Below are 182,145 nucleotides of genomic sequence, written 5' to 3' on the forward strand. Positions count from 1 at the left end.
CCGGTAGCTCGCCGGTGACACGCCGATCGCCGCGCGCAGGTGCGCGCGCAGTGACGCCGGGGTGCCGAAGCCCGCGTCGAGCGCCACCCGGTCGATCGTCGCGTCGGTCGCCTCCAGCAGCTGCCGCGCCAGCTGCACCCGCTGCGCGGCCAGCCAGCGCTGCGGCGACAGGCCGGTCTCCTCGCGGAATCGGCGGGTGAAGGTGCGCACGCTCATCCGGGCGTGCTCCGCCAGGTCGGCGAGGGCGAGCGGCTCGCCCAGCCGGGACAGCGCCCACTCGCGGGTGGCCGCGGTGCCGGCGTCCCCGTTCTCGGGGACCGGCCGGTCGACGAACTGCGACTGCCCGCCCTCCCGCCAGGGGGCGACGACGTTCCGGCGGGCGACGCGGCCGGCGACCTCGCTGCCGTGGTCGCGGCGTACCAGGTGCAGCAGCAGGTCGATGCCGGCGGCGACCCCGGCGGAGGTGAGCACGTCGCCGTCGTCGACGAAGAGCACGTCGGGGTCCAGCCGGACGGCGGGGAAGGTGCGGCGGAAGGCCTCGGCGTCGCGCCAGTGGGTGGCGGCGGGCCGGCCGTCGAGGAGGCCCGCGGCCGCGAGCACCGAGGAGCCGGTGCAGATCGACACCATGCGGGCGCGCACGGCGGCCTGCTGCAGCGCGTCGCGGAGCTCGGGCGGGATGACGCCGTCCTGCACGACCGGGCCGCCCATGATGCCCGGCACCACGACCGTGTCCGCCGTCGCCAGGACCGAGCCGTCGTGGTCGGGGAGCACCGAGAAGCCGTCCGCCGTCCGCACCGGCCCGCCGTCGAGGGTGGCGATGCGGACGTCGTAGAGCGGCGAGCCGTCGTCGGCTTCCGCCAGCCCGAGCAGCCGGTAGGGCAGGCCGAGCTCGAAGCCGACGACGCGGTCGACGGCGATGACCGCGACCACGTGCGGGCGGGTGGCCATGGCCGGATCCTTGCACATGTTGGCCTTCGGGCCACTCGTCGTGCCGTCCTGGGTTGGGCAGGATCTGCGGCTGTGACCGTGCTCCCCGCCCCCGCAGCCACCCGGCGGATCCACCCCGCCTGGTGGGTGGCCGCGGTGACCTTCCTGGCGCTGGTCGGTGCGGCGGCCTTCCGCGCCGTGCCCGGCGTGCTCATCGACCCGCTGCGCGACGAGTTCGGCTGGTCGGTCTCGACCATCTCCGCGGCGGTCGCGGTCAACATGGCGCTCTACGGCCTCACCGCGCCGTTCGCGGCGGCGCTCATGGAGCGCTTCGGCATCCGGCGCGTGGTGATGGCCGCGCTGCTGGTGGTCGCCGTCGGCAGCGGGCTGACCGTGTTCATGACGGCCAGCTGGCAGCTGGTGCTGCTGTGGGGCGTGCTCGTCGGGCTGGGCACCGGGTCGATGGCGCTCTCGCTGGTCGCGACGGTGACCAACCGCTGGTTCGTGGCCCGCCGCGGCCTGGTCTCGGGCATCCTCACCGCCGGGGGAGCGGCCGGGCAGCTGGTGTTCCTCCCGCTGGTCGCCTGGATCGACGGCGAGCACGGGTGGCGCGCCGCCTCGCTCGGCACGACCGCCGCAGCGCTCGCCGTCCTCCCGCTGGTGGCCTGGTTGCTCCGGGACCGCCCAAGGGACGCCGGCGTCGCCCCCTACGGCGGGACGGCGGCCGACGACGTCGACCCGGTCCGCGCGGGTGCGGCCCGGTCGGCGCTGCAGGGGCTGGCGCTGGCGGCGCGGGCCCGGCCGTTCTGGCTGCTGGCCGGCGGCTTCTTCATCTGCGGGATGTCGACCAACGGACTGGTGCAGCCGCACTTCATCCCGGCCGCGCACGACCACGGCATGCCGGTGACGACCGCGGCGTCGCTGCTCGCCGTCGTCGGCATCTTCGACATCGCCGGCACCGTGCTGTCGGGCTGGCTGACCGACCGCGTCGACCCGCGGGTGCTGCTCCTGGCCTACTACGGGCTGCGCGGGTTCTCGCTGTTCCTGCTGCCGCCGCTGTTCGGGCCCGAGCCGCAGCTGACCATGGTCGTGTTCATCGTCTTCTACGGCCTGGACTGGGTGGCGACCGTGCCGCCCACGCTGGCGCTGTGCCGCGAGCACTTCGGCGAGCGTGCGCCGGTGGTGTTCGGGTGGGTGTTCGCCGCGCACCAGCTCGGCTCGGCGGTGGCGGCGTTCGGCGGGGGCGTGATCCGCGACGTCACCGGCTCCTACGACCTGGCCTGGTTCCTCGCCGGCGCGCTGTGCATGGCGGCCGCGGTCATGTCGGTCTCGATCCGTCGCGACCTGCCTCCACGGGAGACCGCCCTCCCCACCGGACCCGCCGAGGCCGCCGCCGCCCAGGCCCACGGCTAGCGTCAGGGCGGAGGGGCGTGGAGGGCGGCGAACGCGCTCGGCGTCATGCCGGTGACGGCGGAGAAGTCGCGGCTGAAGTGCGCCTGGTCGGCGTACCCGAGGACGGCGGCCACCTCCGCCAACGACGTGCCGTGGGCGCGCAGCCGCTCGGCCGCCTCCTGCAGACGACGGCGCTGGATCAGCCACTTCGGCGTGAGCCCGATCCGCCGGTGCACCAGCCGCTGCAGCGCCCGCTCGGAGATCCCGAACTCGTCGCAGACCTGCGCCACCCGGGTCACGTCGCTGCGCGACTCGACGAAGGCGACCAGCCGGTTGACCAGCTCGCCGTCGGCGTCGACGGGGAGGACGGGCCGCAGCGCGTCCCCGAAGGCGGCCACCGCCTCGGCGTGGGCGGCCGGATCGGCCGGGTCGTCGCGCATCGCCGTCCGAACCCGCTCGGTCAGCCGCGTGCCCGCGTCGCCGAGCACGTCGGGCAGGTCGACGGCGCGGTCGGTGAACTCGGCCATGGGCCGGCCGGTCAGCAGGTACCCGGCCGAGGGCGCGCAGGCGACGCCCACCGCCCAGCCGTCGCCGGACAGCGTCGTCGTCGACAGGCCGGCGACGACGCCGTAGAAGCGGGCGTAGTCCTGCGCGACGACGACCAGCGCGTTCGGGTACTGCAGCACCTTCTGCGGTGCCTCCTGCCCGGGCGGCACCGACCACACCGGGATCCAGAACCACTGCAGCAGCCCGGCGAACTCGGCCGGTGCCTCGTAGCGGTGCATGCGGTGCGAGGCGTCGCGCGGGTCCTTGAGGTGGGCTCGCGCGATCGACTCGAGGCGGTCGCTGTCGGGTTTCATCAAGACGCAGCCTGCCCCAGCCCGGCAGGGTGGGCGCCATGAACGAGACCGCGTCGTCCTACGAGACCGCCGACCGCCCGCTGACCGCCGTCCTCGAGGCGCTGCCCGCCGGCGCGTGGGGTGAGCCGTCGCCGTGCGAGGGCTGGTCGGCCGCCGACGTCGTCGCGCACCTGGTCGAGACCCAGCGCGACTTCCTCGGCCAGCGCGGCATCGATCTCGGGACGGCGCCGGACGTGGCGGCCGATCCCGCCGCGGCCTGGCGCGACCACGCGAAGCGCGTCCGGGAGGCGCTGACCGACGACGTCGTCGCCACGCCGTACGAGGGCTTCTTCGGACCGAGCACCGTCGGTGCGACGTTCGAGCAGTTCTACGTGTGGGACATGGTCGTGCACCGCTGGGACGTCGCCCGCACCGCCGGCCTGGACGGCACGCTCGGCGAGGCCGAGCTCGACCGCATCGAGCGGGGCATCGAGAGCTTCGGGCCGGCGCTGTACATGGAGGGCATCTGCCGCGACGGCATCGAGCCGCCCGCCGATGCCGACCGCGCGACCCGCCTGCTCGCCCGCCTGGGCCGCCGCGCCTGACCCGAGCCCGCCCTCTGCACCGAAGGTCCGCTTCTCCGCGGAGAGGCAGGCCGCCTTTCCGCGGAGAAGCAGGGACGTCAGCGGGCGGCGGCGAGCTCCGGGTCGACGCTGCGGCCGGAGATCAGGTCGGCCGCCCGCTCGGCGATCATGATCGTCGGAGCGTTCGTGTTGCCGCGCACCAGCGTCGGCATGACCGAGGCGTCGACCACCCGCAGGCCCTCGATGCCGTGCACCCGCAGCGTGGGGTCGACCACCGCCAGGTCGTCGGTGCCCATCCGGCACGACGACACCGGGTGGTACAGCGACTCCAGCGTCTCGCGCACCTTCGCCCGCAGCGCGTCGCGCCCCTGAGCACCGGCGCCCGGCGACCACTCGCCGGCCAGCACGTCGGCCAGCGGCCCGACCGAGGCGATCTCCCGGGCCTTCTCCACGCCGCACACCAGCGCGTCGAGGTCCCGCTCGTCGGTCAGGTAGCCGGCGTCGATCGACGGCGCCCACGTCGGGTCCGCCGAGCGCAGCCGCACCGAGCCGCGCGAGTGCACGTCCACCAGCACCGCCGCGGCGGTGAACGCGTCGACGTCCGGGTCGACCTCGGCCTGCTTCCAGAACTTCACCGGCAGGAAGTGGAACTGCAGGTCCGGCTCGGCCAGCTCCGGCGTCGAGCGGGTGAACAGCCCGGCCTCGGCGAGGTTGGAGGTCAGCGGCCCGCGGCGCGCGCCGAACCACTGCGCGTAGCCCGACGGCGACTCCGCCCGGAACAGCGAGGCGCCCGAGCGGACGTCGAAGACCACCGGCACCAGCGGGTGGTCCTGCAGCCCGGCGCCGACACCGGGCAGGTCGTGGACGACGTCGACGCCGACCTCCCGCAGGTGGTCGGCCGGGCCGATGCCCGAGAGCATCAGCAGCTGCGGTGAGTTGACCGCGCCGCCGGAGAGCACGACCTCCGCCGCCCGGGCGGTGTGCAGTGACCCGTTGCGGCGGTACTCGACGCCGGTGGCGCGCCCACCGGAGACCAGCACCCTGGTGGCCAGCGCGCCGGTGAGCACGGTCAGGTTCGGCCGGTCGGCGGCCGGGTGCAGGTAGGCGTCGGCGGCCGACCAGCGGCGTCCGCGCCTCTGCGTGACCTGGTACTGCCCGACGCCCTCCTGCGTGGCGCCGTTGAAGTCGTCGTTGCGCGGGTAGCCGGCCGCGACCGCCGACTCGACGACGGCCGTCGTCCACGGGTGCGGCGAGCGCAGGTCCTCGACCCGCAGCGGACCGCCCACCCCGTGCCACTCGTCGGCGCCGCGGGCGTTGTCCTCCATGCGCCGGAACAGCGGCAGCACGTGCTCGTAGGACCAGGCCTCGTCGCCGGTCAGCCGCGCCCACTCGTCGTAGTCGGCGCGGGCGCCGCGGATGTAGATCATCGCGTTGATCGACGACGAGCCGCCGAGCACCTTGCCGCGCGGCCAGAACAGCCGCCGCCCACCCAGGCCGGGCTGCTCGTCGGTGGCGTAGTTCCAGTCCCGCCGGGTGCGCCAGACCTTGTAGAGCGCGGCCGGGATCTGGACCTCGAGCACCCTGTCCGAGCCGCCGGCCTCCAGCAGCAGCACCTGCAGCGACGGGTCCTCGCTCAGCCGACCGGCGAGCGCGGCGCCGGCCGACCCCGCCCCGACGACGACGACGTCGTACCCGGGCGCCGCAACCGTCACCGGTGCCGTCCGTGCACCATGCCGATGACGCGGGCGAGCTGGTCGGCGGCGTTGGCCGGCCGGCGGAAGCTCATGACGTTCGTGGGCAGGGCGAACCGCTGCCGGGTGATCGCCTTGGCGCGGGTGAACTCCTTGAGCCCGTCCTCGCCGTGGATCCGGCCGAAGCCGGAGTCGCCGACGCCGCCGAAGGGCAGGGCCGGCACGGAGGCGAAGGTGAGCACCGAGTTGATCGACGTCATGCCGCTGCGCATCCGGCGGGCCAGGTCCAGCGCCTTCGCCCTCGACCCGGAGAAGACCGAGCCGGCCAGGCCGTAGCTCGTGTCGTTGGTCAGCCGCAGCGCCTCCTCGGCGTCGCGCACCTTCGTGATGGTGAGCGTCGGGCCGAAGGTCTCCTCGCGGATCGCCGACGAGGACTCCGGCACGTCGAGCAGCACGGTCGGCGCGACGTAGCCCTCGCCCGGGAAGGCGTCCTCGTCGGGCCCGCCGGTGATCACCCGCGCGCCCGCCGAGGCGGCGTCCCGCACGTGCCGGCGGACGACGTCGATCTGCCCGGGCATCGTCATCGGGCCGTAGGTGGCCTCGTCGTCGGCACCCGGCCGCAGCGAGCGCACCTGGGCGGTCACCTCGTCGACGAACCGGTCGTAGACGGCGGCGGTGGCGTACACCCGCTCGACGCCGATGCAGGTCTGGCCGGCATTGCTCATGGCGCCCCAGACGGCGGCGTCGGCCGCGGCGACCACGTCGGCGTCGTCGTCGACGATCATCGCGTCCTTGCCGCCGAGCTCCATGAGCACCGGGGTGAGGGTCTCGGCGCAGGTGGCCATGACCTTCTTCCCGGTCGGTGCGGAGCCGGTGAAGGCGATCTTGCCGACGCCGGCCCGGCACAGCGCGGCACCGGCCTCGCCGAAGCCGGTGACCACCTGGAAGGCGTCCGCGGCATCCGGGACGGCGGCCCGCCAGGCGGCGGCCAGCCACGCGCCGACGGCGGGGGTGTGCTCGGAGGGCTTGAAGACGACGGCGTTGCCGGCGGCCAGGGCGTAGGCGATCGAGCCCATCGGCGTGAACACCGGGTAGTTCCACGGTCCGATCACGCCGACGACGCCCAGCGGCTGGTACTCCAGGTACGCGGCGTGGTTGGCGGCGAGCAGCCCGGACCGCACGCGGCGGGGGCCGAGCGCCTTGCGGGCGTGGCCGGCGGCCCAGGCCAGGTGGTCGATGGCCAGGCTGATCTCGAGGATCGCGTCGCCGTGGGGCTTGCCGTTCTCGCGGTGCACCAGGTCGGCCAGCTCGTGCAGCCGGCGGGCCAGGTAGCCGCGGTAGGCGTCGAGCCGCCGCTTGCGCCCGTCGAAGCCGAGTGCGGCCCAGGTCTCCGCCGCGGCGCGGGCCGAGGCGACGGTCTCGGCGACGGCGTCCGCGTCGTGCACGGGGAACACCCCGACCACCGCGCCGGTGGCGGGAGCGGTGGACTCGAACGTGTCCGCGGTGGCGTGGCGGTCGACGCTGCCGGCCGAGGAGCCGGTGACCGCGTCCATCTCTTCGGCGAGCGACATGCGACGCAGGTTACCGGCGGGTCACTTCGAGGGGGAGGCGGCGGTCACACCGCGGCGACGACGGCCCACGCCGTCTTCGAGCCGCGGCCGATCGTGGTCCAGCCGTGCCGCACGGAGAGGTCGGCCACGAGGTAGAGACCGAAGCCGCCCTTGCCCGGGTCCCGGCCCTGCGCGGGGGTGGGCGGGATCTCGGCGGCGGCGTCGCTGACCGCGATCAGCCACTCGTCGCCGGACCGGCTGAGTGCGGCCGCGACCGGGGCGCCGCCGTGCCGCAGCGCGTTGGACGCCAGCTCGTCGGCGATCAGCACCAGGCGCTCGGACCAGTGGTCCTGGTCGGGGCGCTGCACCGTGGCGCTCCCGGTCAGGGTCGAGCGCAGCCGGGAGCGCAGCGACGCGAGCTCCGCGAGCGAGGTCAGGTCCTGGCACCAGAGCTCGGCGAAGCCGTGCGGCAGGCGCGCGCTCTCCCAGAGGGTCACCGGCACCGCCTTCCCCGCTCGCCGCGACCGCGTGCCCGGCCGACACGCACCCCCTGCCCGCGGCTCCGCGCGGTCAACCGCGCACTCACCCGGAGGAGTCGCCCGGACCCTAGGGTCGTGCTCCATGGGGAGCCCGCCGGTCGCCGATCCCTTCGGCGCCGGAGAGCTGCGCCGCCGGGTCCTCGCCGCGTGGACGGAGTCCCCGGCGCGCTTCCGCGAGGACGCCAACGCGGAGGAGGACCTGGTCCGCGGCGGCTACCGCGACCGGTTGCTGGTCGAGCTGGCGCAGAACGCGGCGGACGCCGCGCAGCGGTCGGGGGAGCCCGGCCGGCTGCTGCTCGAGCTCGGCGGCGGCCGGGACCCGGTGCTGCGGGCCGCCAACACGGGTGCGCCGCTGGACGCCGCCGGGGTGGAGGGGCTCGCGACGCTGCGGGCGTCGGCGAAGCGCGGGGACCCCGGCAGCGTCGGGCGCTTCGGCGTCGGCTTCGCCGCGGTGCTCGCCGTCACCGACGAGCCGGCCGTCCACTCCACCACGGGCGGCGTCCGGTTCAGCGCCGCGCGGACCCGGACGGCGGTGGCCGCGGTGCCGGACCTGGCGGCCGAGCTGGCCGCCCGCGACGGCGCGGTCCCCGTGCTGCGGCTGCCCGAGCCGGCCGACGGCGCGCCACCGGAGGGCTTCGCCACCGAGGTGGTGCTCCCGCTGCGCGCGGGCGCCCGCGACCGCGTCGCCGCGGCGCTCGCCGCCCTGGACGCCGAGCTGCTGCTCGCGCTGCCGGGCCTCCGGGAGATCGAGGTGGTCGTCGACGGGACGCACCGGGTGCTCAGCCGCGACGGCGCGCCGCCGCTGGTCCGGCTCGCCGACGGCGACGTCGTCCGGAGGTGGAAGGTCACCACCGCGTCCGGCGAGCTCCCGGCCGACCTGCTCGGCCGGCTGCGGGTGGAGGAGCGGGACCGGCGGGGCTGGTCGCTCACCTGGGCGGTGCCGGTCGACGACGACGGCGTGCCGCAGCCGCTGCCCGGCCGCCAGGTCGTGCACGCCCCCACCCCGAGCGACGAGCCGCTGGGCCTCCCCGTGCGGCTGATCGCACCCTTCCCGCTCGGACCGGACCGGCGGCACGTGCTCCCCGGCCCGGTCACCGACGCCCTGGTGGCGGCCGCCGCGGAGGCATTCGCCGGCTGGCTCGCCGCGCTGCCGGCCGACCCGGCGCTGCTCGCCCTCGTACCGCGCCCGGCCCTGGCCGGGGCGGAGCTGGACGCCGCCGTCTGCGCCGCCGTGCTCGACCGGCTGCGCGGCACCGCCTGGCTGCCGGCGGCGGGGGAGGACGGGCGGGTGGCACCGCTGCGGGCCGCGGTGCTCGACGACGCGTCGGAGCAGCGGGTCGCCGCCTTCACCGGGGCGCTGCCCGGCCTCCTCCCGGCGGGCTGGTCGCGTCGCTCGGACGGGGCGGCCCTCGCCGCGCTGGGCGTGCGGCGGATCGGGGTCGCGGAGGCGGTGGAGGCGGTGCGCGGGGTGGACCGGCCGTCGTCCTGGTGGGCGCGTCTCTACGCGGCCCTGGACGGCGCCGACCGGGAGGAGCTCGGCGCCCTGCCGGTGCCGCTGGCCGACGGGCGGACCGCGCACGGGCCCGCCGCGGTGCTGCTTCCCGAGGAGGGGGTGCCCGCGGCCCGGCTGGCTCCGCTGGGCCTGCGGCTGGCCGACCCGGAGGCGGTGGCGCCGCCGGCCGCCCGGCGGCTGCTGGAGCGGCTCGGCGCGCGGCCGGCCACCGCGGCCGCCGTGCTGGCCGACCCGGCGGTGCGCGCCGCGGTCGAGCGGTCGCTGGAGACGGCGGACGACGTCGGCGGGCCGGACCCCGGTGAGCTCGCCGACGCCGTGCTCGCCCTGGTCGCGGCCGCCGGGCCCGCGGCCGACGACGCGCCCTGGCTGGCCGAGCTCGCGCTCCCGGATGCCGACGGCGGGTGGGCGCCCGCGGGGGAGCTGCTGCTCCCGGGCTCGCCGCTGGCCGCCGTCCTGGAGCCGGGGGCGCTCGGCGTGCTGGACCCCGGGTTCGCCGAGGACGCGGAGGCGCTGCGCCGGATCGGGGTCCTCGGCACGTTCGCGCTCGTGCGGGCCGAGGACCCGCTCGACCTGGACGTGGACGGCGTGGAGGACTGGGCGGACGCCGTGCTGGAGCGGGTGCCGCCGGACGCGCCGTCGCCCACGTGGCCGGTGCTGACCGCCGTCCGCGACCTCGAGCTCGTGGCCGACTGGCCCGGCGCGCTGCGGCTGCTCGCCGAGCTGCCGTCGGCGGCGTGGGCCGACGTGGACCTCGCCGGCAGCACGGTGCCGGGCTACCTGCGCTGGTGGCTGTCCACCCACCCGGTGCTCGACGGACGGCGGCCCGATCGCCTGCGGCACCCCGGAGCAGCGCAGTTACAGGGACTGTACGAATCGGCGGACGCTGACCCTGCGCTGCTTGAGCTGCTGCGCCCGCCCGCGACGCTCGACGACGTGCTCACCGACGTGGACGGCGCGATCGACCTGCTGCACCGCCTCGGTGACCCGTCGCGGACGGTCCGGCCGGGCCTGCTGCGCACGGTCCACGCCCGGCTGGCGCAAGCGCTCGACGGGATCGACGTCGCCCCTCCGGACCGCGTCCGGGTGGCGCCGGACCGCGTCACGGCCGACGCCGTCGTCCTGGACGCGCCGTGGTTGCAGCCACTGGTGCGAGCCGACGTCGTCCCGGCCGGTGGTGCGCCGGGTGCGGTGGCCGACCTGCTGGACCTGCCGCTGGCGTCCGAGGTGGTGGCCGGGCAGCCCGGCCCGCCCCGCGGTCGGGTGCGGCCGTGGGCGGAGGTGCCCGGGGCGGAGCTGGCGGCGTCCCGGCTCGGCCTCGACCAGCTGACCGGCCAGGTCGCGGTCGACCGCGGGCTCGCCGTCGAGGGAACCCGCGTGCGGTGGTGGCCGGGGGAGCCGGACCGGGTGGACGGGACCCCGGAGGCGCTCGGTCGCGCCCTGGCCTGGCGGGCGGGGCGGTGGGAGCTGCGCCAGGCGCTGGCCGAGGCATTCGCGCATCCCGAGCGAGCCCTCGACCTGGTGGCCGAGGACTCGCTCGAGCGCTGAGCCCCTCACTGCCCCCAGCGGGGGATGGCGGCCGCCCCGGGCGCGTGCCCGTGCGTGGAGGGCCGACCACCGCGCCCGGCCCGCGGTGCGCCCGGACGGGGCGCCCTCGAGGTGCGGGTCCAGCAGTCGAACAGCGAGCGCCACTGGGCACCCGTCAGGGCCGTCGGGCGGGTGGTCGGCGGCAGGCCCTCGTGCCGGAGCCACTGCACCCCGGCGGTGCCGGGCAGCTGCGCGCGCAGCACCGCACCCAGCGGTGCCGACGGCGAGGCGAGCACGGCGTGGGCGAGCCGGTCGAACGCGGTCGCGTCGGACTCGGGCAGGGCGGCCCGGGCGTCGGCCGCCGGGCCCTCGGGAAGGGGATGGGGACGTGACACGGGGTACCTCCGGGAGGCAGGTGCGGACGTCCGCGGGCAGCACGAGGGCGGCCGACGGACGGGGGAGACGGGAGGAGGCGGGGCCCGGACGGAGGTCGGGGCGCCGCGGCCGGGCCGGCGGTGGGCCGGGGCCGACGACGAGCGCGAGAGGCTCGGGGGAGGGCTCGGGAGCCCTCGGCGTCAGGAGGTGCGCAGCCGCACGTTGATCCGCATGGGCCGGACCCTACGGAGGGGTCGCGGTGCCGTCGAGCGGATTAGGCGCCGTCCTCGGGACGGCCGGCCCGACGGGCCTGGTGGGCCTCCCAGCGCACGCGGTCCCGCTCCCGCGCCCCCGCGCCGCGCTCCCACTTCTCCTTGCGCCGGCGGGCCCGCTCGAGCTCCCGCTCCTCGAAGCTGGAGTGCTGGTCCCAGTCGCGGGAGAGCACGACGATGACCAGCCCGGTGAGCAGCAGGACGGCCACGGCGACGGCGATGACGACGTCGAGGACCACGAAGCCGCCGAGGGCCAGCGCCACCGTGACGGCCGCCCCGGCGACGAGTGCGGGGCTCCACCGTCCGCGCGGCGCTTCTGCAGTCACCGGTCCAGTATCCGCCCCGCGCTCCGCGGCGCCGCGGGCCGCCCGGGGGGGCCTTGCCAGGAGGCAGCGCACGTCCGTACGGTGGGGGCGGCGGTTCAACCACAAGCCGTTCCCGGGGTTCTGTCCCTGCTCCGGGTACCGGTACCAACCGCCCGAGAGGCATCCCATGGCCGCATCCTTCGCGGACCCCACCGCCTCCGACCTCGCCCGCATCGACGTCGTCGCGCACGGCTCGTCGGTCCGCCTGGTCGTCACCGGTGAGATCGACTCCTCCACCGCCCCCGCGCTCGGCCGCAGCGTCGAGGGCGTCCTGGCCGACCCGCCCGGCTCGCTGACCGTCGACCTGTGCGGCGTCTCCTTCCTGGACTCCGCCGGGCTCTCCGTCCTCGCCACCGCCCACCGGCTGGCCCGTGAGGACGGCGTGGCGCTGCGCGTGCTGGCGGCCTCCCGCGCCGTCGTCCGGCCACTCCAGATCACCGGCCTGTGGCAGCTGCTCGGCGCCGAGCAGGTCACGCCCGGCGCCGACGTCGAGGGCGTCGCCTGACGTCCCTCCGCCGGCGATCGCTCCTGCGGTAGCGCCGTCGCGCCGGCCGCGTGGGAGGGTGCGTGCACGCCCGGCTGTGCCGCCGGGCACACTGCGTCCGACGTGCGCCGGCCGGTCCAGGGGCCGTGCACGCGGACCCACCCCAGGAGGAACCCCGTGCGAGATGCGGTCATCTGCGAGCCCCTGCGCACCCCGGTCGGCGGGTTCGGCGGCTCGCTGCGCGACGTCCCGGTGCAGGAACTCGCGGCCACGGTGATCCGCGCGCTCCTCGACCGCACGGGCATCCCGCCCGAGTCGGTCGAGGACGTCCTGCTCGGCAACTGCTACCCGACCATGGACGCCCCGGCGATCGGCCGCGTCGCCGCGCTGAACGCGGGCCTGCCCGTCACCGCGTCCGGTCTGCAGATCGACCGGCGCTGCGGCTCGGGGCTGCAGGCCGTCGTCAACGCCGCGATGCAGGTGCAGTCCGGCGCCTCCGACCTGGTGCTCGCCGGCGGTGCGGAGTCGATGAGCAACGCGCCGTTCTACTCCACCGCCATGCGGTGGGGGGTCAGGGCCGGCACCGGCGTCCTCCTCGAGGACGGGCTGGTCCGCGGGCGGGTCACCGCCGGCGGCACGAACTTCCCCGTCCCCGGCGGGATGATCGAGACCGCGGAGAACCTGCGCGCCGAGTACCGGATCGGTCGCGAGGAGCAGGACGAGTACTCGGTGCGCAGCCACCAGCGGGCCGCCGCGGCCGTGGAGTCCGGGCGCTTCGCCGACGAGATCGTCCCGGTCACCGTGAAGGGCCGGAAGGGCGACACCGTCGTCGACCGCGACGAGCACATCCGGCCGGACGCCGACGTCGAGACGCTCGGGAAGCTGCGCCCGATCATGGGCCGGCAGGACGAGGACGCCACCGTCACCGCCGGCAACGCCAGCGGCCAGAACGACGGCGCCGCGGTCGCGATCGTCACGACCCCGGAGAAGGCCGCCGAGCTGGGGCTGCGCCCGCTCGCGAAGCTGGTCTCCTGGAGCGTCGCAGGCGTGCCGCCGAGGACCATGGGCATCGGCCCGGTGCCCGCCACGGCCAAGGCGCTGGCGGTCGCCGGTCTGAGCCTCGCCGAGATCGACCTGATCGAGCTGAACGAGGCGTTCGCCAGCCAGGTCCTCGCGGTCGCGCGCGAGTGGGAGTTCACCGAGAAGGACTGGGAGCGGACGAACGTCAACGGCTCCGGCATCTCGCTGGGCCACCCGGTCGGCGCGACCGGCGGCCGCATCCTCGCCACGCTGCTGCGCGAGATGGACCGGCGCGAGGCCCGCTACGGCCTGGAGACGATGTGCATCGGCGGCGGGCAGGGTCTGGCCGCGGTGTTCGAGCGCGTGGCCGCCTGAGCGCGGACCCGGGAAGAGGAGAGAACGGATGAGCAAGGTCGCGATCGTCACCGGCGCCGCGCGAGGCATCGGCGCCGCCACCGCGGTGCGCCTGGCGCAGGACGGCTTCGCCGTCGCGGTGCTGGACCTGAAGGCCGACGACTGCGGCGACACGGTCGCCGCCATCGAGTCCGCCGGCGGCAAGGCGCTGGCCGTCGGCGCCGACGTCAGCGACGCCGAGCAGGTGCAGGCCGCCGTCGACCGCGTCGCCGCGGAGCTCGGCCCGCCGGTCGTGCTGGTCAACAACGCCGGCGTCACCCGCGACAACCTGCTGTTCAAGATGAGCGACGCCGACTGGGACGTCGTCATGAACGTGCACCTGCGCGGCTCGTTCCTCATGACCCGGGCCGCCCAGAAGCACATGATCGAGGCGAAGTGGGGCCGGATCGTGAACCTGTCGAGCGTCTCGGCGCTGGGCAACCGCGGTCAGGCCAACTACGCGACGGCGAAGGCGGGCCTGCAGGGCTTCACCAAGACCCTCGCCATCGAGCTGGGCAAGTTCGGCGTCACCGCGAACGCGATCGCCCCGGGGTTCATCCAGACCGAGATGACGAAGGCGACCGCGGAGCGGATCGGCGAGGAGTGGGAGGGCTACGTCGCCAAGCGCGCCGCGGCCATCCCGGTCGCGCGCGCCGGTGTGCCCGAGGACATCGCGCACACCGTCTCCTTCTTCGTCAGCGAGGGTGCCGGCTTCATCTCCGGCCAGGTCATCTACGTCGCCGGCGGCCCGCGCAACTAGCGCAGGCGGTCAGGGGCGGGGCCAGTCGCGCGCCAGGGCGCGGTCGACGGTCCCGCCCCGGCGCTGCACGTCCTCGAGGGTCCAGCCGGCGGGCGGGCGCTCCTGGTACTGCGCGACCAGCAGGTCCCGCTCGCGGCGGACGGCGTCGGCCTGAGCGGGTGAGCGCGCGTGCCAGGCCGCCTCGGTGAGCAGGCCGAACAAGCGGTCGGCCACGGTCGGATCCGTGCCGCCGCAGGACCTGGGCTGGGTGACGGACTGGCTCAGCAGCGCGGGGAAGTCCCACGAGGGCACGAGCAGCCGCACCGCGCCGCCGTCGTCGGCCAGCCGCCGGTGCCAGGTCGTGCGCGCAGCGGCCGCGCCCAGCAGGTCGGACACGTGGGAGAGCGCGTGCACGGCCGTCGTCGGGTCGTTGATGCCGGGGGAGAGCGCCCGCGCCGCGATGTCCACCAGCTTGCGCAGCCCGTAGCTGGGGTCACCGCGGTCGGCCCGCTCGTGACCGAGGACGAGATGGTGGGCGAGGGCGTCCTCCAGGGTCTCGGTCGGCGGCTCCTGCCCGGGGGTGTCACCCCAGACCCAGGCCACCGGGACGCCGGCGAGCACGGGTTCCCCGGGGCGGGGGATGAGCCGCAGCACGGCGCCGGCGCCGACCGCCGCGGCGACCAGCGGGCCCTCGGTCACCTGCACCAGGAACCCGCTCCGACGCGCGCACACCGGGCGGGCGTGCGCGGGCACCGGCGGCAGCTCGGTGTCGGGCTGCCCGTCGTCGGCCTGTTCGGCGGTCAGCCGGCGCAGCGTCGCGCCGGCCTCCTTGTGAACGTCGCGCAGCATGGTCTCCACGCGCAGCTGCCGGCTCTGGTGGCTGAGGAACGCGACGAGCGACCCGACCGAGACCAGGGTCAGGAGCAGCGCGACGGTCACCGAGAGCCGCGGGACGAACGCGGTGTCCTCGGAATCGTCCGCCGAGCGCACGCTGCGCAGCACGACGAGGGCGAAGACGAAGGTGCCCAGCAGGATGCCGAGGCAGCTCTGCACGACCCGGTCGCGCACGAAGGTCTGCAGGAGCCGCGGTGAGTACTGGCTGCTGGCCAGCTGCAGCGTGACGATCGTGAGCGAGAACAGCAGCGTGGTCACCGAGATGAGCGAGGAGGCGATCGCGGACAGCACGGTGCGCGCCGCCGAGGGGCCGCCGCCGAAGACGAAGGACAGGGGTTCGCCGGGCCCCTCCTGCAGGTGCCGGTCCAGTTCCGGCAGAGCCAGCGCCAGGCCGATCGCGAGCAGCACGGCCGCGGCCGGAACGGGCCACAGCGCACCACCCAGCGCCCGGCGGAGGGTGTGCAGCCGACCGCCCCGCGCGGTGGTGCTCACGACGACGGGTCCCGGTCGGGGTAGCGGGCACGGGCGAGGGCGTAGACCCCGAACGCGGCGAACCCGACCGCCACCCCGGCCAGCAGCCAGGGTCCGGCGCCGACCCCGGCGATCGCGGTCATCGCGCCGTCCAGGCCCGTCGCGTCGGTGATGTCGCCCGACGTGCCCGCGCGCCACAGCAGGACCCCGACCAGCCCGAACGCGATGCCCTTCGCGACGTACCCGACCCGGCCCAGGCCCTCGATGAGCGGCTCCCAGCGGTCGGGGGCGGCGGGCAGGTCGACGTCCTTCATGAAGCCGCCGGTGACGCCGCGCGCCAGCGTGTACAGGCCGACGGCCACCACCCCTGCCGCGACCAGGCACACCGCCGCCGCGCCGCCCGGGATCTCCAGCGCCTCGTCGGTGAGCTCGGGCAGCCGCTCGTCGGCCTCGTACTCCAGGCCCAGGGCGAACAGCAGCGCGGTGACGCCGAAGAACGCGTAGACGCCGCCCTTGGCCAGGCACTTGGCGCAGACGATCGCGCTGCGCCGGCGGTGCGTCGGGTCGAGCAGCCCGCGCCACCAGAGCAGCACCTCGGCGGCCTGCCACACCCCCAGGCACAGCAGACCGAGCCCGATGACCCACAGCAGGGTGCGGCCACCCGGGCCCGAACCGACGGTCTGCAGCGCTCCGGTCTGGTCGGCGTCGGCACCGCGCAGCCCGAGCGCCATGCGTGCGGCCAGGAGGGCGATCAGCAGGTGCATCGCCCCGTAGGCGACGAGGCCGACGCGGGCCAGGTGGGTGAGCACCGGGTGGTCGGTGACCTCGCGGGCCCGCTCCAGGACCGCCCGTACCCGGGTCCCGTTCAGGTGCGCTCGGGGTAGCGCGCGCGGACGAACAGGTAGGCGCCGAACGCGGCGATGCCCAGCGCCACCAGCGTCAGCAGGAACTGGCCGAACGGCGCCTCGAGGATGGTCCGCAGGGCGCCGTCCAGACCGCTGGCGTCGGCCGGGTCGAAGGTGACGGCGGCGTGCACGAACAGCCCGCCGACCACGCCCAGCGCGATGCCCTTGCCGGGGTAGCCGACCTGCCCCAGCCGGGTCACCAGCCGCGTGGCCGGGGCCGGCGCCTGCGCGAGGTCGATCTCCTTGAGGAAGTGCTTCGTGACGCCCTTCCAGACGTGGTAGACCCCCACGCCGAGCAGGACCAGCCCGGCGGCACCGACCAGCCAGCGCCCGCCCGGCCAGCCGAAGACGCCGGTGGCGGTCTGCTGCTGCTGCTGGGAGCTGGAGCCGCCGCTGCCGGTGGCGAAGCGGATCGCCAGCACCGCGAGCGCGGCGTAGACGACCGCCTTGGCCAGCGCCTTGACCGACTTCTTGACCGCGGTGGAGCGCCGGTCGCCCGACGCCGACCAGCCCGAGCGCCAGCGCAGGACCTCGAGGGCCTGCCAGACGGCCAGGGCGATCATGCCGATCGCGATGATCCACAGCAGCGGCTTGCCGACCGGGGACTCCGCGAGCGTGGCCATCGCGCCGGACTGGTCGGCGGACTCGCTGCTGGAGCCCCACGCCAGCTGGAGCGCCAGCCAGGCCACGAGCAGGTGGACGACCCCGTAGGAGACCAGGCCGACGCGGGCCAGGTGCTCGAGGCCGTCGCCGTCGGCGCTGCCGAGCACGCCACCGGTGGACCGCTGTCCGCTCATGGGGACTCCGTTCGAGGAGGGAAGATCAACGCCTCAGCGTGGCACGCGGACGGCGCCGGTGCCTGCTGTCGCGCCGTTCGGGTGGGGGACACTGGAGCCGTGACCGCCGCCGGAACCGTCCTGACCGCGCAGCCGACCCCCGAGGTCGCCCGACGCGCGTGGCCCCAGTGGCTCGCGCTGGGCGCCGCGATGCTCGTCGTGGCCGGGGTGTCGATCGCCTGGTCCGCCGGCGGCGCCCGGCTGCTGCTCGGTGCGCTGGGGCTCTTCCTCGCCGTCCGCGGCGCGGTGCTGCTGCGCACGGCCGCGGGCCTGGACGGCGAGCTGGCCGGCCGCGCGCGGACCCTCGGCCCGGTCGCCGCGGTCACGGGTGCCGCCGGGGTCGTGGTGGCGCTGCTCCCGGGCGAGGCGGCCGCCCGCGTGCTGCTCGTCGCGGTGCCGCTGGTGCTGCTCGCCGGCGCGCTGGCGCTGCTCGCCGGCACCGCCCGCCGGGCCGGCCAGGCGCTCGGGCTCCTCGCGGTGCTGGTCACCGGCCCGCTGGTCGCCACCGGCGTCGCGCAGGACTGGAGCCGGGCCGCCGACGCCGCCACCGTGGTCGCGGCCGCCCTGGTCGCCGTCCTCGCCGTGCCGGTGCTGGTGAGCGCGGTCAACCTGCGCACCGTCGCCGCTCGGCCCGCGCCCGCCCCGGTCGGCGGCGGCTGCGGTGGCTGCGCCTGCGGCGCCGGCGGCTGCGGGGCCTGAGCTCCCCGCTCCGTGTCACCGGCGGCCCGCCGGGGGTAGGGGCGAGGACGTGACCGGACACGTCTTCGTGGTCGGGGCCGACCTGACCCGGCTGTCCTGCGACGACGTCCTCGTGCCCACCGGGCGCACGCTGCGCGTCTCGCCGGGCTGGTGCCCGCTGCTGCCCGCCGAGCTGGTCACCGACTCCGACGACGAGGGCGCCTGCGTCGGCCTGTCCTGGACCGCCGGGGAGCGGGTGCTCGAGGTGCCCGGCGACGGTGCCCGGCGCGCGTGGCTGGTCGACACCGTCGACGACGAGGGCCGCGGCCTGCCGTGGCTGCTCGACGGCGCCCGCGAGGCCCTCGCCGCCGTGGCCCGTCGCGAGGTGGCCGAGCCGGCGCACGGGCGGGCGCGCCGGCTGGTGGGCCTGCCGGCGCTGGGCACCGGCTGGGGCGGGGCGGCCGGCCGGCGGGGGGCGCTGCTCCAGCAGTTGCTGCCGGTGCTCCGGGAGGCCGCCCGGGAGCACGGCTTCGACGTCGCCCTGGTGCTCAAGCGGCCCAGCGACCTCGCCGCGGCCCAGCGCGTGCGGCGCGGCGAGGACGGCGGCTGGGACCTGCCCGCCCACCTGCAGGAGCTCGCCGGGCAGCTGGGGGAGCGGGCCCGCCGCGGCCAGCTCGCGGTCTTCCTGGGCGCCGGCGTGAGCGCGGCGGCCGGGCTGCCCACCTGGGAGCAGCTCGTCGACGAGCTGGCCGCGCGCTCCGGGCTGGACGACGGGCTGCGCGAGGGGCTGACCCGGCTGCCGGCGCAGGACTCGGCCGCGCTGCTGGCCCGCGAGCTCGGCCCGGAGGTGATGGCGTCCTACGTGCAGGAGCGGTTCGGGCCGGGCCCCTACGCGCTGGCGCACGCGCTCATCGCCGACCTGCCGGTCCACGAGTTCGTCACCACCAACTACGACCCGCTCGTCGAGCAGGCCGCCGCCGACGTGGGCCGGGACCTGCGGGTGCTGCCGTTCGACGAGGCCCGGCCCGGCGCACCGTGGCTGCTCAAGCTGCACGGCGACGCCGCCCACCCCGAGAGCATCGTGCTCACCCGCGAGGAGTACCTCCGCTACGGCGACTCGCGGGCGGCGCTGGCCGGGGTGCTGCACTCCCTGCTGCTCACCCGGCACGTGCTGTTCGTCGGTGCCTCGATGCTCGACGACGACCTGATCCGGATCGCGCACGAGGTGCGCAGCGCGCTGCGCGTGCAGGGCTCCGACGGCGGCCACCGGAGCGGGACGGTGCTGTCCCTGCGCGAGGACCCGGCCCGCGCCCGGCTCTGGGAGCAGGACGTCGAGACCGTCGCCATGGCCGGGCCGGACGCACCCGCGGCCGAGGCGGCCCGCCGGCTCGAGGTGCTGCTCGACCTCATCGGCTGCCTGGCCACCCCGCCCAACGGCTACCTGCTGGACCCCGCCTACCGCGGGCTGCTCGACGAGCAGGAGTGCGCCCTGGCCGACGCCCTCGCCACGGTGGCCGACCACCTGCCGGAGGACGGCGTCCCCGGTGCCGGGCAGCAGGTGGCCGCGCTGCTGCACCGGCTCGGCCGGCGGCGCGGCGGCTGACCCGGGGTTGCCGCCCCGGTCGGCGGGGCACCGCCCAGGCATGGCGCGACTGGAGAACGGCCTGCAGCTGCTCACCCGGGGCTACGGCTGGCTGCCCGACAGACGCCGGCAGCTGGGCCGGCGCACCGTCCCGACCCGGCTGGGCGGGCTGAAGGTGCTCGCCATCGAGGGGCCGGACGCCGCGCGCTTCCTCTACGACGAGGACCACGTCCGCCGGGCGCACGCCATCCCCGAGCCGGTGCAGGGCACGCTGTTCGGCAAGGGCGCGGTGCACACCCTCGACGGCGAGCTGCACCGGGTGCGCAAGGCGATGTTCGTCGCGCTGCTCATGCGCGAGGACGGCATCGCCGCGCTGGTCGAGCAGGCGACCGCGGCCTGGGACGACGCCGCCGCCGGCTGGCGGGGCCGCCGCATCGTGCTCATCGACGAGGCGGCGCAGGTCATCGCCGGCACCGTCTGCCGCTGGGCCGGCATCCCGATCGCCGACGACGAGGTGCCCTCGCTGGCGCGCGACCTGACCGCGCTGGTCGACGGCTTCGCCACCGGTGGGCCCCGGCACTGGCGGGCCCGCCGGGCGCGCGGCCGCCGGGAGGCCTGGCTGTCCCAGCTCGTGGCCGACGTCCGCAGCGGGGAGGTGACCGTGCCGGAGGGGTGCGCGGTGGACGTCGTCGCCCGGCACACCGACGCCGACGGGGAGCGGCTGGACCAGCGGGTGGCCGCGGTCGAGCTGCTCAACATCATCCGGCCCACCACCGCCGTCGCCTGGTTCGTCGCCTTCTCCGGGCACGCGCTGATCCGGTGGCCGGCGCACCGCGAGCGGCTGGCGAGCGGCGACCCGGCGTTCGCCGAGGCCTGGGCGCACGAGGTGCGCCGCTTCTACCCGTTCGCCCCGTTCATCGGCGGCCGGGCCCCGCAGGAGACGGAGTTCGACGGCGAGCGCGTCCCGCGGAACTCGATGGTGCTGCTGGACCTGTGGGGCCAGAACCACGACGCGCACCTGTGGGAGGACCCCTACGCGTTCTGGCCCGAGCGGTTCCTCGACCGCGCCATCAGCCCGTGGGAGCTGGTGCCCCAGGGCGCCGGCGACCCGAGCACGAACCACCGCTGCCCGGGTGAGCAGCTGACCGTCGCGCTGCTCTCCGCGCTGGCCGTGCGGCTGGCCCGGCTGGAGTTCGACGTGCCGGAGCAGGACCTGGGGATCGCGCTGCACCGCATCCCGGCCCGGCCGGCCAGCGGCGTGCTGCTGGACGTGCGCTAGCCGCCCGGCGCGGGGCCCAGACCCGCGTCGCGGGCCAGCGCCACCGCCTCGGCGCGGCTGGCGGCGTGCAGCTTCACCAGCACGTCGGAGACGCGGTTGCGCACCGTCTTCTCGCTGAGGAACAGCCGGGCGGCGATCTGCGCGTTGGCCAGGCCGTGCGCGACCAGGTCGAGCACCTCGCGCTCGCGGTCGGTGAGCTCGGGGAAGGGTACGACGGTGGACCGGGAGCGCGCGGAGGCGAAGAAGGCGAGCACCCGGTCGGCGATCCGCGGGCCGAACACCGCCTCGGACCGGGCCGCGGCGCGCACCGCTCGGGCGATGTCGGCCCCCTCGGACTCCTTGAGCAGGTAGCCGCGGGCGCCGGCGCGCAGCGCCGCGAAGACCGAGTCGTCGTCGTCGCTCATGGTGAGCACGACCACCGCGGTGCCGGGGTGCGCGGCCACGATCGCCGCGGTCGCGGGGAGCCCACCGCCGCCGGGCATCCGCAGGTCCATGAGCACCACGTCGGGGCGCAGCCGGGCGACCAGCGCCACGCCGGTCTCGCCGTCGGCGGCGGTGCCGACCACCTCGAGGTCCGCCTCGTCGCCGAGGGCGTCGGCGACCCCGTCGCGGTAGACGGGGTGGTCGTCGACGACCACCACCCGGACCGGCGCGCTCACCGGGCCGCCAGCGGCAGGCGGGCGCGCACCGTCGTCCCGGCGCCCGGGGCGGTGGTCACCTCGAGGGTGCCGCCGAGCTCGGCGGCCCGCTCGCGCATCGACGTCGTCCCCACGCCGGGGACGGCGTCGTCGGGCACCCCGCGGCCGTCGTCGGAGACCTCCACCACCAGGTCCTTGTCGGCCGGGGCCAGCGCGACCGTGCAGGCGGAGGCGCCGGCGTGCCGGACGGCGTTGGCGACGGCCTCGGTGGCGATCCGGTAGGCCGCCACCTCGACCGCCGCGCGCAGCGGGGGCAGCTCGCCGGCGGTCACGGTGACCCGGGCGGCCTCGTCGGGCCCGCCCGCCGGCGCACCGGCCGGCACCGGCAGCCGGTAGGCCGCCACGTGCTCGCGCAGCGCGCCGACCAGCCCCAGCTCGTCCAGCGCCGGGGGGCGCAGGTCGTCGACGGCCCGGCGGACGGCGGCCACCGTCCGGCGCATCTGGTCGCGCAGCCGGGCGGCGAGCGCCGCGGCGTCCGGATCGGCGGTCAGCCGCCCGGCCAGCCGCTCCAGCTGGAGCGCCATCCCGGCCAGCTCCGGGCCGACGCCGTCGTGCAGGTCGTGCCGCAGCCGGCGCCGCTCCTCCTCGCGGCCGGCGACGATCCGCTCGCGGCTGGCCTGCAGGTCGGCGGTGAGCCCCGCGGCCCAGACCAGCGCGGCCGCCCGGCGGGCGGCGTCGTCGAGGGCCTCGCGCTCGGAGTGGCGCCACCGCTCGCCGGGGTGCCGGTGGGCGACCCGCAGCCGGCCGACCTGGGCGCCCAGGGTCACCAGCGGCAGCTCGTCGACCCCGCCGTCGGCCGGCCGCCCGGACGAGACGCGGACGGCCGGCAGCCGTGGATCGGCGGGCACCACCTCGACCCGGGGCAGCCGCAGGGCGCGGGCCACCTCGCCGGCCAGGCCCTGCAGCGCCTCGGCCGGCCCGGTGGCGGCGTCCAGCGCGGTGGCCAGCCGGGTGGCCACGGCGAGCGGGTCGCGGCGCTCCCCGTAGAGCAGCCGGTCGACCGCGCGCTGCGCCCGCTCCCAGCCGGCCGCGGCGAGCAGCGCGGCCAGCGCCGTGCCCGCGACCGCGAGCCGGCGCTCGCCGGCGGTGAGCTCGCCCAGCACCGCGACGAGGACGGCGTAGCCGATCAGCAGCACCGCGGACAGCGCGGTGAACACCACCGCCCGGCTGACCACGACCCCCACGTCGAAGAGCCCGTGCCGCAGCACCGCGACCGCCACCGCCACGGGCACCGCGGCGAAGCCGATCGCGAACAGCGCGCTGGAGACCACCGGCAGGTCGAGCACCACCGAGGCGATGGCGCAGACCACCAGCACCGACTCGCCGAGCAGCAGCCACTGCAACCGGATCCGCTCGGTGCCGCGGGCCCGGCGCATCCGGACCAGCTGGGCGGCGATCCCGACCGCGCCGCCGACCAGGAAGCACGTGAACGAGCAGAGCAGCAGGAGGACGGAGGCCCAGATGCCCAGCGACCACGGGTTGTCGACGTCCGGGGCGTAGTCCAGCGGGCCCTCGTGCACCATCGCGGCCAGCGTCCCGGTGACGACGGCGGCGGCGAGCACCCGGGCGATCGGCCGCCAGCGCGGTGAGGGCAGCGTCCCGTCGGGGAAGTACAGCGGCACCAGCGCGACGATCACGTAGTACGGGACGAACCCCCACGCGCCCAGCCAGGCCGCGAGGTCGAACAGCGGGCCGGGGCCGTCCGCGGTGAGCTGCACGTGCTGGCTCGCGAGCAGGTAGGGCCCGGTGACCACGCTGACCAGCAGCAGCCAGCCGACCCGGTTGCCCGGCTGGCGAACCAGCACCAGCACGCCGACCAGCGGGTAGAGCAGTCCCAGCGTGGCGTCCCCGGCGTCCACCGCGGGTGCCCCCGGGACGAGCGCACCGACCACGAGCGCGGCCAGCGTGCAGCCGATGCCGACCGCGGCGAGCAGCGCCGGCGCCCGGCGCCGGACGGCGAGCGCTGGGGAGCGGACCCGACCCGGCACGGGCTGCATCCTGCCGCCGGACCGCCGTCCCGCACAGGGGTGCGCGCCCCGGTCCTGGTGCCCGGGAGCTCGGGGCGGTCGTCCCTGGGACCCGGGACGTGGGGCGCAGGAACGTCGTCCCCGACACCGACCCGCCCCTGGAGGACCGACCGCCATGAGCACGACCACCGCTCCGCTCGCCGCCCCCACCGCGGCCGCCGACCCGGCACCCGGCAACCGCTTCCGCCGCGTCGGCGGCGGCCTGTCGCTGGTGGGCGCGGGCACGCTGATCTGCGCGAGCCTGCTGATGATCCCGTACACCAACGAGACGCACGCCGAGTACCTGCAGACCGGCGTCGACCACCGCGACAACATCCTCTGGGCCGCCGTCGTCCTGCACTTCGGCTTCCTGCTCCTGGTGCCGGCGGCGTTCACCCTCGTCCGGCTGGCCCGGCGCGGGGCGACCCGGACGGCGCTGGCGGCGATGGTGCTCGCCGGCCTCGGCTCGGGGCTGTCCGGGATCGTCGTCGTCGACTTCTACGACGTCGCCCTGGCCAACGCGCTGCCGGCGGAGCAGGCGCTGGAGATCTTCGACCTGGCCGCGAGCTACGGGCAGGGCGGCATCATCGCCGGGACCTCGGTGCTCGGCATGGCGCTCGGCATCAACCTGGCCGTCTTCGCCGCGTGGCGGGCCGGCGCGATCCCGGTCTACCCGGTGGTGCTGAACGTCGTCGGCTGGATCACCTTCACCGCCTTCTCCGGCGACGCGTGGCTGCCCTCGATCGGCACCGGGCTGGTCGCGGTGGGGCTGGGCTGGGCCGGCGTCGCCGTCCTGCGGATGCGCGACGAGGTGTGGGCCCGCCTCTGAGCGCCCTCACCACACCGCCGGAGGCCGGGCCCGCAGCTGCGGGCCCGGCCTTCAGCGCTGCTCGAGCCCGGCCAGCTCGGCGGGCAGCTCGCCGGCGTGCAGGACGCCGAGCCGCTGGGTGGCGCGGGTGAGCACCACGTAGAGGTCGTTCCAGCCGCGCACGCCCTCGGCCACGATCGCCGCCGGGTCGACCACGAGCACCGAGTCGAACTCCAGGCCCTTGGCGCCCTCGGGCGGCAGCACCACCGGGGCGTCGGCGCGGTCGGGATCGGCGGGCAGCCGGTCGGCCACCGCGGCGCGCACGGCGTCGAGCCGGCTCCACGGCACGAGCACCCCGAGGGTGCCCTCCTCCTTGTCCAGCGCCACGGCGGCCTCGGCGACGGCGTCGGCCAGCTCCGCCTCGGCCACCCGCTGCGCCCACGGCTGCACCCCGGTGGAGCGCACCGAGGTCGCGGCCGACGTGGGCGCGCCGGTCGCGGCGAGCACGTCGGCGGCGACGGCCATGATCTCGCTGGGCGTGCGGTAGTTGACGGTGAGCTCGGCCAGCTGCCACGTGCGGCCCAGGTGCGGGTCGAGCACCTCGGCCCAGGTGGTCGCACCGGCCAGCGTGCTGGTCTGGGCGACGTCGCCCACCACGGTCATCGACCGGGTCGGGCAGCGGCGCAGCAGCAGCCGCCAGGCCATCGCCGAGAGCTCCTGCGCCTCGTCGACGATGATGTGCCCGTAGGTCCAGGTGCGGTCGGCCGCGGCCCGTTCCGCGGTGCTCCGGTAGTCGGCCTCCTCGTGCCGGTCGGCCAGCCCCTCGGCGTCCAGCAGGTCGCCGGCGAGCAGCTCCTCCGCCTCGTCCTCGGTCTCCGCGTCCAGGGACCGCGAGCCGTGCAGCATGTCCAGGGTCTCCTGGGCGTCGCGCAGCCGGCGCTGCCGCTCGCGCTCCTCGGCCCGGCGCTGCGCGGACTCGTCGATGCCGAGCAGCTCGTCGACCTCCTCCAGCAGCGGCACGTCGGCCGGCGTCCAGGGCGAGGACGGCGGGCGGTGCAGCAGCTCGCGCTCGTCCTCGGTCAGCCCGGTCGCGACCGCGTCGAGCTGGCGGCGGGAGGCGAACAGGTCGCGCAGCACCCGCTCGGCGGTCAGCCGCGGCCAGAGCCGGTCGATGAGCGCGTGCACGGCGGGCTCGGCGGCGACCTCGCGGCGCAGCGCGGCGACGTCGCCCTGCTCCAGCAGGTTGGCCCCGCCCAGCACGTTCTCGCCGAGCTTGTCGGCGTACTTGCGGGCGAGCAGCTCGATGACCGTGCGCGCGGCGGTCGGGCGGGCCTCGTTGTGCACGCGCGAGGCGGCGCGGGCCCGGCTGCGCACCCGGGCGGCGTCGGCCTTGGTGAACCGCAGCGTCGTGCCGTCGATGTCGACCTCCGCCTGCCGGTCGAGCACCGCCTGCCGCCGCTTCACCGCCGCGGCGACGACGTCGACCATGGCGAGCCGGCCCTTGAGCTCGGCGACCTCGGGCCGCTCGGGGGCGTGCGCCTGCAGGCCGGGGCGCAGCCCGCCGACGTCGGCCAGCACGACGCCGGTCTCGCCGAGCGAGGGCAGCACGTCGGCGATGTAGCGCAGGAACGTGGGGGAGGGGCCTACGACGAGCAGGCCGCTGCGGGCCAGCCGCTCGCGGTGGGTGTAGAGCAGGTAGGCCGCGCGGTGCAGGGCGACCGCGGTCTTGCCGGTGCCCGGCCCGCCCTGGACGACGAGCACGCCCTTCACGTCGGCGCGGATGATCCGGTCCTGCTCGGCCTGGATCGTGCGGACGATGTCGGTCATCCGGCCGGTGCGCGAGGCGTTGAGCGCCGCGAGCAGCACCGACTCGCCGGCCAGCCCGCCGCGGTCGGTGGCCCCGCCCTCGGCCGCCGCCTCGCTGAGGTCCAGCGTCTCGTCGGCGACGCTGACCACCGTGCGGCCGCGGGTGCGGATGTGCCGGCGGCGGCGCACGCCCTCGTCGTGCAGCGGCGTCGCCGTGTAGAACGGCCGCGCCGCCGGCGCCCGCCAGTCCATGAGCAGCGGCTCCTCGGCGCCGTCGGCGAACAGCCCGATCCGGCCGATGTAGCGCGACGTCGCGGGGTCGTGCAGGTCCAGCCGGCCGAACACCAGGCCGTGCTCGGCGGCGTCCAGGGCGACGATGCGGTGGGTGTGCAGCTCGACGGCGGCCTCGCGCTCGCCCACGGCCTGCGGGTTGTGCGGCACCAGGGCGAGCGCGTCGTCGAGCCGGCTCACGCTGCGGGCGCGCACCTCGTCGAGCCGGTCGAACAGCGCGGTCACGTAGGGCTGTTCCGCGGCGATCCCGGCGTCGGGGGCGTCCGCGGGTCGAGCTGTCGACAAGTCGAGCCGCTTTCGGTCGGGGTGCGGTGCCGGGGTGGCAGCCGCCCATTATGCGCACGCCGGGCCCGCCGGAGCGGCCACTTCGGCGGGAAGGGGGGCGGGGTCAGCCGGTGAGGTAGGCGGTGAGGCGGTCGGCGAGCTCCGCGGGGCGGCTCAGCGCGACGAGGTGCCCGCCCGGCACCTCGTCCACCGGGAGGCCCAGGCGCTCGGCCGCGACGCGGCGCTGGAAGTCCAGCGGGAAGAAGCGGTCGTCGCGGCCGGCGAGGACCCGGGTGGGGACGTCGGGCCAGCGGTCGAGCGGCCACGGGTCCTCGAAGGGGCGGCCGGACTGCTCGAAGGGTTCGGCCTGCGCCTGCGTGGCGACGTCGGGCGGCACGTCGGAGAAGAACGCCCCGGTCGGGTCGCCGGGGTCGGCGTGGCCGGTTACCGCCCACCACTCGGCGCCGGTCTCCCCGGGCCGCGGCACCATCGCGTTGAGCAGCACCAGCAGGCGCACCGGCAACCGGTCGCACACCAGCGGCGCGGTCAGCCCGCCCATCGACTGCGCGACCAGCACCACCGGCTCGGGGTCCGCGCCGAGCGCCGCCCGCACCGTGTCGACGACGGCGTCGGCGTACGCGGCCAGTCCGGCGTCGGGGTCGCCGGCCGGCAGCGCCACGGGCAGCGCGCGGTGCCCCCGCCGCTCGAGCTCGGGGACGAGGCGCCCCCAGTACGAGGCGTTGCCGCCGGCGCCGGGTACGAGGACGAAGGTGGTCACGGGGAGCAGACCACGGCGGGTGAGCCAACTCATCGCGGCCCCGAGCGAATGGCAACTCCGCGGACACCTCCGCGACACAGGGGCTGCCTAGCGTCGGTGGCGTCCGCGAGAGAAGGGGGAACCCCATGACCACCAGCACGCTGGAACGGCCCGAGACCCGGACCGCTCCCGACGCCACCGAGCAGGTCAGCACCTGGACCTGCGAGAACTGCCGCACCGAGACCTCCGCCGTCCGCAAGCGGTGCACCGACTGCGGGACGTCCCGGTACTGACCGCGGCTCAGGCCGCCGGCGGCGCGCCCCGCAGCCGGACGACGGCGGCGCGGTAGCGCCGGGCGCCGGCCCACCGCCAGGCCAGCCGCCGGCGGCGGGGCAGGCCCTCGAGCACCCGGGTCCGGTCGGCGGCGCAGATGTCCTCGAGAGCGAGCCCGAGCACCAGCGAGCGCTCGCGCGCGGTGAGCCGGGCCGAGGCGGTGGCGGCGACGACGGACCACTGCGCGGCGTCCAGGTGGGCGTCGAGCAGCGGCAGCAGCAGCCGTTCCTCCTCGACCAGGTGCGCGTCGACGGCGTCGGCCAGGCGCAGGCAGTCGCGCGCCAGGGCGTCGCGCGCGGCGGCCGTGCCGGCGACCGCCCACTGCCGCGACGCGGTGGCCAGATCGCGCACCTGCGCGTCGATGCCGGCGGCGCCCTCGGTCCAGTGGGCGACGGCGGCCCGCAGCCCGGCCTCGTCGCGCTCGGGGACGGCGGCGAGCAGCGCCGGCCAGAGCGCGTCCCGCTCCATCCGGTGGTGGGCGAGCAGCAGCCGGGAGATCAGGTCGACGTGCAGGGCCAGCGTGCGGGTGCGCGCGGGCTCGGCCGGGGGCGCCCACGAGACCAGCTCGGCGAGCAGCCGCAGCTCCCGCCGGACCAGCTGGTGGACCACCCGCTGGGAGGCGGTGGCACGGCTGTCGGACGCGCACGGACCGGCGCCGGCGACGGCGGGGGCGTCGTCGGCGGGAGCGCGCGGCACCGGCAGCACGGGGACGGCGGTACCGACCTGGACGGCGGTCATGCTGCACCTCGGTGGACGCTCGGGCCGGAGCCCCGGGAGGACGACGCGGCGAGGGTAGGGGCCCGGGCATCCCGGCGACAGGGACCTCCGTAACCGGCCGGGTCCTCGCGTCGGCCCGCGTCCGGCGCGCCTTCCGCCAAGTACCCGGCAGGTGACGCTCGGTCACCGCGGAGGCCGCCGAGAACCGCAGACACGATGCCGCTTTCCCCCTAGGGTTTCCGGGGTGGGGAGGGTTCTGCAGCGCAACTGCGTCCGGGTGACCGGCGCGGCGGACGGGCGTCCCATGGTCTTCGCCCACGGGTTCGGCTGCGACCAGGAGATGTGGCGCTTCGTCGTCCCGGCGTTCGAGGACGACCACCGGGTCGTGCTGTTCGACCACGTCGGCGCCGGCAGCTCCGACCTGTCCGCCTACGACCGGGAGAAGTACGGCTCGCTGCGCGGATACGCCTCCGACGTCGTCGAGATCTGCCGCGAGCTCGGGCTGTCCGACGTGGTCTTCGTCGGCCACTCGGTCGGCGCGATGATCGGCGTCCTCGCGCTGCAGGAGGCGCCCGAGCTGTTCGGCGCGCTGGTCATGGTCGGGCCCAGCCCGCGCTACGTCGACGACGGCGACTACGTGGGCGGGTTCACCCGCACCGACGTGGTCGGCCTGCTCGACGCGCTGGACGCCAACCACCTCGGCTGGTCGGCGCAGATGGCGCCGGTGATCATGGGCGAGCAGGACTCCCCCGAGCTGGCCGAGGAGCTCACCAACAGCTTCTGCCGCACCGATCCGGAGATCACCCGGCACTTCGCCCGCGTGACCTTCCTGTCCGACAACCGCGCCGACCTGGCCGGTGTCGCCGTCCCCACGCTGGTGCTGCAGTGCAGCCAGGACGTCATCGCCCCCGAGGTCGTCGGCCGCTACGTGCACGGGCAGATCCCGGGCAGCGTCTTCACCCAGCTGGCGGCCACCGGCCACTGCCCCCACCTGAGCGCTCCGCAGGAGACGGCCGCGGCGATCCGGGCGTTCCTCCAGGGATGACGGTGACCAGGCTCCAGGACGCCGGCGGGTCCGGCCCGGACGACCTGGGCCGGCTGGGCCGGCTGCTCGAGGAGGACCCCGCCGACCTGTACGAGAACGCGCCGATGGGGTACCTGTCGGCGCTGCCCGGTGGCCGCATCGTCAAGGTGAACCGGACCTTCGCCGACTGGATCGGCGTCCCGGCCGCCGACGTCCTCGGCGTCCTCTTCCAGGACCTGCTCAGCACCGGCGGGCGGGTCTACTACGAGACCCACCTGATCCCGCTGCTGCGCATGCAGGGCGCCGTGCGCGAGATCGCGCTGGACCTGGAACGGGCCGACGGGACGCCGCTGGCCTGCCTGGTGAACGCCGTCGAGATCCGGGACGACGACGGTGCGCCCCTGCTGGTGCGGGCCACCGTCTTCGAGGCGACCGCGCGACGGCGCTACGAGCGCGAGCTGCTGACCGCCCAGCGCACCGCCGAGGAGTCCGAGCGCCGCTCGCTGACCGTGCAGCGCGTGGTGTCCGACCTGGCCGCCGCGCTCTCGGTGGAGGAGGTCGCCTCGGTGATCGTCGAGCGGGGCCGGGAGACGCTCCAGGCGCGCGGTGCCGCGCTGATCCTGCTGGAGACCGATCCGACCGACCCGTCGGCGCTGCCCGCGCTGCGGCCGGTGCGGTCCGACGGGCTGCCGCAGCAGCTGCTGGAGGTGCTGCGCGACGCCGCGGGCAGCCAGCTGGCCGTCGAGCTCGCCCGCGGCGTGCGGTCGATCGTGCTCAGCGACTCGCTGCGCGCGGAGCAGCCGGCGCTCGCCGCGGCCATGGCGGCCGTCCGGCTCACCGAGTGGGTCGTCGTCCCGGTGACCGCCGACGAGCGGCGGCTCGGGGTGCTGGTGCTGGCCCTGGGCGACGCCGACGGCGACCTGATCAGCCTCGCCGAGCCGGGCGAGGAGGCGAGCCTCACCCCGGCCGACGTGGGGCTGATGTGGACGATCGGCCGGCAGGCGGGCCAGGCGATCGAGCGGGCACGGTTGCACGAGGAGACCGCGCGCCAGGCGGAGCGGGCGTCGTTCCTGCTGGAGGCGGCGCGGCTGCTCGCCGAGGCCGCCGACGTCCCCGACACGGTGGACCGCCTGGCCCGCCTGGTCGTGACGCGGCTGGCGGACCTGTGCGTCGTCGACCTGGACACCGACGAGGGGCTCGTCCGGCCCGCGGTGCGGCACCGCGACCCGGGGCGCGAGCACGTGGTCGAGGAGCTGCGCACCCACCACCTGCCGCGCCGGTCCGAGGCGCACCCGAGCGTCCGCGCGCTGCGCAGCGGTGGCACGCAGTGGATCCGGACGGTGGACGAGGCGTTCATGCGCTCGGTCGCGGTCGACGAGGGGCACCTGGCGGCGATCCGGGCGCTGGACCTCGCCGGCGTCGTCGCCGTCCCGCTGACCGCGGAGGGCCGGCAGCTGGGCGTGCTGACGGTCGCGGCCGACCGCACGCGCGGGCAGTTCACCGTGGCCGACGTCGAGGTCGCCGAGCAGCTCGCGCTGCAGCTGGGGCTGGTGGTGGCGCGGGCGGAGCGGTTCGACCTCGCCGTCCGCACCTCCCACGCGCTGCAGGAGAACCTGCTGCCGCCCGCTCCGCCCGCGCTCGAGGGGCTGTCCATCGCGGTGCGCTACCTCGCGGCCACCCGGGGGGTCGACGTCGGCGGGGACTTCTACGACGTCCTCCGGCTGCCCGGCGGCGACATCGGGCTGGCCGTCGGCGACGTGGTGGGCCACGACATCACCGCCGCGGCGACCATGGGGCAGCTCCGCAGCGTCTACCGCGCCCTGCTGGCCGACGGGCCCTCGCCGGGCGCCATCATCGAGCGGCTGCAGGCGGGCTGGCCGCTGCTGGGCCTGCGGCGCATGGCCACGGCGCTGTTCGCCTCGCTGGACCCCTCGTCGGGCCGGCTGCGGATCGCCTCGGCCGGTCACCCGCCGCCGCTGCTGCTGGCCGACGGGCGCGCGTCGTTCCTGCCGGTGCCGCCGAGCCGGATGCTGGGCGCGCAGCCGTCGGTCGCCGACGAGTGGATCGGCGTGCTGCCCCCCGGAGCGAGCCTGGTCCTGTTCACCGACGGCCTGGTGGAGAGCCACGTCGCCGACATCGACGATGGCTTCGCCCGCCTGCTCGCCGCCGCGTCGTCCGCCGGCGTCACCGACCCGCAGGCGCTGTGCGACCACCTGCTGGCCGAGCTCACCGGTGCGCACCGCGCCGACGACATCGCGCTGCTGGTGCTCACCCGCGACTGACCCTGCCGCGGGCGCACGGGCGGGGCGCCCTGTACAACCGGTGCAGACGCAGCGCCGCACCCCGTGGGCAGCACCTCGAGCTGGGAGTCGCATGAGCAACCCGTTGGCACTGGCGCCCGCGCCGCGGTCCGAGGCGGCCGAGCGGGTGCGGGGGGAGGTCCGCGCGTTCCTCGCCGAGGAGCTGGCCGCGGGCTCGTTCAGCACGCACGTCGACACCTGGCTCTCCGGCGTCGACCCCGAGTTCTCCCGCAAGCTGGGTGAGCGCGGCTGGCTGGGCATGACCTGGCCCAAGGAGTACGGCGGCCACGAGCGCACCGCGATGGAGCGCTACGCCGTCACCGAGGAGCTGCTGGCCGCCGGCGCGCCGGTGGCCGCGCACTGGATCGCCGACCGGCAGTCCGGCCCCAACCTGCTGCGCTACGGCACCGAGGAGCAGCGGCGCGACATCCTGCCGCGCATCGCCCGCGGCGAGTGCTACTTCGTCATCGGGATGAGCGAGCCGGACTCCGGCTCCGACCTCGCCTCGATCCGGACGAGGGCCGTCCGCAACGAGGCCGGCGACTGGGTGGTCAACGGCGCGAAGGTGTGGACGTCGAACGCGCACGTCTCGCACTACGGCATCGTGCTGGTGCGCACCGCCCCGGTGGACACGGCGAACCGGCATGCGGGCATGTCGCAGCTGCTCGTCGACCTGTCGCTGCCGGGCATCACCATCAACCCGATCCGCATCCTCGACGGCGGGCACCACTTCAACGAGGTCGTCTTCGAGGACGTCGTCGTCCCCGGCGACATGCTGCTGGGCACCGAGGGCGACGGCTGGCACCAGGTGACCGCAGAGCTGGCCTTCGAGCGGTCCGGCCCCGAGCGCTTCCTGTCGACCTACCCGCTGGTGGCCGAGTTCGGCCGCCGGGTCGCCGAGTCCGGTGACCCCGCCGGGTTGGCGGCGCTGGGGCGGCTCTCGGCGCGGGTGCTGGCGCTGCGCCAGATGTCGCTGCGGATCGCGGCGGCCCTCGACCGGGGCGAGCTGCCCAACATCCCCGCGGCGCTGGTCAAGGACGTCGGGACGACGTTCGAGGCCGACGTCATCGACGAGATCCGGAAGGTGGTCGACGTGACGCCGTCGCTGGACTCGCCCGACCCGCTCGCCCGGGCGCTGGCCGAGGCGCAGCTGCACCAGCCCGGCTTCACGCTGCGCGGCGGCACCAACGAGATCCTGCGCGGGATCGTGGCACGAGGGCTGGGACTGCGATGAGCGATCAGGACCTGGTGGTCGAGACCGTCCGCGGGCTGCTGACCCGGCACGAGCCGTTCGACCCGACGCCGGAGCGCCGGTGGGACGAGGGCCTCTGGAACTCGCTGGCCGAGACCGGGCTGACCGGCGTCGGCCTGCCCGAGTCCGCCGGGGGCTCGGGCGGCGAGCTGGCCGACGCGGTGGCGGTCGTGCGCACCCTGGCCGCGGGTGCCGGCGCCGTCCCGGCCGCCGAGCAGCTGCTGGTGGCCGGGCCCGCCGTGGTCGCCGCCGGCCTGGCGCTGCCACCGGTGGACGAGCCGCTGACCGTCGGCCTCGCCGAGGACGTCGTCGCGACGCCGGACGGCGACGGCTGGACGCTGTCCGGCACCGCCGCGGACGTCGCCTGGGCCGGGGTCGCCGCGCACGTGGCGCTGCTGGTCGGCGGCCCCGACGGCGCGGTGCTCGCCCTGGTGCCGACCGCGGGGCTGACCGCGTCGAGTGCGGTGAACCTGGCCGGCGAGCCGCGCGGGTCGCTGACCCTCGACGGTGTCCGGGCCACGGGCGCGCCGCTGACGGAGGCGCAGGTGCGCGAGCTGCGGGCCGGCTACGCGCTGGCCCGAGCGGTGCAGCTGGCCGCGGCACTGGAGCAGGTGCTGGCCTGGACGGTGCAGTACGCCGGGGAGCGGCAGCAGTTCGGCCGCTCGCTGGCGAAGTTCCAGGCGATCCAGATGGAGCTGGCCGAGATGGCCGGCGAGGTGACCGCCGTGACCGCGCTGACCGACGCCGCCGTCCAGGCGCTGGGCCACGGCGACGCGACGTCCCCCCTCGCCGCCGCGGCGGCGAAGGTGCGCGCCGGGGCGGCGGTCGAGGTGGTCGCGCGGTTGGCCCACCAGGTGCACGGCGCCATCGGGTTCACCCAGGAGCACAAGCTGCACCACCTGACCAAGCGGCTGTGGTCGTGGCGGGACGAGGCCGGCAGCGAGCTGGCCTGGTCGCGGGTGCTGGCCGAGGGGCTGCTGGCCGACGGGCCGGACGGGCTGTGGCCCGCCCTCACCCGGGCGGTCTGACCCTCAGACGGTCTCCGGCACCCGCAGGTGGGCGAGGACGAGGTCGAACGTCGCCTCGTCGGTGACCTCGCCCGCGTACCGGCGGCCCAACTCCTGCAGGTGCGGCCCGAGGTGGGCGAACGCCTGCTCGAGCTCGGCGTCGTCGGCGAAGGTGACGGCGGTGGCGCTGCGCCCCTCGACCGGGTCGGCCAGGACGCTCACGCTGCAGAAGCCGGGCTGGTCGGACAGCCGCGGCACGACGGTCTCGGCGTAGGCCTCCAGCGTCGGGTCGAGCCGCTCGGGCGCGGTGCGGCACCAGGTCACCCGGGTGCGGGCGCCCTCCGGGGCGCTGCGCTCCCGGTGCAGCAGCGCGATCTGCCACTCCTCCAGCGACTGCGGGCTCTGCAGCACGTCGGCGATCCGGGCGCGGATGCCGCGCATCTCCGAGGCGCTGCGGCGCAGGGCGGCGAGGTCCTCGAAGGAGCTGGTGATGATGCACCGGCCCGAGGTCCGGTCGGCGAGCATCGAGATGCCGACGAAGCCGTCCATGCCCATGAGCGCCGGCATCGCCCGGTCGCGGACGTAGCGGACGGCGTCGTCGATCCGGTGCGGATCACCGTGGAAGCTGGTCGAGCGTGCGTACATGGCGCGTTCCCCCTCGGACACCGGCGGGAGGCCCGGCAGGCACCCGCCACCGCGCTCACTGTGACGCAGGTCGCAGCCCCGCGGTAGTCGAGCGGGTCCGGCGTCAGACGGCCCGGACGTTCGCGACGGCCACGGCCATGCTGAAGCCGATCGGGCCCTGCTGGTCGTGCACGGTGCAGTGCCCCACCGCCACGCCGTCGTCGCTGGTGTGCCCGCCGGACTCCAGCCCGATGGAGCGGCCGACCGGGTCGCGGCTGAGGGTGAGCGTGTAGTCGGCGTTGATGAACTCGATGTCGCGCTCGCCGCGGTGGGCCAGCGGGCTGGCCATGTCGGCGGCGAGCGCCACGCGCACGAACGGGGAGAGGGTCTCGCCGTCGACCAGCGGGCTCTTCTCGGTCACCCACATCCGGCGCCGGGAGGGGTCCTCGCCGAACTCGGTGACCGAGCGGCGCATCGTCGCCGGGTCGGGGGCGTCCCAGGCGGGGGTGCGGGTCGGGACCGGGCCGGGCGGCTGCACGCCGCGGCGCAGCTGCACCGCGCTGGCCCGGGCGACGACGCCGACGCTCGTGCTCACCGTCGCCTCGGTCACCCGGATCCGCCGCCCCTCCCGCACGACGACGCTGCCGACCCCGACCGGCTCGAACGGCGCGTTGCGGAACAGGTCGACGGTGAACCGGGCGAACTGGAGGTCCGGGTCGCCGTGCGCCGTCTCCAGCTCGCGGGCCATCAGCCCGCCCAGCAGCCGCCCGTGGATCATCCCGGGCACCCACCAGCTGCGGGCGCTCTCGTGCGGCGCGAAGCCCTCGTCGGTGAGCGTGAAGTAGGCCGGCCGCATCAGACGGTCCGGACGTTCGCGACGGCGGTGGTCATGCTGAAGCCGATCGGGCCCTTCTCGTCGTGCACGGTGGCGTGCCCGACGGCGATGCCGTCCTGGCTGACGTGGCCGCCGGCCTGCAGCCCGATGAACTCCCCGACGGGGTCGCGGCTGAGGGTGAGCGTGTAGTCGGCGTTGATGAACTCGAGCTCGGTCTCACCCCGGTGCGCCACCGGGCTGCCCTCGTCGGCGGCGAGCGCGACGCGGACGAACGGGGAGAGCTCCTCGCCGGCCACCAGGGGCCGGTCCGCCCGGATCCACATGCCCCGGCGCGAGTGGTCGCCGTCGGGGACGACGTCGTTGTACGGGTCGGTGAGCCCCGCCGGGCTCGGTGCGTCCCAGGCCGGGGTGCGGGTGGGCACGGGGCTGGGCGGCTGCTCGCCGCGGCGCAGCTGGACGCCGCTGGCCCGGGCGACGACGCCGATGCTGGTGAGCACCCTCGCCTCGGTCACCCGGATGCGTCGGCCCTCCCGCACGACCTCGGTGGTGACCTCGATCGGCTCGAACGGCGCGTTGCGGAACAGGTCGACGGTCAGCCGGCTGAACTGGAACTCCGGGGCGCCGTAGTCGACGTCCAGGGCCCGGGCCAGCAGGCCGCCGAGGAGGGGGCCGCTGAGCATGCCGGGTGTCCACCAGCTCCGGGCGTCCTCGCTCGGGACGAAGCGGTCGGCGGTCAGGGTGAAGAAGGCGGGCCGCACGAGCAGGCTCCTCGGGGTGCTGAGGACCCGCTCGGGTCCTCGGGGATCGGTACGTCGGGGGACCGGTGACCTACCGGCCGGACGTGGGGGCCGGTGTCGATGCGGCCGCCCACCGACCCTACCGAGTGGCAGATCGCCACGATCGTGGCCGGGTGGCCCGGATCGGGCCTCCGGGTGGGGCAGACTCCCCGCGGTGACGGCGAGCGGACCGGGCGGGAGCGCGCCGGGGGAGGCGCGGGGACCGGACGCCGGGGACGCGGTGCTGGTGCCCGGCGAGACGTGCTGGCGCATCGAGCGTGCGGACCGGTTCGCGGTGTTCGTCGACGCCGCCGACTACTTCGCGGTCCTCAAGCAGGCGGTGCTCCGCGCCGAGCGGCGGGTGCTGTTCATCGGCTGGGACTTCGAGCCCCGCATCCGGCTGGACCCCCGCAGCCCGGGGCGGGCGAGGGACGACCGCCTCGGACGGGTGCTCACGGCAGCGGTGGAGGCCAACCCCCAGCTGGAGATCGGCGTCCTGCAGTGGGGGCTGGGGGCGGTGGAGTCCCTGCGACGCGGTGTGCTGCCGGCCGCGCTGCTGAAGCGGCGGCTGCCCGACCGGCTCCAGTTCTTCGGGGACCACCACCACCCGCTCGGCGCGGCCCACCACCAGAAGATCGTGGTGATCGACGACTGCGTCGCCTTCGCCGGTGGCATCGACGTGACCGCCGACCGGTGGGACACCTCCGAGCACCGCGACCGGCACCCGCTGCGGCACCGGCCGCACTCCCGGCGGCCGACCGGACCGTGGCACGACGTCACGTCCATCGTGACCGGTCCGGCGGCGCGTGCACTCGGTGACCTGGCCCGCGAACGCTGGGAGAGCGGTACCGGCCGGCGCCTGGAGCCCGTGGAGGGCCGGCAACCCTGCTGGCCGGACGGGGTGGAGCCGCTGCTGACCGACGTCGACGTCGCCGTCTCGCGCACCCGTCCCGAGCACGGTGGGACGGAGCTGGTGCACGAGATCGAGCTGCTGTGGCTGGCCGCCGTCGCGGCGGCCCGCACGACCGTCTACATCGAGAGCCAGTACTTCGCCAACCGCCGGATCGCCGAGGCGATCGCCGAGCGGCTCCGGGAGGAGGACGGCCCCGAGTTCGTCGTCGTCAACCCGGAGTCGGCCGACGGCTGGCTGGAGGAGAAGGCGATGGGCACCGCACGCGCCCGGCTGCTCGCCGTCGTCCGCGAGGCCGACCTGCACGACCGCTTCCGCATGCTCGTGCCGGTGACCGAGGGCGGGGAACCGGTGTACGTGCACGCCAAGGTGATGGTGCTGGACGACCGGCTGCTCCGGATCGGCAGCGCGAACCTCAACAACCGGTCGATGGGTCTGGACAGCGAGTGCGACCTGACGATCGAGGTGGGCGGCGACGACGCCCGCCGGGCCGAGCTCACCGCGGTCGTCACGGGCATGCGCGACCGGCTGCTGGGTGAGCACCTCGGGGTGGAACCGGCCGTCGTGGCCGCCGCGGTGCGGGAGCACGGCGGCTCGCTGGTCCGGGCGGTGGACAGCCTGCGGACGCCGACGGGCCGGACGCTGGTGCCCTTCGAGCCGCCGGAGCAGCACGTCGTCGACCGCGCGCTGGCCGCCACGGAGCTGCTCGACGCCGAGCGCACCCCGAACCGGTGGAGCCGGGTGCAGCGGGCGTTCGGTCGCCGTCGCGGCTGACCGCGGTCAGCGGTGCGGGATGCCCCCGGGGCCGTGGTCCGCGGGCACCTGCTCGGCCTCCGGCGTCGGCCCGGGCGGGGTCCCGTCGCCGAACGGCGAGCCGCCCAGCTCCTCCCGGCCGTGCGGGGTCAGCCAGACCGAGGTGTCCGGGCCGGCCGGGATGATCTGCGTCGGGTTGATGTCGGCGTGGACGACGTAGTAGTGCTCCTTGATCTGCGGGAAGTCCGTGGTGTCGCCGAAGCCGGGGGTCTGGAAGAGGTCGCGCGCGTAGGCCCACAGCGCGCGGAACTCGGTCAGCTTCTGCCGGTTGCACTTGAAGTGGCCGTGGTAGACGGCGTCGAACCGGGCAAGCGTGGTGAACAGCCGGACGTCGGCCTCGGTGATGGTGTCGCCCATCAGGTAGCGGCGGTCGGTCAGCCGCTCCTCCAGCCAGTCCAGCGCGCCGAACAGCCGCTCGTAGGACTTGTCGTAGGCGCGCTGGGAGCCGGAGAAGCCGCAGCGGTACACGCCGTTGTTGACCTCGGTGTAGATGCGCTGCATCACCTCGGCCATCTCGTCGCGCAGGCGCTCGGGGTACAGGTCGGGGGCGCCGTCGCGGTGGAAGGCGGTCCACTCGGTGGAGAAGTCGAGCGTGATCTGCGGGAAGTCGTTGGTGACGACGGCCTTGGTGGGGACGTCGACGACCGCCGGCACCGTGATGCCCTTCGGGTACTCCGGGTCGCGGGCGAAGTAGGCCTCCTGCAGCCGCTCGTAGCCCAGCACCGGGTCGCGGCCGCCGGGGTCGAGGTCGAAGGTCCAGCTGCGGGCGTCGTGCGTCGGCCCGCACAGCCCCATCGAGATGGCGGACTCCAGGCCCAGCAGCCGGCGCACGATGATCGTTCGGTTGGCCCACGGGCAGGCGCGGGCGGCGATCAGCCGGTACCGGCCCGCCTCGACCGGCCAGCCGTCCCGGCCGTCGGCGGTGATCCGGTCGGAGATGTACTTGTCGTCGCGCTTGTAGTCGGCCTCGACGTAGCCCGACCCGCTCCTGCTCTCGTCGCTCACCCCGCCACCCTGCCCGGTCCTCGTCCCGATCACACCCTCGCGGTGCGCGCGAGGAGCGTGGGGGCGGTGTGGCGGTCCTGTGGGTGTCCCGTGCCGTGGTGGCTCAGCAGGCTCGACGGCATGACCACCACCACGAACGCCACCCCCACCGACGTCCACGACATGGTCGTCGTCCACCGCGTCTTCCGCCGCGAGCTGCGGCTGATCCCGGAGCTCGTCCGCCGGGTCCGGCCCGGCGACACCGCACGCGCCGAGGTCCTGGCCGCCCACGCCCGGCTGGTGCTCACCGGCCTGCACGGCCACCACACGGCCGAGGACGAGCTGCTCTGGCCCAAGCTGCTCGAGCGCTGCACCCCCGATGCCGAGCTGGTGCACCGCATGGAGGCCCAGCACGAGCGGGTGCACGAGGCCCTCGAGGCGCTGGCCCCGGCGCTGGACCGCTGGGAGGCCGAGGCCCGCCCGGCCGTCGGTGAGGAGGTGGCGTCGTCCCTCGACGCCCTGCGGACAGCCCTGGTCGAGCACCTCGACGACGAGGAGCGCGAGATCCTCCCGCTCGCCGCCCGGCACATCACCCAGGCCGAGTGGGACGCCCTCGGCGAGCACGGGGTGTCGAGGACGAAGTTCCGGGAGATGCCCATCCTGTTCGGCGCCGTGGCCGAGGAGGCGACGCCGGAGGAGATGGTGCACATCCTGAGCACCGTGCCGCCGCCGGTCCGCTTCATGCTGCGCACCGTGCTCGCCCGGCAGTACCGGCGGTACGTCAGCCGGGTGCGGGAGCTCCGCTGAGCGCCCGCGCCAGCCGGAGGACGTCGGAGGGGCGCAGCCCCCGCCCGCGCCCCCAGGCGGCGGCGAACGCCTCCTCGCCCAGCTCCGCGCGGACGGCGGCCAGCCAGTGCCCGGCCACGGCCAGGTCCGGCGGGAAGGTGACCGCCACGGCGTCGGCCTCGGCGGTCGTCGACCCCGCGGCGAACAGCTCGGCGGCGAGCTCGGGCTGTCCCCGCCGGGCGGCGAGGACGGCGAGGCCGGGCAGCGTGTAGGCCAGCGTCCAGCTGGTGCCGACCTCCGCGGCGAGCGCGCCCGCCTCGGCCCAGCGGTCCAGGGCCGTCCCGTCGTCCTCGGCGGCGAGGGCGACGCTCGCCTGCACGTTGAGCACGGTGGCCAGCGTGAACGGGCTGGCCAGGTCCCGGGCGATCCGCTCGGCCCCGGCCAGCTCGGCCGCGCCGCCGGCCAGGTCGCCGGAGACGAACGCGAGCTGGCCCCGCGTCATCGCGGTGTGCGCGCCGACCCACTCCCGGCCCGGTCGCGGGGGCAGCGCGTCGACCTCGGCCAGCCGGTCCGCCGCGGTGTCGAGGTCGCCGGTGAAGACCGCGGCCATGGCCGCGAACAGCAGCGCCTCGGCCCGCAGGTCGTCGTCCCCGGCGGCCCGCGCCTGCTCGACCGCGGTGCCCGCGGCCCGCGCCGTGCCGGGCAGGTCGCCGGTGGCCAGGCCGAGGGCCGCTGCGGTCAGGTGCAGCGCGGCGCCGGTCCCGCCGGCCGCGGCGATGGTGCGCACCCAGCCCAGGCCCTCGACGGTGTGGCCGCGCAGCGCCCAGTAGAGCCAGGTGTCGGCGAGCAGCTCCGCGGCCGCCCCGGGGTCGCCGCGGTCGACGAGCCGGCGCAGCGCGGCGCCGAGGTTGTCGTGGTCCCGGGACAGCGCGTCGAGCCAGCGCGCCTGCCCGGCCGTCCGCAGCCCGGTGCGGGCCTCGGCTGCTCGGGCGGCGAAGAACGCGGCGGCCCGGTCGGCGACGGGGTCGGTCTCGCCCGCCTCGTCCAGCCGGGCTGCCGCGTACTGGCGGACCGGCTCGAGCACCCGGTACCGCGCGGCGCCGTCGTCGGGGAGCACGAGCGACTGCTCGACCAGCCCGGCCAGGACGGGGAGGACGTCGCCGTCGCCGCTGACGTGCTGCGCCGCGTCGAGGGAGAACCCGCCGGCGAGGACCGACAGCCGGCGGAGCAGCCGCTGCTCGGCGGCGGTCAGCAGGTCGTGGCTCCAGTCGAGGGTGGCCCGCACGGTCCGCTGCCGGGCCGGGAGGTCGCGGGCCAGCGGCGAGCCGAGCGCGGCGTCCAGCCGGTCGAGCAGCACTGCGGGGGAGAGGTAGCGGGCGTGGGCGGCGGCGAGCTCGAGGGCCAGCGGGAGCCCGTCGAGCCGCCGGCAGATCGCCGCGACGTCGGCGGCCGTGGCGCCGTCGACCGCGATCGGGCGGCCCGCGGCGGCGGCGCGGTCGAGGAAGACCTGGGCGGCGGGGGAGGCCAGGACCGCGGCCGGCGCGGAACCGGCCGGCGGGGCCAGGGGCGGCAGCGGTCGCTCGCGCTCGGCGCGGATCCGCAGCGCCGCCCGGCTGGTGGCCAGCACGACCAGCCCGGGGCAGCGGGCGAGCAGCTCCGCGACGTCGCCGGCGCAGTCGAGCACGTGCTCGGCGTTGTCCAGGACGAGCAGCCGACGGCGGGACCCGAGGTAGCCGGCCAGCGCCTCCAGCAGCGGAGGGGTGAGGGACTGCGCGCCGACGGCGTGGGCGACGGCGGGCAGCACGAGCGAGGCGTCCCGGAGCGGGGCCAGCGCGGCCACCGCGGCACCGTCGGGGAACTCGGGCGCGAGTTCCCGGGCCACCTCCAGCGCGAGGCTGGTCTTGCCGACGCCGCCGGGGCCGGTGAGCGTGACCAGCCGGGTGCCGCCCCCGCGCAGCAGCTCGAGGAGCTCCGCGCGCTCGGCGTCCCGGCCGAGCAGCGGTGTCGTGCGCGCCGGCAGCTGCGGTGGTGCGGAGTCGGCGTCCGGTGCCGCCGGTGGCCGGGCGGCGTCGGTCAGCGCCACGCGCTCGTCCTCGCCCAGGCCCAGGGCGTCGGCGAGCGCGCGGACGGTGTGCGGGTAGGGACGCCGTCGCTCGCCGCGCTCCAGCGCCCCGATCGCCTTGCCGGTCAGGCCGGCGCGGGCGGCCAGCTCCTCCTGGGTGAGCGCGCGCCGCTCGCGGAACCCGCGCAGCAGCTCGGCGAATCCGCCGGGACCGGGGCTGGCCGCGCTCATCGGCCGGAAGCTAGCGCAGAATGCCCCGAGCGTGCGCCGCGCGGGCGCCGGAAGTGGGGGAGCTCGTGGTCGACAGCCCGTTCGACACCAGCGGCGTCGAGGTCGGGGCGGACGGCATCCGCCGCTACGCCGGCGTCAGCGGCACCGTCGTCGACATGCTGCGGAGCACCGTCGAGCGGCACGGGGAGCGCCCCGCCGTCGTCGAGCTCGACGGCCCGTCGGCCACCTACCGCGAGCTGTGGGACCGGGCCTCGCGGGTCGCCGGCGGGCTGCGCGACGCCGGCGTCCGCCCGGGCGACCGGGTCGCGATCCGCGTGGGCAACTCGCTGGACTGGGTGCTGGCGTTCTGGGGCGGGCACCTCGCCGGCGCCGTCGTCGTCCCGATGAACACCCGGCTGGCCGAGCCCGAGGTCGAGTACATCCTCGGCGACTGCGCCGCGGCCTACGTCGTCCTGCCCGGGGAGGCGCTGCCCGACGGCGAGCCCGGGGAGGTGCCGGCCCGGGCGCACACCGACGTCGCCGCGCTCTTCTACACCTCCGGCACGACCGGCCGGCCCAAGGGCGCCATGGTCACCCACGAGAACTTCCTGTCGTCGGTGGAGAGCGTCATCCGCTGCCGGTCGATGGACCGCGGACCGGAGCACACCTCGCTGATCTCGGTGCCGCTGTTCCACGTCACCGGCTGCTGCTCGCAGTTCATGACGCAGTGCTCGCTGGGCGGGGTGTCGGTGGTGATGCCGCAGTTCGAGGCGGCGGCCTTCCTGCGGGCCATCGAGGAGCACCGGATCACGCTGATCACCAGCGTGCCCACCATCTACGAGCTGGCGCTGCGGCACCCCTCCTTCGCGACGACCGACGTCTCCTCGGTGCGCACGTGCAGCTACGGCGGCGCACCCATGGCGCCGGAGCTGGTGCGCCGGCTGGCCGCCGCCTTCCCGCAGGCGCGGGTGGGGAACGGCTTCGGGCTGTCCGAGACCTCGGCGCTGGCGACGTTCCTGCCGCACGAGTACGCGCTCGACCACGCCGAGTCGGTCGGCTTCCCGACGCCGGTGGTCGACGTGCGGCTGGACCGGCCCGACCCGGTGTCCGGGATCGGGGAGCTGCTGGTGCGCGGGCCGAACGTCGTCGCCGGGTACTGGGGCGACCCGGCGCGGACGGCCGAGACCTTCGTCGACGGCTGGCTGCACACCGGCGACGTCGCCACGATCACCGACGGCATGGTGCGGATCGTCGACCGCGCCAAGGACATGATCAACCGCGGCGGCGAGAACGTGTACTCCGTCGAGGTGGAGAACGTGCTGGCCGAGCACCCGGACGTGCTCGAGGTCGCCGTCGTGGGCGTCGCCGACCCGGTGATGGGGGAGAAGGTGGGCGCCGTCGTCCTGCCGCGGGAGGGTGCGCAGGACCTGGTGCCCTCGCTGATCGCCTTCGCCCGGGAGCGGCTGGCCGACTACAAGGTGCCGCAGTTCGTGCGGGTCATCTCCGACGGCCTGCCCCGCAACGCCGGCGGCAAGGTGCTCAAGACGGAGCTGCGCGGCACCGAGGGCTGGACCCCCGTCCCGCGGGCGCGCTAGAGCCGGCTGGTCGTCGCATCGTCCTCGGTGCCGTCGAAGAACCGGTCGAGGACGGCGCGGAACACCGGCTGGTCGGGGTCGGCGTGCGCGAAGAGGGTCATCGACGAGCGCAGCTTCTGCGCGTCGACCGGCCCGAGGACGGCGACGGCGTCGGTGCCGCCCAGCTCGACCAGCGCCTGCGCGCACTCGACCAGCCGCGGGCCGAGCACCGGGTGCGCGAGGTAGGCGCGCGCCTCGTCGAGGCCGCTGATCGCGAAGTGCTGGGCCGTGGCGCTGCGGCCGAGCCCCGCGACCTGCGGGAACACGAACCACATCCAGTGGCTGCGCTTGCTCCCGGCGCGCAGCTCGGCGAGCGCGGTCTCGTAGCTGCCGCGCTGGGCGTCGACGAAGCGCTGCAGGTCGAAGGGGTCGCTCACGCGGAGCACGTTGCCGCCGCCGACGTCGGGCGGCAACCGGGGTCGGCTCGACCACCGCACCGTTGATCATCGCCTGCGTGCTCGGGTGCGCGGCGTGCCAGGCCGTGTCCCGGACGCGGAGACGATGATCAACTCCGGGGTGAGCGATGAGTCGGCGGCGCCCGCCGGGTCGTACCGGCATGGAGACGACGACCTTCGACCTCGCTCCCGCGGCCGACGCCGTCCGCCGGGTGGTGGCGGGCATCCCCGAAGCCGCGCTGGGTGACCCAACGCCCTGCGAGGAGACCTCGGTGGCCGGGCTGCTGGACCACCTGGTCGGGCTGACGTCGGCGTTCACGAGGGCCGCCGGGAAGCTGCCCGGGGGGACGGCGACAGCGGACCCGGCCGCGCTGCCCGCCGACTGGCGCACCCGGCTGCCCGCGCAGCTCGACCAGCTGGTCGCCGCCTGGCGCGATCCGGCCGCATGGGACGGCACGACCGAGGCCGGGGGAGTGGTGATGCCGGCCGACGTGATGGCGGTCGTGGCGCTCGACGAGCTGGTCGTGCACGGCTGGGACCTCGCCGTCGCCACGGGGCAGGACTACCGCCCCGACGACGACTCGGTGCGCCGGTCCCTGGGGTTCGCCGGGTCCGTCGGCGACGACCCCGCGGAGAGGGCCGGGCTCTACGGGCCCGTCGTGCCGGTGCCCTCCGACGCCCCGCTGCTCGACCGGCTGCTGGGCGCCACCGGCCGCGACCCGCGCTGGCAGCCGCGCTGAGCGGCAGCTCCGACGCTCACCCCGACCGGGAGGCGGACACCGCGCGCGCCGCCGAGCCGGCCGCCACCGCGTGCGCGAAGCGGAGGGTGGCAGACAACCACAGCAGGACGTCGTGCAGCCGCAGCCGCGTGAGCGCGAGCCCCTCGGCGTGGACGGCGTCCTCGAGCTCGGCGAACGCGTCGGCGGAGCCCAGCAGCTCGCGGTGGACCACCGCTGCCTCCCCGCTGTCGCCCTCGCGGACGTGCGGGAGCAGCGGCCACCGCGTCGAGTCGTGCAGCACCGGGAACAGCGCGGGGTGCCGGTGGTGCAGCGCCGCCGCGACGTGCGCCCGGCTCACCCCGCGCTCGGTGCACAGCTCGCCGATCGCGCGCAGCAGCGCCCCGACGGTGCCCGGCTCGGCCAGCACGGAGAACTCGTCCTCGGGCAGCTCCCAGAGCGCCCGGCCCGCGGCCCGCGCGACGACGTCGTCGGCGAGCACCTGCACGGCGGGGAGCGCCGCGGCCAGCGCCGTCCAGGCGTCGCGGTCGAGCCGGCCGTGCAGGCCCTCGGCGGTGAGGATGTCCGGCTCGCCGAGCGGCGCGTCGGGCACCGGCCGCCGGTCGAACCGGTCGTGGCCGAAGGCGGGCACCTCGGCCCACCGCCCGGTGCGGGCGTTCGGTGCGCGGTAGTACAGCGGCCGCCGGGCCCGCGCGTACCCGAGGACGGCGGCGAGCGCGTCGCCGCCCGGGATCGGCGCCGGCCCGGCGCTGGGCAGGTGCAGCGGTGCGGCCACGGATCCCCCTCCGGTCCTCGTCAGCATCCTCTCCGACGCGGCGCGCGTGGGGCGGCTGGGACGTGGCTCACGCTCCCGACCGGCCGGATCGGTCCGTTCGGCGCCCCGGCCCGCCGATAGCTCACCCGGTGGCGGAGCTCCTCGATCCCGCCGCCGAGGGGGCAGGGGCTGAGATGGCGCGACGACGTGGACGGATCGGCGACGGACTGGCGGTGCTGTCCGGCGCCCGGCCCGACGTGCTCGAGGCGGTCCCCGGCGCGCGGGCGAAGTTCGTGGCGCTCGGCGGCGTGCTGCTCTCGACCGGTGGTCTCGCCGTGCTCTCCGCGGCCTTCGCCGTGCACATGGCCCTCGGTGTGTGGTGGCCCTTCGCCCTGGTCCTCGGCGTCGGCTGGGGCTTCGTGATCGTCAACCTCGACCGGATGCTGCTGGTCGGCATGGCGCACGACGCCTCGCGCAAGCGCAACCTGCTCATGGCCGTGCCGCGCGTCGGGCTGGCGCTGGTGCTCGGCATCGTGATCTCCACGCCGCTGACGCTGCAGATCTTCCACAAGGAGATCGACACCCAGGTCGTCGCGCTGCAGGCCGAGGCCTCCGACGCCTACAAGCAGAGCCTCGACGCCGACGCGCGGTTCGCCGGGCTGCCCGAGCTGCGGCAGGACGTCGTGACCGGGCAGGCCGTCGTCGCCAGCGGGGGAGCGTCGGCCGCCGACCTGGCCCCGCTGCAAGCGGAGGTCGCCGCGGCGCAGGCCGCCTACGACGCGGCGCTGACCAGCCAGCGCGAGCTCTCCGCGCGGGCGCAGTGCGAGCTCGACGGCACCTGCGGCACCGGCGACGCCGGCACGGGGGAGGCCTACGCCCAGGCGCGGCGGGCAGCCGACGCGCAGGCCGGCGTCGTCGACGCGGCGAAGAGCGACCTGGACGCCGCGGTCGCCGCGGTGTCCGCCGGGGCGCAGCGCAGCATGCAGCAGGCGGCCGCCGACCTGGAGACCGACCGGGCCGAGCTCGCCCGGCTCACCGAGCAGCAGACCGCGCTGCAGGCGTCCTTCGACGCGACCAACTCCGACAACACCGGCATCCTCATCCGGCTGCAGGCGCTCTCGGCGCTGAGCGAGTCCAACGCGACCATGGCCGTCGCCCACTACATGCTCGCGCTGCTGTTCATCTGCGTCGAGCTGCTGCCGGTGCTGATGAAGATGCTGCTCAACGTCGGCCCGCGCAGCACCTACGACCGGCTCACCGACCTGCGCGACGACGGCGACCTCGAGGTCGAGCAGCTGCAGCAGTCGGCGCGGCTGGAGGTCGAGCAGGCGCAGCAGGAGCTGCTCGTCATGGCCGAGAAGGAGCGGGTGGACCGGCAGAAGGAGCAGGTGCTGGCCCGCCGCCGCGCCCGGCTGGCGGCAGCGGTGGCCCAGCGGGCGGCCGCGGACGTCGAGGTGCCGACGCCGCGCACCGAGTCCGACGAGCCCGGACGCCGTCCGTGGGACACCGGCCCGATCCTCGGCCTGGCCCGCACCGCCGCCTCGCGCACGGTGCGGACGATCCGTCGCCGTCCCGACGGCCGCGAGGTCGAGACCGTCTGACCAGACCTGTTGGTTCGCCGGGAGTCGGCGCGCGATGCGGCGGAACGTCGTCGTCCCGTGACACAGTGTGTGGCTTCTGCATCCCCGACGTGAGGCCAGCGCCATGAGCACCGACGACGACCAGCCGACCGCCACCGCCGTCGCGACGGTGCCCGCCGAGCCGGGCGCGCCCTACCTCGGCAGCGCTGAGGCCCCCGGCGAGGAGCCCGAGCCGGGCTGGTTCGACCGCAACGCGACGTTGGTCATCGCCGTCTCGGTGGCGGTCATCGCCGCCGCGGCCGCGCTGGTGACGCTGTTCTTCTACCGCGAGTCGATGGCCGAGGCCGACGAGGACACCGAGGCCGCCGTGCGGGCCTTCGTCGAGGAGCAGGGGCAGGACGTCGAGAGCGTCCAGTGCGACGAGGGCACCTGCTCGGCCATCGTCGGTGGGGCGGCGTACACGGTGCTCGTGCACGAGGACGAGGACGGCGAGCAGACCTTCGGCGTCGCCGCCTACACCGGCGACTGACCACGGACGGGCGACGCGCGGCCGACCGCATCGGGTGCGGCGGCGCGTCGTCGGCTAGACAGGGCACATGACTGAGGTGACGAACTCCGACGCGGGCTGGCTCTCCCGGGAGGACATGGACCTCGCCCGCGAGCGGCTGCCGATCCTCTACGTCGACGTCGTGCCGGTGCGCGTGGACGCCCAGGGCGTCGTGGTCGCCGTCGGCCTGCTGCTCCGCGCGGGCGAGGACGGGCAGATCAAGCGGGCGCTGGTGTCGGGCCGCGTGCTGTACCACGAGCGGGTCCGGACGGCGCTGCTCCGGCACGTGGAGAAGGACCTCGGCCCGCTCGCGCTGCCGCGGGTCCCGCCGGCGCCGCAGCCGTTCACCGTGGCCGAGTACTTCCCGACGCCGGGGGTGACGCCGTTCCACGACCCGCGGCAGCACGCGGTGTCGCTGGCCTACGTCGTGCCCGTCGAGGGCGACTGCGCGCCGCAGCAGGACGCCCTCGAGCTCACCTGGTTCTCGCCCGACGAGGCGCGGGACCCGGGCGTGCTCGCCGAGCTCATGAACGGCCAGAGCACGCTGCTGCTGCAGGCGCTGGCCCACCTCGGCGTCTGAGCACGCCCGGGTGCCCCCGGCTCAGACGAGCTCGGGTACCCGCAGCTGGTGCAGGACGACGTCGAACTCGGCCTCCTCGGTGATGGTCACGTGCATCTGCGAGCTGAAGCCGTCGCGCATCTCCGCGATGCGGTCGCGGGTCGCGTCCATGGCGGCCCGGTCGGCGTAGACGGTGGTGAGCGAGCCGAGGCCGGTCGTCCGGTCGATGAGCAGGCTCATGCTGCAGAAGCCCGGGATGTCGTCCATCGCGGGGACGATCTGGCTGCGGAAGGCGTCCAGGGTCTCCTCGGTCCGGGCCGGGTCGATCCGGCTCCACAGGACGCGGGCGCAGGACTCGTCGGTCGCGTGCTGCAGCCGGTGCATGACGGCGATCTCCCACTCCTCCACCTGGGGGACGCCGCCGCCGAACTGCTCGGTGGCCCGTTCCCGCAGCGCCCTCACCCGGTCGCGCGTGGCGACCATCGCCTCCTCGGTCTCCCAGCCGGTCGTCACGATGCAGCGGCCGCTCTCGCGGTCGCAGAGCATCGACAGGCCGGTGTAGCCGGGCATCTCGCCGACAGCGGGCATCACGTTGTCGCGGACGTCGGCGATGCCGTCGTCCATGCGCGTCGGGTCGGCCGTGATGGTGGTGGTCCGGGCGTACATGACGCCCTCCTTCCGGGACTCGCGCGGCGCCCCTGCGGCGTCGCCGCACGCGCCATGCTGCTCGCCCCGCGGGTCGTGCCCCACGGTCCAAGGTCACCGGTGGGGCGTCGCCCGGCCCATCGATCAGGAGCCGCCGTCCCCGTCCCCGTCCCCGCCGTCGGCGTCACCGGCGTCGGCATCACCGGCCTCCGCTCCCGCGTCGTCTCCGAGGTCCGCGTCGACGGCCTCGTCGGAGAAAGCATCTCCCTCGGTGGCATCCGCGGCCTCCTCACCCGTGTTCGCGTCGACCGCGTCGTCGGAGAAGGCGTCCGCCTCGGCGGCGACGTGGGTGGCGTCCTCGGCGGAGTCGGCATCGACGGCCTCGTCGCAGAAGGGGTCGGTCGCCTCGTCGGCAGCAAGGGTCGATCCCGCCGGCGGGTCGTCGTGGTCGGCGGCCTCCGCACCCGGGACGCCGTCCAGGTCGCCGGTCATCTGCTCCCGGGTCTGGAGGCTCTCGCCGAGTGCCTGGCCCATCTGACCGATCGCCCGCTCGATGCCCTCGACCGGCTTGTCGTCGTAGTAGCTCGGGGCAGGCGCATCGACATCGCACGCCTGTGTCGTCGCGGCGTCCATCGTCTTGTCGGTGTAGACGTCCGTGGCGGTCAGTTCGGGTCCTGGCGACATGGTCCCGACGGCGACGGCGGCGGTACCGATCCAACCGGCAGCCTTCTCACCCAGCGTGCTCATCCCGGGCTCCTCGTCAGCCGGCGGAGAGATAGCGCGGGAGGCAGTCGCCGGGACCCAGCCCGTTCTCGTCGCACCACCCCTGCGCGTCGGTCTCGGTCCAGAAGGGCTGCCTCACCAGCGTCATCCAGTCCTCGGACCCGAGGGACGCGCTCGGGAAGTCGCCGCCGCGGGCGAGCACGACGGGGTAGTCGTCGGCCAGCTCCTGGTGCCGGGCGGCGTAGAGGCCGTCGGCCGCGGGGTCCGTGATCTTCGCCGAGGCGATCTGCGGCACCCACCAGCCCTGCAGCTCCCGCACGCCCGCCAGGCTCGAGTCGTGCAGCTCGGCCAGGGTCGCGGACCGGGCGCCGCCCGCGCTGGCGGCCGCCTGCTCCTCGATCTGCGTGACGATCGCCGTGCCGGCCACGAGCACGACGGCGACCCCCGCCCACGCCTGCAGCGTCCGCCCGACGGCGCCGCCGCGGGACCGACCGGACCCCGTCGCGCGCCAGCGCGTCGCGGCGCGGGCCGACGCCAGGAACGCGAGTACGCCGAGAAGGCAGGCCGGCACCAGCCACCACGACATGTCGTTGACGACGTCGATGGTCGACCAGACGACGAAGGAGGCGCACCCGGCGAGCACCACGCCGAGGACCAGCACGACGGCGTCGGGCAGCTTCACACCTGCGACCGCGAGCCCGACGACGGCGACGGCGAGCAGCCAGGCCGCGGTCGCCACTCCCGTCGGCCAGAGCAGCGGGTCGCCGCCCGCAGGCCAGGCGGGTGCGATGGTGCGGGCCACCGAGGTCGCCGAGCGGGCGAGCTCGAACTCGAAGCGCTCGAGGACGAGCGGCAGGACCCCCAGGCCGCTGACGATGCCGGCCGCCCACAGCAGCACGGCGCCGCCGGGGTGCGTCGACAGCGGGCGTCCCGACCGCTCCCGCTTGGGCGCGACCGGGTCGTCGGGGATGACCCGGGCGGTGATCCGCGTCTGGCCGGCGGTCAGTGCTGCGTCGGTCACGATGTCGTCCCTGTCGTCGTCCGGTTGCTGCGGTGGTAGGCATCGACGGTGCGCCGTCGGCGGGCACGCCAGTCCTGCGCCGTGGCCGCTCCCTGCGCCTCGGCGAAGGCGCGGGCGCAGTAGCCCTCGGCCAGGTCGAGGCCCTGGGTGACGGCCCTCCGCGCGTCCAACCAGGAGAGCTCCGGATCGGCGGCGCGGGCGGCCTGCACCCGGGCCGCGCCGCGGTAGCCGGTGCACACGACCGGGCACTCCTCGCACCACAGCCGCAGCGACGTGGCGGAGGACGCGAGGCTCCGCGAGACCACCGGTGGGCCGGTGGGCGTCAGCCGCTGACCCCGGTCGACCGCGACGACGGACGGCGCCAGCATGTCGGCGGCCAGGACGACGGCCTCGCCGGCGCGGAGGCGAGCGAGGTCCTGCTCGCTCCCGGGCAGGGTGAGGGACGCGGCCAGGACCGACCGCTCCTCGGCGTCCACCGTCCGGTGGGCGATGACGGTGCCGACGAGCTTGCGCACCTCGGGCACGAGCCGCGACGGCGCCTGCTCCACCACCATGAAGCCCTCCCCGGCGCCGCGGAGCTCGGCCATGGCGTCGACGAACACCTGCGCTCCGTCGTTGACGTAGCCCCCGCCGGGACCCGCGGCCAGCACGCGGTGGGCCTCCTCGACGACGGTCACGTGGTCCAGGCCCCCGTCCGAGGGGTGGTACTCGCGGTAGGAGACCAGCCCGGCCAGGACCAGGCTCATGAGCAGCGCCCGCTCCCGGGGTCCCGCGAACTCGCGGGCGAGCACGATGGTGGGTCGGGCCAGGACGGCGGCCCAGTCGACCGCTGCGTCGGGGCCGCCCATGAGGGCTGCGCCCAGGCTGCCGTCGGTGAGCAGCTCCAGCCGGTTGACCAGCGCCGCCTCGATCTCGCCCTTGGTGCGGTCGGAGTACTCGGAGTGCCGCACCAGGTCGCGCACGGTGGCGTAGAGGCGCGGCAGGGACGGGTGGTCCTCGGACAGCACCCGGTGCACCGCGCGGGTGAGCACCGTGCCGGCGGCGGGGAAGCCGGCGCTGAGGTCGTACGCGGCGTCGAACGCGGCCGCGATACGAGTGGCGAAGACCGTCCTGGGGACGCCGGCCGGGCAGCTCAGCGGGTTGAAGGCCACCTGGTCGCTGCCCAGGACGACCAGGTGGCAGTCGGGCCCCAGTTCCTCGGCGAGGGCCTGGTAGTCGGTCTTGGCCGGGTCGAGCACGAGGAAGGGCACCGGTCGTCCGCGCGGGCCGCGCCAGAGCTGCCGCAGGATCGAGTGGACCGTCGTCGTCTTGCCGTAACCCGGCAGGCCGGCCACGAGGACGTGCCGGTTGATCTCGTCGTCGGCCAACGTGACGGTGTCCCCGGAGGGACCCTCGCCCAGGACGACCGCGTCGCGGTCGGCCGCCAGGGCCGAGGCCAGCCCCCGGGGAAGGGTGCTGGCCGGCTCCGAGCGCAACCCCGGCAACCCTTCCGGGCCGGGCAGCGGCAGTCGGAAGGCGGCGCTGGCCTCGTGGGGGTCGAAGAGGTGCAGGAGCTCGGCGAGCTCGGGGATCTCCGGTGGGCGGACCGGGTGGCTCTGGAGCAGCTGCACCAGTGCCAGGGCGCTCTCCAGCTCGGCTGCGGTCGCCGGGCGGAGCACGTCGAAGGTCCCCACCGGCCCGCCCGACTCCCACGAACGCGTGAGGTCGGCACCGACCACCTCGGGCGTCCCGACGGGGACGGGGCTGCCGGGGCAGACGAGCAGGACCCGCACGTGAAGGCAGGCTCGCGGGAGGTCGCGGAGCCACCGTCGGTAGCCGACGATGACCGCCTCGAGCAGCGGGTTGGTGCGCTGCTCGTCGTTGTAGGTGGCCACCAGGTGGCCGATCTCCTCCCGGAGCCAGCCGAGTGCGTCGACGCTGACCGCCCGTGGCTCGAGGTGGACGATCAGCTGAGCACCGCGGGGCAACCGGTGCAGGGCGCCGAGCGAGGCGATCAGGTTCACCTGCGTCCAGTTCCAGCGCAGCAGCACCGGTGCCAGCGGGCGGGGGCCGCCGGCGTCGGTCTCCGGGTCGCTGGACTCGATGGCTCGTCGGATCTCCGCGAGCTGGTCGACCGCCCACGGCACCTCGTCGGGAGCATCGACGAGCCTGGCGAGGACGTCGACGTCGACGTCCTCCACCACGAACTCCGGGGGCAGCGTGGCCCTCAACCGGGCGCGCAGCGCCAGGGCGTCGTCCGACCGGTTCGCCGCGCCGAGCAGCAGGACCCGCAGCACGCGCGACGACCGGCCGAACGTCTCCTGCTCGTCGACGACGATGCGCAGCTGGAGCGCTCCGGGGGAGTGCTGCCCGCTCTCGGCGAGGGCCCGGAGCATCGCGATCTGCCGACCGAAGGCCTCCACGAGCTCGGCGCGGGACTCGCCGCTGCGCACGGCCGGCAGCCATGGCAGCTCCAGGCCGAACACGTGCCGGTTGGCGACGCGCAGCACCGGAGGTGGTGCGCTGCTCACGCCAGCGCCGTGCTGCAGGTGATCTCCTCGTAGGGGAGCAGCGCGCACAGCCCGGCGACGATGAGGGTGCTCGGCTCGAGGATCGCCTTGACCACCTTGCCGGCGCGACCGTTCCGGCTGCCGACGAGGATGCGAAGGCTGTCGTCACGCTGCTCGAGGGCGAGGACCGGCTGCAGGTCGTCGACCCAGGCTGCCCGCGCGCGGACCAGGACGTCGACCCACTCGAGCAGCGAGCCGGAGTCGGGCAGGACCACGACGTCCTCACCCGGGAACGCTTCAGCGGTCAGGACGCCGATGTCGAGCCCGGCCGCCGCCTCGTGGTCCAGGGCGAGCAGCACCAGCGCGGCTCCGTCGTCCTCCACGCGGACGAGCCCCTCGACCGCACGGCTGGTGCCGCCGGCGCGCTTCCACCGGGTCATGAGCTGCGGATCGCGGTTCAGGTCGTCGATCGGGGCGGGCACCCCGCCGTCGGCGGTCGGCGTCACGACCACCGGCTCCGGTCCGCTGTCCAGACCTCGCAGCAGCCCGCCCAGCTCGGGAACGCCACCGGACTTGGCGGCACGGGTGACCGGGCCGATGTTGCGGACCGTCTCCACCCCGATCGCACCGCGCTGCTCCACCTCCACGCGGGCGAGGTCGCGCTCGGCCTCGACCCGGAGCCGGGCCATCGCCGCCTCGTTGCTCTGCGCAGCCATGGCCAGCTCGTGCTGCTGCTGGCGGTCCAGGCGCACCAGGTCCGGGTTCTCCCAGTCGTGCAACGAGAGCCCGCGGGCCTCCGCCATCGCCCGGGCCCGGGCGGTCTCCTCGACGTCGACCTTCCGGCCCTGGACGGCGGTGCGCAGCTGGGCGTACTGGGGATCGGCGTCCGCTCGCTTCACGTAGACGCTGTCGACGACGAAGAGGTCGTACAGCAGGTGCTCACGAGCGCCGAAGCCCGCGGGGGTGGGGTCGGCGAGCACCTCGGAGTGGGTGCGCGGGGCGAACAGCCGGCGGACGAAGGCGTCCATCTCGGCGGTCAGCTCGGCCTCGAGCGCAGTCATGAAGGTGAGCCCGCGGTCCTGCAGGCGGTAGCGGAGGGCCGCGTAGCCACCTGCCGGGTTGAGCGCGACGAGCGTCTGCACCTCGACGCGCGGCAGGATCCAGCCGTCCTGGACAGCGACGTCCTCGACCGCCTTCTCGAAGCTGATGTCGCTGCGGAGGATGCGTGCGTAGGTCAGCGTGCCGGGCTTGTAGCGCATCCACAGGGCGCGAGCGCGCTCGCCCGGCGCCCGGATACCTTCCAGTCTCCCGTTGCGGAAGACGGCGATGACCTCGTCGTTCTTCGGCTCGACATGCCCGGAGAGGGGCGTCTCGGCGCCCGTGAGCGTGGGTGTCGTCATCGTCGTTCCCCCGTGTGCAACCGACTGCTCAGCTGGCGGAGTATGGAGGAACGAGGTAGTCCCGGAACAGGTGTTGGCGCGCGCTTTCTGCGAAGCGTGGCTGGCGGTCTACGACCGGGCGGCGGCGGCCCAGCGGGAGACGAGCGGCGGCACCACCTCCGCGCCCGCGGCCCCGACGGCGGCCGCGCCGAGGACGACCGACCACGCCACCGGGTCCAGCGGCGTGCAGCCGAAGAACCGGCTCAACCCCGGCGTCTGCACGATCGCGAACAGGACGGCGCAGGAGCCCGCGACCGTGGTCAGCACCAGCGGGCTGCGGCGGCCCATCCACGCGGTCTGCGCGAGCTGGGTGGCGATCAGCGCGGCCAGGCCCATGGTGCTGGCCCGGTCGCGCGAGGGGGACGTCAGCCGGCCGACCGCCCAGGCGCCGGTGGCACCGGCCGCCGTCGCCGCGCCGCGCACCACGACCATCCGCCGCACCTCGCGGGTGAACCCGCGGTGCGGGCCGGCCTGCAGCACGGCGGCGAGCGGGTGGCCGGCCAGCGGGCCGTCGTCGTCGGCGTCCTGCGCGTGCCGCGGTGCGGCGACCGCGACGGCGAGCGCGGGGAACATGTCGGTGAGCAGGTTGACCAGCAGCAGCTGCCGGGTGCCCAGCGGCGCCCGCCCGCCGACGGCGGTACCCAGCACGGTGAACGCCACCTCACCGGCGTTGCCGCCGACCAGGATGCTGACCGCGTCGCGGACGCGGGACCACATGGCCCGGCCCTCGGCGATGGCGTCGACCAGGCGGGTGAGGTCGAGGTCGGTGAGCACCAGGTCCGCGGCGGTGCGCGCGGCCGGTGACTCCGCGCCCTCGACGCCGACGCCGACGTCGGCCAGCCGGATCGCGGCGGCGTCGTTCACGCCGTCGCCGGTCATGGCCAGCGTCGCCCCCGCCCGGCGCAGCGCCGACACCAGCGTCACCTTCTGCTCGGGGGAGAGACGGGCGAAGACGGCGGTTTCCGCGACCAGCCGCGCGCGCTCGGTGTCCGAGGCCTTGGCCAGCTGGGCGCCGGTGACCACCCGGTCGGCGTCGGGGATGCCGGCCTCGGCGGCGATGGCGGCGGCGGTCTCGGGGTGGTCGCCGGTGGCCACCACCACCCGGACGCCCGCGGCGCGCAGCTGCTCGACCGCGCGCACCGACGACCCCCGCAGCGTGTCCGCGAGCCCGACCAGCCCGCGGAAGGTCAGCTCGCCGGCCGCCTCGTCCAGGTCACCGGGGACGCCGTCAACGGCGCGGTCGGCGACGGCGAGCACCCGCAGCCCGGTGCCGGCCAGCTCGCGCGCCGGGTCGCGCACGTCGGGGGCGCCGGCGCAGCGCTGCAGCACGACCTCGGGCGCGCCCTTGACCACCAGCCGGCCCTCGCGCACGGCCGCCGAGAAGCCGCGACCCGCGGCGAAGGCCAGGGCGGCGTCCGGTGCGCCGTCCCACGCGTCGCCGGCCGCCTCCCGGACCGCGCGGTCGGTCTCGTGCGCGCCGTCGTCGCCGTTGCCCATGCCGGCGGCGGCCAGCCGGAGCAGCTCGTCCTCGGCGGTGCCCTCCTCGGGCAGCAGCCGGGTGACCCGCAACCGGTTCTCGGTGAGCGTGCCGGTCTTGTCGAAGCAGACGGTGTCGACCCGGCCGAGCGCCTCGAGCACGCGGGCGCTGCGCACCACCGCGCCGCGCCGGGAGAGCCGCCGGGCCGCGGCCTGCTGGGCCACGGTCGCCACGAGCGGCAGCCCCTCGGGGACGGCGGCCACCGCGATGGCGACGCCCGAGGCGACCGACTCGCGCAGCGGCCGGCGCCAGAGCACGGAGAGCGCGGTCACCGCCGCGCCTCCGGCGAGGGTCAGCGGCAGCACGGAGCGGGTGAGCTCGGCCAGCCGCGCCTGCACCCCGGCCGGGGGTGCCGCACCGCCGGCGGCCCGGGCCGCGCGCCCGGCCTGCGTCGCCTGGCCGACCGCGACGACGACCGCCCGGCCGCGGCCGGCCACCACCGTCGTGCCGTCGAAGAGCATGCAGCTGCGGTCGGCGACCTCGGCGCCGGGCGTCGCGGGCAGCGACTTGGCGACCGACAGCGACTCCCCGGTCAGCCCCGACTCGTCGACCTCCAGGTCGTCGGCCTCCAGCAGGCGGGCGTCGGCGGCGACCACGTCGCCCGCCTCCACGAGGACGACGTCGCCGATGCGGATCGCGCTCGCGGGCACCTCCTCGGAGCCGCGGTCGGTCTCCCGGCGGACGGTGATGTCCTGCTCGAGCAGCAGCTCCTCGAGGACCGTCTCGGCGCGCAGCCGCTGCAGGCCGCTCACCAGCGCGTTGATGACGGTCACGCTGCCGACCAGGATCGCGTCGGTGGCGTCGCCGAGGACGGCGGTCGCGGCCGCTCCGGTGGCGAGGACCGGGGTGAGCGGGTCGGCGAGCTCGGCGGTGACCGTGCGGGCGAACCGCGCCGGGCCGTGCACCACCGGCAGCGCGCGGACCCTCGTCACGGCCGCCGCTGCGCGGGTCGGGCGGCGCTCGTCGGAGCCGGGCAGGTCGGCGAGCCGGCGCAGGACGTCGTCGGGTTCGAGCGCGTGCCACGGGGTGTGCACGGTGGGCGTCGGCACGGGGGAGCGGGCGGCGCGCACGGCGGTCCAGGTGCCGGTGGTCATCATCGCGGCGGTCGCCCACTTGCCCGGCGTCGTCGCTTTGCGCTGGCCGTAGCGCGGACTGCCCACGGCGGCGAGCAGGCCGCCGAGGACGTTGCCGGTGAGCGAGGCGCCGGTGGCGCGGCGGCTGAACCGTCGCGCGGTCGCCGTGGCGGCGACGATCCGGCAGGCGTCGGCGAGACCGGTCCCGGTGACCAGGTCCGCGCCCCAGGCCGGCGCCCGGCCGTCGAGCACGGGCGCCACGGCGACGTCGGCGGCGAGCAGGGCGGGGCCGTCGACCGCCGAGACCAGCAGCACGCCGTGCCCGTCCACTTGCAGCCGGCGGACGGTCCCGACCAGCGGTTCGCCGGCCGGGGCGACGTCGTCCGCGAGGCCCTGCAGTTCGCCGGCGCCGACGTGCGGGGAGAGGACGAGCCGCAGTCCGGCGTCGGTGGCGGCGGTCAGCAGCGCCTCGGCGTGCGGGTCGAGCTCGGGTGCGACGGTGACGGTGCCGACGCGGCGGCGGCCGTCGAGCAGCGAGCGGACCTCGCCGCCGGGGGCGTCGGCACTCGTCCGCGGCGGGCCGAGCCGGACGCCGTCCTGGCGCTGGTCGCCGAGCAGACGGGTGGCGGCGGTCCAGACCGCGGCGTCGTCCCAGCCGTCGGCCTGCGCGGTCGCCTCGACGACCACCGGCGGGCCGGTGCACAGCGCGGCGCCGTCGACGACGAGCGTGTCGACGCGGTCCAGCCGGCGGTAGGCCGAGCCGTCCAGCGGGAGCACGCCGCGGCGGGCGAGCAGCAGCCCCAGGGAGGTGGCGAAGGACTCCCGGCCGAAGACGGCGGCCCGCGGGGTGAGCGCCTTGAGCAGGTCGGCGGACCGGCCGGGCCGCCGAGTGAGCGCGAGCAGGCCGAGGGCGGCGCCGAGCTCGGTCGGGTCCAGGCGGGCGCGGTAGGTCTCGACGGGGCCGCGCGGCAGCGCGCCGGGCCGCGGGCCGGGCGGCTGCTCGGGCTCGGCGGCGTCGTCGTCGGGCTCGGGCAGGCAGAGCTCGCGCTCGCGGCGGCGCCACACCTGGCGGCGGGCACGCACCTCGAGCGCCCGCTGGATCGCGGCGGCGGCGTTGAGCGCCGGGACGGTCGGGCTCTGGGTGAGCGAGTGCAGCAGCGCGCCGGTGCCCTCGAAGGCCAGCTCGGTGCCGACCGGGCCGACGCGGGCCGAGACGGCCTCCTTGAGCCACTCCTGGGTGTCCAGCACGGCCATGAGCAGGGTGGCGTGCCGGGTGAGCGCCGGGATCGGCAGCATCTTGCCGAGGACGGCGACCCCGACCGCGGCGGTGTCGACGGCAGCGGCCGCGACGGCGGCGAGCAGCGGTTCCAGGTCGGCGGGGTGGTCGGGGCGGTGCGGGAAGACGCCGGTGCCGCCGCGCGCCTGCTCGATCTCGGTGACCAGGCCGAGCACGTCCTCGACGCCGACCTTCCGCGAGTCCACGGCGACCAGCACCCGCCCGACGACGTCGTTGACCGTGGCCCACTGGACGCCCTCGAGCCGTTCGAGGTGGCGGCGCAGCGAGCGGGTGGCCTCCGGCGTGCCGTCGTCGGCGGCGAGCTCGATCTGCAGGTGATCCCGGTCGCGGTAGACGCGGCGGGTGTGCCGGGCGCTGGGCGGCTCGACCATGCCTCTCGCGGCGTCGACGAGGTCGTGCAGGTGCCCGCCGGGGAGGGGGTCGGCGCCGGTGACGAGGGTGCCGACGGCCCGGGTGGTGTGCACGGCGGCGTGCCGGGCGAGGTGCAGGGAGCCGTTGATCCCGGCGCGGGCGACGTCCCTGGTCAGACCGGCCGTCCCGCCCAGCAGGCCGACACCGACCAGGGCAGGGCCCGCGGCGAGCGCGGCCGTGCCGGCGGCGAGGCGGCGGAGCAGGGCCATGGCACCCCCGGTGTGATGTCGGTCACCGTTCACCGTACGTCCGTCCGGCGTTCACCGGAGCCGCCCGTGTCCCGATCACGCGGCGTGACCGGCGGGGGAGGCGCGGCACCCCATCGGGCGACACGTTCCGAGTAGCGGGCCGCCGGGTCGCTGGGTTCACTGTCCGTGAGAGCCCGATCACACGGTGTGGAGGAGGCGTGATGTCCCGGACGACGCACGCTGCCCTCCGCCGCCCGCTGGCGTCGACCGCCGTCCGCCGCACGCTGCTGGTCGTCGGCCTGGGTACCGGGCTCTGGCTGGCGGGTTCGGCGACGTCCTCGGCCACTGCGGCCGAGCCGGTCGCACCCGTGCAGGGCCTCGCTGGGGCGGCCGGTGAGCTGCTCGCTCCGGTGACCACCGCGGTGGCACCGGTGGTGACGCCCGTCGTCGAGACGACCGTCGCGCCGGTGTTGGCGCCGGTCGGGGATTCGCTGGTCGGCCCCGTCCTCCGTGCGGTCGAGCCGGTCACCGCCCCGGTGGTCGATGCCCTGTCGCCGGTGCTCGACCCCGTCGTCGCCGCTGCCGCGCCGGTGCTCGAGCCGGTGCTGCCGCCCGTGGTCGACGTCGTCGTCCCGGTGCCGGGCCCGGTGGTGCCGACCGGTGCGGTCGCGCCGGTCCGTACGGCGCTCGCCCAGCCGGTCGCTGCTCCCGCTCCCGCTCCCGTGGTCGAGGAGACCGCCGCGATCTCTGCGGAGCACGTCGCGACCCCTCGTGCCGGCATCGCTCCCCGGCACCTGATCGGTGCCCCCCTCGATGTTCCCGCCCCTGTCCCTGGCGGGAACCAGGTGCCGGTGCCCGGACCGGCTGTGCCGTCCGGCGCACCGGCACCGTCCCCGGCCTCCGGCCCGTCGTCGCCGGACCAGTCGGCGGCCGACCTGCCGCCGGTCGCGGACCTGGTCGACGCCGCCGCGCTGGGCGCCGCGGCGGACGACGCCCGCGGCGGCGCGGCCGACCGCGCCTTCGACCCCTCCTTCGCTCCCGACTGAGGCGGCCCGGGTCAGCCCTGCGCTGACCGCGGCCCTTCCCGGTCCGATCGGACCGGTCCCTCAGCCAGAGAAGGACACCCCTCATGAACGTGTGGATGAAGCGCGGGCTGCAGACGGCCCTGATCACCGGCGGTCTGCTGACCGTCGGCGCGGGCGTCGCGTCCGCGGACGAGAACGCGGTCGCGGTGACCGTCCCGGTCACCGTCACCGACAACGCACTGGCGGTGCTGGGCACGGCGCCCGGCAGCACGCCGGCCGAGATCGACCTGCCGGCCCTGAGCGGGACGGTGGGCGTCGACCTCGGCGGCCTGGCGGTCGCGGTGCCGATCGACATCGGCGGCAACGCCGCGGACGTCGCCGGCGTGGACGCCGCCCAGCCGTCGGGTGCTCCTGCGCCCGGTGGTGCCACCGGATCGGCGGTCGACGTCGACGTGCCGGTGACCCTGACCGGCAACGCGGTGGGCGTGCTCGGCGAGGCCACCGCGAGCGGCAGTGCACCGGCGCCCCGGCCGGAGGCGGAGGCGTCGCTGCTGGACGTCGACGTGCCGGTGCTGGTGTGCGGCACCGCGGTCGGCGTGCTGGGCGATGCCTCGGCCGAGTGCACGGCCCCCGCGCCGGCCGCCGGTGGTGGCGTCGACTCGGTCGTCGACGTCGACGCGCCGGTGACCGTCTGCGGCGTCGCGCTCGGCGTGCTCGGCGACGCCGGTGCCGAGTGCAGCGCTCCGGCGCCCGGTGCCGGTGGCGGGACCCACGGCACCGATCCGGTCGTCGACGTCGACGTGCCGGTCGGCGTCTGCGGTGTGGGTCTCGGTCTGCTGGGTGACGCCGACGCCACGTGCGCCGGTCCGGTGACCGACGGGACGCCGGTGACGCCCGGCTCGCCGGCCACCCCGGGCGGCCCGGTCGTGGCGATCTCCGGTCAGCCGGGTGCGACCGTGATGCCGGCGAAGGCGGCGACGCCCTCGGCCGGCACCTCCGGTCCGGCCGCAGATGTCGACGGCATCTCGGCGCTGGCCTACACCGGCAGCCCCCTGCTGTGGAAGCTGCTCGGCGGCCTGCTCACGCTGTGCGTCGGCGTGGGGCTGGCGGCGGTGAGCCGTCGCCAGGCGTCCGTCCTGCGGTAGCCGCGTGACGACGGGCCCGGCCACCGCTCGGTGACCGGGCCCGTCGTGCTGCCTCGGGTCAGGTGAGCTGCTCGTGCCGGAACGTCTCGCCGTGGGGGTAGATGAGCTCGACCTCGAAGCTGTCGGCGGCGACGTGCTCGAGGAAGCTGCGGGCCGTCCCGGTGGGCGCCTCCGGCAGCAGCACCGCGATGGACTCGACGGTGGTCCGGTCGTCGAGGGCGGAGGTGTTCGCCAGGTACCGGTAGGCGGCTGCCTGCGCCCACGCGTGGGCGACCGTGACGACGTCGGCGGCTGCCTTCGCCTCCACGATGCGCCGGACCGCCGGCTCGTACACGTCGGCTCGCTGGTCACCGACCGGGTGCTCGCGGACGTAGCGGTGGGGGAGCGTGGCGACGTACGCGGCGACCAGGTCCGCTTCGAGCTGCTGGCGGGGTGGCGAGGCCGGCGGGTGCGCGGCGACGGCTGCGGCTCGCTGGGCGAAGCGGCCGGCTGCGTCGAAGCGTGAGGGCAGGTCTGTCCGCTGCCAGTACAGGCGGCTGCTCTTGAGCTCGTGGCCCTTCAGCAGGGTGTGCATGGCCTCGTAGACGTCGCAGTGCCGGTACCGGCCGCCGAGCTCCTCGAACGCCTCATAGATGGACCGGCTGCCGCCGGGCCGGTCGTTGCGGGTGCACGGCCACTGCAGCGCGAGGACGGCGGCCGCGACCTCCTCGAGGGGTGCGGGCGCGGCGTCACCGGCACGGGGGCGGCGCATCCCCTCCAGGGCGTAGAACATCGCGTCGGTGCGTTCGAGGTCCAGGACGGCGCGCGTGACCGCTGCGGTGGCCTCGTCGGCGTAGCCCTCTGCCCTGAGGTGGTCGATGACCTCGTTCCACTGCAGCGGATCGTCACCGAGGTTCCGCTCGATGAAGCGGGTCGCGACGGCGATGACGTGGTCGAGGTCCTGCGAGGTGGAGGGCGTGGTCACGACCACGGACGCTACGACGACCACGGGCTCGTCGCGGATCGTGTCGAGGGGTCAGCCCCGCAGGGCGGGTGTGCGCTCGGACCGGTGGTCCAGCTGCGCGACGACGTCCGCCAGGGGAGCGGGCCGGCCGTAGAGCCAGCCCTGCCCGAAGCGGCAGCCGACGGAGCGGAGGACGGCGTCCTGCTCCGCCGTCTCCACGCCCTCGGCGACGACGTCCAGGCCGAGCACGTGCGCCATGCCGATGATGCTGCGCAGCATCGTGGCGCGGCGCGGCGAGGTGGTGATGGTCGCGATGAACGACGAGTCGAGCTTGAGGATCGCCGAGGGCAGCGTGTCCAGGCGGCTCAGCGACGAGTAGCCGGTGCCGAAGTCGTCGATGGCGACGCCGAGGCCGAGCGCGCGCAGCTCGTGCAGCGCGTCGACGGCGGCCGAGGACTCCGCCTCGACCAGGCTCTCGGTCACCTCGAGCACGGTCTCGCCGGCCTGCCAGCCGGTGTCGGCCAGCGCGGCGCGGATCCGCTGGGAGTACGTCGGGTCGGACAGCTCGCGGCCGGACACGTTGACGCCCAGCCGCAGCCGGTGGGCGGTGGTGGCGTGCAGCTCGACCAGCTGGCTGCAGGCGGTCCGGAACACGTGCTCGCCGAGCCGGGGCATGAGCCCGTGCTGCTCGGCGACGGCGATGAACTCCGCCGGCGACACCGGGCCGCGCTCGGGGTGGGTCCAGCGGGCGAGGGCCTCGACGCCGACGACCTCGTCGGTGCGCATGTCGAGGATCGGCTGGAAGTCCACCGTCACGTCGCCGGCGTCCAGCGCGGCGGTGAGGTCGGCGACCAGGTCGGAGGAGGCGGGGCCGGCGCCGAGCTCGCAGCGGCCGCGGCCGTTGGCCTTGGCGGTGTAGAGGGAGAGGTCGGCGCGGCGCATGAGCTGGGCGGCGCTCTCGCCGGGCTGGTGCTCGGCCACCCCGCACGACATGCCGATCTCCGGGTGCGTGGCGCGGATGCCGCAGACGAGGTCGAGCGCCTCGGGCCCGGTCATGCCGGGGAGCAGCAGGGCGAACTCGTCGCCGCCGTGCCGGGCGAGCACCGCCGTCGTCGGCAGCGCCCTGCCCCACACCTTGGCGACCTGGCGCAGCACGCGGTCGCCGGCGTCGTGGCCCTGGGTGTCGTTGATGGCCTTGAAGTGGTCAAGGTCGAGCAGGGCCGCGGACATCGGCTCGCCGGTGCGGGACACCGTCCGCATGAGCTCGTGCAGGGCCTGGTCGAACCCGCGGCGGTTGGTGAGCCGGGTGAGCGGGTCGCGGTTGGCGCTGGAGGCGCGCAGCACGAGCCCGCGGGTGACGACGCTCAGCCCCACGACCATGGCGACGAGCGAGAGGGCGGTGGGCAGGGCGATGTCGCCGCGCACCATGAGCCCGTTGGTCAGGCCGGTGCAGGCGATCGTCGTGTGCAGGACGGCCAGCGGCAGGCTGAAGAAGAAGCAGGACGCCATCGCCAGGAAGCTGGTGAGTGCGCCGACCACGAGGGCGGTGTCGGAGTCGGGGCTGAGCACGATGCCGGCGACGACGACCACCGTGGCCTGCAGGACCGCGACGTGGAAGGCCCACCGCGGCCAGCGGGCGCCCCAGTGCAGCACGACGAGGCCGGCCGTGAGCGCGGAGACGGCGAGGCCGGTCAGGGCCGCGCGCTCCGGCCACGGGGAGTCGGCGCCGAGCGCGGCGAGCAGGCTGGCGGAGCCGCCGAAGACGTAGAAGGTCGCGAGTGCCTGCGCCATGACGCGCGTTGTCGCCACCTCGGGGACGACGGACCACTTCATGGGAACTGGATCGTCCCACTTCTCGGCCGACCTGAGCCGGTCTCCCTCGTGCGGGGGAGGCCCGGCGCGCCCGAGGTTCAGGCTGGGACGGGCTGTCGCTGCGCGCTGCGCTGCGGTGCCGACGCGGTGTGCGCGACGGCGGCGGCAACCACGAGCGCCGCTGCGACGGCGGGAGCTGTCTGCCCGGCGTCGATGCCGAACTGGTCGACGACCGCGCCGACGACGGCCGAGGCGAGCGCCTGGCCGACGACGACCGCCGAGCCGAGCATCGTCATGGTGGTCGCCGAGCGGCCGGCCGGGCTCAGCTGCGCGGCGAGGCTGTAGAGGGTGACCAGGGTGGGCCCGATGCCGAGCCCGAGGATCGCCAGCGCGACGACGAGCCCGGTCTCCGACCGCGCGCAGGCGTAGCCGACGGCGGCGGCGAGCAGCAGCGAGCCGAAGGTCAGCCAGCGGGCCCGCAGGGTGAACCGCTGGGGGAGGGCGGCCGAGCCCAGGGCGAGCACCGCCGACCCGATGCCCATGACGCCGTAGAGGAGGCCGGCGCGGTCGCCGTCGCCGTCGGCGGCGAGGAAGCCGGTGAGGCTCGTCAGCGTGGCGCCGAAGAAGAGGCCGACGCCGAGCGTGCCGACGACGACGGTGAGCAGCCTGGCGCTGGCGAGCTCGCGGGCCGGGGCCTGCGGCTCGTCCGTGTGGTGGGTGCCCGGCTCGACCTTGCCGGTGGGGTGCAGGGCGAAGGCGGTGACGAAGACGAACGTCAGGGCCGCGGCGCCGACGATGGCGACCCACGGGGCGATGGCGCTGGCGAGCAGGCCGACGAGGAACGGGCCGACGATGAAGACGGTCTCGTCGGCGGCTGACTCGTAGGCCATGGTGCCGCTGAGCGTCTTCTCCTGCCTCGCCGGTGGGATGTGGCGCCGGATGAGGGCGACCAGCCGGGTGCGCGAGAGCGGGGCCACCTGCGGTGCGGTGGCGCCGATGAGGACCGACAGCGCGAGGACGGCGGCGTCGGCAGCTCGGCTGGCGACCACCAGGGGGAACGAACCCAGCAGGGCGGCGTTCAGCAGCCCGACGGGGACGAGGACGCGCCGCTGGCCGAACCGGTCGACGGCGGCGCCGAGCAGCGGGCCGGCGACGGCGGTGCCGATGCCGGCGGCGGCTGAGTTGAGCCCGCCGAGGGTGACCGAGCCGCGCTCGGCGACAACGAGCGTCAGCACGCCGACGACCATCATCGCGAAGGGCAGCCGCGCGATGAAGGCGAGCGGGAAGTAGGTGGGCCCGGCGTGCCGGAGGAGCGAGCTGTCGGTTGCGTACATGACCTCGGTGCATCTGCGGATCAGGCGTGCCGCCTTGATCCGCCGGCGGAGGCCGACAGCAGGTAGATGCACGGGACGTTGTGAGCGTGTCGACGATACCGGGCAGCCGCGCCGGTGACCGGTCGACGTCGGCGGACGTCGCCCCGTCGGGCGATCCGCTGCCTAGCGCGTGACGCCAGAGCCCGACGGGACGCCAGTGGCCTGCTGGCCCCCTGATGCGGGACACCTTCACGGGTCCCAGCGAGAAGGCCTCGGATCGTTACCGTCGCCACGGCCATCCGGCTGCTATCCATGTCCACGTTCGGGGAGTCGACGATGGCCAACGAGATCCAGCTCATCAGTGACGGGGACGGTCTGGCCGTGATCGGGGAGCGGACCGCGGTCGACCGCTTTCTCGTCTCCCAGGGACTGGCGTCCAAGGACCTCGGACTCGAACGACTCCAACCCGTCTTCCGCACCGGAGCCGCCGCAGCCAAGGCGGGTTCGGAGATCGCCGCCCAGTCCGGTCGCTGGGTCAAGCTGACCGAGAAGTCCGCAGCTGCGCTGAAGAACAGCCCGTTGATGAAGGGTTCGGAGGAGGGCGTCGCCCGCGCCATCGCGATGAAGGACGGCAAGACCAAGCACATCCTGGAGATCGTCAAGACGTCGCCGGGTACCGCCTTGACCAATCCGGCAGTGCTGGCCGGTGCCGCCGGGCTGATGACCCAGCTCGCCATGCAGCAGACCATGGACGAGATCACTGACTACCTGGCCACGATCGACCAGAAGCTCGACGACGTGCTCCGTGCTCATGAGGACGCGGTCATCGCGGACATGCTCGGGGTGGGCTTCGACATCGACGAGGCCATGACGTTGCGGGAGCACGGGGGCCGGGTCAATGAGGTGACCTGGTCCAAGGTGCAGGCGTCGTCGTCGACGATCGCCCGGACCCAGGCGTACGCGCTCCGGCAGCTCGACGCCCTTGCGGACAAGCTGGAGGGCACCTCGAGCATCGCCGACCTCGCCAAGGCGGCGAAGACCGCCGAGGCCAAGACGCAGGAGTGGCTCGCCGTGCTCGCGCGGTGCTTCCAGCTGCAGGACGCCATCGCCGTGCTCGAGATCGACAGGGTGCTGGAGGTGGCTCCGGACGACTTCGACGGGCACCGCATCGGGCTGCGGGCTGTCCGGCAGAAGCGCCTCGAGACCATCGCGCAGTGCACGGAACAGCTCCTGACCCGCATGGATGCAGCTGCGGGCACGGCCAACGCGAAGGTGCTGCTGAACCCCATCCAGTCACCGGCCGTCGTGCGCTCCCGTGAGCACGTCGCTGCCGCAGTCGCCGGCTTCCATCAGCCCCTCGGTATCGAGGCCGGTGGTCAGTCGCTGGAGGCGAAGGCCTGGACGGCTGCCGCAGTGGAGGCGAAGGACACGGTGCTCGCGACGGGGGCAGAGGGCCTCGGTGTCGCGAAGCATCTCGGCACCGAGACCTTCGGCCGGGCGAAGTCGGTGACCGGCAAGCTTTCCAGCGGTATCGCGGGGCGTGCGGGCCGGTGGCGCGGAAACGCTGAGGAATCGGCCGTCGACGCGGAGTAATGCCGCATCAGCTGTCAGACGCCGGATGGCGCTCAGGTGCCGATCGGGGACCCGTGGAACACCTGCTCCCGGTGCCAGAGGACGTGCTCACCGGCGGGTAGCGCGGTGCCGGGGCGTGGCGACAGGCGTTGACCGTGGAGTTGGTAGGTCGCGCGGCCGAGTGCGGTCCGGGCGGAGAAGCGCTGAGACACGACGACGGCCAGCTCGTCGTCCAGCCCGAGCATCCCGCGGTCGAAAAGCTTGTGATGGAGCGAGCAGAGGGCCAACCCGTTGTCGAGGGAGTCGGGGCCGTCGAGCGTGAACCAGCGGATGTGGGCGGCCTCCAATCCGACCGGGACGCCGCCTGCCTGCCCGTCGTAGCCGCAGAAGGCGCACTGCCGGTCCCACGCTTCGAGGATGGCGGCCGGCCAGGTGGAACTGCGTCGCCGCTCGCCCGCCGACTTCACGGGGCTGACGGCGTCGTCGTCGATCTGCTCCGGATCGAGGCCGACGGCGAGCAGCACGTCCGGTGCGACGGTGGAAGGGAAGTGGGCGTCGACCAAGCTTCGCGCCGCGGCGGACACGAGCGCCGGTTGCGCTGTGAGCAGGCGCTCGAGGTCGCGGTCGAGTTGGCCCGTGACACCCTTGCGGAGCGGGGTCACGCGATCCATCGGGACGTCGGCGTCGAGCGTCCAGACGCCGTCGCTGCGGAGGTGCGTGAACGGATAGGCGGCGCTCTGCGCGGGGCCGGTCCGGGAGGGCGGGCCGAAATCCGCGATGAGCTTTCCGAGCTTCTCCTCGGCGACGGACCACGGGATCCGACTGGACCCCTCGGCCGCGAGCCGGCCCAGGGCGAGCAGCACGAGCAGCCGCTTGTGCGGTGAGCGGCGACCGTCCCGCTGGTGCTGACGCAATGACGCGAGCCGCGTCATGATCTCGTCCAGAGCCTCGTTCTGCGGGGGCATGCGAGCACTTTCGCCGCCGTTCGGTCCGGCAGGCGTGCCGACCCGCCGTGCTCATTGAGTCATCGGCACGGGGGATGGCCCACCGCGTGACGCGAGGGCGTGCGGCGCGTGGTCTCATGCCTGTCAGGAGTCGCGGACGGCGTCAGGGCCGGTCCGCTCAGCAGGAAGGTGGGCTCGTGGCCGGATCCGGTGAAGTGCTGCTCGAGGTGGACGGCGGCGTCGCGATCGTGACGCTGAACGCCCCGGACCGGCGCAACGCGCTCACGCCCGGCATGGCCGACGAGCTGATCGCCACCTTCGACGAAGTCGACGCCAAGCCCGAGGTCGGTGCACTGGTCATCCGCGGCGTCGGCAAGTCGTTCTGCGCGGGCGGCGACGTCGCCACGCTGACGAACGCCGGCAAGGACCCGGCGACGCCGGACGCCTACGAGGGCATGGGCAAGATCTACGACTCCTTCTACCGTCTCGGTCAGGTGCGCGTGCCCACGGTGGCAGCCGTGCGCGGTTCCGCTGTGGGGGCCGGCATGAACATGCTGCTGGCGGCCGACCTGCGGATCGTCGCGAAGGACGTGCGGCTGCTGGCCGGCTTCCTGCGGCGCGGCATGCACCCGGGTGGCGGGCACTTCGTGATCCTGTCGCGGCTGATCGGCCGCGAGGCCGCAGCCGCCATGGCGCTGTTCGGCGAGGAGATCAACGGCGACAAGGCCGTCGAGCTCGGGCTGGCCTGGGAGTCGCTGGACGACGCCGCCGTCGAGGACCGCGCCATCGAACTGGCCCAGCGAGTGGCCACCGACCCGGAGCTGGCGCGGGTGGCGGTGGGCAACTTCCGCAAGGAGGTCGTGAACGGCGCGATCCCGTGGGACGTCGCGATGCAGTCGGAGCGCCCGGCGCAGATGTGGTCGATGCGCCGCTCGGCCCAGTAGTCGCAGGGCGCGCCGGTCGTCGGGTTCCCGGGCCGGGGCGGGGGAGTGGCCTAGGTTCGATCCGCGTCCTTCCCCGTCTTCCGGCGCGCTCCCGGCAGGTCCACGGTCGTCCTCGACCGGTGATCCATCCTGCCCGGACGGCTGCCCGCGGGTCGGTGAGGACCTCGAGATCGTCGTCCTCACCCAGGGAGCTGTGCAGCGTTGTCCGGCATGCCGTCCAGCGGACTCCTCCGCCCGATGACCACCGGCAACCTGCTGGCCGACTGCGAGCGGTGGTGCCGCGACAACCTGCCTCGCCCTGAGCTGCTCCAGGGCCGGACGACGCTCCGCCTCGTCGCGACGCCGGGAGCCGAGCCGGCGCCGGCCCGCCGAGGGACCTTCCGGCCGGGACCCGACTGGCCGGGGATCGCGCTCACCGGCAGCTGAGGTCAGCCGAGGCCCGGCGCAGCACCCCCGAGCCCGGCGTCCCGGGCCCGGGCCACCGCCTCGGCCCGGCTGGACACCTCCAGCTTGCCGAAGATGACCGAGACGATGTTCCGCACCGTCTTGTCCGACAGGTAGAGCCGGCCGGCGATCTCGCCGTTGCTCAGTCCGGCCGCCAGATGTCCCAGCACCTCGCGCTCGCGGTCGGTCAGCGTCGGGAACGCGCTCAGCGCATCACCCTCGGCACTCAGCCGGGCCAGTGCGCCGGACGTGCCGCGGCCCAGGATCGTCTCGCCGTCGGCGACCGCCTCCAGGGCGCGGCGGATCTGCGGGCGGCTGGCGCCCTTCACCAGGTAACCCCGCGCACCGGCCCGCAGGGCGGCGGCGACCGCGTCATCGTTCTCCACCATGGTCAGCACGAGGACGGCGACGCCCGGTATGTCGTCGGTGATCCGCGCGGTCGCGTCGAGGCCGTTGCCCGACGTCAGGTGCAGGTCCATGAGCACGATGTCCGGGCGTGCCTCGCGGGCCAGGGCGACGGCCGTGTCGGCGTCCTCCGCCTGCCCGACGACCTCGGTCCAGTCGAGGGACTCGACCAGCGCCACCAGCCCGTCGCGGAACATCGGGTGGTCGTCGACCACGAGCACCTTCTTGGGTGCGCTCATGCGAGCTCCGTCGGCAGGGTCGCGCGCACCGTCGTCCCCGAGCCACCGGTGACCTCGCACGTACCGCCGAGCTCCGCGGCCCGCTGGTGCATCGAGCCCAGCCCGACGCCCGTGCGCGCACCCGGCTGCACGCCGACGCCGTCGTCCTCGACGCAGAGCTCCAGCCGCCCGGCGCGGTGGCGGATCGCCACGTGCACCCGTGAGGCCCGGGCGTGCCGGGCCACGTTGGTCATCGCCTCGCCCACGATGCGGAAGGCTGCCACCTCGGCCGCGGCGGGCAGGTCGCTCAGGTCGTCCGGCGCGTCCACGGTGGCGGCCAGCCCGCCGTCGGCAAGACGGGCGGCGTGCGCGCGCACCGCACCGACCAGCCCGAGGTCGCCGAGCGCGGCCGGGCGCAGGTCGTCGACGATCCGGCGCACCTCGGCCACGGTGCTGCGCAGGTAGCCGGCCGCCTGGTCCAGCATCACCCCGGCCCGCCCGGGATCCCGCTCCAACAGCTCGCCGACCGCCTCCAGCTGCATCGCCGTCGCCGCCAGTCCCGGTCCCAGGTCGTCGTGCAGGTCGTGCCGCAGCCGGCGGCGCTCCTCCTCGCGGGAGGTGACGATCGACTCCCGCGAGCGCTGCACCTCCTCCTGCAGCAGCACCGCGTGCGCCACCTGGGCGGTCTGGCGCACCAGCTCGTCGAGCATCGTCCGCACCCGCGGTCCGAGCCCGCCCGGCGGCAGCGCGAGGTCCAGCTCGCCCACGGTGCGGCCCTGGTGGACCAGCGGGACGGTCTCGGCGAACGTCGTCGGCGTCCCGTGGGCGACCGGTTCCCGCCCCGGCAGCCGCAGGGCGACGAACGGCAGCCGCAGCGTGCGGGCCAGCACGTCGACGACGGCCGGCAGCACGTGCGCGGGCGACGCGGCGGAGTCGACCCGCCGCCCGAGCTCGCCGATGGCGATCTCCGGTTCGACGACGTCCCCGTACAGCAGCCGGTTGACCCGCCGCTGCAGCCCGTCCCGCGCCGGCTGCACGAGGACGGCGGCGAGCGCGAAGACGAGCAGGTCCGCCTGGCCCGTGAGGTCGCCGAGCACGGAGCCCGCGAGCACCAGCAGCCCGCCGTACACCGCCAGCGCCAGCAGGCTGAGGGCCAGGTAGACGAGGGTCCGCCCCAGCGCGATGTCGAGGTCCCACAACCGGGCGCGCAGCAGCGCCCAGGTGACCGCGGCCGGCAGCGGCAGCAGCGCCGCGGCGATCAGCAGGAGCTGCGCCGTCGGCACGATCCACGCGAGGGCGACGAGCAGGACGGTCCCGAGGGCGCCGGCGAGGACCCAGAGGACCTGGTCGCGCTCCTGGCCGGCCGTCCGGCGCAGGCGGACGACGAGGGAGGCGATGCCGAGGACGGCGCTGACGACGAGCAGCAGGAGTGACAGGTTGACGACCGACCAGGCGCCGTCGACCCCGACCGGGTTGCGGACGTCGCCGTACGCCGCGGGCACCGGCTGGTCCTGCTGGTCGTAGGGCGTCAGGGCCCACGCCAGCGGCCCCAGCACGTTGGCGACCGCCGCGACCGCCGTCGCCGCCCGCCAGAAGGGCCCGGGCAGCGGACCGTCGGGCAGGACCAGCAGGAGCAGCGTGGGGACCGGCGCGTAGGCGGGCACCCACAGCCAGGTCTGCACCCAGTAGGCGAGCGCACCGGCGCTCGAGCCCGGGTCGGACGGCAGGATCGCCGCCGCCAGGACCGCCGCCAGCGACACCCCGCCGCTGCACACGCCGACGACGAGCATGCGCCAGCCGGCGGCCAGCCGGGGGCGCTGGGTGATGACCAGGGCGCCCAGGCCGCCGAAGCCGAGCGCGCCGGCGAGCCCCCAGGCGACGGCGTCGGCGCCGACGTCCGCGGCCGGCGCGATGACCGCGGCCGCGACCGCGGCGGCGGCTCCGCCGGTCGCCGCGGTGACGGCCACGGCGCTCCGGACGTCGATCACCGCGGCATCGTGGCAGCGCGGATGTCCCGGTCGCCAGGGACACACCACCCGCGGGCGAACGGGACAACCGTCCGATGCGGACGGGACGGCGCCGTCGCGACGGTGGTCGCAGCCCGGCCGACGGAGCCGGCATCCCGAGGAGCAGACATCCCGATGGACACCACCACCCGGCTCGGCAGCGGCGTCGTCGCCCCGGACCACATCGACGGCCCCGCCGTCCCGACCTCGGCCGCTCCGGCTGCCGCTCCCTTCGTGTACGCCCGCCGCCGCCTGCTGGTGGGCGCGGCCTTCCTGGGCCCGGTCGCGCTCGCGGCCCAGTACGTGCTCAGCACGGACGGCCTGCCGCGGGACGAGGCCGGGCCGTGGCTGGCCGGTCTGGCGGAGGACCCGACGCGCCAGGTCCTCTCGGTCATCGCCTACCTGGTCGCCATGCTCGCCGGCGTGGCCGGCGCCGCGATGCTGGCGCTCGCAGGCCGCCGCCGTGCCCCCTGGCTGTCGGGCATCGCGGCCACGCTGCTGGTCATTGGGAGCGTGGGCGGTGGCGGCTTCGCCGGCATCCGGCTGGTCGCCATTGAGCTGGCCGAGCGGGGTGGGCCGTCGTCGGTGGAGGCGTGGGAGGCGGTGCAGGACGGTGCGCCGTTCGCCGTCCTGGGTTCGCTGGTGCTGATGGCCATCCTGGGCACGCTGGTGGGTGCGGCGGCCGTCGTCCGGGCCCGTGCGGACATCGCGGTCTGGGCGGCGCCGGCCATGGTGATCGGGTTCGTGCTCGCCAGCGGGGAGTTCCCGGTGTGGGTCAGCGTCGTGGGGGAGCTGGTCGTCCTGGCGTCCCTCGTCCCGGTCGCCCGGGCGGCGCTGCGCGCCTGAGACGGAGCGAGGGCGCCGGCCGCAAAGGCGGTCGGCGCCCTTCCGCGCGTTCGGCTCAGTAGCCGGGCAGCCACCGGCGCAGCTCGCTGTCCACCGCGACGGTGGCGTTCAGCGAGCACAGGACGCCGACCAGCTCGGCGGCCACCAGCAGGTGGTGGGCGGGGATCGTCAGCTTCCGCTGGGTCCGCTGGGCGGCACCCAGGGGGTCGGAGGCGCGCCGGGTCTGCTCCTGCAGCCAGCCGCGGGTGAACGTGTACCGATCGGTGCGCAGCGGCTGCAGGTAGGGGTCGAGCAGCGTCAGCAGAGCCGCGGGCGTCACGTCATCCGGGCGCAGCAGGGAGGCCGAGGCGGCGATGCGGTGCAGCTGCGCGGCGTCGCCGTCCCGCCCGGCGGCGAGCAGGGGACCCAGCCCGGAGGGCCAGCCGTTCGGCAGAGGCTGGTTGGAGCCGAAGTCGAGGACGCCGAGCCGGCCGTCGTCCATCAGCCGGAAGTTGCCGGGGTGCGGGTCGCCGTGCAGCCGATGGGCCCGGACCGGGCCGGAGGTGAACAGGCGCACGAGGACCTCGCCGCAACGGTCGCGGTCGGCCCGGGTGCCGGAGGCGATGACCCGCGACAGGGGCGTGCCGTCGATCCACCGGCTCACGAGCACCTCGCCCTCCACGGCCAGCACCTCGGGCACGAGGACGTCGGGGTCGCCGCGGTAGGCGTCGGCGAAGGCGGTCTGCGCCTCGGCCTCGCGGGCGTAGTCGACCTCCTCGACGAACCGCCCGCGCAGCTCGGCGAAGAGCTCGCGGACGTCGAGGTGGGGAACCGCGGCCTTCATCAGCGGTGACAGGCCCTGCAGCATGCCGAGGTCGGCGACCAGCGCCTCGGCGGCGCCCGGGTACTGGACCTTGACGGCCACCGGCGTGCCGTCGGACCAGGTGGCGCGGTGCACCTGGCCGATGCTGGCGGCCGCGGCGGGCCGGTCGTCGAAGTCGCGGACGCGCTCCCGCCACTGCGGACCGAACGACGCCTCGAGCTGCTCGTGGATGCGCGCGGCCGGCATGGGCGGCGCCGCCTCCTGCAGCTTGACCAGCGTCTCGCGGTAGGGGCCGGACAGCTGCTCGGGGAGGGCGGACTCCATGGCCGAGAGCGCCTGGCCCATCTTCATGGCGCCGCCCTTGAGATGGCCCAGGGTGGCGAACAGCTGCTCGGCGGTGCGCTGCTGGACCTGCTCGGCGACCAGTTCGGCGGGGCGGCCGCCGAGGCGCTTGCCGAGGCCGAGGGCGGTGCGGCCGGCGTAGGCGGCGGGCAGGGCCGCGAGACGGGCCGTCCGGGCGAGGCGGCCCCGCGCCGGCGTCCCCTCCTCCCGATCGGGCATGGCTACCGGGGGGTCGTGCGCACGATGACCACGGGACCGCCGGGGTCCTCCCAGGGGTAGCGCTGCGGGTCCGGACCGCGGGGGTCGGTCGCCATGTCTCGACGGTAGTAGCGCTTTCCTCCCGTAGCGACGTCGTCAGACCGTTCCGGGACACGCAGGTGGGCGACGGCGAGGTCCATTTCGGCGATGTCGGCGACGCGGGCGCCCATGGCCTGGGCGAACGGCTCGCGCAGGTGCCTGGCCTGCTGGCGGACCAGCGCGAGGGCGTCGCGGGTCTCGAAGGCGGTGACACTGACCGCGCGGCCGGTGCGCCGGTCCACCAGCATGCTCAGGCTGTCGAAGCCGGTCAGCTCCCGCAGTCGCGGCATCAGGTTGTGGCGGTAGGCGTCGAGCAGCTCGTTCAGGTGGTTCGGCGGGACGCGGGCCCAGGTGACCTGGGCGCCGGCGCCGTCCCTGGCCGGGCGTTCGCGGTGCAGGACGGCGATCTCCCACTCCTGGATGTCGAGGCCCTGCGCGCCGAGGGCGTGCATGAGCCGGATGGGGTGGACGTCCTCGTTGGCGGCGCGCATGGCGTCGGCGTCGGCCTAGGAGGTCGTGACGATGCAGCGGCCGTGCTCGCGGTCGGCGAGCATCGTCAGTCCGATGCAGCCGTCGATCTGCTGGATGGCCGGCAGCACCTCGTCGCGCGTGAAGGCGATGCCGGCGTCGAGGTTGTCGGGGTCGGCCTTGATGGTGGTGGATCGGGCGTTCATGCCGCCGCACCTTCCGCTGGTGGCGGCGCCCGGGTGGCATCGCCACTGGGGGCTCACCTTGGCCGTGATCGATGTCTGCCGCAATGCCGTCACGGCGCGACCGTCTTGCTCTTCGGGGGGAGGGGGGCAGCTGAGTGAGGCGCGCCGGTCATCGGGATGCCTGGCTCGGACACGGGCGCCCTCTATGGTTTGTCCTGCGTCCTTCGCCGTCTTCCGGCGCGCTCCCGGTAGGTGCCCGGCCGTTCTTCGGCCGGTGACGACCGTGCCCGGCAGCACCCGGCGGTGGGGACGCCGAAACCGTCCTCCTGAGCCAAGGAGCTGCGCAGCGTTGTCCGGCATGCCGTCCAGTGGGAACCCCCGCCCGATGACCACCGGCAACCTGATGGCCGACTGCGAGCGCTGGTGCCGGGACCACCTCCCTCGCCGGGAGGCGCAGTCACAGGGGCCGACGCTGCGGCTTGTCGCGAACCCCGACTCGTCGTCGGCTCGGGGTCAAGGCTTCCGGCCCGGACCGGGCTGGCCGGATGTCGCGGTTGCGCGCACGGGGAGCTGAGGAAGGGCTTCCCCGCTCAGGCGCTGACTTCCTTAGGTCTCGGTGACCGTTGTCGTGTCACCACCCGCCGGATCAGTTCCGTGCCTGCGTCGGTCGCGGCGGTGGCCCGTGCACGACCGCGGGCGCCGGCATGGATCTGCTGCTGGGGGCTGACCTGCGGATCGTGGCGGGACGCGCGGCTGCTGTGCGGGTTCCTCAAGCCCGGGACGCATCCGGGCGGCGGGCACTTCGTCATCCTGTCGCGGCTGATCGGCCGCGAGGCGGCAGCGTTGGCGCTGTTCGGCGAGGAGATCGACGGTCGGCTTGCCGTCGAACCCGGGCTCGCCTGGGAGTCGGTGGACGACGCCGAGGTTGAGAAGCATTCCCTGGAGCTATGCCCTGTGTGGCTGCGGACCCGGAGCTGGCGCGGACGGCTGTGGGAAACTTCCGCAAGGAGGTTGTCAACGGCGCCGTCCGCTGGGATGTGGCGACGAAGTATGAGCCCCGCCCGCAGATGTGGTCGATGGGGGCGGCCGGTGAGCCCCTGACAGCCACCTGAGCTTTCGAACGCAAAGGACCTCAATCGAGTGAGCCTGCGCCTGAGCCGAGCCCTCATCCGCTAGAAAGTCCCTATGGCTCCTCGTCCGCAAAAGTGGTCTCGGGAAGAGACCGTCTTGGCCTACTCGCTCTTCAAAGAGGAGGGGCTGCGCGCGAAGGAGCATCCCAAGGTGATCGCTTTGAGCGACGCCTTGCGACAACTTGCAGCGAACCGGGGCACTTCAATTGGCCCAACCTTCCGGAATCCCGCCGGCTGTGCCATGAAACTCGCACAGCTGCAATTCGTCGATACCGACGGCCAACACGGTCTGTCATCCGCTTCGGAGATGGATAGGGAAGTAGTAGGGCGGTACAAGAACGATACCGTTTCACTGCAGCTCGACGCGGACATTGCTCGATCGGGTTCGGATATTGCGAATGAGCGTCTCCCCGAACAACTGCCGGCCGAGTACTGCGTAGGGCAACTCAGCACCGTACCGGATGACCTACTACATCAGGCCAAGACTCCATCTATCGGAGGACCCGCAATAGTCCAGCCGGCACTCAAGCCGCTTGGCGAGCTTCTCAAGAACGATGGCCCCTATAGCATTCCTCGCTATCAACGAGCGTACTCGTGGGACGAGGAGCAGGTAGTAGACCTGGCTAGGGATGTTCGCCAGCTGGCCACATCGCTGGCCGCGGGCGCGGTCCCAACGCAGCACTTCTTTGGCGGAATCGTCGTGGTCCACGACGCGGGAGCAAGTAGCTGGAGCGTGATCGACGGTCAACAACGCTTGACCACGTTTGTGATCATCGCAGCCCTGCTGGGCCAAGCCTATGACCGGCTGGAGAACCGAGCAGCAGTGTCCGGCGATGACGCTACCGCGTATGCTGCCGCCGGCAATGCGAAGGACCTGCGTGAATCCTTTGTCTGGATCCGGCAATCTGACCCGTTGACCGGGATTGCCGCCGATAAGCCACGACTCATGCCTACACCAGCGGACCGGGCGGCGTATAGCGCAGTTCTTCGAGGCGAATCCTTCGCAGCGACACGGGATAGTCAAGAGCTCCTGCTTAACGCTCGCTCAAATCTGTGGCGGGAACTCTTTGCACCAATCTTCGTGAGCCAGGGTTCCGAAGCAGAGCGACTCAGGGCGCTCCTAGCCCTACAGTACGCATTGTTCAACTGCTGCATTCTCATCAAGCTAAGCGCCAACGACATGAGTGCTGCATACAAGCTATTCATGGTATTGAATGACCGCGGCATGCAGCTGAGCGAAGGCGATCTGCTTCGCGCGGCGACGTTGGAGTACCTGGAGCGCTTCAAGGTGCAACAGGAGGAGGCCGCCCTCGCTTGGGACGGCATCCTCAGCGAGCGTGCAGGGGTCGTGCAGGACTTTCTTCGGGCTTACTTCCCCAGCGTCACTGGCAAGCGTGCCGATGTATGGGAACTGGTTGAGGACTATAGGCGCCATGTCTTCTCGATTGAGGGCGAGTCTACAACGGATCAGGCACGGGCCAAGCGTCTGGTTGACACACTGCAGTGCATGCACTCAGAAATTGCATTGTTCGGGCAGCTCCAGCGGGCCGAATGGCCGTACGCCAACAGTAGGCAGCCCATCGCATACACGATCCGGGTTCGACGTCTGATTAAGACGCTACGGCATGAACTAGCGCATCCGCTGTTGCTTGCGGGCGCTGCGATACTGGAGGAGTCGGACTTTCTTAGGCTAGTAGTGGCGGTAGAGCGCTTTGCTGTTCGGTACAAGAATATTGGCGGCGGCCATCCGGATCGTGCTGCAAAGGTTTATTATGACCACGCCGTCTGCGTGCGAGAAAGCGGAAAACTGCAGGCCGATGATCTTGTCGCAAAACTCTGTGAACTCGCTGAGGAGGTGCTGCCGGATGACGAGATCGTCGATAGGCTTAAGGACCGTTTGCGGTACGATAAGAACGGCCAGCGGGGTAATATTCGATGGGTCCTCGCGGCATTGGAGGACTTCCACGGCTGGTTGGCCTCCGATCCGCAGAAGCGGAGCCCTATCCCCGCTCCAGACCAGGCGGTTGTCTTGGACGCAGATCTAGCGCATATCGACCACATCTACCCACAGACGGCCCGCGTTGCGGATCGTGATGATGAACTGGAACTCGTTAAGCATCATCTCGGAAACCTGACGCTGCTCGAGGCAAGAGACAACCGGCTAAAGAGCAACACTCCGTTCGTCGATAAGCGTGATGTCTATCGAGCCTCGTCTGTTCGCCACACGAAGGCGCTGGCCCGGAAGAGGCTCTGGTCAGTGTCTCGCGTTTCCAAAAGAGAAGATGATCTGTTCGAGACCGTTCAGGCATTGCTTAAGTTCTAGGGACGGTGTTCGTTCGTGAGGCCGCTGTTGCGGCGCGCCGTCGTCGTCGATTCGATGACGACGACGGCCGCCTTCCTGCGCGGTTGCGGGGAGCTCGGATTAGCTCTTGGATGAACTCGACCGCAGCGCGCCTTGCCCACCCGATTCGCAAGCGTCCATTACCAGTTGACGCCGTCCAGGAGCTCCTCTACGGATGCGGGTGACGACCCTCCGGTGGCGGTGAGCGCGTTGGTCACCTCATCGACCACAATCACCGAGATCGGCTGGTGCCGAACGTTCACCTGCTCCTGCAGGTACTCGAGACCGCCGTTGGCGTACTCCTCAAAAATCCGCACTCGTTCCTCGAGCCGTCGGTCATCCATGATCTCGGGGTCATCTGGGGTCTCATTCGCCGCGATCATGCTGACTAATGCTTCCGCGTAGGCCGGCCCGGTGAGTGTCTCGTACCGGATTGGGTCGCCGGCCGACTGGCCAATGGGTGAGCGACGTCCGTGGCGCACCCCCAGCGCGGCGGCGAAGAGCAGACCGTCTCGGAAGGTCGAGAACCCTGCCTCGTCACGCATCTCCTGGAGGAGGGCCTCGTGCTGCTGCGGACGACGAATTCGGACGTCGGCCGGGGGCGTTGTCACCTGATCACCTCAAGCTCTGCGTGGTTGGAGACTGCGTCGGACTTGATGTATGGGTAGGTCATGCCCTCTAGCTCGATAGTCTCCGACACGTCGGCTTGAGACGTGTGGGTGACGATCACGCCTAGGTGGCTCACGTGAGGCAACAGGTTCTCGACCACGTGGCCCAGTCCCTGGCTCTTGCTGACCAGGACGACGAGTTGAGGGGCCATCTCAGCGAGGGCTCGCGAGACCTCCTTTTGGTAGTTCTCGTCCAGGGAACCAAAGGCGGCATCCATCACGATCGGGTACGAACCTGCATCCTGAGGTGCGTCGCCCTCGGCGCGGCGCTCCTTGCGGATCTCACGAGCCAGCTCGGACACCGCCGCGACGAAGGACAGGCTCAGGATCTGGTTTTCACCCGTTGACTTCGGGACTGGCAGCTCAACACCGTCGATCGTTTGCGTGAGGGAGAGCTCGAAACGGTCAGTTAGGCGAGGGACGTACGGCTTGATCGAGATGTTTGCGAAGACGTCCTTGAGCTTGCGGTCAAGTCGCCGGCGCATCTCCTCGGAACGAATGGCGAGGATTTCCTCAAGGGCACGACGCACAGAATGCACGAGCTCGGACCTGGACCTCGCCTTGGCGGCGAGCTCATCCGTCACGGCCGCACGGTTCCGCTCGACCTCCTTCTGCTCCAGTTGCTTCACGATCGAGTCCAGGTTGGACCTGACGACCCCCAGGCGCTGTTGCTTGGTGGCCATGCGGCCCTCGAGGTCCAGTCGCTTGCTCTCCAGGGACTGGACCTCTTCCAGGCGGCTGTCTTTGAGTTGACGATCCAGTTCCGTCTTACGTGCTTCCAGACGGTCGACCCGTTCGTGCTCGCTGGTCATGCGCTTGGCGACCTGCTGGAGGTCCTCATGGAGCTGGTCGCGTGCCTTGCCGAACTGCTCGAGCTGACCGTGTAGCCGCTGCCAAGCGGTTTCGACGGCCTGAAGCCCCGCGCGCTGGCGCCAGTCCTCAACGGAGTGGCGAGCAGGGGAGTGCTCGGCCAGTGGTGTGCCGCAGATGCACGATTGTTCGTCGAGCAGCTGGTCGACGAACTCTCGCTTCAGAGGGGCTGGCAGAGCTCCGCGCTGGTAGAGCTTCTGCGCCAGGCTGATGGTCGTATCGGCGAGGTCATCCGAGAAGGCGATGAAGCCTCGTGTCGCGATGAGCGTCGCTTGCTCAACTTCAGCTGCACGGCGGGCGCCACGAGCCTCCTCGAGCTCCTGAACTACGGAGTCACGCTCCCGCTGGAGCGGTGCCGCGGTCGCGTTCTGCCGAAGCAGCTCGGTGACCTCCTCCCGCTCCTCGCTGAGAAGCGCGAGGTCGTGTTCCAGGACCGAAAGCTCGTCCCGACCGGCAGCTTGCTGGTCGAGCAGGTTGTCGATCGCCGTCTGGATCTCGCTGGCCCTGTCCCCGCCATGCTTCTTCAAGTCCGCTGTCAACCGGCGATCGACCTTCGGCAAGTGTTGGAGGGCTCGTTCCACCTGTTCGAGGTCCAGGAGGACCTTGATGTCCTGCTGGACCTCGCTGTAGGCCCCCTTCTGCACCAACTTTTCAATGCGCTCACCGTTGAAAAAGAAGAATCGGCTTACGCCCATCGGGAGAATGCTCAGAACCCGCTCTTGCGGTGCGCTCACAACCTCAGACGAGCCATCAGGCATCGTTTCCCACAAGTGCAGCGCTGCGGTCGGCGCCCTCTGCTCGTCGGACTCCTTTTGCAGACTGGCGGTGCGAAGAAGTCGGTAATTCCGATCATCGTGGTCGAAGTGCAATTCCACGGCTAGTTCCGCGACGCCCCCGATAGGGGTCGCACGCCAGACGCCGTCATTTATCATTCGGTGCTGTTCCTCGACGTCCTCGGAGACGACACCGTAGAGGCCCCACGTGAAGGCGTTGAGCAGCGTCGTCTTTCCCGCACCGTTCGCTCCAAACACGAGCGAAACCGGACGCAGCTCATCAGACGCGAGCGGCAAGGTCTGCTGTCCCGCGAACTGGCGGAAGTTGGTGAGCGTGATCTGGTGCAATCTCATGGAATGATCTCCTTGACCACGCGGACGAGATCGTCGGTCGGATCGTGCGCGGTAATGTGCAGCTTGGCGCGTTCGATTTCCAGAATGCGCTTCAATAGTGCGCGCTCGATATCTGTCATCTGCTGGAGAACTTCATGTTCGGAGCGGCTTGATTGGGTCATTGCATCATTCCTTTATCACCGAACGCCGGGTCAGAGGTGCATTAACTGATAGCGCTCTTTGAGTGGGCGTAGTGCGGCCAGGGTATCGCCGTAATTCTCGGCGAGTTTCCCGAACTCGTTGACGCGAGCCAGCTCGCGAATCAACAGCTTGCGCTCGACATCAAAGTTGACAGGGGCGCCCTCCTTAGGGACGGCGATGTAGTCGAGAATCTCGGCGCGCTCTTTGCCCGGGGCTCGCCGCAGGATGCGACCCCGTCGCTGAATGAATTGCCGCGGGTTGCTGCTGCTGGCGAGCAGGTACGCAAGCCGGGCATCAGGTACGTCCACGCCCTCGTCGAGACACCGCATCGCTACGAGCGCCCGCAAGTCCGCGCCGGATGCAAACCGGCGCAACAACGCGGCACGCTCTCGGCGGGGTGTGTCGGAGACATAGGTGTGAGCGCTGACGCCAAGCTGATTGCCGAGCAGGTCCATCACCTGGTCGATTTGCTTGGGACCAGGTAGCTCGCCGGATTCGCTCGGACGCCGGCCCTCGGCGCAGTAGACGAGCTGAAACCAGTCGCGCGCTCGCTGCTCTACGTCTTGGCGAAGCGCGGGCAGCTTCCCGGCTGCATGACCGAGAACGCCCGTCCGCTTGCGGAGCAACTGACCCAGGGCGGAGTCCGAGTCGTCGGAGAAGGTCTCACCGGCTGCAAGGCGCAGGGCGATCTGCGCAGTCAAGTCCGCATAGAGCGTGGTCTCAGCTTCCGTCAGCTCGACCAGGCGCGGAACGTACCGGTACCGGCACAAGGCGCCCAGCTCGATGGCGCCCCCCAGGTCAAGCTCGTAGACCACGGGGCCGAAGTAGTCGGCCAGGGCTGCCGTACCCTCGTCGTCCAACCACCTCTCCGGGGTGGCAGAGAGCGCCAATCTGTATGTCGCACGCTCTGGCAGAGCGGCGCGGTACGTCGCCGAACCTAGGTTGTGGGCTTCGTCGGCGATAACCAGCAGCGGTTGGGAGATGCGGCTCAAGACATCCTGGAATCGAGGGCCGGCGAACGAAGCATTCGTCGCCACAAGGGCTACGACGGGTCGCTGCCCGAGGCGGGACGCCATGAGTTGTTCCTCGACGACGGGCAACCATCGATCGCTGGACTCGTAAATGGCAATCGGCCGGACACCGAAAGCCTCCACCTCATCCAGCCACTGGTCGACGAGGTGCTGGAGGGGGGCGAGGACGAGGACGACGAGCGGTTCTTCGCGTCGGGCGAGCACACGACTCAACTGTGTCGCGGCCATGAGCGCCGTCTTGGTCTTTCCCGTCCCGGTGGCCATCTTGAGGATGCCCCGCCCTTGGTTGCGTAGCCACCTCTCCACGGCTTCTCGCTGATAGAGCCGTGAGATCACACTGGATGGGATGTCGAGACGGGCGGTGTCATTCGTTGGCGCTGTCGCTGCGGTGCGGGCTTCATCCGTCTCGGGTGGCTCAGCACGCGGCCTCTCGCGGGCCACCTCGATGAGTCGGTCCCGGGCGACCTCGGGGAAGTCCAATACCCTCAGGTTTGGCGTAGCGTCATTCCACAGTTCCTCGAAGTCTGCCTCGAGGCGAAGAGCCCTTGAGCCGTCTCCAGGCACCCAGCCGTGGTACACCTCAATAGACTCAAAGTTGGCCAGCAGACCTCCCATGGTCTCGTTTGCACTGCCTGTGAAGGCAACCAAATCACCAGCGCCGTCGCGAAGGACGCCCAACTTCTCGTGGTAGATACCGATCCGACCATGGCGCTCAACGAATGCAAGCTTGATGTCCAGTACGCCGTCAGCAATGAGCCGTCCAACGAGGCTTAGTCCGTCGAGGATGTGGGGTGTCTCTTCACTACCCAATTCGCGCAAGGCGGCGCGTTCGACAACTTCCCGTAGTTCGTAGCCTCGCTCAATGTCGGCGATGTCGGCTGGATCCAGGTGTGGTGACGCGATTAGTCGCATGCTCCCGCCCCGTTCCGCGAGGCGATTAATGCCCCGCGCGAAAAGGGCGAGACTGGTCGAGGTGAAGTAGCCGACGGCGCGGCTGTAGCTGGTCGCTGATGAGAGAGCCGGGACATAAAATGACTGGACGACATTTTCTCGGTCGCTGCGGTAGCGCCCAGCGAGATGGAGCGATCTGAGCCCCGCGGACGGAACTGAATCAGCGAGGGGTCCCGTCACAGCAGGTCCAAGATGTCGCTGATGTCCGTCTCTGCGACGGGCGTGGTGGCCACGGCATCGGTGAGCTGATCACGGACCTGTACCAGCAGATCGGCGACGTCCTCGTCGCCGCGTTCCCGATAGCCGCCGATGACGGTGACCGGGGTGGCGCCCTCGGGGAGGCATATCGCAGCGCCTAGTGCGGTAAGCGCTTCCTCGCCGAGCAGCCTGTCGTCATGACCGACGAGCCGGAGGGCGTCGGCGAGGAGGTCGCCTGTCAGCGGCGCAACGCGCTGAACATCGAACCGCCCGTCGTCGTGGATGACGCAGAACACCTGTTCACCAGTTCCCACGTCGTCGTGTACGAGGAATCTACGGATGGTGCCGAAAGCCGGCTGGAGACCAGTCCAAGCAATGGCTTGAGGACCCAGGGGGGACTCGAGGTGCCGAGTCGTCCCCGGCTCGACCCCGGCGACGCTGGCAACGCCGATAGGTGCAACCGAGCTGCTGCCGCGGAGGTGGTCCGTCGTTACGGAGACTCGGTACAGCCAGCTGTCACCCCGTCGGTAAAGCCGGCGAGTCCGCTCAGGTGATTTCTTCGCCGTCCGGTCTCCTCGGGAGATCCGCACGGTGCCATGGCCGTTTTCGAATGGGTGGGCGCTCGCGTACGCGATCACGCTGCTCGCAGAGACGCTGTATCGGCTGGTGATGTGCTCGATGAGCTCCTCGAGCACGACCTCGCCACCATGAGCGGCGACCTGCTGTCGGATCACGTCGCGGATCCCGCCGTAGGACTCATGACCCCACTCGCTCAGGGACCAGCGGTCCCGATCCACACGCACAAACCGGCCGTCCGTCGACATGGCGTTTTTTAGTGAACCGGTACTCCGCTCCACACCGAAGCGATCGACCAGTTCCTGTGCAGACATGGGAGAACCCGTGACGGACAGGATTGCGGCAGCGCGGTCCCCGACGGACTGCGTGCGGATGTAAACGAATGCGCCATCAACGATATAGCCGCAGTGCTTCACCCACGCCTCGAGCACTCCAAGTGGGTGTCGAAGGGTCCCCACCGGCGCTATGTCGCCGTAGTCCTCCAAGCGGACAACGCCGTACCGGTCAGCTAGGTCCTCCAGACGTGCATGAGTTTTTGCTGTGGCGCTCGCCATGGATGGTGTTGCGCACCACCCAGCGTCGATCTCATAGCTGTCGTCTAGGCGGTCGAGCACGCGCCACACTGGCCACCCGACGCTCTCAACCTCGTCGGCGAGCGACGGCATCGCGGTGAGCACGTCTGCGAGCGGGAGTACCCCCTGTATCTGTGCGCGGACCACGTCGCCGAGGTCAGCGAGGGGACCCTCGGGTTCGAGGAGATCAACCAATTTGGCGCGGGCCTTCGCCTCCAGCTGGCGCACGCGCTCGCGGGTGACGCCGTGGAGTTGGCCGAGGTCATCGAGGGTCTCCGGCGTGTCTGCGAAGAATCGTCGGGCGAGGACGTCTAGTACACGCGGTTCGAGAATGCTGAAAGCCGACTCGATCAGTGCGGCGGCGCCGAGGCGCTCGGTCTCCTCGCCGAGGACGTCGGTGGCACTGACCTCGCTGAGTTGCCGCTGGAGGTTTTGTAGGTCGTCGGGCATGCCCAAGAGCGGCGGATCGGTCAGCATGGGGAGGTCGGTGCGTCCGAGGAGAGCGAACCACGTGGCGAGACGGTTGAGCTCGCCCACGAGTGGGGCAGCTGAGGAGGGCATCGCCCACTCTGTCGGCCACTCCTTGCTCGTCCAGTCGAACATGTCCTGTTGAAGCGGGGGACGGTCAACAGGAGGTCGCTCCACGAGCGGCTCGGTGCGGGCCGTAGCCGCGTCTCCGAACGTGCGAAGGACGCTCTCCACACTGCCGATCCCGACGTTCCGCCAGTCCAGCATGTCTCCGAGCCAGATGTGCTGGAGGTCGGAGACGGTCCGATAGCCGAAGCGCGCGAAGACGTTCCTGATCCTCGTGTTGAGGTTCAAGCTTTCTAGGACGACGTCTCCGGGAAGCCCCGGGAAAATTTGTCCGATCGTCCAGCGGCTGAGCCGCTCCAGAGCGAGGTCCGTCACTCGGGCGAGGTGTTGCGACCGAGAACTGCTCCCGACCGGGTCGATGGGCTGGAGCCACCACGCGTTGACGTCACCTCCGACCTCCCGGGCGGCGGTGTCGAGCCACGGGAAAGCGTCGACCCAACGGAGGAGGGGTTCCCCGACGGTCGAGGCGTCCTCGTTCGCTGGTGCCATGACGTGCCCCCGTGCGCATGCAGTGGCCCTCGGGGTCTGCTGGGCATCCCCGGAACCAGTCCCGTGGTCGGCTGATCGGTGTCCAAACGGCATTGTGCGCTGGCTCGGGCGCAACAGGCGCTGCGACGCCCAGCGTGTGCCCCGATGGAGTAGCGCCTGCGACGCAGGTGGCCAATGGGCCACAAGTGCCGGAGCCCTGCAGGATGACCAGGCTGCTACATCGGGGGTAACTTCCAGCGGTCTGGTCGCCTAGCCTCCCGCTGTGGCCCCCTACGAAGTTGAGGTACTGCGCCACCGCACTGCGATCGCCCGCCAGCAGCTTTCGATGCCAGTGCGCCGGGCCCTGGAGGACGGGGTCCTGCGTCGTGACTCGTCGGTGCTGGACTTCGGAAGCGGCCGCGGGGGCGACGTCGCGAGACTCCGTGCCATGGGAATGGAGGCGCATGGGTGGGATCCCCACTTCGCGCGCGAGGCGATTCCCGAGCAAAGTGATGCCGTCCTGCTGGTCTACGTGCTCAACGTGATCGAGGACGCGACCGAGCGGCTGGACACGCTCCGCAAAGCGTGGTCACTCGCGGGAGACGTGCTAGTCGTGAGCGCTCGGCTCTCGTGGGAGAAGCGTCGGGTCACGGGCGACAACTTCGCTGACGGAACCGTGACGAGCCGGCACACTTTCCAGCGACTCTTTAGCCCCGGTGAGCTTCGCACCCTCGTGGAGGCTGTGACGGGAGCCCGCACCGCGGCCGGCGCGCCCGGGGTCGTCTATGCGTTCAAGGCCGAGACCGAACGGCTGAGGTTCCTTGCTCGAAGGACGACTGGCGAGGGCGATTGGTTGGGCAGTGAGGAGGAGACGTCGGCCATCGCAGCCGTGATTGACTACTTCGAGCGCAGGGGGCGTCTGCCCGCGATCGAGGAGTACCCCGATCGCCTGTTGCCCTTGCTGCGTCACGTACGGCAGTCGGAGCTGCGGCGGATGGTCGTGGATGGGGCGGCGCGTGAACGGGTTGAGCATGGTCGAGCCCGCACGTTGTTGGACACGCTCTTGTTCCTCGGGGTGTCTGTCTTCTCGGGGCGGCCGCGGATGAACGACCTGCCGCTCGGCATACAGCTGGACCTTCGCGCCTGTTTCAACAGCTATCGAGAGGCGTGTGCCCGGGCCGACCGACTACTCCTCAAGCTGCGAGATGACTCGTATCTACGGGGCGCCATGCGAAACAGCGTCGGCAAGCTGACCCCGACAGCTCTGTACGTGCACCGCCGAGCGGTGAACCTAATGCCCGTGGTGCTTCGCCTGTACGAGCACTGTGGAGCCGTGGCGGCTGGCCGTCCTGAAGGTTGGGCGATCCTTAAGCTCAATCACAGCGGGCGCCAGGTGGCCTGGTCGTCGTACCCCACCTTCGAAACAGAGCCGCACCCGCGTCTCGCCTGGTCTTACGCAGTATCGATGTCATCTCTCGACGCGTCATTCACGTCCTACGAGCAGCGGGACAATCGCCCCCTGCTCCACCGAAAGGAAGAGTTCCTCGCCCCAGAGGATGCGGCGTCGCCGAAATACCGCCGACTCACGGCGCAAGAGGTCCGGGCGGGCCTCTACGACCGGCCCGAGGTCATCGGGTTAGAGCAGGGCTGGGAAGCCGAACTGGCTCGCTGCGGTGTCGAGCTGCGCGGTCATCGCCTCGTCAGATCGCGCGCCCACTAGATCCCGCGGAGACCGTTGACCCGGCGAGCTGCTTCAGACCAGTCGACCGATTCCGCGTCGTGCCACCACGACAGTCGCACAGCACCACGGACGCGTGGCTCAGGCAGATTCATGGCCGTCAAGACGTGACTGGGCTGGTAGCTGGCTGACGTGCACGCGCTCCCGTTGGATACCGCGACGAGGTCTCTCCACGCCAGCATCACAGCCTCTCCATCGGCGCCCGGGAACGAGACGTTAAGGATGTGGGGCAAGCGTCGGTCGGGGTCGCCATTGAGCTGGGGCTCCGCCGGGCTCAGTGCGTCGAGGACCGCAGTCCGTTGCGCCTCGGTCGCCCGGCGACGCTCATCCCGCTCCGAGTTGGCAAGTGCAGCCGCAAGACCGAAGCCGGCAATGAGCGGTACGGGCAGCGTGCCGGGGCGCAGGCCACGCTCCTGGCCCCCGCCGAAAGTCAGCGGCTCCAAGGGTGGCCGCCGCCACCCTCGGCGGCGTGCGATGAGAGCGCCCACTCCCTTGGGGCCGAAGACCTTGTGAGCGCTCAACGACAACAGGTCGATGCGCGGCAAGCTGAGTTCCTCGTTGAGCTTGCCGAAGGTTTGAGCGGCATCCACGTGGAGGTATGCCTCTCGATCAGCTAGTCCTCGGCAGATGTCCTCGATCGGTTGGATGGCACCTGTCTCATTGTTCGCGTGCATGACGGACACGAGGAGCGTGTCGTCGCGAATCGCCTCCAGGATCCGCTGGGCATCGACAATGCCGTTGGTCTGCGGCGGGATGAAGTCGACCTCAAAACCGACCTTCGCCAGCTGCGCGAAGGGTTCCAGCACAGCCTTGTGCTCGATGGCGGTGGTCACGAGGTGGCGCCGTCCGGTGGACTCGCCATGTGCGCGCAGGCCCAGGATGGCGAGATTGTCCGCCTCGGTAGCGCCGGAGGTGAAAACGACTTCCTCAGGAGCAGCGCCGACGCTCTCGGCGATCCGCCGACGTGCCATCGACACCTCCGAGAGCGCCTCCGCGCCGTACTCGTGCGTGCGACTGCCGGCGTTGCCGAACGCCTCGGTCATCAACCGCACCACCACGTCGGCCACCCGGGGGTCGACAGGAGTGGTGGCACTGACGTCCCAGTAGGCCGGCATGACTGCTCCTCAGGGCTGTGGACAGGAGGCTTGCGGTCCTCGGCAGGCTGCATGCTATCGACGATGGGCGACACGTTACGTGAAGTTTTTGACGTAGAACCGTTTCCAGTTTAACGTCTGCTCTGACGGATGCGGCCGCGGCGCGGGGAGGAGTGGCACGAGCATGACAGGCAGTCAGGACACTTCTGCGCAGGCGACAGGTGCCGAGCCGATGGAGCCGGGGACGACAGGCGACGAGCCCTTGCAGGCCGGGACGTATGGGGACGCAGGCGAGTCCGCCTATGAGTACGTGTTGCCTGCCATTCGGGGGGTCCAGGCCGGGACGACGTTCTTCGTGACCATGATCCCGCTGCGCGTCATCGCGAAGCTCTTCGTGTTCGACGGCGACGAGCTGGCTCCCGAGCTTCGAGCCCAGCGCAGCCTGAACAAAGGGCGCCTGCCGGAGCTCGTGCGGTACATGGTCGAGAACCCGACGAGCTACACGTTCTCGGCGTTGACGGCCAGCATCGACGGCACCGTTCGGTTTGAACCAGCGGGAGACGACCCTCAGACCAGCCTGCTCGGCAAGCTCCGCGTCCCGATGGAGTCCCGCTTCGTCATCAATGACGGCCAGCACCGGCACGCCGCGATCAAGGAAGCCCTCCAGCAGCTCCCGTCACTTGGCCAGGAGATGATCGCCGTCGTCTTCTACTTGGACGTTGGTCTGCAGCGGTGTCAGCAGATGTTCGCCGACCTGAACAGACACGCCGTCCGTCCGTCGAAGTCCATCGGCGTCCTCTACGACCACCGCGATACCCACGCCAGCCTTTCCCGCCTCCTGGTCCTGCGTTGCCCGGTGTTCCGCGGGTTCGTCGAGATGGAGAGCTCCAGTCTGGCTAAGGCCTCGCGCAAGCTCTTCACGCTCTCAGCGGTGCACGGAGCGACGCGCACCCTGCTGGAGGGGCTCGGCGAGATGGATCAGGAACAGGCGTTCGATCTCGCAGACCGATGGTGGCGGGCAGTTGATGAGCAACTACCCGAGTGGCAGGGCGTGCGAGCTCGGGAGATGCGTTCGCCAGAGGTTCGGGCGGACTTCATCCACACGCACGGAATCACGTTGGCCGCGCTTGCCCGAGCCGGGAACACGTTGCTACGAACCGATCGAGGCGTCGAGGCATGGCGCCCAAGGCTCGCGGGGCTCCGGACATTGGACTGGAGCCGGCAAAACCCCCTCTGGGAGGGTCGGGCCCTGGTCGGTGGCCGGGTCGTCAAGGGGCAGACCAACGTCCTCCTGACCACAGCCGCAATTCGTCAGCACCTCGGTATGGACTTGCCACCCGACGAGCGACGTGCGGAGGACGCCCTCATGGGCGCGGGGGCACACCCGAACGCAGACACGGCAATGAGGAGTGACCAGTGACCACCAGCCCCGAGAGCACAACGGCTGTTCCCGGCGTCGGCGGTGCGAAGACCGTTGCCGTCAGCCTGAGCCGACGGTCGGCGTTCGCAGATGGCATGCGCGCGGCTGTCGACGCACTCGTGGACGAGACGGCCCGGCTGTACCTCGAGGACGACGTGCCTTGGGTCGTCGGTTACTCGGGGGGCAAGGACTCCACGGCGGTGCTCCAGCTGGTATGGATGGCAATTTCCCGCATCCCGGCCGATCAACGGCATAAGACCGTGCATGTCATCACCACTGACACGCTTGTCGAGAACCCGATCGTCGCGGCGTGGGTAAGCCGCAGTCTGGATGTGCTGGGTGAGACGGCGACAGCGCAGGGACTTCCGATCGAGCCGCACCGCCTCACTCCGGCGGTGGAGGACAGTTTTTGGGTCAACCTGATTGGCCGCGGCTACCCGGCGCCGCGGCCGAAGTTCCGCTGGTGCACGGAGCGGCTAAAGATCAAGCCGAGCAACGCCTTCATTCGCGGTGTCGTTCGCCGCCACGGGGAGGCCATCCTCGTACTGGGCGTCCGCAAGGCGGAGTCGCGGGCCCGAGCGAAGACGATGGCTGCCGCGGCGGCAGCGGGGCGGGTCCGCGACCGGCTGTCCCCGAACGTCAGTCTGCCCAACTCACTCGTGTACTCACCTGTTGAGGACTGGACCAACGACGATGTCTGGACCTTCCTCATGCAGGTGGAGAATCCCTGGGGCTATTCGAATCGGGATCTTCTGACCCTGTACCAGGGGGCGAGCTCGGATGGCGAATGTCCTCTGGTGGTCGATTCCACGACGCCGTCGTGTGGGTCGAGCCGGTTTGGCTGCTGGACCTGCACCCTGGTGGACCAGGACAAGTCCATGACGGCCATGATCACGAACGACGCGGACAAGGAATGGATGAGCCCACTCCTGGAGCTCCGCAACGCACTTGACCTCAGTGACGACCGGGATCTGCGCGACTTCCGGCGGATGAACGGCACCGTGCAGCTCTTCCACGACCAGCCGATCCACGGCCCATACCTGCAGTCGGCGCGGCACGACTGGCTGCGCCGCCTCCTGAGCGCTCAGACTGAGATCCGAAAGTACGGTCCGGACAACGTGCGGGACATCGAGCTGATCACAATGGCCGAGCTCGAAGAGATCCGGCGTATCTGGGTCGTGGACAAGCACGAGTTCGAAGACGCCTTGCCTCACATCTATGAGGAGGCGACGGGTCGGCCCTACACGGGGCCGGAGCTCAGCGAGCGCCTGGCTCTAGGGCGTACTGAGGTCGAGATCCTCGCGGAGCTTTGTGGCGACGACCGGGTCCATTTCGAGATGGTTCGCGAGCTGCTCGACGTCGAGCAGCGACACCGCCTGAAGGTGCGACGCAGTGGGCTCTTTGGGGCCCTCGAGTCTGCGTTGAGCAAGGGCTTCTACGACGACGTCGTGGATGCGGCCGACCGCGCTCGACACCGAAAGGCCGTGTTGGCAGGCGCGACTGGCCCGAGCGTCGATCCCTTGGATGTCGCCGACGGTTGGGTGCAGCGCAGCGATGAGGAGAGCAACGGAGCAGCCGAGTGATCCTCGACGAACTGGTACTGAATGACTTCGGCGCTTTCGCTGGTCGCCAGGTGCTCCCCCTGGCTCCGCAGGATGACCGACCGGTCGTCCTCGTCGGTGCACTGAACGGCACAGGTAAGACCACGGTTCTCGAGGCGCTGCAGCTGGCCCTGTTCGGCGCGCTCGCCCCCCAGGGCGGACGTCGGGGGATGAGCTATGAGGCTTACCTTCGTGCGGCCATCAACGACAAGCAGGACCCTGCCGTGGGGGCCGCGGTCGAGCTCGCCTTCCGGGCGCACATGGACGGTGCCTTCCGATCCCTGCGGGTCCGTCGCAGCTGGTGGAGCACACGGAACGAAAAGATCCGCGAGCAGGTGCGGGTGGACGTGGACGGCAAGGCTCATGCCGCCCTCTCAGAGCGGTGGACGGAGCACGTCGAGGCATTCGTACCCCGCGGAGTCGCGCATCTCTTCTTCTTTGACGGCGAGCAGATCGAGGCATTCGCTGACTTGGAGGTCAGTCGAGGTCTCCTGGAGACGGCCATCGGCGGGCTTCTCGGGCTCAACCTGGTAGATCGGCTGGTTGCGGACCTGGAGGTGCTCGAACGTCGCAAGAAATCCGAGGCCGTCCAGGATGAGGAGGATGCTCGCTACTTGCACAGCCTCGAGGTCGCGCTCGAGGCGACTCGCCGGCGGGAACGTGACGCTCGGCAGGCGGTCGACCAGGCTGCGCAGCGCCACGCTCGGTCTCTAGAGCGCAAGGCGGCTGCTGAGGATCGCTTCCAGCGCGAAGGTGGTCGTTCGCACGAGGTCCGTTCGGAGATTGAGATGCGGGCCCGTGATGCTCAAGTGGCACGGGGTCTCACTGAGTCCCGTCTGGTGGAGGTCATGGGTGAACTGACTCCACTCTTGATGGTTCCCGACCTCGTCCACTCCACAGCCAAGCGCGCCGCCCAGCTGCAGCGCCAGGAGGAGGATCGCCGGGTGGTCCAGGTCCTGGCTCGGCGTGATGAGGAGGTCCTCGACCTCATCCGGCAGCTCGCGGACGACGGTCAGCTGGGTGCAGGTGCGATGGAGAGTGTTAAGCGCCTGCTCAGCGCAGATCGGGAACGCCGGTCCGGCACGCATGTTGACGCCGTCTTCCAGGTCGCCCCGGAGATGACCAACCTCCTACAGGGGCTCGTCAACGGAGGGCTCGATCGCCTTGCCGAATCGGTACGCGATCTGTTGATGGCCCATGAGGAAGCCCTCGACGCCGTTGACCGCGCTGACGTAGAGCTCGCCTCCGTGCCCAACGCCGACGCTCTGCACGAACTGATCCTCGAGCGGGAGCGAGCAGCAGAGGAAGAGCGGGAAGCCGGGGAACTGCTAGCTGCGGCTCGGGAGACTCATGCAGCCATTGAGGCGGAGCTCAGCAAGGCCCTGCGTAAGCAAGAACAGCAGCTTGAGCGAGCAGCCCGGGAGCGCTTGGCAGCCGAGGATGGTGACCGGTTGCTTCGTCACTCGGAGAAGGCCCGCGCGACCCTCCGACGACTCCGCGAGGAGGCGACCTCGCGTCACGCGCAGCAGATCCAGGCACACGTGCTCGAAGCTGCACAGAGCTTGCTGCGAAAAGAGAGCCTGCTCAGCAGCGTAGAAATCGATCCCTCCACCCACCGTCTCGCTCTGCTCGACGCGGAGGCCAGGGAGATCATCCCTTCGAAGTTGTCCGCTGGCGAGCGTCAGATGATCGCAGTGAGCTTGTTGTGGGGCCTCGCCAAGGCTGCCGGCCGTCCGCTCCCCGTCGTCATCGACACACCGCTTGGCCGCTTGGACCGCAGTCATCGCAAGACCTTCGTCGAGACCTACCTGCCCAATGCGTCCCACCAGGTGATCGTCCTGTCGACCGACGCGGAAGTCGACGGTGACGCGATCCAGCGCCTCGGTGCTGCAGTGAGCCACACCGTCCACTTGGTGCATGACCCCAAGACGCGAAGTTCTCGCATCGAGTCCGGTTACGTGACCGAGCTGACGGGGGACGTGGCGTGATTGAGCAGCGAAGTGACTTCAGCGGGGGAAGTCACGAGGCACCAGCACCTCCGGCCACCGTGCGGTTGTCAAAGCAGACGCGGGAGCAGATAGCCACGCTGAAGCGGCGAACGGGTATTCGACACATGAACGTGCTTTGTCGGTGGGCACTTTGCCGGTCATTGTCCGAACCGTCCGACCCGTCGGTGCAGTCATCAGATACGGCGACGGAGATCGAGTGGGATGTGTTCGCCGGGGCGGGAGGGCGTCTGTGGTGGAGCCTGCTGCTCGAAGCCGGATGGAGCCGTGGCGTGAATCCGTCGTCCTCGGAGGCTGACGCTCTTCTTCGTGCTCACATTGCCCGAGGCATGTCCTACTTGGTCGGGGATCCAGCCATCAAGGACGTCACGAGCCTAGCGAGGCTGGCCCTCGCACCGATGTAGGTGGTCGTCGGCGTTGTGTAGAGGGCGATGTCTCCTTCCCCGACCGGATGGCTTCTGACTCAAAAACACTGGCTTTGACCTGGACATACCGGGCGCGACAGTTGAGCATGCCCTCTCGCTCTGACTGCCAAGCCGGACCGGGATCGTCACAGTTTGGTACAGACAGATCCGCTGGATGGACCCGGGGGGCGGAGGCGGGTAGTTTCCATTGCGTTTCTCTTGGGGGCGGCGAGGGTCGCTGATCTCAGGCGCAGCGATGACGGGAGAAGGTTGACGGCGGGGTTTGAGTCGGATTTCGGGACCCGGCCGACGCCTGTAACGGTGGACGAGTTGGTGGCGCTGCTAGCCCCTGGAGACATCGGTGGGCAGGTGCACGGGAGCCAGTCCGGCGCAATAGGCGGACATGTCCGAGTCAACTCTCGGCGTTCTGGCGACGTAGTCGACGGGCGCATGCGCCAGAGAATCCTAAAGCTGGCAGCCGAGAAGGACCTCACTAACGAGAGTGTCCGGGAATGCCTGGGTGTTGACCGTACTGACGCTCTTCGGATCCTACGCGGCTTGACCGCCCAGGGAATCCTCGAGCGTCGAGGCGCGAAGCGTGGCACCCATTACGTAGTAGCTGCTACCTATGTGCCCGAGGGAACTCGTGGCGGTCCTGATGGCGATGGCGAAATCGAGCCATCGTTGCCTACTGAGGCATTACGGTCGGATCCCTGTCTGGAGGCGGGCTTCAACGCACGCGTTCGTAGCGACGTTGAGGTCATACGACCACTCCTGAATGGCTGGTATCTCGAGATGCTGGATAAGCTCGGAGGCCTTGAGTTCGCCCGGTATGTGCTGCGGCGACCGAAGCCGCTTCGTCTACTGAGAAGACTTCACGGGAGGGAGCTCCTGGGCTACAGCATAGAGTCCGCGGCCCTCGACCCTTCGTTCGAGCGTTTGTTCACGAAAGATGAGTTGCACACGGCGAGGCTGCGAATGGTGGAGCTTGCTTCTACGGGATAAACCTCTGGCGAAACTTGCGCGCGCATCGTGACGAAGAGGCGGGTGTCGCGCTACTAGCCGGGGGGCTGAAACGGCGGCAAGGCGCAGGTCTTTGCTTTGGAGCTGCCACTGGAAGCGGTCCACACTGGCCGGAAGGCCACGGTGCCCGGTCCATTTGATGCCGCGTCTGGGACAGGCTCGCCACGGGAGCTATGAGAGATGGGCCATACCCAACTTCCCGCCTACGTCGCCAACAGCGTCATGCCTCTGGCGAGCTGCCCGGCGACGGTCCGGGGTGCGAAGCGGTCAGGCGCAGTAGTCGCAGCGACCGCTGGCGGGAAGCACCATGTTGTGGGTAGAGCAGATCTTGGGCGAAGCGGGCGCGGGCTTCTGCCGGCGTGTCCGCTCGACGGTGTGGAGCGACGTCTGCTTGGCGATGAAGAGCGCCGTCATCTGTGGTGCTGCGTCGTCGGGAACACTTTCGCAGTAAGCGCGGTAGCAGGTGAGGCGGTCAACGGCGGCGGCGTGCTGCCGCTCGGCGAACGAGGCGAAGCCCCCCGGGTGCTCGTGGTTGACGTACCCGTCGCCCACGCCGCCGGTCCCGCCCCTGACGACCAGAGCTGACAGAGGGGGCTTGCCCTCGGTGAGGGTGGCAGCCTGCACTGGTCCGAGCACCTGACCGATCCAGTGGCCCAGCATCATGCGGGTCCGGTAGCCCGTCCTGTCGAACAACTGGTGAGCGAGTTGTTCGTACGTGATCGAGCCGCCGTAGGTGGATGCGACCCTCTCGAGAATTTCTTCTGTGGCCTGCACCCAAGCAGCTACCGCCACCTGCCAGTCGACCTTCTTCCTCGGGTCCGAGTCGTGCCAGGTGCCAGGTGACTCAGCCATCACCGCCTCCGAGATCCACCAGTTGCCTTCATCTTGTCGACGGCGCAGGGACGAGGTGTGCCCTGGCTGGTGTCAGGAATGCGAGCTGCTGGTCCACGGAGCTCGCGCCGCCAGCGGCCATCAGCAGGCGCCCGTACGTCCGGATCTGGGGCGCGTAGTACTGCGCGCGGGCGGCGATGGCCTTGGCCGGGATGGCGTCCGTCTTGTAGTCGACGACCACCAGAGAGCCGTCGTCTTCCCGGTAGACGAGGTCGACGTAGCCCTCGAGAACGCTCCCATCGTCCTGCACCGTGCCGACGTACATCTCCCGCCAGTGCTCGCGCGCCGCCGCCCGCTGCACGACCTCGGACGACAACGCCGACCGCACCAGCGCGGTCACGACGTCCGCGTGGCTCTCCACGCCCTCGGAGACGCACTGCGCGGCCACCGCATCGTCCAAACACGCGCCGTTCGCCAGATCGACCGACTGCAGCACCCCGTGCACGGCCCGCCCGATCGCCGTGCCGTACCTACCCTTCGACCAGGCGGGCAGTTCGACGTTGAGCGGCCCCTTGGCGCCACCGGGCTCCTCGGCACCAAATACCGCTGAGGGCTCCGTGCCCTCCAGCCCCGACGCCGACATCGCTGAGGCGTGAGCGCTCGACGCCCGCACGCGGGTCAGCTCGGCAAGCCACTCGTCGTACTCCTGCGGCGTGGTTCGCGCGGTCCCCTCCACGAGAGCCGGCAGATCGGCCGGAAGCTCACCTGCCGACCATGCTTCAGCCCTCTCGACCGCCAGGCCGTCGTCCGCCAGCAACCGCGCGGCCGTCTGCGTCGAGGAGGCCGCCGACCGGTGCAGGGACACCACGAGGTGGTCCCGTGCGCGGGTCGCGGCCACGTACAAGAGTCGGCGGCGCTCGCGGTCGTCCATCTGCTCGTCGATCGGCGCCGCCACGTCGAAGTCGCCGGTGGTCACGCCCTTGCGCAGCGACACCTCGTAGCCGCCGGTCGCCGGCCACAGCACCCGCACTCCGGACTGGTTGCGCGGCCCCGCCGTCATGCCGCTCATGACGACGATGGGGAACTCCAGCCCCTTGGCCGCGTGGATGGTCATCACCCGGACCGCGCTGGCGTCGGTCTCCGGCAGCGACGCCTCGACCACCCGCGACGTCTCTTCGCCCTGCTGCGCCGCCCACGCCAGGTAGGCGCGCAGCCCGCCGTGCTCGGACTCCGACCACGCCCGCGCCTGGTCGACGACGAAGCGCAGCCGCCGCCACTGGTCCCGGGCACGGGGCCCGGTTGCGGCCACCTCGAGCATCCGGCGCTCCGCGACGAGCGCCGCGAGCACCTCGCTCGGCGCCATCCAGCGCGACCGGTAGTGCAGCCGGCGCAGGTGCTCCAGCGCCCGCGCGACCGGATGCGCGGCACGGGCCTCGTCCACCGGCGCAAGGAGGTTGAGCACTCCGCCGTCGCGCTTCCAGGTCCACAGGTCGTCATCCCCGCAGCCGTACAGCGGCGACCGGAGCGCGGTGACCAACGCCAGGCCGTCGCTCGGGTCCGCGATGGCGCGGGCGGCGGCCAGCAGGTCCCGCACCTCCTGCGCCTCGTACACCAGCGAGCTCGCCTCGGCCCGGTACGGGATGCCGGCCGCATCCAGGGCATCCTCGAGGAAAGGCAGCGACGTGCGAGCCGGCACGAGGACGACGATGTCCGCCAGTCGCGCCGGCCGCCAGACCTCGTCGTCCTCGTCGAAGACCTGCCAGCCCTCGGCGATCGCCCGCCGGATCACCCCGGCGACGTCGGCAGCCTCGAGTTCGCGAAGTTCGGCGGCCGAGAGCTTGCCCGGGTGGGCGTCCGCGCCCAGCGCCACCACAGCCGGCGAGCCGGCGGCCGGCTCACGCCATGGGACCAGCGGCGTGTAGGCGGGCTGGGCATCCGGCTCGGCGACGATCAGCCGGCCGAAGACGTTGTTGACCCACGAGACGATGGGCTCAGTGGTCCGGAAGTTCGTCGTCAGGCGGACGTCGTTGCCGATCACCCGCTGCGAGCGCAGGTACATGCCGATGTCCGCGCGCCGGAACCGGTAGATCGACTGCTTGGGATCGCCGACGACGAACAGCGATCCGGGCGGGACGGCGACGTCCTCCCATCGTTCCTGCACAGCCTCCGCGCCTCCGGCGATCCGCACCGCCAGCTCGATCTGGATGGGGTCGGTGTCCTGGAACTCGTCGAGCAGCAGCCGCGGATACCGCGCCTGCAGAGCGGCGCGGACGTCGGCCCGGCGCCGCAGCAGGTCCCGGGAAAGCACCAGCAGGTCATGGAACTCCAGCCGGCCGGCGGCGCGGCGCTCCTCTGCCGCCTCGAGGACCCGCGCGGCGATCCACCGGCTGAGCAGCCGCAGCGTCGTCTCGAGGACCTCGTTGACCAGTTCACCGGCGTCAGCGATGAGTTGCTTGCAGTCCGCCTTGAGCTCGTCGAGCGCCGGCTTGCCGCCCCAGTTCTTGGCCTGCCCGTACCGCGTCTTGAGGCCCGTGGCGTCGCGCAGCACCTCGAGCCGCTGCGCCGCGTCCACGGCCGCGTCCAGGCGGAGACCCCATGCGCCGATCGCCTGCAGGTCGGGGAGGAACTTGTCGCCCGCGTCGGTGCATCCGTCGGCGCGCGCAGCCAGCTCGGCCGCGGTGTGAACCAGCCGATCGAGATCCCGCAGTTCCGGCATCCCGGGCTCGTCGCCGGCCAGCACCCGCTCGGCGACCAGGTCCCAGTCGGCGTTGAAGAGCTTGCCCAGTGACCGCAGGTTCTCCAGGGTCACGCCGGCCGACATGGCCAGCAGCAGGGCCGGCGCGATCGCGTCGTCGTCCAGCAGCCGCTTGCGCTGCTCGGCCCAGCGTTCCTCGAAGGCGACCGCGCTGCTGAGTTCGTCCGCCACCTCGAGCAGCGGCGGCAGGCCGGCCTCGATCGGGTGCTCGCCCAGGATGCGCTGCGCGAAGGAGTGCAGGGTGCCGATCGCGGCGCCGTCGAGGTCGTCGAGAGCCCGCTCGGCACGCTCGTCATCGACCCGCTCCAGCTCTGCGCGAAGGCGGTCACGCAACTCGGCGCCGGCCTTCTCGGTGAAGGTGACGGCGGCGATCGAGCGCATCTCGACCCCGTCGACCAGGACCAGCCGGGTGATCCGGTCGACCAGGCTCTTGGTCTTGCCCGAGCCGGCGCCGGCCTCGACGAAGAGCGTCTCGCCCGTGTCCTCGCAGATGGTTCGGCGGGCCTCGGCGTCGGACAGGGGAGTGGTCACGCGTCGTCTCCGTCGGTGTCGGCGGCCGGCAGCGGCTCGATGAGGGCCACCAGCTCGGCCAGCCGCGGGTCCCGCTTGGTGCGCAGCCATCGCGACCGGGCCTGGCCGTGGCCGATGCCGTCGGGGTTGCAGTAGGCGCACTGCACGTAGGCGTAGTCGTCCTTCTCCGGCGGCCGCGCGGGGAAGAGGCCGCCGCGGATGCCGGTGACGATCGTCTGCAACGTCTGCGCGTAGACCTGCTCCACCTCCGGGGTCAGGGGAACCGCGATGCGCCCCTTGTCCTTCCGGACGAACCAGTATGCGGCCTCGACCTCGTCATCAGGCCGGTCGTACGCCTGGCGGGCGGCGTGCGCGTAGACCGGGAGCTGCAGCTTCGAGCCGCCCCGCACGGGGTCGTCCGCGCCGAGGCCCTTGAACGACGTGGCGCTGCCGCTCTTGATGTCGGTGACGACGAGCCGGCCGTCCTCGGTCTCGTCCACCTTGTCGGCCGATCCGCGCATGAGCACCGTGCCGCCGTCTGGAAGCCGGACGACGACCGGATCGGCCCCGTTCATGCCGAAGGCCAGCTCGCTGGCGATCACGCGCACCCGGTGCTCCGCCCGCCATTCGTCGTCCGCGACGAGCATGGCCTGGAGGTCGGCCTGGACTCGGACCAGCGTCTGCTGCCACAACCGGGGATGACCGGTGCGGCCATCGGCCGCGAACCGGGCGGCCGTGACGTCGGCGATCTCGGCCAGCCGACGTCGGTGCCCGTCCCGCCACGGCTCGCCGAAGCCGGGCAGCTCGTCGGCGAACTCCTTGACCAGTGCGTCGAAGGACTCGTGCATCAGCGTGCCGATGTCGGCCGGGCTGATCGTGATGACGTCCTCCGGCTGTTCCACCGGCTGGACGCCGAGGATCCGCTCGATGAAGTACGCATGCGGGCAGCCGGCGTACTTCTCCAGGGCGGTGGGGGAGACGGCGCGCTCTCCGGCCGCGTAATCGGGCAGGCCTTCGGCCACCGCGGACAGGTCGCCGTCGAAGCGGGTGAACCGGCTGCTGTCCCTACCGGTGGCCAGTTCGTGCGCGGCGGCCACGACGGCGTCGTCCACCTGCACGCCCGCGTGCGCAGCCTGGGTGCGCCACTCCTGCTCGCACGCCGGGTCCGGCGTGGTGGTGAGGGAACCGGCGAAGGACGGCGAGGTGGTGAGTCCGTCGATGGGCGCCTTCTCCCACTGGGTGGCCGACAGGCGCTCGTTGCCCGACAGCTGACGCAGGGTCGGCAGCAGCCAGCGGCTGGGCAGGTGCCGGCTCTTGGTGCGGAGGTCTCCGCGCGGGAAGGAGGCCACCACCTCGGGTGCCGCGGAGAACGCAGCCAGGAGCGCGCGGTGGGCGGTGTCGATCCGCTCGCGGTAGCTGAGCAGCTGGCCGTCACTGGCGTCGCGGGCGCGTTCGGGGAGCAGTGGGTCTTCGCGGAGGCGGCCGGGGTAGAGGGATTCGGCCAGGCCGAGGACGAAGACGACATCCGCCTCCAGCCCGATCGCTGCTGACACGGGCGCGACCAGGACGCCGTCGCCGAACCGGCCGACGCGGGGAAGGGCGCTCTCCAGCTGGCTGGCCAGCGTCTCGCGGAGGGCAGGCAGCGCGGCGGGCGCCCCGAGGCCGTCCAGGGTGCCGAGGGCCCGCAGCGCCTGCACGACCGCGGCCGCGGCGTACTGCTCCTCCACGGGCAGCTTCGTGAGCTCCTCGGCCTCACCGATCAGGGAGTGCATCAGGTCGAGCGCCCACTCGCTCAGCTCCCGCCAGCTGGCCAGCTGCGTCCCGCGGTGCAGTTCGGTGCATAGACCCGTGGCGAAGCCGCGCAGCTGGTCCGCGTTGTGGATGTCCGACTCCAGCCGGGCCAGGCGGCCGCTGCTGGCACCGTCGAGCCTCGCCTGCGCGAGCTGCTCGCGGTGGTCATCGGCGTAGCGCCGCAGGCGGAGATCCCAGTCGTCGCCCTGCACGACGCCCGCCGTGCGGGACAGCCGCTCCCACCGAGAGACGGGGATGCGGTCACCGCCCGCGGTGCGCATGGGCGCCGTGGCCAGTACACGGAAGAGGTCGCCTCGGGGGACCTCGTTGGCGGCCAGTTCGAGCAGCTCGAGGACGGCCCGGGCGATGGCGCGCTCGTGCACCGGGCGGGTGCCGGGGCCGTTGACCGTGATGCCGGCGGACGCCAGGTGCTCGTGCAGGAGCCGGGCGTACGGGTTGCGGGTGGCGTAGAGGACGGCGACGCGGTGGGGCTTCGTGGTCTTCAGAGCCCGGACGACGTCCCGGACGACGCAGCGGACCTCGTCGTCGGCGTCGGAGGCGGTGAGGACCCGCGTGGCCGTGGGCGGCGACGGCGTCTCGCATGCCTCGGGCGCCTCGACGTCGATGCGGTCCAAGGATCGGCCGACGGCGGCATCGGCCTTCGCGCTGCCGGTGAGCCCGGCGACGACGCGCAGCTGGCCGGTGCCGGCCAGCGCCTGGACGAAGCCGGCCTCGGCCTGGGTGAGAGCCTGGGGCAGGTAGAGCACGACCGTGCCGACCTCGGCGACGCGCTGCGGCTCGGAACGGGCGATCTCCGTCGCAGCGTGGATGAGGTCTGTCTCGTCGTACCAGCTGGGGGCCAGGCTGGCGTGGACGTCGCGGTACAGGCGCACGAGGTCGGGGGAGAGGCTGGTGGCGCCGGCGACCGCGTCCAGGGCGACGTCGTCGAGGTCGCGCAGCTCCCGGCCGGCCCGCACTAAGGCTTCGACGGTCGCCGGGTGGTCGGCGACCTCGGCGAAGACGCCGGGCGACTTGCTCAGGGCCGCGCGCCAGGACGCGGCGACCACGGGGCTGGTAGCGGGCCGGCGGGGGTGCAGGCGAGGGGCGGCCAGCTGCTCGGCGAGCCGGGCGATCGTCGTGGGGAAGAGCGCGGCCACCCCGCGGTGCCCGTCGTCGAGCCCCTGGGCGAGGAAGCGGCGCGCGACGATGCCGGCGATGTTGTTCGGCACCAGGACGGTGACCGGCCGCAGCGGGTCCTCGCCCTTGGCGTCCCGGACGGTGCTCCGGAGCTGCTCGAGCGCAGCGCGGCCGTACGCAGTCATGCATCCCCCGTGGTGTCGACCGCGGCGGACCGTAGCAGCGAGATGTCCCGCTGTGGGCGGATGCGGGACTCATCCGTCCCGTTCGTCACTCCTGGTGGGGAAGGCACTCGGACAGCTGCGGAGTCCGCAGCTCGAAGTGCTCGGCAGGCAGCCTGTGGCCGGCAGTTCTGAATGTTCGAGGGGCGCCCGAAATTCGCTTGGTCGCTTGCGCGGGCACGCGTTCCGTTACCGCTTCCTTGAGAATGCCCTTGTGGCCGCTCATGTGTTCGTCGTACCAGGCACGTTGGATTACCTGCACTGCGACGATGTCGTGGTCTCAACTGACGCACGTGGCGTGACCGGCGTGAGTTCGTACTGGTGGCCGGCCATGGGGTGGCGAGACCCGAGCGATGCGCGACCGTGGTCCCACGTCCGTCTTGACGAGGCCAGAGTCCTCCAGCTTGATCCCGCCGTACGAGAGGGTGGTGGACCGCGACGTTGGCTTCTCGACGTGGGGTCCCGCGCTGGCGATGTCGGCTGGCTCCGAGCGGGCGTCCGCGAGGTGATGGCTGCCATCGCTGAATCGGGCCCGGGCCCTACTGGGCTGCCGCGTCGCGTGGCACTACCCGTGGTCGGAGTGGGCGGCGGTGGTCACGGTCATCAGCGGGGTGCGGTCGTCGCCGGGCTTCTGGACCAGCTGAGCGCGGCCCCGGACTCCCTCGACGTCGTTCTTGTCGCCAACAGTCGCGCGGATTACTCAGCACTCCAGGCGCGGCGCCAGGCCCTCAGTATGGGCCGTCTCTCAACCGAAGAGCTCGAGCGCACGGCGTCATCGTTGGCCCGCCGGGCACGAGCCGGGCAGCTAGCTGTGTTCATGGGGGCGGGCACCGGGGTTGCTGCGGGACTTCCCACTTGGAGTGGCCTTCTTGCGAAGCTGGCTGCGGAGCTGGACGTACCGGGCGGGGCCGAAGCGCTCTCCCGGATGAGCCCTCTGGATGCCGCCGAAGTGCTTCGCCGCATCGCCAACGCCGAGGCGACGAGTGGTGGGCGTTCTGGGAAGACGGAGAAGACCCTTGGCGAGCATGTCGCATCGGCTCTTGGCGAGCCGCAGCGCTACGCGCTCGCCCATGTCCTGCTGGCGGCGCTCGGATCTGAGCAGGTCATCACCACGAATTTCGACGACTTGTACGAGAAGGCCGTCGCCGCAATCACGGGCCGCGACATCCCCGTCGTCCTGCCAGACCGAGACCCCGAGGATGACCTCCGTCGCGGCGCCGGATGGCTGCTCAAGTTGCATGGGGATGCCTCGCGGCCGGACAGCATCGTGCTGGACCGTCGGTCGTTCGTCCGGTACGACGCGACCCAGCGGCCGCTTGCCAGCGTTCTGCAATCGACCCTCTTGACCAAGCACCTCCTGGTCGTCGGCGCCTCCATGACCGACGACAACGTCATCCGCCTCGTGCACGAGGTCGCCTCGCTCAATGAAGAGCGCGATCGGCGCCCGACCATGGGAACGCTGCTCACGCTGGAAAAGCAGGAGCTCAGCCAGAGACTGTGGTCGCCAGAGTTCGAGACCGTTGCGCTGGGTCCGGCCGCTCCTGCTCACGAGACGCGTGAGGCCGCCTCGACTCGCATGGCGATTGCCGGCCGAGAGCTGGAGATCCTCCTTGACCGGGTTGCCGCGTTGGCTGCGCAGGACTCTGTGCACCATCTCATCGACGCGCGTTACCGGGATCTCTTCGCCGAGGATGCGGGCGAAGAGCAGCTGGCGGCCGAGCAGCTGAGAAGCGCCGCGGCTGCCATCAGGAAGTTCCTGCCGGCAACGTCACGTGCGGTCGAGTGGCAGCAGGTACTCACGCAGCTGGAAAGCTGGGGTGCTCGGTCGACGAGGGGTTAGGCATGGATCCCGACCCGTCCCGTCAGGAGCAGCGGCAGGTGGCGTAGATGCTCAGGCGCATCCCACAGGACTGGCACAGCGGCGTCTCATGAACAGTGCGGCTGGTCTGGGCCGCTGCGGTCACCTTCAGCACCAGCGCTGGTTGCTTGGCCCTCTTGGGCGGCTGGCCGACTGTCCGTGCCGGTTGTGGTCGCCGCAGCACCTCAGCCACCTGAGCTTTGGTGACATCCGTCCCCCGCGCTCGCAGGAGTGCGGCGAGCCTCTTGTGACCGATCTGCGGATTGGCGTGTGCGGCGCGACGGATATCTGAAGCGAGCCCGCGTGGGATCCGGCTACTCGCCGTCGCCTGGCGGCTCCGGTTCGAGCTGGGAAGCGGCTTGCCGGTGATGGCCGAGACCTGGGACACAGTGACCGCGATGCCGGCCCTCATGAGCGACGCCGCGAGGGTTCGAACGTCGGCTCCCGGGTTGATGCGGGCAGCGGCCAAAACTCTCTTCCGGAGTGCCTTCGAGACAGGGCTCGAAGCACCGTCGGTGGCTCCACGGGCAGGAACGCGAGTGCCTGCACTCCGGCCAGTCGCTCCCCGGGTCCTCGACGTCCAGGGCGACTTGCTGCCTGCCCCCGCCTCACGCCGCGCTGACCGCGTGGTCGACAGGTCAGTTGACTGCAGATCCCACGGAGCCTGCGGCTCGACGTACTCGTCGTCCGACGAGCCATCGGGTCCGTCCCCCGCGTGGTCCGCGTACCAATCAGCGATCGACCTGGCCACCCCTGACCTCCTCCAAGCGCCTCGGAGGTGAAGACCATCACAGGGGTCTGACAGGAACAACGTCTCGCGGGCGTCGTGCCGCCCGTGGTGACCCCGGCGGGTGAGTCTTTCCGGTGCCGCCGATCCGTCAGGGCATCGCCGTCGGCACATCGGTGCGCGCAACGTCGGCCACGGCGAGTAGCTCGGTGACGGCGCGATGCAGCGCGTCGGCGATGGACGTTCGGGGCAGCCGCTCCGCGACCGCACGGTCCACGCGCGTGTAGTACCAGAGCAGCTCGTCGCGGCTCGCGTTGAACGTCGACCAGAACTCCTGTCCGTATCGGCGGACGTCGGCCGCGATGCAGAGCCCGTTGTGCGTCTTGTCCGCCGCCGCGACCAGTAGCGCGTCGAGCGGCTTGTCGGCCAGGCCGGCGACGTACGGCCGCTTCCGCTCCGCCCAGGTACCGCTCCGGTTGCCGTCGGCGTCGAGGCCGTCCGAGTACGCCCGGACGATGTCGGCGACCGCGTCACCGAAGCGCGACCGGATCTCGGCCAGCACCGCGCCGCCCTGGCCGGCCGGTGCGTCCTCGACCGCGTCGTGCAGGAGCGCCGCGACCGCCTGGTCCTCCGTGCCGCCGTGCTCCAGCACCAGCGCGCTGACGCTCATGAGGTGCGACATGTAGGACACGCGCGATCCCTTGCGCAACTGCTCGCGGTGGTGTCGCGATGCGTACAGGAGCGCCTCGTCGAACCGCTCACTCAGCGGGCCGGCACCCATGGTGGCGCGTGCCTCCAGAGTCGTGGTCATTGCTGTTCCTTCCCCGTCAGGACGGCGCTGACGATCGACTCGACGTCCGCCGCCACCGTCGTCTTCCGTGAGGCCGCCCGCATGGCGGCCCACTGGCTGTACTCGTCGTCGCCCGTGGCGTCCCAGTCCGCGTGCCACTCCCAGTAGCGGACGACCTCGACGGTCTCCGCGCCCGGCGCGTGCGTGACCGTGGCCCAGTCCTCGCCGCCGAGCCGCAGCTCCAAGGTCTCGGCGTGCGGAGCGGTCGGCGATCGCGTGAGCGCGCTGTGCACGACGCCGGGCACGGCACCGAGAACTGCGAGGAGCGTCGGATCCGAACCGACCCGGTCACCGCTCGCGCCGAACCAACGCAGGCGCACGTGAGTCGTCCCGTCGCGCTCCTCCTGCGACAGCACGCGGTCGCGGCCGCCGGTCACCAGCTCCTGCTCCTCCGCCTTGATCCCCGAATGCACCCACGCGGGCACGGCGGGGAACTCGCCGACCAGCTCGAACAGGAAGCGCGTGCCGAAGCCGGCGGCGACCGCGGGGGAGAGGGAGACGCCCCACAGCGGCATCTCGATCTGACCGGTCCGCAGCCGCGCCTCGATCTGCGGGTCCTCTCCGGGCTTGGAGGAGATCCCCCGGCCGGCGAAGCCGGCGGCGGGCAGGCCGACGGCGGTGGCCCAGGCGTCGGCGTCCCGGTGCGGTGCCGCGTTCACGGCCCGCAGCAGGGTGGTGCCCGCGTTCAGGACGTCGGGCCCCTTCCGTGCGTCCCGGTCGTAGCCGTCGATGAAGTCCGCGCGGAAGTAGTGCCGCACCCCGCTGAGCACGCGCGCGGCCGCGCGCACCGGGGAGGAACCGACGTCCCGTCCGCCCTGCCAGAGGGCGCAAGCTTCCGTGAGTGCCTCGTCCGGCACCGGCGGCTGGACGGCGGACCGACTCCACTGCAGGTGCTGCGCCTGAAGTCCTCTCAGCACTTCCACCGCGGTCGACACCTGGTGCGCGACCATCGTCACGGCCTCATCGGTGGTCGTCGCCCTGCCGGCTGTCCGACCTTTCGCGCCGACCGAGGTGAAGCCGTCGTCGGGGGCCGGCAGGTGGACCGTGCCGTCGTCGACCAGGTCGACCCACTGGTTGTAGTAGGTCGACGGGTGCTTGCTGCTGATCGTCACGTGCAGCGGGTGCCGCTCCGTCGTTTCCACTCGAACGGCGACGTCCTCGTCGGCCCATGAGGCGACCCGCTCCGCGACCTGTCGACGCACCTCGCGCAGATCGATGGCGCTCATCCGCACACCGGGCAGGCGCCGCTGGGGGTCAGCGCAAAGAAGTGGTCGGGACAGATCTTCGGTGCCTTGGCCGGCTTCTTGGCGTGCCCGCCCAGCGTCGACGTCGGTCCGGCGGCCTTGCCGGCGACCGCCTCGACGGCGAGGTCCAGGGCGGCTGCCCCGTGCTGGCCCAGCAGGTCGTCGCCCAGGTGCAGGTACGTCGTCGTCGCGTCCTTCCTCTCTTCTGTCGCCCCGGGGAACTGGTGCGCGGCTTCCGCGGCCCGCTCCGGTGGCAGGGCGATGGACACCCGGTTGCGGTGCGCGTACACCGCGATGGCGCCCGACAGCGACGGCCGGAGGCCGACGTAGGTGCCGGCGCGGTTCGACTCGATCGCGGTCCGGGTGGCCAGCTTCTCGGCCAGCTGACGCACCGGTGGGGTCGGGGCCAGGTCGTCGAGGTGTTCCTGCAGCGTGCTCATCGGTGTCCTCCGTGGGTGTCGTGGAGCCGCGTGACGAGAAGCCCGTGCGCGGCAGTCAGGTCCGGGGGTGGGTGGTCGTCACGCGTCCTGCAGGGCGGCGCAGAGATGCACGGTGCGGTCGCGCCAGCGGACGTCATCGACGCGGAGTCGACCGCCAGCAGAGAGTCGTCGGCCGAGGCCGGCAGGAGCGACGGGGGTTAGCCGGGTGCCCTCGACCCGTTCGGCGAACGACCGTGCCGACGCGCCGGACGTCCGGATGGCCGGCTTCCCGAGCGCGTCGAGGGTCGCGGCGTGCAGCAGGCCGAACCAGTGTTCGGTGAGCGTCCGCCCGCTGTCGAACACCTCCAGCCACGCGGGGCGGCCGGCGATGCCGACGAGAACTCCGCGCTGCCCGGACAGCGGGCGCAGTCCACGGGTGAGGTCGCGGGCCACGGGGCCGGCGCGGTCCAGCCGGTCGGCCAGCGATCCGGTGGGCGACGGGCCGGCCACGGCGTCGTAGCCCCGGACCCGGTCCCACACCGCCTGCTGGGCGTCGGGACGGTCGAACCGGGCCCGCACCGCGAAGGGCACGCGGCGCGCCTTCCGCGAGTGTGCGAGCTCGCCGCCCCACCGGCCCTCCTCGACGCAGACCACGCGTTCGACGGACGGCGTGCCCGGTGCGAGCAGCGTGGTCGCCGTCAGGGCCCGGGTCTGCCAGCCGCCCTCGAGCAGCTCGCCCGAGAGCAGGAGCACGGGGCGTTCCCCGCGGTTGGTCACCACGAGCTGGTCGACGGCCGGGGAGCCGGCGCGCTCCGCGACCTGGACGGGTGCGGAGGCGCCGGTCAGGTAGCGGCGATGGACCGAGGGGGCGTCGGTCCAGACGGGGAAGACGGTCAGCGGACCGCGGGTGGTGCCGGAACCGACGTGCAGCCGAACGGGGGAGTGCGCCATGTCGCCACCTCTACTTCGAAGCACTTTTGCGTGCAAGCAGACTAAACAGCAAACATGCCGGTAGTGTCAACCGGGTGAGCGACACGCCTGCGCAGCGCCGTCATCGGGACAGCTCGAACCGCACGTTGGCGGACTACCCCCGCCCCTCGGTCGCCGTCGACACCGCCGTCCTCGTGGTCGACGTGGCGCATGGCGAGCTCGGCGTCCTCCAGCACGAACGCTCCGACAGCGGTGCGCACGGCGGCGAGTGGGCGCTTCCCGGCACCTTCCTGCACGAGGGGGAGACGCTGGCCGACGCGGTGCTCCGGTCGCTCGCCGAGAAGGTCGGTCTCCGCGGGACGCGCCCTCAGCAACTGCACGTCTTCGACGACCCCGATCGCGACGACCGGGGCTGGGTCCTCTCCGTCGCCCATGTCGTCCTGCTGCTGGGTCAGGACGTCGACCCGGTGGTCGCCGGCCGTCCGGACGTGCGCGTCGTCCCCGTCGAGGACGCCGTTGGGCAGCCGTTCGACCACGACGAGATCGTGGGACTCGCCGTCGACCGCGTCCGGCAGGACTACGCCCTGCAGCCCGACCCGGCGGGCCTGCTCGGTGAGCAGTTCACCCTCAAGGCGCTGCAGGCTCTTCACGACGCGGTTGCGCCCCGGCCCGGACCCGGGGAGGCCCGGCCGTCCATCGACACCTTCCGGCGGTACATGGTCGGCCGGGGGTTGATCCGACCCACGGGCCAGTCGGCGCGCAAGGAGCCGGGCTCGAGCGTGATGGGCAAGCCGGCGGAGCTCTACCGCCGGTCCGCGGACGGTCGGGACCCGACCGACGTGCTGGGGATCCGCCCGGTGCGCAAGGACCGCAACCGGACCGATCGAGGGGGAGACGCGTCCGGGCCCGCACGCTCGTTCCGGGCGTTGACGGGCCACAAGGTGAACCCGCACATCCAGCGCTTCGTGGACGAGGTCGGCACGCGCGTGCCGCTCACGCTCACGGTCATGCCGCACTACGTGGCCGTTCGCCCGTTCGGGGAGGAGCGGGTAGCCGCCTACGCCCGGCCACAGACGCTGTCCATCGGCCTCGACCCCGCCGACGCGGTTGCGTTGACCGAGGACTTCCCCGGCTTCCGGCTCGAGCAGACCTCCGCCGCCACGCACCACGTGCACGTGCCGATGCTTGCTCTGGCCGACCCGGACGAGCGGCGTGCGGCTATGTCCGCGCTCGAGCGGGCGCTCACCCGGGTTTCCGGCTCGCAGTGACGGAGACCGACTCGACCGACCGACGTGCGGTTCGCTGATCATTTTGTCGGTGGTAGCTGTCACGCTCCCCGCCCGGCCGTTCCGCGACGGCCGCGAGGACGGGGAGTGGCATGAGTCGGTCGATCGGTGTGCAAGAGGGACGCGTGTGCCCGGAGTGTGGTCGGGAGGACTCGATCCCGCTGCTCTACGGGATGCCGGGGCTGGACGACTTCCGGCTGGCCGAGCGCGGACTCGTCGCGCTCGCCGGCTGCGTGGTGCCGGGCGAGGTGGATGCGTTCGTCTGCCGGTCCTGCGACCTGCAGTGGGGGAGCGAGTCGGACCCGACCGCGGACGAGGCGGAGCTGACCGAGCTTCTCGGCGTCGAGTACGCCGACCTCGTGCGGGCGCTGGGTACCGGGTGGCGGCGCGAGGGGGGAGCGGTCGGCCCGGACGGCGTGGCCTGGTTCGTGAGCGGCGAGCCGGCGCAGGTCGCGATCGCCGTCCAGGGCCCGTGGTTCGTGCTGGCCGGCCCCCTCACCTCCTGGGGCGAGCAGCGGCCCGGCCCGCTGATGAGCGACGAGCCGCGGTTCACCAGGGACGACGTCCTTTACCTGCCGGACGTCGTCGCCGACGCCGCCGAGGCAATCGCCTCGCGGCGGCGCCACTCGTTCCGCTGGTGTCGCACCTGTCGTCGGGCGCAGGCGCCCGAGTCCCTCGTTGCGTCCGCCGGCACGTGCCGGACATGCGCTCAGGCTCACAACGACTGACACAAGACGGGCGGGGCTCCCGGGCGACTGCCAATTGGAGTGAGTCGGATCCGCGTGCCGTGGAATGGGCAGGACGGCGTGCCGATGACGAGTTGCCATGAGGCCAACGTGCCTTGGTGTCCACCCACGGGGGAGTCATGACCTCAGTACCGCCGTCCAGTGAGTCCGTCGGCATGCGCGGCCTCCTCAGGAGTGGCATGTCGGCCGCGGGCAAGTACGTCGCAGACATGGAACTGGACAAGAAGGTGGCGCCCGTCGTCGAGCAGGGAAAGCATGCTGCGAGGACGGGGCTCGGCGCAGTCGCCCACGCCAGTAGCCAGGTCCGAGAAGTCGTCTCTCAAGAACAGATGTGGGAGCGGCAACACGCTCTTGTCGACCAACTCGTCGACGTCATAGCACTACAGCAGGGGCTCATCGAGGACCTGCGGGATCGTGTGGCTGCGCTGGAATCCTCGCCGTGACTGACGCGACGAGAACGCGTATCGAATCGCTTCATCATCGCGCTTCGCTCCCCGGGGCGGCCGCCGTTCCGTGGCCGGCCGTCAGGGCGAACCTGGAATCCATCCGGGCGCGGCGTGGCGAAGACTGGTCCACCCTTGGCCTGGCCGTAGACGGCTGGGTCACCGCCGCGGAAGACGAGTGGTCCGTGGAGGTGGCCGACGCCGTCGAGCATCTCGGCTGGGGCGAAGAGTGGAACCCTCGGTCGCCTCGGTTTCTGGTCCACGCGGTGACGGGAAATGAGGCCCGAGGGTTCGTCAGCGGCGTCAAGGGTGCGTTGTTCGAATCTCAAGTCGCTGACCGGGCGGAAGCAGGCGATATCGACCTGCCGGACGGTGCAGACAGCCTGAAGCTTGCCGCGGATCTGCAGCAGCCTGGCTGGGACGCGGAACTTCTCGAAGCCGGTGAGGTCATCGGCGTCGTCCAGATGAAGGCCACGAGCGACCTCGGATACCTCAAGGAGCACTTCGAGCGTTACCCGGACATCAGCGAGGTCATCGCCACCTCGGAGGTCGCCGGGGTGGCGGCTGTACAAGGGCTGCCGGTGACCGATGGCGGGATCACCAACGATGCCCTCGAGCGGACCCTCGAAGACGCTGTGGATTCTTTGGAAGCAGCGAGCCTGATGCACGAGGTGCTGCCCGTCGTCGGGCTCGGCGCGCTTGCTTTGCGGGGCCGTCAATGCGGCGCGCAGTGGCGCGTCGCTCGAAGAAATCGGGTTGCTGGTCAAACAGGAGGGCTTCAGCCTGGTCGCAGTCAACGCACTCGGGCTGATGGTGGAGACGGCCACGGGAACGGTCATCTTGCGCCCCGTGACAACCACAGCGGTGCGGCTCGGGGTGTACCGCGCTCGGGCACAACGCGCGGCCGTTGTCCGGCTCGAGGCTCAGTGTGCTGCGTTGTCCGACTTGCGGGCTCGAGCTGTGGGAGTGCTCTGATTCCTCGGCCTCGCCCCCACGGGCGGCGCCGGTGTGGTGGGTGGTGCCGAAGCGACGCCGTCTGACCGGAAAGCCGCGGTTCCGTCACTCAACCGTGCCATGGTCCGCCCGGCATCGCACCCGCTCGCCGATACAAGGCCGCACCTGGAGAGGAGCCGTCGTGACTGTCGCTGTCATCGACGTGGAGACCACGGGGTTGTCCCCGCGCACCGATCGCGTTCTCGAGGTCGGGCTGGTGCTCCTCGACTCCCACGGTGAAGTCGAGGCCGAGTTCGAGACGCTGATCAACCCGGGTCGCGACGTCGGACCGAGCGGGTTGCACGGCATCACCGCCTCCGATGTCGTCAACGCGCCGGCCTTCGCCGAGGTCGCGCCGCATCTGCGCTGGCTCATGGCCGGGCGGGTCGTCGTCGCCCACAACGCGCTCTTCGACCTGCGGTTCCTCGCCCGGGAGTTCGCCCGGTCCGGGCTGCGGTTCGACCTGTTCCCGTCGCTGTGCACGATGCGGCTGGCACCGTCCTTCTTCGGCGCGGGCACCCGCTCACTGCAGGCGCTGTGCGGCTTCCTCGACATCCCGCTGGATCGAGGACACGCAGCGCTGCACGACGCCCGCGCCACGGCGGAACTGATGCTGTCGATGCTGGCCTCCGACCTCGGGCAGGGCTCCCTGGCCGGAGCCGGGGTCCGCGTCGACTTCGCCGACGACGGCAGCTACCTCGGCTTCGAGGCCCTCGGCGGCGGATGGGCGGACCTCGTCGCGGCCGCCGCCGCGCACGCCGACGCCTCTTCGGTGATGCCGTGCCGGACCCTGCCCCGTGACATCGCCACCGCGGCCGTGCGGGAGCGGGACGGCTACCTCGGGGGCCTCGTTGCGGCGCTGCCGGCGCTCGACGATGCGCCACCGAGCATGGCGCCGTACCTGACGGTGCTGGACCAGGTCCTCGAGGACCGGCTGGTCAGCGTCACCGAAGCGCAGCAGCTGATGGCGCTGGCCGAGGAGTTGGGCTGCGGTGGCGACCACGTCGTCGCGGCGCACCGCATCTACCTGGAGGCGCTCGCCACCGCCGCGCACGCCGATGGCGTGGTCACCGACGACGAGCGGGGCGACCTGGACCGGGTCGCCGTCCTGCTGGGCATGGGCAGTCGTGACGTCGACCTGGCGCTGTCCGTGGTCCGCAGCGGCGCTCAGGTCTCCCTGCCACGGCGGGCCGACGTCTTCGCCGCCGGGGACAAGGTCGTCTTCACCGGGGCCATGAGCCGCAGCCGGGCCGAGCTGGAGCAGGCGGCCCGGGACGCCAGGCTGGTGCCCAGCTCCTCGGTCTCCAAGCAGACCGCCGTCCTCGTCTGCGCGGACCCGCACTCCCAGTCGGGCAAGGCGGCCAAGGCCAGGACGCTCGGTGTGCGGGTCATCAGCGAGGCGGTGTTCTGGGAGTCCCTCTCGGTGCTGGGTGCGTCGGCATGACGGCGCGCCTCTTCCCGGACGACCCGCAGTTCGGCTCGGCCTCGGAGCGGCTACTCGTCGAGAAGCTGCAGGAGCAGCTGCCGGACGACGCCGTCCTCTTCTGCAACCTCCGCTTCAGCGACGGCAGGCAGGACCGCGAGGCCGACGTCGTCGTCGCGTGGCCCGGTGTGGGCATCGCCGTCGTCGAGGTCAAGGGCGGCAGCGTGACGCTGGACCGGGGGGAGTGGCGGCAACGGCAGGACGGCGTCGACCGCGTCATCCACCCGGTCGACCAAGCGGTCGCCTGCAAGTACCTGCTCTGCGACTACCTCGCCGAGCACCCCCGCTGGACCGGCGGACGCCCACGAACGGCGCACCTCGTCGCGGTGCCGGCAACCACGCTGCCCGGCGACTTCATCGCACCAGGCCTCGCCCGCTGGATGGCCCTCGACGTCACCGACGTCCCGCACACCGCCGCGCGCATCCGGGCGGCGCTGGAGAAGGTCCGCGACGAGCCGGAACCGCCCACGGCCGACGACGTCGAGGAGCTCGTCGACTGCCTGGCCGGGACGGCGATCCCGCAGCAGCACCTGCTGGCCGAGCTGGCCGAGCGTGAAGCGGCGTGCGAGCTGCTCACCCAGGACCAGGCCAAGGTTCTCGACCTGCTGAGCGAATACGCGCGGGTGGAGATCCGCGGCGGGGCCGGGTCGGGCAAGACCTGGCTGGCGGTGGAGAAGGCCCGCAGGCTCGCCGCGGACGGCCAGCGGGTGGCGCTCATGTGTTACTCCCGTGGCCTGGCCGAGTTCCTCCGGCGCCGCGTCGAGAAGAAGCACAAGAGGCAGCGGCCGGCCTACGTCGGCACCTTCCACAACCTTGGCATCGACTGGGGCGTGCCCCCCGGCTCCGACGACGACAGCCGGTACTGGGAGGAGTTTCTGCCCGCCGAGATGGTCAAGCTGGCCGGCGCCCTACCCGAGGAGCAGCGGTTCGACGCCGTCGTCATCGACGAGGGCCAGGACTTCGCGCAGAGCTGGTGGGACGCCGTCGTCGCCGCACTCCGCGAGCCTGAGCGGGGCTGCCTCTACGTCTTCTCCGACGAAGGGCAGCGCATCTTCGCCCGCCAGGGTCGGCCCACCGTCGAGCTCATGCCGATCCCGCTCAACGAGAACCTGCGCAACACCAAGCAGATCGCCGGCACCTTCTCCAGCCTCGCCCCGGAGCAGATGCGGATCCGAGGCTCCTCCGGCGTGCCGGTGCGGTTCGTCCAGTGCTCGCCGGAGGAAGCGGTGGAGGCTGCCGACGACGTCGCCGAGGAGCTGCTCGACGAGGGATGGCCGCCGGAGGCCCTGGCGCTCCTGACCACGCACCGCCGGCACCCGGTGCAGGTGGAGCGGCAGGAGGAAGGTCAGGACGCCTACTGGGCGACCTACTGGGAGAACGACGACCTGTTCTACGGGCACGTGCTCGGGTTCAAGGGGCTCGAGCGGCCCGCCGTCGTCCTGGCCGTCAACGGCTTCCGCGACGAGGCCCGTGCGCGGGAGATGCTCTACGTCGGGCTGTCACGGGCCCGCGACCTGCTGGTCGTCTGTGGCGACCTCGAGGAGATCCGCCGCGTCGGCGGCGAGGCGGTCGCCCGACGGCTCATCGCTCAGCCGTCGTAGCAGCTCGGGGCGTGCCTACCCGGTGCCGGTGAGGCGAGGGCAAGGGGGCGGTAACCGGACCCACCTGCCCTCACCCGGCCGGGTGGATGACGGTTTCCCCGACGCAGAGCGACCGGAACTGTCGTACCCCTCCAGGAAGCTGTCGGCGACAAGATCACGGGGGTGACACATGAGCACGGAGGACGTGCTGCTCTACCGGACGGCATCCGGAGGTCGTCTGCACATCCGGAACTGCCCGCATCTCATGGGCTCCGAGGTTATGGCGGCCGCCGACACGGATGGCGAGATCTGCAACTGGTGCGACAAGGAGATCCGTGGGGAGGGTCGTGAGTGCTTTGTCGATCTCGATGCTGCGCTTCGTGCCTTCGGCGGGCCACAGGGGAATTGGCCGCTGATCCGTGAGCACCTGGCCGGCGTCCACCCCGACGAGGTGTGGATCCCGTTCAGCCGCTCCTACATCGCGCTCGGCCTGAAGGGCCGTGCGGTCGCCTGGGTCGGCAAGACTTACGTGCAGCCGCCGGAGGGCGACTACATCGAACTGCCGGGATTCCGACCCGGCAGTGGTGGGGGCGTCGCTGCCGAGGACACGTGGGGCGACATGTGCGAGGTGCACAACGTCTCTCGCTCTCGTAGCGGCGCGTGCGGGATGTGCTTCGACTGACCGGGTCGGGCATGCGCGTCCGCATTCATCGGGGGGCGCGCGAGATCGGCGGCTCCTGCATCGAGGTCGAGTACGGAGGGGGCCGCCTTGTCCTCGACGTGGGGAAGCCGCTGACCGCGGGACCGCGGGAGCACGTACCCCTACCGGCGGTACCCGGGCTGGCGGACGGCGGTGACCCATCCCTGCACGGCGTCCTCATCTCCCACCCGCACCTGGATCACTACGGCCTCGTCGACCAGGTCCACCGGACGGTGCCCGTCTATGCCGGCCGCGAGGCGTCGGCGCTCGTGTCGGCGGCGCGGTTCTTCTCTCCGATGGGTCCGGAGCTCCGGCCGACCGGTCACCTCGCGGATCGCCGACCGTTGCGGCTCGGCCCTTTCACCGTGACCCCGCACCTGGTCGACCACAGCGGCTTCGATTCCTACGCGCTGCAGATTGACGCCGGCGGTCGACGGTTGCTCTACACCGGCGACCTCCGCGGTCACGGGCGCAAGGCTGGTCTCTTCGACGGCATGCTGGCCGCGCCGCCGTCTGGAGTCGACACGCTGCTCATGGAGGGCACCCACGTGCGCGCCGAGCCCGGCGGCGAGGAAGCGGCCCAGGCGAGCGAGACGGACGTCGAGCTAGCTATGGCGCGCACGTTCCGGCGCACGCCGGGGCTGCCCGTCGTGGCGTCCTCGGCGCAGAACATCGATCGCCTGGTCACGGTGTACCGCGCTGCCCGTCGGGCCGGTCGCATCCTGCTGCTCGACCTGTACACGGTGACCATCGTGCGGGCAATCGGGCGCTCCACCATCCCGCAGCCCGGGTTCCCGCGGCTGGGGGTGTTCATCCCGCGACGCCAGCGGGTGCTGGTCAAGCGGAGCGGGGAGTTCGAGCGCGCGTCCGCCGTCCGTGCCCTCCGGGTCTTCCCCGAGCAGCTGCTCGCCAATCCGTCTCGATACGTCGTCCTCACCGGCAGTTCGGCGGTGGACGAGCTGCTGGTCGGAGGCCAACTGCGGGCCGGTGTCATCGTGTGGTCGCTGTGGCGGGGATACCTCGACGACCCCAGTGGGCAGCGGCTCATGTCCCAGGCCGCCGCCCACGGTGTTCCGCTTGTGCAGCACCACACGTCGGGCCACGCGCCCCTCAGCGACCTAAAGCGCCTCGTCGCCGCCCTCCGTTCGCGGCGGATCGTGCCGATACACACCGAAGGCGCGCACGCGTACTCCCGCCACTTCCCGGCGGTCACCCCTCAGGTCGACGGCACCTGGTGGGACGTCTGAGATGCCGAACCGAAAGGCCGAAGATGGCTGCTGACAACCCCGTGGCGTCACTCCTGGAGCGCGTGCCCGGCATGTCTTGCATAGACGACTCGAGTGACCGGATCAATTCCGTCGTGGGCAGCGTCGTCCGGTGCGTTCACAAGGGCCGGCGGGCTGTTGCCGTCGGTGCCGAGACCAAGGTGCGGATCGGCGCGCTGCTGGATCTGGTGGATCTCCACCTCCACTCCGCAGACACGGTTTGCCAGACACCCGTGGCCCCCGACGAGGTGACGGTCTTCTTGGTCGAGGACACGTGGGACACGGAGGCGGAAGGGGCACTCCGAACGCTGGCCGCCCAACTCGATACGAAGTTCCGGGTTGACCTGCGCCGACTCACCAGCCGTGGAGAAATCCTCCCGATCAGCGCGCACGGACTCGACGACCTCGGTGACCACCAGAAGTACCGGTACTCCGACTGGCGCCGGTACTTCGAGGACATCGGCGAGCACCCGTCGGCCCTGGTCGAGCGCATCCTTGCCGAGGTTCCCCGCGAGAGCTTTCGCGCCTACCCCATGCTGACGAACAAGGGGCGGTGGTCACTGCGGCTCGAGGGCCTGGAGGTGGCGCAAGTCGGGCAGCGTCGCGGTTGGGTCGACGTCGCCAAGGATTACATGGGAAGACGAGGCCCCGAGCGGACGGCGTGGCTGGCGCAGGTGCCCGGGGGGAGGCTCGAGGTCACAGACGACGACGCATCGGTCGGCCGCGCCGCAGAGGCCATCAACCGTTTCGCGGATGCCTGGGGCGACATCCTGTCCGTCAGTCTGAAACAGAACGAGCACGCGCTCGAGTCCCGGATCCTTCGCGGCGTCGTGCCGATTCATGTGTCGAGCGGCGAGCTGCAGCTCCTCGGCGGACGAGACGCGCGGGTGAGCTGGGGCAGTCAGTTCCCGACGCGCTGGGGCCGCACGTCGTCCAACGCGGGTCGGTACCTCGATGCATTGCTGCGCGACGGATCCACACCATGGGCCCTTGAGATCAAGATCGAGGGGTCCGGCGGGGTCGGAAACTACTACCGGCATGCCGTCGAGCAGGCGGTTCTCTACCGGCACTTCATCCGGCAGGCCACGCACCTCGCCCCGTGGTTCGAGCGGTTCGACCTTGACCACACTGCCTGCCGGGCCGCCGTCGTCGTCCCCGAGTTCCGGGAGGGGACCGAGGGATGGGTGGAGCGGCTTCGCGCGCTGTGCGAGGTGTTCGACGTCGAGTTGGTCACGGTGCCCGAGCGTTTCGCCGAGGCCAGGCCGCTCCCGTGACCGAGGGCCGACCTGTTCAGCCGCTGGTCGTCACCAGTCTGGCCGACCTCCTGGCAGCTGTCGGCTGTGCCGATCTGCAGGCGCTGTCCGACGTCGTGGACGGTGATTGTGATCCGGACATGTGGGTCGACGAGATCGACGGCGGGGTAGAGGTTGGCAGCGGATGCCACTCCACCGCCTTGACCTACCCATTCCCCGTCACGGACTTCTGGACCGTGGTGGACGAGGTCGAGCAGGAGGAGAACGTGCGGATGGAAGCAGCGGACGCCGCCGGTGAGGACGACCGTGGGATCGACCAGCTCATCAGCGCCCGGGAGTCGAACCCGACAGGCGCCTACGACGAGGTCTTCGACGAGGTGGCCGCTCGGGTTGGCGCAGCCGGCAGCGCTGGGAAGGTGGACATCGGCGCGCTGCTCTTCTGGAAGCGGCTCCGGGCCGACACGCCATGGGTTGCGGCTCTCCACCAGGTGGCCGACTCCTACGTCCGAGAGGTCACCGCGCGGGCCGTTCGGGCAGCTCGCGACGACACGGGTCACCACGCCCGAGGCAGCGTCGGCGGCACGTCGGGCGTTGGTGGGGCTGCCCGGGTTCACTACCGGTGACGCGCTGGCGTCCGCACTCATCGCGGCGGCGGCCCCCGAGCGGATGGCCGTGTACGACGGGCGAGCCCATGCTGCGCTCGGAAGAGTGCTTGGTCGCGACATCGGACATGGCCCCGGTCGCTATCGCCGCTACATGACCGAGATCGTCGGTGTCCTCGCGTCGGTCCGAGTGCACAGGCCAGGATGGACGGCGCGGGACGTCGATCTGGCGCTCTTCTGGCTCGGCGGCCGGACGGACGCGTCGTAGCCGTCGACGACAGCTGCCGACAGAGCCGGTCCGGCTATACGAACAGCGACGGAGTCCGATGAGCGAGTTCCGACCGGCCCTCTCGACGGCGGGTGCCGGCGTCCCGCAGGAGCCGGTCCGGGGCGGCGTCTGGTACTACGTCGTCACCGTCGCCACGGTCGGCACCTTCGTCGCGGCCCCGTTCTGGCACGCGGCCGGCCGGCTGGGCCGACCCGAGGTGCGCAGGCTCGCGATCGCCTACACGGTGGCCGGTGTCTACCTCGTCGTGCTGGCGGTGCTGAACCCCCGGCGGCCCGACGGGACCTACGCGAGCGAGGCGCTGAATGGCTTGCTCGGCGCGAGCGCGCTCATAGTGATCATCGCCGGTTGTGTGCAGCTGCGCGGCCTGCGGCGCCGGGTGTACGGCGGCGGGGGAGTGGTGCCCGTCCAGCGCGATCCCGCTGTCGCGCGGGCGCTCGAGGGCAGCGGTCGTCGGGAGGAGGCGCGGCAGCTGATCGCTCGGGACCCGGGCATTCGCAGGGAACTCGGCGTCGGCCGTCCGGACCTCGGCCGCGGCTACGACGACGGCGGTCTGATCGACCTCAACACCGCGCCCGCCACGCTCATCGCGCAGGTGTGCGGCATCGATCGATCGCACGCCGAGGCCATCGTCGCCGGACGTGAGGCCCGCGGCGGCACGTTCTTCAACATCGGCGAGGTGCTCGTCGAAGGTCCGCTGCCGCCGCACGTCCAGGACCAGTTGCGCGAACGCGCCATCTTCTGATCACGGGCAGCACACCGAGCAGACATGACCCCGTCGGCTCGACGACATCTCGATCACATGGGCACCGCCGGCACCACCTGCCCGAGGGGCCCGTTCGGACGTCACGGTCGGCATGGTGCGCCCCAGAAATCGAGCGAGAAGCACTTACGGTCGTCGCCAACGACCAGGATCGCTCACGCCGGAGGACGCAGCCGTGGTTCTACCCCTCATCCCGCTCGCTCTGATCGGGCTCGGCGCGAGCACGGGCCTCGGTGGCCTGGTTACCGGCGTCATGGGTGGCATGAAGATGAAGGACGCCGGGGCCATCGCCGACGCGGCTCGTAAGCGCTACGACAACTCCATAGCGCTCACCGAGGAGCGCGTCGGCGACAGCAACGAGCGCATCCAGCAATACGGCCGGCAGCAGGAGCAGTCCCGTCGGCTGGTGATCGAGCGCATGGGCGCATTCATCGAACGCCACCGTCAGCAGGTCAAGCAGAATGCGGCGCAGTTGCTCGACGGGCTGAATGTCGAACAGCGGGAGATCGAGGCCTTCACCGGAGTGCTCACCGCGGACGTTAACTGGCTGAAGGGCGCCGGCATGGCGGCTCTCACCGGAGCGGGCACCTCCGTGGGGATCCCGGGTGCAGTCACGGCGCTTGGAGCCGCAAGTACCGGGACGGCCATCAGTTCACTGTCCGGCGCCGCTGCGCAGAACGCCACCATGGCCTACCTGGGTGGTGGATCCCTGGCTGCCGGCGGGGGAGGCGTCGCAATGGGCACCGCCGCGCTCGGTGTGGTCACCATCGGACCGACCCTGCTCATCGGTGGTCTGACCTTGAACGGCCAGGGCGAGAAGGCCATGACCAACGCGAAGGACTACGAAGCGAAGGTTGCCATCGCGGTCGAGGACCACGCGGCGTTCCGCTCATCCCTTGACACGCTCGACACCCGCGTCGAGGAAGTGAGCGACGTCCTTGCCGGACTCGTACACCGAGCTCAGGAGGCGCTCTTCGTTCTGGAGCAGCTGGACTTCGACTCGAAGCAGCACTCCGGCGAGTTCAAGCGCGCCTTCTCCCTGACGCGAGCGGTGCGGGACATCTGCGCCGTCCCTCTGATCGCCGAGGACGGACAGATGAACTCGGATATGACCAGCGTGATCCTCAAGTACAAGGAGATGAAGTGACGGTCGCCAAGAAGCCGGTGGAGGGCGAAGTCCTCCCGCCTGCCGGGTCCGCGTTGCGCGCGGTCGACGCCCTCGGGGCGCTCAACAACGTCATCGACGGCGCCAGGGACTACCTCCGCCTGCGCGAGGAAGAGCACACCAAGCGCGCGAAGATCGACGCCCACGCCACGGTCGAGGTCACTCGGATCCAGGAAGCGAGCTCCCTGCTCAAGCACTACTTCGAGCAGGTCTTCGCCGAGCGATCCACGACGATCGACGGGCTCTTCCGGCACCTGGACGTCGCCATGATGAGCGGTAACGAGAACGCCACGACCGCCGCGCTCGAGGGGATCGTCGACCTGGCCAAGTCGTCACCTCTGGCCGACATCGGCGACCTGAGCCAGATCCGGAAGGCGCTGGACGACCCCGACCACGTCTGGGAGCTGTAGCCCTCCTGCGAAGCCATCGACGACGCTGATCAGGCTTCCCGGGTGGCTGTGCCCTACGCCGTTCTGCTGATCAGCAGGGTTCGGTGGCCGCCGTCACAGCAGGGTCACGGTGACGTGCGAGCATCGCCCGGTGGCCGACTCTCACCGCCTGCTGATCGCCAACCGCGGAGAGATCGCCGTCCGCCTCGCCCGCGCCGCGGTGGCCGAGGGCATGGTGAGCGTCGCCGTCGCGGGCGCCGACGAGCCCGACGCCCCGCACCTCTCCGCCGCCGACCAACACCACGCCCTCCCCGGCACCGGCCCGGCCGCCCACCTCGACGTCGCCGCGGTCGTCGCGGCCGCGCAGGCCACCGGGTGCGACCTGCTGCACCCCGGCTACGGCTTCCTCTCCGAGAACCCGTCCCTCGCCGAGGCCTGCTCCACGGCCGGCATCACCTTCGTCGGCCCGTCGCCGGCGACCCTCGAGCTCTGCGGCGACAAGGTCCGCGCCCGCGCACTCGCGCACGAGCACGGCATCCCGGTCCTCCAGGCCACGGATGCCGACGAAACCGCCGTCACCGCGCTGCTCGACGACAGCGGCGCCGTCATGCTCAAGGCCCGCGCCGGCGGCGGGGGGCGCGGCACCCGCCTCGTCCGCCGCGGCGAGGACGTCCCCGCCGCCATGGACCGCGCCCGCGCCGACGCCGAGATGGCCTTCGGCGACGGCACCCTCTTCGCCGAGACCTACCTCGACCGCGTCCGGCACATCGAGGTCCAGGTCCTCGGCGACGCGACCGGCGCAACAGCAGTCCTCGGCGACCGCGACTGCACCCTCCAGCGGCACCGGCAGAAGATCATCGAGATCGCGCCCGCCGGCGACCTGCCCCACGACACCCGCCGGCGCCTGCACGACGCCGCCGCCACCTTCGCCCGCGCGGCCGGCGTCATCGGCCTGGCCACCGTCGAGTTCCTCGTCCCCGCCGACGACCCCGACAACTTCGTCTTCCTCGAGTGCAACCCGCGCCTGCAGGTCGAGCACACCGTCACCGAGGAGACCACCGGCCTCGACCTCGTCCGCCTCCAGCTCAGGGTCGCCACCGGCGCCACCCTCGCCGACCTCGGCCTCGCCGACGGCGCCCCCGCCCCCCGCGGCGTCGCCGTCCAGGCCCGCGTCAACGCCGAGACCGTCACCGCCGACGGCGCTCTCGTCCCCTCCGCCGGCACGATCACCGCGCTCACCCTCCCCGGCGGCCCCGGCGTCCGCGTCGACACCGCCGCCCGCCCCGGCGCCCAGCAGAGCCCGCTGTACGACTCGCTGCTGGCCAAGGTCGTCGTCTCCGAGCGGATGGGCGACCTGGAGGACGCCCTCCGCGCCCTCGACCGGGCCCTCGCCGAGGTCGACGTCCGCGGCGTCGCCACCAACACCGCCTTCCTCCGCGCAGTCGTCACCCAACCCGACGTCGTGGCACGGAAAGCCACCACCACGTTCGTCGACGATCACGTCGCCGAGCTGGTCGCCGCCGCCGGCCAGCACACCGCCCCGGAAGAGCACAGCGAGGACGGCCTCCACGCACCGGTCCCCGGCACCGTCGTCGCGATCGAGGCAAGAGCCGGCACGACCGTCGAGCCCGGGGGAGTGGTGCTCGTCCTCGAGGCGATGAAGATGGAGCACGTCGTCGCGCTTCCGGCCGGCGGCACGGTCCACGAGGTGACGGTCAAGGTCGGCGACACCGTCCAGCAGGGGCAGCTGCTCGCCACCGTCGAGCACACCGACGGCGACCACCAGGGCCAGCAGGACCAGTTCGACCTCGACGCCGACCGCGCCGACCTCGCCGAGGTCCGCCGCCGCCACGAACTCGGCCTCGACGAGCACCGCCAGGAGGCGGTCGCCAAGCGGCACGCCCAGGGCCGGCGCACGGCACGGGAGAACCTCGCCGACCTCGTCGACGAGGGCAGCTTCCTCGAGTACGGCCCGCTGGTCTTCGCCGCCCAGGAGCGCAGGCGCTCACGGGAAGAGCTGCAGGAGCGCACCCCGGCCGACGGCGTCGTCGGCGGGCTGGCCGACGTCAACGGCGACACCGTCGGCAGGGCCAACAGCGCCGCCATCGTCGTCTCCTACGACTACACCGTCCTCGCCGGCACCCAGGGCATGCGCGGCCACCTCAAGAAGGACCGGCTGTTCGAGCTCGCGGAGAAGCGGCGGCTGCCCGTCGTCCTCTTCGCCGAGGGCGGTGGTGGCCGGCCCGGCGACGTCGACCACCCGGTCGTCTCCGCGCTCGACACCGCCGCCTTCACCCTGTTCGGCCGGCTCTCCGGGCTCGTCCCCACCGTCGGCATCGCCAGCGGCCGCTGCTTCGCCGGCAACGCCGCGCTGCTGGGTACCTGCGACGTCGTCATCGCCACCGAAGACGCCAACATCGGCATGGGCGGCCCGGCGATGATCGAGGGTGGCGGCCTCGGCGTGGTCGCGCCCGAGGAGATCGGGCCGATCGACGTCCAGCACGCCAACGGGGTCGTCGACATCCGGGCCGCCGACGACGCCGCCGCCGTGGCCGCGGCCAAGCAGTACCTCTCCTACTTCCAGGGCCCGGTCGCCGACTGGACCGCGCCCGACCAGCGCCTCCTGCGCCACCTCGTCCCGGAGAACCGCAAGCGGGTGTACGACATCCGCGCCGTGCTGCACGCGCTCGCCGACGAGGGGAGCGTGCTCGAGCTCCGCGACGGCTGGGGCGCCGGCATGGTCACCGCGCTGGCCCGGGTCGAGGGCGCGCCGATCGGCGTGCTCGCCAACGTGCCCACCCACCTGGGCGGCGCGATCGACGCCGACGCCGCCGACAAGGCCGCCCGCTTCCTGCAGCTCTGCGACGCCCACGGCCTGCCCGTCGTCTCGCTGTGCGACACCCCGGGCTTCATGGTCGGCGTCGAGTCCGAGAAGACGGCCACCGTCCGCCACTTCTCCCGGCTGTTCGTCATCGGCGCCAACCTGTCGGTGCCGCTGGGCACCGTCGTCGTCCGCAAGGCCTACGGCCTCGGCGCGCAGGCCATGGCCGGGGGCAGCACCAAGGTGCCGCGGTTCACCGTCGGCTGGCCGTCGAGCGAGTTCGGCCCGATGGGCCTGGAGGGCTCGGTGCGGCTGGGCATGCGCCGGGAGCTCGCGGCCATCGAGGACGACGACGAGCGGCAGGCCGCCTACGAGGCCGCCGTCGCCGCCGCCTACGAGCGCGGCAAGGGCCTCAACGTCGCCGCGCACTGGGAGATCGACGACGTCATCGACCCCGCCGACACCCGCCGCTGGATCACCACGCTGACCCGTGAGGCGGCGGCCACCCCGCGGCCGGCCGGGCGGGTGCGGCCGAACGTGGACACCTGGTAGCAGCGCGTCCATCCAGGCCGGAGGCCTTGGCGCGGCGGGGTGCCGGTTCCTACGATCTGCGGGCACGGGGCCCTGCGTCGGATCTGCCGGAGCCGCCATGAACGCGCCCCTGATCGTCGCCGTCGACGACGATCCGGCCCTGCTCGCCGCCGTCGAGCGGGAGCTGCGCACGCGGTACTCACCCGACTACCGCGTCCGCACCCTGGGCTCGGCCGCCGAGGCGCGGAGCACCTTCGAGGAACTGGCCCGCACCGGCGAGGAGGTCGCGCTGGTGCTCGCGGCCGAGCAGCTCGGCGGCGCTCCCGGCACCGAGCTCCTCGGCGAGGTGGCCCGCTGGTTCCCGCAGGCCCAGCGCGCCCTGCTCATCGCCTGGGCCGGTGTCGGCGTGCCGGAGGTCGGGGACGCCCTCTTCGAGGCCATCGCCCGGGGCCGCATCGACGACTACGTGGTCCGGCCCGCGCCCCCGCCGGACGAGCAGTTCCACCTGGCCATGTCGACGTTCCTGCTCGCCTGGGCCGAGACCCGCCGGCGCGCCCCGCACACGATCGAGGTCGTCGGCGAGACCTGGTCGGGCCGGGCGTACCGGCTGCGCGAGGTGCTCGGGCGCTGCGCGATGCCGCACCGCTTCTGCCTGGCCGACTCCGACGAGGGCCGGGCCATCCTCGCCGGCACCGGGCCGCGCAGGTTCCCGATGCTCGTCATGCCCAACGGTGCGGTCATGGAGGACCCCACCGACACCGACATCGCGCGCTCCGCCGGCAAGGAGCTCGATCCGTCGGGCGAGTGCTACGACCTGGTGATCGTCGGCTGCGGCCCGGCCGGGCTCTCCGCCGGCGTGTACGGCGCGTCCGAGGGGCTGCGCACCGTCGTCATCGACTCGGGCAGCATCGGCGGGCAGGCGACGAGCAGCTCCTCGATTCGCAACTACCTCGGCTTCCCCCGTGGGGTCACCGGCGCTGATCTCGCCCGCCGCGCCTACCAGCAGGCCTGGGTGTTCGGTGCCCGCTTCGCCTTCATGCAGCAGGTCACCCACCTCGCCCGCGAGGACGGCGAGATCGTCGTCGACCTGCACACCGGTGGCGTCGTGCGCGCCCGCGCGGTCGTCCTGGCCACCGGCGCCAGCTACCGGCGGCTCGGCGTCGAGTCGCTGGAAGCGCTGAACGGTGCCGGCGTCTTCTACGGCGCCGCCGCCTCAGAGGCGTCGCTGGTGGCGGGGGAAGAGGTGTTCATCGTCGGCGGCGCCAACTCCGCGGGGCAGGCGGCGATCCACCTGGCCGGCTACGCCAAGCGGGTCACGCTCGTGGTCCGCGCCGCGACGCTCGAGGCCGGCATGTCGCACTACCTGGTCCGGCAGGTCGAGGAGACGCCGAACATCGAGGTGCGGACGAGCACCGAGGTCGTCGACGGCGGGGGCGACGGCTGGCTCGACCACCTGGTGCTGCGCAACCGGGCGGACGGCGGACTCGAGACCGTCGGCGCGTACGCGCTGTTCCTCATGATCGGAGCCCAGCCGCACACCGCCTGGCTGCCGCCGACGTTCCAGCGGGACGCCTCGGGCTTCGTCGTCACCGGGTCGGAATTGGACGCCGACGCGTTCGCCCCGCTCGGCCGGCCGCCGCTGCCGCTGGAGACCAGCGTGCCGGGCGTGCTCGCGGCCGGGGACGTCCGGAGCGGGTCGGTCAAGCGGGTGGCCTCCGCCGTCGGAGAGGGCTCGGTGGCCATCCAGTTCGTCCACCGCCTGCTCACCGGCGACCGTCGGGGCCCCCAACCAGCCGGCCTTCCGAGCCCCCGAGCGGGAGTGCACTGACCGCGACGATCGCGGACCTGCGTCGTCCGGCGTCAGCCCGACGGCCAGCTCCGGCGCAGCAGGACCGGAACCGCCGTGCGCCCGTTGCCGACGTGCATGCTGCAGTCCAGGCCGTCGCGGTCGCGGAGGATCGCCTCGACCGCCGAGACCCAAGCGTGGTCATCAGCGGAGAGCCCGGCCGGGCCACGGCGTTCCACCAGCAGAGCCAGGTGCAGGCCGCTGGGGTCGACGTCCTCGGTGTCGGCGACCGCGGCGTGCACGGCGACGAGGTTGCCGAGAGCTTCGCGGTCGGGCTCGAGCGGCACGTCGTCCACCGGCATCAGCAGCGGAACCATGCTGCCGTCGCGGCGGAGCCAGGCCAGGAACAACGTGCGGCGGGACGGCGGGCCGTCGAGCTGCAGGAGGGCGCGCCAGCGCTCGGTCAGCTCGGCGTCGCTGGTGACGGGAACGGTGGGGTGCGGTCGGGTCGACATGGACGGGGACTCTGGCGCAGCGGCGCGAGCTGGATGGAGGTTGTCCACAGGCGCGGACGTCCGCGACGCGGGCGTCGCCGGCTCAGACCAGGGCTGCGCCGACCGGCCCGTCAAGGCTCGCGACCACACTGTGGACAAGTCGCTGAGCTGCGAGTTCATGCTGCGCGCGCCCCGCGGTGGCGGTAGACTTCGAACACCTGATCGAACGACGTGGGAGGTTTCGTGGGCGAGTTCGCATCGGCGATCGACGCGCTCGAGGCCTTGACCGCCGACGACCTGTTCGATAGCTCCGACGCCGACCTGCTCGATCGCACCCTCGCGCTGACCCGCGCCCGGAACATGATCGACGCGGAGCTGGCCCGCACCGTTCGCCGCGCCGACTGCGCCCAGGCGGCCGAGCGCGACGGGCTGAAGGCGATGCGCCCCTGGCTGCGCACGCATGCCCGGCAGTCCGGGCCGGCCGTCACCGGTCTGATCAAGGCCGGCCGGGTGCAGGAGCACCTGCCGGCGGTGGCTGCCGCCTACGCGGCCGGGCAGATCACGACCCACCAGGTGGAGCTGCTGGCCGAGATCTGCACCCCCGCCGCGCTGGAGAAAGCCGCGGCGGCCGGCGTCGACCTGGCCGAGATCGAGGCCGCTCTGGTCGCGGTCGCGGTGCAGGCGCCCCACCGCGACCTGCAGAAGGCCGTCGGCGCCTATCTAGCAGCTCTCGATCCCGACGGGCCCGAGCCGGACGCGACCGAGGAGCGGGCGGTCACGATGGTGCAGCACCCCGATGGCTCCTGGACCATCGGCGGCGCCTTGGACGCCGTCGGCGGCGAGAAGGTCGCCACCGCTCTGGAGTCGATCGCCGCGAAGAGCCGCTGCGCCGGTGACACCCGTACCCGCGCCCAGCGGCTCGGCGACGCTCTCGTCCAACTGGCGGACATCCATCTGGCCTCGGGGGAGCTGCCGACGCTGCGCACCGTCAAACCGCACGTGGGGGTGCTGGTCGGTCTGGACGACCTGGTCGACCCCTCCGAGGGCATCGGTGCCGCGACGTCGGGCCTGGGGGCGGCCATCTCCGCCGCCCGCGCGCGGATGCTGGCGTGCGACGGCAACGTCACCCGCATCGTGATCGGCCCGGACTCGATGCCGATGGACGTCGGCCGAACCCACCGGGTCGTGCCGCCGCACCTGCGCCGGGCGGTGGAGCTGCGCGACCAGTGCTGCGTGTTCACCGGTTGCGAGGCGCCGGCCTGGTGGTGCGACGTCCACCACGTCCTGCACTGGGCCGACGGCGGGGACACCTCCCTGGAGAACTCGGCGCTGCTCTGCGAACGCCATCACACGAAGGTGCACTCCGGTTTCCGGATCGAACGAGATTCGCACGGTCGATGGCACACCTACCGCCCCGACGACACCGAGATCCTCATCGGAGTTCCGCTGCTCCACTGAGCGAGGTGGAACGGGTCCGACGTCACGGGGGCGCAAGCGTCCACGGCGTGGGTCAGACGCGCGCCGGAGCCGCCTCAGTCGCCGCCGTCCACGACACCGGCCGGCTGCTCGGCGTGGACGCTGCTGGCCAGGTCGATCAGCACCGCGACCGCGCCCGGCAGGTCCAACGCCGCCCCCTCGGCGCAGGCGGCCTCGTACTGGTCCGCCGGCAGCGCGGCGCGGGTGGCGGCGACGTACGCCTGCCCGTCCACCGGGTCCATCAGCATCGGGTCGTAGCCCACCCGGCGGCTCAGCGTCTCCACCGCACCCAGGATCAGCGCCCCCGAGCGCGGTGAGCCCGCCGCGGTGGCCGCGCCCGCGCCGGTGAGCAGGACCGCGAGGACACCGGTGGCGTCGTCGTCGGCCAGTGCCGCGCTCACCCCCATCGCCGCCGCGCGCACCGCCTCGGGGCCGCGGCCGAGCGCGAGCAGCACCTTGGCCCGCACGAACAGCGCCGACCCGACGGCCCAGCTGTGCCCGAACTCGACGGCGATCGCCTCCGCCTCGTCGAGGTGCCGGAGCGCGGCGTCGGCGTCCCCGGCCATCCGGGCGAACTGCCCCCGCGTCATCGCGATCTCGGCCCGCACCCAGCCGACCCCGCTGCGCTCGGCGGCCGCCACCGCCTGCTCGGCCTCGACCTCGAAGCTGGCGATCGCCTCCTCCTCGCCGAGCAGCGCGCGGACGAACGCCCGCAGCACCATCGCCAGCGCGACGGTGTCGCCGGCCTCCTCGGGGGCGAGGGTCACGACCTCCTCCACCCGCTCGCGGATGGAGACCACGTCCCCGGCGAGGTAGGCGAGCAGCGCGTCCCCGAGCAGCGCCCGCACCCGCACGCCGGCCGGCGCGCCCGGTGCGGCCGCGAGCGCGTCGGCCAGCCACTGGCGGCCCTCGGCGACCTGGCCGCGCCGGTACCACCACCAGTTGACGGCCGCGGCGATCCGCAGCGCCGCCTCGCCCTGGCCGGTGGTGAGCGCGTGCCCGAACGCGGCGCGCACGTTCAGCCGCTCGGCGTCCAGCCGCCGCCAGCCGGCCGCCCCCTCCCGCCCGCGCAGGGTCGGCTCGATCCGCTCGGCGAGGTCGACCAGGAAGGTCAGCTGCCGGTCCCGCAGCCGACGCCGCGCGGCGTCGTCCAGCAGCGTGTCGGCGTACTGGCGCAGCGTCTCGAGCATCCGGTACCGGCCGGCGCCGTGGTCGATCTGCAGCAGCGACTTGTCCACCAGCGCGCGCAGCGGCATGAGCGTGCGCGCGCCGTCCCCAAGCTCCGGTCCGGCGACGGCGTCGACGGCATCGGTGGCGAAGCCGCCGGAGAACACCGACACCGCCGTGAACAGGGCCAGCTCGTTCTCCGGGAGCCGGTCGACGCTCCACCGGATGGTGGCCGCCAGCGTCCGCTGCCGCTCCGGCACGCCGCGCACCTCCTGGCCGAGGACGGCGAAGCGGTCCCCGAGCCGGGCCACCAGCTCGGTCAACGGCATCGTGGTCAGCGCGGCCGCGGCCAGCTCCAGCGCCAGCGGCAGGCCGTCGAGCTCCGCGCAGAGCCGCCGCACCAGGGGCAGGTCCGCGGGGGACGGCGCCACCGAGGGCACCGCCAGGCTCGCCCGGTCGAGGAAGAGCCGGACCGCGTCGCTGTCGTCGCCCTCCACGTCCAGCGGCTCGCACGGCAGCACCGACTCACCGGGCACGCCCAGTGGCTGCCGCGACGTCGCCAGCACGCGCAGGTCCGGGCAGCGCGCCAGCAGCGTCGCGGTCAGCAGGGCGGCGGCGTCGAGCAGGTGCTCGCAGTTGTCGAGCAGCACGAGCAGCTGCCGGTCGCGGAGCGCGTCGGCCAGCGCCGTAACCGGATCGCCGACCGACAGCTGGATGCCGAGCGCCGTGGCCACCTGCGCGGGGAGCAGGGCGGGCGCGCTGGTGCCGGCGAGCTCCACCAGGACGGCGGGGGTGCCGCGCGCCTCCGACCGCCGCGCGCCCTCCAGCGCCAGCCGCGTCTTGCCGCTGCCGCCCGGGCCGACGACGGTGACCAGCCGCTGGGCGGCGATCCGGGCGCCCAGCACGTCCAGCTCGCGCACCCGGCCGACGAACGAGGTCAGCGGCGTGGGCAGCACGGCGGTGACGTTGCCCAGCCCGCGGAGGGGCGGGAAGTCGGCCCGCAGGTCCGGGTGGCGCAGCTGGGCCAGCTGGACCGGGGCGGGGAAGCCCCGCAGCCGGAACGAGCCCAGGACGGCGAGCTCCGCGTTCCACGGCAACCGGCCCCCGGCGGCGTCGGCAGCGGCCGACGACACCAGCACCTGCCCGCCGTGCGCCCCGGCGCAGATGCGGGCCACCTGGTGAACCGCCAGCGCGACGTAGCCGGGGCCGACCGGGGTCGCCTCGCCGGTGTGCACCCCCATCCGGGCGACGACCCGCACCGCGCCCTTCCAGCGCGGGCCGGCCAGCCCGCGCTGGGCGTCCAGGCACGCGGCGATCGCGTCCCCGGCGTCAGCGAAGGCGGCCAGCACCGCGTCGCCGTCGGTCTCGACGGCGATCCCGTCGTGCTCCCGGCAGCAGCGGCTCAGCAGCGCGCGGTACCGCTCCAGCAGGGCCGGGTACTCCTCGCCGAGCTCGTGGAACAGCCGGGTGGAGCCCTCGATGTCGGACATCACGAAGGTGACGACGCCGGCAGGCAGCCGACCGTCGCGAGTGGAGGACCGGCGCGACCGGCCCGCGCGTGGGCGTGCCGCTGCGCCGTCCGCGGGCGCCATGCGCGGGACCGTACTCCCGGACGCCGACGGGCGGGAGTGCCCAGAGGCGGCTCGCGCCGGTCCGGAATGCGCCCGCGGGACAGGCGCCGGGCTACGTGGTCAGACGTTCGAGGGCAGCGGTGAAGCTCGCGTTCCAGAGGCCGAGGTGCGGCCAGCGGGCGGCGACGTGGGCGGTGGCCTCGTCGGCGGTCATGCCCTCGGTGCGCATCAGCCAGGCGCGGAGCACCAGGCCGGTGCGCGAGGCGCCGCCGTGGCAGTGCACCAGCAGCCGGTGCCCTTCGGCGCGCAGCGCCTCCATGTCGGCCAAGACGTCCTCGAGCACGACGTCCAGGTCGCTGTTGTGCTCGTTGTCCGCGACGTAGGCCATCCGCTGGAGCTCGTGCTCGAACGGCTCGCCCAGCCGGCACAGCGAGATCACGGCGAAGTCCTTCTCGCTGTACCGGGCGCCGTCGAGGTTGGCCGCCCAGATCCCCGGCAGCACCTCCGCCGGGCCGATCCGTGGGATGACGCCGGGGTCGTAGCTCTGCTGCACGCCGCCGTCCAGCGCCGCGGCGAGCTGCTGCAGGTCGGCCAGCCGCCACAGCTTGTCCGCGAAGCCGGGCACCCGGCCGTGCACCACCGACGACCACCGGCTCGGGATGCCGCCCATCCCGAACACCGCCCCGGCCAGCCCGCCGGCCACGCACGCCACCGTGTCGGTGTCGCCGCCCAGGTCGATGACCAGCCGCAGCACCCGGGCGAAGTCGCGCCCGTGGCGCAGCGCCCACACTGCCGAGCCGAGCGTCGGCCACACCGCGCCGTTCGACTCGGTCGCCTGGTCCGGCGTCCAGTCATCCGCGAGCACCGTCGCCCACCGCTCCCGGTGCTCCTCGGCGACCAGCTCCAGCGCTGCCGGGATCGCCACCAGCGGGTCGCCGCCGTCCAGCGCCACCCGCATCAGCTCGTGGAAGATCGCGCACCCCTCGCCGGCGGACGGGTCGCCGTGGGTCAGCGCCGAGATCTGCCGGGCGGCGTCAACGGTCGCCTCGGTGCCGGAGCGGGAGAACCAGATCGCCGCCGGCGTCGCTCTCATCAGCGAGCCGTTGCCCGCCGCGTGCCCGGACCGGGCGAAGTGCTCGGCCGCGGCCTCGGACCACGACAGGCCCGAGCGCAGCACGGCGGCCGTCTGGTTGCCGATGTCCGGTGGTCCGGCCTGCGCCCAGGCCGCGAACCGGTCGAAGACGTCGGCCGCGTCGAGCGCGCCGCGGTCGACCAGCGACGTCGCCACGAGCAGCGCCATCTGGGTGTCGTCGGTGAACTCGCCCGGCTCCCAGCCCAGCGACCCGCCGCCGCACATCTCCGTCTTCGCACCCCGCGCGGGCACGGGGAAGCGGGCGGAGAACTGCCCGGCCGGGCCGAACTCGAACGGCGCCCCGAGGGCGTCACCGACGGCGGAGCCGACGAGCGCCCCGGCGACCCGGTGGCTGCGGTGCATGGACGGCGGCACGGGCACTCCTCGCTGGATCGGACCTGCACAGCATCCCCGACGGCTGGACGCCGCCCGTCCGGCCGGGGGGAGAGCGACACCCGCAGTCACACCACACCCGCCACCCACTGCTCACCTGGGCCTTCTCCGGAAGTCCCGCGGATGGTCGGTACTCGTCCGTACCCTTGGGCGAACCCCAGGGAAGGAACGTGTCGTGGGCAAGCACCTGCTCGATGAGACCGCTGAGTTCGCACTGCCCCGGATCGGGCGGCACGCCCGTCCGGACACCGGCGAGCTCGAGGTCGCGGAGCTCGACGCCACCCAGCGGATCGAGCTCTCGTCCGAGCGGCGTGCGCCGCAGCCGCCGCGACCGGACGAGGACGACCGGAGCCGCTGAGCGCTCGCGGCACGTAGGAGAGCGGGGACTCAGGGCACGACGACGGCCCGGCCGCGGACCGTCCCCTCGTGCAGCCGGCGGTACGCCTCCGGCGCCTCGTCGAGGGTGAACCGCTCGGTCTCGACGTGGATCGCACCGGCCCGCGCCAGGTCGAGCACCTCCATCAGCTCCGACCGGGTGCCCCAGTAGGGCGCCCGCACGGTGGCGCCCATCGGCGTCGAGAAGAAGCCGGTGGGCAGCACGGCACCGCCGATGCCGACGATCTGGATGACGCCGTTGGCCGCCACGGCCTGCCGGGCGATCTCCAGCGTCGGCGCCGCGCCGACGAAGTCGAACACCGCCTGCGCGCCCACCCCGCCGGTCAGCGAGCGGATCGACTCGACCGCCGACTCGTCCGACGGCAGCGCCCGGTGCGCCCCGACCTCGCGGGCCAGCTTCAGCTTGTCCTCGTCGATGTCCAGCGCGATCACGGTCGCGCCGGTGATCGCGCGCAGGATCTGGATCCCTACGTGCCCCAGCCCGCCCACGCCGATCACCACCGCGGTCGAGCCGGCCGGCAGCGCGCCCAGCGACGAGACGATCGCGTGGTACGGCGTCAGCCCGGCGTCGGTCAGCGACACGGCGGCCACCGGGTCGAGGTCGCCCAGCGGCACCAGGTGCCGGGCGTCGTCCACGATCAGGTACTCGGCCATCGCCCCCGGTGCCCCCAGCCCCGGCGGCTGGATGCCGAGCGCCGACGCCCGCGGGCAGTAGTTCTCCGCACCCTGGGCGCACGCGTGGCACACCCCGCAGCCCCAGGCCCCGTAGACGGCCACCGGCTCGCCCACCTCGACACCCGTCGCACCCGGCCCGAGGGCGTCGACCACGCCGACGCCCTCGTGCCCCAGCGTCATCGGCAGCTCGTAGGCGCCCTCCGGCAGGCTCATCACGAACTCGTCGGAGTGGCACAGCCCCGCGGCGGTCACCTTCAGCCGCACCTGTCCTGGCCCGGGCTCCGGCGTGGGGACCTCGACCACCTCGGGCCGGCTCCCGACGGTCCGGTACTGCACTGCGCGCATGCCTGCTCCTCCGATGCCGGTACGGGTCCCTCCCGGACGTTAGGGCCTCACCGGGGAGCCGTCACGCCGCCCGCTGCTCACAGCGCCGGAGGCTCGCCCCGCAGCCGGACGACGGCGGCGCGGAAGTTGCGCCGGCCGACCACGCGCCACGCGGTCCGGACCGCCACGGGGACCGTGGCCAGCACGCGGGCGCGGTCGAGCGCCGACGCGTCCTCCAGGACCAGGCCGAGCACCAGCATCTGCTCACGGCCGGACAGCGTGCTGGCGGCCGCGCGGCACGCGGCGGCCCACTCGCCGGCCGGCAGGTGACGAGCCAGCAGCGGCAGCAGGTCGACCTCCTCCGCCGCGGTCGATTCCGCCACGCAGTCGGCGACTGAGTCGCAGGCGCGGACGAAGGCGTCGCGCGCCGGGACGCTGCCGGTCACGTCCCACTGCCGGGCCAGGGTCGCCAGGTCCCGGAGCCGGTGGTCCAGCGCGGCGCTCCGGCGCGTGGACGCGGCGACGTGCTGCCGGGCGCTCTCCTGCCCGTCGGCAGGCATCGAGCGGAGCAGCGCGGGCCACAGCAGCTCCCGCTCGAACGCGTGGTGCTCGAGCAGCACCCGGGAGACCAGGTCGGCCTGGCCGGCGAGCTCGGCCGTGCGGTCGGCGCCGTCGGTGGTCACCCACGAGGCGAGCCGGGCCAGCAGCCGGAGCTCCCGCTCCACGGCGGCGTGCAGCACCCGCTGGTAGGCGGTGGCCGCGGTGCTCGGGGCAGGCGGCGCCGGAGGTGCGGGCACCGGGGCGGGGGAGGGGAGCAGGACGGCGGTCATGGCACCTCATCGGTCGTCGGCTGGCACTGGAACCGACGCTAGGGAGGCGGGTGTCCCGGCCGACAGGGTTCGATGTCCTGACCCGGCGGGACCGCGCCCGGGATGATCACGGTCCCGTCGCCGCCGTCCCGACCAGGAGGATCCGTGCCCGACCCCCAGCCGCTCTCCCGGCCGGCCCGCCTCGCCGCCGCCGCGCTCGGCCGCCGGTGGAAGCTGCCCGCACCGCTGAACCCGGTGCTGGTCCGGCGCGACGTCGACGTCCCGATGCGCGACGGCGCCACCCTGCGCGCCGACGTCTACCTCCCGGCCGGCACCGGTCCGCACCCCACCGTGCTGCTGCGCTCGCCGTACGGCCGCGACGTCGGCTTCGCGCTCACCACGGCGGTGCCCTACGCCGAACGCGGCTACGCCGTCGTGCTCCAGAGCGTGCGCGGCACGTTCGGCTCCGGCGGGGAGTTCACGCCGGTGGTCAACGAGGAGCACGACGGGCAGGACACCGTCGCCTGGCTGCGCGAGCAGCCCTGGTTCGACGGCCGGCTGGCCACCCTCGGCCCGAGCTACCTCGGCTACACGCAGTGGGCGCTGGCGCTGGACCCGCCGCCCGAGCTCAAGGCGATGGTGCTGCACATCGGCCCGCACGACCTCGCCCAGGCCGGGATGGTCGACGGCGCCTTCCAGCTCACCAATCTGGCCATCTGGACCGACATCATCGCCCACCAGGAGCAGGTCAGCTGGCTGCGCGGCATCATCCGGCTGGCCCGGGCGGAGCGGCGGCTCAACCCCTACCTCGGCGAGCTGCCGCTGCAGGGCCTGGCCGAGCGCCTCGGTGGGACGCCGGTGCCGTGGTTCGACGAGTGGATGGCCCACCCCGACCTGACCGACCCCTACTGGGACCGCTACCGCGCCACGCCGGCCGTGCACTCCTCGACGGTCCCCACGATGCTCATCAGCGGCTGGCAGGACTGGTTCGTCGAGCAGACGCTCTACCAGTACGCCGCGCTGCGCGAGCGCGGCGTCGACGTCGCGATGACCGTCGGCCCGTGGGCGCACCTGACCATCGACCCGGCGGTGACGACGCCGGAGAGCCTCGCCTGGCTGGCCACCCACCTGCCGGTCGACGGCGCCCCGGCGCCACCCGAGCGGCACGACCGCGTGCGCGTGCACGTCAGCGGCGCGCGCACCTGGCGCACCCTGCCGGACTGGCCGCCGGCCACCACCGACCGCACCTGGTACCTCGACGACGGCGGCCGGCTGGTGGACGACGCCCCGGCGCGGCCGGGCTCGACGAGCTGGCGCTACGACCCGATGGACCCCACCCCGTCGGTCGGCGGGCGGGTGCTCGCCGGCAGCGCGGGCCAGCGGGACAACCGCGAGCTCGAGGCGCGCGACGACGTCCGCACCTTCACCACGCCCGCGCTGCGCACGCCCGTGGAGGTCCGGGGCGGGGTGCGCGTGCGGCTGGTCGTCGAGCCGGACAACCCGTACGCCGACGTCTTCGTGCGGCTCTGCGACGTCGAGCCGAACGGGCGGTCGGTCAACGTCACCGACCGGCTGGTCCGGCTCGACCCGGCGCCGGGGGAGGAGCCGGTCGCCGGTCCGCGGACGGTCGAGACGACGCTGCCCGACACCGCCCACCGGTTCCGCGCCGGCCACCGCGTCCGGCTGCAGGTCTCCGGCGGCGCCCACCCCCGCTACGCCCGCAACCTCGGCACCGGCGAGCCGCTCGGCGAGGCCACCCGCGGCGTCCCGGCGGACCACCGCCTGTGCACCGGCGGCGCGACGCCGTCGTCGATCACCCTGCCGACGGCGTGACCACGGGCCGGCTGCTGGCGGGGCCGGCGACGGGGACGACGGCGGACGGTCGGCCCGTCTGGCGGGTGCCGCTGGCGGACTTCCTCGCGCAGGTCCGCCCGGCCTACGGCGGCCCCGACTGGGACGACGTCGTGCGGTCCGTGCTCGCCGACGCCGACGAGCGGGAACGGGTGGGCACGCTCGCGGCGCTCGTCCCGGGCGGCTTCCGCCAGCCGGTCATCGTCGACGACGAGGACCGCGCGCTGCGGAACGGCATGCACCGGGTCGTCGCCACGATCCTCGCCGGAGGCAGCCACCTCGACGTCACCGACCGGTACTCGACGGTCGACCGGCCGCAGCTGCGCGTCGAGTTCGCGCTCGAGCTGCCTCCCGCACACCCCTACGAGGACGTCCACGAGGCGGCGTCGTCGTTCCTCTGGTCGTTCCCCGTGGGCGAGGAGTGGGCGGAGACCGACTGCATGTACGACGCCGACCCGCTGATCGGTGGCTACTGGTACTGGCCCGCCGACCGCACGGAGGACCTCGTCGCGGCGATGACCGCCCGCGCCGCCGCCCGGGGGGCCGGCCTGCGGGTGCACGTCGCCGAACCGCACGAGCCCGACGAGGAAGAGGACGACTGAGGCGCCGGTCGCCCGGTCCGACCCCTCGCCGGGGATGCCTCGTGCACAACCGATCTCACCCGGGCGGGTACCTGTGACGGTGTAGCCGATCAAGTCAGCGCAGCGGCGGGCCGATCCACGGAGCATGAGCAGGTCCGCAGCGCCCGAGGTGGCGACGACGCGCGTCATGGCGCGGACGACCGCCACCTTGTACGCGTTCGGCGGGGTCGCGGGACTGCTCGTCACCTGGGACACCGCCGCCGGTCCGCGACGGTCCGTGCTCGCCGGCCTGTGCCTCGCCGCGCTCGCGGCCGCCGCTGTCGTCGGCCGGTGGGGTGCGCGCTGGCCGCGGGGGGCCTTCCACCCGGCGGTCGGCGCGGCCACGGTGCTGCTCGCCACCGGCGTGCTCGTCGCGCCCGACCCGGTGACGTCGCTGGCCGCCGCCACGCTGGTCGCCTTCGTCGTCGTCGACGCGCACTTCTTCTTCGCGCCCCGCGCCGCGCTCCTGCACCTCTGCGGCGCCGTGGCCGGCGTCTCGGTGGCGCTGCTGCTGTCCGGTGGGGTCGGCCTCGGCGTCGCCCTCGGGCTGGACCTGCTCCTGGTCGGCATGGGCACCGTCATCCGTCAGCTCGTGTTCCTCGCTTCCCGCGCCAGCCGCGACCCGCTCACCGGGCTGCGCAACCGGCGGGGCTTCGACCAGGCGCTCGAGGAGCTCCTCTGCGACGCCGCCCGGACCCGGGCGCCGCTGACGGCAGTGCTCATCGACGTCGACCACTTCAAGTCCGTCAACGACACGTACGGGCACGACGAGGGCGACCGCGTGCTGTGCCGGGTCGCCGACTCGTGGCGCGGCGCGGTCCCGGCCGGCGCGGTCCTCGCCCGGCACGGCGGCGACGAGTTCTCGCTGCTGCTCCCCGGCGTGCTCGGGGACGAGGCGCTGGCCCTGGTGCGGCGGGTGTGCGCGCTCGACCCGGGCGTCTCGCTCTCCTGCGGCGTCGCCGAGCACCGCCCGGGCGACAGCGCCTCGCAGCTCATGCGCAGTGCCGACCGCGCGCTCTACGACGCCAAGGAGCTCGGCCGCGGCCGCGCCGAGCTGGTCGGCGCCCCCCGTGACGGGTCCTGGGCCGCCCCCGCGCGCTGACGCCTCAGCCGTCCTCGTCCAGCCAGGCCTCCACCCGGTCCAGCTCCGCGTGGGTGAGGCCGGTCGAGCGGTCCGGCGCGACGACGAGCACCTGACCGTGGGCGGCGATCCACCCGCTGGTGTCCTCGGCCTGGTCGGCGAGGTCGTCGTCGATCCACACGATCCGCCGCTCGGGCTCGGCCGCCGCGACCGACTGCGCCGCCGCCAGCTTCCACCACCCGGCGACGCCGCCGAGCGCTCCGCCGAAGCCGGTGGGCAGCGCGTCGCGGTCGTGGGTCCGCAGCCCGCGGGGCAGGCCCATCGGCTCGGCCAGCAGCCGGTCGGCCATCCGGGTCCAGGTCGTGAGCCACTGCAGCTCCACCCGGCCGCGCTCGTGCAGCGCGCGCACCCGGGTGAGCACGCTGGGGTCCCACGACAGGACGTAGCCGTTGAACCGCCCGCGGTGCCAGCCCTCGGGCAGGTCGTGGCGCACGGCGTTGAGGACCCCGTCGACGTCGAGGAGCAGGACGGGCGGGGGAGACGTCACCGCGTCGTCCTACCCGGGTGCGGTCCAGTCGTGACGACGGCCTCAGGCGGTGATCGCGTCGCGGCGCTGGTGGCGCAGCCGGCGGCGCTCGCGCTCGGACAGGCCGCCCCAGATGCCGAAACGCTCGTCGTTGGCCAGCGCGAACTCCAGGCACTCGGCCCGCACCTCGCAGCCGGTGCACACCCGCTTGGCGTCGCGGGTCGAGCCGCCCTTCTCCGGGAAGAAGGCCTCCGGGTCGGTCTCGCCGCACAGCGCGGAGAGCCGCCACGACTCGTCGTCGGCAGGTGCTGCCCAGGGGGTGGCCCAGGTGGTCTCGTCGGCGACGGCGGGTTCGTCGGTGACCAGGGACAGGAAGGGGCGGTAGCTCGAAGGCACGGGATGCTCCAGGGGAAGTGGGGCGGGGTGACGGACCGGTACGGCCCGTCGGCTGTCCGCAACGTTATGCGGGCGTGACCTGTCGGGCTCCGGCGCATCCGACCGAAACGATTCCGTCCGTTTGGTGCATCTTGTGCACCCGCCGGCGTGCCGCCCGCCCGCCGACGTGGCCACTCCGGCGGGCTGGGCGCCGCCGGGGTGGCCACGTCGGTGGCACTGCGGGGTCAGGCGACGCGGCGCGTGGAGTGGTAGCCCGGCATGGAGTCCACCCGCACGACCGAGACCGGCTTGCCGTAGGTCGAGGAGTGCACCATCAGCCCGTTGCCGATGGCCATCCCGACGTGGCTGACCGGGCTGTAGAAGAAGATCAGGTCACCGGGCTGCATCTCGTACCAGGGGATCTCCACCCCGGCGGTCGACTGCGCGCGCGAGGTGCGCGGGATCTCGACGCCCGCGGCCCGGTAGGCCGACGAGGTCAGCCCCGAGCAGTCGTAGCCGCCGGGACCCGTGCCGCCGTACACGTAGGGCTTGCCCTGCTGCGCCAGGGCGGTGTCGACGGCGACCTGCGCGGCGTGCGTCGGCGCCCCGACGGGCGAGGAGGAGAAGGACGCCGGAGCGGCGGTGAAGCCGGCGGGGGCGGCCGCGACCGGAGCCGGTGCCGCGGCACCGGTGTCGGCCGAGGCGGCGAGCGGGGTGAAGGCGATCCCCGCTCCGGTGAGGACGGCGAGCGCCGCCCCACGAGCGGAACGACGGGTGGGCGTGGACGTGCGCATGGTCGTCATGGACGACGGTTCTCCTTGTTCTCCGGAACCGCCTACCGGGTTAGCTGACGGGTTCGGGCGGGGAACTCGCCCGGCGCGCCGGCAGGTCCGGTCGCGCTTCACCCCAGGGGAACGGTGGGTCCCCGGTCCGGGCTGCGGGAGGTCTCCGGCAGCCCGGTTCGGCGGTGCCCGGCGAGGTGCCACCGGAGGCGACGACGAAGGCCTCGGCCGGACGGCGACGACGCTAGGTCGGGGCTGCGGCAGTCACAAAAGGACGCCGCGCCGCGGAAGGTGCGCACGCCGAGGCCGCCGCGCCCGGGCGCCCGGGCGGCGACTCGCGTGCGAGCACGGCGGTTCCCGACGGCGGCACCGCGCCGTCCCGGAACGCGTCACGGAACGCGATCGGCCGCTTACTTCGCTCTCACCGGCGTGGCGGGACGCAGCGTCGAGGACCGGTCGCCGCCCGGTGGGATCAGGACCCATGCCTCAGGACACCGGGACGTGTCCCGCCCGAGGGTCTTCCTCGTCGGACGGGAAGGACCCGCCCGCTCGAGGAGGAGACACACCGCAATGACCGCAGAGACGCTGCTCGTCCCCGCCGCCGGCACCGCCCGCCCGGTCCCGCGCCCGGCGCCCATCGGCCGCCGTGCCGCCGTGGCCTGCCTGGTCGTGGGAGCGACGCTGAACCTGGCCGAGGCGCTGCTCGGCCGCGCCGCCGGCGTGGGCGAGTCCACCGAGGCGACCCTCGATGCCGTCGCCGGCCGGCCCGGGCTCACCTCGGCGACGCTCGTCGCCGGCACCGTCGCCATCCCGTTCCTGCTCCTCGGCCTCGTGGCCATGGCGCAGCTCGTCCGTCCCCGGATGCCCCGTCTCGGTGCCGCCGCCGCCGTGCTCGGCTTCGTCGGCTCGCTCGGCTTCCTCGGCCTCCATGCGGTCTCGATCGTCGATGCCGCGGCTGCCGGGCAGCCGGACCGGGCGGCCATGCTGGCGCTGATCGAGGACGTGCAGTCCAGCCCGCTGGCGCTGCTGGTCCTGCTGCCCTTCCTCGTCGGCATGCCGCTGTCGGTCCTGCTGACCTCGATCGGCATGCTGCGGACCCGCGTGGTCGCCCGGTGGATCCCGATCACCCTGCTGGTCTTCCTCGTCCTCGACTTCGGCCAGTTCCCCACCGGCCCCGTGGACCCGCACTGGCTCTTCGTCGCCGCCGCCGCCGGTGCCGCCGCCGCCATCGTCCGCCGCAGCGACGAGCAGTGGTGGCGCGGCACGGTGGACGCCGGCACGCGACAGGGCTGACCGGCCGAGGCCGACGCACTAGCGTCCCCGCCTGATGCTCAGGAGCCGTCCGGTCCGCGCGAGCCGGGCCACCCTCGTGGTGGCCCGGCTCGCCGCCGTGCTCTCGATCGCCTACCTCGCCGCCGGGATCGCCGCGCACCTCGCCACGGCCCCGGCCGACCGGGCCGACCTGCTCGCGACCCCGGAGCCGGTCATCGGCCCCGCCATGGCCCTCGTCGGCGCCGTCCTCCTGGGGCGCGTCCCGCGGGGGGCTGCCGGCCACCGGGTGCTGCTGCTCACCGCCGTCATCGGCTGCTCCGCCTGCGTGTACGCCGGCTCGATCGGGATCGCGGTGCACGGCGCCGCCGGCCCGGCTCCGGTCGACGACGTCGCCGCGTGGCTCGCCCAGTGGACCTGGATCCCCGCCTTCGTGCCGTTCGCCACCCTGCTGCCGCTGGTGTTCCCCGACGGCCGGCTCCCGTCTCCGAGGTGGCGGCCGGTGGCGGCCGCCGCGGTGGGCCTCGTGGTCGTCATGGTGCCGTTCGCCGCCTTCACCGACGTGGGCTCGACGGCGGGGCGCCCGGCCAACCCGCTCGCGGCCGACGCGCTGGAGCCGGCCGTCGACGTGCTCGGCGGGGTCCTCTTCGCCGCGCTCCCGGTGCTGGCGCTGGCCGCGATCGCCGGCCTGGTCGTCCGCTTCCGGCGCGCCGATGCGCAGGAGCGCCGGCAGATCGCCTGGGTCGGCTACGCGCTCGCGTGGGTGGTCGGCGCGGCGTGGATCTCCCCGCCGCTGTTCGCGGTGACCACCCTCGCCGTCCCGCTGGCCATCGGCGTGGCGGTGGTGCGCTACCGGCTGTTCGGCATCGACGTGGTCCTGAACCGCACGCTGGTGGGCGCCGCGCTGCTGGCGTCCTCGGCGCTGGTCTACGTCGCGGTCGTCGGCTGGTTCGGGGGGCTCGCAGGCCGGCGGGACTCCCTCGTCGGCTTCGCGGGGGCGGTCGCGGTGGCCGCGGTCTTCCACCCGCTGTACGTGCGGATCCAGCGCGGGGTCGACCGGCTCCTGCACGGCCACCGCGGCGACCCGTACCAGGTGCTCGGCCGGGTCACCGAGGTCCTGCGCGTCGCCGGCTCCCCCCGCCAGGCGCTCGGCCGGGCGGTCGCCGTCCTGGCCGCGGAGCTCAAGCTGCCCGCCGTCTCCGTCACGGTCGAGCGCCCCGGGGCCGCGCCGGTCGTCGAGTCGGTGGGGGACGAGGTGCTCGCCGTCCACGCCTTCCCGCTGGAGTGGCACGACGACGTCGTCGGCACCCTCCGGGTCGGCCACCGCGCGGGCAGCGGGGACCTCGACGCGCTCGACGAGGCGCTGGTCGCCGACGTCGCCGCCCAGCTCGCGGCGGTCGGCTTCGCCCTCCGCCTGGCCACCGACCTGGAGCGGTCACGTGACCGGCTGGTCACCGCCCGGGAGGAGGAGCGGCGGCGGATCCGCCGCGACCTGCACGACGGGCTCGGCCCGCAGCTCGCCTCTGCCGTGATGGCCCTCGACGTCGCGGACCGGGCGCTCGGGCGGGAACCGGCCCGCGCCGTGCCCCTGGTCGCCACGGCGCGCGACCAGCTGCAGGACGCCGTCGCCGACGTGCGCCGGATCGTGCACGGCCTGCGGCCACCGGCCCTGGACGACCTGGGCCTGCTCGGTGCGCTGCAGGCGGGCGGCCCGGGCCTGCTCGCGGGCACCGACGGCGCTCCGGACATCCGGATCGAGGGCCGCGGCGAGCTGGGCGGGCTGCCGGCCGCGGTGGAGGTGGCGGCCTTCCGGATCACGCAGGAGGCGCTCACGAACGCCGTGCGGCACGCCGACGCGGCGCACATCGCCGTGCACCTGTCCCGCGGGCCGGACGCCGTGCGCATCGACGTCGTCGACGACGGCACCGGCTGCCCCGACGACGCCCCGGCCGGCATCGGCCTGGACTCCATGCGGGACCGTGCCGCCGAGCTCGGCGGGAGCTGCCGCATCGCGCCGGAACCCGGCGGTGGCACCCGGGTGTCGGCCGTCCTGCCGCTGGGAGGGACCCCGTGACGCGCGTCGTGATCGCCGACGACCACCCGGCCTTCCGTGCCGGGCTGCGGGTGCTGCTCGAGGACAGCGGGCTCGAGGTCGTGGCTGAGGCCGCGGACGGGCCGGGCGCCGTCGACGCCGTCGTCGCGACCGACCCGGACGTCGCGCTGCTCGACCTCCAGATGCCGGGGCTGACCGGGGTGGAGGTCACCACGCGGCTGACCGAGGTGGCGCCGCGCACCCGGGTGCTCGTCCTCACGATGATCGAGGCCGACGAGACGGTGCTGGCCGCGATCCGTGCCGGCGCGTGGGGCTACCTGCTCAAAGGGGCGGGGCAGGCCGAGATCGAGCGTGCGGTCCGGTCGGTGGCGGACGGTCAGGCCGTGTACGGGGCCGGCGTGGCCGAGCGGGTGCGCGGCTTTTTCGCCGCCGGGTCGGGCGCCGCGGTGGGGCCGTTCCCGCAGCTGTCCGAGCGGGAGCGCGAGGTGCTGGGGCTGGCCGCGCAGGGCCGGGGGAACGCGGAGATCGCCCGCCGGCTCTTCCTGTCGGAGAAGACGGTGCGCAACCACGTGTCGAGCATCTTCGCCAAGCTCGGGGTCACCGACCGGGCGCAGGCCGTCGCCCGCGCCCGTGACGCGGGTCTGGGTGGCTGACGGTTGGCGGACGCCGTCCCGGGGCACGGGAGAGGTCAGTCCACAGCTAGGAGGCGAACATGGCCGGAATGATCCGGAAGCTCATCGTGTCCGGGGTCGCCACGAAGGTGATCCAGGAAGCCCGCAAGCCGCAGAACCAGGCGAAGATCAAGAAGATGATCGCCGACTTCCAGGCCAAGAACTCCGGCAAGCGCCGCTGAGCCACCCGCCTGTCCCGACGGCCCCCGACCGCACCCGCGGTCGAGGGCCGTCGTGCGTCCGTTCCGTGTAGTAGACCGGGGGCGTGCACCGCATCGCCGTCCTCGACGACTACCAGTCCGTGGCCGCCGGCTTCTGCGACTGGTCGCAGGTCCCCGGGGAGGTGCGCGTCGTCGAGTTCCACGACGCCGTCGGCGACGAGGACGCGCTGGCCGCCCGCCTCGAGCCCTTCGACGTCGTCGTCGCCATGCGGGAGCGCACGGAGTTCCCCCGCAGCCTGCTCGAGCGGCTGCCGGACCTGCGGCTGCTGGTCACCACCGGGATGGTCAACCGGGCCATCGACGTCGCCGCCGCCGCCGAGCTCGGCATCACCGTCTGCGGCACCGGGGCCGGCGCCGCGGCGACCGCCGAGCTGACCTGGGGGCTGATCCTGGCCACGCTCCGGCACATCCCGCGCGAGGACGCGTCGGTCCGCACCGGCGGCTGGCAGCGGACGATCGGCGGCGACCTGGCCGGCGCGCGGCTCGGCGTCGTCGGGCTGGGCCGGCTGGGCAGCCGGGTCGCCGGGGTGGGGAAGGCGTTCGGCATGGACGTCGTCGCCTGGAGCCAGAACCTCACCGACGAGCGCGCCGCCGAGGTCGGCGTGCGCCGGGTCGAGCGCGAGGAGCTGTTCGCCACCGCCGACGTCGTCACCGTGCACCTGCTGCTGTCGCGGCGCACCCGCGGACTGATCGGGCCTGCGGACCTCGGCCGGATGAAGCCGACCGCCGTCCTGGTCAACACCAGCCGCGGCCCGATCGTCGACGAGGCGGCGCTGCTCGACGCGCTGCACGCCGGCCGGATCGCCGGCGCAGGGCTCGACGTCTACGACGTCGAGCCGCTGCCCGAGGACTCGCCGCTGCGCTCGGCGCCGCGCACCGTGCTCACGCCGCACCTGGGCTACGTCACCCGCGGCACCTACGAGGTCTTCTACCGGGAGGCGGTGGAGGACGTCGCCGCGTGGGTGGCCGGCGAGCCGGTGCGGGTGCTGGAGCGGTAGTGCTCACGCGGCGTCGTCGCGGGACAGCCACCCGGCGGCGGCGATGCCCAGGCCGAAGAGCACCGTGCCGGGGATGATCCCGTAGCCCTCCTTGGGCAGCGCCGGGACGAGCAGCGCGCCGACGGTGAGCCCGGCGAACGACAGGCCGACCAGCCGCGGGAACAACCGGTGGCGCACCGCGGCGACGGTCATCAGCGCCGGCCCGATCAGGTTCGACATCCCGGCGATCATCGTGAAGGCGAGGGTCGCCTCCTCGACGTCGGCGAAGCCGTGGTGGTCCATCAGCGGGCGGACGTAGGCCTCCATCAGCGCACCGGCGGGGATGAGCACCAGGCCCAGCCACGAGATGCCGAGGCCGACGAGCCCCACCTTCGAGACGGCGAACCGCCGGGTCAGCACGGTCAGGCCGGCGGCGATGAGCACCGCGCCGATCGCGAAGACCACGTGCGCCACCACCCAGGTGGCGGCGTGCGGTGCGGCGTCGTCGTGCTCCAGCGGGTGCAGCGCGTTGCCGACGGCGAACAGCACGCCACCGGTGGTCAGCACCAGCGCGCGGGTGCGCAGGCTCGGCCGGTGGTCCGGCGCGGGGGAGGGGCCGAGGGTGGGCAGGGGCGAACGGGTGGTCGTCATGGCCCGAACGCTCGCGCCCCGCTCTTGCCGCGCTCCTGTCGTCCACTTATCGTACCGCCGCGACGGCGGCAGGTCGACCGCACGAGGACGACAAGTCGCCCCGGCCAGGGTCCCCCCATGACACCGATCAGCGTGACGCCGCGCTCCGCCGGCGACCCCCGTCCCGACACCCTCGGCATGCGCCTGGCCCACCGCGCCATGCTCCGCGACGCCGCCCGGCTGCCCGCCCTGCTCCAACGGCTGTCCGCGGCTCCCGTCGCACCCGCCCGCGCTCGCGCCGTCGCCGGCTACGTCGAGGACTTCTGCGACTCCATCCACCACCACCACTCCGCCGAGGACGACGTCCTGTGGCCCGTGCTGGCCGCCTCGGCCGGCGCGCACGTCGACCTCGCCGAGCTCAGCGACGACCACGCCGCGCTCGACCCGCTGCTCGACCGCATCCGGGCGGGCGCCGTGCTGTTCCGGACCGCACCGGACGACCAGGACGCCGCCACCGCGCTCGCCGTCGACCTCGGCGAGCTGCGCGACGTGCTCGAGGAGCACATCGCCGACGAGGAGGCCTCCGTGCTCCCGGTCATCGAGGAGCACGTGTCCGTGGCCGACTGGAGGTGCGTCGAGGGCGAGATCCGCACCCGCGCGACGCTCACCTTCGAGGCACCCCGGGTGCTCGCCGTCGTCACCCCCGAGGAGCGCGCCGTCCTGCTCGCCGAGGGCGGGCTCGCGCTGCGGGTGATGGCCGCCGTCCTGTGCCCGCCGTTCCGGCGCCGGGAGCGCCGCGTCTTCGGCGGCTGAGTCAGACGCCGGCGGCGGCGAGCTCGGCGGCGAGCCGCCGCCGCACCTCGGCGGCGTCCCGCCGGTGCCGCTCAGCCGCCGCCGCGTCGCCGAGGGACGCTGCGACGGCGGCCAGGGCGTCGTCCACCGGGCCGACGACGAGCGTGCCGTTGTCCAGCCCCGCGACCCGGCCGGCCCAGGGCAGCAGCTCCGCGTACGCCGCCGCGGCGACCGGGGCGTCGCCGAGCCGGGCGGCCGCCTGCGCCCGGAGCGTCGTCGTCGCCAGCCAGAAGTAGTCGCGCGGGACCGGCCGCCGGGCCGCCCAGGCCGCCCGGGCGTCCGCCTCGCGGCCGGCGTCGAGGAAGGTGATCGTCACGGCGTCGCCCAGCGCCCCGGGCATCGCGGTGCGCAGCCACTCGAAGTCCGCGACCGACCCGCTCAGGTCACCCGCGGCGAACCCGGCCACGAAGCGGCCGATGACGGCCAGCATGCCGCCGTTCATCTGACCTGTCTCGACCAGCCGGGCCGCCAGCTGCTCGTACCGCTCGCGGCCCTCGGCGACGCGCCCGGCCAGCACCAGCAGCGCGCCGGAGTGGATGCCGACCGCGCTCAGCACGTGCCCCAGCTGGCCGCTGCCCGACAGCGCCACCGCGGAGTCGCCGTGCCGCCGCGCGGCGGCGAGCTCGGTGCGCGCCGACGCGGCCAGGAAGAGCAGCCAGTGCGCCACCGCCTGGTGGTCGGTGGCGCCGATCGCGGTGGCGACCGCGAGCAGCTCCTCGGCGTTCTCCTCGCGGACGTCGGCGAGATCGGGCCCGAGCGCGAGGTAGCCCCGCACGTTGAGCGCCGCGCAGAGCAGGCGGCCGTCACCGGGCACCCGCCGGGCCAGCGCCACGGCCGAGGCGCTCGCCCGCTCCGAGCGCTCGTCGTCCACCCCCTCGACCTCGCGGAACAGCGCCACCTCCAGCCGGGCGCGCACGTCGTCGGGGAGGTCCTCGCCGGCCGGGGTCTCCAGCAGTTCCAGCAGCGGCTGCAGCAGCTCGGGGTCCTGCGCGCCGTCGTCGCGCACCGTCCACACCAGCGGCGCGTCCCAGCCGGCCAGCGCCGCGATCCGCAGGTCGCGGCGCCCCACGCGCGCCGCCGCGCGCACGGCCAGCCGCTGCTGCTCGCGGGCGACGACGGCGTTGCCGGCGCGGGCGTGCGCGGCGATGGACGGGAGCAGCAGCGCGAGCAGCGCCTCGTCGCCGCCGGCCCGCGTGCCGGCCAGCTCGTGCATCCGGAGCGCCGAGGCCCACTGCCGGGCCGCGTCGGCGTGCGCACCGAGAGCCTCCGCCGCACGGGCGGCGGCCACCACGAGCGGTACCGCCTCCGCCGCGGTCGCGGGCGAGGCGGCGGCGACGGCGTGGTGGGCGAGGGTCGCCGCGTCCGCGTCGCCCCGTTCGGTGAGCTCCTGCAGCGCGGTGGCGTGCACCCGGGAGCGGCGCAGCAGCGGGGTGTCCTCGTAGAGGGTGTCGCGGACCAGCGCGTGGCTGAACCGGACCCGGCCGGGTGCGGGCTCGTCGAGCAGGCCGGCGAGCACCGCCGTCTCCAGCGCGTCGAGCAGCTCGTCGGGATCCCGGCCGGCGACCGCGGCGAGCAGGTCCACGTCGACCTCGCGGCCGAGCACCGCTGCCTGCCGCAGCGCGGTGACCGCCGGCCCGGGCAGCCGCTCGACCCGTCGTCGCAGCACCTCCCGCACCCCGACGGGCACACCGGCCCGGGCCGCGGACGGGCCCTCCGACACCATCAGCCGCGTCAGCTCGCGGACGAACAGCGGGTTGCCGCCGGTGCGCTCGCGCAGCAGCGCCAGGTCGGCGGCGGAGGCCCCGTCCAGCCCGTACGCCCGCGCGAGCACCGCGACGCCGCCGTCGTCCAGCCCGGCGAGGGAGAGGTGCGCCGCGCTCGCGCCGGCCAGGGCGGCCCGGGTCGCGGCCAGCGCGTCGCCGTCCTCGGTGCTGCGGAAGGTGGCCAGCACCAGCACCGGGGCGCCGGCGAGCTGGTCGACGACCTGGCGGAGCAGCTGCAGGGTGAGCTCGTCGGCGCGGTGGGTGTCGTCGAGGACCACGAGCAGCGGCTGCCCGTCCGCCGCCGCGCGCAGGCGGTCGGCGACGGTGCGGGCCAGCCAGAAGGCGTTCTGCGGCGCGTCGTCCGGGAGCGGGTCGGCGCCGGCGAGGGCGCGGACCACCTCCTGCCAGGGCCAGGCCGGCGGTGCGCCGTCCACCTCCGGGCAGCGGCCCCACGCCACCCGCCACCCGCGCTCCCGCAGCGCCTCGGCCGCCGCCTCGACCAGCGTCGTCTTGCCCGCGCCGGCCTCGCCGCCGATCCAGACGACGCTGCCGGTCGCGACGCCCTCGGCCACGGCGAGCAGCCGGTCCAGCTCGGCCGCGCGACCGACGGCCCGGCGCGGCGCCGGAGCCGGGGGCGCGAGGACGACGGCGCGCGGCGCGGGGGCAGGCGCCACGTCGAGCGACGGCGACTGCTCGAGCACCGCCGCCTCCAGCCGGCGCAGCTCCGGGCCGGGATCGACGCCGAGCTCCTCGGCCAGGTGCTCGCGCACCCGCCGCAGCGCGGCCAGCGCGTCGCCCTGCCGGCCGCTGCGGTACAGCGCGAGCGCCAGCAGCCGCACCGCCCGCTCCCGCGCGGGGGAGTCGTGCACCAGCCGCTCCAGCTCCGGGACGACGGCGGCCGCGTGCCCGAGCTCCAGCTCCGCCTCGGCCCGGCCCTCCCGGGCGACCAGCCGCAGCTCGTCGAGCCGGGCGACCTCCGGGGCGGCCCACGCGGTGTCGGCCACCTCCGCGTACGCCGGGCCGGCCCAGTCGGCCAGCGCCTCCTCGAGCAGCCGCCGGCGTGCGGCCGCGTCTGTCGTGCCGGTCGCCTGCGCGACCCGGTCCTCGAACCGCCACGCGTCCACCCCCTCGCGCGGCAGGTGCAGCGCGTACCCCGGCGGTGCGCTGACCAGCACGCCCGCTGCGGCGCGGCGCTCGCGCGTCGGCTCGAGCGCGCGGCGGAGGTGGGAGACGTGCACCTGCAGCGAGGCGAGCGCCTTGGGCGGCGGCTCGCCCTCCCACAGGTCGTGCGCGATCCGGTCGGTCGGGACGACGGCGCCGCCAGCGGCGACCAGCCGCGCGAGGACCGAGCGCTGCCGCGGCCCGCCCAGCACCGCCGCGGCGCCGTCGACCGTGACCCGCAGCGGGCCGAGCACGGAGACCCGGACCGGGACGAGGGCCATGGCCCGGCAACCTAACCGGCGCGGACCGCTCAGACCAGGAAGCGGTACGCCGTCGAGCCGGGCAGGAGGTGCTCGATGCGCAGCGGGCTGGCCTCGACGCGCTGCAGCAGCCCCGCCAGACCCTCGACCCGGCCCAGCTCGATGCCGGTGAGCGCGGCGCCGGTCTCGCGGTTGTCCCGCTTGACGTACTCGAACCGCACGATGTCGTCGTCCGGGCCGAGCACCTCGTCGAGGAAGCGGCGCAGCGCACCGGGCTCCTGGGGGAACTCGACGAGGAAGTAGTGCTTCAGGCCGCGGTGCACCAGCGAGCGCTCCACCACCTCGGCGTACCGGCTGACGTCGTTGTTGCCGCCGGAGAGCACGCACACGACGGTCTGACCCGGCTGCACCGCGAGCAGCTCGCCGCTCAGCGCCGCCGGGGCCAGCGCGCCCGCGGGCTCGGCGATGATGCCGTCGGTCTGGTACAGGTCGAGCATCTCGGTGCAGATCTGCCCCTCGGGCACGGCGAGCAGCTCCGCCCCCGAGTCGCGGACCAGCGGGTAGGTCACCGCACCGGCCCGCCGCACGGCCGCGCCGTCGACGAAGGTGTCCATCTCGGGCAGGTCGACCGGCCCGCCCGCGGCGAGCGCCGCGGCCATGTTCGCCGCCCCGGCCGGCTCCACGCCGACCAGCCGTGTCGCGGGGCAGTGGGCGCGCAGCCAGGTGCCCGCACCGGCGAGCAGCCCGCCGCCGCCCACCGGCAGGACCACGACGTCCGGGGGCTCGGGCAGCTGCTCGACGATCTCCAGCGCCACCGTCGCCTGCCCGGCCACCGTGGCGAGGGAGTCGAAGGCGGGCACCAGCGTCGCGCCGGTCGTCGCCGCGAACTCCGCCGCCGCGGCCGCCGCCTCGTCGTAGGAGTCGCCGGTGATCACCAGCTCGACCATGTCGCCGCCGAGCGCCGCGATCCGCTCGCGCTTCTGCCGTGGCGTCGTCCCCGGCACGAAGACGCGGCCCCGCACCTGCAGCGCCCGGCACGCGTAGGCCAGGCCCTGCCCGTGGTTGCCGGCGCTGGCGCAGACGACACCGGCCGTGCGCTGCTCGGCGCCGAGCGCGGAGATCATCGTGTACGCGCCGCGGATCTTGTACGAGCGCCCGACCTGCAGGTCCTCGCGCTTGAGCCACACGTCGGCGCCGGTGAGCGCCGAGAGCCGGGCGTTGCGCTGCAGCGGCGTCCGCTCGGCGATGCCCTCCAGCCGGCGGACGGCGTCCTGCACCTGCGCGGTGAACCGATCGGGGGTCAGGACGTCGTGGACCGCAGCGCTCACGCCGCCATCGTCGTCCTCCGCGCGGCGGCCGCGGCACCGGGGTGAGCGGGCTGGTCCCATCGGGTGAGCGGAGGCGGTATCCCTTGAGTGCCCGCCGCACCGGTCCGTAGGAACCTCGAGGCGAACCGGCGAAGGGGGAGGCACCGTGCGGGAGCAGGGGTCCGGCGGCGAGGGGTGGCTGCCCTCCTCGCCGACCGGCCGCGTGCCGCAGTGGGTGCGGGACGAAGCGGCGGGTCGCCCGCCTGACGCCCCGGCGTGGCGCAGCTGGTCGCCGGACGGGGACGTCGTCCCGCTGGGACCACGGCGGAGGAGACGTCGTCCGGGACGGGCGCTCGCGTCGGTGGCCGTGGTCGCGGCGCTCGTGGGCGCCGTGTTCCTCGTCGACGGCACCGGCCTGCTGGGCGGCCGGGTGACACCGTCGGTCGCGGCCGGGCCGTCCCCCGGGTTCGAGGCCGCCGACGAGCCCCTCGGCACACCGCCGGCGGCTCCGGACGGTGGCGGCACGCACGCCTTCGTCGCCCTCCAGCCGGACTCCGACCGGCCGGTCGCCTACGACCCGTGCCGCCCGATCCACTACGTCGTCCGTCCCGACGGCGCGCCCGCCGGCAGCTCGACCCTCCTGGCGGAGGCCTTCGCCCGCGTCACCGAGGTCACCGGCCTGCAGTTCGTCGACGACGGCGCCACCGACGAGCAACCGTCCCCGGAGCGGGAGCGCTACCAGCCCGACCGGTACGGCGACCGCTGGGCGCCGGTGCTGATCACCTGGGAGACCGCGCAGGAGAACCCGGACCTGGTCACCGCGGCCGGGATGGCCGGGAGCTCCTGGCTGTCCTACCCGGGGGAGCCGAGCGTGTACGTGACCGGCACGGTCGTGCTCGACGCGGACGACTTCGTCGAGATGCTGTCGTGGCCGGACGGGTGGGCCGCCGCCCGGGCCGTGGTGCTGCACGAGCTCGGCCACCTGGTGGGCCTGGACCACGTGGACGACCCGACCCAGCTGATGCACCCGGAGGCGGGGGCGGCGCTGGACTTCGCCGCCGGCGACCTGACCGGCCTGGTCCGGCTCGGTCAGGGGGAGTGCGTGCCGGGGCTCTGACCGACGGTCAGTCCGTGAGCAGGCGCAGCTTCGGCTCGGCCCGCAGCCGCTTCTGCAGCTCGACGCGGTGCCGGCCGTCCTCGGAGCGGGTGAACTCCAGGTCGTCGACCAGCGCGTTCATCAGCACCAGCCCGCGACCGGACTCCAGCGGCGAGCCGGCGGGCGCGGAGGTCTGGTCGAAGTCGAAGCCCTGCCCGTCGTCCAGCACGCTGATGTGGCACAGGTCGTCGGTGATGGCGACGTCGACCTGGTACTCCTCGAACTCGCCGGCGTGCTGCACCACGTTCGCGCAAGCCTCGGTGAGCGCCAGCACGATCTCCTCGATCGTCTGCGTCGACACGTCGAGGTGCTCGAGGGCCTGGCGCAGCAGCCCGCGCATCAGGGGGAGGCTGCGGGCGTCACGCGGGAGGCGGACGCTGAACGCGATGTCCATGGCAGGTCTGTCCCCTCGGCACCGATGTCCTACGCTCGACTGACCATCGAGGTGAGAGGGGCGGTGCAGTGCTGTTCGACGTGGAACGGGCCACCGTGGCCGGCCGACCCGCCCTCACCGTACGGGGTGAGCTGGACCTGTCGACGGCCCCACGGCTCGACGCGGCCGCGGAACAGCTGCTGCGCAGCTCCCGCGACTTCGTCGTCGACCTGACGCACACCACCTTCCTCGACTCCTCGGGTGCGCGGACCCTGCTCGGGCTGGCCAAGCAGGCGGAGACCGCCGGCATCGGCATGCACGTCCTCGCGCCGCGGTCCAACGGCCCGGTGCGGCTCACCCTCGACCTGCTCGAGCTGGGCGCCTACATGCAGGTGGTCGCCTCGGCCGGCGAGATCACGCTCCGCCTGGTCGACGGCGACGCCGGTACGTGACCTCCCCGGCGGACGACGAGGTCCTGCAGCGCTGCGCCGACGAGCCGATCGCGGTCCCGGGCGCCGTCCAGCCGCACGGCGCCCTGCTGGCGGTCACCGAGCCCGACCTCGCCGTCGTCGTGGCCTCGGCGAACGCGGCCGAGCTGTTCGGCGGGCCGGTGGCGGCGCTCGCCGACGTCCTGGCCGGCGACGACCTGGCCCGGCTGCACCAGGGCCTGGCCGGCGACCTCGCCGAGCTGAACCCGCTGCGGGTGGCGGTCGGCGACGAGGAGGTCGACCTCGTCGTGCACCGCGCCGACGGGCTGCTGCTCACCGAGTGGGAGCCGGTCGCGGGCGCCGAGCAGGCGGGAGTCGTGTGGCACCGCCGGCTGCCGACCGTGCTGCAGCGGCTCGCGGCGTCCACCACGCTCGAGGAGCTGGGCGAGACCCTCGCCCGTGACGTCCGCGGGGTCACCGGCTTCGATCGCGTGATGGTCTACCGCTTCGACCCCGAGTGGAACGGCGAGGTCATCGCCGAGGCCCGCCGTGAGGACCTCGAGCCCTTCCTCGGCCTGCGCTTCCCGGCCAGCGACATCCCGGCCCAGGCCCGGGCGCTGTACACGACCAACTGGATGCGGCTGATCCCCGACGCCGGGTACGAGCGCGTGCCGCTGGAGCCCGTCCTGCACCCGGGCACCGGCCGCCCGCTCGACCTGTCCGGGGCCATGCTGCGCAGCGTCTCGCCGGTGCACCTCGAGTACCTGGCCAACATGGGCGTCGTCTCCTCGATGTCGATCTCGCTCATCGACCGCGGCCGGCTCTGGGGGCTCATCTCCTGCCACCACTACGCCGGCCCGCACCGCCCCTCGTACGCCGACCGCACCGCCGCGGAGTTCCTCGGCCGCACCGCGTCGCTGCTGCTGCACACCGTCGTCGCCGCCGGCGAGCAGGAGGGCGTCGTCGAGGTCGCCGAGCGCGCCGCCGAGCTCGCCGCCGCCGTCGGCCGCACGCCCCGCGCCCTGGGCGCGGCGCTCACCGAGCAGGACGTCACCGTCCTCGACCTGCTGCCGGCCACCGGTGCGGCGGTCCGGCTGGGTGGGCAGCTCCGGCTGCTGGGGACGACGCCGCCGGCCGACCGGATCCCCGGGCTGGTCGCCGCGCTGCTCGCCGCGGACGTGGAGGCCACCGACGCCGCCGCCCGCGTGGTGCCCACCGCCGCCGACCTCGCCGACTCGGCCAGCGGCGTGCTCGCCGTCCCGGTGGGGGCGGGGGACTTCCTGGCCTGGTTCCGGCCCGAGACGCTGCGCGAGGTGACCTGGGGCGGCAACCCGTACGCCTCGAAGGTCGCGCTCACCGACGACGGGCCGCGGCTGAGCCCGCGCCGCTCGTTCTCCGCGTGGAGCGAGACGGTGCGCGGCACCTCGCGGCCGTGGCGCGCGCACGAGGTCGCCGGCGCCCGCGCGCTGGCCTCCCACCTCGCCGCGGCCACGCTCAACCGCTCCGAGGAGGACAACCGGCTCGCCGGCGCCCTGCAGCGCACGCTGCTGCTCGAGGAGCTGCCCAAGGTGCCCGGCGTGGCCATGGCCGCGCGGTACGTGCCGAGCGCCGAGGACGTCGTGGGCGGCGACTGGTACGACCTCGTGCTGCTGCCGGGTGGCCGGCTCGCCGTCGTCCTCGGGGACGTCGCCGGTCACGGCCTGGCCGCGGCGTCGGTGACCGCCCAGCTCCGGCACGCGCTGCGGGCCCACCTGCTGCGCGCCGCCGGACCGGCCGCGGCGCTGGAGATGATCAACGAGGTCACCGGCGCGCTGCTGCCCGGCGAGATGGCCACGGTCGTCGTCGCCGAGCTGGACCCCGCCACCGGCGAGGTCGTCGTCGCGAGCGCCGGGCACCTGCCCGTGCTGCACGCGCGCGGCGGCGAGGCGGCCTACGTGATGGGCGGCCGCGGGCCGGCGCTCGGGGTGCTGGACGCGCCGACCTACGCCGAGGCCCGGCTCACGCTGGCCGGCGACGACCGGCTGGTGCTGTTCAGCGACGGTCTGGTCGAGCGGGGCCGCGGCGGCCTCGCCGCCGGGCTGGCCCAGCTGCTCGACGCGGTCGCGGCCGGACCGGCCGGGCCGGAGCCGCTGCTGGAGTCCGTGCTGGCCGCGCTCGCGCCGCCCGGCACCGACGACGTGACCGTGCTGGCGCTCGCCCGTACCTGAGTCACAGGCGCCCCATCGCGTGTGGCGTCACGCGTTGTCACCAGTCGATCGCTCTAGGGTTCGGTCCCATGGCCCACCGTGCTCCCCGGCGCGCCCGCCGCTCGGCGATGGCGCTGACCTTCGTCGGCGTGCTCGCGATGACCGGCTGCGACTTCGGCACCTCGACGACGTCGGCCTCGGACGCCGAACCCCTCCCCGTGGCACCCCCGGCGCCGGTGCTCGTGCCGTGGCCGCTCACCGGCGTCGCGGTCGAGGCACCGCCGCAGCGGCCGGCGCTCGCGGTGAAGGTGGAGAACTCCGTGGCCGCCCGCCCGCAGAGCGGCCTGGACGCCGCCGACGTTGTGTGGGAGGAGGTCGTCGAGGGCGGCATCACCCGCTTCGTGGCCGTCTACCACTCGACGCTGCCCCCGGAGATCGGCCCGATCCGCTCGGTGCGCCCCATGGACGCCGCCATCGCCGGGCCGCTGCACGGGCTGTTCGCCTTCTCCGGCGGCGGGCCGGACTTCGTGCGGGCCATCGCGGACGCCGGGATGCAGGTGCTCAGCCAGGACGCCGGCGCCGACGGGTTCTTCCGGTTGCCCACCCGTTCCGCCCCGCACAACGTCTACGCCGACCCCGCGGCGTTCCTCGCCCAGGCCGACGCCGGGCACCAGGCGCCGCCGACCGGCGAGTTCACGTTCGCACCCGCGGGCCAGCCCGCGACCGCCGTGGCGCTGGGCGCACCGACCGCGCTGGTGCAGCTCAAGCTGGGCAGCGGCCGCCCCAGCTGGACGTGGAGCCTGCCCGACGACGGCTGGCTGCGCGCCGAGGGCACGACGCCGGCCACCGGTGCCGACGGCGCGCGGCTGCGCGCGACCAACGTCGTCGTCCTGCGCGTCGACGTCGTCAACACCGCCTTCCGCGACCCGGCCGGCAACCCGGTGCCCGAGACGAAGATGGTCGGCGGGGGAGAGGCGCTCGTCGCCAGCGGCGGCAGCACGATCGCGGCCACCTGGTCGAAGGCGTCGGAGACCGCACCCGTCGTCCTCACCGGCCCCGGCGGCGCGCCGGTGCAGCTGGCGCCGGGGACGACCTGGGTCGAGCTCGTCCCCAAGAACGGCGGCGCGGTCACCCTCGGCTGAGGCGGGTGCGAGACTGCGCCCGTGGTCTCCCCCCAGGCGCTGAGCGAGGCCGACCGCCGGGTGGTCGCGGCGTGGGCCGCGGACTGCGCCGAGCGCGTGCTGCCCCTGGCCGAGGCGGAGGCTCCGGACGACGACCGGGCGCGGGACGCCATCGCCCGGGCCCGGGCCTTCGCGCGGGGTGAGCTCCGCGCCGCCGACGAGATCCGCCGCCGCTTCGAGGCCGGCCGCGCGGCGTCCGCCGTCACGACGCCGGCCGCCAAGGCCGCGGTCCGCGCCGCCGCGCAGGCCTCCGGCGTCGCGCACATGGGTGCCCACGCCCTCGGGGCGGCCGCGTACGCGGCGCGGGCGGCGGGGCTCGCGGCGGCGGACCCCGACGACGCCGTCCACCGGGAGGTGCGCTGGCAGCTCGCGCGCCTGGACGCGGGGACCCGCTCGGCGCTGCGGTCGCTACCCCCGGTGGGGGAGGACTCGTCCGGCCCCCTCGGCGCGGGCCTGCTCGCCTCCGGCGCGCTGGGGGCCGTCGTCCGCGAGCTCCAGGCCGGCATCGCGGCCGGTTGACCTGCGGCGGGTCGACCGGTCCGGGAGGGCCGGAGCGAGCCGGCTCACCTCCCGGACCGGGGGTCGGTGCGGGCTAGACGCCCCGCACGAAGGCGGCCAGCTGCTCGGCGAAGGCCTCGGGGAACTCCTCGTGCGCGAAGTCGGTGCCGCCCGGGATGTGGTGCAGCCGGGCGTGCGGCAGCGCGGCGGTGACGACGTCGTCCATCCGCGCCACCAGGTCCCGGTCGCCGTGCAGCAGCAGGGTGGGGACGGCGCTGATCGCGGGGACGTCGACGGCGTGGCCGAACACCGCGCGGTAGCCCGGCCCGTAGTCCGGGCCCACGCTCAGGTACTCGACGACCTGCCGGTCCGCGCTCTCCAGCCCGATGTCGGGGTAGAGGTCGTGGATGCGGGTCCAGATCTTCGCCAGGTGGCTGCCGTCGGCCGCGGGGGTGTAACCGGGCGCCCACGAGCGCATCTTCTCGGCGCGCTCCGCGTCGGAGTACAGCGGCAGCCCCTGGAGCACCAGGCCGGCGGTCCGCCCGGGCTGCTGGCGCGCGGCGTCCGCGGCGATCACCGCGCCGGTGTGCTGGCCCAGCAGCACCACGCGGCCCAGCCCCAGCGCGTCGGCGACGGCCCACGCGGCGTGCGCGTACTCCGGGATCGACCACTCCGCCGGCGGCGCGTCGGACATGCCGTAGCCCGCCGTGTCCACCGCGACCGCCCGCACCCCGCGCCCGGCGAGCAGCGGCAGCACCGGCTCGTACGTCGCCGACGACAGCGGCGACTGGTGGAGCATCAGCACCGTCGGCGCCCCGGAGTCCCCGGCGGTCCGGTAGTGCGCCTGCCCCCACGGGACGGCGACGTACCCGCGGGTCGAGCCACCCGTGAGACCGGTCACCGGCCGGGCACCGCCACGACGCCGGTGATCACGAGGTCGTTCCACACCAGCTGCTCGCGGATCAGGCCGTCGGCGCCGACCACGAAGAAGTCGACGTAGCGGATGCCCTCGAACGGGCTGCCGTCCAGCGCCTCGCCGTACAGGGTGCCGATCGAGGTGACCGTGGTCTGCCCGTCGATCTCGCCGACCGCGAACCGGGTGCGGCGCTTGCGCACCCAGCGGTACTTGCCGCCGGACGCGGCCACCAGCTCCGCCAGCGAGCCGAATACCTCGCCGCCCGGGAACTCCAGGCGGACGTCGGGGGAGAGGTAGCGGCCGGCCGCCTCGAGGTCGCGGTCCTCGCACAGCTGGAGGTAGGTGTCGACCAGCTCGGCGGGGTGCGCCGCCATCAGGCGTTCTTCCGGTGCAGCGTGGCCTCCCACTGCTCGCGCAGCGGGTGCTCGGCCGGGCCGTCCTCGGTGATGATCCGCAGCAGCCGCTCGAGCAGCTGGTCGCGCGTCGTGTCGAGCACCTCCTGGTCCCGGGTGCCGGGCTCGAAGGAGTCGACCGCACCGGCCTCCAGGACCCCGTTGCGGACCAGCAGCAGCTCCAGGGCGCGCACCCGCTGGGTGGCGATGTGCACCTCGGTGCCCAGCTGCAGGACCAGGTCGACGAGCTTGGCGACGTGGGGGGTGCCGAAGTAGTCGTACTCGGGGGTGCTCACGCGGCGTCCTCCGTACCCGCGTCGGCCTGCTCGGCCGGCTTGGTCGCCGACAGCACCGCCCAGGGGAAGTGCCACTCGCGGCGGACGCCCCAGCCGGCCGGGCGCAGGCCCTCGGCCCGCTCGTCGAACGGCGTCCAGGCGGCGCCGACCAGGCCGTTGCGCTCGCAGGCGGCGAGGACGTCGGTGGCGAACAGCGCCCGGAAGTAGGGCTCGTTGTTGCGCTCTGCGTGCTCGTAGACGGTGGCGTCGCGGACCGGGTCGCCGGTCAGCTGGAACTCCAGGAAGCGCAGCTCGCCGCCGGGCTTGAGCAGCCGGGCCGCCTCGGCGACGACCTGCTCGATCGCCTCGCCGGGCATCTCGTGCAGCACCATCGTGCCGGTGACCAGGTCGCACGACGCCGTCTCCAGGCCGGTGTGCTGCGCGTCGGCCTGGCGGTAGGCGATGGACAGCTGCTCGTCCTCGGCCTCGGCGTGGGCCAGCCGCAGGCCGGGGGCGGCCAGGTCCAGGCCGATCACCTCAGCCCCGGGGTAGCGGCCCACCAGCGGGCGGGTGCTCTTGCCGAACCCGCAGCCGACGTCGACGACGCGGGTCGCGCCCGGGATCTCCGGGCAGGCGGTCTCGGCGAACAGCCGGTGGAACTTGTAGCCGTCGTTGTCGCGGAGCATGACCACCCGCGCGCCCATCTCGTAGACGTAGGCCGACATGTCGTCGGAGAAGAAGCTGCCGGGCTGCACGTGGATGTCGTAGTCGGTGTACCAACCGGGGAGGGTGACGTCCTCGTCGAGCTCGAGGGTGCCGGCGCCCTGCAGCGGCACCTGCTCCAGCTCGTGCAGCAGCTCGTCGCGGCGGCGGACGACGGAGTCACCGGCCAGACGCCACAGCATCTTCTGCTGCGCGCGCTCCAGGTGGCTGAACCACGGGTAGGTCGGCAGCGCGTGCAGCGGGCCCTCGACCTCCTCGACCGAGCCGGCCGGCGCGCCCGAGGCCTCGAACTCGGCGGTGAGCGTCGGGTAGACGGTGTCCGCCCAGCGCTTGCGCAGGGCCAGCACGAAGTCGATGGCGGACCGCTCGTCGAGCGTCAGCCGGTTCTCGATGTCGAGCACTGTTCCTCCGCGGAGCTCGGGCGCCTCGGTGTCCCGGACGGGGTGGCTCGGACGAATGGCTGACCATTCCGTTCGGCTCAGCGGAACACCGTTCCCTGCGCTGTGGAAGCAGTCTTTCCACGGCCGCGGAGCTTGTCAAGAGCCGATCCGCAAGGCGTGAAACCGCAGGTCAGCGGCCTGTTCGCCACACGGCGCGCCGCCATTGTTCGGCCCAGCGGAACGGTGCGGATGCCATTCCCGGAAATGGACATCTGCCCGTAACAGAACGCCGCTCAGCGCGCCCGGCCGACGACCTCCCGGGCGGCGCGCGCCACCGCCTCGTCGATGAACCGGCCGTCGGCGGTGAGCGCGACGCCGGCCGCCTGCTCCTGCGCCGCGGCCAGCCGGTCGAGCACGTCGCGGGCCGCGGCGAGCTGCTCGGCCGACGGTGTGAACGCCTCGTTCACCACGGCCACCTGGTCGGGGTGGATCGCCGTGCGCGCGCGGAACCCCTGGCGGAGCAGCAGCGCCGTGGTGCGCACCAGCCGGTCGGCGTCGCGGATGGCCGTCTCCACGGGGCCGACCGGCGGGAGGATGCCCGCGGCGGCCGAGGCGACCACGATCCGCGAACGCAAGGGCCACAGTTCCTCGCGGTCCGGGCCGGGCTGCAGGCCCAGCTCGCCCACCAGGTCGGCCTCGCCGAGCCCCAGCCGGACCACGCGCGAGGCGGCGGCGACCTGCTCGGCCGCCACCAGCCCGCGCGCGCTCTCGATCAGCGCGAGCACCGGCACCGAGCGGGCGGGCACGCCGGACTCCGCCTCGGCCGACGCCAGCGCCCGGTCCAGCTCCGCGAGCAGTCCGGGCTCCGCCTTGGGCAGCACGATCCCGGACAGCCGCTTCCCGACGACGGCGGCGACGTCGTCGGCCACCGACTCCGCGTCGATCCGCACCCACCACTGCGGCCCCTCCGGCGCCCCGGCCAGGAACGTGCGCACGTGCTCGCGCGCCGCGGCCTTGGCCGGGGTCGGGACGGCGTCCTCCAGGTCGAGGATCAGCGCGTCCGCGCCCCGGCCGGCGGCCGAGGCCATCCGGTCGGGACGGTCGCCGGGGACGTAGAGGTAGCTGCGCGGCGCGGTCATGCCGGGGGCTGCTCGCCCGTCGGGCGGAACAGGTAGCGGCCGGCCGGCTCGCCGACGAGCTTGCCGTCCTCGAGGATCTGCTGCCCGCGCAGGAAGGTGTCGGTGACCGCGGCGGTCAGCTCGAAGCCCTCGAACGGCGTGTACTCCTGCGTCGACAGCGAGTCCTCGGCGCGCACGGTCCAGGTGCGGTCGGGGTCGACGAGGGCGAAGTCGGCGTCCAGGCCCTCGATGATCGCGCCCTTGGTCGGCAGGCCGAAGCGCTGCGCCGGGTTCCAGGAGATCAGCTCGGCGATCCGCGAGTAGGAGAGCCCGCGCTTGCTGCCCTCGCTGACCATGCCCGGCAGCAGGTACTCGGCGCCGCCGAAGCCGGACTTCGCCACGAACACGTCCTCGCGCGGCTCGCCGAACTTCACCTCGTCGCGGCAGCAGGCGTGGTCGCTGACCACCCAGCTGACGTTGCCCTCCAGCACGTGCTCCCACAGCGCCTCGACGTCCTCGCGCGGGCGCAGCGGCGGGTTGACCTTGCCGCCGATGCCCGAGGCGGTGTCGATGTCGGCGAGCAGGTGGCCGACGGTGACCTCGCGGCGGAAGTCGATGTGCGGGAAGGCCGTCGCCATGCGCATCGCGGCGTCCATGGCCTTGGCGCCGGAGAGGTGCAGCAGGTTGATCGTCGGCAGGCCGGTCTCGTGCGCGAGGTAGGAGGCGATGCTGACGGCCAGGCCCTCGGAGTGCGGCGGGCGCGAGGCCGAGTAGGCGGCCAGGCCGGTGAGGGTGCCCTCCTCCTCGACCATCTTCGTGTACGCGCTCATGATCTCGGCGGTCTCGCAGTGCAGGGACAGCGAGATCTGGTCGGCCAGCTCGGGGAACTCCTCGCGGGCCTTCTGCACGCCGCGCATGACGAACTCGAAGTGCGCGAAGTCGTACCGCTCGCCCTCGGGTGTCATGAGGAACGAGCTCTGGTCGGTGGACCGGCCGTGCAGCCCGTGGCTGCCGTAGAACATGAAGATCTTGAACGAGGTGACGCCGTGGTCGCGGACCAGCGACGGGATCTCCTCGATGTGCTGCTTCATCATCGGGGCCAGGTGGAAGGCGTAGTCGACGTAGGCGCGGCCCTCGGAGGCCTGCAGGACCTCGGGGAAGAAGTCCGCGTACGGGCCGCCCTTGTTCAGGTAGTACTGGCCGGTGCGCATGTAGGTGATGCCGGTGGTCACGCCACCCTGCGCCGACGCGCGGCTCTCGCTGGCGGTGTCCTCGGACAGCGGGTTGTAGATGCCCCAGTGCTGGTGGGCGTCGACGACGCCGGGGAAGGCCAGCTTGCCGCCGCCGTCGACGACGGTGCGCGCCTCGGCCGGGTCGATGCCGGGGGCGACCTTCGCGATCTTCCCGTCGGTGACGGCGATGTCGGCGGTCTCCGGCTCGGGGCGGTCGTGGCGGACCACGCGGACGTTCTGGACCAACAGGTCGTAGCTCACTGAGGTGCCTCCTGCTCGTTCGGGATGTGGGGGGTCAGCCGGCGGAGGTGAACCGGCGCAGCGGCGCCAGCACGGCGGCGACGTCGTCGGTGCGGTCGAGGTGCAGCACGGACTCCTGCACCCGGCGCGCGGCGTCGTCGTCCAGCCGGCCGGCGACGTTCTCCTGGAACTTGACGGTCAGCTCGGCGTCGGACAGCGGGTTTTGCGGTCCGCCGCGGTTGACCAGGACCTCCTCGGTCCAGTCCTGGCCGTCGTCGGTGCGGAGGGTGACGACGGCGGGGAACTGCATCGGGAAGATCTCGTCGCACCGTGCGTCGCCGGTGACGTCGACGCGGGCCATGAGCGACCGGCGGAACGGGTCGGTGGCCAGCTCGTCGGTGTAGTCCGACAGCCCGACGCCCAACCCGGAGCCGCCGATCAGCCCGGCGACGACGGCGTACGGCCCGCTGAACTGGGCCTGGTAGCCGGTCTCCGGGGTGCGCTTGCCCTCGATCGGGTCGCCGATGGTGCGGACGACGGCGGTCGGCACGCGCAGCTCGATGCGCTCGATCCGCTCGAGCTCGACCCCGCGGGCGCGCAGCGCCCGGCCGGCGTCGACGGCGGCGTGGGTGAAGTGGTTGGCCGGGTAGGGCTTGAAGAAGATGCCCGGCACCGCCCACTCCGCGCCCAGGCCGTCGGTGACCTGGGCGAGGTCGACCTGGTCGCGCAGGAACGCCTCGAAGAAGCCGAACCGGCCCTCGAGCACCGTCGGCGGGCCGGTGAACCCGTGCCGCACCAGCTGCGCGGCGGTGACCGCCGAGTGCGCGGCCCAGCCGCAGTGCAGCCGCTTGACGGTGCCACCGGTGCGGTTGGCCTCGATGATCCCGGCGGCGAAGGAGGCGGTGATGCCCAGCGCGTTCGCGACGCCCTCGGCGCCGGTGCCCAGCAGCAGCGCGGCGGCGGCCGAGGCGCCCATCGCGCCGGTGATCGAGGTGGCGTGCTGGCCGTGCTCGAAGAAGACCGAGTTGCCCAGCTCCGCGTCGTAGCCGGCCATGCCCAGCCGGACGGCGATCTCCAGGCCGACCGCGATCGCCGCGACGGTCTGCTCGCCGGTGGCCCCGCCGGCCTCGGCCGCCGCCAGGGCGGCCGGCACGACGCTGGCGCTCGGGTGCAGCACCGAGGGCAGGTGGGTGTCGTCGTAGTCCAGCGAGTGGGCGAGCACTCCGTTGAGGAACGCGGCCTGGGCGGCGGGCAGCGGCTCGGCCACCCCGACGCCGGTCGCCTGGCCGTTGCCGCCCTGCTCGAGCACGAACGCGACGGCGCCGGCGCTGGTGGGCAGCCGGTGCGCGGCGACGCACAGGCCGACGACGTCGAGGACGCGCTGCCGGACGCTCGCGGCGACGTCGTGGGGGACACCGGAGGTGTACGAGTGCTCGGCGAAGGCGGCCAGCTGCTGCGCGAGGGTCTGCTCCGCGACGGACTGCTCAGCCACGCGTGACCACCGCCAGCGGGCGCACCGGCGAGCCGGTCGCACCGAAGATCGGCAGCGGGGAGAGCACGAACATGAACTCGTGCACGCCGTCGGCGGCCAGCTCCTCCAGCGCCATCGCCTCGACGATGTAGATGCCGTTCTCGACCAGCAGCACCCGGTGGGCCGGCAGCACGCTGTGCCCGGCGCCCGGGTGCAGGCACTCGAAGGCGATGGTGTCCGCGCCCACCGCGTGCGCGCCCCGCCCGGCCAGCCAGGTCGCGCCGGCCTCGCCGACGCCGGGGACCCCGCTCGCCCCGCCGATGTAGACGTTCCGGTCGGGGTCGGCGAAGTGCCGGCCCCAGCCGCTGCGGATCAGCACGACGTCGCCCGGCCGCACCGGAGTGCCCTGGCGCTCCTCGGCCGCCTCCAGGTCGGCCGGGGTGATCTCGTACCCGGGCGCGCAGCCCTCCTGGGTGCCCAGCGCAGCCGGGACGTCGAGCAGCACGCCGCGCCGGATCATCGGCTCGATGGTGTGCACGCCGTGCTCGACGTACTTGCCGCCGACGCCGGCCTCCGCGGCGTCGGCGCCGCCGTGCAGCCTCCCGTCCTGCGAGACGTGCGCGAGGGCGTCGATGTGGGTGCCCACGTGCGTGCCCATGGTGATCATGTCGTTCGCGGCCGAGCCGCCGTCGGGGCGGACCATGTCGCCGTGCCGCCGCGGCAGCGTGTGCCAGAAGGCCGGGTGGTTCGGCGACTGGGGCATGCCGACGGTGAGCGGCCGGCCCAGGTCGTACGTGCGCAGCGTGCCGGTGAGGGCCTGCAGCAGCGGGTCGGTGGTGGTGCTGGTGGTCACGGGAGACGTCCCTCAGGGGTCAGGGGGGGGGCGAGCGGGGGAACGGGGCAGGTCAGGCGAGGACCTGCCGGGCGCGCAGGTCGGCCACCGCCTCGGCGTCGTAGCCGAGCTCGGCGAGGACGTCGTCGGTGTCGGCGCCCAGCGGCCGGCCGGGGAAGCGGATGGACCCGGGCGTCCCGGACATCCGCCACATCACGTTGTGCATGAGGACCTCGCCGAGGTCGTCGTCCGGCACGGTCGTGAGCATCTCCGTGGCGCGCACGTGCTCGTCCTCGACCAGGTCCTGCGCGGTGTAGATCGGGGCGATGGCCGCACCGGCCTCCTCGAAGGCGCGCACGACCTCCTCGCGGGTGCGCTCGGCGATCCAGCCGCCGACCATGTCGTCGAGCAGGTCGGCGTGCTCGGCGCGCTCGCCGCCGGAGCGGAACCACGGCTCGTCGATGACCTCCGGGTGCCCGACCAGCCGCATGACCCGCTCGGCGATCACCTGGGCGCTGGTGGAGACCGCGACCCAGCTGTCGTCCTTGGTGCGGTAGGTGTTGCGCGGCGCGTTGTTGGTCGACCGGTTGCCGTGCCGGGTGCCGACCTCGCCCAGCTGCTGGAAGTTGGTCGGCCCCGGACCGACGGCGGCCATGATCGGCTCGAGCAGGCTCATGTCGATCACCTGGCCCTTGCCACCGTTGGTGTGCCGGGCGAGCAGCGCCATCGAGGCCGCCGAGGACGCCGCGATCCCGCAGATGCTGTCGGCGAGGCCGAAGGCGGGCAGGGTCGGCGGACCGTCGGCCTGCCCGGTCAGGTGGGCGAACCCGCTCATCGCCTCGGCCAGGGTGCCGAAGCCGGGTCGCGCGGAGTACGGGCCGGTCTGGCCGAACCCGGTGATGCGCACCAGGACCAGACCGGGGTTGACTGCGTGCAGCTGCTCGGGGCCCACGCCCCAGCGCTCCAGCGTGCCGGGGCGGAAGTTCTCGACGACCACGTCGGCGGTCGCGGCCAGCTCGAGGAAGACCTCGGCGCCGGCCGGCGCGGACAGCGACAGGCCGATCGTCCGCTTGTTGCGGGAGATCTCCTTCCACCACAGCGGGACGCCGTCCTTCGCGCGGCCGTGGCCCCGCATGCTGTCCCCGGCGACCGGGTGCTCGATCTTGATGACCTCGGCGCCGAAGTCGCCGAGGATCTGGGCGCACAGCGGGCCGGCCAGGATGGTGGAGACGTCGACGACGCGGAGTCCGGTCAACGGTCCTTCGGGCACGTTCTCCTCCACTTCGGTCACGTGCGGGTGCTCGTGGCGTGCGGTTCGCGGTAGCCGATCTCCAGGCTGATGGCGGCGGCCACCTCCACGAGCAGCTCGCCGTGGGAGGTGAAGGCCTCGGGGGTGAACCGGTCCAGCGGGCCGCAGACCGAGATCGAGCCCCACACGTCGCCGCTGGCGCTGCGCACGGCCGCGGCGACGCTGCCGGCACCGGGCTGGCGCTCGCCGGTGCTGATCGCGTAGCCCAGCCGCCGCACGCGGGCGAGCTCGGTCCGGAGCGCGTCGACGTCGACGATGGTCGCGGCGGTGACCCGCTCCAGCGACGCCGAGGCCAGGTACTCCTCGACCTGGTCCTCGGGCAGCGCGGCGAGGATCGCCTTGGACGACGAGCCGGCGTGCAGCGCGTGGCTGGTGCCCAGCGGCACCGCCATCCGGATCTCCCGGGGGGAGAGCACCTGGTCGACGTAGACGCGGGTCCAGCCCTGCCGCGCCGAGAGCGTCGCGGTCTCCTGCGTCTGCGCGACCAGCTGCTCCAGGTAGGGCCGGGTCACCCGGGTGACGTCCAGCGAGCGCAGCGCCGCCAGCCCCACCTTGAGCGCGCCGGGACCGAGCCCGTAGAGCTTGGTGCGGTCGTCGAACCCCAGGAAGCCCGCGGTCACCAGCTCCTTGAGGATGCGGTGCGCCACCGCCTTCGGGTAGTCCAGCGCCCGCGCGACCGTGGAGACGCCGAGGGTCTCCGGCGCCCGCTCGGCGAGCAGCTCGATGACCGCCATCGCCCGGGCCAGGCCCGAGCGGGGGCCGGTCTCGTCGGGAGCGCCCATCGCCGGCGTCCCGTCGTCCTCGTGGGTGCTCACTGCCGGCCGGTCGCCTGCAGCGTGAGCGGCACGTTGCCCCGGACCGCGTTGGCGTAGGGGCACAGCGTCTCGGCGACCGCGACGGCGCGCTCGAGGTCGGCCTGCGGGCAGTCCGGCGCCTGGACGTCGAGGGCGACGGTGAGGGCGTACCGGCCCGCGGGGGTGGCGGTGAGCGAGACCGACGCGGTGGTCGACGTCGTCCCGACCCTGATCCGCTCGCGCCGGGCGGCGACGCCCAGGGCGCTGTCGAAGCAGGCGGCGAACCCGGCGGCGAAGAGCTCCTCGGGGTCGGTGCCGGCGTCCTCGGTGCCACGCTCGGCCGGCCGGGCCAGCTCCACCTGCAGCGTGCCGGTCTCGGACTTGGCGGATCCGCCGCGGCCGCCGGTCACGGCCACGCGCGCCGTGTGGAGCACGTCGGCCTGGGCCGGGTCTGTGCTGGTCACGAAAGGGTCCTCTCGGAAGGGGGGTGGGGCTCAGGAGATGGTCACGCCGCCGTCGACGAAGACGGTCTGGCCGGTGACCATGCTCGCGGCCGGGCTGAGCAGGTAGGTGACGGTGTCGGCGACGTCCTGGGACTCGGCCATCCGGCCCAGCGGGATGCTGGCCATCTTGTCGGCCATGTACGCCGGGTCGGACCGGACGTCGGCGGTCATGTCGGTCGGCACGATGGTCGGGCCGACCGCGTTGACGCGGATGCCGTCGGGCGCCCACTCCAGGGCCAGGACGCGGGCCAGGTGCATGACGCCGGCCTTGCTCACGCAGTAGGCGACGGTGTTGAGCACCGCGATGTGGCCGTTGGTCGAGCCGATGTTCACCACGCTGCCCGAGGTGGAGCGCAGCGCCGGGTACGCCGCCCGGGACATCCGGAAGGTGCCGGTCAGGTTGACGTCCAGGACGGTCGTGAACTCCTCGGGGGAGGTCTCGGCCGCCGAGCCGCGCCGCACGATGCCGGCGTTGTTCACCAGGTGGTCCAGCTGCCCGTGGGTGTCGAGCACCTCGGCGACCAGCGCCCGGCAGGACTCGTCGGAGCGCACGTCGACGGAGTGCCGGCTGTGCGCACCGCCGTCCAGCGTCGACTCCCAGGAGTCCAGCGGGAGCACGTCGGCCTGGGCGACCGTGGCGCCGCGCTCGGCGAGCGTGGCGGCGATGACCGCGCCGATCCCACGAGCCGCGCCCGTGACGAGGGCGACGCGGCCGTCGAAGCGGTTCGGGTCCTGGCGTCCGCTCACGCGCCGATCACCCGGTTCTCCTCGGCCCAGAACGCGATCTTGCGCTGCGCGAACCGGATCGTGAGGTGGGCGAGCATGCCCATCAGCGACAGGACGACGAGGACGGCGAACATGCCGGCGATGTCGAAGTTGTAGTTCGTCTGGAGCAGCAGGTAGCCCAGGCCCTCCTGCGCACCGATGAACTCACCGACGACCGCGCCGAGGATCGCGAACACGATGCCGATGTCCAGCCCGGCGAAGATGAACGGCAGGGCGGTGGGCAGCCGGACCATGCGGAAGATCTGCGACCGGCTGGCGCCGAAGACCGTGAGCATCTGGATCCGGTCGGAGTCCGCCGAGCGCAGGCCCTCGATGACGTTGATGAGGATCGGGAAGAACGAGATGACCGCGGCCATCACGATCTTGCTGGTCAGGCCGAAGCCGAACCACACGACGAACAGCGGCGCGAGGGCCACCTTGGGCACCGTCTGGAAGGCGACGATGTAGGGCATCAGCGTCTTCTCGAGGATCGGCACCTGCGAGATCAGCGTGCCCAGGGTGAGCGCGACGGTCACGCCGATCGCGAACCCGACGAGGGTCTCCTGGGCGGTCACCCAGAAGTGCCCCCAGAACAGGTCGTTGGTGAGCTGGTTCCAGAGCGACTCGGCGATCGCGCTGGGCGGGGGGAGGACGAACTCGTCGACGTCGAAGAGGTCGACGCCGAACTCCCAGATGGCGATGACGAGGACGAAGACGGCGGGGACCATCCAGAGCTCGGGGCGCTCGCGGAGGTCCCACCGGCCGCGGTCCTTCTGCCTCACCGGAGGAGGGGCGGCCGGGGCGGAGCGGTCGCGGCCCTCGACGGCGGCGGTGCTGGTGTCGGTCATGGCGGGTCCCTCAGTCGATGACGCTGGCGGCGTTGAAGTGCTGGCGGATCCGGCTGACGTACACGCCGGCCCGGTCGGTGTTCATGACCGACAGGTCGCGCGGCCGGGGGAGGTCGATGTCGATGACCTCGGTGATCCGGCCGGGACGGGGGCTCATGACGATGACCCGGTCGGAGAGGAAGACCGCCTCGGGGATCGAGTGGGTGACCAGCACGATCGTGGCGGCCTTCTCCTGCCAGATGCGGAGCAGCTCGACGTTCATGTACTCGCGCGTCATGGCGTCCAGCGCGCCGAACGGCTCGTCCATGAGCAGCACGGCCGGGTCGTGCACCAGCGCGCGGCAGATGCCGGCGCGCTGCTGCATGCCGCCGCTGAGCTCGTAGGGGTACTTGTCCTCGAAGCCCTGGAGACCGACCATCTCGATCAGCTCCATGGCCTTGTCGCGGTGCTTGCCCTTGTCCAGCTTCTGGATCTCGACGGGCACCATGACGTTCTCGAGGATGGTGCGCCAGGGCAGCAGGGTCGCCGCCTGGAAGACCATCCCGACCTCCGGCAGCGGCTTGGTGACCGCGTGCCCCGCGATGCTGACCTCCCCCTCCGACTTGGGGATGAGCCCGGCCAGGATCTTCAGCAGCGTGGTCTTGCCGCAGCCGGACGGACCGACCACGGAGATGAACTCCCCGCGGCGGACCTGGAAGTCGATGTCCGAGAGCGCGTGCGTGGGCTCGGACTTCCGCGGCCGGTAGTACTTGTGCAGTCCGGCGACGTCGATCCAGTCGGCCGCGTCGGGGCCGGTGGTCGACCGGCCGTCGGCCAGTACGGGCTGGGTAGCCACAGTGCTGCTCCTCCTGAGTGGTTGGGGTGGGGGAGGTCAGATCGCGGTCAGGTCAGGGCGTCCAGTCGGCTGCCTGCTGCAGGACGGCGTCGGCGTCGAAGTCGTTGGCGGCCTCGAGCAGGCTGTCGTCCCAGACGCGGTCGAGCTCGATCTCCTCGCGGATCTGCCCGGCGTCGACGGTGTAGGCCTGGGTCTTCTCCCACTCCTCGTCGCTGATGGCGCCCCAGTCCGACCAGTCGGCCGGCTCGCCCTCGGCGGGGGTGGCGCTCTCCAGCCAGGCGGTCAGGCTGGCGACGTCGGACTCCAGGCGGGACTCGATCGGCGCACCGGCGAGGATCGAGGGGAAGGTCTCGTAGCCCATGCGCATCGCGGCCTCGGGGTTGGCGGCGGCGAAGAGCATCGACTTGTAGGCGGCGCGCAGGAAGCGCTCGTAGACCTCGGGGTCCTCCTCGATCGCGTTGTTCGACGCGGCGAAGGTCAGCGACCGGATGCCGTCGAACATGTCGGGGTTGTCGAGGTACTCGAGCTCGGTGCCGGAGTTCTCGATGACGGTGTAGGCCTGGCCGTAGAGGGCGAGCGCGTCGACGTCGCCACCGGTGAGGGCGGCCGCGGCCTGCGCCCCGACGCCCACCGGGAGCAGCTCGACGTCGGAGTCGGGCTCCAGACCGGCGTCGCGGATGAAGGCGCGGGCGTAGGGGGCGCTGCCGGAGGCCAGCGAGATGACGCCGAGCTTCTTGCCCTCGAGGTCCTCGCCGGAGGTGATGTCGCTGCCGGGCAGGGTGGCGATCTGCCACGGCCAGTTCTGCACCAGGCCGCCGACGGCCTTGACCGGGACGTTGCTCTGGATGCCGGCGAGGATCGAGCCCGCGTCGGCCGGGGTGATGTCGCCGTTGCCGCCGGCGACGGCCTGCACGGCGGCGACGGAGCCGTCGGCGTTGACGGTGTCGACGGTGAGGTTCTCCTCCTCGAAGTACCCCATCTGCTCGCCGACGGCGACGACGGCCACCTCCTCCTTGGGGGAGGTCACGGCGGAGGCGATGACGAAGGTGAGCTCCGCAGGGCTCGACGAGCCGCTGTCGCCGCCCGACGCGTTGTTGCTGCTGCTGCCGGCCTCGTCGTCGCTGCCGCAACCGGCGAGCAGCAGGGCGCCGGCCAGGCCGGCCGCCGTCAACCGCAAGGACTTCCTCATGTCTCGTTCCTCAGCTCTCGGTGCTGGCCGACTCGGGTGAGGCGGCTCGGGGTGCTGCCCGGGGCCCGGACGGTTCCGGCCCCGGTCCGGGGGGTCAGTACGTGAGCCGGACCAGGCGTGCTTCCGGCGTCTCCTCGCGGCCCAGGAAGGCGCCGGCGATGCGGCCCTCGTAGACCGCCTCGGTGGCGGTGCGGGGTGCGTTGGCGTCGCCGACCAGGTGGACGCGGGGTCCGCCGTCGTCGGCGTCCAGCGCCCGGTACAGCTCGTCGGCGGCGGCGGGGAGGCCGACGTCGACGACCAGCGCGACGTCCTCGAGCTCGCTGGTGTCGCCGCTGAGGGTGTCGGTGAGCGTGACCCGGCCCGGGCCGGTGACGGCCGCGGTGCGCATCAGGTGGGCGCGCACGCCGAGGTCGCGCAGTCGGGGCACCAGGGCCAGCTTCGAGTAGGTGGTGATGCGGGCGGCCAGCGACGCGGTGGGGGAGACCAGGTGCACGCGGCAGCCCTGCCGGGCCAGCGCCTCGGCGATCGAGGCGGCCGTCCAGCCGCCCTCGTCGTCGAGGACTACGACGGTGCCCTGCGCGGGGTCGGCCGCGTCCGGGCCGATCCGGTCGACGACCGCGACCGCGTCCACCACCGGGACGCCGTCGCCGAGCGCGCGGGCCGAGGGGCGGGCGCCGGTGGCGACCACGACGTCGTCCCAGCCGCCGTCGCGCGCCGTGGCGGTGTCCACCTCGACCAGGGTGCGGACGTCGACGCCGGCGGCGCGCACGTCGCGGATCAGCTCGTCGGTGAGCAGGCCCAGCCGCTCGCGGCCGGGCACCCGGGCGGCGACGGCCACCGTGCCGCCGAGGCCGGGGGAGCGCTCGGCGAGGGTGACGTCGTGGCCGGCGCGCGAGGCCGACAGCGCGGCCTCGAGACCGGCCGGCCCGCCGCCGACCACCAGGACCCGGCGTGCGGCGGTGGCGGGGGCGGCGGCCCAGGCGCCGGCCCACTCGCGCTCGACGCCGACCTCGGGGTTGACCACGCAGGAGATCGGCAGGCTCTGCTCGACGCGGCCGATGCAGGCCTGGTTGCAGGCCAGGCAGTGGCGGGTCTCGTGCGCGCGGCCCTCCATCGCCTTGCGCACCAGGTGCGGGTCGGTGATGTGCGGGCGGGCGAGCCCGGCGAGGTCGGCCTCGCCGGCGTCGATCAGCTCGGCGGCCTCGGGCAGCGAGTCCAGCCGGCAGACGGCGAGGACCGGGAGGTCGGGCAGCGCCTTCTTGAAGAGCGCGGCGTGGTGCCGGAAGGGGGCGTGGCCGAAGCTCATGTCGGCCATCTGGGTGCTCAGCGACCACGAGCCGTGGTAGGCGGAGTGGCTCACGTGCACGTAGAGCAGCGGGAACTCCGCGGCGAGCAGGCCGGTGATCTCGATGACCGCGTCGGGGGTGAGCCCGCCGGGGAGGAACTCATCGGCGCTGACCCGCAGGCCGACCGGCATGCCGGGCGCGGCCGCCTGGACGGAGGCGAGCACCTCGCGGGTGAGCCGCAGCCGGCCGTCGAGGTCGCCGCCGTAGCCGTCGGTGCGGGTGTTGGTGACGGGGGAGAGGAACTGCTGGAGCAGGTGGCCGTGGCCGGCGTGCACCTCGAGGCCGTCGAAGCCGGCGCTGCGCATCCGGCGGGCGGCGTCGCCGAAGGCGGAGACGATGGTGGCGATGTCGCCGCGGCCCATGGCGTGCGGGATGTGCGAGCCGACGGCCCAGGGGAGGGCCGAGGAGGACCAGGCGGCGGTGCGGGTCGCGTCGCCGTTGGCCTGGCGGCCCGCGTGCATGATCTGCGCCAGGATCGCCGCGCCCTCGGCGTGCACCGCCTCGGTGACCGCGGCGTAGGCGGGGATCGACTCGTCGTCGAACGAGCCGAGGCTGATGGAGCGGCCGGCGCTGGTGGGGTGCACCCGCACGGCCTCGGTGATGATCAGGCCGACGCCGCCCCTGGCCCGCTCGGCGTGGTAGGCGGCGGTGCGCTCGGTGGGACGGTTCTGCCGGCCGAAGTTGGTGGTGTGGCCGGGGACGAAGACGCGGTTGCGCAGTTGCAGCGGCCCCAGCGTGCAGGGCGCGAGGAGGCCGCCGGGAGCCTGCATCGGGTCGCTCACGCGCCATCCTCCGTTCGACAGAACGTTCCGCCTAGCCGTACGGCGTTCGTGTCTGTGGAACGTATGCGTGACCGCGCTCACCCGTCAATACGGGGCGCGTAAAGATCTCGTTGCGGCGGTAACGGCTGTGTGACCTGCGGAAACGAGTCCTGGTGGTCCCGTTTCGGGCGGCGCCGGGCACGCGTTGGGCACGGCCGAACGCGGGGCGTCACGGACGCACCGGGCCGGCGTCCCGGAGGGACGCCGGCCCGGTTCTCAGTCGCCCTTGACGTTGACGATCTGGCGCAGCGTGTGGCGCACCTCGACCAGGTCGGCGGCGTCGGCCATCACCTGGTCGATCGGCTTGTAGGCGTCGGGGTGCTCGTCGAGGAACGCGTCCGAGTGCCCCCACGCGATGCCGGTCATCCGCGCGTCGAGGTCCTGGCGGGTGAACCGCTTCCGGGCCGCCGACCGCGAGAAGTTCCGGCCCGCGCCGTGCGGCGAGGACATCAGCGAGGGCACGTTGCCCTTGCCGACCACCACGTAGGACGCCGCGCCCATCGAGCCCGGGATGAGACCCAGCTGGCCCTCCCGTGCCGAGATGGCGCCCTTCCGGGACAGCCACACCTCACGGCCGTAGTGCGTCTCGCGCTCGGTGTAGTTGTGGTGGCAGTTGACCGTCTCGTGCCGCTCGACCTCCGCGCCCAGGAAGCGGCCCAGCTGGTCGACGCAGCGGTCCATCATCTCCTCGCGGTTGAGGTAGGCGAACCGCTGCGCCCAGCGCAGCGCCTCGATGTACCGGTCGAACTCCGGCTCGCCCTCGACGAGGTAGGCCAGGTCGCGGTCGGGCAGCTGGATGTGCCGCTTCGCGCACTGCTCCCGCGCGACCTTGATGTGCTTCTGCGCGAGCCGGTTCCCGACGCCCCGGGACCCGGAGTGCAGGAACAGCCAGACCCGGTCCGCCTCGTCGAGCGAGAGCTCGATGAAGTGGTTCCCCGAGCCGAGCGAGCCCAGCTGCTGCGGCCACTGCCGCGCCTCGGCGTCGGCCTGCCCGGCGCCCGGTGTCTCGCGCAGCTCCGCGATCCGCGGCTCGGCGCTGGCCCGGATCTTCTGGTTCCGGCCACCGGCCGACAGCGGGACCGAGCGCGAGATCTGGTCGTGCAGCACGTCCAGCGGGCGGCCGGCGACGTCGTCGGCGGTGAACTGGGTGCGCACGGCGATCATCCCGCAGCCGATGTCCACGCCCACCGCCGCCGGGATGATCGCGCCGTCGGTCGGGATGACCGAACCGACGGTCGCGCCCATGCCCAGGTGGGCGTCGGGCATGAGGGCCAGGTGCGGGTGGATGAACGGCATCTGCGCGGTGCGCTCGGCCTGCTCGCGGGTGGTGTCCTCCAGGATCGACGCCCAGTTGAGCAGGCGTCCGTTGATCGTCTCCATCGTCCTTTCGATTCGCTCGGATGCGGTCGTGTGTGCCCGAAGGCCGGTGCAGTCAACACACGCATCCGGAATCGCGCAGCCCGATTACCCGGGGCGGTCCACCCCCCGCTTTTCCGCGGAGAAGCGGTCCGCTTCTCCGCGGAAAAGCAGGAAAGGGGTCAGACGGTGAGCAGGCCGTTCGGCTGCTCGGTGAGCCGGCCGCGGCCGATGGCCGCGACGAGGGCCTTCTCCAGGACGGCGGTGACCGCCGCCGAGCGGCGCTTGTGCCCGAACACCGCGGCGGTCTGGGTCAGCAGCTCCCCGCGGCCCATCCCGGCGGCGGCGCGGCACAGGGCCCGCATGGCGTTGGCGATCTCCTCCGGAGCGACCTGGTCGATCGGGCGGTCGGTGCTCGACACCTGCCGGCGGAAGCCCTCGTAGCTCTCCGGCGTCACGCCCTCGGGCCACAGGTGCTCGCCCTGCACTGCGGACGGCGGCAGCAGGGAGAGCAGCGCGGCCTTGCGGGACTCGGTCGCCCGGTTCAGCCCGAACGCCCCGACGGTCAGCTTGGCCAGCCGGTCGACGTGGATCGGGCCCTCGGCCTTGATGCCGGCGGTCAGCACCCGGCGCACCGCCCGCGCCGCCTTGGCCGCGGGCAGCTCGTCGAGCACGGACTTCTCGCCGGCGCCCTTCGGGATCCACGGCACGAAGGGCGTCTCGCCGTCCATGACCACCGGCCCGGCGGGCTTCCGGGGCGCGGGCTTGGCGGCCGCGGGCTTGGGAGCCGGTGCGGCAGCGGGCACGGCGACCGACGCGGTCACCGACGAGCGCAGCGCCGCGACGCCCTTGAACGACTCGACCGCCGCCGTCGGCAGGGGGATGGGCGCGGGCAGGACCGCGGTCGACGGGGCGGCGTCGACCGCCTCGACCAGCCGGTCGGTCACCGCGGAGGGCTCGAGCAGCCACGACGGCAGCCACACGCGCTCGACCACCGGCCAGCGCAGCAGCCCGTCGAGCACCTCGACCGGCAGGCCGTCCCGGTCGCCGACCGTCCCGCGTCGCGCCCAGGACGGGCCGTCGAGCAGCACGGCGGCCACGGGGGTGTCCGGGTCGGCAGGTCGGGAGATCGACAGGTCGACCCGGAACTCCGAGAGGCCCACGTCGGTGCGCACGACCAGGCCGCGGTCGCGCAGCCGCGCGGCGATCTCCTCGCGGTGCCGGTCGATCACGGCGACCGAGCGCGGCGAGCGCGGCAGCACGTCGGTGCCCCGCTCGGCCATGTCGAGGTAGGCGCGCAGGTGCTTGATGCCGACCGAGCTGGTCTCCTCGGCCCGCAGCTGCTCCGGGTCGAAGGAGGAGAAGACGACGACCTGCCGGCGAGCACGGGTGATCGCCACGTTGAGCCGGCGCTCACCGCCGCTGCGGTTGAGCGGTCCGAAGTTCAGCGGCAGCGTGCCGTCGGCGGTGGGGGAGAAGCCGGTGGAGAAGAACACGACGTCGCGCTCGTCGCCCTGCACGTTCTCCAGGTTCTTGACGAACAGGCCCTCGCCGTCGGTGCGGTCCAGCGCGGCGGCCAGCCGCTCGTCGTCCGCGTCGCGCAGCAGCGATTCGATGTAGGAGCGCTGCTGGGCGTTGAAGGTGACCACGCCGATCGAGGGCACCGCGTCCACGCCGTCCCACTTGGGCACCGCGTCGAACCGGCGGCGGATCTCGGCGACGATCGCCTTGGCCTCGATCGGGTTGGTGCGCAGCAGCCGGCCGGCGCCGGAGCGGTGGAAGGTGCCGGGCACCCGCACAAGCGAGACGCCGCGGCCGTCGGGCTCGGCCGACGCCCGGCCGTGGGTCGGCGCCGGGAACGACGACAGGCGGTTCTCGTAGTACTGCGCGTTGGAGAACGCGATCAGCGACTCGTCCTGGCTGCGGTAGTGCCACGACAGCCAGTGCCGCGGCACCCGCGCCTGCACGCACTCGCTGAGGATCGACTCCTCGTCCTCGACCGCGGTCTCCACCTCGACGACGTCGTCCGCGGCCGAGGCGGCCGGCTCGAGGAAGGACGTCGGCGGCATCTGCTTGGAGTCACCGACGACGACGGCGGCCTTCGCGCGGCCCAGCGCACCGACCGCGTCGGCCACCCGGATCTGCGAGGCCTCGTCGAAGACGACCAGGTCGAACTGGGCGGCGGCGGCCGGGAAGAAGCGGGCAACCGAGTCCGGCGACACCAGCACGCACGGCATGACCGCGGTGACCAGCTCGCCGTACTGCGCGAGCAGCTGCCGCACGCCCAGCCCGCGGCGCTGCTTGGCCAGCTCGCGCTGCAGCGCACCGACCTGGCCGGCGCCCGATGCCGCGTCGAAGGGCCGCGCGCCCAGCACCGCCGCCGGCAGCGCCGCGGTCAGGTGCTCGCGCACCGCCCGGGAGGCGGCGGTGAAGCGCTCGATCGCCTTGCCGTGCAGGCCCTCGTCGAACAGGTCGAGCCCGGTCGCGTCCAGCCGCTCGCTCACCGACGCCACGGCCAGGCCGCGGTCCAGCGCGCGGACGGCGTCGTCGGCAGCGATCGCGCCGGTGACCAGCAGCCGCCGCGCGTCGAACAGCCCGGCGTAGCGGAGCGGCTCGAGGGTGTCGAGGAAGGTCACCCACCGGCGCAGCGACATGAGCACCGAGCCGTCGGTGCCGCGCTCGGGCCGGGTCATCGACCAGCGCAGCGTGAAGCCGTCGTCGCCGGTCCAGGCGGCGAGCTGGTCGGCGCTCGAGCCGCTGACGGCGATCAGGGAGGTCACCGACTCGTGCAGCGCGGCCACCGCGGACGCCGCCTCCGGGCCGACGGGCATCCCGGCGACGATCAGCTTGCGCAGCTGCACGTGGAAGGCCGAGGGCCCGTCGACGGCCTGCCCGGCGCGGCGCAGCCACGCCACCTGCTGGTCGATCAGCTGCGGCTCGAGGAACGGGTTCCAGCCCTCGGGGACGGTCATCCCCGGCAGCGCGGCCACCCGGCCGGCGATCTGGGCCACCGCCGTCTGCACCCGCCACAGGTTCTCGACCAGCGCGGGGACGTCCTTGGGCTTGACCTTGGCGTCGGGGCGCAGGTGCGGCGCCAGCCGGTCCCGCACCGCGACCAGCCGGCGCCGGCGGCCCCACCAGGAGGAGGCGGCGGCGGTCTGCGCGGCGACGTAGATCTCGGCCAGGTCCAGCCCGAGCACCTCCGGGTCGACCAGGTCCATGCCGGGGTGCCGGAAGGCCAGGAAGGCGGCGACCTCGCCCAGGATCGCGCCGGTCGCCGTCGTCCAGCGGTGGGAGAACGTCTCGTCCAGCACGTCGAGGCCGACGGCGGGCCCGGCGAGCAGGTGGCCGAGCGCACCGAAGTCCTCCGGCGTGCGGGCGTGCCGCAGCACCTGGGTCAGCGCCGGCAGGGCCGCGACCCCGCGCACCGCGGCGTCCACGGCGGTGGCTGCGGCCTGCGCGGCGGGCAGGTCGATGGTGGGGGAGTCGACGAACGCCCACGGGTGGCGCAGCGAGGGCCGCGTGAGGTCGGCGATCTCGGGCAGCAGGGCCAGCGCGCGCCGCACCTGGGTGAGCACCTCGGCGGGCGCGTTGGCGACGAACGGCAGCGGGATCGGCAGCGGCTCGACGTCGGTGCCGGCGGTCAGCTCGGAGGTGCGCGCGGTGTACAGCGAGAGGCCGGCGGCGTTCTCGGCGTGCAGCCGGTCGGCGTAGCGGGCCAGCAGCCGGCGGGCCGAGCGCAGGTTCTCCGAGTCGGCGGCCAGGCCCTGCTCGTCGACGGCGACCGCGTGCTCCAGCGCCAGCCGGATCTGCGCGCGCACCATCGAGGCGCGGCTGCCCTTGTCGTGCAGGTCGAGGGCGAACATGCCCATGCCGACGGCGTCCAGCCGCCGGGCGACGACGTCCAGCGCCGCCCGCTTCTCGGCGACGAACAGCACCCGCTTGCCCTCCGCGACGGCGCGGGTGAGCAGGTTGGTGATGGTCTGGGACTTGCCTGTCCCGGGCGGGCCCTCGAGCACGAACGTGCGCCCGGCGTCGGCCTCGGCGATGGCGCGGAGCTGCGAGGCGTCCGCGGCGACCGGCAGCTGCGCCGCGAGGTCGTCGAGGTCGGTGAAGGCGCCGCTGTCCAGCGCCGGGTCGGTGAACGGCTCGGTCGGCTCGTGGACCAGGTGCGCGACCAGCGGGTTCTCCGCGAAGTCGGCCCAGTGCTCGTCGAGGTCCTTCCAGAGCCGGTACTTGGCGAACTGGAGGACGGCGAGGTCCGCGGTCGCCTCGACCCGGTAGGGCAGGCCGTGCCCGACCAGCGCCACCCGCATCGCCTCGAGCGCGGCCTCGACGTCCATCGTGCCGTCGGCGGTCTCGGTCAGCGTCGGGATCGACAGCCCGTGCAGCTGGCGCAGCTTCTCCAGCAGGCAGTGGTTCGGGGCGCTGCTGCCGGACTCGTCGAGCGCGAGCCGGTAGGAGCCGGTGCGGGAGAGCGGGGTGAGGGTGACCGGGATGAGCACCAGCGGCGAGCGCAGCGGCCGGCCGTCGAGCTCCCACACCAGCGAGCCGAGCGCCAGGTACAGGTTGTTGGCGCCGGTCTCCTCCTGCACGGTCTTCGCCCGGTAGGCGAGGTTGCGCAGCCGGGGCAGGTAGCCGCCGGTGGTGACGTCGGCGTGCACCTCGCGGCGCTCGACCAGCAGGTCGGCGAGCTGCGCGCCGGGCAGGTCGGCGGCGCTGGTGAGCCCGCGCTCGGTCTGGACGGCGGCGAGCTGGTCGCCGGGCAGCAGCGTGATCGGCGTGCCGTCGTGCACGAAGCGCTCGAGCACCGGCAGCGAGGTGTCGGGCACGGTGAGCGCCAGGCCGGTGCGGCCGGTGTAGTTGATCAGCCGGTTGCGCAGGCTGAGGTCGAGCAGGGCGTTCTTCCACTGCTGGACCCGCGGCGGCGCCTCCGGGCGCGGCGTGGACGTCGCCGTCGCCTCGGGCGCCGCGGGGGTGCTGTGCACGGCCGCGCGGTACTCGACCACCTGCAGGACGCCGGCCTCGTCGCGGGCGCGGGCGGGCAGCGGCACGATCCCGTCGCGGCGGGCGCGGTGCACGTCGGTGACGCCGACGATGCGGTCCAGCTCGCCGGTGAGCCAGCCGTCGTAGGCGGGGCGGTGCAGGTCGGCGCCGGGCTCGTCCGCGGTGAGCAGCGTCGTCTCGACCAGGCCCATGAGCCCGAGGTCGACCAGGTTGACCAGGCCGGCGGCGTCGGTGGTCGCGGCGGACTCCGCGCTGCGCTCCTCGCGCCAGTACCCCAGGAACGCGTGCCCCTCGGCCAGCCACAGCAGCGGGCGGATGCCGGCCTGCTCGAGCGCGGCGGCCAGGAGCACCACCAGGTCCAGCGGGGTGCCGACCTTCCAGGTCAGGACGTCGCCGGGGGAGCGCACCTGCTGACCGACGTCGGACCAGGTGGCCGGGGGCTCGCTGTAGCGCAGCCCCCGGGAGCGCAGCGTCTCCGCGACGGCGGCGACGACCTCGTCGACCCGCTCGGCGGTCGCGGCGTAGCCGACCAGCGCGCCGCTGCCCGTGGTCTGCTCCAGCCGGTCCGCGGCCTCGGCGACCAGAGCGGTGACCGCGGGGTGGTTGGGCATGACGTGCGCGGCAAGCATCTCCAGCGCCAGCGGCAGGGGGGAGGCCAGCCACTGGTTGGCGGCCAGCACCTGCACCGAGCGGGAGGCCTCGCCCGCGAACACCGGGCCGTCCTCGCCCTCGACGTCCACCCAGACCTCGACGTCTATGACGCCGGGGCGCTGCTCCTCCACCTGCAGCATCGCGGCGGGGTCCATGACCAGGCCGACGTCGGTGAGGACCGTCGTGCGGCCGGCGTCCAGGTCGGCCAGCAGCTCGACGGGACGGGCGATCGGCCCCTCCGCGTCGCGCACCGCCAGCCGGACGGTCGCCGCCCGGACCGTGGTCTCCGACGTCAGCGCCAGCCGCGGGACGACGGGGATGCCGTTGTGCGCCAGGGCGTAGCTGAGCACCGGCGTGGAGGTGATCTCGATGGAGACCGCCGGCGTCCGCGGCGCCACGGCGTCGCGGAGGTCGAACTCGGCAGTGCTCTCCATGCCACCTGTTCTACCGGGTCGGACGGAATGGTCCCTCCATGCTCCCCGACGGGTGGGGCGGGTGTGACACCTGCGTCGGGAAGCGGGCCGGATTCACAGCGGCGCCGCTCCCGGCGGCCCGGGTCGTTCCGCCGTCCGGGGAGCCGGTGCGACGATGAGCCGACGACCAGGATCCGGAGGTGGCATGGCGCACGCACCCGAGCTGCGGGCGGGCGATGTCGACCGGCAGGCGGCCGCGGACCGGTTGCGCGCCGCCCACGACGAGGGTCGGCTCGACCTGCACGAGTACGACCGGCGGCTCGCCGAGGCCTACGCGGCGGTGACGTACGGCGACCTGGAGCGGCTGTTCACCGACCTGCCGCCGGCCGGTGCGCCGGCGCGGGTGGCGACGCCGGCTGCGCACGTGCGCGCGGCGACGACCGCCGCGGCCGATTCGGCGGCGGTCGCCCGTGCCGCCGGTGCGTCGGTGGCCCGGCGGTCGGCCGGCTTCCCGCTCGCGCTGAAGGTCCTCTGGACCATCTGGGCGAGCGTCGTGGCGATCAACGTCACCGTGTGGCTGCTGGTCAGCCTCGGCGGGTCCGATCCGGTGCACTTCTGGCCGATGTGGCTGGCGGTCCCCGGCGTCGCCCTGGGCATCGGCACGGCGATCACGATGCGGGTGCGCGGCTCGCGCTGAACTCGTCAGCGGCGCGGCAGCGCCCGGCCGTCGGGGAGCGTGCGGGCGCTGAGCAGGGTCAGCAGCTCGCCGGTCGTGGCGCGCACCGTCGTCCCGCTGCCCCTGCTCCACCCAGTGTCGCTCGCCTCGAGGCGGACGCCGGTGAGGTCGATGCCGAAGTACGCACCGTCGGCGTCGGCGAGGTGGTCGAGCACCGCCGTGACCGCCTCGACCGGTGCGACCGGCGCCGCGTCCTGCGCGACGGTCACGTCCAGCGAGTGGATGACGGCGTGGCTCAGCGCACCCGCCGCGCCGCCGCCCGGCGGCTCCCAGGCGTGCAGCACCGGCGAGCGCAGGGCGGCGAGCAGCTCCTCGGCGGGCAGTGCGGAGTCCCTGGCCGCCACGGTGTCGGACAGCCGGCCGAAGTCGCCGCCCGCGGCGGCCATCTCGGCGCCGAACTGCTCGGGGGTCAGCCGGGCGGGCATGGTCACGTGCGCGACGACGTGCCGGACCTGCCACCCCTCGCACAGGGTGGGGGCGTCCCAGGCGGCGGGCGGGCCGCCGGCCAGCCGGTCGGCCAGGCCGGTGTACGTCGTCGCGACCCAGGGCTGCAGGTCGTGTCGTGCGTCGGTGTCCGTCATCTGATCGCCCTCTCGTGCTGCTCCGCCGCTCGGTGGAGGTCTACCGGAAGACGCCGACGTGCGGCGGAACTCATCGCGCGGAGTGGAGCGGTGCACAGCGCTTGGGTGCCGGACGACAGCTGTCAAGGATGTGCAGGCATCCGGGGGCGGGCTGTTGACCTGGGGATTCACGATGCGCGGACCCCTGCCGAGCGCTAGACTTCGAACACCTGATCGAACCGGTGGAGGTGTCGTGGACGAGCTGGCCGAGGCCCTCGACGCGCTGTCCGGCGAGCGGCTGGACGGCCAGTTCGGCGCGGCCCTGCTCGAGCGACTGGGTCCGTTGCTCATCGCGGCGAACCGGCTGGCCGCCGAGGTGGCGCGGACGGTACGGCAGTGCGAGGTGGCCGGCGCCGCTGAGCACGACGGCAAGGCGTCGATGGCCTCGTGGCTGCGCGGGCACCACCGGATGTCGGCGGGTGCGGCCAACGCGCTCGTGCGCAACGGGCGGGCGCTGGAGCAGCTGCCGGCACTCGCTGCGGCCGCTGCGGCCGGAGGTGTCA

At 73.5% G+C, this 182,145-nt stretch carries 148 protein-coding genes, 1 pseudogene and 1 riboswitch (1 of these 150 cut by a window edge); of the genes and pseudogenes, 68 read left to right on the top strand and 81 right to left on the bottom strand.

The window, feature by feature from the left end:
• A protein-coding gene (locus ACI79H_RS11495; protein WP_456554520.1) for a GlxA family transcriptional regulator crosses the window boundary here: on the bottom strand, window positions 1-948 show its 5' portion. The gene continues 42 nt to the left of window position 1, outside the view; the window shows 948 of its 990 coding nt (coding positions 1-948); the start codon lies at window positions 946-948; its stop codon lies off the left edge, out of view.
• A 72-nt stretch (window positions 949-1,020) separates the two neighbouring features.
• Between ACI79H_RS11495 and ACI79H_RS11500 the strand changes: the two genes are divergently transcribed.
• Complete coding sequence (locus ACI79H_RS11500) at window positions 1,021-2,340, top strand: MFS transporter (RefSeq protein WP_456554521.1); 1,320 nt, start codon at window positions 1,021-1,023, stop codon at window positions 2,338-2,340.
• A gap of 2 nt (window positions 2,341-2,342) precedes the next feature.
• On the opposite strand, the gene ACI79H_RS11505 is transcribed toward ACI79H_RS11500, so the two are convergent.
• Complete coding sequence (locus tag ACI79H_RS11505; RefSeq protein ID WP_456554522.1) at window positions 2,343-3,179, bottom strand: helix-turn-helix domain-containing protein; 837 nt, start codon at window positions 3,177-3,179, stop codon at window positions 2,343-2,345.
• Window positions 3,180-3,217: 38 nt separating this feature from the next.
• Here ACI79H_RS11505 and ACI79H_RS11510 point away from each other — a divergent pair, with 38 nt between their 5' ends.
• Window positions 3,218-3,763: a maleylpyruvate isomerase family mycothiol-dependent enzyme gene (locus ACI79H_RS11510; RefSeq protein WP_456554523.1), complete on the top strand. Its 546-nt coding sequence runs from the start codon at window positions 3,218-3,220 to the stop codon at window positions 3,761-3,763.
• Window positions 3,764-3,840: 77 nt separating this feature from the next.
• On the opposite strand, the gene ACI79H_RS11515 is transcribed toward ACI79H_RS11510, so the two are convergent.
• From ACI79H_RS11515 to ACI79H_RS11525, 3 genes are read right to left on the bottom strand one after another with little or no spacing between them, the layout of a single operon-like run.
• On the bottom strand, window positions 3,841-5,454 hold the full coding sequence (locus tag ACI79H_RS11515; protein ID WP_456554524.1) for a GMC family oxidoreductase: 1,614 nt from the start codon (window positions 5,452-5,454) through the stop codon (window positions 3,841-3,843).
• Window positions 5,451-7,004 (bottom strand): aldehyde dehydrogenase family protein, encoded by a 1,554-nt coding sequence (locus ACI79H_RS11520; protein WP_456554525.1) that lies wholly within the window; start codon window positions 7,002-7,004, stop codon window positions 5,451-5,453. Before ACI79H_RS11520 ends, ACI79H_RS11515 begins: the two co-directional genes overlap by 4 nt.
• Window positions 7,005-7,048: 44 nt before the next feature.
• Window positions 7,049-7,480, bottom strand: a complete 432-nt coding sequence (locus tag ACI79H_RS11525) for an ATP-binding protein (protein WP_456554526.1) — start codon at window positions 7,478-7,480, stop codon at window positions 7,049-7,051.
• Window positions 7,481-7,604: 124 nt separating this feature from the next.
• On the opposite strand from ACI79H_RS11525, the gene ACI79H_RS11530 reads away from it, so the two are divergent.
• Complete coding sequence (locus ACI79H_RS11530; protein WP_456554527.1) at window positions 7,605-10,580, top strand: sacsin N-terminal ATP-binding-like domain-containing protein; 2,976 nt, start codon at window positions 7,605-7,607, stop codon at window positions 10,578-10,580.
• A gap of 5 nt (window positions 10,581-10,585) precedes the next feature.
• Here ACI79H_RS11530 and ACI79H_RS11535 read toward each other — a convergent pair whose 3' ends face one another.
• Both ACI79H_RS11535 and ACI79H_RS11540 read right to left on the bottom strand, forming a co-directional pair.
• Window positions 10,586-10,954, bottom strand: coding sequence for a hypothetical protein (locus ACI79H_RS11535; RefSeq protein ID WP_456554528.1), 369 nt, complete (start codon window positions 10,952-10,954; stop codon window positions 10,586-10,588).
• A gap of 254 nt (window positions 10,955-11,208) precedes the next feature.
• Window positions 11,209-11,532, bottom strand: coding sequence for a hypothetical protein (locus ACI79H_RS11540; protein WP_456554529.1), 324 nt, complete (start codon window positions 11,530-11,532; stop codon window positions 11,209-11,211).
• 166 nt (window positions 11,533-11,698) lie between these two features.
• Between ACI79H_RS11540 and ACI79H_RS11545 the strand changes: the two genes are divergently transcribed.
• From ACI79H_RS11545 to fabG, 3 genes are all read left to right on the top strand, one after another.
• Entirely contained in the window at window positions 11,699-12,076 is a 378-nt protein-coding gene (locus ACI79H_RS11545) for an STAS domain-containing protein (protein WP_456554530.1), read from the top strand.
• Between the two features lie 156 nt (window positions 12,077-12,232).
• Complete coding sequence (locus tag ACI79H_RS11550; protein ID WP_456554531.1) at window positions 12,233-13,450, top strand: acetyl-CoA C-acetyltransferase; 1,218 nt, start codon at window positions 12,233-12,235, stop codon at window positions 13,448-13,450.
• Window positions 13,451-13,478: 28 nt separating this feature from the next.
• The gene (gene fabG, locus ACI79H_RS11555) at window positions 13,479-14,228 is read left to right on the top strand and encodes a 3-oxoacyl-ACP reductase FabG (RefSeq protein ID WP_456554532.1); all 750 of its coding nucleotides are present in this window, start codon (window positions 13,479-13,481) and stop codon (window positions 14,226-14,228) included.
• A 9-nt stretch (window positions 14,229-14,237) separates the two neighbouring features.
• On the opposite strand, the gene ACI79H_RS11560 is transcribed toward fabG, so the two are convergent.
• Genes ACI79H_RS11560 through ACI79H_RS11570 form a run of 3 tightly spaced genes read right to left on the bottom strand, consistent with a single transcriptional unit; the run spans window position 14,238 to window position 17,274 of the window.
• On the bottom strand, window positions 14,238-15,593 hold the full coding sequence (locus tag ACI79H_RS11560; protein ID WP_456554533.1) for a DUF2254 domain-containing protein: 1,356 nt from the start codon (window positions 15,591-15,593) through the stop codon (window positions 14,238-14,240).
• Window positions 15,590-16,381 carry a DUF1206 domain-containing protein gene (locus tag ACI79H_RS11565; protein WP_456554534.1) on the bottom strand — a complete coding sequence of 264 codons (792 nt, stop codon included), beginning with the start codon at window positions 16,379-16,381 and terminating at the stop codon, window positions 15,590-15,592. The genes ACI79H_RS11560 and ACI79H_RS11565 overlap by 4 nt, the downstream gene beginning before the upstream one ends.
• A 56-nt stretch (window positions 16,382-16,437) precedes the next feature.
• Window positions 16,438-17,274, bottom strand: coding sequence for a DUF1206 domain-containing protein (locus ACI79H_RS11570; RefSeq protein WP_456554535.1), 837 nt, complete (start codon window positions 17,272-17,274; stop codon window positions 16,438-16,440).
• A gap of 99 nt (window positions 17,275-17,373) precedes the next feature.
• On the opposite strand from ACI79H_RS11570, the gene ACI79H_RS11575 reads away from it, so the two are divergent.
• From ACI79H_RS11575 to ACI79H_RS11585, 3 genes are read left to right on the top strand one after another with little or no spacing between them, the layout of a single operon-like run.
• Window positions 17,374-18,012, top strand: a complete 639-nt coding sequence (locus tag ACI79H_RS11575) for a hypothetical protein (RefSeq protein ID WP_456554536.1) — start codon at window positions 17,374-17,376, stop codon at window positions 18,010-18,012.
• Between the two features lie 49 nt (window positions 18,013-18,061).
• Entirely contained in the window at window positions 18,062-19,594 is a 1,533-nt protein-coding gene (locus ACI79H_RS11580) for an SIR2 family protein (protein WP_456554537.1), read from the top strand.
• Window positions 19,595-19,634: 40 nt separating this feature from the next.
• Window positions 19,635-20,852, top strand: a complete 1,218-nt coding sequence (locus tag ACI79H_RS11585) for a cytochrome P450 (RefSeq protein WP_456554538.1) — start codon at window positions 19,635-19,637, stop codon at window positions 20,850-20,852.
• Here ACI79H_RS11585 and ACI79H_RS11590 read toward each other — a convergent pair.
• Both ACI79H_RS11590 and ACI79H_RS11595 read right to left on the bottom strand, forming a co-directional pair.
• On the bottom strand, window positions 20,849-21,511 hold the full coding sequence (locus ACI79H_RS11590; RefSeq protein ID WP_456554539.1) for a response regulator: 663 nt from the start codon (window positions 21,509-21,511) through the stop codon (window positions 20,849-20,851). The genes ACI79H_RS11585 and ACI79H_RS11590 overlap by 4 nt on opposite strands.
• The gene (locus tag ACI79H_RS11595; protein ID WP_456554540.1) at window positions 21,508-23,538 is read right to left on the bottom strand and encodes an ATP-binding protein; all 2,031 of its coding nucleotides are present in this window, start codon (window positions 23,536-23,538) and stop codon (window positions 21,508-21,510) included. Before ACI79H_RS11595 ends, ACI79H_RS11590 begins: the two co-directional genes overlap by 4 nt.
• A gap of 154 nt (window positions 23,539-23,692) precedes the next feature.
• Between ACI79H_RS11595 and ACI79H_RS11600 the strand changes: the two genes are divergently transcribed.
• Complete coding sequence (locus ACI79H_RS11600; protein WP_456554541.1) at window positions 23,693-24,385, top strand: hypothetical protein; 693 nt, start codon at window positions 23,693-23,695, stop codon at window positions 24,383-24,385.
• Window positions 24,386-24,436: 51 nt separating this feature from the next.
• On the opposite strand, the gene ACI79H_RS11605 is transcribed toward ACI79H_RS11600, so the two are convergent.
• Both ACI79H_RS11605 and ACI79H_RS11610 read right to left on the bottom strand, forming a co-directional pair.
• Complete coding sequence (locus tag ACI79H_RS11605; protein ID WP_456554542.1) at window positions 24,437-26,746, bottom strand: HelD family protein; 2,310 nt, start codon at window positions 26,744-26,746, stop codon at window positions 24,437-24,439.
• A 103-nt stretch (window positions 26,747-26,849) separates the two neighbouring features.
• Window positions 26,850-27,503, bottom strand: coding sequence for an alpha/beta fold hydrolase (locus ACI79H_RS11610; RefSeq protein WP_456554543.1), 654 nt, complete (start codon window positions 27,501-27,503; stop codon window positions 26,850-26,852).
• A gap of 125 nt (window positions 27,504-27,628) precedes the next feature.
• On the opposite strand from ACI79H_RS11610, the gene ACI79H_RS11615 reads away from it, so the two are divergent.
• Entirely contained in the window at window positions 27,629-27,775 is a 147-nt protein-coding gene (locus ACI79H_RS11615; protein WP_456554544.1) for a hypothetical protein, read from the top strand.
• A 7-nt stretch (window positions 27,776-27,782) separates the two neighbouring features.
• Here ACI79H_RS11615 and ACI79H_RS11620 read toward each other — a convergent pair whose 3' ends face one another.
• Window positions 27,783-28,553 carry a hemerythrin domain-containing protein gene (locus ACI79H_RS11620; RefSeq protein ID WP_456554545.1) on the bottom strand — a complete coding sequence of 257 codons (771 nt, stop codon included), beginning with the start codon at window positions 28,551-28,553 and terminating at the stop codon, window positions 27,783-27,785.
• Between the two features lie 223 nt (window positions 28,554-28,776).
• Between ACI79H_RS11620 and ACI79H_RS11625 the strand changes: the two genes are divergently transcribed.
• The 4 genes from ACI79H_RS11625 to ACI79H_RS11640 all read left to right on the top strand — a co-directional run bounded on the left by ACI79H_RS11625 (window position 28,777) and on the right by ACI79H_RS11640 (window position 34,136).
• A complete protein-coding gene (locus ACI79H_RS11625; protein WP_456554546.1) occupies window positions 28,777-29,577 on the top strand; it encodes an alpha/beta fold hydrolase in 801 nt (266 codons plus the stop codon).
• A gap of 2 nt (window positions 29,578-29,579) precedes the next feature.
• Window positions 29,580-31,838, top strand: coding sequence for a SpoIIE family protein phosphatase (locus ACI79H_RS11630; protein WP_456554547.1), 2,259 nt, complete (start codon window positions 29,580-29,582; stop codon window positions 31,836-31,838).
• 91 nt (window positions 31,839-31,929) lie between these two features.
• Window positions 31,930-33,090 (top strand): acyl-CoA dehydrogenase family protein, encoded by a 1,161-nt coding sequence (locus tag ACI79H_RS11635; RefSeq protein WP_456554548.1) that lies wholly within the window; start codon window positions 31,930-31,932, stop codon window positions 33,088-33,090.
• Window positions 33,087-34,136, top strand: coding sequence for an acyl-CoA dehydrogenase family protein (locus tag ACI79H_RS11640; protein ID WP_456554549.1), 1,050 nt, complete (start codon window positions 33,087-33,089; stop codon window positions 34,134-34,136). Before ACI79H_RS11635 ends, ACI79H_RS11640 begins: the two co-directional genes overlap by 4 nt.
• Before the next feature lie 3 nt (window positions 34,137-34,139).
• Here ACI79H_RS11640 and ACI79H_RS11645 read toward each other — a convergent pair whose 3' ends face one another.
• The 3 genes from ACI79H_RS11645 to ACI79H_RS11655 all read right to left on the bottom strand — a co-directional run bounded on the left by ACI79H_RS11645 (window position 34,140) and on the right by ACI79H_RS11655 (window position 36,332).
• On the bottom strand, window positions 34,140-34,760 hold the full coding sequence (locus ACI79H_RS11645; protein ID WP_456554550.1) for a hypothetical protein: 621 nt from the start codon (window positions 34,758-34,760) through the stop codon (window positions 34,140-34,142).
• A gap of 103 nt (window positions 34,761-34,863) precedes the next feature.
• Window positions 34,864-35,595: an acyl-CoA thioesterase domain-containing protein gene (locus ACI79H_RS11650; protein WP_456554551.1), complete on the bottom strand. Its 732-nt coding sequence runs from the start codon at window positions 35,593-35,595 to the stop codon at window positions 34,864-34,866.
• Entirely contained in the window at window positions 35,595-36,332 is a 738-nt protein-coding gene (locus tag ACI79H_RS11655; RefSeq protein ID WP_456554552.1) for an acyl-CoA thioesterase domain-containing protein, read from the bottom strand. Before ACI79H_RS11655 ends, ACI79H_RS11650 begins: the two co-directional genes overlap by 1 nt.
• Before the next feature lie 193 nt (window positions 36,333-36,525).
• Here ACI79H_RS11655 and ACI79H_RS11660 point away from each other — a divergent pair, with 193 nt between their 5' ends.
• Window positions 36,526-38,034, top strand: a complete 1,509-nt coding sequence (locus tag ACI79H_RS11660; RefSeq protein WP_456554553.1) for a phospholipase D-like domain-containing protein — start codon at window positions 36,526-36,528, stop codon at window positions 38,032-38,034.
• 6 nt (window positions 38,035-38,040) lie between these two features.
• Here the strand turns inward: ACI79H_RS11660 and ACI79H_RS11665 are convergent, their stop codons facing one another.
• Entirely contained in the window at window positions 38,041-39,078 is a 1,038-nt protein-coding gene (locus ACI79H_RS11665; RefSeq protein WP_456554554.1) for a glutathione S-transferase family protein, read from the bottom strand.
• 120 nt (window positions 39,079-39,198) lie between these two features.
• On the opposite strand from ACI79H_RS11665, the gene ACI79H_RS11670 reads away from it, so the two are divergent.
• Entirely contained in the window at window positions 39,199-39,864 is a 666-nt protein-coding gene (locus ACI79H_RS11670) for a hemerythrin domain-containing protein (RefSeq protein WP_456554555.1), read from the top strand.
• On the opposite strand, the gene ACI79H_RS11675 is transcribed toward ACI79H_RS11670, so the two are convergent.
• Window positions 39,839-42,136, bottom strand: coding sequence for an ATP-binding protein (locus ACI79H_RS11675; protein WP_456554556.1), 2,298 nt, complete (start codon window positions 42,134-42,136; stop codon window positions 39,839-39,841). The two genes, ACI79H_RS11670 and ACI79H_RS11675, sit on opposite strands and share 26 nt — an antisense overlap.
• 65 nt (window positions 42,137-42,201) lie before the next feature.
• Between ACI79H_RS11675 and ACI79H_RS11680 the strand changes: the two genes are divergently transcribed.
• Window positions 42,202-43,710, top strand: coding sequence for a class I adenylate-forming enzyme family protein (locus tag ACI79H_RS11680; protein WP_456554557.1), 1,509 nt, complete (start codon window positions 42,202-42,204; stop codon window positions 43,708-43,710).
• On the opposite strand, the gene ACI79H_RS11685 is transcribed toward ACI79H_RS11680, so the two are convergent.
• The gene (locus tag ACI79H_RS11685) at window positions 43,707-44,126 is read right to left on the bottom strand and encodes a DUF1810 domain-containing protein (RefSeq protein WP_456554558.1); all 420 of its coding nucleotides are present in this window, start codon (window positions 44,124-44,126) and stop codon (window positions 43,707-43,709) included. The genes ACI79H_RS11680 and ACI79H_RS11685 overlap by 4 nt on opposite strands.
• Before the next feature lie 179 nt (window positions 44,127-44,305).
• On the opposite strand from ACI79H_RS11685, the gene ACI79H_RS11690 reads away from it, so the two are divergent.
• Window positions 44,306-44,884 (top strand): TIGR03086 family metal-binding protein, encoded by a 579-nt coding sequence (locus ACI79H_RS11690; RefSeq protein ID WP_456554559.1) that lies wholly within the window; start codon window positions 44,306-44,308, stop codon window positions 44,882-44,884.
• 16 nt (window positions 44,885-44,900) lie between these two features.
• Here ACI79H_RS11690 and ACI79H_RS11695 read toward each other — a convergent pair whose 3' ends face one another.
• Complete coding sequence (locus ACI79H_RS11695) at window positions 44,901-45,656, bottom strand: hypothetical protein (protein WP_456554560.1); 756 nt, start codon at window positions 45,654-45,656, stop codon at window positions 44,901-44,903.
• A 173-nt stretch (window positions 45,657-45,829) separates the two neighbouring features.
• Between ACI79H_RS11695 and ACI79H_RS11700 the strand changes: the two genes are divergently transcribed.
• The 3 genes from ACI79H_RS11700 to ACI79H_RS11710 all read left to right on the top strand — a co-directional run bounded on the left by ACI79H_RS11700 (window position 45,830) and on the right by ACI79H_RS11710 (window position 48,342).
• Window positions 45,830-47,236, top strand: coding sequence for a DUF4407 domain-containing protein (locus ACI79H_RS11700; RefSeq protein WP_456554561.1), 1,407 nt, complete (start codon window positions 45,830-45,832; stop codon window positions 47,234-47,236).
• 103 nt (window positions 47,237-47,339) lie between these two features.
• On the top strand, window positions 47,340-47,744 hold the full coding sequence (locus ACI79H_RS11705) for a hypothetical protein (protein ID WP_456554562.1): 405 nt from the start codon (window positions 47,340-47,342) through the stop codon (window positions 47,742-47,744).
• Window positions 47,745-47,811: 67 nt separating this feature from the next.
• Complete coding sequence (locus ACI79H_RS11710) at window positions 47,812-48,342, top strand: NUDIX hydrolase family protein (protein ID WP_456554563.1); 531 nt, start codon at window positions 47,812-47,814, stop codon at window positions 48,340-48,342.
• A 21-nt stretch (window positions 48,343-48,363) separates the two neighbouring features.
• Here ACI79H_RS11710 and ACI79H_RS11715 read toward each other — a convergent pair whose 3' ends face one another.
• From ACI79H_RS11715 to ACI79H_RS11740, 6 genes are all read right to left on the bottom strand, one after another.
• Complete coding sequence (locus ACI79H_RS11715; protein ID WP_456554564.1) at window positions 48,364-48,987, bottom strand: hypothetical protein; 624 nt, start codon at window positions 48,985-48,987, stop codon at window positions 48,364-48,366.
• A gap of 123 nt (window positions 48,988-49,110) precedes the next feature.
• A complete protein-coding gene (locus ACI79H_RS11720) occupies window positions 49,111-49,713 on the bottom strand; it encodes a hypothetical protein (RefSeq protein ID WP_456554565.1) in 603 nt (200 codons plus the stop codon).
• Between the two features lie 13 nt (window positions 49,714-49,726).
• Complete coding sequence (locus ACI79H_RS11725; RefSeq protein ID WP_456554566.1) at window positions 49,727-50,710, bottom strand: hypothetical protein; 984 nt, start codon at window positions 50,708-50,710, stop codon at window positions 49,727-49,729.
• The gene (locus tag ACI79H_RS11730) at window positions 50,707-53,220 is read right to left on the bottom strand and encodes a hypothetical protein (protein WP_456554567.1); all 2,514 of its coding nucleotides are present in this window, start codon (window positions 53,218-53,220) and stop codon (window positions 50,707-50,709) included. The genes ACI79H_RS11725 and ACI79H_RS11730 overlap by 4 nt, the downstream gene beginning before the upstream one ends.
• Window positions 53,217-54,599, bottom strand: coding sequence for a hypothetical protein (locus tag ACI79H_RS11735; RefSeq protein WP_456554568.1), 1,383 nt, complete (start codon window positions 54,597-54,599; stop codon window positions 53,217-53,219). Before ACI79H_RS11735 ends, ACI79H_RS11730 begins: the two co-directional genes overlap by 4 nt.
• 108 nt (window positions 54,600-54,707) lie before the next feature.
• Entirely contained in the window at window positions 54,708-59,165 is a 4,458-nt protein-coding gene (locus ACI79H_RS11740) for an HAD-IC family P-type ATPase (RefSeq protein WP_456554569.1), read from the bottom strand.
• Between the two features lie 200 nt (window positions 59,166-59,365).
• Between ACI79H_RS11740 and ACI79H_RS11745 the strand changes: the two genes are divergently transcribed.
• Window positions 59,366-60,190, top strand: coding sequence for a hypothetical protein (locus ACI79H_RS11745; RefSeq protein WP_456554570.1), 825 nt, complete (start codon window positions 59,366-59,368; stop codon window positions 60,188-60,190).
• An 83-nt stretch (window positions 60,191-60,273) separates the two neighbouring features.
• Complete coding sequence (locus tag ACI79H_RS11750) at window positions 60,274-61,314, top strand: hypothetical protein (protein ID WP_456554571.1); 1,041 nt, start codon at window positions 60,274-60,276, stop codon at window positions 61,312-61,314.
• 58 nt (window positions 61,315-61,372) lie between these two features.
• Here the strand turns inward: ACI79H_RS11750 and ACI79H_RS11755 are convergent, their stop codons facing one another.
• The 3 genes from ACI79H_RS11755 to ACI79H_RS11765 all read right to left on the bottom strand — a co-directional run bounded on the left by ACI79H_RS11755 (window position 61,373) and on the right by ACI79H_RS11765 (window position 65,403).
• Complete coding sequence (locus ACI79H_RS11755; protein WP_456554572.1) at window positions 61,373-62,278, bottom strand: hypothetical protein; 906 nt, start codon at window positions 62,276-62,278, stop codon at window positions 61,373-61,375.
• Between the two features lie 51 nt (window positions 62,279-62,329).
• A complete protein-coding gene (locus tag ACI79H_RS11760) occupies window positions 62,330-64,090 on the bottom strand; it encodes a putative bifunctional diguanylate cyclase/phosphodiesterase (RefSeq protein WP_456554573.1) in 1,761 nt (586 codons plus the stop codon).
• A gap of 77 nt (window positions 64,091-64,167) precedes the next feature.
• A complete protein-coding gene (locus ACI79H_RS11765) occupies window positions 64,168-65,403 on the bottom strand; it encodes an MFS transporter (protein WP_456554574.1) in 1,236 nt (411 codons plus the stop codon).
• 315 nt (window positions 65,404-65,718) lie between these two features.
• Between ACI79H_RS11765 and ACI79H_RS11770 the strand changes: the two genes are divergently transcribed.
• The gene (locus ACI79H_RS11770; RefSeq protein WP_456554575.1) at window positions 65,719-66,975 is read left to right on the top strand and encodes a hypothetical protein; all 1,257 of its coding nucleotides are present in this window, start codon (window positions 65,719-65,721) and stop codon (window positions 66,973-66,975) included.
• 32 nt (window positions 66,976-67,007) lie between these two features.
• Here the strand turns inward: ACI79H_RS11770 and ACI79H_RS11775 are convergent, their stop codons facing one another.
• Complete coding sequence (locus ACI79H_RS11775) at window positions 67,008-67,919, bottom strand: phosphorothioated DNA-binding restriction endonuclease (protein WP_456554576.1); 912 nt, start codon at window positions 67,917-67,919, stop codon at window positions 67,008-67,010.
• A gap of 176 nt (window positions 67,920-68,095) precedes the next feature.
• Here ACI79H_RS11775 and ACI79H_RS11780 point away from each other — a divergent pair, with 176 nt between their 5' ends.
• Together ACI79H_RS11780 and ACI79H_RS11785 are read left to right on the top strand one after the other, a co-directional pair.
• On the top strand, window positions 68,096-68,842 hold the full coding sequence (locus ACI79H_RS11780) for an enoyl-CoA hydratase/isomerase family protein (RefSeq protein WP_456554577.1): 747 nt from the start codon (window positions 68,096-68,098) through the stop codon (window positions 68,840-68,842).
• A 210-nt stretch (window positions 68,843-69,052) separates the two neighbouring features.
• Entirely contained in the window at window positions 69,053-69,268 is a 216-nt protein-coding gene (locus ACI79H_RS11785; protein ID WP_456554578.1) for a hypothetical protein, read from the top strand.
• A 2-nt stretch (window positions 69,269-69,270) separates the two neighbouring features.
• Here the strand turns inward: ACI79H_RS11785 and ACI79H_RS11790 are convergent, their stop codons facing one another.
• Both ACI79H_RS11790 and ACI79H_RS11795 read right to left on the bottom strand, forming a co-directional pair.
• Window positions 69,271-69,930 carry a response regulator transcription factor gene (locus tag ACI79H_RS11790; RefSeq protein ID WP_456554579.1) on the bottom strand — a complete coding sequence of 220 codons (660 nt, stop codon included), beginning with the start codon at window positions 69,928-69,930 and terminating at the stop codon, window positions 69,271-69,273.
• Complete coding sequence (locus tag ACI79H_RS11795) at window positions 69,927-71,897, bottom strand: sensor histidine kinase (protein WP_456554580.1); 1,971 nt, start codon at window positions 71,895-71,897, stop codon at window positions 69,927-69,929. Before ACI79H_RS11795 ends, ACI79H_RS11790 begins: the two co-directional genes overlap by 4 nt.
• A gap of 153 nt (window positions 71,898-72,050) precedes the next feature.
• Here ACI79H_RS11795 and ACI79H_RS11800 point away from each other — a divergent pair, with 153 nt between their 5' ends.
• Complete coding sequence (locus tag ACI79H_RS11800; protein WP_456554581.1) at window positions 72,051-72,761, top strand: hypothetical protein; 711 nt, start codon at window positions 72,051-72,053, stop codon at window positions 72,759-72,761.
• 55 nt (window positions 72,762-72,816) lie between these two features.
• On the opposite strand, the gene ACI79H_RS11805 is transcribed toward ACI79H_RS11800, so the two are convergent.
• From ACI79H_RS11805 to ACI79H_RS11815, 3 genes are read right to left on the bottom strand one after another with little or no spacing between them, the layout of a single operon-like run.
• Window positions 72,817-74,124, bottom strand: coding sequence for an ABC1 kinase family protein (locus ACI79H_RS11805; RefSeq protein ID WP_456554582.1), 1,308 nt, complete (start codon window positions 74,122-74,124; stop codon window positions 72,817-72,819).
• Window positions 74,125-74,126: 2 nt separating this feature from the next.
• Window positions 74,127-74,693, bottom strand: coding sequence for a hypothetical protein (locus tag ACI79H_RS11810; protein WP_456554583.1), 567 nt, complete (start codon window positions 74,691-74,693; stop codon window positions 74,127-74,129).
• 15 nt (window positions 74,694-74,708) lie between these two features.
• Window positions 74,709-74,876, bottom strand: a complete 168-nt coding sequence (locus ACI79H_RS11815; RefSeq protein ID WP_456554584.1) for a hypothetical protein — start codon at window positions 74,874-74,876, stop codon at window positions 74,709-74,711.
• 1,206 nt (window positions 74,877-76,082) lie between these two features.
• Here ACI79H_RS11815 and ACI79H_RS11820 point away from each other — a divergent pair.
• The gene (locus ACI79H_RS11820; protein WP_456554585.1) at window positions 76,083-78,308 is read left to right on the top strand and encodes a DUF262 domain-containing protein; all 2,226 of its coding nucleotides are present in this window, start codon (window positions 76,083-76,085) and stop codon (window positions 78,306-78,308) included.
• Window positions 78,309-78,466: 158 nt separating this feature from the next.
• Here ACI79H_RS11820 and ACI79H_RS11825 read toward each other — a convergent pair whose 3' ends face one another.
• The 5 genes from ACI79H_RS11825 to ACI79H_RS11845 form a co-directional block, all read right to left on the bottom strand.
• On the bottom strand, window positions 78,467-78,937 hold the full coding sequence (locus ACI79H_RS11825; protein WP_456554586.1) for a DNA phosphorothioation-associated protein 4: 471 nt from the start codon (window positions 78,935-78,937) through the stop codon (window positions 78,467-78,469).
• Entirely contained in the window at window positions 78,934-80,991 is a 2,058-nt protein-coding gene (locus tag ACI79H_RS11830; RefSeq protein WP_456554587.1) for an AAA family ATPase, read from the bottom strand. Before ACI79H_RS11830 ends, ACI79H_RS11825 begins: the two co-directional genes overlap by 4 nt.
• A complete protein-coding gene (locus ACI79H_RS11835; protein WP_456554588.1) occupies window positions 80,988-81,152 on the bottom strand; it encodes a hypothetical protein in 165 nt (54 codons plus the stop codon). Before ACI79H_RS11835 ends, ACI79H_RS11830 begins: the two co-directional genes overlap by 4 nt.
• A gap of 30 nt (window positions 81,153-81,182) precedes the next feature.
• Window positions 81,183-83,114 carry a DEAD/DEAH box helicase family protein gene (locus ACI79H_RS11840; protein WP_456554589.1) on the bottom strand — a complete coding sequence of 644 codons (1,932 nt, stop codon included), beginning with the start codon at window positions 83,112-83,114 and terminating at the stop codon, window positions 81,183-81,185.
• A gap of 215 nt (window positions 83,115-83,329) precedes the next feature.
• Window positions 83,330-85,582: a sigma factor-like helix-turn-helix DNA-binding protein gene (locus tag ACI79H_RS11845; protein ID WP_456554590.1), complete on the bottom strand. Its 2,253-nt coding sequence runs from the start codon at window positions 85,580-85,582 to the stop codon at window positions 83,330-83,332.
• A 262-nt stretch (window positions 85,583-85,844) separates the two neighbouring features.
• Here ACI79H_RS11845 and ACI79H_RS11850 point away from each other — a divergent pair, with 262 nt between their 5' ends.
• On the top strand, window positions 85,845-87,281 hold the full coding sequence (locus ACI79H_RS11850; protein WP_456554591.1) for a DNA phosphorothioation-associated putative methyltransferase: 1,437 nt from the start codon (window positions 85,845-85,847) through the stop codon (window positions 87,279-87,281).
• On the opposite strand, the gene dndA is transcribed toward ACI79H_RS11850, so the two are convergent.
• A complete protein-coding gene (gene dndA / locus ACI79H_RS11855) occupies window positions 87,278-88,414 on the bottom strand; it encodes a cysteine desulfurase DndA (RefSeq protein ID WP_456554592.1) in 1,137 nt (378 codons plus the stop codon). The genes ACI79H_RS11850 and dndA overlap by 4 nt on opposite strands.
• Before the next feature lie 211 nt (window positions 88,415-88,625).
• On the opposite strand from dndA, the gene dndB reads away from it, so the two are divergent.
• From dndB to dndE, 4 genes are read left to right on the top strand one after another with little or no spacing between them, the layout of a single operon-like run.
• Window positions 88,626-89,813: a DNA sulfur modification protein DndB gene (gene dndB / locus ACI79H_RS11860; protein WP_456554593.1), complete on the top strand. Its 1,188-nt coding sequence runs from the start codon at window positions 88,626-88,628 to the stop codon at window positions 89,811-89,813.
• Window positions 89,810-91,396 carry a DNA phosphorothioation system sulfurtransferase DndC gene (gene dndC / locus ACI79H_RS11865; protein WP_456554594.1) on the top strand — a complete coding sequence of 529 codons (1,587 nt, stop codon included), beginning with the start codon at window positions 89,810-89,812 and terminating at the stop codon, window positions 91,394-91,396. The genes dndB and dndC overlap by 4 nt, the downstream gene beginning before the upstream one ends.
• Window positions 91,393-93,402 carry a DNA sulfur modification protein DndD gene (gene dndD / locus ACI79H_RS11870; RefSeq protein ID WP_456554595.1) on the top strand — a complete coding sequence of 670 codons (2,010 nt, stop codon included), beginning with the start codon at window positions 91,393-91,395 and terminating at the stop codon, window positions 93,400-93,402. The genes dndC and dndD overlap by 4 nt, the downstream gene beginning before the upstream one ends.
• Window positions 93,403-93,461: 59 nt before the next feature.
• Complete coding sequence (gene dndE / locus ACI79H_RS11875; protein ID WP_456554669.1) at window positions 93,462-93,824, top strand: DNA sulfur modification protein DndE; 363 nt, start codon at window positions 93,462-93,464, stop codon at window positions 93,822-93,824.
• Between the two features lie 1,290 nt (window positions 93,825-95,114).
• Here dndE and ACI79H_RS11880 read toward each other — a convergent pair.
• The 3 genes from ACI79H_RS11880 to ACI79H_RS11890 are packed head-to-tail and all read right to left on the bottom strand — an operon-like array spanning window position 95,115 to window position 102,056.
• Window positions 95,115-95,699, bottom strand: coding sequence for a hypothetical protein (locus ACI79H_RS11880; protein WP_456554596.1), 585 nt, complete (start codon window positions 95,697-95,699; stop codon window positions 95,115-95,117).
• A gap of 28 nt (window positions 95,700-95,727) precedes the next feature.
• Window positions 95,728-98,964 (bottom strand): UvrD-helicase domain-containing protein, encoded by a 3,237-nt coding sequence (locus ACI79H_RS11885; protein ID WP_456554597.1) that lies wholly within the window; start codon window positions 98,962-98,964, stop codon window positions 95,728-95,730.
• Window positions 98,961-102,056 (bottom strand): PD-(D/E)XK nuclease family protein, encoded by a 3,096-nt coding sequence (locus ACI79H_RS11890; protein WP_456554598.1) that lies wholly within the window; start codon window positions 102,054-102,056, stop codon window positions 98,961-98,963. Before ACI79H_RS11890 ends, ACI79H_RS11885 begins: the two co-directional genes overlap by 4 nt.
• Before the next feature lie 595 nt (window positions 102,057-102,651).
• Here ACI79H_RS11890 and ACI79H_RS11895 point away from each other — a divergent pair.
• The gene (locus ACI79H_RS11895) at window positions 102,652-103,932 is read left to right on the top strand and encodes an SIR2 family protein (protein ID WP_456554599.1); all 1,281 of its coding nucleotides are present in this window, start codon (window positions 102,652-102,654) and stop codon (window positions 103,930-103,932) included.
• 896 nt (window positions 103,933-104,828) lie between these two features.
• On the opposite strand, the gene ACI79H_RS11900 is transcribed toward ACI79H_RS11895, so the two are convergent.
• From ACI79H_RS11900 to ACI79H_RS11915, 4 genes are all read right to left on the bottom strand, one after another.
• The gene (locus ACI79H_RS11900; RefSeq protein ID WP_456554600.1) at window positions 104,829-105,488 is read right to left on the bottom strand and encodes an HD domain-containing protein; all 660 of its coding nucleotides are present in this window, start codon (window positions 105,486-105,488) and stop codon (window positions 104,829-104,831) included.
• Window positions 105,485-106,753 carry a hypothetical protein gene (locus ACI79H_RS11905; RefSeq protein WP_456554601.1) on the bottom strand — a complete coding sequence of 423 codons (1,269 nt, stop codon included), beginning with the start codon at window positions 106,751-106,753 and terminating at the stop codon, window positions 105,485-105,487. The genes ACI79H_RS11900 and ACI79H_RS11905 overlap by 4 nt, the downstream gene beginning before the upstream one ends.
• A complete protein-coding gene (locus ACI79H_RS11910) occupies window positions 106,750-107,211 on the bottom strand; it encodes a hypothetical protein (RefSeq protein WP_456554602.1) in 462 nt (153 codons plus the stop codon). Before ACI79H_RS11910 ends, ACI79H_RS11905 begins: the two co-directional genes overlap by 4 nt.
• A gap of 78 nt (window positions 107,212-107,289) precedes the next feature.
• A complete protein-coding gene (locus ACI79H_RS11915; protein WP_456554603.1) occupies window positions 107,290-108,141 on the bottom strand; it encodes an ARPP-1 family domain-containing protein in 852 nt (283 codons plus the stop codon).
• A gap of 74 nt (window positions 108,142-108,215) precedes the next feature.
• Between ACI79H_RS11915 and ACI79H_RS11920 the strand changes: the two genes are divergently transcribed.
• From ACI79H_RS11920 to ACI79H_RS11990, 15 genes are all read left to right on the top strand, one after another.
• Window positions 108,216-109,388 carry an NUDIX hydrolase gene (locus ACI79H_RS11920; protein WP_456554604.1) on the top strand — a complete coding sequence of 391 codons (1,173 nt, stop codon included), beginning with the start codon at window positions 108,216-108,218 and terminating at the stop codon, window positions 109,386-109,388.
• A gap of 110 nt (window positions 109,389-109,498) precedes the next feature.
• Window positions 109,499-110,134 (top strand): hypothetical protein, encoded by a 636-nt coding sequence (locus ACI79H_RS11925; protein ID WP_456554605.1) that lies wholly within the window; start codon window positions 109,499-109,501, stop codon window positions 110,132-110,134.
• Window positions 110,135-110,307: 173 nt separating this feature from the next.
• On the top strand, window positions 110,308-110,595 hold the full coding sequence (locus ACI79H_RS11930) for a hypothetical protein (protein ID WP_456554606.1): 288 nt from the start codon (window positions 110,308-110,310) through the stop codon (window positions 110,593-110,595).
• A complete protein-coding gene (locus ACI79H_RS11935; protein WP_456554607.1) occupies window positions 110,592-111,635 on the top strand; it encodes a hypothetical protein in 1,044 nt (347 codons plus the stop codon). The genes ACI79H_RS11930 and ACI79H_RS11935 overlap by 4 nt, the downstream gene beginning before the upstream one ends.
• Window positions 111,636-111,730: 95 nt before the next feature.
• A complete protein-coding gene (locus ACI79H_RS11940; protein WP_456554608.1) occupies window positions 111,731-113,032 on the top strand; it encodes an exonuclease domain-containing protein in 1,302 nt (433 codons plus the stop codon).
• Entirely contained in the window at window positions 113,029-114,672 is a 1,644-nt protein-coding gene (locus ACI79H_RS11945) for an NERD domain-containing protein (protein ID WP_456554609.1), read from the top strand. The genes ACI79H_RS11940 and ACI79H_RS11945 overlap by 4 nt, the downstream gene beginning before the upstream one ends.
• A gap of 169 nt (window positions 114,673-114,841) precedes the next feature.
• Window positions 114,842-115,333 (top strand): hypothetical protein, encoded by a 492-nt coding sequence (locus ACI79H_RS11950; RefSeq protein ID WP_456554610.1) that lies wholly within the window; start codon window positions 114,842-114,844, stop codon window positions 115,331-115,333.
• An 11-nt stretch (window positions 115,334-115,344) separates the two neighbouring features.
• Window positions 115,345-116,598 carry an MBL fold metallo-hydrolase gene (locus ACI79H_RS11955; protein WP_456554611.1) on the top strand — a complete coding sequence of 418 codons (1,254 nt, stop codon included), beginning with the start codon at window positions 115,345-115,347 and terminating at the stop codon, window positions 116,596-116,598.
• 113 nt (window positions 116,599-116,711) lie between these two features.
• Window positions 116,712-117,890 carry a hypothetical protein gene (locus tag ACI79H_RS11960; RefSeq protein WP_456554612.1) on the top strand — a complete coding sequence of 393 codons (1,179 nt, stop codon included), beginning with the start codon at window positions 116,712-116,714 and terminating at the stop codon, window positions 117,888-117,890.
• Window positions 117,887-118,492, top strand: a complete 606-nt coding sequence (locus ACI79H_RS11965; protein ID WP_456554613.1) for a hypothetical protein — start codon at window positions 117,887-117,889, stop codon at window positions 118,490-118,492. Before ACI79H_RS11960 ends, ACI79H_RS11965 begins: the two co-directional genes overlap by 4 nt.
• A 305-nt stretch (window positions 118,493-118,797) precedes the next feature.
• Entirely contained in the window at window positions 118,798-119,502 is a 705-nt protein-coding gene (locus tag ACI79H_RS11970; RefSeq protein ID WP_456554614.1) for a helix-hairpin-helix domain-containing protein, read from the top strand.
• Between the two features lie 193 nt (window positions 119,503-119,695).
• The gene (locus tag ACI79H_RS11975) at window positions 119,696-120,667 is read left to right on the top strand and encodes a hypothetical protein (protein ID WP_456554615.1); all 972 of its coding nucleotides are present in this window, start codon (window positions 119,696-119,698) and stop codon (window positions 120,665-120,667) included.
• Complete coding sequence (locus tag ACI79H_RS11980; protein WP_456554616.1) at window positions 120,664-121,095, top strand: hypothetical protein; 432 nt, start codon at window positions 120,664-120,666, stop codon at window positions 121,093-121,095. The genes ACI79H_RS11975 and ACI79H_RS11980 overlap by 4 nt, the downstream gene beginning before the upstream one ends.
• A gap of 130 nt (window positions 121,096-121,225) precedes the next feature.
• Entirely contained in the window at window positions 121,226-124,447 is a 3,222-nt protein-coding gene (locus tag ACI79H_RS11985; RefSeq protein WP_456554617.1) for a carboxyl transferase domain-containing protein, read from the top strand.
• 97 nt (window positions 124,448-124,544) lie between these two features.
• The gene (locus ACI79H_RS11990; RefSeq protein WP_456554618.1) at window positions 124,545-126,254 is read left to right on the top strand and encodes an FAD-dependent oxidoreductase; all 1,710 of its coding nucleotides are present in this window, start codon (window positions 124,545-124,547) and stop codon (window positions 126,252-126,254) included.
• Between the two features lie 32 nt (window positions 126,255-126,286).
• Here the strand turns inward: ACI79H_RS11990 and ACI79H_RS11995 are convergent, their stop codons facing one another.
• Window positions 126,287-126,727, bottom strand: a complete 441-nt coding sequence (locus tag ACI79H_RS11995; RefSeq protein ID WP_456554619.1) for a hypothetical protein — start codon at window positions 126,725-126,727, stop codon at window positions 126,287-126,289.
• 222 nt (window positions 126,728-126,949) lie between these two features.
• Between ACI79H_RS11995 and ACI79H_RS12000 the strand changes: the two genes are divergently transcribed.
• Window positions 126,950-128,164, top strand: a complete 1,215-nt coding sequence (locus tag ACI79H_RS12000) for a DUF222 domain-containing protein (RefSeq protein WP_456554620.1) — start codon at window positions 126,950-126,952, stop codon at window positions 128,162-128,164.
• 74 nt (window positions 128,165-128,238) lie between these two features.
• Here the strand turns inward: ACI79H_RS12000 and ACI79H_RS12005 are convergent, their stop codons facing one another.
• Window positions 128,239-130,839 (bottom strand): ATP-binding protein, encoded by a 2,601-nt coding sequence (locus tag ACI79H_RS12005; RefSeq protein WP_456554621.1) that lies wholly within the window; start codon window positions 130,837-130,839, stop codon window positions 128,239-128,241.
• A 193-nt stretch (window positions 130,840-131,032) separates the two neighbouring features.
• Window positions 131,033-132,427: an ADP-ribosylglycohydrolase family protein gene (locus ACI79H_RS12010; protein ID WP_456554622.1), complete on the bottom strand. Its 1,395-nt coding sequence runs from the start codon at window positions 132,425-132,427 to the stop codon at window positions 131,033-131,035.
• A gap of 193 nt (window positions 132,428-132,620) precedes the next feature.
• Here ACI79H_RS12010 and ACI79H_RS12015 point away from each other — a divergent pair, with 193 nt between their 5' ends.
• Window positions 132,621-132,803: a hypothetical protein gene (locus ACI79H_RS12015; RefSeq protein ID WP_456554623.1), complete on the top strand. Its 183-nt coding sequence runs from the start codon at window positions 132,621-132,623 to the stop codon at window positions 132,801-132,803.
• A 29-nt stretch (window positions 132,804-132,832) separates the two neighbouring features.
• Here ACI79H_RS12015 and ACI79H_RS12020 read toward each other — a convergent pair whose 3' ends face one another.
• Window positions 132,833-133,861, bottom strand: a complete 1,029-nt coding sequence (locus ACI79H_RS12020; RefSeq protein WP_456554624.1) for an NAD(P)-dependent alcohol dehydrogenase — start codon at window positions 133,859-133,861, stop codon at window positions 132,833-132,835.
• 77 nt (window positions 133,862-133,938) lie between these two features.
• Entirely contained in the window at window positions 133,939-134,670 is a 732-nt protein-coding gene (locus ACI79H_RS12025) for a hemerythrin domain-containing protein (RefSeq protein WP_456554625.1), read from the bottom strand.
• 144 nt (window positions 134,671-134,814) lie between these two features.
• Here ACI79H_RS12025 and ACI79H_RS12030 point away from each other — a divergent pair, with 144 nt between their 5' ends.
• The 3 genes from ACI79H_RS12030 to ACI79H_RS12040 all read left to right on the top strand — a co-directional run bounded on the left by ACI79H_RS12030 (window position 134,815) and on the right by ACI79H_RS12040 (window position 138,222).
• Window positions 134,815-136,482, top strand: a complete 1,668-nt coding sequence (locus ACI79H_RS12030) for a CocE/NonD family hydrolase (protein WP_456554626.1) — start codon at window positions 134,815-134,817, stop codon at window positions 136,480-136,482.
• Window positions 136,479-137,102 (top strand): hypothetical protein, encoded by a 624-nt coding sequence (locus ACI79H_RS12035; RefSeq protein WP_456554627.1) that lies wholly within the window; start codon window positions 136,479-136,481, stop codon window positions 137,100-137,102. Before ACI79H_RS12030 ends, ACI79H_RS12035 begins: the two co-directional genes overlap by 4 nt.
• 124 nt (window positions 137,103-137,226) lie before the next feature.
• The gene (locus ACI79H_RS12040) at window positions 137,227-138,222 is read left to right on the top strand and encodes a diguanylate cyclase (RefSeq protein ID WP_456554628.1); all 996 of its coding nucleotides are present in this window, start codon (window positions 137,227-137,229) and stop codon (window positions 138,220-138,222) included.
• Window positions 138,223-138,226: 4 nt separating this feature from the next.
• Here the strand turns inward: ACI79H_RS12040 and ACI79H_RS12045 are convergent, their stop codons facing one another.
• The 3 genes from ACI79H_RS12045 to ACI79H_RS12055 form a co-directional block, all read right to left on the bottom strand.
• Window positions 138,227-138,748 carry an HAD domain-containing protein gene (locus ACI79H_RS12045; RefSeq protein ID WP_456554629.1) on the bottom strand — a complete coding sequence of 174 codons (522 nt, stop codon included), beginning with the start codon at window positions 138,746-138,748 and terminating at the stop codon, window positions 138,227-138,229.
• Window positions 138,749-138,790: 42 nt separating this feature from the next.
• Window positions 138,791-139,123, bottom strand: coding sequence for a WhiB family transcriptional regulator (locus ACI79H_RS12050; RefSeq protein ID WP_456554630.1), 333 nt, complete (start codon window positions 139,121-139,123; stop codon window positions 138,791-138,793).
• A gap of 224 nt (window positions 139,124-139,347) precedes the next feature.
• On the bottom strand, window positions 139,348-139,905 hold the full coding sequence (locus ACI79H_RS12055) for a C40 family peptidase (RefSeq protein ID WP_456554631.1): 558 nt from the start codon (window positions 139,903-139,905) through the stop codon (window positions 139,348-139,350).
• A gap of 15 nt (window positions 139,906-139,920) precedes the next feature.
• Window positions 139,921-140,079, bottom strand: a riboswitch (cyclic di-AMP (ydaO/yuaA leader).
• 375 nt (window positions 140,080-140,454) lie between these two features.
• Between ACI79H_RS12055 and ACI79H_RS12060 the strand changes: the two genes are divergently transcribed.
• The 5 genes from ACI79H_RS12060 to ACI79H_RS12080 all read left to right on the top strand — a co-directional run bounded on the left by ACI79H_RS12060 (window position 140,455) and on the right by ACI79H_RS12080 (window position 145,096).
• Window positions 140,455-141,177 (top strand): hypothetical protein, encoded by a 723-nt coding sequence (locus tag ACI79H_RS12060; protein ID WP_456554632.1) that lies wholly within the window; start codon window positions 140,455-140,457, stop codon window positions 141,175-141,177.
• A 34-nt stretch (window positions 141,178-141,211) separates the two neighbouring features.
• Window positions 141,212-143,227: a sensor histidine kinase gene (locus ACI79H_RS12065; protein WP_456554633.1), complete on the top strand. Its 2,016-nt coding sequence runs from the start codon at window positions 141,212-141,214 to the stop codon at window positions 143,225-143,227.
• Window positions 143,224-143,859, top strand: a complete 636-nt coding sequence (locus ACI79H_RS12070) for a response regulator (protein WP_456554634.1) — start codon at window positions 143,224-143,226, stop codon at window positions 143,857-143,859. The genes ACI79H_RS12065 and ACI79H_RS12070 overlap by 4 nt, the downstream gene beginning before the upstream one ends.
• 59 nt (window positions 143,860-143,918) lie before the next feature.
• Window positions 143,919-144,059: a hypothetical protein gene (locus ACI79H_RS12075; protein ID WP_456554635.1), complete on the top strand. Its 141-nt coding sequence runs from the start codon at window positions 143,919-143,921 to the stop codon at window positions 144,057-144,059.
• Window positions 144,060-144,142: 83 nt separating this feature from the next.
• Window positions 144,143-145,096, top strand: a complete 954-nt coding sequence (locus tag ACI79H_RS12080) for a D-2-hydroxyacid dehydrogenase family protein (protein ID WP_456554636.1) — start codon at window positions 144,143-144,145, stop codon at window positions 145,094-145,096.
• Between the two features lie 3 nt (window positions 145,097-145,099).
• Here the strand turns inward: ACI79H_RS12080 and ACI79H_RS12085 are convergent, their stop codons facing one another.
• Window positions 145,100-145,726, bottom strand: a complete 627-nt coding sequence (locus tag ACI79H_RS12085) for a hypothetical protein (protein ID WP_456554637.1) — start codon at window positions 145,724-145,726, stop codon at window positions 145,100-145,102.
• Window positions 145,727-145,843: 117 nt separating this feature from the next.
• On the opposite strand from ACI79H_RS12085, the gene ACI79H_RS12090 reads away from it, so the two are divergent.
• A complete protein-coding gene (locus tag ACI79H_RS12090) occupies window positions 145,844-146,518 on the top strand; it encodes a hemerythrin domain-containing protein (RefSeq protein WP_456554638.1) in 675 nt (224 codons plus the stop codon).
• Between the two features lies 1 nt (window position 146,519).
• On the opposite strand, the gene ACI79H_RS12095 is transcribed toward ACI79H_RS12090, so the two are convergent.
• Together ACI79H_RS12095 and ilvA are read right to left on the bottom strand one after the other, a co-directional pair.
• Window positions 146,520-149,762 (bottom strand): BTAD domain-containing putative transcriptional regulator, encoded by a 3,243-nt coding sequence (locus ACI79H_RS12095; protein ID WP_456554639.1) that lies wholly within the window; start codon window positions 149,760-149,762, stop codon window positions 146,520-146,522.
• Between the two features lie 29 nt (window positions 149,763-149,791).
• Window positions 149,792-151,069 carry a threonine ammonia-lyase IlvA gene (gene ilvA / locus ACI79H_RS12100; protein WP_456554640.1) on the bottom strand — a complete coding sequence of 426 codons (1,278 nt, stop codon included), beginning with the start codon at window positions 151,067-151,069 and terminating at the stop codon, window positions 149,792-149,794.
• Window positions 151,070-151,214: 145 nt separating this feature from the next.
• Here ilvA and ACI79H_RS12105 point away from each other — a divergent pair, with 145 nt between their 5' ends.
• The gene (locus tag ACI79H_RS12105) at window positions 151,215-152,165 is read left to right on the top strand and encodes a matrixin family metalloprotease (protein WP_456554641.1); all 951 of its coding nucleotides are present in this window, start codon (window positions 151,215-151,217) and stop codon (window positions 152,163-152,165) included.
• Window positions 152,166-152,172: 7 nt separating this feature from the next.
• On the opposite strand, the gene ACI79H_RS12110 is transcribed toward ACI79H_RS12105, so the two are convergent.
• A complete protein-coding gene (locus tag ACI79H_RS12110; RefSeq protein ID WP_456554642.1) occupies window positions 152,173-152,598 on the bottom strand; it encodes an ATP-binding protein in 426 nt (141 codons plus the stop codon).
• A gap of 68 nt (window positions 152,599-152,666) precedes the next feature.
• Between ACI79H_RS12110 and ACI79H_RS12115 the strand changes: the two genes are divergently transcribed.
• The 4 genes from ACI79H_RS12115 to ACI79H_RS12130 all read left to right on the top strand — a co-directional run bounded on the left by ACI79H_RS12115 (window position 152,667) and on the right by ACI79H_RS12130 (window position 156,891).
• Window positions 152,667-153,029, top strand: a complete 363-nt coding sequence (locus tag ACI79H_RS12115; RefSeq protein ID WP_456554643.1) for an STAS domain-containing protein — start codon at window positions 152,667-152,669, stop codon at window positions 153,027-153,029.
• The gene (locus ACI79H_RS12120; RefSeq protein ID WP_456554644.1) at window positions 153,026-155,212 is read left to right on the top strand and encodes a SpoIIE family protein phosphatase; all 2,187 of its coding nucleotides are present in this window, start codon (window positions 153,026-153,028) and stop codon (window positions 155,210-155,212) included. The genes ACI79H_RS12115 and ACI79H_RS12120 overlap by 4 nt, the downstream gene beginning before the upstream one ends.
• A 68-nt stretch (window positions 155,213-155,280) precedes the next feature.
• Entirely contained in the window at window positions 155,281-156,333 is a 1,053-nt protein-coding gene (locus ACI79H_RS12125) for a DUF3048 domain-containing protein (RefSeq protein ID WP_456554645.1), read from the top strand.
• Window positions 156,334-156,354: 21 nt separating this feature from the next.
• Entirely contained in the window at window positions 156,355-156,891 is a 537-nt protein-coding gene (locus tag ACI79H_RS12130; protein WP_456554646.1) for a putative immunity protein, read from the top strand.
• A 73-nt stretch (window positions 156,892-156,964) separates the two neighbouring features.
• On the opposite strand, the gene ACI79H_RS12135 is transcribed toward ACI79H_RS12130, so the two are convergent.
• The 18 genes from ACI79H_RS12135 to ACI79H_RS12220 all read right to left on the bottom strand — a co-directional run bounded on the left by ACI79H_RS12135 (window position 156,965) and on the right by ACI79H_RS12220 (window position 180,307).
• Window positions 156,965-157,771, bottom strand: coding sequence for an alpha/beta fold hydrolase (locus ACI79H_RS12135; RefSeq protein ID WP_456554647.1), 807 nt, complete (start codon window positions 157,769-157,771; stop codon window positions 156,965-156,967).
• Window positions 157,768-158,160, bottom strand: coding sequence for a nuclear transport factor 2 family protein (locus ACI79H_RS12140; RefSeq protein ID WP_456554648.1), 393 nt, complete (start codon window positions 158,158-158,160; stop codon window positions 157,768-157,770). Before ACI79H_RS12140 ends, ACI79H_RS12135 begins: the two co-directional genes overlap by 4 nt.
• Window positions 158,160-158,474 (bottom strand): hypothetical protein, encoded by a 315-nt coding sequence (locus tag ACI79H_RS12145; RefSeq protein WP_456554649.1) that lies wholly within the window; start codon window positions 158,472-158,474, stop codon window positions 158,160-158,162. Before ACI79H_RS12145 ends, ACI79H_RS12140 begins: the two co-directional genes overlap by 1 nt.
• Window positions 158,471-159,577: a class I SAM-dependent methyltransferase gene (locus ACI79H_RS12150; protein WP_456554650.1), complete on the bottom strand. Its 1,107-nt coding sequence runs from the start codon at window positions 159,575-159,577 to the stop codon at window positions 158,471-158,473. The genes ACI79H_RS12145 and ACI79H_RS12150 overlap by 4 nt, the downstream gene beginning before the upstream one ends.
• 272 nt (window positions 159,578-159,849) lie before the next feature.
• Complete coding sequence (locus tag ACI79H_RS12155; RefSeq protein ID WP_456554651.1) at window positions 159,850-160,695, bottom strand: HpcH/HpaI aldolase/citrate lyase family protein; 846 nt, start codon at window positions 160,693-160,695, stop codon at window positions 159,850-159,852.
• Window positions 160,692-162,167, bottom strand: coding sequence for a dihydroorotase (locus tag ACI79H_RS12160; RefSeq protein WP_456554652.1), 1,476 nt, complete (start codon window positions 162,165-162,167; stop codon window positions 160,692-160,694). The genes ACI79H_RS12155 and ACI79H_RS12160 overlap by 4 nt, the downstream gene beginning before the upstream one ends.
• A gap of 34 nt (window positions 162,168-162,201) precedes the next feature.
• Window positions 162,202-163,638: an MmgE/PrpD family protein gene (locus tag ACI79H_RS12165; RefSeq protein ID WP_456554653.1), complete on the bottom strand. Its 1,437-nt coding sequence runs from the start codon at window positions 163,636-163,638 to the stop codon at window positions 162,202-162,204.
• Entirely contained in the window at window positions 163,631-164,470 is an 840-nt protein-coding gene (locus ACI79H_RS12170; RefSeq protein WP_456554654.1) for a cyclase family protein, read from the bottom strand. Before ACI79H_RS12170 ends, ACI79H_RS12165 begins: the two co-directional genes overlap by 8 nt.
• A gap of 52 nt (window positions 164,471-164,522) precedes the next feature.
• Window positions 164,523-165,740, bottom strand: a complete 1,218-nt coding sequence (locus tag ACI79H_RS12175) for a CaiB/BaiF CoA transferase family protein (RefSeq protein WP_456554655.1) — start codon at window positions 165,738-165,740, stop codon at window positions 164,523-164,525.
• Window positions 165,737-166,573 carry an IclR family transcriptional regulator gene (locus ACI79H_RS12180; RefSeq protein WP_456554656.1) on the bottom strand — a complete coding sequence of 279 codons (837 nt, stop codon included), beginning with the start codon at window positions 166,571-166,573 and terminating at the stop codon, window positions 165,737-165,739. Before ACI79H_RS12180 ends, ACI79H_RS12175 begins: the two co-directional genes overlap by 4 nt.
• Window positions 166,570-167,016, bottom strand: a complete 447-nt coding sequence (locus ACI79H_RS12185) for an Ohr family peroxiredoxin (RefSeq protein ID WP_456554657.1) — start codon at window positions 167,014-167,016, stop codon at window positions 166,570-166,572. The genes ACI79H_RS12180 and ACI79H_RS12185 overlap by 4 nt, the downstream gene beginning before the upstream one ends.
• Before the next feature lie 30 nt (window positions 167,017-167,046).
• Window positions 167,047-167,802, bottom strand: coding sequence for an SDR family NAD(P)-dependent oxidoreductase (locus ACI79H_RS12190; RefSeq protein ID WP_456554658.1), 756 nt, complete (start codon window positions 167,800-167,802; stop codon window positions 167,047-167,049).
• Window positions 167,799-168,668, bottom strand: coding sequence for an ABC transporter permease (locus tag ACI79H_RS12195; RefSeq protein WP_456554659.1), 870 nt, complete (start codon window positions 168,666-168,668; stop codon window positions 167,799-167,801). Before ACI79H_RS12195 ends, ACI79H_RS12190 begins: the two co-directional genes overlap by 4 nt.
• A gap of 10 nt (window positions 168,669-168,678) precedes the next feature.
• Window positions 168,679-169,503 carry an ABC transporter ATP-binding protein gene (locus ACI79H_RS12200; protein ID WP_456554660.1) on the bottom strand — a complete coding sequence of 275 codons (825 nt, stop codon included), beginning with the start codon at window positions 169,501-169,503 and terminating at the stop codon, window positions 168,679-168,681.
• Between the two features lie 52 nt (window positions 169,504-169,555).
• On the bottom strand, window positions 169,556-170,692 hold the full coding sequence (locus ACI79H_RS12205) for an ABC transporter substrate-binding protein (protein ID WP_456554661.1): 1,137 nt from the start codon (window positions 170,690-170,692) through the stop codon (window positions 169,556-169,558).
• A gap of 94 nt (window positions 170,693-170,786) precedes the next feature.
• A complete protein-coding gene (locus tag ACI79H_RS12210; RefSeq protein WP_456554662.1) occupies window positions 170,787-172,820 on the bottom strand; it encodes an oxidoreductase in 2,034 nt (677 codons plus the stop codon).
• 255 nt (window positions 172,821-173,075) lie between these two features.
• On the bottom strand, window positions 173,076-174,239 hold the full coding sequence (locus tag ACI79H_RS12215; protein ID WP_456554663.1) for an RtcB family protein: 1,164 nt from the start codon (window positions 174,237-174,239) through the stop codon (window positions 173,076-173,078).
• 158 nt (window positions 174,240-174,397) lie between these two features.
• A complete protein-coding gene (locus ACI79H_RS12220; protein ID WP_456554664.1) occupies window positions 174,398-180,307 on the bottom strand; it encodes a DUF4011 domain-containing protein in 5,910 nt (1,969 codons plus the stop codon).
• A 184-nt stretch (window positions 180,308-180,491) separates the two neighbouring features.
• On the opposite strand from ACI79H_RS12220, the gene ACI79H_RS12225 reads away from it, so the two are divergent.
• Window positions 180,492-180,983, top strand: a complete 492-nt coding sequence (locus ACI79H_RS12225) for a DUF1707 SHOCT-like domain-containing protein (RefSeq protein ID WP_456554665.1) — start codon at window positions 180,492-180,494, stop codon at window positions 180,981-180,983.
• A 5-nt stretch (window positions 180,984-180,988) separates the two neighbouring features.
• On the opposite strand, the gene ACI79H_RS12230 is transcribed toward ACI79H_RS12225, so the two are convergent.
• Window positions 180,989-181,603, bottom strand: a complete 615-nt coding sequence (locus ACI79H_RS12230; RefSeq protein WP_456554666.1) for a maleylpyruvate isomerase family mycothiol-dependent enzyme — start codon at window positions 181,601-181,603, stop codon at window positions 180,989-180,991.
• A gap of 232 nt (window positions 181,604-181,835) precedes the next feature.
• On the opposite strand from ACI79H_RS12230, the pseudogene ACI79H_RS12235 reads away from it, so the two are divergent.
• Window positions 181,836-182,145: pseudogene (locus ACI79H_RS12235) on the top strand (endonuclease); the annotation flags it as partial.

It is taken from the genome of Blastococcus sp. SYSU D01042 (assembly GCF_054050515.1).

Excerpts from the sequence above, each read along its gene's own strand:
- ACI79H_RS11835 (WP_456554588.1), bottom strand. The coding sequence starts at position 81,152 with ATGACCCAATCAAGCCGCTCCGAACATGAAGTTCTCCAGCAGATGACA.
- ACI79H_RS11810 (WP_456554583.1), bottom strand. The coding sequence starts at position 74,693 with ATGCGCGCCGCCAACGAGGACGTCCACCCCATCCGGCTCATGCACGCC.
- ACI79H_RS11620 (WP_456554545.1), bottom strand. The coding sequence starts at position 28,553 with ATGACCGCCGTCCAGGTCGGTACCGCCGTCCCCGTGCTGCCGGTGCCG.
- ACI79H_RS11840 (WP_456554589.1), bottom strand. The coding sequence starts at position 83,114 with ATGCGACTAATCGCGTCACCACACCTGGATCCAGCCGACATCGCCGAC.
- ACI79H_RS11890 (WP_456554598.1), bottom strand. The coding sequence starts at position 102,056 with ATGACTGCGTACGGCCGCGCTGCGCTCGAGCAGCTCCGGAGCACCGTC.
- ACI79H_RS11930 (WP_456554606.1), top strand. The coding sequence starts at position 110,308 with ATGCGCGGCCTCCTCAGGAGTGGCATGTCGGCCGCGGGCAAGTACGTC.
- ACI79H_RS12055 (WP_456554631.1), bottom strand. The coding sequence starts at position 139,905 with ATGACGACCATGCGCACGTCCACGCCCACCCGTCGTTCCGCTCGTGGG.
- ACI79H_RS12140 (WP_456554648.1), bottom strand. The coding sequence starts at position 158,160 with ATGGCGGCGCACCCCGCCGAGCTGGTCGACACCTACCTCCAGCTGTGC.
- ACI79H_RS11615 (WP_456554544.1), top strand. The coding sequence starts at position 27,629 with ATGACCACCAGCACGCTGGAACGGCCCGAGACCCGGACCGCTCCCGAC.
- dndB (WP_456554593.1), top strand. The coding sequence starts at position 88,626 with ATGGAGCCGGGGACGACAGGCGACGAGCCCTTGCAGGCCGGGACGTAT.
- dndA (WP_456554592.1), bottom strand. The coding sequence starts at position 88,414 with ATGCCGGCCTACTGGGACGTCAGTGCCACCACTCCTGTCGACCCCCGG.
- ACI79H_RS11805 (WP_456554582.1), bottom strand. The coding sequence starts at position 74,124 with ATGCCCGATCGGGAGGAGGGGACGCCGGCGCGGGGCCGCCTCGCCCGG.
- ACI79H_RS11645 (WP_456554550.1), bottom strand. The coding sequence starts at position 34,760 with ATGTACGCACGCTCGACCAGCTTCCACGGTGATCCGCACCGGATCGAC.
- ACI79H_RS11995 (WP_456554619.1), bottom strand. The coding sequence starts at position 126,727 with ATGTCGACCCGACCGCACCCCACCGTTCCCGTCACCAGCGACGCCGAG.
- ACI79H_RS11750 (WP_456554571.1), top strand. The coding sequence starts at position 60,274 with ATGAACGTGTGGATGAAGCGCGGGCTGCAGACGGCCCTGATCACCGGC.
- ACI79H_RS12040 (WP_456554628.1), top strand. The coding sequence starts at position 137,227 with ATGAGCAGGTCCGCAGCGCCCGAGGTGGCGACGACGCGCGTCATGGCG.
- ACI79H_RS12090 (WP_456554638.1), top strand. The coding sequence starts at position 145,844 with ATGACACCGATCAGCGTGACGCCGCGCTCCGCCGGCGACCCCCGTCCC.
- ACI79H_RS11800 (WP_456554581.1), top strand. The coding sequence starts at position 72,051 with ATGGACACCACCACCCGGCTCGGCAGCGGCGTCGTCGCCCCGGACCAC.
- ACI79H_RS12060 (WP_456554632.1), top strand. The coding sequence starts at position 140,455 with ATGACCGCAGAGACGCTGCTCGTCCCCGCCGCCGGCACCGCCCGCCCG.
- ACI79H_RS11790 (WP_456554579.1), bottom strand. The coding sequence starts at position 69,930 with ATGAGCGCACCCAAGAAGGTGCTCGTGGTCGACGACCACCCGATGTTC.
- ACI79H_RS11735 (WP_456554568.1), bottom strand. The coding sequence starts at position 54,599 with ATGACGACACCCACGCTCACGGGCGCCGAGACGCCCCTCTCCGGGCAT.
- ACI79H_RS11775 (WP_456554576.1), bottom strand. The coding sequence starts at position 67,919 with ATGCCCCCGCAGAACGAGGCTCTGGACGAGATCATGACGCGGCTCGCG.
- ACI79H_RS11765 (WP_456554574.1), bottom strand. The coding sequence starts at position 65,403 with ATGTACGCAACCGACAGCTCGCTCCTCCGGCACGCCGGGCCCACCTAC.
- ACI79H_RS12020 (WP_456554624.1), bottom strand. The coding sequence starts at position 133,861 with ATGCGCGCAGTGCAGTACCGGACCGTCGGGAGCCGGCCCGAGGTGGTC.
- ACI79H_RS11690 (WP_456554559.1), top strand. The coding sequence starts at position 44,306 with ATGGAGACGACGACCTTCGACCTCGCTCCCGCGGCCGACGCCGTCCGC.
- ACI79H_RS11705 (WP_456554562.1), top strand. The coding sequence starts at position 47,340 with ATGAGCACCGACGACGACCAGCCGACCGCCACCGCCGTCGCGACGGTG.
- ACI79H_RS11510 (WP_456554523.1), top strand. The coding sequence starts at position 3,218 with ATGAACGAGACCGCGTCGTCCTACGAGACCGCCGACCGCCCGCTGACC.
- ACI79H_RS12085 (WP_456554637.1), bottom strand. The coding sequence starts at position 145,726 with ATGACGACCACCCGTTCGCCCCTGCCCACCCTCGGCCCCTCCCCCGCG.
- ACI79H_RS11770 (WP_456554575.1), top strand. The coding sequence starts at position 65,719 with ATGGCCAACGAGATCCAGCTCATCAGTGACGGGGACGGTCTGGCCGTG.
- ACI79H_RS12205 (WP_456554661.1), bottom strand. The coding sequence starts at position 170,692 with ATGAGGAAGTCCTTGCGGTTGACGGCGGCCGGCCTGGCCGGCGCCCTG.
- ACI79H_RS11880 (WP_456554596.1), bottom strand. The coding sequence starts at position 95,699 with ATGGCTGAGTCACCTGGCACCTGGCACGACTCGGACCCGAGGAAGAAG.
- ACI79H_RS11915 (WP_456554603.1), bottom strand. The coding sequence starts at position 108,141 with ATGGCGCACTCCCCCGTTCGGCTGCACGTCGGTTCCGGCACCACCCGC.
- ACI79H_RS12220 (WP_456554664.1), bottom strand. The coding sequence starts at position 180,307 with ATGGAGAGCACTGCCGAGTTCGACCTCCGCGACGCCGTGGCGCCGCGG.
- ACI79H_RS11950 (WP_456554610.1), top strand. The coding sequence starts at position 114,842 with ATGAGCACGGAGGACGTGCTGCTCTACCGGACGGCATCCGGAGGTCGT.
- ACI79H_RS11720 (WP_456554565.1), bottom strand. The coding sequence starts at position 49,713 with ATGAGCACGCTGGGTGAGAAGGCTGCCGGTTGGATCGGTACCGCCGCC.
- ACI79H_RS11600 (WP_456554541.1), top strand. The coding sequence starts at position 23,693 with ATGAGCACGACCACCGCTCCGCTCGCCGCCCCCACCGCGGCCGCCGAC.
- ACI79H_RS11675 (WP_456554556.1), bottom strand. The coding sequence starts at position 42,136 with ATGAGCGCGGCCAGCCCCGGTCCCGGCGGATTCGCCGAGCTGCTGCGC.
- ACI79H_RS11715 (WP_456554564.1), bottom strand. The coding sequence starts at position 48,987 with ATGTACGCCCGGACCACCACCATCACGGCCGACCCGACGCGCATGGAC.
- ACI79H_RS11830 (WP_456554587.1), bottom strand. The coding sequence starts at position 80,991 with ATGAGATTGCACCAGATCACGCTCACCAACTTCCGCCAGTTCGCGGGA.
- ACI79H_RS11970 (WP_456554614.1), top strand. The coding sequence starts at position 118,798 with ATGAGCGAGTTCCGACCGGCCCTCTCGACGGCGGGTGCCGGCGTCCCG.
- ACI79H_RS11530 (WP_456554527.1), top strand. The coding sequence starts at position 7,605 with ATGGGGAGCCCGCCGGTCGCCGATCCCTTCGGCGCCGGAGAGCTGCGC.
- ACI79H_RS11700 (WP_456554561.1), top strand. The coding sequence starts at position 45,830 with ATGGCGCGACGACGTGGACGGATCGGCGACGGACTGGCGGTGCTGTCC.
- ACI79H_RS11945 (WP_456554609.1), top strand. The coding sequence starts at position 113,029 with ATGACGGCGCGCCTCTTCCCGGACGACCCGCAGTTCGGCTCGGCCTCG.
- ACI79H_RS11845 (WP_456554590.1), bottom strand. The coding sequence starts at position 85,582 with ATGGCACCAGCGAACGAGGACGCCTCGACCGTCGGGGAACCCCTCCTC.
- ACI79H_RS11505 (WP_456554522.1), bottom strand. The coding sequence starts at position 3,179 with ATGAAACCCGACAGCGACCGCCTCGAGTCGATCGCGCGAGCCCACCTC.
- ACI79H_RS12005 (WP_456554621.1), bottom strand. The coding sequence starts at position 130,839 with ATGTCCGACATCGAGGGCTCCACCCGGCTGTTCCACGAGCTCGGCGAG.
- ACI79H_RS11650 (WP_456554551.1), bottom strand. The coding sequence starts at position 35,595 with ATGCGGCCGGCCTACTTCACGCTCACCGACGAGGGCTTCGCGCCGCAC.
- ACI79H_RS11570 (WP_456554535.1), bottom strand. The coding sequence starts at position 17,274 with ATGAGCGGACAGCGGTCCACCGGTGGCGTGCTCGGCAGCGCCGACGGC.
- ACI79H_RS11740 (WP_456554569.1), bottom strand. The coding sequence starts at position 59,165 with ATGGCCCTGCTCCGCCGCCTCGCCGCCGGCACGGCCGCGCTCGCCGCG.
- ACI79H_RS11955 (WP_456554611.1), top strand. The coding sequence starts at position 115,345 with ATGCGCGTCCGCATTCATCGGGGGGCGCGCGAGATCGGCGGCTCCTGC.
- ACI79H_RS11710 (WP_456554563.1), top strand. The coding sequence starts at position 47,812 with ATGACTGAGGTGACGAACTCCGACGCGGGCTGGCTCTCCCGGGAGGAC.
- ACI79H_RS11910 (WP_456554602.1), bottom strand. The coding sequence starts at position 107,211 with ATGAGCACGCTGCAGGAACACCTCGACGACCTGGCCCCGACCCCACCG.
- ACI79H_RS12110 (WP_456554642.1), bottom strand. The coding sequence starts at position 152,598 with ATGGACATCGCGTTCAGCGTCCGCCTCCCGCGTGACGCCCGCAGCCTC.
- ACI79H_RS11640 (WP_456554549.1), top strand. The coding sequence starts at position 33,087 with ATGAGCGATCAGGACCTGGTGGTCGAGACCGTCCGCGGGCTGCTGACC.
- ACI79H_RS11905 (WP_456554601.1), bottom strand. The coding sequence starts at position 106,753 with ATGAGCGCCATCGATCTGCGCGAGGTGCGTCGACAGGTCGCGGAGCGG.
- ACI79H_RS12125 (WP_456554645.1), top strand. The coding sequence starts at position 155,281 with ATGGCCCACCGTGCTCCCCGGCGCGCCCGCCGCTCGGCGATGGCGCTG.
- ACI79H_RS11815 (WP_456554584.1), bottom strand. The coding sequence starts at position 74,876 with ATGAACGCCCGATCCACCACCATCAAGGCCGACCCCGACAACCTCGAC.
- ACI79H_RS11520 (WP_456554525.1), bottom strand. The coding sequence starts at position 7,004 with ATGTCGCTCGCCGAAGAGATGGACGCGGTCACCGGCTCCTCGGCCGGC.
- ACI79H_RS12195 (WP_456554659.1), bottom strand. The coding sequence starts at position 168,668 with ATGACCGACACCAGCACCGCCGCCGTCGAGGGCCGCGACCGCTCCGCC.
- ACI79H_RS11585 (WP_456554538.1), top strand. The coding sequence starts at position 19,635 with ATGGCGCGACTGGAGAACGGCCTGCAGCTGCTCACCCGGGGCTACGGC.
- fabG (WP_456554532.1), top strand. The coding sequence starts at position 13,479 with ATGAGCAAGGTCGCGATCGTCACCGGCGCCGCGCGAGGCATCGGCGCC.
- ACI79H_RS12225 (WP_456554665.1), top strand. The coding sequence starts at position 180,492 with ATGGCGCACGCACCCGAGCTGCGGGCGGGCGATGTCGACCGGCAGGCG.
- ACI79H_RS11635 (WP_456554548.1), top strand. The coding sequence starts at position 31,930 with ATGAGCAACCCGTTGGCACTGGCGCCCGCGCCGCGGTCCGAGGCGGCC.
- ACI79H_RS11670 (WP_456554555.1), top strand. The coding sequence starts at position 39,199 with ATGACCACCACCACGAACGCCACCCCCACCGACGTCCACGACATGGTC.
- ACI79H_RS12155 (WP_456554651.1), bottom strand. The coding sequence starts at position 160,695 with ATGACCGCGCCGCGCAGCTACCTCTACGTCCCCGGCGACCGTCCCGAC.
- ACI79H_RS12075 (WP_456554635.1), top strand. The coding sequence starts at position 143,919 with ATGGCCGGAATGATCCGGAAGCTCATCGTGTCCGGGGTCGCCACGAAG.
- ACI79H_RS12095 (WP_456554639.1), bottom strand. The coding sequence starts at position 149,762 with ATGGCCCTCGTCCCGGTCCGGGTCTCCGTGCTCGGCCCGCTGCGGGTC.
- ACI79H_RS11745 (WP_456554570.1), top strand. The coding sequence starts at position 59,366 with ATGTCCCGGACGACGCACGCTGCCCTCCGCCGCCCGCTGGCGTCGACC.
- ACI79H_RS12230 (WP_456554666.1), bottom strand. The coding sequence starts at position 181,603 with ATGACGGACACCGACGCACGACACGACCTGCAGCCCTGGGTCGCGACG.
- ACI79H_RS11785 (WP_456554578.1), top strand. The coding sequence starts at position 69,053 with ATGCCGTCCAGCGGACTCCTCCGCCCGATGACCACCGGCAACCTGCTG.
- ACI79H_RS11925 (WP_456554605.1), top strand. The coding sequence starts at position 109,499 with ATGAGTCGGTCGATCGGTGTGCAAGAGGGACGCGTGTGCCCGGAGTGT.
- ACI79H_RS11990 (WP_456554618.1), top strand. The coding sequence starts at position 124,545 with ATGAACGCGCCCCTGATCGTCGCCGTCGACGACGATCCGGCCCTGCTC.
- ACI79H_RS12215 (WP_456554663.1), bottom strand. The coding sequence starts at position 174,239 with ATGGAGACGATCAACGGACGCCTGCTCAACTGGGCGTCGATCCTGGAG.
- ACI79H_RS12025 (WP_456554625.1), bottom strand. The coding sequence starts at position 134,670 with ATGACCGCCGTCCTGCTCCCCTCCCCCGCCCCGGTGCCCGCACCTCCG.
- ACI79H_RS11900 (WP_456554600.1), bottom strand. The coding sequence starts at position 105,488 with ATGACCACGACTCTGGAGGCACGCGCCACCATGGGTGCCGGCCCGCTG.
- ACI79H_RS11760 (WP_456554573.1), bottom strand. The coding sequence starts at position 64,090 with ATGAAGTGGTCCGTCGTCCCCGAGGTGGCGACAACGCGCGTCATGGCG.
- ACI79H_RS12065 (WP_456554633.1), top strand. The coding sequence starts at position 141,212 with ATGCTCAGGAGCCGTCCGGTCCGCGCGAGCCGGGCCACCCTCGTGGTG.
- ACI79H_RS11545 (WP_456554530.1), top strand. The coding sequence starts at position 11,699 with ATGGCCGCATCCTTCGCGGACCCCACCGCCTCCGACCTCGCCCGCATC.